This is a genomic window from Undibacterium sp. FT79W, assembly GCF_014284215.1.
Taxonomy (GTDB): Bacteria; Pseudomonadota; Gammaproteobacteria; order Burkholderiales; family Burkholderiaceae_D; genus Undibacterium; species Undibacterium aquatile.
Window position 1 is genome coordinate 115,344 of sequence record NZ_JACOGB010000004.1, and the last position, 230,686, is coordinate 346,029.

A 230,686-nucleotide genomic window follows, 5' to 3' on the forward strand; every position below is an offset into this window, starting at 1 on the left:
CCGTCAGACTGGTCTGAACGTGCGCCTCGGTTCTTTATCTGCAGATATTACCGAGCCGACGCCGATTGATCTGCCGGATGGCAGTCAGCTGATACTCGAGCCGCTGGAGCGCTCTGAAAATGGGCGCCGTCTGGTGCTGAAAAATTTTGATCCGTGCACCATCGTTCTGAATAACGATTTGTCGGCGGGAATACCGGCGATACTCGAAGAGCTCAATGAGCAAACCCTGTTGCCGCCGCTGCACGCGGGCTGGTCTATGCGCCGCAAGAGCAATCATTTTTCATCGTATGATGAAGTCGTGAAAAAATTTGCCAAACTGGTCGATATTGATCCGTGGATGCTCAATCCGTTTTTCACCAAAGTGAATGGGATTAATTTTCACGATGGCACAGGCGAAGACGCGCTGGTTGCCGCAGTCGATACGATACTTGCAAAAATTCGCAAGAAATATAAAGAGTACGGCATCAAGGAAAAACCGTTCGTGATCGTCAAGGCAGATGCCGGAACCTATGGCATGGGCATCATGACCGTGCATCATTCCGACGAAGTCCGCGAGTTGAATCGCAAACAGCGCAATAAAATGTCCGTCATTAAAGATGGCATAGCCGTCACTGATGTGATTGTGCAAGAAGGTGTGTACACCTTTGAGCAGATCAAAGATTCCGTCGCTGAACCGGTCGTCTATATGATCGATCGCTATGTTGTCGGTGGCTTTTACCGTGTGAATGAAGAGCGTGGCATCGATGAAAATCTGAACGCACCGGGGATGCAGTTTGTGCCGCTGGCTTTTGCCCAGCAACATGCGGTGCCAGACATGAAAGCAAAACCGGGGACGGCAGCACCGAATCGTTTTTACATGTATGGTGTGGTGGCGCGGCTGGCATTGCTGGCGGCATCACTGGAACTGGAAAAAACGGATCCTGATCCTGAAATCTATTAATTGGCCTGCCGGCTTGTCGCCGGTGCGCCGTCATTTTCTTTAAAAATTGCCATGAAAATCGCCTTTCTGACTGACCCGCTGTCGCAGTTCAAGACTTATAAAGATTCCACTTTTGCGATGATGCGCGAGGCAGTCAGGCGAGGTTACACGGTGTATGCGTTTGGCCCGGCAGATATGGCGCTGGAAGGTGGCAAAGTCATTGCCAGCATCAGCAAGATTACGCTGACTGGTGACAGCGAAGACTGGCATCGCGCCGAAGCGCCACAGGCATTGCCGCTAAGTGCTTTCGATGCGGTATTGCAGCGTAAAGACCCGCCGTTTGATATGGAATATATCTACGCGACCTATTTGCTGGAGCTGGCAGAACAACAGGGCGCACGCGTCTTCAACAAACCGGCAGCGATACGCAATCACAATGAAAAACTGAGCATTGCGCAGTTCAGCCAGTTCACTGCGCCGACGCTGGTGACCCGCGATGAGCAGCGTATCCGCGCGTTTCACCACGAACATCAGGACATCATTCTGAAGCCGCTCGATGGCATGGGCGGCGCCGGTATTTTCCGGATTCGTGCCGATGGCATGAACCTGGGTTCCGTGATCGAAACGCTGACGCTCAATGGCAGCCGCACCATCATGATCCAGCGCTATATTCCCGAGATCGTCAATGGTGACAAACGTATTCTGCTCATCGGTGGCAAGGTCGTGCCATATGCGCTGGCGCGGATTCCGCAAAACGGCGAAGTGCGTGGCAATCTGGCGGCGGGCGGTGTTGGCGTGGCGCAGGAATTGTCGGCGCGCGATCTTGAGATTGCGCAGACTTTGGCGCCGCAGCTTTATCAAAGAGGCTTGTTGCTGGTAGGATTAGACGTGATTGGCGATTGCCTGACCGAAGTCAATGTGACCAGCCCGACCTGTTTCCAGGAAATTACGCAGCAAAAAGGCGTGGATGTGGCCGCGATGTTTATTGATGCGCTTGAAACAGCCGTTTCAGGGCGTTAATATACTCCCCGGGGTATGTCGTAACCCCCTAATGAAATCAAGGAGAGTAAGTGCAAATTGGCACATACTCCCTCTATTTTGAGAAATTATGGTTGGAATACTGTTGATGACCCACGCGCCGCTAGGCTCGGCATTTATCCAGGCTGCAGCCCATGTTTTTCGCGGTATGCCGGAGCGCCTGGAAGCGATCGATGTGATTGCCGATCAGAACACCGATGACGTGCACCGTCTGGCGCGGGAAGCGGTACAACGACTCAATGACGGCTCCGGCGTGCTGGTGATGACCGATATCATGGGTGGAACACCATCCAATTGCTGCCGCCAGCTGGGCGAACCCGATCAGGTTGCCACCATTGCCGGTATCAGCTTGCCGATGTTGTTGCGGGCGATTACTTACCGTAATGACGCGCTCGATGTGGTCGTGGAAATGGCACTCGCGGGCGGTCAGAATGGCGCGCTGCGGATTGATAACCGTATCCGGCTGTCACCGAATTAATCAAAGAGTTGAAAGTAGAGCATGATCCAACAAGAAATTGAAATTGTGAACAAACTTGGTCTGCATGCGCGCGCATCGGCCAAATTTACGCAACTGGCCAGTAAATTCAAAAGTGAAGTCTGGGTGACACGCAATGGTCGCCGTGTGAATGGCAAGTCGATCATGGGCGTGATGATGCTGGCGGCGGGTAAGGGCAGCAAAATCATGCTGGAAACCGATGGTGCCGATGAGCAGGAATGCTTTGATGCCATCGTCAATCTCGTCAATGATAAGTTTGGTGAAGGCGAGTAATGAGTTTTTCCGCGCAGACCATGTGAAGTGTTCCAGGTGCGATGGTTCTGCAGTGTTGTATCCGTTTGCTCATTTTCCTGAAGGCAGGTGAGTAAAGACAATTAAGAACATGGGGCACGAGGCATGGCATCATTTACATTGCAAGGCATCCCTGTTTCACGCGGTATCGCGATAGGTCGCGCGCATTTATTGCGTCCGGCTGCGCTGGATGTGAAGCATTATCTGGTTGCGCAGGAATTAGTCGAAGCAGAAGTGCTGCGCCTGCAAAACGCAATTGCGCAAGTCCACGTTGAATTGCAGGCGATCTGGGCTGACCTGCCGCAGGATGCACCGACCGAGCTCGGCGCTTTTCTGGATGTACACGCTCTCATTTTGTCCGATCCCATGGTATCGGAAGCCCCGCTCGATATTATCCGTACCCGTCATTACAACGCCGAATGGGCGCTCGTGACTCAGGTCGATGAGCTGTCGGCGCAGTTCGATGAAATCGAAGACGATTATCTGCGCGAACGCAAAGCCGATATTCAGCAAGTTGCCGAGCGGGTGTTGAAAGTGCTGACCGGCTCCTCCAGTCAGGTTCCTTCTTCCGATGGGATAGATGAGCGCACCGCCAACATGGTCGTAGTCGCCAGAGATATTTCTCCGGCAGATATGATGCAGTTCCGCGACGTCGCTTTTACCGGGTTTGTCACCGATGAAGGCGGGCAAAATTCACACACCGCAATCGTGTCGCGCAGTCTTGGTATTCCTGCCGTGGTCGGGATGGGGAATGCTTCGCAACTGATAGAACAGGATGACTGGCTGATCATTGACAGTGATGCTGGTGTGGTTATCGTTGCGCCGCCGACGATGGTGCTGGAACAATATCGTGAACGTCAGGCGCTGCTGCTCAAACAAAGAAAAAAACTCTCCAAACTCAAAAAAACCCCAGCGGTGACGCAGGATGGCGTTGAAATTACCTTGCTGGCAAATATCGAATTGCCGGGCGACGCTACACCTGCGCTTGAGGCTGGCGCCAGTGGTGTTGGCCTGTTCCGTTCTGAATTCCTGTTTATGGAGCGCAGCGGCGAACAGCATCAGTTACCGAGCGAAGAAGAGCAGTTTGACGCTTATCGTAAGGCGGTACTTGGGATGAAAGGCCGTCCTGTCACCATCCGCACTTTAGACGTGGGTGCTGACAAACCACTGGAAGCGGCTGAACACAATATTCTCAACCCTGCCTTAGGTTTGCGGGCAATACGCTATTGTCTGGCCGAGCCGCAACTGTTTCTGACGCAATTGCGGGCAATCTTGCGTGCGTCTGCATTTGGGCCGGTCAAAATTCTGATTCCCATGATGGCGCATGGATTTGAAATCGAGCAGACCTTGCAACTGATCGCGCAGGCCAAGAAAGAACTGACGGCAGAAAAGAAAGAATTTGATGCGGGCATACCGATAGGCGCGATGATAGAAATTCCCGCTGCTGCGCTGGCGCTGCCGATGTTTGTGAAAAAGCTCGACTTCTTATCTATCGGCACGAATGACCTGATCCAGTACACGCTGGCAATTGATCGTGCCGATCACGAAGTTGCACACTTATACGATGATTTACATCCGGCGATTTTGCAGTTATTGCAGATCATCGTCAGTACGGCAGAAAAAGCCGGGATTCCTTTGTCGATTTGTGGCGGTATGGCAGGCGATTTGCGCCTGACCCGCTTATTGGTCGGCATGGGGTTCCGGGAGTTATCTATGCCAGCGGCGTTGTTACCTGAGATTAAACAGGCGATTCTGAATACCCGGTTTGACACCTTGCAACCATATGTGAAAAAGATTTTGCGCAGCTATGATTCTGCGGTGATACAGGAAACGCTGGGTAATATGGAAGCGCTTGGCAAAACGCTGCATTGAATCCGGCACAGGTTTGACGATGAGGCTGGAGTTCGTTATCCTTGCCAACTTAGATGCAATTAGATACAGGCGCCGATTTGAAAATCAGCTTGCGGGCGCGGTCTGGACAATTTCCGGACAATAAATACGGCTAAAGCGAGCTTGAATGCAGCTTTCCTTCCTTCACATTCAGCCCTTCTTTTAGCCTTCCTTAGTTTTTGAACGAGAATTTTCTCGATGGAAGAGTGTATGTCAGCCTTACCAGGATCCGTTGGTGCCGTGACACCACAGGCGTTTCACTTTGAGGCGCCGTTGCCTTTACAAAGTGGTGCATCAATTGCCGGATACACCTTGATGGTGGAAACCTATGGCAGCTTAAATGCAGATAAATCAAATGCCGTACTTATTTGTCATGCCTTGAATGCATCTCATCATGTCGCAGGTTACTACGCCGACCAGCCCAAGAATATAGGGTGGTGGGACAACATGGTCGGCCCCGGCAAACCGGTAGATACCAACCGTTTTTTTGTGATCGGCGTCAATAATCTTGGTTCCTGTTTTGGCTCCACCGGCCCCATGCATACGAACCCCGCCACGGGCAAACCTTATGGCGCTGATTTTCCGGTGGTCACCGTAGAGGACTGGGTCAACGCGCAGGCACGTCTGGCAGATGTTCTGGGGATACAGCAATTCGCTGCAGTCATGGGCGGCTCGCTTGGTGGTATGCAGGCACTGGCTTGGAGTATTTTGTACCCGGATCGTTTGCAGAACTGCGTGGTAATCGCATCGACGCCAAAACTGTCGGCGCAGAATATCGCGTTTAACGATGTGGCGCGACAGGCGATACTGACTGATCCGGATTTCCACGGCGGTGATTTCTATGCGCATGGCGTCGTTCCGCGCCGTGGCTTAAGAGTGGCGCGCATGATAGGTCATATCACCTATTTGTCGGATGATGATATGGCCGAAAAATTCGGACGTGATCTAAAGTCGGATGATTACCAGTTTGGCTACGGCGTCGATTTTGAAATTGAATCTTATCTCCGCTATCAGGGCGATAAATTTTCAGATTACTTTGATGCCAATACGTATTTGCTAATCACCAAAGCGCTGGATTATTTTGATCCGGCCCGCCATACCGATGGCGATCTGACCAAAGCGCTGGCGACAACCAAAGCGCAGTTTTTACTGGCCTCATTCACTACCGACTGGCGTTTTTCGCCTGAGCGCAGCCGTGAAATTGTGAAAGCCTTAATCAGTAACAAACGCACCGTCAGCTACGCTGAAATTGATGCGCCTCACGGACACGATGCATTCCTGCTGGACGACTCCCGTTATCTGAATCTGGTTGCGGCGTATTTCGATCGCATTGCGACAGAACTGAAAGGAGTGTCAGCATGAATTTTTCAGAATTAAATCAATTACGTCCCGATCTGGCTTTTATTGCCGACTGGATTCAGCCGCAGTCACAAGTATTGGACGTGGGTTGCGGTGATGGCGTCATGCTTGATTATCTGCAAACCGACAAGCAATGCAGTGGCTACGGCATAGAAATCGCGGACGACAAAACACTTGCCTGCGCGAAACGTCATATTAATGTGATACAGCAAGACATGGAAAATGGTCTGGGCATGTTTGATGACAATGCTTTTGACACCGTGTTGTGCTTATCGTCATTACAGATGATGAAGCATGTGGAACCTTTGTTGCGTGACATTGCCCGCGTCGGTCGTGAAGCCATCGTCTCTTTTCCGAATTTTGGTTATTGGCCGCATCGCACCGCATTATTGCTGGGGAAAATGCCGGTATCGAAATCCTTGCCGTATCAGTGGTATGACACGCCGAATGTCCGTTGTGCAACGATTTATGATTTCGCCGATCTTGCCAATGAAGTCGGTCTGGAAGTCATGCAATGTGTTGCTCTGCATGAAGGCCAGCCAGTGAATTTTTTACCTAACTTGCGTGGCAGTCTGGCAGTGTTCCGGTTGCGTAAGCGTCAAGCTTAGTGTTTAAGAGATCGATTCGGGCAAATAGCGATTTTTATTGCGGTATCTTTAAAACTGGCGGCATGATCACCATTTCTCTGGGTAACCTGTTCACTGGCTTATTACTGGCTTAAATATGAAACTGCATACACTCTTTGCTGCTGTTCTTTTTGCGACGATGGGCACCGCATTTGCACAGAATGCAACGTCGCAGGATGGCGTCAAAATTGGTGGCAACTCTCTTTTAAGCAAATTCGCTCCGGTCGGCGCGCTGGAAAACCAGGCTGCGACGCAGTATGCACAAACCATGCAGCAAGCTGAAAAGCAACATGCGCTGGGACCCGATAATCATCCGCAAGTATTACGGTTACGTGCGATTGCCAATAAGCTGATCCCCTATTCTTTAAAATGGAATGAGCGAGCGAAGCAGTGGAAGTGGGAAATTAACTTGCTGGGATCCAAGCAAATCAATGCCTATTGCATGCCCGGCGGTAAGATTGCCTTTTATTCCGGGATTCTGGATACCCTGAAACTGACTGATGACGAAGTCGCGATAGTCATGGGGCATGAGATCGCCCACGCCTTACGCGAACATGGTGCCGAAAGAGCAGTGAAATCGAGCGCCGCTAATTTATTCGTCAAAGGGGTCGAGATTTTTGCCGGAGCGAAAGGATATGATCCGAATATCGCTGGTTCGATTGCAGGCGGTGCCGCAAACATGACCATGTTGAAGTTTTCCCGCGATAATGAAACAGAAGCGGATATTGTCGGGCTCGATATTGCGGCACGTGCCGGTTACGACCCTCGCGCCGGGGTTGCTCTTTGGCAAAAAATGGGCATGGTTAATAAAGGTGCCCCGCCGCAATGGCTGTCCACCCACCCCGCTGGGCAGAACAGAATTGCTGAAATTCGCCGCCACTTACCGGAAGTGATGCCTTTGTATGCGAAGGCGAAAGCATTGTCTCTGAATGGCATTGCGCCATATCGGACCAACGTCAAAGGTATTGATCCTGTTACCTATCCATAGTTTCTATGCCTGTGGCAGCCGTTCACCGCCACCGGGATTTTTCTTCATCTGAAAGAAAAGTTTCTTTTCAGGCATCTCAAAAATAAAAATTGCGCAGATTTCACCCAAAGTAAGCAGATTCGCTAAAAAAAGCACATCTGTTGTGCATTTGTGACATTTTCATGCATGGAAAACCACGATGTCATCGTCCTTTCACAATTGGGTGTAACACTTTGTAATGTTGAAAAAATTATGTGATAGACTATTTTCACATATCAATATACAGCTGATTCACTCGAATTTACTTGTCCGGTCAGCACACAAAAATCAACAGTGTCATATAAAAATAGACGATAGAACCTGGTGTCTGTTTTTTTAAAACCAAAAGAGCAATCGTTTGCGTATCAGCCAATTTATGTTTTTCAGCGGTCGCAATCGATTGCGTGTTGAAATCAGGCATAAAAAATGCATTACACCGTTGCTCGTAAGCTTTTTGTATCGCGGTTGCAGGTTGAAGTTTTTATAAAGCCAGTGTGTTGGCACTAAAGTGTGGTGATGGAGATGTCATCAAGCGGTGTTAAAAGCTTGAGATGATGAACAGGGTTCAGCGCAATTTTATTTTATTTACCGTAATTTGATCCGGGAGCAGTCAATGAAACAATCTACGAAGCCTTCAGCGTTTCCATCACGTTTGTCGATGGTCGCGATTGCATGCCAGTTGGCATGCATGGGTATTTCCACTGCGCAAGCACAGGAAGTTAGCAACGAACAAACAAGCTCAACACAAGTCACTATTACCGGCAAAAAAGTCGGTATGGGTTTGATGGTTCAGGAAAATGCGCCAAAAGCACGCAGTACAATTACTGCAGAAGAGCTGGCAAAACAACGTCCTACCGGTAATGCGTATGAAGCGCTGGAACTGATGCCTGCGGTCAACAGCTACAACTATGACGCAACTGGTTTGTTCGGCGGTGGCCTGACTCTGCGTGGATTTAACAGCGATCAGATCGGTGCAACGATCAATGGCGTACCTGTTAATGATTCCGGTAGTTTTTCAGTGTATCCACAAGAGTTTGTGGATCAGGAAAATACCTGCACACAGTTCGTCACACAAGGCTCGACTGACGTTGATTCTCCACAAATCGGTGCAACTGGCGGTAACTTTGGTATTACGACATGTGACCCTTCCAAAGAGAAGCGTTTCCGCGTAATGCAAACTGTTGGCGGCCTGAATCTGTCCAAAACTTATCTGCGTTACGATACAGGTATGCTGTCGGATAACCGTTCCCGTTTGTTCATTTCCTACTCTCATGCGCAAGCTGATAAATGGAAAGGTGATGGCGGAGCTAAACGTGATCACGTCGATTTTGGCTTCCGTACAGACTTCGATAAATTCAACTCTATCAGCGGCGTTGTTCTTTACAACCGCGCGATCAACCAGAATATCAGTTCATTCAGCCTGGCTGATCTGAACAAAAATGGTTATTACTACGATTATTCTACGAAATTTATTGGTCATGTGACGCCGACCAAAGGCAAAGCAGACAACGATCCTAGCCAAGCCAATGCTGATTCTTTTTATAAGTTGACACAGAATCCGTTCGAAAACGTGATTGCCTCTGTCACTGGGAAAATGCGTATCGGCGAAAACACCGACGTCAAAGTTATTCCTTACTACTGGTATGGTTACGGTAATGGTGGCGTTCAACAAAAACTGGTTTCCGAAGTTGGTTTCCTGAACGTTGCAACTGGCAAGAATACCGGTGCAGTGGATCTGAATGGCGACGGTGATACGCTTGATAAAGTGATTGTTGCGAATGCGAGTGTGACACGCACAAACCGTCCTGGTATTACAGCTTCCGTTACCCATAACCTTGGTAATCATCAGTTGCTGGCTGGTTTCTGGTACGAACGTGCAACGCATGAGCAATTTGGACCGATGGTTTCTGTAGACGCTGCTGGTAACGCGAGCGACATCTGGTTGCAGAACGGCATGATCATGCGCCCTGATGGCACGCCTTATCAATCCCGTGACTGGAAAACAATCAGTACGGCATATCAATTCTTCGCTCAAGACACCATCAGTCTGTTAGACGACAAATTGCAAGTCAACATTGGTGTACGTGCGCCAACGATGAAGCGCGATTTCACTAACTATGCGAATGAAGGTTCAAGCTCGGGTACGACATACAATATTTCTAAATCATATTCAGAAGTATTGCCACAATTAGGTGCTCGCTACCAGATCGACAACAATAATCAAGTGTTCGCAAGTTTGGCTAAAAACATGAAAGCGCCGCCAAACTATGTTTACTCGACAACGAACAACGTTGTACTGGTCAACGGTGTTCCAACGATGCCGGTTGATGTGAAAGCAGAGACATCGGTGAACTTGGATTTGGGCTATCGTCATCAAAGCGACAAACTCACAGGTCAGTTCACGGTATATTCTGTTGATTTCCGTGACCGTCAGGCGACTGCGTACGACGTAATCAGCAACACCAGCAGTGTTACTAGCGTTGGTAAAGTGAAGACCAAAGGTTTTGAAGTTGAACTGGGTAATACTCCAGTCAATGGCTGGTCTTTCTACAGCTCAGTTGGTTACGCTAAGAGCGAAATTCAGGATAACCTGATCGCAAGCAAAACTGCCGTATTGCCAACAGCAGGTAAAGAAATGACATTGACGCCAAACTGGAAAGCAGGCTTGAGCGCACAGTATGAGACAGCAGTATGGTATGCACGTCTGAAAGCCAAATATACAAGCAGCCAATGGGCAACGATGACTAATGATGAATTGGTTCCTAGCTACACATTGCTTGGTCTGGACGCTGGTTATCAGTTCGCAAACACTGGCTGGTTGAAAAAACCAACAGTACGTCTCAGTATCAGTAACCTGACAAACGAGAAATATCGCAATCCATCCAGCTTCAACGTGACAAATGCTCAGGCATATGGCACAGCAGCTGCGAAGACTGTGTTTTACTACCTCGGTGCACCACGCTTCACATCTGTCACATTCTCCGCAGATTTCTAATCTCGTGAATGCGCAGTTGCTGTAGTCAGTTTCAAGGTAAAGCAACGACAATTCAGGCCTGCAACGATTTCTTGTTGCGGGCCTTTTTTATTTGATAGTGGCAAAGATATGAATAAATTCAAACTCATCAGCCTTGCTGTTCTTGTCGCCATCGGCGGCTGCTCGACAACGTCAGACAAGAATGCCGGACTTAGCAACATCACCATTTTCAGTATTAATGATTTTCACGGCAATCTGCAGTCTGATCAGCCTGTACCTTATCTGGCAAGCAAGGCAGATGTTGCTAATCCGGGTAAAACAGTGAATGTTCCCTCTGGCGGTTATGCTTATCTGGCGGCGAAGTTAAAAGAGCGTCGCGCAGCGGTGCCATCCAGCATACTGGTAGGGAGCGGTGATTTGATGGGCGCATCTCCTATGGGCTCGGCATTGCTGAAAGATGAGCCAGTGATCGAAGCCTTGAATCAGCTTGACCTGACGGTAACAGCAGTCGGAAATCACGAGTTCGACTCCGGCACGGCTGATCTGATGCGTAAAATTAAAGGCGAATGTGCTTCCTCTGGCTGCGCGTATGCGGATTTTCACGGTGCCAGATATGCGTATCTCGGTGCGAACGTCTATGAGCAGGGCAGCAATACACCCTGGCTGACACCTTATGTGATACGCCAGGTCGGGAATGTGAAGGTCGGCTTTATCGGCGCGGTGACGTCCGATGTTCCTAATCTGGTGGCTGGTGACGCGATTAAACGCCTGCGTTTTGACGATGAGGCGGCGTCTATTAACCGTTATGTACCTGAGCTGCAAAAGCAAGGTGTGAATGCGATTGTTGCGCTGATTCATGAAGGTGCTAGCTACAAAGGTGCTGAAAACGATCCGACTTATCGTTGCGAAGGTTTGCAAGGGCCGATTATCGATATCACTAAAAAGCTCGATAAAGCCATATCGTTGGTTGTCTCCGGTCATACTCATCAAGGCTATACGTGCAAAATTGATGGTCGCCTGGTTGTGCAAGGGCGTAGCTATGGCGCGTTTCTGACAGAGTCCACGCTGACCATAGATCGCAACACCAACACGGTGGTGAATGCTGTCGCTATCAATCACCTGATTGATCAACAGCAAATTAAAGCCGATGCAACGGCGCAGCTGCTGGTAGATAAAGTGGCGACACAAACGGCGGCGTTGCGCCAGCGTCCGGTCGTTACGATAGACAAAGCATTATTACGGTCGAGTGAGTCAGGTCGTTTCGACAGTGCATTAGGTAACATCATCGCCGATGCACAACTGCATTACGCTCAGCATTATGGTGGTGCTGACATTTCGTTGATGAATGCAGGTGGAATACGCAGTGATTTGCCATCCGGCAGTCAGAAAACACCGATTAATGTCACTTTTGGCGATTTGTACGCGGTGCAGCCATTTGGGAACAACATCGTACGAATGACATTGTCGGGCGCCCAATTATTGCAGGTACTGCAGCAGCAGTGGGCCGGTGGACGCCCTGCAGAAGAGCCGAAAAAACTGTTTGTCTCGCACGGTCTCAGCTATGTCTGGAATCCGGCAGCGGCGATAGAGCAGCGTATCACCGACGTTAAGATCAAAGATAAAGCGCTTGATCCGACGCAGCAATATCAGGTGGTCGTGAATAATTTTCTGGCGGATGGCGGTGATGGCTTCAGCGTATTGAAGCAGGGAACCGATAGGCAACTGATAGGGCGCGATCTGGATGCGTTTGAATCATATATCCGTGAACGCGGTGACCGCATTACCGATGTGCAGCTGGATCGTGTGCAGCGCCGTTAGTCGCACGACTCATCAGGAAAAATTGCGATAAATTTAAACTGTTCTCCTAATATCTGTGCGGGTTTCCAGTCATTTTGGCTTGGAAACCCGCTTTTTTATTAGGACTATCGAATTAAACGTAGCTGATAATCAGCGGCGAATGGTCAGAAAAACGCTGTTCTTTGTAAATGGACGCAGTGTGTGCTTTCGCTGCGATACCCGGCGTTGCGACATGGTAGTCAATTCGCCAACCAACGTTATTGGCCCAGGCCTGACCACGATTGCTCCACCATGTATAGGCTTCGCCCGTGGTTTCAGGATGCAGGCGGCGATACACATCAACCCAGCCTTGCTCGTCTAATAAACGCGTCAGCCACGCGCGCTCTTCAGGTAAAAAGCCGGAGTTCTTTTGATTGCTCTTCCAGTTTTTCAAATCGATTTCCTTGTGGGCGATATTCCAGTCACCGCAAATCACCAATTCCCTGCCTTCAGCCATCAGCATTGCCAGATGTGGAAAAAATTCATCCATAAAGCGGAATTTTGCTTCCTGTCTTTCCGGTGATGATGATCCGGAAGGGCAATAGACAGAAATCACCGAAACATCGTCAAAATCACAACGTACATAGCGGCCTTCAGGGTCGAATTCTGCACTGCCAAACCCGATATGTACCGCGTCTGGTTTTTTCTTGCTATACACACCAGCGCCGGAATAGCCTTTTTTTTCAGCATAGTGAAAGTGCCCGTGATAACCGTGCGGATTCAGAAAATCAGCCGTCATATCCGGCGCCTGCGCTTTCAATTCCTGCACGCAAACGATATCCGGGCTTTCTTTCCCCATCCATTCAAAGAAACCTTTTTTTGCTGCAGAGCGAACGCCGTTTAAGTTGGCGGAAACGATTTTGGTCATATTGTGACGATGTGATGATCAAATTTTAAAAAAATTAAGAAATAAGACCTAACTTAGGTACAAAAAATGATGTAATGATTCAGACAGGACGGATCATGTATAAAACAGTCGGATTATACGTGACCTGACTGTAATGTCCGTTAGCGCATTCTATAAGAGCGAACAGGTATAATTCACGTTCTTAGTTACTCGCGAAGTTCACACATGTTATCTGGTGGTGTTGATAATGCCAATAAAGCACTAATTAAATAAGCAAATGTAACTTTTCTTGCTTGTATGGAGTTTGGTAAGCACCCTATTCGATAAATTCCATCATCTGAGTAACGAACCCTATAAAATCGTGCGTTTTGAAAATATCAGTCCATCTTATTCGAAGCGCGTCTTTAGATCCTAATGACTAAATTTTCAATTTCTCCGTTTTTTGCACTGAAATCTCTCTGGTCGCATCGCCGTCTGATTGCAGATATGGCGAAGCGTGATGCTTTGGGTAAATATAAGGGCTCTTTTCTTGGCGTGTTTTGGTCCTTATTAACGCCAGTGTTTATGCTTGCAATCTATACCTTTGTGTTTAGCGAAATTTTCAAGGCGAGATGGACTGCTACCAGCACATCAAAGACAGAATTTGCCATTGTTTTATTCGCCGGCATGATCATGTTCAATTTTTTTGCTGAGGTAGTTAATCGGGCTCCTGGTTTGATTTTAAGTAATCCCAATTTTGTAAAAAAAATTGTTTTTCCTCTAGAAATTCTTTCGTGCATTAATTTGTGCTCAGCGTTATTTCATCTCGTAGTTAGTGTGATCGTTTTACTGATATTTCAATTAATTGTATTTGGTCACATTCCATGGACCGTATTACTTTTGCCCATGGTGATTTTTCCGCTGGCGCTGATTTGCCTCGGATTGAGTTGGTTTCTGTCAGCTATTGGTGTGTTCTTGCGTGATGTAGGGCAGACCATAGGCATTTTTGTTACTGGTTTAATGTTTCTTTCACCAGTTTTTTTTCCTTTATCAGCAATACCTGTGGATTGGCAAATGGTGGCTAATTTGAATCCTATGGTTTTTCCGATTGAGATGGCGCGCCAGATACTGGTCTGGGGAAGCCAACCTGATTGGCTTGATTGGATTTTGTACCTATGTGTATCAATTTGCATAGCTTGGGCGGGCTTTGCTTGTTTCCAGAAAATTCGCCGGGGATTTGCTGATGTCATCTAAGTTCGCTATCAGTGTCAGAGGGGTGAGTAAGTGTTATCAGATTTACGATCAACCGATTGACCGCTTAAAACAAGGAATAATCGCTTTTGCGGCAAGAGTTTGTCCCAGTCGGAAAATCAGAGATCGCCTGTCAGTCTGGGCTCAGAGATGTGCCAGACAGTATTGGGCGCTTGAAGATATTAGTTTTAATTTAAAAAAAGGCGAAACTTTCGGCATTGTCGGTCGCAACGGATCAGGTAAAAGTACCTTGCTCCAGATTTTGTGCGGAACATTGAGCCCAACTCAAGGAGAAGTGCAGGTCAATGGCCGGGTAGCGGCTTTATTGGAGCTTGGGTCCGGTTTTAATCCCGAGTATTCTGGCCGAGAAAATATTTATATGAATGGCCAGTTGCTGGGATTGAGCAGACAAGAGATCGATGAGCGGATTGACGATATTATCGAATTTGCGGATATTGGTGACTTTATCGATCAGCCAGTTAAAACATATTCAAGCGGCATGTACGTACGTGTTGCTTTTGCTGTTATCGCTCATGTGGATGCAGACATATTAGTGATTGATGAAGCGTTGGCGGTGGGCGATGCTTTTTTTACGCAAAAATGTATGCGTTTTTTGCGTAAATTTATGAATAGCGGCACCATATTGTTTGTAAGTCATGATACGGCAGCAGTTAAAAATTTATGTCAACGCGCTATCTGGCTTGAAAAGGGGAAAATACAGGCCAGTGGTACTGCGAAAGAGGTATCTGAACGTTATTTGCAGGCATTCTATGAAGTGGCGCAAGGAAAAAGTAGTTCAACAAAAATGCTTACATCGCCTCAAGTACTTCAGCTCGCAAAAAAGTCAAGGGGGAGGAGAGATGCGCGTTTGGCTTGGATTAATCAGAGTAATTTAAGGAATGACATTCAGGTTTTTGAGTTTGATCAAAATGCAAGCAGTTTTGGAACAAAAGAAGCCAGAATCAGCACAGTTGAATTTTTCGATGAAGACGAAAATCCGTTAAGCTGGATTGTCGGCGGTGAAATAGTTCAATTGCACATCAGTGCATTTGTGACACAGGATATTTTCTCTCCTATCATTGGCTTTTATATCAAGGACAAGTTAGGTCAGATTCTGTTTGGCGATAACACTTATCTTACTTACCATGATGCACCACTGAGTGTTGCAGCCGGTAACGAAATAGAGGCTGTGTTTAGTTTCATGATGCCTATTTTGCCAAAAGGCGATTACTCAGTTTGTGCAGCAATTGCTGTTGGCACGAATGAAAACCATACCCAATTAGAGTGGGTACATGATGCGATGATTTTACGTTCAGAATCATCGCATGCGACAACAGGTTTGGTTGGTGTACCTATGCAAGGAATTGAGATTAAAACAATCTCTTAAAATATATTATTTAAAGTTAAAAATTATGCATACAAGTTCAATGGATAAAATGAGGGCATTTAGAGATAAATACCTCGCAGCAAAAAGAGATCAAGAAATCAGCATTCTTGATATTGGTAGTCAGGAAGTTCACATCAATGGTAGCTACAAGCCCCTGTTCAGCGATGAACCGAAATGGAAATATCAAGGTTGTGACATGGTCGCGGGCAACAACGTTGATATTGTCTTGACGGATCCGTACAACTGGAGTCAGATACCATCGAATTCAGCTGATGTCGTCATTTCCGGTCAGGCGTTTGAGCACATAGAGTATTTCTGGATCACGATGATGGAAGTCGCAAGAGTGCTTAAACCAGGTGGTTATGTCTGTATTATCGCTCCATCCTCTGGCTACGAACATCGTTATCCGGTTGATTGTTGGCGTTTTTATCCGGATGGCTTTAGTGCTCTTGCCAGATACGCCAGATTGAATCCGCTTGAGTCTTATACTCAGTGGGAAGATTCTCCGCTCTATGATGACCATACAAATTGCTGGCATGACTCTGCTTTAATTGCGCAGAAACCGGCTGGTTCTACCATCCGGGATAGCTTAAGAAGATTTTTGATTCAACTTAGCCGCAAGCTATAGAAAAAAATCTGCAAATAAGCAAATATCCGATTATGCAAGATGGCCAGATAGATTTAGTGGTAATGGAAAATCATAACAAATACAGCAGAGATGTCATTCCTGAGACGGAAGAGTCTCTTTCAAAGATCGTTGCACAAATTCACGCAAACTCTGTTGTGTTGGATATTGGTTGCTCTAGTGGAATGTTAGGGCGTTATCTGGTTTTGCAAAAAGAATGCGTGGTTGACGGCGTCGATATTGATCAAGGTGCAATAGAGGTATGTCGTCCCGTTTATCGGAAAGTTGTTATCAGAAACCTCGAAACCGATAGTATTATCGGCGATTTCGTTCATGAGTCTTATGACTACATCATTGTTGCCGATGTCATCGAGCATTTGAATAATCCGGATAAGCTTTTGACACAACTGCGTTTGCTGGTCAAGCCGCATGGTGCCATTATTTTCTCTGTACCAAATATCACCCATATTGCCGCATCTTTAGAGTTACTTACAGGGCAATTTAACTACACACAAAATGGCTTGCTTGATAACACGCATCTGAGATTTTACTCATACCAAAATCTGATCAGGAAATTAGCTGATTCTGGAATTTATCTATGGGCATTGGATACGGTTCAAAGAAATTTGACTGAAACCGAATTCGCAGACGCGCAGACCAGGCTTTTCCCTAAACAGTGGCTGGATGCGATGATTGAAAGTCGCCCGGACGCGTTGGTATACCAATGGATAGTCACGACCAAAATATATCCAAGTATGCATGCCGTACCAGATATTTCCAGATTTAAAAAAAAGCTGACCAGTCCTATTTTTACGATGGCCCTGTATTGGCAGAGCTTACAAACATCGGGGTTCAACGAAACGAACAAGCTCCCCGGATTTAAATACGATAGGGTACCCAACGAATTTGTAGTGGAGTTTCATTTTCCAGCTTTAGAAGATGAGCGTGTTAGCAAAATACGCATTGATCCTGCATCGGAAATGAAGTCAATCTGGATTAAGAATGCGTACATTACTGACGCACAGGGCAGCGTGTTGTGGCAATGGTCAGGAGCAGGTACTGATGCTGATTTGATTAACGCTTTTTGGAGTGCCGGCATCCCGGCTGAGGGTCGTATATTATTTTCGGAAAATAATGATCCTCAATGGTATCCGGATGTGCCATCCGATGTGTTAGCGAGGTTAAATAAGGGTGATAAATTTGTTTTTACTCTTTGTGACGACAGTGCCTCGATAGACACGCAACTGGAAATTATTTGGGGACACCGACTTGAATTGAGCGCAGAGGAATTAAGGCAGATGTCTTTAAAAGTGTCACAAACGGAAGACGTAGTTTGTGAGCTTGAAAAAAACAATGTACAGAAAATTCAGGAAATTAATGAACTGATACAAAGTAATGTTCGGAAAGCTCAGGAAATTACTAGTTTAATCCAAAGTGACGCTCAAAAAACTCTGGAAATTAGTGAGCTTACGCTCGTACTGAATGAAAAAGAAACTTATCTGCAATCTATCATTGATAGCAAATCTTGGAAGATTACTAAACCATTGCGTTACATCCGGCGAAAAATGAGTACATCAATAATAACAAGAATGCGCCTGTTTACATTTGGTAGTTTCAGGGTTTTCTGGCAAATACTTCCTCTGCCACTGACGTTAAAAAATAAGCTGAAAGCCGCATTGATTAAGAACTTTCCATCGCCGTTTCATCAATACAGCAAATGGATTACTACCGGCCAGCACAATACTCAGCAAGGTGACTCAGCGTCAGCTTTGTCCATTTATGAACCAGTTTCGACAGAAGTGGAAACTGTGCATTATGTCGCGCGCTTGAACTCCACACCTTTAGAAAACAAGCCAGTCAGATTAATTTGCTTTTATTTGCCACAGTTTCACGCGATCCCGCAAAATGATGTATGGTGGGGTGAAGGATTTACAGAATGGTCAAATGTCAGACCTGCACAGCCGCAGTTTCATAACCACTATCAACCTCATGTTCCAGGTGAGTTGGGCTACTATGATTTACTTGATACTGAAGTACAGCGTCGTCAGATTGAATTAGCGAAGTTGTATGGAATAGAAGGCTTTTGTTTTTATTTTTATTGGTTTGGTGGCACACGTCTTTTAGAAAAACCCGTAGAAAACTACCTGAATGATCGTTCGTTGGACTTGCCATTCTGCCTCTGTTGGGCCAATGAAAACTGGAGCCGTCGTTGGGATGGCCTTGATCACGAAGTTCTTATTGCGCAACAACACAGTCCCGAAGATGATCTTGCATTTATTGAACATGTTGCCAGGTACATGCGTGATCCGCGCTATATCCGTATCAATGGCAAACCGCTGTTGCTGGTTTATCGTCCGGGATTATTGCCTTATCCAAAAGAAACAGTAGCCCGCTGGCGCGACTGGTGTCGTCAGAACGGGATTGGCGAAATTTATCTGACGTACACGCAATCCTTTGAGGCGCTTGATCCCGCAACGTATGATTTCGATGCAGCGGTGGAATTCCCACCGAATAATTCGGCGCCGCCAGATGTGACGAATACAGTGACTCCGCTCAGCACAGATTTTGCCGGCAGGGTGTATGACGCGCGTATCTTTGCTGAAAGAAGTGAAAACTATCAACAGTCTCTCTACACCTTATTCAGAGGGGTATGCCCGTCCTGGGACAACACAGCACGCAGAAAGAATAAGGGTACGATTTTCCTGCATTCAAGCCCTTTGCTTTATCAGCGTTGGTTAGCGAATGCAATCAGGGATACCGTACAACATCGTACTAATCGCGATGAGCGGCTGATATTTGTGAATGCCTGGAATGAATGGGCGGAAGGTGCGCATCTTGAACCTGACGAGCGCTATGGTTACGCCTATTTGCAGGCGACCAGAAATGCGATCACTCGCAGTGCCTCATATCCGGGAAAATCCGTACTTCTTGTTACGCATGATTGTCATCCGCACGGAGCGCAATTTTTGATTTTAGAAACTGCAAAGCAATTGAAGGAATGCGGTTTTGATGTGACGATAATGGCTTTGGATGGAGGGAATTTGTGGGACGACTTTAATCGGGTCGGTAAAACCTTCAACATAAAAAACCGCGATTCTGAAGAGGTATATGCTTTTTTAGAAAAATTGAATGCAGTCGGAACCGTAGACGCAATTACCAATACTGTCATTTGCGGAAGCATTTTGCCTTTATTGAAACGCACAGGATTTAAAGTGTTGAGCCTGATTCACGAAATGCCAGGTGTTATTCGTGACATGAAGCAAGAGGAAAATGCCAGAACGATTGCGCAACTGGCGGACAAAGTCGTATTCCCAGCTGCGTTGGTGCATGAGCTTTTTAATGAAATTGTTCCCGTCAATCCAAATAAGATTGTTATCCGGCCACAAGGCGTATTACGCAAAAACCCATTTAAAGGCTGCCAAATAGAGGCACATAAAGAAATTTGCGAATTACACCATTTACCGTTGAATTCGCAGATTGTTTTGGCAATCGGATATCTGGATATGCGCAAAGGTGCAGATTTATTTGTCGAAGTTGCTGCAGATGTCATTCGGCGTAATCCGAACGCCGTATTTATCTGGGTAGGACATGCAGAAGCTATTTTTGAGCAAAAAGTAAAACTCAGAGTACGTGAATTAAAGCTGACGGATAAAGTGATTTTTGCCGGCTTTGTACGTGATCCTATGGCGTATTACGCCGCCGCATCTGTTTATGCACTTACTTCTCGCGAAGATCCATTTCCCAATGTTGTTTTAGAGTCGGCAGAAGTCAATGTTCCCGTTGTTGCTTTTAAAGGTGCATCCGGTACGGAAAACCTGATTTTAGAATGCGGTGGACGCCTGGCGAATTACCTCGAGTCCGGCGATTTTGCAGAGCAGGTGTGTGCGTTGCTCAGTACTCCAGCTTCAGCTACGAACAAACCGGCTTTATCGCTGAGACAGTATTCGTTCGATTTGATGCATTATCTGAATGGTTGTCCCCGTGTGTCTGTTGTTGTACCTAATTACAACTACGCACACTATTTAACTCAGCGATTGGAAACTATTTGTACGCAATCATTTCCGATTTATGAGTTGATTATTCTCGATGACAATTCCAGCGACGACAGCAAAGAAGTGGTGACGTCGTATATGCAAGCATGTCCAGTGGACAGCACGTTTGTCGTGAACCCTGAAAATTCCGGATCTGTATTTTTACAGTGGAAAAAAGGAGTGGATCTTGCTAGAGGTGATTTGATCTGGATTGCTGAGGCAGATGATCTGGCAGATAAGAAATTTCTGGAGACATTAATTCCGGCATTTTTTGACCCATCAGTGGTGCTTGCTTTTGCCCAGTCAAAGCAAATTGATGAGCATGGGAACCTTGTTGCCGAAAATTATTTGGACTATACAAAAGACATTTCAGATGATTGGAGTCGTAGCTATTGCCGCGATGGTGCCGAAGAAATTGCAAAAGCAATGAGTATAAAAAACACGATTCCAAACGTGAGTGGTGTTCTTTTCAAGCATCAGACTTTGAAAAAGGTATTTGATGAGATGGGTGACAATTTAACTCAATATAAAATTGCAGGTGACTGGCTGATTTATATCCGGGTTTTATTGGAGGGAAAAATTTATTTCAATCAGCATTCCTTGAATTTGCATCGCCGTCACACAAACAGCGCGACGAATACCTTGAAAGCCAATCTGCATCTGCAAGAAGTAATCGCCTTGCAAGAGGTCGCAAAGTCAGTAGTAACGCCGGGTCAGGACATATTAAACAAAGCCAGCCTGTATGTAGAGTATTTGCACCATCATTTTGGTTTGCCTTTAAACAAAGAGAAAAACAGTTAATGAGCTTGCCAGCACAAAAATATAAAAAAGCGTTGATACTCGGTGCTGCCGGATTTATTGGCATTAATCTTGTGAAGGAACTGGTGCACGCGGGATTTGAAGTTGTTTGTTTCGATATAGTGATATCAAAACAGTGGCCTGATGGCGTCCGGGCGATTGTGGGAGACTTTTTGCAACCACCGGCTGAACTGTTGTCTGAAATGGATCAGGCATATATTTTTCACCTAGTCAGCTCCTGTCGTCCTTCACCGAGTACCACACAAGCTGCGAATGAAGTCAGCCGGGATTTGGTCTCTACCATTAACTATCTTGAGCACACAAAAGATAAAGATGTCCGCTGGATTTTTTTATCTTCTGGCGGAACCGTTTATGGACAAAAAGATGCAGGACTTATTTCTGAGTCCAGTACGACGGATCCCATCAGCTCATACGGGCTGGTGAAGCTGTCTATCGAGCGCTATTTTGATTTGTACAGAAAATCATATGACCTCGATTTTATTGTGATCAGGCTGAGTAATCCTTACGGCCCTTGGCAAGATCCTCAGCGGGGGCAGGGGATTGTCGCTGCGCTGATATATAAGGCTCTTACGCATCAGACAATTGATATTTGGGGAGATGGTTCGATCGTCAGAGATTACATCTATATAACCGATGCAATAGACGGCATTTTGCAGGCGGGCATTCTTGGCTTATCCGGTGACATTTTTAATGTGGGGACGGGAATTGGCACGTCCATCGTTGAGTTGGTAGAAAAGATCAGCCGCAGTCTTGACATACCTATCTCCGTACAACACAGTGCTCCGAGATTTGTTGACGTGCAGAGTAATGTGCTCGATTCACGCAAATTACTATCGAAAACTTCATGGTCCGCTTCGACTAACCTTGATGTCGGTATTTCGTCGACGGCGATGTGGATGAAAAATACTTTTTTGCAGAGTCATTCATCATCTGCTGACCGCTAGCCGGATTCCGCTGGGTACATCAGCGATTTCAACTTCAGTTTGTTTTCAAATTTAATTCAATGACACTAAAAGATGTACATTTGCCACCTTTGAAATATCGGTCTGACATTGACGGATTACGGGCTATTGCTGTTATTGCCGTTGTCGTTTTTCATGCATTTCCAGATGTACTTCGTGGTGGCTTCATTGGCGTTGATATTTTTTTTGTTATTTCTGGCTATTTAATATCTACGATTATTTTTGAGAACTTAGAATCAGGAACTTTTCGTTTTTCTGATTTTTACACCCGGCGCATAAGGCGCATCTTTCCTTCGCTTCTTCTTGTGTTAGCAGCGTGTTTTGTGTTCGGATGGTTTGCTTTACTACCAGACGAATATAAACAGCTGGGTAAACACATGGCCGCTGGTGCCGGTTTCATCTCAAACATCGTTTTGCTGGGAGAAGCAGGTTACTTTGATAACGCCGCAGAGACCAAGCCTTTACTGCATTTATGGAGTCTGGGCATAGAAGAGCAGTTTTATATCGTCTGGCCGCTCCTGCTGTGGTTTGCATGGAGACGTAAGTTTAATCTCCTGACGATGACCATTTTCTTTACCATCATCTCATTTGTTTTGAATTTCAAGGGCGTCAGACAAGACGCCATCGCAACTTTCTATTCGCCACAAACACGTTTTTGGGAACTGTTATGTGGCAGTCTTCTGGCATGGCTGATGTTATATCAGAGGCAGAAATTGAGTCATATCGCCAACAACATTGATGATTTTCTTGTTGCCGTTCTTTATACAGAAAAGCAGAAAATCCAGCGACAAACTCTCGCCAATTGTTCGTCGCTTCTTGGTTTGCTATTGGTCACTTATGGCTTATTGCACATAAATAAAGAACTCCGGTTTCCCGGTGAGTGGGCATTGATACCGGTCACCGGCGCGGTGTTATTGCTTGCTGCAGGTCCTGATGCAGTCGTTAATCGAAAAATTTTATCCGCGAGATTACTTGTTTGGTTCGGTTTAATCAGCTTTCCACTGTATTTGTGGCATTGGCCGCTCTTATCTTTTGCCCGAATCGTTGAGAGTGAAGTGCCGAGCATCGAGATTCGTCTTCAAGCTGCTGTTTTATCAATAGTACTTGCTTGGCTTACTTATTTGTTGATTGAACGTCCGATGCGTTTCGGAAAATATGGCAGGGCTAAGATTATTACTCTCGTTTTTCTGATGATTGTTATCGGATATGTCGGGTTCAATACATATCAACGAGATGGATTGAAATTCAGATTGTTAAGCAGTAAAGCCCAAATTGGAAATATAAACTCTGCAGATTTGTTGAACGAATCTATCAATAACTGTCTTGCGTATTTCCCTGACTGGGATAAAGTGACTGATAACCCTTGCAGGTTCCAAAGAAAAACCAAGAATTCGATCGCAATTATTGGCGATTCCCATGCCGGTCATTTGTATGCTGGATTAAGCGAGTCCGTTGATTCTGGTGATGGAGTCATCGCTTTTGCTGCAAGTTGCGCGGCGCCGTATATAAATATTGCAAGCGCTACCAGCGACATCAATGCTCGCAAAGTCAGGGAAGGAGCTTATAAGTTAATAAATGCCGCCTACGACTTTGTCATTCGTGACCCGGACATTAAAATTGTTATTCTGGCGCATAACCCTCTTTGTTCTTCCGGAGACGTGAAAGACATGGCAAATCCCGGAAACAAGGATGAGAATCGTGTGCTGAAAGACGGGATGATAAGGACTTTTCAAGCTTTAACACAGGCGAATAAAAAAGTAGTCGTATTATTTGACAATCCTTTTCTGCCATTTGAGCCGAATTTATGTGTCAACCGGCCGTTCCGACTCACCAATAATCGGAATAAATGCTTATTCCCGCGCGAGGAATTTGACTCTCTGACGCCTTTTTCAAATTATAAGTCCGTCGTGAATTCGGTTCTGAAGGAGTTTCCGCAGATTCGTACGTATGATCTTGCCGATCCGTTTTGTGATGCTCAATATTGTTATCTCGCGAAAAACAATGCGCTACTTTACAGGGACAGAGGTCATTTAAACGACAGTGGCTCACGCTACGTTGCTCCTTACATCATGAATATGATTGGAAGCCCTAAGAAGTGAGCACACTGCGTTTATTTTTTCTCAGGCACCTGCCAGACTCAGCACTTCTTCAACGGTGGTGATGCCCTGCCATACTTTAAGCATTCCATCATCGCGTAAGGAGCGTACCTGGTTCTCTCTTAAATATCTGACGATCTCCGCCTCACTCGCATGGGATAAGATCTGATGCTGCAGCGTCGCATCGACCTCGAATAATTCATAGATCGCAACACGTCCTGCAAAGCCGGTATGGTTACAGGCACGGCAACCGACCGCTTGCCGTAACTGTGGTTTCTCCACTAATTCTTCTTTCCAGTGTCTGACGCCTTCTAGTAAAACACGATGCGTTTCCTGACTAATTTCGGCCGGCTGCGCGCACTCTTCGCATAAACACCGTACCAGACGTTGCGCCATCACTCCTTTTAAGCTGGAACCAAGTAAAAACGGCTCAATGCCCATATCAACCAGTCGTGTTACGGCGCCTGCTGCGCTGTTCGTATGTAAAGTTGAGAATACTAGGTGCCCGGTCAGCGCGGACTGTACAGCGATAGAGGCGGTTTCTTGATCGCGGATTTCACCGATCAGCACCACATCGGGATCATGGCGCAGGATAGAGCGCAAGGCAGAGGCGAAGGTAAAGCCGATATCGGCATTCACCTGAATTTGCGAGATGCCTTGCAGACGATATTCGACCGGGTCTTCGACGGTGATAATTTTATTTAAACCATCGTTACCTATATCGAGAGCCGTGTAGAGCGTGGTCGTTTTACCGGAACCAGTCGGCCCTGTCACCAGCACGATCCCGTTTGGCATCTTGATCCAGCGTTTAAATAAGGCCGCGTGATCAGGCATCATCCCCAGATCTTCGAGGTGATAAGGTTTGCGATCCTGACGCAGTAAACGCATCACCACCGATTCGCCCATGGCGCTGGGTAATACCGAGACACGTACATCAAACACTTCGCTGTTGACCCGCGCCGTCATACGACCATCTTGCGGTAAGCGCCGTTCAGCAATATCGAGCTGTGACAGGATTTTGATACGGCAAACAGTCGCGTCGAATTTATCCAAAGGAAAGCGGCTCAGATCCTGCATTACGCCATCGACCCGCAGGCGAATAGCGAATTCATATTCGCCCGGTTCTACGTGAATATCCGATGCGCGCCGTGTCACAGCTTGCGATAACACGGTATTCACCAGTTCGATAATCGGGCCTTCTTCTGCCAGTTCGCGCAGATGCATGACGTCGCCGCTCATTGCCATCTTCGGCTCGCGTCGCTCCAGTGCGGCATAGAAAGCCTCAAAAGAAGAAGGGCGTATCAGTGAATATTTCAGTGAGATGGCGCTTGGAGACTTCAGCCTTAAGACTTCGCGCACATTGGCAGCGATCACTTCTTTCGCGGCACAATGAACAATATTACTGTCCTCTTGCTGCCATAAAATTAATCCTTGCGCCTGACACCAGTGGGGCAATAGACCCCATTGATTAACGGTGGTTTGAAATGCGGCTTGTGCGGCATGCAAGTCATCATCGCCGACCAATGGCATACCACTATGCAAAGCCATTTGCTGATATAAAACTTCCTCGGACAAGGCTCCCATTCTTACCAGCAATGCAGGTAGCGGGGTAAATTGTTCCTGCTGCAGTAATCTTGCGTTCTCTAGTGTTTCTGCAGGAACGACCAGGTTTTGCTCTAGAAATTGTTCAAAGGAAAGTAGCGTACTCATAACAGAATGATCGTTGATGATTAAATGGATAGGATTAAGGCAAAAGCGTTCCTGCAACAGTATCGCGCCTCGTTAACCGGTGTTGGATTTGGTGAGCAGGTATGGCGCTTGGTTGCCAAGCACGGTTGGAATAGGTTTACGATAACTTAAAGTAATAATAAAGATTATTTCGTCGCAATCTTTATGTCATTGATTGCGCTATACCATTTGCCACCAGCGCGAACCACCAGCAGTAGCTCGCTACTTTTCGTCAGTTTAACTTTGACCCGAATATCGGCCTTTGTTCTGTTAGGTATTTCCTGAGCTGCTAATACAGTCGGCTCACCTTTGGATGGCGTTGCATTGAGAAGAAGAAACAAGTCTGTCCCCGGTAATTCACTCATCAGATGCACTGACAACAGGCCTGCAGGCGCAATGGCAGGAGAATCTAAGAGCAGGTAATCAGATGTCATCAACTGCGATTTGCTGACGGAGGGTTTAAATGCCGTTAGCGCTTTATCTATGCTATCTGCTTTCAGTAGCTCAGGCATGAGACTATCCAGCGATATGGTGGGAGTGCTGCTCATTGTTTGTGAATGTGATGTTACAGAAGTCGCAGTCATGAGCAGCGCAGCGATTACTTTAGCTAAAGTGTGAACATGGCGTTTGGACATACGAAATGAGAAAAACATAAATAGATCAATTTTTGAATAGGCTTTAGCGAGCTTCAATAATGTGAAGTAGCATTAAGTTGGATTAGGCAGCGTGAACCGGCTAACAATATTGTACACCGTACTGTTACACAGATCGGATGTGAAATTAGATGGGTGAAAGCGAGAAAATGCAGAAGTAATGAGTAAATACAGGCATAAAAAAAGGGAGGCTTACGCCTCCCTTTTTAGTGACTAACTAGAGAAATTATTTTTTCAGGCCAGTTTGTGCATCTTGATCTTGGTATTGACCTTCATTGACTGGTGCACGGTCGAGTGTGCCTTCAAAATCAACACCTTGAGTAGAAGACGCTTCGATGAAGTTTTTGCTATCTGGGTTGTACAGATAGTTTTGTACGCGCAGAGAAGAAACGCCTTCTGCTGTTACACGCAGACGATCACCAGCACCATTAGCGTTTGCTGTTGGCTGAGCAGTACCCAATGTTGTGCCAGAGATTGTAGTCGGTGTGTTTGTCAACAGAGCATTGATCGCAGTTGCTGTCATGTTAGAAACAGCGCGTGGTTTCAATGTTGCGATTGGACCCCAGTTACCATAAGAACCATCAGCGTGGATCAATTGACCGTAGACTGTGGCTGTATTTGTTTCACTTGGGTTGATCAAACGCAGAACACTAGTCCAGTTACCACCAGTAGATGGTGTCGCGTAGTTACGAACATCAATCTTCACGCTGCCAGACAACGGATACAAAGCACCCGAACAAGAGTTATTTTGTTCTTGTGTGTAAGCAGTAGCAACAGCATCAGGCGCTTTGACCAAAGTTGCAACTGCATTGAATGTCGATGAAGGGATGGTGTTTGTACCAGCAGCTTGGTAGCAGACAGAAACAGCATTAGTTGCAGTTGCAGCAGGAACTGCGTATGTCAGACTTGCTGGGAGACCAGCAGTAGCTGCTGTGAATGTTATTGAACCAGCGCCACCAACGGATGTGCCGCAAACCATACCAGTGGACAAGAACAGCGTGCCGCCAGCTTGGAAGCCTTGAGATGCTGTAACGTCAACTTTAAGGAATTTCTGCTCAACTGCACCGTTAACCAGTGTTGCTGTAGCAGCAGCGCCACCAGCAGTCAAGTTAGCCAACAGGTATTGTGTTGTCGCATCAGCATCGTAGCCATTAGATGCTTGAGACAAAGACACCGTGCCCAAGTTAACCAGAGTGTTGCTCAGGAACGTATCGTAAGTGCTCGGTGTGCCCAAAACATCCGCTGCCGTACCAGCAACACCAGCAAATTTAGTGTTCAAAGATGGGTTTGATGGATCGATTTTTGCAGAGCCGTCAGCAGAAGCTGCAACTGTGACTTTGATGTTCGTTGGGAACGTGTACAAAGTACCTGTACTTGTGTTGCCAGTACGCAGGTGTTCATCAGCGATACCGTTTGTAGTACCGTCAGCGATATTTGTTGACGAAACTGAAGTAAAGTGTTTGAACGCGAATGGCAGATTTGGTACTGCATTTGTACATGGGTTAACTGCACCAACTACGCTGTACAGTTTAGTTACTGTAGATGCAGTGCCTGCTGGATCGTTGAAACGAACCGCTGGTGTTACCAAGCTACCTGTTGCTGTTGCTTTCAATACTGTAATTGTTGCATACAGTGTTTTATTGTCAGCACTGATCGCTGGAGCAGAAACTGTGTATTTAGCTGGAGCAACTGGTGCACCAGCATTGTCTACGAGGACTACAGATGCTGCATTGCCTGCAGTTTTCCATTCACCGCCGCCTGTCAGTACCAGTTGAACCTGAAATACTTGGTCATTGTTAGTTGCATCAACGTCACCAGCGAAGCGATAAGTGACTGAAGGTGCTTTGATTGCTTGTGCATCAGCAGTAATAACTTCGTGAGCGATCTGGATCGAAGAAGATTGGATTTGACCCGCGGAAGCTACGTTAGCAGCGAAAGCAGCAACCAGGCTAGCCGCCAGGATACTTAATTGTTTTTGTTTCATTTGAATAGCCTCTCTAGAAAAGACATTAGATTGTTACGTAATAAATGTACAACGTACGTTTGCTACAAGTACTTGTCATACGAGTACTCATATGACTAGCCGATGAAGATTAAAACATGTTTTTTCAATTGCAGCAAGTTTCCATGTGCAGTTATGTCGAAAATATAACTTTCTCTTCTCTCGCCAGGCATATTCCTAAGATCGACAACGATATAATACGTAGCGGCGTGATTTTGCGCTGTATTTCTTACGTTTGTACACATGTGTGTTGTGTATAAGATACAATTGAAGGTATTAAGTTTGATTGATTCTGGATTTTGACTTGCTTTCTCATTCTTTTTTAAAATGAGGCGACTTGTGAAGCAACTTTGAGTGAGTGTATGTAAGAGTTTCACTACTGTTGTATTCCGTTGTCTTATACAATCCGTGCACATTCGCTGCGCCATACTTTTTTAGTCTGGAACGGTTTTTTTTCGCTATATATATATATGCTGAGTTTTTTAATTTTCCTTTATGCCCGAATTTCGTTATCAAGCTACTGACGCGCAAGGCGCAGTGGTGAAAGGTGTACTGACTGTAGAAGATCAGGCTGAGGCGATGACGCAATTGCAACGTCGCGGTCTAATGGTGTTTGAAATGCAGGAAGTCGCTGCTTCCCGCAGCAGTCGTATCTCTCAACCCAAGCGCGCGGGGCGCGATGCGATTCTGGTGGTACTGCAGGAACTGGCTACTTTACTGGATGCTGGTGTAACGCTGGCAGATGCGGTGGAGAATGTTGCCAGAGGATATCAGGACTCACCTTTAGGTATTGCCTTTAATAAAATCTATTCACAATTACGTGGTGGTATTGCTTTCTCTAAAGCGTTAATCGATGCTGATTTGCGCTTACCTAATTATGTTGTCGAGCTGTGCCGTGCCGGTGAATCTACTGGTAAGTTGGCGGGTTCTTTGCGTTCCGCCGCGGAACAGCTTGAATTAGAACAAAACTTCCAGCGCGAGGCGCGTAACGCACTGATTTACCCTATGGTGCTGATCGTTAGTGGTTTTCTGGCAACATTGCTGGTATTTGTCTTCGTGGTGCCGAAGTTTGCCAATATTCTGAGTAACCCTAAAGCGGATATTCCTCTGTTATCTGTGTGGGTGTTAGCAACCGGTATGTGGCTAACCAAAAATAAGTTGCTGTTGGCACTAGTCGTTGCCGGAGCCGGTATCTGTAGTTATCTGTTACTTCGTCAGGAAAAAGTGCAACAAAATCTTTGGAATCGGGCGGCAGGTTTGCCAGTCATTGGTAGTTGGATTATGCATACGGAAATGGCGCGTTGGAGTTCAATGTTCAGCGTATTGCTGCAAAACCATGTATCTATATTAGAGGCATTGGCACATGCGCAGAATGCGTTGCGAGGTGACGTCTGGCGGCAAAAAGCAGCGCTGATTCTCAGTGATGTGAGAGGTGGTAAGACTTTAGCAGAGTCACTACAATTGCATCAGTTTATTGATGCAACGGGTGTTAATCTGGTACGGGTAGGTGAGCGTTCAGGTGCGTTGGGTAAAACGACCGCGTCATTGGCCAATATGCATCGACTGCACAGCCAACAGCAGATGCGGCAATTTTTAATATTACTGGAACCCGTCACTATATTATTAGTGTCGGTTGTGTTGGGCGGGATTATGATTTCGGTCATGCTGGCGATTACCAGTTTGACGAACGTCATTTAAGAATCGCGGTCTAAGTCGTTTTTGAAAGGGTGTTATGCGTAGTTATTTTGTGAAAAATTTAGTGAAAAACACGTCAAAAAATACAGTAAAAAATAGTCTGTCGGGTAGAGTTACAGGCTTTACTTTGCTGGAAATGTTGGTGGTTATGGTGATTATCGGTCTGTTAGCGGGCTTGGTTGGTCCGCGTATTTTTGGCAAAGTGGATTCGTCAAAGGTGCAAACAGCGCAGACGCAAATCAAAATGTTGGAAAGCGCATTAAATATTATGCGGCTTGATGTAGGACAAGTACCACCTCCGGAGCAGGGATTGCAATGGTTGTTGACGCCACCTCTTGACCCTAACTTGCAACCTTTATGGAAGGGGCCCTATATCGAAGGCTCCATTCCTGTGGATCCCTGGAGTAATCCTTACCAATACAAAGCACCAGGGATTGATAACAAACCGTATTCTGTGTATTCGTTTGGTGCGGACGGTAAGCCGGGTGGCGAAGGTCTGAATGCAGATATTGGTCTTGGTTCTGTAGTGAAATAATTCGTGTTATTTGTATTAGTGTCGTTGGATGTGTACATGTTGATGGGGTTCTTCGAGTGACGACTTTTTCTGTACGTTCTCAGACTGAATTGGTACGTCGGCAGGTCGTTGTTCGGCGGACGTTTTCTTGTGGCTTTACCCTTATTGAAATGATGGCGGTGTTGACGCTGGCTGCATTGATGGCCGGCGTTGCGTTGCCGGCAATGCAGAGATGGTTTGATTCTATTTCCGAGCGGGCGCAATTGACGGAGATCTCGATTCAGTTTCAGCGGCTTGCGTCACGTGCCGCGCTTTTGTCCGAAACGGTGAAATTAAGTAAATTGAATTGGACGGATAAGTTGGGCGATGGGAGTGCGACACTGAGTTTGCCAGACGACTGGTCGATTGCGAATGAGAAACCCGTTGTCTTTTTTCATAGTGGAATATGTGAGGGTGGGATTGTTGAGCTCACAGGCCCTCAGGCACGCAAAGTGAAATTAAATATCGCAGCTGTCAGCTGTGACGTGAGTGTGATCAAACCATGAGTGCATTTATGTTTAGAGCTGGTTCTTGCAAAGCAGACTGCTCACGGTTTCGTTCGGTAAGACTAAAACAAATGGGCTTCAGCTTGTTAGAAATGATTGCTGCCCTGACGATCTTGACGATAGGCTCAGTCGTATTATTTAGCTGGCTTGGACAGACAATGGGTCAGCTCAACCGTTTTCAATTACAGGAAAAAGAATCACTGGCTAAATTGCAGGCAATTGATTTTCTATCGACACAAAATCCGGCACTGGCTTCGGAAGGTAAACAGGTATTTGACTCTTTTAAGATGGAGTGGAAGAGTGAGCCCGTTGCAGAAACCAGAGACGCGGTGTCACCTACCGGTGGTTTGGGTTTGTATCAAATAAGTATGTACAAAGTTCAAGTGAAAACGTATGACAAATCAGACCGTACGTGGTTTGAGTTTCCATTGAGGTTGGTTGGATACAAGCAGGTTCGCCAGCCTGCAACAGCGACGCCGTTTTAATATGTCAGGTATAAAAGGCGTTGATACGAGCGGGAGTTATGCAGGGTTGCGCAAAGCAATTCCTGGCCTGAATCAAGATGGGCTGACGTTGATTGAATTGCTCGTTAGTCTGGTGATTTTGGGGTTTGTTGTCGTGATTATGTCCGGGGCTTTTTTCCAAGTTGCGCAAGTCGTGCGTATTGCTGAAAATGTGAATGGTCAATTTCAGTCCCAATGGATACGCATTAATTCTCTGAAAGACCTAGTGGGTAATCTTGTATTGCCTGAGAGTATAGAAAAGCCATTCCAGGGCGATGGTAATGGCTTTGAGGCTTATTCTTTATCCTTGCCGCAAAATGATTGGGGTGATTTACAACAATTCAGGGTGAAATTAAGTTCCGTTAAACAAGGTAAAACTGATTTGGTGGTCACCGTTGGTGATGCACAACCGGTCGTCATTGGCTCTTGGGATATGCCGATTCAACTGGAGTATCTTACTGTGGATGGTGCTGCTGTATCGATGTGGCCGCCTCTGGGTAGGGTAGTGGAGGATATGCCTCGGGGAGTGATCGTGCGTGCGAGTTCAGGTGAACGGTTAATACAAATGATTGCCTCTTACAATGGTGCGCATAAGGTTGAGCCAAATGGGAAAAGCGATATGGGTAAGTTGTTTGGGGTTGATGTGAAGTGATGCACCGAATTTACTCAGGGCGTACCATAATATTGAAACACTCAAACAGTGGCTTTGCTCTCGCTGCTGTGTTGTGGCTGTTGGCTGGACTTACTATATTGGCTGCGATGATTAGTCAATCTAATCAGATACTGGCGGAACGCCAAGCAAAGCTCAAACAGCGCGCAGACGCTGAACAGGCATTTTTGTCCAGCCGTAGTGAAGCTTTGTATTGGTTATCAACTAGTAAAGCCACCGAGAGCGGTTTTGGCTGGTCTGGGCAATATTTACGTGTTGACGGCAGGGGATACGCAGGTGCAAATCGCAGCACTATACAATTACAGGATGTCCGGGGGTTATTAAATTTAAACCGCCCAAAACGGAATTTATTATCACGACTTCTTGTTAGCTGCGGTGCTGACGAATCTGAAACAGATGCGTTGATGGATGCATTAGAAGATTATGCCGAGCCAGGTAAATTGAAACGATTGAATGGCGCGAAGGATTTTGAATACTCTATGGCTGGCTTACCTTCACCACGTGGGGCACCGCTATTGTCTGAGCCCGAGATCTGGCGTGTCTATGGCTGGCAAAAGTTGCGATCGACATGGAACGCTCGTCATTGTTTTGAGGATGTCACGGTTTGGGGTGATAGTAATTTTAATCCTGGCACAGCAACAGCTAAGACCTTGGCAGCTTACGGGGTGACATCTGAACAAGTAGCGACTATTGAAAAAGAGCGTGCCGTTGGCGAGTCGACCACGATCAACGCACTGCAGCAAAGCAATCAGGCAAATAATTTTTTAGGTTTGCCTGATGGCCGCTATCCTGCACGCACCTTGCGTGTAACGCATTCTATGCAAGATATGTCGTGGGTTTTTCGCTATGAATTAAAATTACGGTCTAACGCTGAAGGAAGTCCATGGGAGATATCATCTCCGCGCCGAATTCCATTGGCTTCAGTTATCATGCCGGCTGGTCGTGCCGAGTGGCCAAAAATCGACCACATTTCTGATACGGATAAGAATGCAATTACGCAACCGATACTACCTTTCTGATTTTGCCGCATCTGCCAATTCGTCCAGCAGCGACAATGGCAAAGAGAAATTCGTTCTACGTGCAGGTTGGATCAAACCATTATGGATATTACCTCGTGCATGGTGTGTCACGACGTCATTGCAAGCGAAAGGTGTGCCGCGCCATAAAACAGCTGCACTGGTACAGCTGCATTTAGGCCGACTGGCTCCATTTGCAGATTGTGGTGTTTATGCCTGTCGCTCAGGAGACTGGGTACATCTCTGGTTCTGGGAAAACAGGCGTGTACGTGAGCTGTGTGCAGAAAATGATCTGGACTTTGATTCTCTTCAGCTTGCTCCGGAAAGTGTCTGCTTTCCAAAGCGTAAAGAGGGCGCAGTTGTATACCAATGTAAGGATGGTATCGAGGCACAGTTATGGTATCAGGGGGTATTGATAGATAGTGCCTGGTGGCCAGATCGCATTAGTGCAGAGGAATGGGATGTGTGGCGGCCGACCTCTGCTGGTGGAACTCGCTCTCAGCTTGTAAGTTGGCCAGAAAAAATGCCCTCTTATATAACACCTGGTGAAGTGTCGCCTGTTGATAAAACCGCGCGATTGGCGGAACCTTGGGGGCGAAATCTGCTCGGAGTCCAGTGGTGGCACGCGATTAAAGCGTTTCGTGTTGACACGCTACTGATATTCGCTGGAGGACTTATGGCTGGATTTACTGCCTACTTATCCATGCAGTGGTGGACATTACAATCGTTGCAAAAAGAGACGGAAGAAAAAATTGCAGCCTTGTCGGTTCGTGTTGATCCTCTGAATGAGGCCCGCAGCAAGGCATTATTACAACAACAATGGATTAGTAAACTGGTAGCGTTGCGTAATCAGGATGGTATTCAGGATCTGCTCAAAAGCTTGCAACCTGTTTTGCAGCAACAAGAAGCTGTTTTACGTGAATTTGAGTATCTTGATGGCGAATTGCGATTGACGTTGGTTCCTATCAATACAGAACTGAATATTGCCTCATTGATACAGGACATAGAATCATTGCCCAAATTAAGCAATATACGATTGTTGCCAGACAGCGATGTCAGAGTCGTCAGACTATCTGCCAAGATGCAACGTGTTGGGAAATCATCCGTCGACGCGAAAATTTTAGGGCAAGTGCAAAAAACAGTTGAACCAGTAAAAAATGATCAGCCTCTTTCCATTTACAGAAGCGGCAAGCGCGAGAAGGGGGAGTGAAATGAAAACGGGTGAACGTTTTTGGCAGTTGCTTGGGATGGTGATGTTGCTACTTGTTGCTTACGGACTTGCCGAATTATATGACATGAATATGGCGCAACAAAAGCAGCTGGAAAGCCAGAGTCAACTGTTGGATCGTCAGGAAATTTTGCTTAAGAATAATCACTGGCCTGAGAATTTGATTGCCGTGCAAAAGGTACAAAAAGCCTGGGTTAGTTTTTTGCCGACTGAAAAGTCACCTACTTTTGCTAAGGCGAGATTATTGAGTGATATTCGTGATTTAGCGAAGGACGCGGGGATACCTAATTTGGTAGTAAGCGCTACCGATGCTGAAGGCGGGGACAAGGTGGGCTTGTCTGGGTATGGAGAGAAGTCCACTTATCAGTCAAACGCGGATAAAAATAAGCTTGATGTGTTACCTTCGGGTGTTCAAGTGATTAAATTGACGGTGACGGGACGCTTTGATCCAATGGCGTTTATGAAGTTACTTCATTCTATGGAAGAAGCGCAGCGATTTATCATTGTAGAGCGAGCAATAGTTCGTGGAGTACAGATGGAAATTGGTATTCGTTGTTATTGGCGTGTTGGGACTGCGTTAACTAAAGACAAAGCAGAGGGTAAATCTGTTTCATAGGTGCTTTGATTGCACATAATTATGTTGAATTTAAAGAAAATTTCTAGCAAGCAGTGGGCTGCTTCCTTTTTTGTAATAGCTTGTACAGTTATCGGGGCTCTCTTAGGTCGGTATGTGTTGTTTGACTCTTTAGTACAAACACGGTTTGAAAGTCAACAAAAACAAACACAATCAGATCCTGCTTTTTTAGTGCCAGCGGCACCACCTGAAAAAGTAGTAAAGGATGAAAAAAAGAGTGCAGAAAATGCGCAAAAAGTGGCGATGGATTTCAGTGAGCTTCGCGTTTGGGAGGTGGCGGTTCGGCAGCCCTTGCCTTCGAGGAAAGAGGCGTTGACACCACCTCGCTGGAGAATTGTTGGCGTCACCTCTGTTGGGAGTGAAAAAAGTGTACTCCTCTTGTTTGACAATCAGCCAGCAACAGAGGCTAGAAAAATTGGTGAGAAATTACCAGGTGGAGCCAAGATTGTTGAGATCGCCCAGGACCAATTAAAAATTTCTTTGAATGGTCAAATTATGAAACTGAATTTACGTAAGCAATGAAAAAATCATCTTCCCGACTTAATACAAGATTGCTGGTACAGCGTATCGCTCCAGTGTCTGCGATAACTATTTTGTTATGTTTATCCGGATGTGCTGACACAAAATTAAATGTTCCAAAGAAAATAGAGTTTGAACGTAGCCAGCAATTGAATTCAGCGTCTGTATTGGGTGACGAACAGTTACAGCGCAAATACACGGAAACCGATACGCCGAAATTGCCTTTACAGCGATTAAGTAGCGCTCAGCAAAATCAAAATAAATCACATGACCTTGCCAATGAAAAAAGTGAATTGACTGTGTCATTTGATCAAATGCCATTGCCAACGTTCATTCAAGCCGTATATGGAAGTGTTTTAAAGACAAATTACTCTATGGACGGTGCTGTTGCTGCCCGTACTGATTTGGTTACTTTTCATACGCCACGACCACAAACGGCAAGCCAGATGGCAAATCTGGCTAGGATGCTTTTGAAAAGTTATGGTATTGCAGTGCAGGATTTTGGCGGTGTGATTCGAATGGTGCCAGATACTGCGACCAATAGTTATTCGCCAGCGATCAGACGCGGGCGAGCTCAACCAGATACGCCGATGAGCTTGCGGCCTGTATTTCATTATGTAGAACTTGACGCCGTTCGTATAGGTGATTTTAGTGGCTTGTTGCGGACGATGTTTGGTTCCAAAATCCAAATTCAAGATGATCCCGGTCGTAATGCATTATTGTTGAGTGGTCAGGCTGACGACATTTCTGCTGCGATGGAGGTTATTCAGGTCTTTGATCAGCCCATTATGCGTGGTCAACGAACTAAGAAAATTACACCAGTTTTCTGGACTGCTGATGAGTTCAGTAGACGATTGGTTGATGTTTTATCTGCGGAAGGTTACGCAGCTAGCACTGCTATCACATCCGGAGCACCTATATTAGTTTTGGCAATTCCTCCAATTAATAGCATTATTATTTTTACTTCTTCTGAGACGATATTAAATCACGCGTTAACATGGGCTAGAGAATTAGATAAGCCATCCGACAGTCAGGCTGGTGGTGCGTTTTTTACGTACCCAGTCAAATATGCAGATGCTCAGGCATTAGCGAAGACCTTATCCGAGCTGATTGGTGGGGCGACTGGTGCTACGACTGCGGCTGCTTCAGGTCAGCAAGCGGCAACTGCTTCGACGTCAAGGGGCGGCTCAAAAATTGTCGTGAACAATGCGACAAACAGCTTGATTATTCAGGGAGGTGGCCCAGATCAGTATCGTCAATGGATGGCATTGCTGGCAGAACTGGATAAACCGACTAAATCGGCTTTGATTGATGTGATGGTTGCAGAGGTGACAGCAGGAACTGCAAATACTCTTGGGGTGGATTGGAATTTCCGTAATGCTAAATCTTCTGCCGGCGGTATACCAGGTACGGTTACTTCGGGGAATGCTGGTTCCGGTTCTGGTGGTCTTACTTTTAGTTTCTTGAATTCTGCAGGATTACTGCGTGCAGATATTTCTGCTCTGGCATCAAAAAATGATGCTCAGATTTTGTCCAGCCCTAAATTGATGGCACGAAATGGTGAAACTGCGACGATTCAGGTAGCTGATGAAGTTCCTATTTCTACTGGTGTTACTACTACGCCTGGCTCAATCCTTGGTGGTGGTTCGGTAGCAACTTCGATCCAATATCGCACCACCGGTATGATTTTGAAAGTAAGGCCAGTTATCAATTCTGGCAACAGAATTGACCTTGATATTTCTCAGGAGGTGAGTAACGTTAAATCTTTAACTAGCGGGCCACTTAATTCTCCAACTATTGGGACTCGTAAAGTCGATACTAAATTAACTTTACGGGATGGCAGTACGGTCATGCTTGCAGGCCTGATTTCTAATGACAATAGTTCTTCTGATGCGGGCGTTCCTTTACTCAAGGATATTCCAGGTGTTGGTAGTTTGTTTAAAAATGAAACTTTCAGCAAGAGTAAAAAAGAGCTGATTATTCTGATCACACCTTACATTATCAATGATGATTTTGAAGCGGAATCGATCAGCAATGCTTTTCAGAGCTCTCTTGGTGATTGGGCTAAGGATTTGAAGGAACGAACCGATCTCAATGCGCTCAAGCGTATGCCACCGACAGTTGACAATGCTGCAAAAGACAGTGTGCCTGTAAAAATCGATGACCGCGCCAATCGACCTGTTGCGCAGCGACCTGCGAAAGAGGTCATGTCTGAGGAGTCCGCTCCGAGAGAACATCATGAAGATCAGGCAAAAGAAAAGATAAGTACTGAAGAATCTTTGACTAATAAAGAGTCTCTTGCACCTTCAGATGTCATTATGAGTAAGCCGCTACCTGCAACATCACCGGTACAAGTTTCAACTGGAAAAGCAGATGAGGGTAAAAAAGTTAAATCAGGCAATACAGGTGCAAAAACTGCACCTGTATTGCCGGGAACTAAGCCTGTTGAAAATACAGATTTGTTAGAGGAATTGAGGCGCGCTGTAGATAAACGTTAAATAAAAAGGGTTTGCGATGAGCAAACTCTTTTTATTTTGATGCGATGGAATTCTATATTAGCGTGGACAATTGATTGTTTATGTGAACGGCAAGTCTTGTTAATTTCCGTTGATATAAATCATTTCTGAGTTTCAGCCGCGCCATATTTTGAGCGGTAGGCCGCAACCGCATCTTTGTGCTGGGTCAGTTGAGTATCCGCACCCGCTGCGGACAGATAGTCAAACAAGTCATTCAGATTACCGATGGAGACGACAGGCATGTTGTAGGTCTGGCTGACTTCCTGCACTGCGGATTGTGCAGAGAGGGCATCATCCTTGCCGGAGCGTTCCATGCGGTCAAGCGCGATCAGCACAGCACATGGCGTGGCACCAGCCGCGCGTATCATTTCTACCGATTCGCGCACAGAAGTACCGGCAGAGATCACGTCGTCGATGATGACGACTTTGCCTTTCAGTTCAGCGCCGACAATGGTGCCGCCTTCACCGTGGTCTTTGGCCTCCTTGCGATTGTAGGCAAATGGCACGTTACGACCCCGCGCTGCCAGTGCGACAGCAGTAGCACTGGCCAGCGTGATGCCTTTATAGGCAGGGCCAAACAGCATGTCGAATTCGACGCCGGAATTAATCAGGGTGTCCGCATAAAATGCAGCCAGTTTGCCGAGATTAGCGCCGTCATTAAACAAACCTGCATTAAAAAAATACGGGGAATTGCGTCCGGCTTTGGTGACAAAATCGCCGAAGCGGATGACGCCGGCATTGACTGAAAATGCAATAAATTCTTGTCTTAAATTACTCAAAATATTCTTCCTCAAAGGATATTGTGGCGTCTTTAGTATTTAGTCCTTAGCTCGCCAGTTTTTTCTTCAGCAACTCATTGACCTGCGCTGGATTGCCTTTGCCTTTGGTTGCTTTCATCGCCTGACCGACCAGCGAGTTGAAAGCCTTCTCTTTACCTGCGCGGTATTCATCGACCGATTGCTGATTCGCTGCCATCACCTCATCGATAATTTTTTCGAGTGCGCCGACATCGGAAATTTGTTTCAGGCCTTTTGCTTCAATCACCTGATCGGCCAGATTGACGTCTGCTGATGGTGCTTGCCACATTGCTGCAAACACTTCTTTGGCAATTTTGTTGGAGATCGTGCCATCGGCAATGCGTTGTAACAACACTGCCAATTGCGCTGCACTGACCGGGATGGCGCTGATATCAACGCCTTCACGGTTGAGCGTGGACGCAACATCACCCATCATCATGTTTGCTGCAGGTTTTGCCTGAGCGACGCCAGCAGCTTGTACGACAGCTTCAAAATAAGTTGCGATACCTTTTGATTGCGTCAGGATGGTGGCATCGTATTCAGGTAAGCCGAATTGCTCAATGAAGCGCTGGCGCATCGCTGATGGCAGTTCTGGCATGGTTGCACGCACTTGCTCGACCCATTCACGGCTGATTTTCAGTGGTGGCAAATCCGGGTCAGGAAAATAGCGATAATCCTGTGAGTCTTCCTTGCTGCGCATTGAACGTGTTTCTTTGCGGTCAGGATCATACAAACGGGTTTCCTGCACCACGGTGCCGCCATCTTCTATCAGTTCGATCTGGCGACGCACTTCGATATTGATCGCTTCTTCGAGAAAGCGAAACGAGTTCAGATTCTTGATTTCGCAACGTGTGCCGAATTCTTTCTGACCGACCGGACGCACAGAAACGTTGGCGTCGCAACGGAAAGAGCCTTCCTGCATATTGCCATCGCAGATATCCAGCCACATCACCAGCGAGTGCAATGCTTTTGCATAAGCGACCGCTTCGGCGGCACTGCGCATGACTGGTTCTGTGACGATTTCCAGCAAGGGCGTACCTGCGCGATTGAGGTCGATGCCTGTCATGCCCTGATAATCTTCATGCAGGGATTTACCGGCATCTTCTTCCAGATGCGCACGGGTCAGCTCAATGACTTTGACTTCGGATTTGCCATCTTTCTCCACTACGCACGACACAGTCCCACCCTGAACTACGGGGATTTCAAACTGACTGATCTGATAGCCTTTTGGCAGATCGGGATAAAAATAGTTTTTACGGGCGAAGATCGATTCCGGCGCGACGACCGCGCCGACAGCGAGACCAAACTGGATTGCTTTTTCTACCGCACCTTTGTTCATCACCGGCAAAACGCCCGGTAATGCCAGATCGACAGGGCTGGCCTGGGTATTGGGTTCTGCGCCAAATTGAATTGAAGAACCGCTGAATATCTTGGAGTTTGTTTTGAGTTGCGCGTGCGTCTCAAAACCAATAACGACTTCCCATTGCATAATTATTCCTTGTTTCGTTGTTGCATGTGGTGTCAGCAAATGCGCGACACACTTCATCCATCAATCGGATGCTGCCGTTGGGGCTGGTTGATGTACCAGCGGCAGCAATGTTTGCCTATTACTTTTATGCCGCTTATTCCGGTGCACGTTGATGCCAGTCAGTGACTTGCTGGTACTGATGCGCGACATTCAATAAACGTGCTTCATCAAAGTAATTACCTATCAGTTGCAAGCCGACCGGACGTTTTGCATTTTTGTCGCCCTGACCAAAACCGCAAGGGATGGACATGCCGGGCAAACCGGCAAGACTGGTCGATAAAGTAAAAATATCGGCCAGATAGTTAGCGACCGGATCATCGGATTTTGAACCCAGATCCCAGGCAACTGTCGGTGCTACTGGCCCCATAATCACATCGCATTTTTCAAAGGCGGCCGCAAAATCCTGTGCAATCAGGCGACGGATTTTTTGTGCCTGCAAGTAGTAGGCATCGTAGTAACCATGCGATAAAACATAGGCGCCGACCAGAATGCGGCGTTTCACTTCCTCACCAAAGCCTTCGGTACGCGATTTTTTGTACATATCGTTGAGGTCTTTGTAGTCGGCCGCGCGGTGGCCGTAACGTACACCGTCAAAACGGCTCAGGTTCGATGACGCTTCTGCTGGCGCAATGACGTAATAGACCGGAATCGATAACTCAGTTTTTGGCAGCGAGACATCAACCAGTGTCGCGCCAAGTTTTTCGTATTCGGCGAGTGCAGCACGTACCGCCTGTTCCACATCCGGGGCCAGACCTGCGCCGAAAAATTCTTTCGGTACGCCGATGCGTAAGCCTTGTAAAGATTTATTCAGGTCGCGATTAAAATTCTCTGGTTTGCGATCCAGCGAGGTGGAATCTTTTTCGTCAAAGCCGACCATGGCGTTGAGCAACAGGCCGCAGTCTTCGGCGGTCTGGGCAATCGGTCCGCCCTGATCGAGAGATGAAGCAAACGCGATCATGCCGTAACGAGAGACGCTGCTGTAAGTCGGTTTGATACCGGTGACGCCGCAAAATGCGGCTGGCTGGCGAATCGAGCCGCCGGTATCTGTACCGGTGGCCGCGGGTGTCAGGCGTGCTGCGATCGCAGCAGCAGAACCACCGGACGAGCCGCCAGGAACCGCGGTTTTATCCCATGGATTTTTGACTGCGCCAAAATACGAGTTTTCATTCGCTGAACCCATCGCGAATTCATCGCAATTCAGTTTGCCCAGCGTGACCATGCCTGCTTCTGCCAGTTTCGTGACGACCGTCGCGTCGAATGGGCTGACGTAGTTTTCCAGCATGCGTGAACCTGCAGTGGAGCGCAGATTTTTTGTAACAAAAATATCTTTATGGGCGATCGGGATGCCGGTCAGGGCGGTGGCATCGCCATTGGCAAGACGTGCATCGGCAGCGGCTGCCTGTTGTAGCGTCAGGGCCGGATCGACATGCAGAAATGCATTCAGATCACTGGCGGCGATACGTTGCAGAAAGTGCTGGGCGAGTTCAGTCGCGGAGATCTGCTTGCTATGCAGCAGTGCGGATAATTGGGCAAGAGTTTTGGTATGCATAGAATCTTTTCCGGGAAGCTTATTCAATGACCTTAGGCACCAGATACAGGCCGTCCTGAGTTGCCGGTGCTGGCTTTTGGTATTCGTCGCGATGATTGGTTTCAGTAACCACATCGTCACGCAGGCGCAGTGCGAGTTCAGGTAGCAAGGCGCCGATAGGGTGGCTCAGTGGCGCAACGCCAGTGGTATCAACGGCTTTTAATTGTTCCGCCAGTAAAAAAATACCATTCAGCTTATCAAGCGTGGAATTCGCCTCGGACTCGGAAACTTCAAGCTTTGCCAGATTCGCGATGCGGGTAACATCATTAAGTGTCAGTGACATGATTTAAGGGCGCGGCAAGGCGCAAAAGGGTGTCAAAAATAATGCAAAAATATACAAATTCCGATACTGAATTTTTAGGTGTTGGTATCGAGTAAATTTAAGAAGATTATAAGGTAGAATGGCGGGTTAATGCCCTATAAGGTGCGCTAAATCCCCGAAGTTGCTGCGGACTGACCTCGAATATGAGGATCCGGTTGATGCGGACAGGGTCAAATTTTGATGAAATTTCGTGGAACAGCGATCTGCTTGAGACGCTGTACACACAATTGTTAAATACAGGACAATACATGTTTGGTTTTCTACGTAGCTATTTTTCAAATGATCTGGCAATCGATCTTGGTACTGCAAATACCTTAATTTATGTCCGTAGTCAGGGCATCGTGCTGGATGAACCTTCTGTGGTGGCGATTCGTCAGGAAGGCGGTCCTAATGGTAAGAAAACCATCCAGGCCGTCGGTAAAGAAGCGAAGCAGATGCTGGGCAAAGTGCCCGGCAATATCGAAGCAATCCGCCCGATGAAAGATGGCGTGATCGCTGACTTTACGGTGACTGAGCAGATGCTCAAGCAGTTTATCCGCATGGTGCATGACACCAAATTCTTCAAGCCTTCCCCGCGTATTATCATCTGCGTTCCTTGCGGCTCTACGCAGGTGGAACGTCGCGCGATCCGTGAATCTGCGCTGGGTGCCGGCGCATCCCAGGTATTTTTGATTGAAGAGCCGATGGCGGCGGCGATCGGTGCCGGTTTGCCGGTTTCTGAAGCGACCGGTTCTATGGTGGTGGATATCGGCGGTGGTACGACTGAAGTTGGTATTATCTCGCTCGGCGGTATGGTGTACAAAGGTTCTGTGCGGGTCGGCGGTGATAAATTTGACGAAGCGATTGTCAATTACATCCGTCGTAACTACGGCATGCTGATCGGTGAGCAGACTGCGGAAGCGATCAAAAAAGCGATCGGCTCTGCCTTCCCTGGCTCCGAAGTCAAGGAAATGGAAGTCAAAGGTCGCAATCTGTCCGAAGGTATTCCGCGTTCGTTCACCATTTCCAGCAATGAAATTCTGGAAGCGTTGACTGATCCGTTGAACAACATTGTTTCTGCGGTTAAAAACGCGCTGGAACAAACGCCGCCGGAACTTGGTGCCGATATTGCAGAAAAAGGCATGATGCTGACCGGTGGTGGTGCTTTGCTGCGTGATCTGGATCGTTTGCTGATGGAAGAAACGGGCCTGCCGGTGATCGTTGCGGAAGACCCATTGACTTGCGTGGTGCGCGGTTCGGGCATGGCGCTGGAGCGCATGGATAAATTGGGCTCCATCTTTTCTTACGAATAAAACTCTGGACCAGGCGGGATGGTATATCACCCCGCCTATGCAGATCAGAGTATGAGCATACGATCCGGCGAGGTATGAGACCACAATGTATGTGTCTGTGAATGTAATTCATTGTCTTGTCGGTAGGACGCATCAGTTCTGCAGGTAGCAGAGTCGGCATTTATGTCGGCTTTTTGTTTTTTGAGCGCATGCACATAGCCCAGGCTTCTGCTGTGGATAGGTAACCGGTTTCTGACGATTGATATAGTATGGATTACAGTCCGCCACCCCTCTTTAAACAAGGTGCATCTGCACGTGTCAGAGCCGTTTTTTTTACCGTTTTTGCGGTTTTCCTGCTGGTCGTTGATTCCCGTCTGAATACCTTAACGTTTGCCCGCCAGGTATTAGGAACGGTGTTGTACCCGGCACAAATGATGGCAGTGATTCCTGCCGACATTGCGCGGCAGGTGTCACATTATTTTGTGACGCAGACATATCTCGAAAAAGAGAATTCCCGCCTGAAACGCCAGCAAATTATCAATGCAGATTCTTTGCAGAAAACTGCTCAGCTCCAGTCGGAAAATAATCACTTGCGTAACCTGCTTGGTGCACGTGAACGTTTGCCGGTGAAATCAGTTCTTGCTGAAATTATTTATGATGCTCGCGATGCCTCAACCAAAAAAGTCATCGTTGACCGGGGTATCAAAGATGGTGTCGCGCTGGGGCAACCGGTGATTGATGATCTCGGTGTGGTGGGGCAGGTCACAAGAGTTTTTCCATTCACGGCTGAAGTGACGTTGTTGTCCGATAAAAATCAGGCGATTCCGGTGCAGATACTCCGAAATGGTTTGCGCAGTGTGGCGTATGGACGCGGCAAGTCATCCTACCTTGATATGCGCCTGACCTCGAATGCAGATGTTAAAGTGGGTGATCAGCTTGTGACTTCAGGTATCGATGGTATTTATCCCGCCGGGCTGGCGGTAGCGAATGTCGTGCAAGTCGAAAATAAGGCGACGACCACTCTGGAAAACATTTTATGTGCTCCGGTCGCTGGCATAGACAAGAATAAGCAATTGTTGATTCTGCAGGTATCGACGACCAATCTGCCGCGCCCTGACACCGAAGATGTGCGGGCGAAAAAAGAAAAATTCAATCGCAAAGTAACACGCGACACTGCGCCGCCTGGAAGTGATGTGAAACCGGTCGATCATCAGGCAATCACGCAGACCGACATGAAAGACGCGGTAAAGGAAGTGAAACCTGAAGATAAAAAGGATGCCACAAAATGAATCAGCCCCATTACATTTTGTTGCCAGTGAATTCGCTGTTTATTGCGTTCAGTTTTATTGCTGCTTTTTTTCTGAATTTTTTACCTTGGGGTGGCATGGTTGGAGTGCCAGATTTCGTTGCCCTGGTATTGGTTTTCTGGAGTATTCATCAGCCGCTCAAGGTTGGCATCGGTGTCGCTTTTGCGATGGGGCTGGTGATGGATGTGCATGATGCGATTTATCTTGGTGAAAACGCACTGGCATATACCTTGTTGTCGTATTTTGCGATCACCATACATCGGCGTGTATTGTGGTTTCATCCTGTGACTCAGTGCCTGCATGTATTTCCGTTATTCCTGTTTGTACAAGGATTGCAGACGGGCGTCCGGCTGTTAATCGCACCGGAGGCACATTTTCCAGGCTGGTTGTATTTCTCTCAGAGTCTGGTGACGACATTGTTGTGGCCGGTAGCAACGCTGATTTTGCTGGCACCACAACGACGTGCCATCGATAAAGACCATAATCGTCCTATCTGAACCGCTGCGGACGTGCGTCAACAGTGTGCCGCATGTTGCTGAGTAAATTTAAGAAATCATGACTGAACTAAAGAACACCGAGCGCGAGCTTTATCTTTTTCGCCTGCGGCTGATTTTCCTCGGCATATTTGTGCTCGCCTGTTTTTCCGCGTTGGTCACACGTTTTGTCTGGTTACAGATAGTCAAGCATGACGATTACGTTTTACTGGCGGATGAGAACCGCATTGACGTTGTTCCGGTGGTACCTAACCGTGGTCTGATCCTGGATAGAAATGGCGTCATTCTCGCCAGAAATTATTCAGCCTATACGCTCGAGATCACTGCTTCCAAGATCAATCAGGACATGGATGTGCTGATCGATGAGCTGGCGGATTTGGTCGATATTCAGCCTAAGCATCGCAAGCGTTTCCGCAAATTGCTGGAAGATTCCAAGAGCTTTGAAAGTGTTCCTATCCGTACCCGTTTAACCGATGAAGAAGTTGCCCGGTTTACTGCACAACGCTTTCGCTTTCCCGGCGTCGATATACAAGCCCGCTTGTTCCGCCAATATCCTCAGGGCGATGTGGCCTCGCATGTAATTGGCTACATTGGTCGTATCAGCACAAAAGATGCTGAAATTATCGATGATATGGAAGACAGTGCGAACTATAACGGGACGGACTACATCGGTAAGGAAGGACTGGAAAAAAGCTACGAAAAGATTTTGCATGGAAGTACCGGGTTTGAAGAGGTGGAAGTATCCGCTGGTGGTCGTGCCGTGCGCACCTTATCGCGCACGCCGCCGACGTCCGGTAAGAACCTGATTTTGTCGGTCGATATTGAGCTGCAGAAAGTGATTGAAGAAGCATTTGGTGATCGTCGTGGTGCGCTGGTCGCGATTGAACCGGCGACTGGTGACGTATTGGCATTCGTATCCAAACCCACCTATGATCCGAATTTATTTGTCGAAGGAATCGATCAGCAAAGCTGGAATGAGCTTAATACTTCTGAAGACAAGCCGCTGTTAAACCGGCCACTGACCGGAGCGTATCCACCCGGCTCGACCTATAAGCCGTTTATGGCGCTGGCGGCATTGGAGCTGGGCAAACGGACTGCAACGCAGGCGATTGCCGATCCCGGTTTCTTTGCATTCGGTAATCACATTTTCAAAGACGATAAACCCGGTGGTCACGGCATGGTGGATATGTATCGATCGATCGTGCAATCGTGCGATACGTATTACTACATGCTGGCCAATGACATGGGTGTCGATGCGATGCATGATTTTATGAAACCGTTTGGATTTGGTCAAAAAACAGGCATTGATCTTGAACATGAGCGTACCGGTTTGCTGCCATCGACTGCCTGGAAACGCACAGCATTCAAGAAGCCTGCACAGCAACGCTGGATACCGGGTGACACGATTTCACTGGGCATAGGACAAGGGCAAAATACTTTTACGCCTTTACAGATGGCGCATGCAATTGCAACGCTGGCCAATAACGGCGTAGTGATGAAGCCGCATCTGGTGAAGATGACGGAAGATCCGCAAACCCGTGCCCGCACGCTAACGGTGCCAAAAGAAAGTTTCCGTATTCCATTGAAACAGGAAAACATCGATTTCATTAAAAATGCGATGGTCGGGGTGGTGAAAGAGGGAACTTCTGCGCGCGTATTCGCGAATGCAGAATATGTATCCGGCGGTAAAACCGGAACAGCGCAGGTCATCAGTATCAAGAAAAATGAAAAGTACGATGCTAAACGGATGGCGGTCAGACATCTGGATCACTCTTTGTACACCGCCTTCGCGCCCGCCGATCAACCTAAAATTGCATTGGCAATTATCGTAGAGAATGGTGGTTTCGGCTCGGAGGCGGCTGCACCTATCGTACGTAAGGCGCTGGACTATTATTTGCTGGGAAAACGCCCTGAAGTTAAGGAAAGTAAAGAGCTTCCTGTGCCAGTACCGAAAGCGCAAAGTGACATGGCTTTGTACCGCTCTGATGCTGAAGTAAAAAATCCACCAGAGCCAGCCCCGGGCCCGAAACCTGGTGGCGAAACAACTGGGAATAAGGACTGATCATGCATAATTTCGGTGTCTACTGGCGTTCCTTGCGTTCTCGCATCATGGTGTTTGATGCGCCATTGGCAATCATCATTTTTCTGATTTTATCTTGCGGAGTGGTGACGCTGTATTCCGCTGGTATTGATTTCCCAGGCAGGCTTGAAGATCAGTTGCGCAATATCGTCGTGTCATTTGTCATTATGTGGATAGTGGCGAATATTCCACCCCGCACGCTGATGCGTTTTGCGATTCCGATTTATAGCTTTGGCGTGGCTTTGCTGATTGCGGTCGCTGTATTTGGCCTGGTAAAAAAGGGCTCGCGCCGCTGGTTGCATATAGGTATAGACATGCAGCCTTCAGAAATGATGAAAATTGCGACACCGCTGATGCTTGCCTGGTATTTCCAGAAAAAAGAAGGCGCATTGCATTTCAAGGATTTTGTCATCGCGACAGTCATACTCGGTGTGCCGGTTGGCCTGATTGCAAGACAACCAGATCTGGGTACCGCATTATTGGTGGTGGCGGCCGGATTCACCGTGATCTTTCTGGCAGGTCTGTCATGGAAAGTTTTATTATCGATCGTCGCTTTTATCGCCGTGGTGACGCCGACAGTGATCTGGCCATACCTGTTACATGATTACCAAAAAGACCGGGTGCTGACTATGCTGGACCCGACGCGGGATCCGTTAGGTAAGGGCTTTCATATCATTCAATCGACGATTGCGGTTGGTTCCGGAGGCGTGACGGGTAAAGGTTTACTCAAGGGAACACAAGCGCATCTGGAATTTATTCCTGAACGCACGACCGATTTTATCTTTGCCGTTTTTTCAGAAGAATTCGGCTTTATCGGCAATGCTATTCTGGTTAGCTTGTATTTTTTGCTGATCGTTCGCTGTCTGATGATCGCCGCAAATGCCCCAACGATGTTCTCCCGTTTGATGGCCGGTTCCGTGTCTATGATATTCTTTACTTATTCATTCGTGAATATGGGCATGGTGAGTGGAATTTTGCCGGTAGTCGGCGTTCCTTTACCTTTTCTCAGTTACGGCGGCACCGCATTGGTGACCTTGGGAATGGCGGCAGGAATTATGATGAGTGTGCAGCGTAATCGTAAGCTGGTGCAGACATGAAAATTTTCTTTTCTCAGGCAGTCAATTTCAGACGACCAGCCTTGCTGCTGGCGTCGGCGTCATCTGTATTGTTAGTCGCTTGCGGCACTGCGCCTAAGCAGCCCATCATCATTGCAGATCATCCCCGCCCTGCGTCAACCAATAAGTCTGCCACAACGACCGCTCCCGCTCTGCCAAAAGTCAACTCAGGTAAAGGCGGATATTACAAAGACGATGGCCCTGGCGATAATCCACCGGAAGGACTGGAGTTTACGGTGGATCCGATTCCTGTCGTTGAAGATTTTGCCAGGGGAGCTAACCGGCCCTACGTAGTTTTTGGCAAGACCTATACACCGATTACCGACACGACCACGCCTTATGTGCAGCGCGGTGTAGGCAGTTGGTACGGTAAAAAATTTCACGGACAGAAAACGTCTTCCGGTGAACTGTACGATATGTACAAAATTACGGCGGCACATCCTACCTTACCTATTCCGTCTTATGCCAGAGTAACCAACCTGTCGAATGGAAAGCAGATTATTGTGCGCATCAATGATCGTGGACCGTTTCATTCAAGCCGCATTGTTGATTTATCGTATACGGCCGCATTGAAACTGGACATTCTTGGTAAAGGAAGCAGCCAGATTGAAGTCGAGCGCTTACTTCCAGCAGACATTGAGCGTATGGCGGAGAACCGTAAAAATCAGCCTCAGACGACGACAGTGGCTACTGCAAGTAACGACAATGTCGTCAGACCTGCCGCCGTAGTTCAGGCGGCTTCTGCCCCTGCAAGCAATCAGATGACGATGGAAGAACTGCTGGCTGCGCAGGATAGTCGCCCTGTAGAAAAGCTGAACCCGCCTGTGCAGGCGAGTGGCGGTTATTACCTGCAATTTGGTGCTTACGCAATCCGCTCAAATGCCGAATCGATCATGGCCCATCTGAAAAACCGAATTGAGAACCGGTTGCCGGGCTTTGATATTGTGCAGCAAGGAAGTTTGTATCGCCTTGTCAGTGGCCCTTTCAGTAGCCGTTCCGAGGCAATGTCGGCGATTGCACAAGCAGGCGATCTGGGTGTCGGACGCCCGCTGGTTGTGCAGCGTTAGTCTTCGGCTTTCATTTCCAGCGCAAGCTGATACAGGGCATTTTTTTTCAGACCAGTCAGCTGCGCCGCCAATCCTGCTGCCTGTTTGACTGAACATTCTTCCAGCAAAATACTGAGCACGCGGCGCGCTTCGCTATCGTCGTTTCCTTCCGCGACTGGCTTGGCATCGACCAAGATTACATATTCGCCTTTTTCGCGGTGGCTATCGGCACTCAGCCAGGCTGGTGCATCGCCCAGCGAACAGCGGTGGATTTCTTCAAACAGTTTGGTGAGTTCGCGCGCCAGCACGATCTGTCTCTCACCGCCAAACACAGCGAGCATCGCCTGAACAGTGTCAGTAATACGATGCGGGGCTTCGTAAAAAATCAGCGTTGCATCAGTACTTTCAAGCTTGTGCAGCATGCTGTCGCGTTGTCCTGCTTTTGCCGGTAAAAAGCCGACGAAATAAAAGCGCTCATGCAAGAGCCCGCTGGCGGATAAAGCACTGATAGCGGCAGACGCCCCGGGTAATGGCGTGACATGAATACCGGATTGCTTCAGCACTTCAACGATTTTTGCGCCGGGATCAGAAATCCCCGGCGTACCGGCGTCAGACACCAGCGCAATACGTTCGCCCGCTTGCAGGCGCGCCAGAATTTTGTCTGCGACTTCGCGCTCGTTATGCTGATGTGCTGCAATCAGTGGTTTATTGATACCATAGCGCGAAAATAATTGTGCCGTATTCCGGGTGTCTTCGCAGGCGACCGCATCGACCAGAGAAAGCAGATGCAAGGCCCGTAAAGAAATATCGGCGATATTTCCAATCGGTGTCGCGACTACATATAATGTGCCAGCCGGATATTGTTGTCGGGTGACGGCTTCAATAATGGTGTTGCTCGTGAACAGTGTGGATTCTGTGCTATTCATACCTGTTCATTCCAATTTAATCAAAACCAGATTGTACGACAATGAGACGTGCGCCGACGCTGTCAGATGAAAACGAAGACAAACGTACCAGTCGTCGCCGTGCTGGCGATGAAGGTGAATTACAGGCGCTGCACTATCTGGAGCAAGCCGGCCTGCGTTTGATACAAAAAAATTTTTTGTGTAAAGGCGGCGAGATTGATCTCATTATGTGCGATGGCGACGGCCTGGTATTTATTGAAGTAAGAACGCGTACTTCCATGCAATTTGGCGGTGCGCTTGCCAGCGTGACTCCTGCCAAGCAAAAGAAAATGTGGCATGCTGCCCAGGTTTTTCTGCTTCAACAGAGCGGGCAACCTGCATGTCGTTTCGATGTCGTTGCGATTGATGCGGGTAAAATCCATTGGTTACAAAACGTAATTCTAGGCTAGTCCCTGCCTTATAATCTGACACACTATGACAAACCAACTAAACCAACGTATCTTGGCGCACTTTCAAGAAAGTGCTGAATTAAAAATCCAGGCTGCCAACGAACTGGCCGTGCCTATTTCACAGGCAGTGGAACTCATGTTTCTGGCACTGTCTAACGGTAACAAAATCCTGGCATGCGGCAATGGTGGTTCGGCTGCAGATTGTCAGCATTTTGCGGCCGAGTTAGTTGGGCGGTTTGAACGTGAACGTTTGCCCTTGCCAGCGATGGCGCTGACGACAGATACCTCTATCATGACTGCGGTTGCGAATGATTACAGCTTTCAGGAAGTATTTTCTAAGCAGGTGCAGGCGTTTGGTCAGTCCGGTGATATTTTGCTGGCGATTTCGACTTCCGGTAATTCAGCCAGTGTGGTGAATGCAATCAATGCTGCTCTTGAGCGCGATATGCGTATCGTTGCCTTTACCGGAAAAGGCGGTGGTGAAATTAAGAAGTTGTTAAGCGAAGCGGATGTACATATCTGTGTTCCGCATGACCGTACTGCGCGGATTCAGGAAGTGCATTTGTTAACGATACATTGTATTTGCGATGGCATTGATGCCGCGCTATTTGGAGGTGATGCAGATGATTAAAAAAAACTGGAACGGATTGAGCCGTACTCTTGCCACTGTCAGTCTGTGCTGTGCAGCGGCGATGAGCCTGCAGGGATGCGTCGAACTGGTCGTTGGCAGCGCGGTGATGGGGACTTTTGCCGCAAGTGATCGTCGTACATTCGGCGCACAGACTGAAGATAAAGCGATCGTCATCAAAGGCGAAACTCGTCTTGCCAGATCTCTTGGGGATACTGCGCACGTGAATGTGAATTCTTTTAATCGCCGTGTGTTGCTGACGGGTGAAGTCGCCGATGAGCAAACCAAAGCTGCTGCAGAGCGTGAGTTGCGTGGGGTGGAAGGTGTTTTATCTGTGATGAATGAAATTCAGATATCCGGTATTTCCAATTTCTCCGCACGTTCAAACGATGCGCTGATTACGACCAAAGTAAAAGCGTCTCTGGTTGACACTAAAGATTTGTATGCGAATGCGTTTAAGGTCGTTACCGAGGGGAGCGTTGTTTATCTGCTGGGGCGTGTTACGCAGCGTGAAGGCAATCAGGCAGCTGAGGTTGCGGCCAGCGTCGGCGGTGTCCGTAAAGTCGTGAAGGTGCTGGAATACATCAGTGAAGAAGAACTCAAAGCGATGACAGTTCAGCCGAATAAGACGGAAAAGACAGAAACCAATAATTAAGTGAAACAAACCGGCGAATTTTCGCTGGTTTTTTATTTTTATCCGGAGAAATTATGATTGCTTTACTCGTTCTGTTGGTCATTATCGCGGTTATCGTATTCTGGGTTATCGGTGTGTATAACCGTCTGGTCAGCTTGCGTAATCGCTTTAAAAATGCGTTCGCGCAGATCGATGTGCAACTGAAACGCCGCTATGATCTGATCCCGAATCTGGTCGAAGTCGCTAAAGGCTATATGAAGCATGAGCGGGAGACGCTGGAAGCCGTGATTGCAGCGCGGAACCAGGCAGTGACTGCAAACAGTAAAGCGGTGGTGGATCCATCAGATGCCGCATCGGTACAGCAACTCGCTGCAGCGGAAGGGACGCTGACTGCCTCGCTCGGAAAAATGTTTGCCCTGTCTGAAGCCTATCCTGATCTCAAAGCGAATGAGAACATGATACAACTGACCGAAGAGCTGACCAGCACAGAAAATAAAATTGCGTTCGCCCGTCAGGCTTACAACGATAGCGTCATGCAATACAACACCGGCATAGAGCAGTTCCCCGGTTCAGTGATTGCGAATTCTTTCGGCTTTAAAGCCGGCGAATTATTGCAGGTAACGGAATCCGCTGAAGAGCGTAAAGCGGTCAAAGTTTCTTTTTGATTTCATATCGCCTGGCTCGCAACGGATATGGATTTTTTTGAGCAGCAGGATCAGGCACACCGCCAGACCAGAAAATTATTGTTTCTGTTTCTGTTGGCGGTGATTGCCATAGTCATTACTGTTAATGTCAGTCTGGCGCTGATCTGGTCCTGGGGTTTTGGCGGAGCGCACGGCTCGGTTGCTCCGGCATATCCTCGCGGATTTTTTCTCGTCAATACCTTTGTGACCTTGCTGTTTATTGCTGGGGGAACCTTGTTTGAAACCTGGCGCCTGCGCGACGGAGGCGATGCGGTTGCCAAAATGGCTGGCGGCAGATTGGTTATGCCATCATCGACCGATGTGCGGGAGCGTCGCTTACTGAACATCGTTGAAGAGATGGCCTTGGCGTCGGGCATCGCCTGCCCGCGAGTATACATTCTGGATAACGAAGACGCGATCAACGCTTTTGCCGCTGGCTATCACCAGAATGAAGCGGTAGTTGCTGTGACGCAGGGAACCTTATCCCGACTCAGCAGAGATGAGTTGCAAGGTGTGATAGGGCATGAATTCAGCCATATTCTGAATGGCGATATGCGCATGAATATCAAGCTGATCGGGATCTTATTCGGCATACAGATGATCGCTGGCCTGGGACAGGAATTACTCTATTGGGGCACGCGTTTCGGCAGTTCTCGCAGTCGCGACGATAAAGGCCCGCCGCTGCAAATCATCATGCTGGCGGTTGGCGCTGCACTGTTTGTGATCGGTTACGTCGGTATTTTTTTTGGTCGCCTGATTAAATCTGCGGTGTCGCGTCAGCGTGAATTTCTGGCCGATGCGAGTGCAGTGCAATTCACGCGCAATCCCGATGGGATAGGTGGCGCCTTGCGTAAAATCGGTGGGCTGACTGCAGTCAATCATTGTGGCTCGCGCATTGATAACCCGCACGCGGAACAACTGTCCCATTTATTTCTTGGCGCCGCCCGGCCACAATTGTTGTCCGGTTTGTTTGCAACGCATCCACCGCTGGAAGAGCGGTTAAAACGTGTTTATGGCAGAAACGTGGCATTTCTTGATGCCAGTGTGATGTCAGAGGATACTGCGGCGCAGAAAGAGTTACCAGAGGGTGTGTTTGGCTTTGGCGCACGCAACGTCGAGGCGATGCGGCAGGCGGCGATTCCGCCACACTCAGCGATAAATATGAATAGCGCTCAGCAACCGGGCATCGTTTCTGCGCAGACTGACGAACGGCGTAAGATGAGCTTCAGCCCTGTGCTGCTGCAGGCCGCACGTGATACGCAATCTGCTTGCGCCCTCGTGTATGCATTGCTGCTCGATAGCAATCAGCCTGAAGCCTTCGTTGTGCAACAGAACCTGATCAGTCAGGTAGCAAATTCTCAGGCAAATCTGGCGCAACAATATTTGCTTGAAATCGAAGCGATGAAGAACAGCGTTCGCTTGCCTTTGCTGGATCTGGCAATGCCGGCATTGAAATTGCTGACAACGCCGGAAAGAGCGCAGTTGTTGTCAGTGGCAGCCAAGTTGATTGCCGCTGATCAGCGCATGACGCAAGCCGAATTTGTCGTGCTGGCTGTGTTAGAGCGCCGCCTTGGGCCGCAGGCCGGGCGTTCGGTTCCCGTGCGCTACGCGAATGTCGCAGCGTTGCGTTCAGAGGTCTGTTTATTATTATCTCTGGTGGCGCACAGCCATACTCAGCAAAATATCGCGGAGGCCGCATTTATGCGCGCTGCTGCTATTTTGCCTGAGCTGGAATTCAATGCTACAGACTTGATGGCAACGGCCTCTTCAGATTTTTTTGACGTCAGGCAGGCACTGGAAAAAATACATCAGTTGGCTCCACTCGCCAAACCCTTCCTGATACGTGCGATGCTTGCTGCTGCAGCACGTGCACCTGATGTCCACATCGAAGCGCCGGTTGCTGATTTATTGCGCGGTGTTTGCGCTGCGATTGATGCGCCAGTGCCGGAAGCAGTTGTCAATGCCGGTGGCAATAGCAGTAACTGACAAATAAGAAAAGCCGGTAAGCACTGCGCGTTTCAGTGCTTACCGGCTTTCCCGTATTTATTTGCAGATATTTCCTGAGATGATGTCAGGTGCGCCCGACGATCGATGCCGTCGCCATTAATTCGTCTATCAGTGACAGCAGCATTTTCCCGGACATCCCATGTGGATCTAACACCGGCAACGGTGAGTATTTCAGCAGGATAGATGGGTTAATTTTGCTCATGTTGGCCTGTCCCATAGTCCAGCAGGCATAGCGGCGTTCTGTGATTTCTTCGTAATCAAGCAGCATCACATCTTTATGGCGCGGGTCGCGCAAGATATGACCGTACAACGTGTTGACCGCCTCGCGCCCGCCTTCCAGTACTTGCATGAACACTTGGTCAGTATGGCACAGTACACCGGTGATGCCATTCGCCGGATTATGCAGACGTGATTGCTGCATAATCAGTTGGACGGTATCGCAAGTTTTTTCATCAACGGCACGGCTGGCATATAGCAGGCGGACTAACATGATCTTTCCTGTCTGGATTAACGTTTAATGAGGGATAAAAATTCGCGGCGCAGATTCGGGTCTTTCAAAAACGATCCGTGCATGACGCTGTTAATCATTTTTGCTTCGGTGTCTTTCACACCGCGCCAGTGCATGCAGAAATGATCGGCTTCCATGACGACGGCAAGGCCATCCGGCTGCATTTTTTCTTGCAGCGCATCTGCCAGTTGTACGACAGCTTCTTCCTGTATCTGCGGGCGACTCATGATCCATTCCGCAATCCGCGCATACTTGGATAAACCGATCAGATTGGAATGCTCATTCGGCATCACACCAATCCATACTTTCCCCATGATCGGACACAGATGATGTGAGCATGCGCTGCGCACGGTGATCGGGCCGATGATCATCAGCTCATTCAGATGTGACGCATTCGGAAATTCAGTCACGGATGGCATCGGTACATAGCGGCCGCCGAAGACTTCGTTGATGAACATCTTAGCGACGCGACGACCAGTATCTTGCGTGTTGTGATCGCTTTCCGTATCGATGACCAGGCTTTGCAAGACCGCACGCATTTTTTCTTCGACTTCTGCCTGCAATTCGGCAAGTTCGCCAGCTTCGATAAAACGGGCGATGTTATCGTTGGCGTGGAAGCGTGTTTTGCTCGCCTGTATCCGTTCACGGATGCGTTGCGAGACTGGGATATTGACCGCTTTGTAAGCGATGAGGGTATCGTTAGACATTGCAGTATTCCTATCAGGAAGGCTGATTACTCGAACGCGTATGGTAACTGAATTCATTCAAGCTTGTTTTTTCCTGCTGCAATTTCCGCTTTCCATTGCGGCAGACAAATCGGGCATAAACAACTGGCATTGGCGGGGATTTTCCCATCCGGAAAACAAGAGAAATCTACTGGTGGCAGAGCGGTGCACCAACACTCCTGCCCGGTATTGTCAGCCATTGCGCAGGTGAATTCTGTATGACAACGCTGGCAAATGCTCATGCTGATTTCCTTTTATTAATTGATCCGCTGCTAAAGTCATGCGTTCGGGGTGAATTGGCCATCGGTTCGCCTGCATAATCCTGTAAAATCCGGGATAACCGAATAAACCTTTCATGATCTTCAGGATACCGTCATTATGAGCGATTTGAACGCAAACCCAGCAGCAGAAGCAGAAGATAAATTAGCCGGTGTCGAGCCAGTGATTAAAGCCGAAATTCTGGCTGAGGCCTTGCCTTATATCCGCAAGTTTCATGGAAAAACCATCGTCGTTAAATACGGCGGTAACGCGATGACAGAAGAGCGCCTGAAACATGGTTTTGCACGTGATGTGATTTTGCTGAAGCTGGTTGGCATGAATCCTGTGGTGGTGCATGGTGGTGGTCCGCAAATCGATAACGCACTGAAAAAAATGGGTAAGCAGGGCACTTTTATACAGGGCATGCGTATTACCGATGATGAAACGATGGAAGTCGTTGAGTGGGTGCTTGGTGGTGAAGTTCAGCAAGATATCGTGATGCTGATTAACCACTACGGAGGTCAGGCTGTTGGTCTGACTGGTAAAGACGGTGGCCTGATCCGTGCCCGCAAAATGATGATGCCGGATAGAGAAAATCCGGGAGAAATGCTGGATATCGGCTTTGTCGGTGAAATCGATGCAATCAATCCGGCCGTTGTGAAAGCCTTGCAGGACGATGCTTTCATTCCGATTATTTCTCCTATCGGTTTTGGTGACGACGGTCAGGCATATAACATCAATGCTGATCTGGTGGCAGGCAAGATCGCTGAAATTCTGAAAGCAGAGAAGTTGATCATGATGACCAATATTCCTGGCGTATTAGATAAGCAGGGCAATCTGGTCACCGATTTGTCGGCGCGCGAGATTGACGAAATGTTTGCCGATGGCACCATTTCCGGCGGTATGCTGCCGAAGATCTCGTCAGCACTGGATGCCGCCAAATCTGGCGTCAATACGGTGCATATCATTGATGGCCGCATTGAGCACTCGTTGTTGCTGGAAGTGCTGACTGAACAGGCTTTCGGTACCATGATCCGCAGTCATTAATCCGGATGACTATCCTTCGTCTGTCTTTGCAGTTGCAGACATGAGGCAGCGTGCGTCGCAGCGGGTCTGGCTATTTGATCTGGACAACACATTGCACAATGCCTCACATGCGATCTTCCCGCAGATTAATCTGAACATGAATGCCTACATCGCCCGTTTGCTGGGTGATGCTGGCAAACCGGCGGATGAGGCGACTGTCAACGCATTGCGGCTGGACTATTACCTGCGCTACGGCGTGACGATGATGGGGCTGGTCAGGCATCATGGGGTGCAGGCGGAAGAGTTTTTGCAGCATGCGCATACCTTCCATGATTTGCCATCCATGATCCGTTTTCAGCGTGGCCTTGCCCGTTGTTTGCGCACGCTGCCCGGTAAGAAAATCTTGCTGACGAATGCGCCCGCGCATTATTCCCGCCGGGTGTTAATGCATCTGAATCTGCACCGACAATTCATGCAGCATATTCCGGTGGAGGAAATGCGTGTCCATGGAAAATTGCAGCCTAAACCATCACGTTCTTTTTTGCGTAAATTTCTGGCAAAAAACCGCCTGCGTGCTTCGCAATGTATTCTGGTTGAAGACAGCATTGATAATCTGCGTGCCGCTAAAAAAGAAGGCTTACAGACCGTTTGGGTGCACGGATACATTCCGCCGCAGCAGCGGAAAATTACCCATCTTCGGCCACGCGCTGCTTGCATCGATGTGCAGTTACGCTCGGTGCAGCACTTACTGAAGTGCAGAAGGTTGCGATAAATTAGCATTTATAGATGATAAATAGCTATTTTTAGTTATATTTTGCAAGAATATGCGTGTTTGCTTATATCTGTTATATAAATAAAAAATGCCTAAATTTTGTGCAGGTGCACAAAGAAGCGATTACAATACAGCCTTAAAATTTTCCGTGTGGAAATTGTGGGTCGCCGGATAAACTAATTTATCCCCTTCGTTATTCCCTCCGCGTTCAACGCCATCCCGCCAGTTCCATTTCCTTAAACCGTTTGCCAGGTGTTACCCGGTAGGCGGCTGTATTTTTATTGATTGTATAAAGATGATATTTCGTATTCTGTTTCTGAGTATTTTCAGTGTTTTTTTGAGTTTGAATTCTATTTCTATCGCTGCGCCTGCCGCCGGTCCTGCGCTGCGTCTGCTGGTTCAGGAAGGTACTTCCAGCAGCGGCGAATCTGAGTACAGTTCGAAAAAATATCAGCAACTTGCCACGGTTCTTGGTACTTACCTGAAGCGTGAAATACAGGTAACAGGACTATCTCCTTTGCGTCAGTACGATGCGGACGCGATACGTCAGGGTGATATTCTGATTGCCCGCCCGAATGCGGTTGCCGGAATGGCGATCCAGACTTTAGGTTTTGTCCCAGTTGTTGCCCTTGATTCGGGCATCAAAAGTCAGATGACACTGGTTGGACCGGCCAGCCTGAAAAAGAATTTTAAGTCGCCTGATGAACTGAAAAAACTGCGCTTTGCGATGCCACCTGCGGACAGTGAAGTGACACGTCAGGCATTGCGTCTGCTTGCTGGTATGGGATTCAAACCGGAGACAAGCAATGTGTACAACGTACAATTACAGGCAACAATTCCTTTTGCCTTAGAAAATAAACTGGCAGACGTCGGTGTGGTGAAATCGGATTCTACGGTTGCGCCTAAAATGGCGGCTGCGGGTTACGTTGTTCTGGCTGAAGGTGAGAAGGCAGCGCCGTGGGTGATGTTGGCGAATAAAAAACTGGGCGCTGAACTGATTGATCAGATCCGTGTGGCGATGACGGGTATGATGTCGAATGCTGAACATAAAGCTGCATTGCAAGGTATTCGTGTGCAAAATGTTGTTGAGGCAGATCCGCAGCCATATGTGAATGCATACAATCGTTATAACGGTAAATAAGACCATCAGCTAAAATCGTCTCTGGTAACCATCAGCCAGTATTGAACGAAGAACGGATAGCTGTATAAAAAGCCAGTTGTCAAGAGTATTTGAAAAATTAAAGTTTGCAAGATTGCTTCACATGAGCAGCGGGTTTCACATAGAATCTGACACCCGCTGTTCACAGGTAGTGAGTCAGTAACAGGCAAGATCATGCATCTACACGATGCATTTTGTACTTTTGTACCTTTCATTCAGATCAGAGAAAAATGGCTAGTACCAAACCGGGCGAGCGTAAGCACCAAATTTTGCAGACGCTGGCAGCAATGCTGGAAAATCCTAAAGGCGAGAAAATCACCACCGCAGCCTTGGCGGCAAAGGTGGAGGTGTCTGAGGCCGCTTTATATCGTCATTTCGCCAGCAAAGCGCAGATGTTTGAAGGCTTGATCGAATTCATTGAAGCATCCATTTTTGGTCTGATTAATCAAATCAGCGAGCAGCAGGACGATGGCTTGTTGCAGGTGCAGGCGATTGCACAAATGCTGTTAAATTTTGCAGAACGTAACCCCGGCATGACGCGGGTGCTGACTGGCGATGCGCTGGTCAATGAAGATGAGCGCCTGCAATTACGCATGAATCAACTGGCAGAACGGATAGAAATGGCGTTCCGGCAGTCTTTCCGTCTGGCCGCCAGTCAGGGCAACGCGATTGATACAGAAGCGCAGGTCCGGGCCAGCCTGTTGTGTAGTTTTGTCCTTGGCCGCTGGTTGCGTTTTGCAAAGACCGGATTCAAAAATTTACCCACCGAGCAGGCAACGTTACAGATCGCGATGATGTTGCATTAATTCTGCCGTTCTTGGTATTCAACAGATTTCCAAAGTATGATGCTGTACGCCGACAGCGCGACAGACGCTGACAGGTCATATCACATAAAAATCGACAACGCATATTGTTACCGCAGCAGAAAGTTACCTGGTGTGGTGCACGATATGACGAATATCAGGAGACAACATGGAACAAACCCAAACCCACGCCAAGCGTCGGCAGGTGGATATTTTGCTGACCAAATATGCCGAAAGTCACTTACATCCGACGAATGAAATCATTCATTGCATCTGTGTACCTGCGATCGTCTTTTCTTTTCTCGGTCTGATCTGGGCGGGGCACCCGTTAGCGGCGTATGCCGCCGTGATGACCAGCCTGATTTACTATTTCTTTTTATCGCCGCGCTTCGCGCTGGGCATGTTGCTGATGTCGATGCTGATACTGGCGGTTTTGCAGTATCTGCCGCAGGGCAGAATCTGGCAGATTTCTCTTGCCGTTTTCATCGTCGCCTGGATAGGTCAGTTCATCGGGCATAAGATCGAGGGCAAAAAACCATCGTTTTTTGATGATATCCGTTTTTTGCTGATAGGCCCTTTGTTTGTGCTGGGCTTTCTGTACCGGCGTATCGGCATCACGTATTAAATCTTTGCTGGCGGAACACCCTCTGTTATAAGCAAACAATGCATGTTCCGCCTGTCTGATTTTCTGCTTCGACTTTGGCCTGCCGGCGATGGTTGTATGGTATTCGCAACCGTAGTTATGAACAACGCCGCCAGCTGCGACCTTGATAAGTTCAGATGCCTGCAAGGCTGCTCGTCTGCGGGTAAACTGCGACTCTGTCTCATGCTTAAGTCTGACCGTGTCTGATATTTCTCCATCCAATTTTTCTTTATCACAGCTGTTGCATTCCGCTCAGCCGTTTGCATTGCTTGATGATGCCCAGGCGGATGCGGCACAGTCGCGCTTGTATTACGGCTTTCAGAGAGTAGTCGAATGCCGGAATTTACAAGACTGGCCCGGTTTTATTCATACGCTGGAAGCGGCGTTACAGGATGGGTATTATGGCGTCGCCTTGTTGTCCTATGAGACCGGCGCGCAATTACAGAACATAGCTCCGCGTGACACTGCTGCCGTCTCAAGGGTGGCGATTTTTCAGCATTGTCAGTGGCTGAACGGTACACAGGTAGAACAGCTATTGAGCGAAATACCAGCTTCTGTGGCGGGGGTGGCAGATATCCATGCGAATGTGGATGAGCCAGCTTTCAGCGAGGTGATAGAAAAAATACAGACCTATATCGCCGCCGGTGATACGTATCAGGTCAATTACACTTATCGCCTGCACTTCGATGCCTATGGTGACCCGCTTGCTTTATACCGGCGCCTGCGCGAACGCCAGCCTGTGCCTTATGGTGCCCTGATTTACATGCCGGAGGGTGGCATCGTGATTTCCATGTCACCGGAACTCTTCATCCGGCATCAGCAAGGAAACTTATACGCCAAACCCATGAAGGGAACGGCTGCCGCCACGGGCGACACGCTGCTTGATCAGCAACTGGCAAAAGAACTGGCTGCAGATACCAAGAACCGGGCAGAAAACCTGATGATCGTCGATCTGCTGCGCAATGATCTCGGTCGTATTGCGGATATCGGATCGGTGCAAGTACCGCAATTATTTGAAGTGAATCGTTTTTCCAGTGTGCTGCAGATGACCTCGACGATACATGCGCGTCTGCGTGCTGATCTGGGGCTGGTCGACATACTCAACGCGCTGTTTCCTTGTGGTTCGATCACGGGCGCACCTAAGCACAGAACCATGCAAATCATCCGTGAAATTGAACCAGCCGCACGTGATTTATATACCGGTGCGATAGGCTGGTTTGATCCGCCGCAGCGTAGCAATATACCCGGCGATTTCTGCCTGTCGGTACCTATCCGTACTTTGCAATTGCAGGCACCAGATAAGGGGGCAGGGGAGCGCACCGTTGTGCGGCGAGGCGTCATGGGCGTGGGCGCCGGGATTGTGTACGACAGTCGCGCAGACGAAGAATTTGCCGAGTGCCAGTTGAAGGCAAAATTTCTGACAGGATTACCAGCGCAGTTTGAATTATTCGAAACCATGTATGCCACGCGTGAGCAAGGCTGTCGTTACTGGACGCGCCATTTGCAGCGTTTACGCCGGTCTGCCCAATATTTCGGCTTTGTCTGGAATGAAAAAGAGATCATCCGCGCAGTTCAAGGCTTCTGTGCCAATTTGCCGCCACACACCGCATACCGCTTACGTTTGGCAGTGAATGCGCAAGGTCAGGTGGCGATGACGTCGGGTGTGTTGACTCCGCTCAGTGCCGATCCTCGTGTCATGCTGGCGCAGCAGACTACATCCAGCGATGAATTATTTTTGCAGCATAAATCGAGTATCCGGCAACGCTACGACGAAGCCTGGAAAGCGGCTGAAGCCCACGGGGCTTTTGACATGCTGTTTTTCAATGAGCAAGGACATCTGACCGAAGGTGGCCGCAGCAATGTCCTGATTCAGAAACAGGGGGTATGGCTGACCCCGCCTTTATCTGACGGCGTGTTGCCCGGGGTGATGCGTTCGGTATTACTGGAAGAGTCTGAGTTTCAGCAGCAATACCGGGTGCGCGAACAATCCTTGACCCGTGCAGATCTCGACAATGCCGATCAGATCATGTTGTGCAATGCCTTGCGCGGCGCATTTACAGTCAGGCTCTTACAACGGTAGTTGCTGCATATTGCCTGCTGAAATCATTACGGGTTGTGCCGCAGATCGCTGACGGGTTACACTCGGAATGGCAACAGCAAGCATATGCTGACAAATTCCAACGACAGACAAAAAATAGACAAGATCATTTGCATGATCTCAACAGGAGATGACCGATGAAAAAACGCTACGCCCTCGCAGCTTTGCCTGCATTGATTGCCCTCATGTTCAGCGCGAATGTCGCTGCCCAGATTAAAGTCGGCGTGAATGTTTCCGCGACGGGTGCCGGTGCCTCGTTGGGCATACCTGAAAAAAATACTTTTGCTTTGTTGCCGAAAGAAATTGGCGGAAAAAAAGTCGAATACATCATTCTTGACGATGCTTCTGACTCGACGACGGCAGTCAAAAATGCGCGCAAACTGGTATCAGAAGATAAGGTAGATTTATTGATAGGGTCGACCATCGTGCCGACTTCGCTGGCGATGATCGATGTAGCGGCGGAGACAGAAACGCCGATGATATCAATGGCAGCGGCCGCCTCCATTATTTCTCCGTCTGATGCAAAGCGTCACTGGATATTCAAGACGCCACAAAATGATTCGCATATGTCAACCGCAGTCATCAGTCACATGGCCGATGCTGGTATTAAGACAGTAGGCTTCATCGGCTTCAATGATGCATACGGCGAAGGCTGGTACAAAGAATTTTCCAAACTGGCAGAATTACGCAAAATAAAAATCGTCGCAAACGAACGCTTTGCCCGTCCGGATACGTCGGTCACCGGACAAATCCTGAAAATTATCGCCAGTAATCCCGATGCAGTGTTCATTGCTGGCGCTGGCACACCTGCAGCCTTGCCACAAAAAACTTTAAAAGAGCGCGGTTATAAAGGGAAGATTTATCAGACGCATGGCGTTGCGAACAATGATTTCCTGCGTGTTTGCGGCAAAGACTGTGAAGGTACCTGGTTACCGGCTGGCCCTTTGCTGGTCGCTGAGCAGTTACCGGCAGATAGTCCGGTGAAAAAATCTGCTTTGCGTTACACCGGCGTCTATGAAAAAGCGTACGGAGCAGGCTCAGTCTCGACCTTTGGCGGGCATGCATGGGATGCCGGATTATTGCTGGAAAACGCAGTGCCAACGGCGTTGAAAAAAGCACAGCCGGGAACCAAAGAATTCAGGGCAGCGTTGCGCACGGCGATAGAAAACACCACAAATCTGGCCGTGTCTCATGGCATTGTAAATATGAACAGCGGCGATCATGTTGGCCTGGATCAGCGTTCCCGCGTGATGGTGCAGATCGTCGGCGGCAAATGGAAACTGGCGGGGCAAGCAAAATAAGCCTTAGCATTCGCTATAAAAGGGAGCTGCGGCTCCCTTTTGCTTGGTCTTCGGGATGCACTTTGAAGTCGGCTTTTAAATGTAAATCAGCATAGACTGTCACGCTTCATCGGCAGCGATAGTTCAGATCTGTTTGTTTCAGCGAGAAAGTTTTTTCCATGGATTTTTCGATTGCCGCCATCCTCGCGCAGGATGGCATCACCAGTGGTGCGATATATGCGCTACTGGCGCTGGCACTGGTGCTGGTGTTTTCTGTTACCCGCATCATTTTTATTCCTCAAGGTGAATTTGTCGCTTTCGGTGCGCTGAGTCTGGCCGCGATACAGTCGGGACAATTTCCACATTCGGCAAGCTTGTTGCTGTCATTGGGCGTGCTGTGTCTGCTCAAAGAAATTTATCAGTCTCTGCGCGCGCCGCAGCGCAGCGCGAATTTTTTACGTGCATTTTTGCCAGATACAGTAAAGCTGTTGCTGTTGCCGTTGCTGCTCTGGCTGTTGATGCGCTATCTGCCATTACAGGAATTGCCTATGCTGGTACAGGTCGTGCTGGCGCTGCTGCTGGTGATACCTATGGGGCCGATGATGTATCGTCTTGCCTATCAGCCGCTGGCTGAGGCCAGCACACTGGTTTTGCTGATTGTTTCCGTCGGGCTGCATCTGGCGCTGACCGGTCTGGGTCTGGTGATGTTCGGCGCGGAAGGCTCACGAACTACTGCTTTCAGTGACGCACAATTACAGCTAGGCTCGCTGATGATCTCAGGTCAGAGTCTGGTGGTGATTACCGTTTCTGTCACGCTGATGATCGCTTTATATTTATATTTTGAGCGCAGTTTGTCTGGCAAAGCATTGCGGGCGACTGCCGTCAATCGTCTTGGTGCGCAACTGGTCGGAATCGGTACAACGCAGGCAGGTCGTCTGGTCTTCACGCTGACTGCGGCGCTGGGTGCCTTGTGCGGCGTATTGATTGCACCAATGACGACAGTCTATTACGACAGTGGATTTCTGATCGGGCTGAAAGGATTTGTCGGGGCGATTGTCGGCGGCCTGTTCAGCTATCCGGTGGCTGCCGCTGGCGCCTTACTGGTCGGTTTGCTTGAATCTTATTCCTCGTTCTGGGCCAGTGCATATAAAGAGGTGATCGTGTTTACGCTGATTATTCCGGTGTTGCTGTGGCGTTCTCTCAGTAGTAAACACAATGACGAGGAGGAATCATGAGTCACCTCCTACGTTATGGAAAATACGTATTGCTGGTGCTGGTGTTCATTTTCCCGGCATTACCGGTTCCCGAATTCTGGATCACTTTATCGAATTACATAGGCTTGTATGCGATCGTCGCGCTGGGTCTGGTTTTGCTGACCGGTGTCGGTGGCCTGACCTCGTTCGGGCAGGCGGCGTTTGTCGGTATCGGCGCGTATGCCACTGCTTACCTGAGCACGACGGCGGGCTTATCACCGTGGCTGGGTTTGCTTGTCGGTTTGCTGATGACTGTCGTGGCAGCCCTGGCAATCGGGATGATTACGATGCGCTTATCCGGCCACTATCTGCCACTGGGGACGATCGCCTGGGGATTGTCCCTGTTTTTCCTGTTCGGCAATCTCGAATTTCTGGGGAAATACGATGGCATCAACGGCATTCCGTCGATTGCGATCTTCGACATCAGGCTTGATAGCGGCCGCAGCATGTATCTGCTGATCTGGGCCATATTGTTGCTGGCAACGCTGGCTGTACAACACCTGCTGCAGTCGCGTCCCGGTCGTGCGATACGTGCGCTCAAAGGGGGCGGTGTGATGGCGGAAGCGATGGGCGTGAATACCGCCCGCATGAAAGTCATCATCTTTGTACTGGCCGCAATGCTGGCGAGTATATCCGGCTGGTTGTATGCCCATTTACAGCGCTCCGTGAACCCGACACCGTTTGGCTTGAATGCCGGTATCGAATACTTGTTTATGGCCGTGGTAGGTGGTGCGGCGCATGTGTGGGGAGCTTTGCTGGGCTCGGCATTGCTGACCATCCTGAAAGATAAACTGCAAGCGATACTGCCTGCTTTGTTGGGCAGTAATGGTAATTTTGAAGTGATCGTTTTTGGCGTATTGCTGATTCTGTTGCTGCAAACGGCGCGTGATGGCGTCTGGCCTTATCTGCTTCGTGCAGCGAAAAATATATTCCGGCCGTGGTTGGCGACAGAACCGGCTATCGTGATCAACACTCACAGTGCGCCACTCGCCAGTCGTATTAAGCCAGCCAGTGGTAACGTGATTTTAGAGATAGCGCAGGCGCGCAAAGAGTTTGGTGGTCTGGTCGCCGTGAATGACATGCAGTTCAGCGTCAGCGCCGGACAGATTGTCGGTCTGATCGGGCCGAATGGCGCCGGTAAATCGACGATGTTCAATCTCGTAACAGGTGTGTTGCCGCTGACTAGCGGCGCGGTACGTTTTTATAGCAATGCTCAGTTACAGGACATTACAGGTTTTGCCTCCCGCGATATCGTCAGACTCGGCATCGCCCGCACGTTTCAGCATGTGCGTTTGCTGGCGAATATGAGTGTGCTGGAAAACGTGGCGATAGGAGCGCACCTGCGACACAAGCAAGGCGATGTCAGCGAAGTGTTTGCCAGTATTTTGCGTCGCGACCGCAACATCGAAGACAGCTTGCTGGCCGAAGCAGCACGCCAGCTTGAGCGGGTCGGATTAGCGCAATTAATGCATGAAGATGCGGGTAATCTGGCGCTGGGTCAGCAACGTATTTTAGAAATTGCACGTGCGCTGTGCTGCGACCCGGTTTTGCTGTTGCTTGACGAGCCTGCCGCTGGTTTGCGCTATAAGGAAAAGCAGGAACTCGCAGAGTTGTTGCGAAAATTGCGCGCCGAAGGGATGAGTATTTTGCTGGTGGAACACGATATGGATTTCGTGATGAATCTGACCGATCATCTGGTTGTGATGGAATTCGGCAGCAAAATAGCCGAAGGTTTGCCGCAAGAAATTCAACAACATCCGGCGGTATTAGAAGCGTATTTAGGTGGAATAGACTGATGACACAAGCAAATTCACAGGCAAATTCACAAGCGCTGCTGGTCACCGATCAATTGCAGGTGTTGTACGGCAAGGTCGAAGCCTTGCAGGCGACGAATATCCGGGTGGAGCGTGGACAGATCGTCACCGTCATCGGCCCGAATGGTGCCGGTAAATCAACGATGCTCAACGGCATCGCTGGCGCCTTGCCTGCCAGCGGTAGCCAGCGTGGGCAGGTCCTTTTTAACGGGCAGGATTTACGCGGCATCAGCATAGAAAAACGCGTCGCGATGGGGATGTCGCTGGTGCCGGAAAAGCGCGAATTGTTCGCCAGCATGAAAGTGGAAGACAATCTTTTGTTAGGCAGTTATCGGCGTTATCAGGCAGGGGAAAAAAACTATGCCGATCAGCTCAGCGTGGTGTTTGATTTATTTCCGCGTCTGAAGGAGCGACGCCATCAGGAAGCGGGCACCTTGTCCGGCGGCGAGCGACAGATGCTTGCGCTGGGGCGCGCACTGATGGCAAAACCGAAGTTGCTGATGCTCGATGAACCCAGCCTTGGTCTGGCGCCATTGATCGTCAAAGAAATTTTTCACATCATTCAGCGGCTCAGGCAAACCGGCGTCGCCATATTATTGGTTGAACAGAATGCCCGTGCCGCTTTACAGGTGGCCGACTATGCGTATGTGTTGGAAACCGGCGCGATTGCACTGCAAGGAAATGCTGCAGAACTCGCCAATGATCAGCGCGTGATCGATACCTATCTGGGGCTGACGAAAAAATCTCACTGATGTGGTATGAGCATAATGAGGGAATGCGATGCTATCTCATGTATTTATTGGCGTGAATGATTTCCAGCGCGCTTTTCACTTCTATTCGGGAGTGATGACTGAATTGGCATTACAACTTAAATTTTCAGAAGAAGATAAGGCGTGGGCAGGATGGGCTGCAGCCGATCAGCCGCGCCCTCTATTTTTGATCGGCAGACCATTTAATGGAGCGCCAGCCTCGGCAGGAAATGGGCAGATGATTGCCTTACTGGCGTCTGATCGCGCGATGGTCAGGCGAGTGTACGCAAAGGCGATACAGTTGGGGGCGACTTGCGAAGGTGCTCCGGGGCTGCGGCCGCAGTATCATGCAGATTACTACGGCGCATATTTTCGGGATCCGGATAGCAATAAATTATGCGTCTGTTGTCATACGCCGGAGTGACAACAGACTAACAACAGACATCACTGCGTATCCTGCATCCAGGCTTTCAGTCCGTTAACCCATTTTGCCGCCGGCAATTTCATGCTGAGTCTGATCTCTGTTGCGCGTTCATACAGCACATCGAAATCGACTGCCGGTGCCTGTTTGAAGGCGATCGCAACCGTGTTCGCATCGTGCACCATCGGTAGCCAGACGACCGCATCAAAGGCCGCATTCAAGGCGTCCAGATTCGCATTGCAATTAGCTTCGTAGTGTTCCGGGTTGCCGAATAAATTGACCGTCAGTATGCCGTCATCTGTCAGACAATCTGCGCAAGCCTGATAAAACTCCGGGCTGCCGAGTGCCGGTGCTTCGGCGGCGGCATCGTACAGATCAACCTGCATCACATCGGCTTTGCCATGATGCGCGGTATCAGTGACGTATGTCATGGCATCCATGGCGACGACATGCAGCCTGTCGTCGTTGGGTGGCAGGCGAAAATGCTGATAGCAGGCGGCGATTACATTCGGATTCAGCTCTATGGCGGTGACCTGAGCTTGCGGGAACTGACGGTAACAGAATTTGGTCAGCGCAGCAGCACCGAGTCCCAGCTGGACGATATGTTGCGGTGTCTTGTTGAACAGCAGCCACATCATCATTTGCTGCACGTATTCCAGCTCAATCTGATCCGGCATGGCCAGTCGCATGGAACCCTGTATGGCATCGGACGATAAATGCAGAGAGCGCACACCGATGAATTCGGAAATGCTGATTTCCGGATAACCGGCAATCTGGGTGGTGGCGTATAAATCGGTTGGTTTACTCATGCGGTTTTATCCTCAGGCCAGATATCCACGCCTTCTATCTCCATCATTTTTTTCCAGCTAGGGCGATTGGTGATCAGTTGCACCAGATGATTCAGTGCTGGCCATTCGGTTGCCGGATGCGGCATCTTACGTGACCAGCGCATCAATACTGTCAGATACAGATCGGCGACTGAGAATTGTGCACCGAGAAGATAAGGGCCATGCGCGTTCAGGCGTTGATCTAACTGATCCCATATTTTTTCTATACGCATCTGCAGGGCATGACGTACCTCATCGGGATGCGTTGCATAACCCAGTTCTGATGGATAAAACCAGAAACGATAAGTGGCCTGCAGATTGTGACTCAGATAAACCATCCACTGACGCCATTCATCATATTGTTCCGGCGTGCCAGCCAGACCCGCCGCCGGATGGCGCTCAGCGAGCAACATCATCAAAGCGGCCGTTTCTATATATGGCTTGCCATCGCACACCAGCGTCGGCACGACCCCGTTCGGATTCAGACGCAGGTAAGCGGGATCTTTTTGCTGATTTTTTTCAAAATCGACCAGTTGCAGTTCGTAGGGCGCACCTGTTTCCAGTAAGGCCAGATGCACCGCCATGCTGGCGGTCGCCGGAGCGTAATAAAGTGTGTACATGATTTTTCTGGGAAATCGGGCTGAGCCGGAAACTTTCGCCGGCAAACATGATTGAAATGAAGGAAGCGCTTAGTGTTGCTCACCGCAAACCGGGCAGCGCGGATTTTTTTTCATTCCTATCGTCGTCCATTCCATGCTCATCGCATCCAGCAGCAGTAAGCGGCCTTGCAGAGATTTACCCGTTTGCATGATCAGCTTCAAGGCTTCGGCTGCCTGCATGGTGCCGATGATGCCGACCAGTGGCGCAAAGACACCCATGCTGGAACACAGGATTTCCTCGAATTTCTGATCCGGTGGAAACAGACATGCATAGCAAGGCGATTCTGTATTACGCGCATCGAAGACGCTGATCTGGCCATCAAATGCAATGGCCGCACCGGAGACCAGCGGTCGTTGATATTTGACACAGGCAGCGTTCACTGCATGACGCGTGCTGAAATTGTCACAGCAATCAAGCACAATGTCCGCTTGCTGTATCAGCTCTTCGAGCCGCTGATCTTGAGCCCGTTCTTGCAGGGCGATGACATGAACATCAGGATTGATCTGTTGCAGCGCTGTCCGGCCGGATAAGACTTTCGCCATGCCGACCCGCTCAGTTGTATGCAGAATTTGTCTTTGCAGATTTGTCAGATCGACGTAGTCATTATCAACCAGGGTAAGGCTGCCGACACCGGCGCTGGCAAGATACAGAGCGGCAGGAGAGCCAAGGCCACCGGCACCGATGATCAGAACTTTGGCTTCAGTAATTTTTTTCTGGCCTTCTATGCCTATCTGTTCAAGCAGGATATGGCGCGAATAGCGCAGGAGTTGATTGTCGTTCATGAGATAAAAAAGGCCGCTGTGCAGCGGCCTTGAAGGTCTGATTATTTTTTCTTGTGATCAGATTTGCCGTCTTTGTCGGTTTTCTCTGATTTTTCCGCACCGTCTTTTGCTGCGTCTTTTGTTTCTTTCACTTCTTTTGGCTCAGTCACTTTGACCGGCAAGCCTTTCAGATGATTCAGCGCCTGCGCTAACTGGAAATCCTCTTTGCTGCCGTATTCCAGTGGTTTGCTTTTCTTGGCCAATGCCAGCAGGCGTTGTTCTTCCTCCAGCTCGTCCACTTTCGGGCGGACAACTTCTTTTTCTTTGTCGTTCGTCAGATGTTTTTGCAAATCTGCTTCACGTGCGCGGAAACTGTTGAAACCATCGCCTTCGGCTGTTTCTTCCACATTCAGATCAGGCACGATGCCTTTTGCCTGTATCGAGCGGCCATTCGGTGTGTAGTAGCGCGCAGTCGTCAGTTTGACTGCTGTATCAGCAGAAATCTGGCGTATGGTCTGCACAGAACCTTTACCGAAACTCTGAGTACCGATCACCGTTGCACGTTTGTAATCCTGCAAAGCACCGGCGACGATTTCAGATGCAGAAGCAGAACCTGTATTGATCAGCACAACCATAGGCACATTTTTAATGGCTTCCGGTAATTTGGCCAGCGGGTCACCCATTGCGCGGCCTGCATAATATTCGCGTTTGGCGTAGAAGGTTGCTTTCGAGTCTGCCAACTGTCCATTGGTGGAAACCACCGGCACGTCCTTAGGTAAAAACGCAGCGGACACACCGACGGCGCCTGGCAGTACGCCGCCCGGATCATTGCGTAAATCCAGCACCAGACCTTTGATTGCAGGGTCTTGCGCATACAAAATCTGGATTTTCTTGGCCATATCTTCAACGGTTGGCTCCTGGAATTGCGAGATGCGCAGCCATGCATAACCAGGTTCAACGATCTTGGCCTTCACACTTTGCTGTTTGATCAGTTCACGTGTGATGGTGACGATAATTGGTTTGTCTTCCGTTTTGCGGGCAATCGTCAGCGTGATTTTGGTATTCGGTTCACCACGCATTTTTTTGACGGCTTCATCGAGCGTCATGCCTTTGACTGGCAGTGAATCGAGACGCGTGATCAGATCGCCTGGTTTTAAGCCAGCACGGTAGGCAGGTGAATCTTCAATCGGTGAAACGATTTTGACATAGCCGTCTTCCATCCCGACTTCAATGCCGAGGCCGACGAATTTACCTTGTGTGCCTTCCTTTAATTCTTTAAAGGATTTCTTATCCAGATAGGCGGAGTGCGGGTCCAGCGATGCCACCATGCCAGAGATTGCTTCTGTCAGCAGTTTATTATCATCGACAGGTTCGACATAATCTGACTTGATCAGACCGAAGACATCAGCCAGCTGGCGCAATTCTTCCACTGGCAGGGGGCTGCCGGCATTTTTTTGCGCAAGAGCAGAAAACTGCATGGAAACCGCCACGCCAGCGACCATGCCCAGGCCGATTAAACCGAAATTCTTAAATTTACTGCCCATGATTCACCTAATGCCTATTTAACGACGATCCAGTTAAGTGGATCAAATGCCCGTCCCTGATGACGGATTTCAAAGTATAAACCTGATTCTTCATTGCCGCCGCTGTTACCGGCACTGGCAATAATGTCGCCCGCTTTGACGCTGTCGCCGACATGTTTCAATACTGCCTGATTATTGCCATAGATGCTCATGTATTGGTCGCCATGACCAACAATAATCATATTTCCGTAACCTTTATACCAATCTGCAAAAATGACTTTGCCCGCTGCGATGGCTTTAATTTCACTGCCTTCACCGGCTTTGATGAATAAACCTTTCCAGCTTGGACCATCGCCGCGCTTGCTGCCAAACTTCGCCAGAATTTCGCCTTTGACTGGTAGTCTTAATTGCCCTTTCAAGCGATCAAATTCTCCGGCCGGTGGTGCTTCTGACTTCGCCTGTTTCGGTGGCGGTTCATCGGCATCAATCGCATTCGGATTCGGCTTCTTACCGGCTTTCTTGTCCAGCGCCGCCTGCTTTGCTCTTTCCTTTTGCGCCGCAATTCTTTCCTGGCGCTGTTTCTCTTCCTGTTCTGCGCGCAGTTTATCGGCTTTCAACTGCTCTTCTATCAGTTGATTCAGACGTGAGACAAGATTACTCAGTCTTTGTTCATCTTTTTGCAGATTATCTGCCTGTTTTTTTTGTGCGTAGAGTTTGTTTGATAACTGTCCGACCAGCGTCGCATGTTTTTTCTTTTCTTTTTCTAACGCGATCTTGTGGTCTTTTTCTTCTTCGGCGATTTCATCGAGTTCGGCCTTGGCCTCTTGCGCATCCTGGGTATTTTTTTCCGCCGCTTTCAGACTGCTGCGCAGGCTTTCTATCATTTTGGCCTGCGTTTGCGAGACATAGCCCATGTATTGCAGATCGCGGTTAATCCGGTTCGGATTGTCGCCAGACAGCAGCAGCTTGATACGATCACTGTCGCCGTGCATGTATTGCCGGCGCAGGAATGTCGACAGTTGCTTCTTTTGCTTTTCTATCTGTGCACTTAAGGCTTGTTGTTGCTCGGTCAGTTGCCGGAGTTTTTCTTCAGTCTGCGCTTGCTCGGTCTGCAAATCGCGCAAAGACCGGTTTGCTTCCGAGATGGCTTTTTCAGACTCTGCGAGTGCATCGCTGGCCTGATCTTTGGCGCTCTCGGTCTTATTGATGTCTGTTTTTAATGCTTTCAGTTTTTGCTGCAACTCTGCACGTTCAGCTTCTGCTTTATTTTTTTGCAGGGCGCGCGAGTTACTGGCGGCAAAGCCTGATGCTGCTGTACCTGTGATAGACAGGCACAGCAGGCTGGAAAGCAAAAAGCGTGTGTGTTTTTGCATCTAGGATTACTTGGATTTACCCTGGCTGGCAACGGCTTTCAGTGCGGCTTCAATCGCCGACTGATCACCGAGGTAATAATGTCTGATCGGCTTCAGATCGGCATCCAGTTCATACACCAAAGGCTGACCGTTAGGAATATTCAGATTGACGATATCGTCGTCGCTGATGCCATCGAGCATTTTGATCAGGGCGCGCAGGCTGTTGCCGTGTGCTGAGATCAGGATACGTTTGCCAGAGCGGATCGCAGGTGCAATGCTGTCTTCCCATGCCGGTACGACGCGTGCGACTGTGTCTTTCAAACATTCTGTCAATGGGATTTGTTTGCGATCCAGACCGGCATAACGCGGATCATTGAATGATGTGCGGTCATCGTCTTCTGCCAGCGGATTTGGCGGTGTGTCATAGCTGCGGCGCCATACCAATACTTGGTCATCACCGTACTTGGCGGCAGTTTCTGCTTTGTTCAGACCTTGCAGCGCGCCATAGTGGCGCTCATTCAGGCGCCAGTCGTGCACGACTGGCAGCCACATCAGATCCATTTCATCGAGCGTGCCCCACAGCGTGCGGATTGCACGTTTGAGGACGGAAGTGTAGGCCAGGTCAAATGTCAGACCCGCTTCTTTGAGTAATTTGCCTGCCTGCGTCGCCTCGGCGACGCCTTTCGGGGTCAGGTCAACGTCGGTCCAGCCGGTGAAACGGTTATCAAGATTCCAGGTGGATTCACCGTGTCGCATTAATACGATTTTGTACATAGTGGTCAGTTTAAGTCGTGGTTAGTATGCATTTAAATATGTTCGCTGCATCTATTTTATAATGACGGGCTTCTGATAACCATTTTTACTACTGGAAACCTGTGAAATTCATTCTTGATAATATTTTTCTGATCGGTATTGCGTTGATTTCTGGTGGTGCTTTATTGCTGCCTTTGTTGCAACGCCGTGGTGCCAAAGTGTCGCAATTACAGGCGACACAATACATCAATCAGGGCAAAACGCTGGTGCTGGATGTGCGTAGCGCAGACGAATTTGCGACGGGCCATCTGCCGAATGCAAAAAATATCCCGCTGGCAGAGATCAATAATCGCTTGAAAGAAATCGAAAAGTCCAAAAATGCAGTGGTGATCACTGTCTGCGCGACGGGCGTGCGTTCTTCGAATGCCGTTTCTGTGTTGAATAAAGCCGGATTTGCGCAGGTATTCAGTCTCGATGGTGGCACCGAAGCCTGGAAAACCCAGGGTATGCCGATTGTTAAGTAAGCTGTAAAGTAGCTGGAGAAGTGTATGAAACCGCAAGTTCGTATGTATAGCACGGGCGTTTGTCCGTATTGCACGATGGCTGAACGCTTGTTGAAATCCAAGGGCGTCGAGGACATCGACAAAGTGCGCATTGATCTTGATCCTGCCGAACGCGATGCGATGATGCAGAAAACCGGGCGCCGCACGGTGCCGCAGATTTACATCGGCGACACCCATGTTGGTGGTTTTGACGATTTGTCGGCCCTTGATCGTGCCGGTAAGCTCGATGCTTTGCTGAATCCTTGAGTAGAAAATCCGGCTTTGACCGGATTTTCTACGGGCTTGCTGTTGAAGTGTCTGCGAAGTTGTGATTTTTGCAGTCTCCTTGCTACAATAAGGCGGCGCGATCTTGAAATGGCCAGAATCGGCCCTATCTGCCCATCTCGCTGTTCATTATTAATCTTTTAGAATTTTAGAAAGTCTCACATGTCTGACGAAAATCTGCAGCCCGTATTCCAAATCCAACGCGTATATCTGAAAGATTTGTCGCTTGAACAGCCAAATTCTCCAGCGATTTTCCTGGAACAAGAAGCCCCTGGCATCGAAGTTTCTGTTGATGTCGGCAATGAAAAACTGGCGGATGGCATTTTTGAATCCACAGTGACAGTGACTGTGACAGCTAAAATCGGCGACAAAGTAGCGTTCCTGGTTGAAGGCAAACAAGCGGGTATTTTTGAAGCGCGCAATATCCCTGAAGATCAGCTCGATCCATTGCTGGGTATCGGTTGCCCGAACATCATCTATCCATACCTGCGTTCTAACGTAGCGGATGCGATCACCCGCGCTGGTTTCCCACCGATTCATCTGTCGGAAATCAACTTTGAAGCCTTCTATGCGCAACGTTTGCAAATCGCAGCAGATCAGGCTAACGCAGCTGAAGCACCTGCGACTATCCAGTAATTTTCCTGATACCCGCCGGATCGCCATCTGATTGATGATCCGCGCGGGTGAAGAAAGAAGTTCATGCGCGGCTTGATTTCCATTTCTACCCTGAGTCTGTTGGCGACGCTGGTGACAGCGCCGGTGCAGGCGATGGAGTTCCGTTCGGTTGGTGCGACGCCTGTGATTATGTACGACGCGCCTTCGGTGAAGGGTGGCAAAGTCTATGTGGCGCCACGCGGCATGCCGGTGGAAGTGATTTTCACCTCGGGTGCGTGGAGTAAAGTCAGGGATATGGCGGGCGACCTGAGCTGGGTCGAATCCAAGGATCTGATTACCCGCCGCAATCTGATTGTGCGGGTTGCCAATGCGAAAATCCGCGCCAGTGCTGATGACAGTGCCGCACTGGTATTCAGCGCTGAGAAAAACGTCTTGCTGGAAATGGCCGAACCTGCTTCGGCTGGTTGGGTCAAAGTCCGGCATCGCGACGGGCAGCTTGGTTACGTGAAAGTGAACGAGGTCTGGGGTTTATAATTCCGCCCTGATCGCTGGTTTGACGGCAGTAATTCAAAAGAGGACAGCGTGCTGTCCTCTTTTTGTATGTGATGCGCAATGACGGATTGTATTTGCTGGCGTAAAGCTGGCGGAACCGATTACTGAAGACAGCCGGTATTTTAGGGCGAAATTCGCATACTCCCCCTGTTTTTATTAAAAACCCACCGATTGTCGGCATAGATAAAGGGTTTCAAAATATACTGGTGGGAGTATATTTGAGCCGTTTCTGATGATTTCCATCGTAGGTAAGAGCATGAATATCAGCGTATTAGGCGCAGGTGCCTGGGGCACAGCAGTGGCGATTGCCCTGACAGCAAAAAACAAAGTATTGATGTGGGGCCGGAATCAGGCCGCGATGCAGGAAATACAGGCGCAGTGTGAGAATGTCGTTTATCTGCCGGGGTTTCCGCTGCCAGACAATCTCGAAATCACTGCGGATTTTTCCGCTGCGATGGCGCATGTTGCGGGGAATGACAGCCTGCTGGTGATTGCGACTTCGGTATCCGGTCTGCGCCCGACTTTAGAGGCTTGCCTGCCGTATGCGCCGCAAAATGTGATCTGGCTGTGCAAAGGTTTCGAAGAGGCGACGCAGTTACTGCCGCATCAGATTGCCCGCGAAATACTGGGCGATGATGTGGCCATCGGTGCTTTGTCCGGCCCGTCGTTTGCGCAGGAAGTCGCGCAGGGATTACCTTGCGCGCTGACGATTGCTTCGACTTCTCCGGCACTCTGCCAACGTGTTGTGCAAGCCCTGCACGTCAATGCGATGCGGGTGTATTCCAGCGATGATCTGGTCGGTGTTGAAGTCGGCGGGGCAGTCAAAAATATTCTGGCGATTGCTACCGGTGTGGCTGACGGACTGGGTCTTGGCCTGAATGCGCGCGCAGCTTTGATGACGCGCGGTCTGGCAGAAATCAGTCGGCTTGGCGTTGCGCTCGGCGGTAAAGCGGAAACCCTGATGGGCCTGACTGGCGTTGGCGATTTAATTCTGACCTGCACAGGTGATTTGTCGCGTAACCGCAAAGTCGGCCTGGCGCTGGCACAAGGAAAGTCGCTCGCGGTGATTATCGAAGAGCTGGGTCATGTTGCCGAAGGCGTACGTTGCGCGCAGGCGGTGCGCAGTCTGGCAGCGCGACTGGGCGTCGATATGCCGATTACGAACGCGGTGGCGGGAGTCTTATTTGATGGCGTTTCTGCCAGAGAAATGAGTATGCGTTTGTTGGCGCGCGATTCTAAGCAGGAAGTCAGCTGAATCAATAACGGCGGCGTTGTGCTGGGTATTCCAGCACCCGCGTGATCACCGGTTCGGCAATTGCGTGGCGCTGCATCAGCTCTCTGGTTTTTGCGAATCCCAGTATGTCCAGATAGTGCAGCCCGATATCCACCAGTAGGCGTGAAATCACATCTTTGCGCCGCAATGGCTGACAATATTTGCGTAAAGCTTTACGGCGGCGGCTTCCTGGCATGACGGGCTCCGACTGGTGGCAAGAATCCAGTATAAAGCCAGCCATGCAGCTTTGCCACTATCGTGTTGTCAAATGTGCATAGATCATCAACTTGCCCTGTGTCATTGCCGTTCTGAGTGACGATCAGAGCGTGGGAAAATCGGTGGCGTTGATGAATTCAGCCAGCAGCGCTTCCAGCCCTTGCTGATCTTCTGCTGAAAAACGGTTCAGATGCGGGCTGTCGATATCAAACACACCGGCGACCTGTCCATTCACGATCACAGGAATCACGATTTCAGAATTCGATGCAGAATCACACGCGATATGTCCGGGAAACGCGTGTACATCGGCAACCAGCACTGTGCGTTTTTCCGCTGCCGCAGTACCGCAGACGCCACGCTTAAACGGAATGCGTGCGCAGGCGACTTTGCCCTGAAACGGCCCGACCAATAAATCGTATGGAAATTCTGTCATGGGGTTTTTAGCTGCTGCGCACAGATAAAACCCAGCCCAGTTCAGCCCCGTCAGGCTGTGATAAATAAAGGCTGAAAATTGCGACGCGTTGGTGCTCAGATTGCGTTCGCCTTCTAAGATGCTGCGGATCTGTTTCGCCAGTAAGGCGTAATCCGGTTGTTCACTCGCGGCCGAAGTTTCAAACATGGTGTTTTCTCTTGAAATAAAATGTCGCGCTGACTTAAGTTGAGTAAGGCACGCGCGATAAAAAATGCTCAGGCTTTATTCAGCCTTGGCCTTTAGCCTGGGTTTCGCTTTTGCTTTTGCGTTCGCTGTGGCCGGTGCCGGATGCGCTTTTGGCTTTGTGCCGGATGCCAGCTTTGTCGCATGATGTTGTGCTAAGTGGCGACCCACCTGCGAAGGCTCAACACGGAATTGCATACGCTGCCGTGTTGCCAGTGCTTTGTTTGCCATGTTGAACCTCGCAGAATGATCAGGGTCGCCGCTTACAGCACGTAGCGCGACAAGTCTTCATTAACCGACAATGCGCCGAGTCGCTCTTCAACATAGGCCGCGTCTATCGTCACCACTTTTCCGGCGTTTTCGTGTGCTGCGTAAGAGATTTCCTCCAGCAGTTTTTCCATCACAGTGTACAGCCGGCGCGCACCGATATTTTCGGTCGTTTCATTGACGGAATAAGCGATGCTGGCGAGTTTTTCCACGCCTTCCGGAGTGAAGTCCACCGCAACATCTTCGGTTGCCAGTAGTGCCTGATACTGACGTGTCAGGCAAGCGTCGGTGCTGGTCAATATGCGTTCAAAATCAGCAATCGATAAGGATTCAAGTTCGACGCGGATAGGGAAACGGCCTTGTAACTCCGGGATCAGATCCGACGGTTTGGCAAGATGGAAGGCACCGGAAGCAATGAACAGAATATGATCGGTTTTGATCATGCCATACTTGGTATTGACCGTCGTGCCCTCAACCAGCGGCAGCAAATCGCGTTGCACACCGGCGCGCGAAACTTCGGCACCACCAGTTTCTGAGCGCGATGCAATTTTATCGATTTCATCCAGAAAAACGATACCGTTCTGCTCTACGTTTCTGATCGCGTCTTGTTTCAATTCTTCTTCGTTGACCAGTTTGGCCGCTTCTTCTTCAATCAGTAATTTGAATGCTTCTTTGATTTTCAGTTTGCGGGTTTTTTTGCGGCCATTGCCCATTCCAGAGAACATGGTTTTAATTTGCTCAGTCATTTCTTCCATGCCCGGCGGTGCCATGATTTCCATGTGGGTTACTGCTTCAGCCACTTCGAGCTCGATTTCTTTGTCGTCCAGCGCGCCTTCACGCAGACGTTTGCGGAAAGTCTGGCGGGTCGCATTGTCAGCGGCTGGCGCAGCTTCACTGCCTTCAGGATGAATGCCGAAATCGCGTGCCGGTGGCAATAAGATATCGAGAATGCGGTCTTCTGCCGCATCTTCCGCGCGCAGCCGGACTTTGCGGGTCGCTGCCTCGCGCGTTTGCTTGATGCCGATATCGACCAGATCGCGGATGATGGTATCGACGTCTCGCCCTACATAGCCGACTTCGGTGAATTTAGTCGCTTCAATTTTAATGAAAGGGGCATCCGCCAGTTTTGCGAGACGACGGGCGATTTCTGTTTTGCCGACGCCTGTCGGGCCTATCATCAAAATGTTTTTTGGCGTGATTTCATGGCGTAACGGTTCTTCGACCTGCTGGCGACGCCAGCGATTGCGCAGGGCAATCGCGACTGCCCGTTTTGCTTTGGCCTGACCGACCACGTGTTTATCGAGTTCAGAGACGATCTCTTGCGGAGTCATATTCATGCTGTTTCCTATCTGCTTCTTAAATCCATACCGGCGCCGCAGGCGCTCATCGGGCATGGTGAATCAAAATTATTCCAGGGTTTCTATGGTGTGCGACAAATTGGTATAAATACACAATTCACCTGCAATCGTCAGCGACTTCTTGACGATCTCGACCGGTGACAAATCGGTATTCTCAAACAGGGCAATCGCGGCTGATTGTGCAAACGTGCCGCCGGAGCCGATCGCTCCTATGCCCTGGTTCGGTTCGAGCACATCACCATTGCCGGTGATGACCAGGGTCGTGTCTTTGTCTGCCACCAGTAGCATCGCTTCCAGGCGGCGTAACATACGGTCGGTACGCCAGTCTTTGGCGAGCTCCACCGATGCGCGCATCAGATGCCCCTGATGTTTTTCCAGTTTAGATTCAAAGCGTTCGATTAATGTGAATGCATCTGCAGTGCCGCCAGCGAAACCCGCCAGTACTTTATTGTGATACAGCTTGCGCACCTTGCGTGCTGTACCTTTCATAACGATATTGCCAAGGGTGACCTGACCATCGCCGCCGAGGGCGACAACATTGCCGCGCCGTACCGTCAGGATGGTGGTGCCGTGAAATTGTTCCATAAGGACCTCATAAATGGTTGAAACTATGTCGCGAAGCTTCGCAGGCTCGCGCCGGCAGAGATTGAAGCAGAACGAGACTGCGTACTGAGCGGATCTTGTTACGTGAGTGCTTGCTACCGCTATACTTATTTGAAAATCGTCTTTGTCAGACGGATGACAGATAGGCGCAAGAATAAAAAGCGACAACACACACGCGATGGCGCATCGGAACCAGAAAGAAAATGGGGTGTGTCGGCAGAATTACAAGAAGTCTAGTGCTTACGCAGTGAGATGCTGGCGATATTTTTTAAACCCATCGCGTTAAATAACATCATGACCAGATAATTCACTTCTTCAAACCGGATAGTCACACCGGGTTTGCCGACGATGGGTGCCAGGCCGTTTAATAACTCAGCGGAGGCGCTGAATTCCACGCGGTCAAGTTTCGAGCAATCGATGATCAAAGGCTGGTGCTGTGCTGCTTGTTCAGCAATTTTTTTCACCAGCGTGTCGACGCTGCCATCCACCATTGCAGGCATGAAGAAACGATCAGAAGGCGCTTCTTCCTCTTCATGATTGAGCTCTGGGAAGGCATCGGTGACATTATTCTGAGGTGCTTCGAACGATGGCGGAGACACTTCAAACGTAATGCAGTAATCCATGCTGGCTTCTTCGAATGCTTTTTCAAAGTGCAGCAATTGCAGAATTTCTAATAACAGCAGCCACGGGGCTTCTGTCTCGTCACGCCGCCCGACCTGCAAAATGGCGCGAATTTTATCTGTCAGGCTTTGTGCGCCGACCAGCATCAGATCATGCCCGGTCTTTTTCAGATTTTTGAGTGTCCGTAACAATAAGCCGCAGCCGACAGGATCAACTTCTTTAATTTTCGAGAAATCCAGACGCAGGCTAGGACTTTTTGCGCTCGCAATATTAATTTTTTCCAGTATTTTGACAATGGTAGCGTCAAGTTTTACCGGGAAAAGTATGCTTGGTCGGGACGCATCCTTAGGATGCGTGTCGGCTTCTGGCTGCGGTGTATTTTCAGGCCACAGCGGAGGCGAGGTTTCAAATTTGTTGGCGTAATCGAGCGAGAGGCTTTCAAATTTATGCTGATTATTCGTGATCCGGTATAAATCAAATAGCATCTGCCAGCCTATTTCGGTCGCCAGTCCAAGATGTTGGTGATGTACGGCGGCATCCAGCATTTGCTCTGCGACTTCATTTTGTCCGCTTGCAAACAAAATGGCTGCTTCTTCGAGAACCGGTACGGATTCACTATAGGCGAGTGCTGACCCCGGAATTTCTGTATTGTGGCCGAGCAGATAATCTGACGGCATCGGCATCGGCAGCGTTGTTTGAAAATCCGCTACAGGGCCACGATTTGTCAGAGGTTGTGTGTGTTCGGTGAGATCAAATTTACTGTTGCCGAGTTTTTTTGAAATATCGGTTTTGGTGATGACCGGCGGGCGCGTCTTGACGATGTCGCGCGACATTTCAAATTCTATGGCATCAATTTTTCGTTCAGTAGCACGAGCGACGTGGCGCTGGGCAATGACAGAATTGCTGAAAACCTCGCTGTCATGGAAACCTGTAATAACAGTGTTACCAGATTTAGAGCGAGCTTTTCTTGAAGAAGATTTCTCGGTGGAGCGATCTTCTTTTTTGCCACCTTTTTTACCGAAAAGAGAAAAAATCCCCACACTATTCCTAAAAAAATACGTCTTAAACGAGTGAAATTTGTACTTGCTAAGTATATTCTTAATTGAGCGTAAATAGTAAGCCGCGCTTTTCTGACTTAACAATGTTTTATTTTTTACAAAAATCAGTTTTTTAAAAATATCTTAGAGAAGTTAGCATATTAAGCTCATATACACAAAAATGGAGGCATTTAGCCTCCATTTCGCATTTAACTACGCCATCTGTGTAAATTTAATTTTACATTTCGTAACAAGGCAGAAATTAAAAACTGGTTCTGACTCCGGCGATAAAGCTTCTGCCCGGCTGCGGTACGCTTTCTCTCAATATCGAGGTGGACAGGCGTATATCCTGATTCAGCAAATTTCTGGCCATCAGGAACCAGGTAATTTGTTGTCCTTGATACGGATGAGAGTAACTCAGGTTGGCATCTGCTCTGGTGTACGAAGGTGTGACGTAATTTTCAAAACTGGCCAGTCTGTCCTGACGCTGTGCATGCAGGACATTCAGCGAGGTGCGCCAAGCCCCTTGTTTGAATCCCAAATCGAAACCAACACGTGTGGCCGGTTGCAAAGGTAAGTTTCCGAGATCAGTCAGTGTACCGCGCGAGATATCAGCAAAGGCGCGCGCAGAAAATCCTTCTCCCAAGTGGTTATAACTGATTTCCGCTTCGCCACCGCGAATCTTCGCAGTCGCCTGTGACCAGTTGCGCAAAGTGAATTCAGCGTCCGCCTGAGGGATACCTTCTCCATCTACTTTGGTGCCATCCGTATGACCATAGATATAGTTATCGACTTGATTAATAAAGGCATTCAACTTCCAGCGCAGCAATCCGGTGGATTTTTGCAGGGTGAATTCGAGATTATGCGAAATCTCTTTTTTCATGTTGATATTGCCGATATCGAACGTTGCTGTCGATTCGTGCGGACCTGCTGAATACAATTCCTCTGTTGCCGGAGCGCGTTGCGCGAGTGACAAACTCAGACCGGCACTGTAGCCCGGAGTAAATTGCCATAAACCACCGGCAGACGCGGAATACAGATTGAAGTTTCTGTGAGCGAGTGCACTGATTTCGTCTGGTTCACGGCTGACATTTTCAAGGCGTACACCTGCGCTACCAAGAACATCACCAAACTGACGTTGTTCCAGCGCGAATACCGCAACCGAGGTTGATTTGGTCGAAGGAACGGTATCAGCGCGGCCACTTGCCGCCGACAATGCTGAGAATTTGGTCTGTTCCGTCTGCAGCCCCCAACTGCCTTGCCAGCCCGACCAGTTCGCGTGCGACAGGACGATGCGACTTTCCAGCATTTTGTTTTTAAAGTTCGTGACCGGGGTGCCGTCTTCAGCTTTTTCTGTGTGTTGATAATCAGTGCCGCTGAGTTTAAATTTCAGACTATCAAAACCTTTTAGTGGCGAGTTGAGCTGGCCTTCCAGATCAAGCCTGTTCTGCCGCAGATCGATAAAGGATTTTTCTGCAGTTGGTATGCCGTAATGGTCGTTCAGAGTTTGTACCGCTGCGCCCAGATAACCCCACGATTGAATCAGCGAAGCACCGGCAGCGAGACTGTTTGAACGGGTGAAGCTGGAAGGTAGTTTGCCATCTGCTGATGCCGGATCTGACAGGTTTGCTTTACCCGGGATATCATAATTTCCGGTTTCGCGGCTGTTGCCGTCTACATGTAATCCTATGTTGCCGCTGGAACCATCTACGGAGAATGAGCCACTTTTTTCCTGATTCACTGTGCCGTATCTGAGCTCCGCTTCGCCAGTGATTTTTTTATTTAATACGGTGGGAATGCGATTGTCGATGACGTTGATCAGACCACCGATGGCACCGCTGCCGTAGAGCAAAGCCGCTGGGCCGCGCAAAATTTCGATTTGTTGCGCGGTCGAACTTTCACTGGCGACTGCGTGATCGTTTGACAGGCTGGAGACGTCGGCAACACCCATGCCGTTTTGCAGAATTTTTACCCGTGGGCCTTCCAGACCGCGGATGATAGGTCGCGATGCGCCTGCACCAAATCCTGAGGCGGATACACCGAGCTCGTTGCCCAGCGTTTCACCGAGTGAGGTGCCAATTTTTGCACGAAGCTCAGGGCCGGAAAGTATTTTTGCCGGCGTCAGTACTTGCATGTCTTCGCCATTTCCCAGTGGGTTGGAAGTGACCGTGACAGTATTGATCGCTTGTGCGTTGGCGTTGCAATGAGCAAGGGCGGAGAGGACGGCGGCTGCGGCAATAGTGCGGTGAAATTGCATGATTTTTCCTGAAACATGAAAATGAACAAAGCAGACCGCTCAGAAGAGCGATCTGAAAAAACGAGCTGAGTGCCGGATGAAATTGAATTCCGGCTGAGATTTTCAATGCTTCAGAAAGGCGGGGCGCGTGAAGAGAATGAGAGCTGTATGCTGGCCAGCCAGACGATATTGGCGGCAAAGGTGTTAATGAAGTCTGTTGTATCGATGGCCGAAAGTGTCGGCACTCTGGCATCAAGATAATCCGCAGCAACGGTCGCGTCAAATAACGCGCAGGAGTGCAGTGCTCTTTCGTCGGAATCCGAAGTGACTTGCCAGAACGTGTAACTGTTGCTGAGCGTGGTAACTTGCGCTTTGCCACCGGGCCAGCCCGCGTGTGCGAGTTTATGAGAAAGACTGACCCATTGCGCCAGCAATAAAGCGGGCAGCATCAGACACAACAGCCAGTGGCTGCTGCGTCTGTGTCTGAATGGATAAGATGAGCTCATTTGTATCGAAAACTTGACCGGATATTGCTATAGGTATTGCGTTGTAAATTGTGTTGCAAAAAGCCAACATTCTTTCCTTGATTGGCTGGTGCAAGACGCGGCTTGGATAGCTGAATATCTACAAAGTTCCTTATTGGTGCAACACTGTTGCAGTTCCTTGAGTAAAAAAAGCGTGTAACTGATCACACGCTTTTTACTTTAACGCTTTTTTGTGACAGTGGAATTAATCACCGTACAGTTTTTGTTTCATTTCGCGTCGTTGCTGAGCTTCGAGTGACAGCGTTGCTGTCGGACGTGCCAATAAGCGTGGAACGCCGATAGGCTCGCCTGTTTCTTCGCACCAGCCGTAGTCACCTTCATCGATGCTGGCGATGGATTGCTGAACTTTTTTCAGCAATTTGCGTTCGCGGTCACGGGTACGTAACTCAAGCGCATGTTCTTCTTCGATCGTGGCACGGTCTGCCGGATCGGGAACTAATACGGTTTCGCGAAGATGCTCGGTAGTTTCGTCGGCATTCTTCAATAAATCCTTTTCAAGCTGTTGCAAACGGGCCTTGAAAAATGCCAGTTGTGCAGCGTTCATATAGTCCTTCTCTCCCATCGCGAGGATTTGTTCCTCGGTGAGCAGGGCTTCGGGGGCGCTGACTGTAGCAGTCGATTTAGATGATTTAGTTGCCACTTCGCTTACTTTCGATACAACGGGTTAACACATAGAAAAAGTCTGAAACGATGAAGTTTTCAGATAATTTATCCTCCCCTTACTGATATGAAAAGCAGCATTTTTACTCATGCCACTTGCACAACAGACAATGCCTGATATCAGTAGCCCGACAGTTTATACTAAACAATGCTCCAGACCTTGAATAAATATGTCTTTTGGTAGATTTTTGCCAATAAACACCATTTTGCTTTCTTTCGTTTCTTTATCCCCCCATTTCGCGCCGACATCAGTTCCCATAATCTGATGCACGCCCTGGAAGATCACCTTACGGTCAGCACCTTGCATGTACAGCACGCCCTTATAACGCAGCATGCGCGGGCCGAACACCTGGACCAGTCCACCTAAAAATTCGTCAAGCTGCCCGGTGTTGAACGGGCGTGTGCTTTTAAACACAAATGCGGCGATATCGTCAGAATGATGGGCGTGATGATGATTATGCGCATGTTCGTGCCCGTGTTCATGTGTGCAATGTTCATCACAGTGTTCGTCATCGTGCGCATGTTCAGCATGATGTTCGTGGGAATGTTCTTCTTCACTTAGAAATTCGGGATCGAGATCCAGTTTTGCGTTCAGATTGAAGCCTTTCAGATCCAGCACTTCGGCGATGGCAATTTTGCCGAAATCGACAGTGCTGATCGGCGCACGTGGATTGATATGCATCAGACGTGAACGCAGACTCGCCAGTTGTTTGGCATCAACCAGATCCGTTTTGGACAGCAAAATTTTGTCGGCAAAGCCCACCTGACGCTGCGCTTCTTCATGTTCATCGAGTTGTTGCATACCGTGACGCGCATCAACCACGGTGACGACTGCATCAAGCATGTAGTAGGTGCCGACTTCTTCATCAACGAAGAAAGTTTGCGCAACCGGGCCGGGATTGGCCAGACCTGTGGTTTCGATAATCACGCGGTCGAAATCAATCTTGCCTTCGTTCTTTTGTTGTATCAGCTTACTGAGTGCGATGATCAGATCGCCGCGCACAGTGCAACAGATACAACCATTGTTCATTTCGACAATTTGTTCATTGCTGTCCTGAACCAGAATTTCATTGTCGATATTTTCCTGGCCGAATTCATTTTCGATCACGGCGATTTTATAGCCGTGGTTCTCCTGCAGGATGCGATTGAGCAGGGTCGTTTTTCCCGCGCCCAGAAAGCCGGTAAGAATAGTGGTTGGAATCAGTGCCATAGCGTCAGAAGGAAAAGTTAATTGGAACAGTCAGCACACCAGCCCTTGATGGTCAGCTCGATGTCATGACTTTGAAAACCGCGCCCCAGCGTTGCCTGCAGGGTCGCTTGCAATTGCTCGCGTAAAGACGCCGGTTGTTCTGCATCATCGAGACAAAACACGCGGGCGCAGCGGGTACATTTGAAATGACCATGCTGGTGCTGCGTCACGCCGCTTTTCGAATCGCCTGACTGTTCACTGCCGGTGCTGTAGCGGAACACCCGGTCATCGCCCGGAATTTTATGCGTCAATCCCGCTTCAGTCAGGCAATCCAGTGCACGGTACAAGGTGACTCTGTCCATCTCAGGCAGCGCATCCTGCACTTCCAGATGCGACAACGCACGTTTGGTATCCAGCAATACAGACAATACGCCCAGCCTCGCATCGGTAACGCGGACGCCACTGGCCCGCAACAAGTCCGAGGCCTGTGCCTGATCGCTGACGGTGTGGCTGTGATGCGCAGATTTCATATTGAATGCAGAAAAGAGTAAGCAAGAATAAGTAAGAGTAAGCAGGCATTATGCCTGAAAATGCAATTCAGTTGCAAAAGTGCGTCTGATCAAAACAACGCCAGGCAGACGTCGTGTGAACACAGCAGTGTTTCTATTCATCGTCTTGTCATATTTACTTTTTAAACTGCGCACGGTGAATCCGCTGATGCGTCTCGTTCTGCGTCCCGGATTCTTACTAAATTTGTGCGCCGCGCATCGCTGATGCCCGCGTTTTGACGTCAATTATTCTGGAATTCTACTCATGTCAGATCAACCTCAATCAGGCCGCCGTAAGGCATTAAAATTCCTCGCTGGTGCACCGTTGCTGCCGCTCGGCGCAATGTCCACTGCATCGCTGCTGTCTGCCTGTGGTGGCAGCTCGGCGGTTGCTGCGGCTCCGGCTGCTCCTGTGGCGAATTTTGTTTCTGCAGATTTCACTGCAATGGCTGCGCCAACGTTGACGAATGCCGCCGCGATGGCAACGACGACAGTGGCTTCCAGCCTGAACGTGACGTTTAGCGACAACTCCACACAAACCTACAAACTGGCTTATCAGCCATTTTTCCTGACCGGTGACATGGTACCGAACGGTAACGGCGGCACAGTGTTGGCCGGTGGTTACTACGACATCAATAACAAGCCGATTATTGACGCGACCGTTGCGGGCAAAGAACGTCAATATTTCTCAGATTCGCCGGATGGCACTTCCCTGTTATCGTTGCCGAATCCGACAGTGACAGGCATCAAAGGCAAAGCAGTATTTGCGGTGGTGCAGTTCGAATACACAACCTGGGCGCAAGATGGTAAAACCGATATGTACGGTAAATTGCCTTCACCTATCGCTGTCCTGACACTGGATCAGGATCAGACAACCGGTAAATTGAGCCTGGTGAAATACCATAACGTCGATACATCCAAAGCCAATGGTTTGTGGATTACCTGCGGTTCCAGCCTGTCGCCGTGGGACACACATCTGTCGAGCGAAGAGTATGAACCAGATGCGTTCACGATTTCGTCGAACGCGATGTTCGCGGCATACAGCACCAATTTGTTTGGTGACGCAACGAAAGCAAATCCGTACCACTATGGTCATTTGCCAGAAGTGACAGTCAATCCTGATGGCACTGGCTCGATCAAAAAACACTATTGCCTGGGTCGTATTTCGCATGAACTGATACAGGTTTTCCCGGATAACCGCACGGCATTGATGGGTGACGATGCAACGAATGGCGGCTTGTTTATTTTCGTGGCAGACAAAGAAAAAGACCTGTCTTCCGGTTCTTTGTATGTGGCTAAAATCGGTGCGGGTTTCTCACTCGATACTGCAGCTGCCGGTGCGTCACTGAGCTGGATTAAACTCGGCTCCGCGACCAGTGCAGAAATCGAAGCACTGGCAAACAAGCTGAAACCAACTGACATCATGGATGTGGCCAATACCGATCCAAAAGATGCGACTTACACCAAGATTTATATCAGTGGAAAAATCCAGTGGGTACGCGTCAAAGCTGGTATGGAAAAAGCAGCGGCGTTCCTCGAAACCCATCGTTATGCGGCGTTGATGGGCGGCAGTATGGCCTTGACGAAGCTTGAAGGCACGACCGTCAATGCCAAAGACAAGATTGCTTATTCTGCTTTGCAAAACATGCAAAGTTCCATGGTGCGCGGTAATGCGGCCTGGAACGAAGCATTCGGCGTGACCTTAGAAAAAGCCTTGAACGCAGGCGGTATTCTGGCGCATACGCTGGCGGGCGGTCAGAAAGATACTTCTGGTGCGGCCATCAACAGTGAATGGGTACCGACTGTCACTAAAACATTGCTGATCGGTGAAGATATTGCGGCGGATGCTTTGGGCAATACTGCGAATCCGGAAAAAATCGGCGCGCCGGATAATCTGAAATTCTCCGAAAAACTGCGCACCTTGTTTATCGGCGAAGACAGCAGCTATCACGTCAACAACTTCCTGTGGGCTTACAACGTCGACACCAAAAAGCTGACCCGCGTTGCATCCATGCCTGCCGGTGCCGAGGCAACTGGTTTGTCGGTGGTGGATAATCTGAATGGCTGGACCTACATCACCAGCAATTTCCAGCACGCTGGCGATTGGGGCAGTATCCACAATATCGTTAAGCCTACACTCGATCCGTTGGTGCGGGCGAACTACAAAGATCGTTTCGCTTCTGCGGTTGGCTATCTGACTGCCGACGTCAGCAGTGTCAAACTGGCGAAATAATTTCTGATGAATGCACTTCCGGCGCAGATCTGACCGGAAGTGCGACGCAGGTTTGAATGAAAAAGGGCAGATGATTCTGCCCTTTTTTACGTCTGAATATACTGGGGGGAGTATATCGGGATGCCCTTATTCTATAAGGACATCAGCGGTATTCATGGCTCAATAACGGGGAGTATCTGCTCTCTGTGTTTGAGCGCTCATCTAAAAACGAGCGCTCGTTGCAGCGCGGTTGATCTGCAGACAAATCAATCAAGAAAATCCGCATATTCTTTTTGCGCATAGCCTTTTAAATTTTGCCATGGCAGCTTAGTGCTGAGCGGAGCTTGCAGTTTGACGTCAACGCGGCGGAAGAAAGTACCGGCTTTATCACCGCTTTCGATGATCAGCGGAATTTGTTTTTGCTCATCCCACAATACTCTCTGGAAATTGCCATTCATTTCGCGTTCACGCCATTGTGCGCCGCTGACGGTCGATGCCTTCTTTGATAGCGGCATGGCTTTGACGAGCTTAGGATCAAGCAGATAAAACGCGTTTTCCCACGAGCCATCGAAGTTCACATTGTCGTATTCGGAAACAGGAATAGCGATAATTTCTTTATCTTTCGTGTTCACGAATTCGATCTGGGTTTTATTATTTTCCTGGAACACATGGCGCGGAAGCACCACATGATTGAAGTGTTTGTGCTTGGCTTCTTTCGCGTTGCCAGCATTATTTTTCTTGTTGGTTTTCTCGTCAGCATGATCACCGTCTGCGTGGTCATGCATACCGGCTGGCAAAACGCGGGCGATCCAGACGTGTTTGGCGCGGCGTAACAAGGTTTCTTCGTAACGTGCTTCGCGTGTCACACCTTCTGGTGTTAACACACGACTGTAATTTTGTATCCGGATATCCAGATCCGGCGCCGCTGACTCAGGCGTCGCTGGCGCTGCCATCGCAAAATGGCTGACGGTAAGGGGCAGGGTCAGGCTCAGTGCGGCGATAAGGTGCTTGAATTTCATTTTTAAATAAGACTTTCGTACTCGTGAATATTGCGATATCAGACGATATGCGCTGATAGCTGTAAAGATGAAAAAAACCAGAGGGCAACACCCTCTGGTTTTTGTATGCATTCAGCGATGGAGGAATCAGAAACCGTAAGCTGATTTCAGCAGTGTGAATACTTTAGTGTTGTCCAGTGTGCCTTTAAACGATTTTGCGCCTGCACCAGTGGCAAACAATTTCACATCACCACCACCATGCGTTTCACTAGCCAGACGAACGCCGGTTTCTTGCAAGTAGTTATCGGCCAATACGGTTGCACTGTCCAGATTCGTACGCAGGTTAGGACGGTTAGGACCGTTACCGAACACCAGTGTGGTGTAGGTATTACCATCGGCATCTTTTGTCGGCTGACCAGTTTTGTAATCGCGGTTAATGTCCAGAATCGGATTGCCGCGTTTGCCGTAGCCATTGAATGCCAGCGTGTGGTCATGATCTGCGGTGACTACGATCAATGTATTGGCCAGCGTCGGATCAGTCAGTTTTGCCTTGTCCAATGCTGCCTTCACAGCATCATCAAATGCGATGGTGTCTGTCAGTGCACGTTTCGCGTTGGTGCCGTGCAATGCATGGTCAATGCGGCCGCCTTCAACCATCAGGAAATAGCCGTTCGAATTTTGCGACAGAATATCCATGGCTTTGGTCGTCATCTCGGCCAGGCTAGGCTGGTTCGCGCCTTCGCCAACCGGTGGTGTCGCAGTGCGGTCGAGTTCATATTCCAGATGACTTTTACTGCTGTACAAACCGATGAATTTTTTATTCGTCGGCGCTGCCAGCATGTCTGCTTTAGTCGCCGCAACGGTGTAGCCTTTGGCTGCGAATTCATTCAGCAGATTGCGGCCATCGGCACGACCGAGTTTTCCAACGCTGGTGTTTGCGTCGTAAGGCAGGAAGTGGTTGCGGCCGCCACCCATCAGCACATCCACACCATCCAGCAAGGCGCTGTTGTAGCCTGCGCCACCTGGCACTGCCTGCGCCGCAATCGCGTATTGCGCATTGCGGTTGCAGATATGCGAGTAAGTTGCGGCTGGTGTTGCATGGGTCAGCTCAGTCGTGGTGATGGAACCAACTGCTTTGCCTTTGGCTTTTGCCAGTTCCAGTATGGTGGGTACCGAAGTGCCGTTACCTGTCGCGGCGCAATTGTTGATACCCAGATTGCCATTCGCATCTTTGCCAGGATTCGTCGCAACGGTGTCGGCAGACATGGAGATGACTTCGTTGTTCATCTTCACGCCTGTCATGTAGGCTGCCATCGATGGTGCGCTGTCGGTCGTCTGCGCATCGTTAGAATAAGTCTTGATACGAGCCGTGCGTTCCAGCTTGTCCATATTCAGGCTGCCATCTTCACCGTATTTAAAAATGCGGGATGCCGTGATGGTTGATGGGCCCATGCCGTCGCCCAAAAAGAAAATAATATTTTTTGCTTCGCCTGCAGCGTTTGCAGCATTGGCAAAAGTCATCGCCAGTGTGGCGGCTAAAAGTGTGCGTTTCATAATCAGTTATCCGTTCTCAACAATGTTGAATAATCACAAGCCAGAGGCCGATTTCACCAGACCGAAGACTTTGGTGTTATCGATCGTACCGAGGAAAGTATCGGCGCCTTTGCCAATCGCACCGAGGAATACGTCAGTACCGCCATGTGTTTCGCTGCCGGCTGCCACGCGTACCACCGCTTCCTGATGGTAGGTATTGGCGCTAGTTGTGGTTTCATCGAGACTGATCATGCTGCTGCGGCTGCCTTGTGTGCGATTTTCACCATTGCCGAAACCGATGATGGAGTACGGTGCACCATCCAGATCTTTTTCGACTGCGCCGGTGACATAGTTTTTCACCACGCCGAGTACACCCGGATTGCCGCTGGCTGTTTTACCGGTACGTTTGGCGTAGCCGTTCAGTACCAGCGTATGGTCATGATCAGCAGTAACGACGATGAGCGTGTTTTTCAGCTCAGGATCGCTGATCTTTGCTTTGGCAATCGCAGCTTTGATTGCATTGTCGAAAGCCACTGTGTCTTGTAATGCTTTCTTGGCGGTTGTTTCATGCAGAGCGTGGTCAATCCGTCCGCCTTCCACCATCAGGAAATAGCCTTTGGAATTTTTCGCTAACACGTCCATCGCTTTGGTGGTCATGTCCGCCAGGCTTGGTTCTTTGGCCGGATCACGATCAAGGTCGTAGCTCATATGGCTGGAAGTAAACAGGCCGAGCAGGCGATCTGTTTTGGTGCCGTCTATCGCATTGAATTCGGTCGCGTTGCTGGCGTAAGCGTAGTTTTTCGCTTTCATTTCAGCGACTAAATCGCGGCCATCAGCACGTTTGCCACCATTTTTAGATGGGGTGAAAAATTGCAGACCGCCGCCCATCAATACGTCCAGACCTGTTGTGCCCAGCGCTGTGTTGTAGCCAGCACCGCCCGGAACGGCTGCTGCAGCAATATCATTTTCCAGATCGCGATGGCAGATATGTGAGTAGGTTGCGGCAGGTGTCGCATGTGTAACGCGGGTTGTCGTGACAACGCCAGCGGACAAACCTTTGGCTTTGGCCAGTTCCAGTAATGTCGTGGCGCTGGTGCCATTTTTGGTGCCGCAATTATTTCCCAGTTTGTTGCCGTTCGCATCAGCTACCGGATCAACTGCGACGGTGTCCGGTGACATGGAAATCACTTCATTATTCATCTTGACGCCAGTCATGTACGCCGACATCGACGGTGCGCTGTCCGTGACCTGTGCATCGTTAGAGAAGGTTTTAACGAACGCGGTTTCTGGCAAGGTATCCATGGTCAGTTCGCCATCTTCACCGACAGAGTAAATACGCGCTGCTGTCATGGTCGTCATGCCCATGCCGTCACCCAGGAAAAAGATCACGTTTTTCGGCGCTTCAGCGACTGGTGCCGGATCGTTTGAGCTGGTGCCGCAACCTGTGACCGAGAGAGTAAGTGCGGCGCCGAGAACAGCGACGTAAAGAGGCTTGAATTTCATTTTCGTTCGTCCAGAGGGGGTTAAAAGTATCCCAATGTAACAAGGCATTATTACCTGTCAGTGACCCAGGCTGAGGATGATACGGACTGTTGTATTCAGCGTCGTTTTCCCGATTTTGCTGAAAAGATGAGGAAGCTGTATGCGTGCTGCTGAGCAGTGCAGGCGCCAGCAATCATTCCTTTTTGATGAAATAAGCGTTAAATATACTGGGGGGAGTATATTTTGACGCCCTTATTTTATAAGGACATCAAGGGTGAAATCATGAAAACGAGGGGGAGTATGCTATTTTTTTGCGCGCGGATGCGCCTGATCATAGACTTTTGCCAGATGCTGAAAGTCGAGCGAGGTATACACCTGCGTCGCGGCAATCGAGCTGTGTCCCAGCATTTCCTGTACCGCGCGTAAATCGCCGGACGATTGCAATACATGCGATGCAAAGGAATGACGCAGCATGTGCGGATGGACGTTGGCTGGTATGTCCAGACTTTGTGCATGGGCTTTGATGCGCAATTGCACAAGACGTGCCGAAATCCGCGTGCCGCGCTCACTCAGAAACAGCGGATGCGGATCGGCTTTGAGCAGACTGCCGCGGATGGCCAGCCAGTCGCGTACGGCTTCCAGCGCTGGCGCGCCGACTGGCACGATGCGTGGCTTGTTGCCTTTACCGGTGACGTGGACTTCGCCTTGATCCAGATCGATCCAGCCTGCCGATGCATAGCCAGGCTCTTGTACGGCAGCGACATCCAGGCCGACCAGTTCGGAAACGCGCAAACCACTCGAATACAAGAGTTCAAACATGGCGCGATTTGCGCGCGGTGTTGCCTCATCGCCACCGCGATGCGACACCAGACGCACGGCATCGTCGGCGCCAAGTGCTTTGGGCAAAGGCTTACTTTTTTTGGGGGCGCGTATGCCTTCGACCGGGTTGCTGCTCAGGTCATGCTGCTCCATCAGCCAACGGTAAAAGCCGCGCCAGCTCGACAATTTGCGAGCGATGCTGCGGGCGTTCAGACCTTGGGCATGGAGTTGTGAGGTAAAGCGGCGGATTTGTGCAGCGTTCAGTTCGGCGATTGCCTGTGAGCCAGCGAATTGCTGCAATTCCCGCAGATCGAGCTCGTAACTACTGAGCGTGTGCGGCGACAACTGGCGCTGACTGCGTAAGACTTCCAGATACTCATGCAGAAAATTGTCGCCAGCGGCAGTCGTTTCCGGTTCTTGAGCTGGCGTTGCCATGGCGACTCCGGTCTGGCGTCAGTGAATTAAATATCGATCAGGCAGGTCAATGCCGCGCTGCTGGTATCGGCGATGTTGACCAGAAAATCGGTGGCCATGTTTTTTGTGTAACGCGCCGGATCGGGCGAACCCAGTACCAGCAAACCGAAGGCTGGTGATGTTGGCGACAGACGCAGCGGCAGCATGGCGATGGATTGTACCGGTGCGCTGGCTTCTATCCAGCTGGCTGCCTCGAAATCCTGATTCGGACCGCAAAACGGCGTTGTCAGGCCTTTCGCAAACAGAATGGCATCTTCGCTGGCGGGCGCAGCAAACCAGGTGTGAGAAAACTCAGGGGCGACATTCCACAGGCGCAAGGTGGCGTGCGGCAGCTGGAAAATATCCTGTAAACCCTGGGTCAGAACAAACGGCAGATCGACATCATTGCGCGCCAGCAGCAGGGCACGCGTCCACGCCTGAAATTTTTTGCTGATGTCGTGATTTTCTTCCGCGATCCGCATTAATTCGGACAATCTGAGTTCCAGTGCGCGATACTTTTCACGCACGACTTCCATTTGTCGTTCTTGCAGAGAAATGGTACGACCCATAACCGGGCTCGTCAGTTTGACGGCACTCAGTAATTCTGCGTGCTCTTCAAAAAAATCCGGATTCTGGATCAGGTAGGTTGCGATGTCAGTTGAATTCATTACATTGATCAGAGATTAATTTCGCCTTCGAAGACCGTGACTGCCGGGCCGCTGAGCATAACAGAGCTGCCTTCGCCTTGCCACGCGATAGAGAGTTCGCCGCCATGGGTGGTGACGCGAACCGGGCTGTCGAGCAAGCCGCGCCGTATACCTGCGACAACCGCCGCGCAGGCACCGGTACCACAGGCCAGCGTCTCGCCCGCACCGCGTTCATACACGCGCAAGCGGATATGATGACGATCGTTAATTTGCATAAAACCAGCATTCACGCGCTTGGGGAAACGCGGATGATGTTCGATCACAGGGCCATCGGCCGCGACCGGAAAAGTCTCCGCATTATCAACCACCTGTACCGCGTGGGGATTGCCCATCGAGACCACAGAAACAGAGACGGTTTTGCCATTCACATCGAGTGGCCACAACACATCATCGGCCGCAGGAATCGCAGTCAGTCCAGAATTGTCGAAAGGAACTTTTGCCGGTTCCAGTATCGGTGCGCCCATATCGACGGTGATGCTGCCGTCACTTTCCATGCGCGGAGCGATGATGCCGGACATGGTTTCAACACGGATGGTCGATTTGTCGGTGAGTTTTTTCTCAATGACGAAGCGCACGAAAGCGCGTGAGCCATTACCGCATTGCTCGACTTCGCCGCCGTCGGCGTTATAAATGCGGTAGCGGAAATCAACATCCGGCGTGTCGGATTTTTCGACGACCAGAATCTGATCTGCACCGATGCCAAAGCGGCGGTCAGCGATATGCTGCCACTGTTCGCGGGTGAATTGTATCTGCTGATTAATCGCATCGATCACGACAAAATCATTGCCGGCGCCATGCATTTTGGTGAATTTGAGTTTCATGGATGCATTATATCGCGGGATAAGCGCGATGATGCGCCCGATGCTGTGATTTAGCTGCCGTCGGCTTTATATACGCCGCAACCCAAAACAATGTCACTCGTCACCGCTTCGATATACGAAGTTTTACCTTCGACTTTATTCGAGACAGGATTCAGGATGGTGTAATCGACCCAGCCACCCGATGCCGGCAGGCTGAACGCATCGGCCACCAGTTTGCGGCCATCGAGGCCCGTCAGTTGGAACAGATTCAGTTTCAGTTTTTCTGCATTACCGCCGAATGCCAGATACTGGCCATCCCGGTTGAAGGCAAACACATACATGTCTTTGTGGCTGAAATAGTGGTCTTTATCGCCGGTGATTTCTGCTAATGCAGCCCTGCCTTTACGTTGGAACAGTTCGATCGCTTTCTTGACCATCAGATAGGCTTCGTCAGCCGTACCCTGTCTGAGGTGGAAGCTGGCGACGGCTTTGGTCAGATAGGCGGCACGCTGTTCGAGATGAATCGCGGTGCTGCGCGCTTGTTCTGCCATACCGCCGTTACTTTGTGTGATTTCATCGAGATGCTTCAGCGCTTCAGAAATTTGCGCCAGACCATTGCTTTGCTCCTCTGACGCGCTGGATATTTCGTTAATATTGCCCGCCAGATCGCGTATGCCAGAGACGATGTTATTGAGTGTGGTGTTGACGTCGTTGATCTGACCGACGCCATGTTTGACCTGATGTACCGATTGATCGATCAGATCACGGATTTGTTTTGCCGCGTCAGCACTGCGCTGCGCCAGACTGCGGACTTCGGTTGCCACCACGGCAAAGCCGCGCCCTTGTTCACCGGCGCGCGCTGCTTCAACCGCTGCATTCAGCGCGAGTATATTGGTTTGAAAAGCGATGCCATCGATCATGCTGATGATTTCATGCATCTTCAGCGCACTTTGTTGTATGCCCTGCATAGACGTTACTGCGGCGTGCATCGCGTCACCGCTGGAAGCTGCAATCTGACTCAGATTCGAGGCCAGATGATCTACTTCGCGGGCGCTTTCAGCATTTTTTTTTACTGTTACCGACAGGTCTTCGACACTCGCCGTTGTTTCTTCTAGGCTGGACGCTTGCTGTTCGGTTCTGACTGCCAGATCACCGATATCGCTGGCCAGATTCTGTCCAAGCTGTGACACCTTGCTCGCATTCGTGCGTACATTTGCTACCAGACCCGACAGGCTCAGATTCATAGTTTCAAGGGTATTGCCGGTTTCCGCCAGTTCATCTGTGCCGTCGATATGTATTTGCTTGGTCAGGTCACCGGAAGACACCGACAACGCGGATTCACGCACGGCGTGCAGCGCTTGCATAAAGCCGCGATAAAATCCCACTAACAGGTAAGATACCGTCAAAAATAAAAACACCAGAACGGTAAAGATCAGATTTCTGCGGAAGCTTTGTTTTGCCACGCGTTCGCTGAGCAGGTCAGTCAGTCGCTGATGCAATTGCTGTTGCAGTCTGACGGATTTTTCGATGGCCTGCGTCCCTTGTTCGAAATAGCTGCTGGCGTCACCGCTGACGTTCTCTCCCAGCAAATTTTGCCTTGCCAGTACGGCGAATTCCTCACTCGCTTTGATGCTTGCCTGCTGCTCAGTCGGGACGGTTTCGCCAGCCCGTTTCAGTTGTTGTTCCAGATCGTTGACCGCTTTGATTGCGGTCTGTAAAGCACTCAGGCGCGAGACTATGGCCGCTTTACCGGAAAAATCGATCGTACCTGATTTGATATAACCGGCACCCAGGCCCCGCAGCAGAGCCACTTGTTCTATCCATGTGGGAATCTTGATGATGGCGGCATCCATCAGGAAATAAGTGGCAGCTTCGGGGTCAAAAAATAAGCCACTACGTTCACTCGCATACAAAGAGAAATCCTGAATTTTGGCAATCAGACTGGTGTGCTGAGCGAGGCTGGCGGCGGACGTTTCTGCGATCTGCCCGGCTGCCAACTGGCGTAATTCGGTTTCCAGCGGTTTCCAGTTATCGGCGAGCTTGAATTCGGGGTTGGTGACGATTTCCTGACTCAGTCGTGACAGGCTATCCGACAAGGCTTTTCTGGTTGTCGCCAGATCGGCATCAATATTCCCGCCAGATAATTTCAGATTGACCTGGCCGCGATGTTTTTGGGTCTGGATCATCACATCCATAACCTGACGGTTGATCTGTATGCCACCCAGCTCATTTTGCGCGACTTCAACATCCGCCTGCATTTTCGACAACATGTACATGACCAGCAGCAGCGTCGGCAGCATCAAGACGATAAACATCGACAGCAGTTTGGTGCGCAAGCTGAGCTTGCTCATCATGGCGGCACTTGGCCGCATGAGCGTGGACAGCAATTTGTCTCTTGAGGCAGGCATAGTTTTTTTCGTTGGATTAAAAGCGCTCTTGCATTTTCCCAGAAAAGAACCGGCAGAACATTGTCTTCAATGGAAAAACAACAATAACAGCCCGATTACAGCACGATACAGCTGTATAGATGATAGCTTAAAAAACAGGCTATATTGTTTCTCTCAGGAACCAGTACACTTTATCTCACTGTCAGTCGTACTGTACTGGTATTTTTGTGCGTGACTGTGCATGGGGACGTACCATGCTGCATGCTAATGTGCGACCAGAATTAAAAAGTATATGATTCACTCACAAGGTGATTCTGATTAGTGGCAAATACCAATGCCATACAAAAAAAGCACGGAGACCCCATGAATGCACCTCTCAGACCCGAGCAGCAGGCGCTGATCGATAATTCTATTTCCCTCGACGATAAATTCACGCTGGAGCGCGGACGCGCTTTCATGACCGGCACCCAGGCCTTATTGCGCCTGATGATGTTGCAACGGCAGGCGGATGAAAAAGCCGGACTCAATACGGCTGGCTTTATTACCGGCTATCGCGGTTCGCCTTTGGGCAACGTCGATCTGACCGCCAGTAAAGCGAAGAAATATCTGGAAAAAGCGCACGTCAAATTCCATCCTGGTGTGAATGAAGATCTGGCGGCAACCTCGGTATGGGGTACGCAGCAGGTGAATTTATTCCCGGGGGCGAAATACGATGGCGTGTTTGCGATGTGGTACGGCAAAGGTCCGGGTGTTGATCGCTGCGGTGACGTGTTTAAACATGCGAATCTGGCGGGAACATCGAAACATGGTGGTGTACTGGTCATTGCCGGTGATGACCATGCTGCAAAATCGTCTACCGCGGCACATCAGTCTGAACATATTCTGAAAGCATGTGGCATTCCGGTGTTATATCCATCGTCGGTACAAGAATATCTGGATTATGGCTTACATGGTATTGCCCTTTCGCGCTACACCGGCCTCTGGGTCTCGATGAAATGTGTGACCGAAGTAGTGGAATCCGGCGCTTCCGTCGATATTGATCCTGAACGGATCAAGCCAATTATTCCCGGCGATTTCCAGATGCCTGCTGATGGCATCAGCATACGCACGCCCGATCCTGTGCTCGCGCAAGAGTCGCGCATGATCAATTACAAATGGTACGGCGCATTAGCCTATGCCCGCGCCAATAAACTGAATCAGATCATCTGGGATAGTCCGCGTGCCCGAGTCGGCATTATCACCGCAGGTAAATCGTATCTCGACACCCGCCAGGCGCTGGCGGATCTGGGCATCGATGAGCAGGCGGCGGCCGACATCGGCATCCGTCTGTATAAAATCGGCATGACCTGGCCGCTGGAATCGCAAGGTGTGCGCGAATTTGCCAAAGGTCTGGATGAAATTCTGGTGGTCGAAGAGAAGCGTCAGATTCTCGAATACGCGCTCAAAGAAGAACTGTATAACTGGCAGGATGATGTGCGTCCACGCGTGGTCGGCAAGTTTGACGATACCGGTGAATGGAGCGATCTCGATCATACCGGTCATGGCGACTGGCTACTGCCTGCGACGTATGAACTCAGCCCGGCGCAGATCGCCCGCGCGATTGCATCCCGTATCACCAAGTATTTTTCCGGCCATCCGGTCGAGCAACGCGTCAAACAGCGTGTCGCTTATCTGGAAGCCAAAGAGGCAATGCTGAACGTTGCTGCAAAACCTGATCCAAACAAAGATCGCGTCCCGCATTTCTGTTCAGGTTGCCCACACAATACCTCGACCAAGTTGCCAGAAGGCAGCCGTGCATTAGCGGGTATCGGTTGTCATTACATGGTGACGTGGATGAATCGCGAATCGACGATCTTCAGTCACATGGGCGGTGAAGGTGTGACCTGGGTAGGTCAGGCACCGTTCACGAATGAAAAGCATGTATTCAGTAATCTGGGTGATGGTACCTATTTCCATTCTGGTTTGCTGGCGATACGCGCGGCGGTTGCCGGGCATGTGAATATCACCTACAAAATTTTATTTAACGACGCCGTTGCGATGACGGGTGGTCAGGAATTTGACGGCCCGCTGGACCCCGGCATGATTTCACGCCAGATTGCGGCAGAAGGTGTCACACCGATTATCGTCGTGACCGATGAACCGGAAAAATATCCGGCCAATTACAACTGGGCTCCCGGCGTGACCGTGCGCCATCGTAGCGAACTCGATGCGGTACAGCGCGAGCTGCGCGAAATCGAAGGCGTGTCTGCGATGATTTACGATCAGACCTGTGCGTCTGAGAAGCGTCGCCGCCGGAAAAAATTTGACAAGGATGGCAAGCCTGGTTTCCCTGACCCAGCCAAACGCGCTGTGATCAATGAAGCTGTCTGTGAAGGTTGCGGCGATTGTTCGGTGCAATCAAACTGCCTGTCGGTCGAACCGCTGGAAACCGAGTTTGGGCGCAAGCGTCAGATCAATCAATCGTCATGCAACAAGGATTATTCTTGTGTGAACGGCTTCTGTCCAAGTTTCGTCACCGTCGAAGGCGGCAAGCTGAAAAAGCCAGCGAAGGCCAAAGTAGAACAAGGGACTGCGCTCGATGTTGCCAGCTTGCCTGCACCGGCTTTACCTGCAACGAAAGAACCACTGAACGTACTGGTGACCGGTATCGGCGGCACTGGCGTGATCACGATTGGTCAGATCATGGCGATGGCAGCGCATCTCGAAGGCAAGGCGTGTTCCGTACTCGATATCACCGGTCTGGCGCAAAAAGGCGGCGCGGTCATGTCGCATGTGCGTCTTGCGGACAATGCTGCCGATTTGCATTCCACCCGTGTTGGTACTGGCATGGCGGATCTGGTGATCGGTTGCGACGAAGTCGTGACCGCCAGCCGTGATGCGCTGTCGCGTATGGGCGAAGGGCGTACCCGTGCGGTGGTCAACTCATCCATTTCACCAACCTCGACATTTATCAAAAATCCTGACTGGACTTTCCCGGGCGAGAGCGCGGAAGCCGAAATCCGTCATTCCTGCGGTGAAGACCGCGTCGATATGGTTGACGCCACCCGCATGGCAACGGCACTGATGGGTGACAACATTGCTTCGAATATGTTCATGCTGGGTTTTGCATGGCAAAAAGGCTGCGTGCCTCTGAGTGAAGCTGGGTTGATGCGCGCAATTGAACTCAATGGCGTCGCGATCGACTTCAATAAGCAGGCATTTAACTGGGGACGTATCGCAGCGCATGATCTGGCGGCGGTGAAAAAGCTGGTGGCTCCGGCACAGGTGATTGAGCTGAAACGCGCACCGACACTGGATGACATCATCACCAAACGGATTGCTTTCCTGACGGATTATCAGGACGCTGCTTATGTTTTGCAATACAGTGACTTCGTTAATAAAGTCAAAGCGGCGGAGGCTGCGATTGCCGATGGTAAGCCATTACGTCTGACCGAGGCAGTGGCAAAATATCTGTTCAAACTGATGGCGTACAAAGATGAGTACGAGGTCGCACGTCTGTACACCGATGGCAAGTTCCAGAAAAAAATTGCTGATATGTTTGAGGGAGATTACGCGGTTCACTTCCACCTCGCACCGCCGTTGTTTGCCAAACACGATGCGCAGGGACACCTGATCAAGCAACATTATGGGCCGTGGATGATGAAAGTATTTAGTGTGCTGGCGAAGATGAAATCTTTGCGTGGCAGTATGTTCGATGTATTTGGATATACAGCAGAACGCAGAACCGAACGTGCGCTGGTGATTGAATACAAACAGACGATACTGCAACTGTTGCCGTTGCTGAATGCAGGTAATCTCGCCAGTGCGGTTGCAGTTGCCAGTGTGCCCGAAGATATTCGCGGTTACGGTCATGTCAAAGAACGTCATTTGCTTGCCGCTAAAAATAAACAAGCGACATTGCTGGCGGAATTTAATACGGTCGCGACGCCGCAAAAAGCAGCGTAGTTCTGACTACTTAAAAGAATGGTCGACGCAAGTCGGCCATTTTTTATTTCCTGATCCGGAAAAAGTGCAGGTAGCCAGCGCTCTGCTTTACAATGCACCCGACATTCAAAGGAGTACATTTTGTCCACGATTAAACAAAAGCTTGCCACCATACCTGAGGGCTCGGCAGCCCTGTTTTTTATTCAGATATTTGCGACACTCGGTTTCGCTGTGTTGTATTCGACACTGGTGCTGTACGCAACCAAGAAATTGAATTTTTCCGTCAAAGAAGCCACGGCCATCATGGGCGTGTTTGGCGCCTTTAATTACGGGTTGCATTTATTCGGCGGCTATCTTGGCGGACGCTTTATCAGCAACCGTAATCTGTTCGTCGGCGGCATGGTATTGCAGGTGTTGGGCTGCGGCTGTATTTCTTTAGGCAGTGCCGAGCAACTGTACTGGGGGCTGGGATTATTCCTGACCGGCAGTGGTCTGAATGTGACCTGCATCAACATGATGCTGACCCAGCGCTTCAAGCCCGAAGACGACAGACGCGAGAGTGCGTTTCTGTGGAATTACGCGGGGATGAATCTCGGCTTTTTTGTCGGCTTCAGTGCTGCCGGACACTTTCAGTTACTGGAAGATTATGCCGGTCTGTTTGTCTTTGCGACGATAGGTAACTTTATAGCGATTGTGCTGGCGTTGTTGAACTGGAAGCGGTTGGTCGATCTGAATACGCCGTTGTTGCAGGCAACGCCAACGGAATTCAAAAAACGTCTGGCGGTCGGGCTGGCGATTTTGTTTGGCCTGGTACCGGTGATTTATTTCATGCTGCATAAAGCCGAGCTGACCGGTAATCTGGTGCTGATCATCAGTGTCTGTATCGCCTTGGTCATCGCCTATCTGACATTCAGACACAAGGATCAGCGCGAACAAAAAAACATGTCTGCGTACATTTTGCTGACCATAGGTTCACTGGTGTTCTGGACTTTGTATCAGATGGCACCGATGGGCTTGCAACTGTTTGCGGTGAATAATGTGGACCGCATGGTCTGGGGCATAGAAATCGCGCCGCAATGGATACAAAACATCAATAGCTTCGTCATTATGGTCGGTGGCCCGCTGATGGCGATGCTGTTCAAAAACTTACGCGATAAAGGCTGGCAGATTGATGTGCCGATGCAGTTTTCTGCCGCATTATTACTGATTGGTATTGGCTTTCTGGTGCTGCCTCTGGGCATAGGTTTTGCTGCCAGCAACGGTCTGGTGGCATTCCGCTGGATATTCATCAGCTACCTGTTGCAAAGCGTAGCTGAGCTGCTGATTTCACCGGTTGGTTATGCCATGATAGGGCGCCTTGCACCAGCGAAGTATCAGGGTGTAATGATGGGCACATGGATGCTGACGACGGGCACGGCATCAATACTCGCCAGCTATTTTTCCGGCATGATTCCTGAGGCCAGCGAAGGCATGGCAGCGTCGACGAATCCGACATATCAGCATATTTTTTCCATGCTGGGCTGGGGCGCTGTCGGCGTTGGCGTTGTCTTGATTTTGCTGATTCCTTTCTTGCGCAAACTGATTACTAAAGGCGCTGATCAGGAGGCGACAGCATGAAACCGCATCACTGGATCAGTATTGCCGCAATCAATATGATTATTGCAGTCGGTGCCGGGGCATTTGGTGCGCACGGCCTGAAATCCGTGTTGAGTGCCGACATGCTGGCGATCTGGCAGACGGCAGTGCAATATCAGATGGTGCATGCACTGGGCTTGCTGGGATTAAGCCTGTTGCAGGCGCAGTGGAATGAGCGTTTGCTACGGTATGCAGCGTGGACGATGTTGTCCGGCATCGTTATTTTCAGTGGCAGCCTGTATGCGCTGGCGTTGTCTGGTTTGCGCATACTCGGTGCGATTACGCCGGTGGGCGGCGTCGCATTTTTGCTGAGTTGGGCAATGCTGGCGCGGTGCGCTTACCGCCGTCAGCATTGATGTTCGATGCCGTCACAATCTGGCCGCCGGATAGCGTGTCAGATTGTGATCTGATGACAGTGCTTGCTAAGACTGGCGGGTGAAGCGGCAAAGCTTACTCGCCATTTTTTTCGACTGCGCGTTGGTAGGCAGGGCGTGCTTCTATCATATCGACAAAACGCGTCAGATTCGGAAACGCCTCGCGTCCGGCACTTCTGACGCCGATTTGCACGACAAAAGATAGCTGGACATCTGCTCCGGTGAGTTCATTACCGACGAAGAAATCGCGCCCTTCTAATTCCGCATTCAAATAGCCAAGATGATTGGCGATTTCGCTGTTGATGCGTGGATGCAATGGAGCACCTGCCTCGCCGAGCCGACTGACGTACAACTTCAGCAGCAAAGGCAGCATGGCCGATCCTTCGGCATAGTGCATGAATTGCAGATAGCGGTAGTAATCAGTCGAGCCTTTTTCCGGTACGAATTTGCCGTTGCCATATTCAGCGATCAGGTATTCCAGAATCGCGCCGGATTCGATCAGAATTTCTTCTTTATCGCGCAGCACCGGTGCTTTTCCCAGTGGGTGAATTTTCTTGAGTTCCGGCGGTGCGAGCCGGGTTTGCGGATCGCGGTCATAGCTGATCACCGCATATTCCTGGCCTAATTCTTCCAGCATCCAGGTGATACGACGTGAACGGGATTCTTTCAGGTGGTGAACTTCAATCATAGTAATCCTCAGGGGTAAAAAGAGAATGCTGATTATGCCGATATTTCCGCATCCTCGTTGGCATCAGCGTGAAATGGCTGTTTCTTCGTTCATTTTTTTTCTGGCATAGGGTAGCTGGCGACGCTGATGTTGCCGTCTTTATCGACTGCTTGTACGCCAAAGAAATAATTGTCCTTGGATTTCCCTTTGACGGTATAGGAGAGGACATTCCCCACCATCACGCCGCCTTGCCAGACGCTGCTGGTCGTGTCTCGCCAGACAATGCGGTAACCCGCAAGATCGGCTTCGGTATTGGCATCCCAGCGCATGCTGGTGTCATTTTCGAGTTGTGAGGTTTTCATCTGCACCTGTGCCGGTGCCGCAGGTGCGAGCGCCAGGCTGGCCAGTGCAGCCGCGTTAACGCGGGCAACATTTGCGGTGTAATCGGTATCGACAAATTCAGGTAAGTCACCCAGCTGCACGCCGTTTTCCACACGGACATTCTGATGCTGATGATGGAAATCTTCATTTGGTTCAGTAAAGCGCAGCGCTGCGTAACCCTGTTCGAGGAAAGGGATATGATCGCCACCACGCAGATAACGATCGCGTCGATGGATGATATTCACAGTGAAGCCAGGCACATAGCGTTCACCGGTTTCTTTGACGTGGCGTGCCAGTTGGCGGGAAATTGAATCGCTCTCACCACCCGTGGCAATCAGATTGCGGGTCGCGTCCGGTAATTCTTTGACGGCGGGTATCCCTTCTGCAAACAGGCGCACCGACTTGTTATCGATCTCGCCGTGTTCCGAGCGCGAGCTGCCGATAATGTCATTCGTGAACATGCCAGCGATATTCAGATTTTTTTCTCTGGCTTGTTTCGCCCAGTGTGTTGCGCCATACAGCCCTTGCTCTTCCGCAGCGACCGCCATGAAAACGATGCTCGCATCAAAGCGATGTTGTGCCATCACACAGGCCATTTCCATCACGGCGGCAGTGCCTGACGCATCATCATTCGCGCCAGGCGCAAACGACGTGGCATCCATTACATCAGTGGCGCGCGAATCATAATGCCCGCTGACGACGTAATAACGGCCGGGGTCTGTTTTCCCCTTCAGGGTCGCGACCACATTCACAATTTCGGTCGGTTTGCTGATACGGCGGCCGCCTGCTTCGACATAGCTGTCGAATTGCACATCAAGTTGACCAGCACCACAGCGCTCGAGTTCTGCTTTGATCCAGCGTCTTGCCGCGCCGATGCCGACAGTATCTGACTGCGTTTCTGACATCGTATGACGTGTATGAAAGCTGACCAGTTTGCGGACGTAACTGTCAATCCGTTGCGCCGAGATCTGTTGCACTATCTTTGTTATTTGCGGCTTTGTTTCATTGATGTTTAGTTCGGCGATCTGGGCTGACGCTGGTAGTGCGAAGGCCAGCAATGTGATACTGAGCAGCACGGAATGAGTCAACGGTGATTGAGGCATGGTGCATATTCCCAAAAAATAAGAGAAAAAATACGTGGATGGTGTTGAGCAGATATTACGCGAAACCACACTGGCAAGCAGAGACGACATATTTTTTGCGCCAGCACAAATCTGGTGCAAATGTCGTCTGCATGACTGCGCTGCAACATGCTTTAACGCTAACATAGACTTTCGCAGGAGACCGACTACTAATTAACACCAAAGAGAGTGCTACAACATGATGTCTGTACAGGAATTGTATCGTCAAAAACATCTTTCCCCGGAAGATGCCATCAACCAAGTTAAGGATGGCGATTTCATCGTCGTACCAACAGGCGTTGGTGAGCCGCCCGCTTTATTGTCCGCCTTATCGGCACAACGCCGCCGCTTTCACGATGTGAAGGTGGCGCAGATTTTACCAATCAGAAAATTCGACTATTTTGATCCTTCGACGGCAGAGCATGTCCGTCATGTTTCTTTCTTTTTTGGTGCGGCTTCCCGCGCTGGCGGGCAAGCGGGCGACATCGATTTCATCCCCAGCTATTTTTCTGAAATGCCGATGCTGATAGAGCGTGGCATGATCCCTTCCGATGTGGTGTTCACGCTGGCTTCTCCTATGGATGAGCATGGTTACTTTTCGCTGAGTCTGGCGGCCGATTACACCATGGCGGCGATTGCCAAAGCGCGTGCGGTGGTGCTGGAAGTGAATCCCAATGTACCGTTTGCGAATGGTTCCTGCCACATTCATATTTCTCAGGTGGCGGCGCTGGTTGAAAGCAATCAAGCCGTCACCGAAGTCGGTCTGCCAGTAATCGGCCCTGTGCAGGAGGCTATCGGCAAATACGTTGCCGATATGATTGATGATGGTTCGACCTTGCAGATCGGTTACGGTGGCATTCCGGATGCGGTGGTGATGCAACTTACCAACAAGCACGATCTTGGCATTCATACAGAAATGATCGGTGACGGCATACTGACACTGGTGGAAAGTGGTGCCGTCACTAACCGCAAAAAGACATTCATGCCGGGAAAAATGATTGCTACTTTTGCGCTTGGTTCAAAAAAGTTGTATCAGTTCATCCACCGCAATCCGGCACTGGAAATGCATCCGGTGGACTTTACCAATGATCCATATCTGGCCGCCAAAAATGACAAGCTGATCGCGATTAACGCGACCTTGCAAATTGACTTGCTGGGACAGTGCGGATCGGAAAGTCTGGGGCCAGTACCGTATTCGGGCACTGGCGGGCAGGTCGATTTTGTGCGGGCGGCGAACCGTTCCCGCGATGGCAAGGCGTTCATCGTCTTACCCGCAACGGCGAAAGATGACAGCATCACCCGTATCGTGCCGATGCTGACTCCGGGCACGCATGTCACGACCGGCAAAAACGATATTAACTACGTTGTCACCGAATTCGGTGTTGCGCAGTTACGCGGTAAATCGGCGAAGCAACGTGCGCAGGAAATGATCGCGATTGCTCACCCGGATTTCCGCGCAGAATTAACACAGGAAGCCAGGCGCTTACATCTGCTGTAAGTGCGATGATTGTCGCCAGCCTTTGCCTGATTAAACGCCCCTGATTCGATGCGCCTGCTGGCATGAAAATGTCTTGCAAGCCTTATTTTATGCGGGGTTTTCTTTTAAGCGATGCGCGATAAAAAATCTGTTCCGATTACCATGATTTATCGTGATTTGAGCAAAGGAACAGAAAGCATAGCTTATAATTGCTTAAATTTTAACAATAGAGACGTTCGGCTGGCTTGCCAGCCTGCGTCAGTCACAGCGATGCGCGCATCCTGTAATCGATTAATTAATCAGGTAACGAGAATGAATAAATTACTGAGTGTGCTGATTTTGTCTATGGCTTTTCCTATGATCAGTGCGGCGCAGACGCCGGTGTTCAAATGTGAGGTCGATGGCCGCGTCGTCTGGTCGGATAGCCCATGCAAAGGTAAAGGCAAAGTAGTGCAGGTGAAATCCGTTGCTTCGTCCGAAAAGAAAAAGAATGGTGAAGCTGCCGGAGCCCCGCCGGAGGCAAGAAAGTAAATTGAGCTTGCTACGCGGTGTGCTGACTGCATATTCATGGAAAAATTTGATGATGCTGATTAAATCAAATCAGCATCCCGCAAATTTGTTGTCTCGGGAATGACGCAGTCTCGTCCCAACATACGGGCGGACGATGAATGATCTCTGATCCAGAATCCGCTTTTCGCTGCTGTCACTTGCGGCTACACTGACGCTCTTTGTCCAGATCGTCTTGCCGGAGCCCATCTATGAAAACCTCATCTTTACGTCGTACTGTTATTGCTGGTTTGTTGCTGGCGACGACGCTACCTGCGAGTGCCGGTTGGCTGGATATTTTCCGCAAAGGTAAAACAGTGGCCGGTTCCGGCAATATCCAGAAACAAGTCAGAGTCGTGAGTGGATTTAACGAAATTGCGCTCGATCTTCCCGCGTATCTGGAATTGCGTCAGGGAGAAAAAGAAGGCGTCGAGATCGAGACCGATGATAATTTACAGAGCCTGATTGAAGTCGTGGTGGAAAGCGGCGCGTTACAAATACGGCCGCAGCAGAAAAATGTTTACCCTGACAGTAAAGCGCTGAAGATTACGGTGTTTCTGAAAAATCTGGCGGAGCTGAAAATCAGCGGCTGGGGTAAGGTAAATGCGGAAAAATTACACATTCCCGGTCTGCATATTGCGGTCAGTGGTTCCGGCGATGTGCGGATACAGGATTTGCGTACCGAGATACTGGAAATCGATATCAGCGGCAGCGGCAGCTTCAGTGCCGCCGGAACTTCAACGGAAATCAGCGGGAAAATCGGAGGCTCCGGCTCGTTGCTGATGGATACGCTGGAGGCCAACGATGTGCGTATCCGCATCGGTGGTTCCGGCCATGTCCGTACCTGGGTTCATAATAAGCTGGATGTGACTGTCGGCGGCTCCGGCGAAATCGAATATTACGGTGATCCCGCCGTTACCAAAACCATCGGTGGTTCTGGTCGTCTGATTCGACTGGGCAGCGCGCCGCACTAATCACCGCTGTCGGGCAATGCTATTCTTCCGGTAAGAAACTGCACAGGCAAAAGGCGATGCGTCCTATAATCTTGCTCTCTTAATGAATTGTTTTTTTCTGTCATCAATGAGTGTCCGTCACCGCGTTTCTCTGGCTGTCCTGAGTCTCTTTATCTTGTTAGCAGGTGCTTTGTTTCTGGGTTTGGCGATCGCCTGGGCACCAGACAAATCAGTCGATGACCTGAAACAAAAATGGGCACCCGCACCTTCAAAATTCATTGATGTTCATGGTTTGCAAGTGCATGTCCGCGACGAAGGCCTGGCGGATGATCCCGTTCCGGTGATGCTGATCCATGGCACCTCATCCAGCCTGCATACCTGGGAACCGTGGGTGAAAGCCCTGAAAGCAGAACGCCGCGTGATCACCATGGATTTACCCGGTTTTGGTCTGACCGGGCCGAATCAGGAAGGTGACTACAGCACGAAAGCGTACGTGCGCTTTATTCTGGATCTGATGGATAGCTTGCATCTGTCTAAAGTCGTGTTGGGTGGTAACTCGCTCGGTGGCGAAATTGCCTGGGAAGTCGCTGCCGCTGCACCGGCGCGGGTCGATAAACTGATTCTGGTGGATGCAGCAGGTTACGCGTTCACACCAAAATCGATACCGGTTGGTTTTCAGATTGCGCGCATGCCTATGATGTCGTGGGTGATGGATCACTGCCTGCCGCGCTCTATGGTTGAATCCAGCGTCAAGAATGTTTATGCGCGTCCGGAAAAAGTTACGCCAGCCTTAGTTGATCGCTATGAAGCGATGATGCTGCGCGAAGGAAACCGCCCCGCTTTACGTCAGCGCATCAGCCAGCTTGCCATCGGCGATCATGCTGAACTGATCAAAACGATCCGTGTACCGACCCTGATACTCTGGGGCGGCAAAGATCAGTTGATACCGCCGGAAAACGCAGAGTGGTTTCAGCGTGATATTGCCAACAGTAAGCTGATTATGTTTGATGAACTCGGTCATGTTCCGCAGGAAGAAAATCCCGTCGTCACCGTCGCTGCGGTTCGCATATTTTTACAGTAATCTGAGGAGCCCGTTATGTCTGCTTTTCGCCTGTGTATTTCTTACGCTCTTGTCGCGCTGAGTTTGCTTGGTACCGGTATTGCGGGCGCCGAAGATGTGATAGCCGAAGGAAAGAAAATCTTCAATCAGAAAGCCGAGCCGAAATGTGCAATGTGCCATAGCCTGAAACATGCGGATTCGTATGCAGAAGGCGGCCCCGACCTGGACGAGCTGAAGCCGGATGCGGTACGGGTGGAAAAAGCAGTGCGTAACGGCATAGGTGAAATGCCGGTGATTACCGGATTGACTGATGCAGAAATCAAACTGGTGGCGCGCTATCTGGCGGAAGTCGCTGGTAAGAAATAAGCTGGCAAAAAATAATTCAGTGCAATCTGCACAGACCTGCAGAAGCACAAACCCAATATCTGCGCTCGTTCTGATCGGCCAAAATAAAAGCGGCAGACAACAAAAAGCCCACCATACGGTGGGCAATCCATTCATTGCAGTGACTCGTCAGCAACCCATGCTATCTGCGTGGTGCCACTGACTGTAACAATGCCCGTGCTATCTGCGCGGTGCTTGTCGTGGTGAGTCACTTTTTTCTGCGTTGTCAGTCAATACTGACAACCTCAGAGGGCAAAACGAATGCGTACCTTCGCAAGATCGACCAACGCATTTTTTCATGATGCACACGCATCAGTAAAAAAGAGATGGACGATTGCATAGCAAAAAGCAGATGCTTTCCAGTGAAACTCACTGATCAACTACGCCATTTTCCGATAACCCATACTATCTGTATGGTGCCACCAGCCGGTGAGAATTGATTGCCGCCAGAGTGCACTGCGTGAGAGCAGCGTACTGGTATGCGAAGGCTTGCTGTAACGGTCAGACTTTGTTCATCAGCAACCCATGCTATCTGCATGGTGTCACTGGCCGGTATTGCAGAACAAATTTTTCATCACAGCAAAAACGGTTGGCGCTGTTCTGGCAAGCATCGCCTGCCGGAATATGCCGGGAGACTTTAAGCCAGAATCTGGATATTGCCTGCTTTGTCGCCTTTAGGGCCTGTCGTGCGTTCAAAAGAAACGCGCTGATTTTCGCTCAGACTTTTGAAGCCGCTCGATTGAATGTCCTGAAAGTGGGCGAACAAATCTGCACCACCTGCATCAGGAGCGATGAAGCCGAAGCCCTTAGCGTCGTTGAACCATTTTACGATACCTGTTTGAGTACTCATGTTTTTATTCCTTTACGTGAAACATAGGCGAAATTGCCTTGGAGGCACTTGAAACCAAGAAATAAAACCGGAGGAGAAAAAACAGAACAGCCAGAGGATACAGCTATGCGGAATTGGGACCAACAATATAAGGACTTGATGCAAGTACGGAACGGAATATACACGGGAAAACAACAAACACCAAACTTTATTTTTAATCCGATCTGGCATTGATCACAAAAAAGAGCATTCTTCCACCACAAAAAAATGCCAGCTTTTCATAGACAAAAACAGGCTCTGCATCTGGTGTTTAAGTGCTTGTTTTTATTACGAAAATTAATTGAAAATATTTTTCATTGTTGGTGATTCATATGATTTTTCCGTGGTGTTTTTTATATTCCATATATCTTTTTCATCTTTTCTAAGTGAAAAAAGGTCGTTGGGCAGCCAGCCCTCAGCACGTAGCATGAATCTCCATCGCTGCAGTCATTTTCTGACTGCGTTATCAGGCGTTCGTTATCAGGCGTCCGTTTTGCCAATTACAAAGAGGTTTATTCATGCGTGCGTATCAAACTTTTTCTATTCCCGTTCCCCGCCGTTCCATCAGTCTGCTGATCGGCGCTTTATTCAGCGGTCTGGTGGCTCCGGCTTCGGCTGTGTATGCGCAACAAGCCGAAATCGCTGCGGCCGATACCGTGATCGTCACCGGCACGCGCAGCATCAAGCGCACGGTTTCTGATTCCGAAGCACCTATCGATATTCTGACCAGTAAAGATTTGCAGGCCAGCGGCACCGGTGAATTAGGTACTGCCTTAAGCCACTTGCTGCCTTCCTTGAATTTCCCGCGTCCGGCGGTCGCTGACGGCACTTCTGCGAGTCGTCCGGCACAATTGCGCGGCTTGTCACCGGATCAGACGCTGGTGCTGGTGAATGGCAAGCGCTGGCACACGACGGCGATTGTCAACGTCAACGGCACGGCAGGGCGGGGTTCTTCGCCGGCTGATCTGAATACCATTCCTATTTCTGCGATTGAAAAAGTCGAAGTGCTGCGTGATGGCGCAGCGGCGCAATATGGTTCTGATGCGATTGCCGGTGTGATCAACATCATCCTCAAAAAAGGTGCGGCGGGCGGCGAGTTACAAGCAGGTGGCGGCCAATACAGCAAGGGTGACGGTACGCAAGGTGCGCTGAGCGCCAACTTCGGTACTCAATTGGGCGACAAAGGCTGGGTACGTTTTACCGCAGAACAAAAATATCAGGGCGAAACCAACCGCGCCGGTGCTGATTTGCGTAATCCTGCCGAGCCTTTGTATGGCAAGGTCACGCAGAAACAAGGCGACCCGAAAGTACAGCAAACTAATCTGGGGCTGAATGCGTCTTTGCCGCTGAATAATGATCTGGAACTGTATGCGTTTGCGAATGTCAGCCAGCGTGATTCCGATGCGGCCGCAACCTGGCGCACGGCTTACACCAGCGGCACGACTTTGCGTTCGCCACTGTATCCACAAGGCTTTTTACCGAATGAAGCAGCAAAAAATACCGATGTTTCCACCGTGGTCGGGATCAAAGGGCGGGCTGATGGCTGGCGCTGGGATGCGAGTGCCAATTACGGTTCGAATGAATTCAGTCTCGATGTGAATAACAGCGTCAACCTCAGTTTAGGTGCTGCCAGCCCGACCAGTTTTTACGCCGGTAAGTTGAAAAATTCGCAGACATTGGCAAACTTTGATGCGGCCAAAGAATTTGAATTTGCCGGTCTGGCGAACCCGCTGACATTGGCGGTTGGTGCCGAATACCGGCGCGATCAATATGAGATCAGCGCCGGTGAGCCGAACTCGTATTTCGGCAGCGGTGCGCAGGGTTTCTCCGGTTTCCAGCCATCGAATGCAGGCAGCTTTAACCGTCACAGCACGTCGGTGTATGCGAACGTTGAAGCCGAGCTGACAAAACAACTCAGCGCTTCAGTCGCAGTGCGGCATGAAAATTACAGCGATTTCGGCAGCGTCACTTCCGGCAAATTATCGGGCCGTTTTGCTGTGACACCGGAATTTGCGTTGCGTGGCGCGGCGTCCAATGGTTTCCGCGCACCATCGTTAGCACAGCAAAATTACACGATCTCGACCACCAATCTGATCACCATTAACGGCACCTCGCAACTGGTCGATACCGGCACCTTTGGCGTTGCCACTGCTGCGGCAAAAGCCTTAGGCGCGAAGCCGCTGGAAGCTGAAAAATCGCGCAACTATAGTCTGGGTGCGGTATTGCAGCCGAATAAAAATGTATCGCTGAGCGTCGATGCGTATCAGATCGATATTGATAACCGCATTTTGTATTCCGGTAATCTGGTGTTGCCAGCAGCCTTGCAAAGTGTGTTGGCGAAACAGGGCGTGCTGGTCGGCGCTGCACGTTATTTCACGAATGCGCTGGATTCGCAAACGCGCGGTGTGGATATTGTCGGCACGTATCAGCTGAGCCTGACGGGCAGCGATAAACTTGGGCTGACCCTTGGCTACAACCATAACAAAACTACCGTCAGCCATGTGGCGGCGAATCCGGCGGTGCTGGTACAAAATAATCTGTTGCTGATTGATCGGCAATCGCTGTTGCGCGCGACTGATTCTGCACCGAAAGATAAGCTGACACTCAGTGCTGATTATGCGGTCAATCAATGGACGGCGCGTGCGCAGGCAACCCGTTACGGCAGCTTCGTTTCACCGCAAAATAATGCGACGCTGGATCAGACTTATGGTGCGAATGTGGTGGTCGATATTTCTGCCAGCTATCGCATCGGCAAGTGGACGCTGACTGGTGGCATCGACAACCTGGGTGACAAATATCCGGATCAGGTGACATCAACCGGGAACCTGAATACCGGCGGCACTTTGCCTTACAGCACCTTCTCGCCGTATGGTTTCAATGGTCGTTATTTCTATGCGAAGGCAGCTTACGCCTGGTAATTTTCAGGTCAGCAGTCAGAAAAAAAAGCCGGAAAAATTTCCGGCTTTTTTTCTGCATTTTTATACATTTAGGGGGAGTATATGGCGATTTGGCATTATTCTCAGCGTCAATGCTGGCCTTTAAAATATACTCCCCCCAGTATTTTTTGGCCAAAAATGCCGTTTTTGCGCCTGTTTTCAGCATATTTTTAGCCTGCGTTCAGTTTGTCTGCGACAAGAATTCGCGCAGATATTCCAGCAGTATCTGCGGCTGTTCGAGTGGCGACATGTGGCCGCAATCGTCGATGATGCGGAAAGTCGGATCCGGCAGCGCGGCGACGATATCTTCGGCTTCCTGCAAACGGCGCATCTGATCTTCGCGGCTGGCGACGACCAGCACCGGGCAAAAAATCTGCGCGCAATCGGCATGCCCGTCTTGCCGGATGATGCTTAACTGCTGCATAAAAATATCTGCGCCCAGAGTCAGCGACATCGCCTGCAGATGTTGCAGCAACACCTGATTGTCGTTACGTGCCGGATGCAGCGCGCGCTTGAGTGCAGTGACGGTCTGTCCTTTATATGGAAAGACTTTCAGCATCTTGATTTGCTGCTGATTGCGGGTGATTTCTTCGGCGCTGGTGGCGCGCGCCGAGGTGTTCAGTAACACCAGCTGACTGACGCGTTGCGGCGCTTTCGCAGCAATACGGCGGGCGACATAACCGCCAAGAGAAAAGCCGATAAGCACACATTTTTCCGGCAAATCTGCGATGATACGATCCGCCATTGCGTCAATATCGGTGCCCTGATTCAGATCCGCAAACGACACCGTGCCGAGTTGCTGCAAGCCGCCCAGCACATCCTGCCACAGGCTCGCGTCGCACATGAAGCCGGGAATCAGTACGATATGGCGTGGTGTTGTGGCGGCGCTTTCTGAGCTGTGCGCGATATTCATTTCTGAGGCTGTCATGACTGCGATTTTATTTCATTCAATGCGGCTGTGGTGATGTCGTTTGCCGCGCCGAATGCATAACGCTGCACCAGTTGAAACGGCGCGCCCGGTGCGCTTTCTGTGAACAGCGCGAGGCCATTCAGCTGCAAAGGCGCATCGATCTTAAAGAAGTTTTGCGCTGCCTGACAGATCGCCGCTGCCTGATCCGCATGAGCTGACTGATGCAATGCATCGGTCAACGTCATATGAAAACGGAACTCTTCTTCTGTGTACGGATAACCCCAGCGCTGCAACAGCTGCATTTGCCGGTCGCTGAGCGGATGTCGCTGGCGGCGCGCGATGTCGGCGGCACTCAGCGGTGCGCGGAAGTGATCGAAGCTGCTGACGCAATCCATCGCCAGACGATGTATCGCGCTGACGTCGCCATGCGGACGCAGTGCCAGAAAATTCCCCATCCATTCGACTCGCGGTGCCGGAATCATCAGGCTGTGCTGTTGTTGGCAAAAATCGCGCAAGGCCGCGTCGAGTTGCGTGTGTGTGCAGCCTTCAGCGAGCCTGAACGGTGCTTTCAGCGTCGCATGAAAACCGTAACGACGGGCGTCGCTGGTCAGGGTGTGAAATTCTGTGGCAGTCACGTTGCTTAATGCCGGTTGCGGCAGAGTGGTTGCCAACGCCGGATCACGTCCCAGCCAATGGCAGCCAGCCTGCCACCATGGGCTGCTTTGCTCCGGCGCAAAATACAGCGCATAACGTGCTTGAGGTTTGGGGGTATTACTGGACTCGTTCATCAGTCGTTTTTCTCACATTTTTTCATGTTCATTTTGTTCGCTATCCCGCATGACGCAACATTGTGGCGACATCGTGAGCGCTCATGTAGCCACCGTTCCTCAATACAGGACACAAAGTAAGCGTATTTTCAGAAGAATATTTTGTGTCTGATATGACATAGTATGCGGTGAATGCGTTGTCATTCATCATTCTTATTCCATCTGAAAACCGGGAGAACTCATGATAGATCACCTCAGCACTTATGCGACAGATTATCCGGCCACAAAATTATTTTATGAAGCGGCTTTTGCGCCATTGGGATATACCCTGCAAATGGAATTTGTCGCTGAGTGGAATGCCGATTTTCCTACCCAGCGGATGTGCGCGTTTGGTGTGAATGGAAAGCCGACATTCTGGATTATCGAAACCAAAGAAAAATCGACGCCACGGCATGTCGCTTTCAGTGCTGCGTCCCGCAATGCCGTCGATCAATTCTATGCGCAGGCGATGACGCATGGCGGCAAAGACAATGGACAACCCGGTCTGCGCCCGCATTATCATGAAAATTACTACGGTGCTTTCACGATAGACCCTGACGGGAATAACGTCGAAGCCGTGTGCCATGCACCGGTGTGAATCACACGTGCAGTAAAGGAAAAGCATGATTTCAGAAAAAGCAGTGATGCGGGTGGCTCGACCCACCGATCATCTCAGCGTGATCACCAGAATGTACATCGACGGGCTGGGGTTTGTTTTGCTGAGCCAATTTGCAGATCACGATGGCATAGACGGCGCGATCATCGGACATCCGCAGCACAACTATCATCTGGAATTTACTCAACATGTTGGCTCGCATGCCGACTCGTATGCATGTAAGGCACCGAGCCAGGATCATTTGCTGGTTTTTTATCTTCCCGACGAGGCAGAATGGCGGCGTGCTTGCGAGAACATGCAACAGGCGGGATTTTTGCCGGTGCGCTCCGCTAATCCTTTTTGGGACGTGGCCGGTAAAACTTTTGAAGATGCCGATGGGTACAGGGTGGTGTTACAAAATCGCGCATGGTCTTTGTAGTGCATTGCTGAGGTCAGATCTTCATCACGCCGGAAAGTTTTGCGTAAATTCTATTCCTGTTCAACAATACCGGATCGCAGCAGTAAAAAGTCACAGGTACGACCGGTAATTTTTTTCTCAGATTCATCTCAACTTGTTCACCGCTTTTCAAGGATGTATTACTTCATGAATTTTGCTTCGCATACAGCGTTCTCTATCCGCAACGCACGCGTCGTCACAGCGGATCAGGTGCTGACTGGCGGTATCGCCGTTAGTCACGGGCGTATTGATGATGTTAATTCAGGCGCGGCAACGCTGACGGGTACTGACTGGCATGGCGATTATCTGTTACCCGGTCTGGTGGAGTTACATACCGATAATTTAGAAAAGCATCTGATGCCGCGCCCGAAAGTGAGTTGGCCGGTGCTGCCCGCGATCATCGCGCATGACGCGCAGATCGCCTGTTCCGGCATCACCACGGTGCTGGACGCGATTGCCATCGGCGATATCGACCCCGACAGCGTGCGTACACAAATGATGCAGGCCTGCGTACAAGGGCTGGCCGGTGCCAGGCAGGCGGGCGTGCTGCGCACCGATCATTTTCTGCATCTGCGGCTGGAGCTGGCAGAGGCGCGTTTGCTGGAATTATTTACGCCGTTTTTAAATGACGAGCGTTTGCGGCTGGTGTCGCTGATGGATCACACGCCGGGGCAACGACAATGGACAGACCTTGAACATTACCGCGTCTACGTCACTGGCAAGCGCGGCTGGACGCATCAAAAAGTGGATCAAATGCTGGAAGTGCTGAGTGATCGCCAGCAGCAGTATGCAGAACAAAATCGTGCGCAGATCGTCAAGCTATGCCGCACTCAGGCGCATGGTATTCCACTGGCGACGCATGACGATACTACGCACGCTCATGTGCTTGAGGGCGTGCGCGACGGCGTGACGATTTCTGAATTTCCAACCACGCTGGCGGCCGCACAGTTTGCGCATCAGCACGGCTTATCCATCGTCATGGGCGCACCGAACCGGGTGCGTGGCGGCTCACATTCCGGCAACGTCTCTGCGAGTGAATTGGCACGCCATGACTTGCTCGATATTTTGTCGTCAGATTATGTTCCGGCCAGCTTGCTGCATGCCGCTTTTTTATTGCAGGAAGATGGTTACTCTTTGCCGAAAGCCGTGTCCACCGTCAGCCTGCAACCCGCGCGGCAGATAGGTTTGCAGGATCGCGGTCAGATCGCCCACGGCCTGCGTGCCGATTTTATCCGCGTCCGCATCATTGAAGGGATTCCTGTTGTGATGGGTGTTTGGAGGCAAGGTTTGCAGATTGCTTGATGCGTAGCCAAAGTAGATAATGCCTGTGAAGAAGAGTGCTATTCGCCCGTTTTAACTCCTAGAGCCCGATATCATTCTTCGGTGATGGTCATACCAAGGTCTGCAGGCGTTAAATCGCTGATGGGCGTTGCTCTTATTTTTTTCACCAAGCTCTTGGAAAATAAGATGTATTTACCTTCTGAATTGGGTTCCCGCAGAATAAATATTCCACCACTTCCATCTTCGGCGTCATACATCTTATTCAGTAATTCGATAGTCAGTTTGCCTTGGCTACGTTCAGAGATTTGTTGATTAATTTTATCTGTGAAGAAAACCTGAATTTGTCCGACACCATTTTTGTTTTCTTCAAACACACGCCTCACTGGATGCAATAGCAACGTGGTTGGTTTTCCATTGGGATTAGCGAGCAGGCTTCTTTGGTAGCCGAGCAAAAAAATATTTGCACAAGCGGAGGCACATATACCGCGCGCAAAAGTAGATAATTTTTTTTGCTCAATACGTTTTCTGAATTCTTCTACAATCTCAACGCCATCATTCGCCGCACCGAGAGAATTTGATAAAAGGATGCCTTTGATCTCAGGGTCAGCAACCAACGCCTGATCATAATTTTCAAGATGTTTCTTTGTTATTTGTCCGGTTATTTCAAATGTTTTTGGGAGAGCGGCGTTATCAGCTAATGCGATTTGTGAGACTGAGAATATCAAAGCAATCACACTGAGTTTTTTAAAGAACATATACGCCTCAACATTTTTCAAAAAAAGAATTAACTATTAGTCAGTGTACCTCTTCCGAAAATTCGAACCATGCACAATTAACGCTCTCCAGGCAGACTCAAGTTCAAAAAAAGAACAGAACTACGCCAGGCCAGATACACCGAAATTCAGTTCGCCAGAATATTAAAAGCCGCTAGTCCTATTGCCTGGTCGTTACGAAAATCACGCGACAGTAGCGTGTGAAATTACAACACTTAAGTAATTATTTTGCACTGACAAAAATGCCTGTATCGCAAACTAATTCTGGGTAGTCTGCCAACCTTTACTCAGGCATACGTATTGATACGTATTGCATTGCGGAAATTTTATGCGATTGATTTATGTTGGAAATCAAGAAGCCACTTTGTTTTTTAATTTATATTTCCAATTGACAACTATATGGTGCGCGGTTACGTTCTCAGCACGAGAAAATCTGCCCTGCTATTTGCGGCGTCAACATGCCGGGGTGTTTAATAAAATTGGAGATAAAAATGCGCATTCGTTCGCTACTGAGTAGTCTTGTATTGTGCCTGTGCGGCGCAGCATACGCGGAGGAGCCGCCGATCCGGATCGGGGTCATTGGCCCGTTCACCGGCAAATCATCAACCGATATGGGTGAAAGCATGCGCGGTGGCGCGCGTGTATTTCAGGCTGATCTGAATCAGATTGGCGGCGTACTCGGGCGCAAAATTGAACTCGTTGAACGCGATGATCAGGCCAAGCCAGAGCTGGGTGTGGCGATGGCAAAAGAACTGATAGAAAAAGAAAAAGTCGTAGCGGTGGTTGGTTTTGCGAATACGGGTGTTGCGCTGCAGGCGGCGAAAGTATTTCAGGACGCGAAAATTCCGCTGATCGTCAGTGTTGCCACAGGAGCTGGCTTAAGCAAATTCATGCCGCCAGCGGTTCCGCACAGCTATGTGTTCCGTTTATCGGCCAGCGACAGTATTCAGCCCGTTGCGATGCTGCATGATGTGGTCGACAAACGTAAGCTGACGCAGATTGCGATTCTGCATGACGACACGCCTTACGGTCAGTTCGGTAAAGATAATCTGGTTGCTGAGCTGCAAAAACGTAAGCTGGCACCAGTCAGCGTGCAGAGTGTGAAAATCGGTGAGCAGGATATGACCAGCCAGATGACGCAGGCGAAGCAGGCTGGCGCGCAGGTCATTATCTTGTATTGCCTGTCTTCGGAAGCAGCAGCAGCCGCGAACAGCATGAGCAAGGCAAAAGTGAATCTGCCATTGGTCGGCAGCTGGATTCTGTCGCAAAAGAGTTTTGCTGATACTGCCGGTGGCAATGCAGAAGGTGCGCGTATGCCAGTGACATTTATCGAGAGTGATTCCACCCGCAGCAGCAGTTTTTCTTTGTCTTATCTGCGTTTAAATAATGCCAAAATTATTCCTTCCGCAGTAGCTGCAGCGCAGACTTATGATGCCCTGCGTTTGTTGAGTCTGGCGATCATGCAGGCAAACTCGACCGAATCTGAAAAGATCAAAGATGCGTTGGAAGATATGAAATACGAAGCCACGTCGACGGTCGTGACACGCTATAAAAAGCCTTACACGAAAGCAGATCATGAAGCGATTACGCAATCGATGGTCGTCATGGGCGAGATTCGTAAGGGCAAAGTTTCCTACGCGTATAAAGAGGACGCCAGCAGCGGCCTGATTGTGCGTACTAAATAATTCAGAAAGTCGCCTGACTTTTCTGCAAAGGCAGCAGGCAGCTTATTTTTCGGTCGTTTTAACGACCGTCACAGTACAGGCTGCCTCTGCCACTACCTGCGCGGAAACGCTGCCCAGATAGCGTCTTAACGCTGACGTGCCGCGCGAGCCAATGATGATGTGATCGACATCGTTGTTGTGCGCATATTCGATAATCGCACCTGCCGGATCCGGCGCTTCAATCACGTGAAACGTGATTTTGTCCGCGCTGATATTCAACGGTCTGGCCCAGTGTTTGAGATCGACCAGTTGTTTGACGTGGATGTTTTCGCCCTGTTTGATCAGGCTGTCGTCCATTCCTATGCGACTGGTTTTGCGTATGGTCAGGCAGGCCAGCCTTGCACCGGGTTCGGTCTGCAGCATCCGTCGTGTGATATTTCTCAGGTTTTCTGCCAGTGCTTCAGAGCCGCGCGTCAGATCAAGCGCGGCGACAATGATCGGTGCCTTCGCTAATTGTTCCGAAATACTGTGTTGCAAGACTGGCTCTATGCCCGAGGCTTTCAGACGGCGTTTGATCACAGAAAGATAGCCATCCTGTTGCGCTTTTTCTGCACGCCCGGTCAGCGTCAGTTGTTCCGGGTACTGCAGCAAAAACGCTAACTGTGACGCCGTGTCAAAGCGCGCCGCCGGTTCTACTTCCAGGCAACGCAGAATAATTTCTTGCAGCCAGGCTGGGATATCCGGCCGGTGGCTGCGCGGCGGAATCGGGTCGCGGTATAAGCGTTTCTTTAAACCTGAAACGGAGGTCGGATGACCGAAAGGCCGTTCGCCAGTCGCCAGATGGTAGAGTAAAACCCCGAGTGAAAATAAGTCACTGCGCGGTTCATTGCGCACACCCAGCACTTGTTCCGGCGAGATATACGGCCCAGTTCCCATAGGCAGGCGAAATTCTTCATCCAGCAGATCAGGCAGGCGATCATGGCGTGATAGACCAAAATCGATCAGCACCGCTACTCCATCGCGGAACATGATGTTGCTTGGTTTGATATCCAGATGAATCACATTCTGCCGGTGTAAATCCTGTAAAGCATTCGCGACTTTAATGCCGATAGTGACAACTTCGCTGATCGGTAACGGCGCTTGTGCGAAACGACTGCGTAAGGATTCACCTGCTATCTGTTCCATCACGATATACGGCTGCGCATCAAAATCACCAGAGCCGAAAAAACGCGGCACGTGTACGCCTTTGAGCTTAGGCATGATCATCTGTTCGACTTCAAACGCGACGATAGCGGTCGGGTCGTCAGAAGAGTACAGCAGCGGTACTTTCATGATCAATGGCGGCACACCGTCTTCCAGCCCCGGTTTGCCGACATGACGCTGGCGTAAATCGGTGACGCGCCAGAGTGCAGCCATCCCGCCGGTATGTAATTTTTCTTCTAAGCGGTAGCCATCAAATTCCATCCCGGCCTGCAGGCTGTGCGGGCTCATCTTAATTTCCCGTCAGAAGGCGGGATGCCAGCGCTGCTGGCAGACCCGCGCGCAGAATTTTTGCAGAAGCGGTTTCGTGATCGTAAGGAACACGGTAATAGGTCAGCTCCAGCGTCTCGGTATCGAAGGTCGCGTAGCATGCCGCAGGGTTGCCATCGCGCGGCTGACCGACGGAACCTGGAATGACCAGCCAGCGTCGTTGCTTGCTCAGAGGGATGCCATTTTCCGGCGTTGGCAGAAACTCCCCGGTTTTTCCGGTCATCGTCATGTGATACAGCGTTGGCACATGCATGTGCCCGCAAAAGGTGATTGCTGCTTTGGATGCATGCATGCTGCGCATGGCTTCCATGACGCCGTCGATGTATTCCCATTTTTCCGGCGCCCAGGCATTGGCGTGGACTAATAGCAGATCCTGTAATTCAATCCGGTAGGGCAGCTTCGCAATAAAATCGATTTGTGCCGGATTCAACTGAGCACGCGTCCATTCAATCGCCTGACGCGCGGTCGGATTCATGCCTTGTTTATCTTCCTGCAGAATCGCGACGTCGTGGTTACCCATCAGAACGTAAGCGCCTTTACCGACATACTCCATCACGGTTTGTACAACCCAGGCAGGATCAGCACCGTAGCCTATCAGGTCACCAAGGAAAGCGTAGCGCGTTACGTTTTGTTGTTCTGCATGTGCCAGACATGCGGCAAATGCTTCGCGGTTCGCATGCAGGTCGGTCATCAGCGCGAGCAGCATAGGTCTCTTCCATTTATATAATTAGTTTTATCTGTCTTGCGGCTATCATTTTAAGTTAGCTGGCTAACGGCCAGCTTACAAGCTTATTTTTAAGCTTATTTGGGTAATGATGCCTGATATTGATGATAGCCGCGTGCGCGCAATTCGCAGGCAGGGCAGGTACCGCAACCATGACCCCAGTCGTGCAATTGACCGCGTTCGCCGAGATAGCAGGTGTGGGTATCGGCGCGGATCAGATCAATCAGGCTTGTACCGCCGAGCTGTCCGGCAAGTTCCCAGGTTTGCGCTTTATCTATCCACATCAGTGGTGTTTCCAGTTTGAGGCGGGTTGCCATGCCCAGATTCAGCGCAACCTGAAGAGCTTTCATGGTGTCGTCGCGGCAATCTGGATAGCCGGAAAAATCGGTTTCACACATGCCCCCCACCAATACATTCAAGTCGCGGCGATAGGCGAGCGTGGCCGCTACCATCATGAACATCAGATTGCGCCCCGGTACGAAGGTATTCGGCAAGCCGTTAGCCTGCATTTCGATGGCAATATTTTCCGTCATTGCCGTATGGGATAATTGCGAAATCAGTGACAGATCTATCATGTGATCTTCGCCAAGCCGTGTTTGCCATTCTGGCGAGAAACTGCGGATTTTCTCCAATAAGGTCGGACGTACCGTTAACTCGATCGCATGGCGCTGGCCATAATCGAAACCGATGGTTTCCACGTGGGCATAACGCGACAATGCCCATGCGAGACAAGTGGTAGAGTCCTGCCCGCCGCTGAACAACACCAGCGCACGGTCGTTATTACTAAATTTATTCATTTTGCAAACTAAAAATAAGGATGGATGAAGTAGGGAGAAACCCTTTGTACTTCATTCTGTCATGATGGTAAGGTTCGTGTGAGATGAATGTTATCGCAAGCCCATGAGTTTTCCTAAAAAATTTCTATCCTCCTCGTTTTTGTCCGTCATCGATCAGGGCATGCTGAGTGCCCTGAACTTCTGCATCGGCGCTTTGCTGATCCGCTTGGTAGATAAAGACGATTATGGTCTGTATGGTCAGTTATATGCTGGCGGGCTGCTGGCGGGCCTGATCGTTGATTCATGGATAGCCGGGCCGCTGACAACGGTCGCCAGTGCGGTGCATGAAAATACTCGCAAGCTATTGTTGCGCCGTTACTGGCAGCGGCAGATCTTCTGGACGGTGGCGATGGGCGTAGCGGCGTTTCTGATCGTCGAATTTGTCCCAGCCGCCACGCATCATAGTAATAAAAACTGGTTAATGGCGGCCGCGTTCGGCCTCTATGTGATCGGCAATGGCCTGCGCGAATACGGTCGCACTGTCGGCTTTATACAATCCGATATTCATAGCGTATTGCGGCAGGATCTGGTGTACGTCGCGGCGGTGTTAGCAGGGATGCTCAGTTTGTATTTATTTGAAGTGATCGATGTTGCCCATGTTTTCATCGTGCTGGCATCTGCTTCATTTCTGTGTGCGTTATTTGGTCGTCATCGCATCATGGATCGCACGGCAACGCAGGTCCGTCAGGTTGATGCGGAAGACGCTGATATTCTGCATGAACATCAGGAAACCATACGCGGCCATGGTCGCTGGGCGGTGCTGGGGGTTATCGTTGGCTGGCTGTCAAATTACAGTTACGTCTATCTTTCCGGTGCATGGCTGGGGCTGGCGGCGATTGCCGACCTGAATGCGTCGCGTTTGCTGCTGATGCCAATTCCGCTGGCAGTGGCAGCCTGGTCCCGGGTCGCACGACCAGAAGCGAGTCGTCTGATGGCAGAACATAACTGGAGCGGTCTGCGCAAGCTGACCATCGTTTCTATCTTAGGCATTGAACTCGTTGTGTTTGCGTATGTGGGCGCGATGTTACTGACTTTGCCGTGGTTGGAAGCATATGTGATCGGCAGCAAATACAGCGGCCTCGGACCTTTGATTATGCTTTGGGGCGGCTATTTCGCAATCAATTCTGTACGCACGATAGGAACGTCATGGCTGATGAGCGGCGGCGCTTTCCGCTCTATGTTTTTTCTTGGAACGGTCACCTTGATACTGGTGGTGCTGATTACCTATCAGGCGATTCCATATTGGGGCGCTGCCGGTGCGATCTTTGCGCTGATCGCTGTCGAAGTGTTTGAAACGGTGGTGGTCTGGAAATATATTTTGCCCGCTTTACAGAAACGCCCTAAGCCACAATTGCCCGCATAAAAAGATACGTGATTGCGGTTTTGTCCTTGTTTAAGGCATTTTTTGACTGGCTGGAGACCCAATAAATACGCGGGGTTCCAGCGGTCATTCATTTGTCGGTATTGGTGCAGCGATGCGCGCCATATTCCATCATTCCGGCCATATTCATCGCTTTATTTCTTCACACTTTCTATGATCTGATCAACATAGTCGCCATCTGCATCGCTGAATTTCAGACGTACCGGATACCAGTCAAGGGCTGGGGCAAGCCAGATATCAAGTGTCTGATCTTTAGAATCCGGCGGCGGTGCTTTACTGATATGGATCGTCGCGAACTCACCCAGAGGCGTGCTGGTTTTTTCACTTGCCAGCACTTTGAAACTCCAGGGCTCGGCATCGCGCCGTCCGGCGACAAACATTTTCCACTCGCTGCCCGGTTTGAACTTATCACCAGCGGCACGCGCATACGCAATCAGTTGCCAGGTGGCGCTGGTTCTGTCTTGTTCGCCGCCTTTCAGAACGTAGGTTTCATCCGAGGCGGTAAAGCGCAGGGTTTTGCTATCGTGCTCGAAGCTGGTGATGGTCTCTGGTTTGCGAAAACGTTTTTCGACAAATTTTTCCGGTGCCAGACCGTAATCACTGATATGACCCTGACTGCTGGCATCGAGGATTTTGCCGACCAGCATCGCGCGCGTTTCTGTCACGACGCTATATTTTTTGTCGCTGACTTCCCATTTGACGGTTGCCGCACCACCTAGCGGAATGCCGCTTTGCTTTGCCTTGATCGTGTAAGAAAGCTCGGCCGCCGGTGGCAGATTAAAGGCCATCTTATTGAAATGTTCCGTTGTGCCTGCGTTTGCCAGCGGAGGGCTAAGAGCCGCGCTGGTAAGTACAGCGGCGATCAGACGAAGAGAAAAAGGGTGGGACATATCATTTTCCAGAAGTGGATTGAAGCTGAATTTTACTGACCGTCTGCGTCGTGACGGCGCCGTTCGTTTCGGTATTGCGGATTTGTACCGGATACCACTGATAAGCAGGTGCGAACCAGAGTTCCAGCGTAGAGTTATACAGTCCTGTGCGGGGCGGACGCTTGACATGCCAGGTCATGATTTTGCCGAGAGCCGTATCAATTTCTTCCTGGCCGATGACGACAAAGATGAACTGGTTCGCATCGCGATCCTCGGCAACCTGCACCGAAATTTGTCTGCCCGGCTGAAACTGTTCCGGCGAGGCGATCCCTAATCCCGCCAGTTGCATAAAGATTGTCGCCCGGTCTTGCGCACCTTTGCTCAGCTCGGTGTTTTTATTCGATGATGAAAAGCTCAGCTGGTTGGCATCGTAATCAAAATGCGTGGCCGTTTCGCTGCGCCCCCGCCGCGTTTCGCTCATACGCTTAGGTTGTATTCCATTCGCGGACAGATTGCCTTCGCTTTGCAGTTTGTATAAATTCAAGCTGGTGAACAGCAAATCCAGCGATGCCTGCACCTGCATCTGATATTGCCCGTCCTGCGCTTGCCAACTGATCTCGCCGAGGCCGTATACCGGATTCATGTTCGGCGAAATACGCACGACTTTCATATGCATTTTGCCGGATGGCGGCGCGGTGATTTTCAGTCCGGCTAATTCGGTCACTGGATTATCCGCGTTATTGGTGCTGGCTGCCGATGCTGTGGCTGTTGCTGGCACTGGTTCCGGCGCAGATATCTCTTGTGCCGGAGATGCAAGTTCCTGATTTGGCGCGGGTTCGGTGACCGCTGCTGTCGGTGGAGTTTCCGCATCGCTTGCTGCCGTGGGCGGCGTGTCGTTCAGTGTTTGATCCGACTTGACTGCTGTGGTCGTCGGTGTTGCTGTCTTTCTGCGTGCCTGTGGTTTTGGCTTTACTTTTTGGGGAGCTTGAACAGCGTGCACGATGGTGGCCGGGACTTCTTTTAACTGAACTTCTATGCTGGTGGTTGCCGGTGTCGCCGCTGGCTTTTCGGTAACAAGGCTTCCCGACAATAAATGCCATAAAAATAGGTGAAAAGCGATCGCCATGCCTGTGAAGATCAGGGCGCGAGAGCGGAAGCGGGCAGGTAAAGTGGAAAGGGTAATGCGATTCATGGCGACAGTGTAAACGCTTGCAGGTTTAGCTGCGATGACATTGCAGGAATTTTATACGGCGTAGAATGCAGGTCTTTGCCTCAGTATCACTTTTGATTATTTATTTCTGGTTATGACATTTTTTCTGCGCATCACAATTGCAGCATTCCTGAGCCTGTCGTTTTCAACATCCTTTGCCGTAACGTCTAAAGAACCTTTGCCACCGATACGCATTGCGATGATCGATGGGATGAGCGCAGCGTTCACGAATGCCGGCGAAGCGGTGCAGCGTAATTTGCAAATTGCGATCGACAACATCAACGCGCGCGGTGGTGTCCGTTTGCCTGATGGCCAGCATGCGCTGAGCCTGAGCGTGTTTGATAACAAACAGGGTGTGGAAGAATCCCTGACCTTGTTACGGCAGGTGACTGACCAGAAAATTCCTTTTGTGGTGCAGGGCAACAGTTCTGCTGTCGCTGCAGCGCTGATCGATGCGATCAACAAACATAACCAGCGCATGCCTGATCACCGCGTATTGTTTCTGAATTATTCCGCCGTTGACCCCGTGTTGACGAATGAAAAGTGCAGTTTCTGGCACTTTCGTTTTGATGCGCATGCGGATATGCGTATGAACGTGCTGACCGAGGTCATTAAAGACGATAGCCGCGCCAAAAAAGTGTATCTGATCGGGCAGGATTATAGTTTTGGGCGCCAGGTTGGTAAATCGGCACGCGCGATGCTGGCGCGCAAACGGCCGGATATCAGCATCGTCGGTGAAGATCTGCATCCGATAGGCAAGGTCAAGGATTTCGCGCCGTATGCCGCAAAAATCAAAGCCAGCGGCGCGGATACAGTCATCACAGGTAACTGGGGCAATGATCTGACTTTGCTGGTGAAAGCGGTCAAAGAAGCCGGGATGAACATCAAGTTTTACACTTTCTATGCAAACGGCCTTGGCGCGCCGGCTGCGATAGGCGATGCGGGCATAGGGCGGGTGCGGGCGGTCGCTGAATGGCATCCGAACGTCGGTGGCAAAGCGAGCGACGATTTCTATCAGGTATTTCGTAAGCGCTATCCTTTGGCAAAGGATGATTATGTCCATCTGCGTATGCAACTGATGCTGGAAATGCTGGCCAGCGCGATAGAAAGGGCTAAATCTACCGAAGCAGCAGCGGTAGCACGGGCGCTGGAAAATGCGAGTTTCAGCAATGGTTTTCACCAGGCACTGATGCGCGCGGAAGATCATCAGTTATTGCAGCCTTTGTACGTATCCGTCATGCAGAAAAAAGGCGATGCCGGAACCCGTTTTGACAATGAAGGCAGCGGTTACGGTTTTAAAACCGAGCGATTCTTTGAATCCGGATTGACTGCATTACCCAGCTCATGCAAGATGGATAGACGTTAGCAGAACGCTATTCAGTCTTCACATGCAGTGTCATCATGGCGTGCAGACGGCGCCTACATAAGGAGTACACCGATGAGCAATCCTTTTTCTGGTTCTGATATTCCCGGCATGAATTCTATGGGTGACCCGCTCGGATTTATCAAAAAACTCTGGGGCAGTATGAATGTTCCGGGCATGGTCGCACCGCCGATGTCGGTTGATGAACTGGATAAAAAAATTCAGGATCTGAAAACCGTAGAATCGTGGCTGAATGTGAATATGAACATGTTGCGTGGCACGATACAGGCGCTCGAAGTCCAGCGTGCCACGATTGCGACATTGCAATCACTGGGTGAAAATTTTGCCCAGCACATGCAGCAGGCAAGTGCGCAAGCCAATGCACAAGCCAGTGCGGCGCAGACGGATATTCCGAAACCCGGTTCGTCTAACGCGTCTGATCATACCAGTTGGCCTATGCCACCGACAGCGGCGCCAGCACCAGCGCCAGAGCAGGAGTCTGCACCTGAGCCAGCACCTGAGCCTGAGCCGGAAAGTATCCCGCCGCAAGCAGCGGAGACTGCAGAGAAAACGCCAGGCTCCGCCTCTGGCAATGATGCCGGTACGCCGTTTGCGAACCCGGCAGCCTGGTGGAATCTGCTGCAGAATCAATTCAAGCAAGCGGTCAGCCAGGCAATGGAAGGCGATGGTCTGGCAAAAGAAACACTGAGTAAAGCGGATGCGACAAAGCAAAAAACGAATGCCCGCCCAGGAAAATCTGCGACAGCTTCAGCAAAAACAGCGGCAAAGCCAACAGCGAAGGCGAGTGCCTCTGCTGCTACCAAATCAAAAAATAAAACCGGAGTGAGCAGCAAGACGGCAAGCAAAAGTACGCCAAAAACGGCCACAAAAACAGCAGCTAAAGCAACTACAAAAACGCCGCAAAAATAATAAGTCATCTGTGTTTTTTGCCCTGAAAATTCAACGTAAAGTGACATCATGCGACATATAGAACGACACAAAACGCACCGCATAGGCTGGTTGCGTGCCGCTGTGCTCGGGGCTAACGACGGTATTGTTTCAACGGCCAGTCTGGTACTCGGTGTGGCGGCAGCCGGAGCGGCCTCCAAAGATATTCTGATTGCGGGAGTTGCTGCGCTGGTAGCTGGCGCAATGTCGATGGCAGCGGGGGAATACGTATCGGTCAGTTCGCAGGCGGATACTGAAACGGCGGATCTTGAACGCGAGCGCAGGGAGCTGGCGGCAGATCCTGCGCATGAGCACGATGAGTTACGGGATATTTACATTGCCCGTGGCCTCGATGCAGAACTGGCGGCTGCGGTGGCGACACAACTGATGACACACGATGCACTCGGTGCGCATGGACGCGATGAGTTGGGGATTTCCGATGCATTGGCGGCAAGGCCTGTGCAGGCGGCTCTGTCATCGGCAGCCACTTTTTCAGTGGGAGCAGTATTACCTTTGCTGGTGGTTTTCTTGTTTCCCGTCCATTGGCTGATGTGGTCGGTCGCGATCAGTGCGCTACTGTTTCTTGCTGTACTGGGGTCGGTTGCGGCGTATGCCGGTGGTGCCTCGGTGACGGTGGCGGCTGCCCGTGTGACCTTCTGGGGAGCGCTGGCGATGGCGCTGACGGCCGGCGTCGGTGCCTTGTTTGGCGTTGCGGCCTGAAACGGCTGATGTTTCATGACCAGCAGATCTGCCTCAAAGGGAACATCGGCAGTCGATAGTCTAACGGGCAATATCCGCAACGGGAGATGGAATACCTTTCCGTCTCCCGTTTCTCATGCCGCGTATTTAGCTGCGGGCGCTGCGCAGAGCGCTCTGCACGTCTGTATCACTCCAGTTGACAGTGCGTGATTCACTGGTCGCACTGCAACTGATTTTTACCTGATTGTTGGCCAGCATCTGCACACCGACATTCACACAGCTGGTCGTAGTGCCACCGACGGCAACATTATAGGAGCCGCTTGCAGGACGGTTCGTCATGCCGCTGGTATCGCTGCTGAAGATCAGATTCTGTGTCGTGACCACGCGACTGGCCGCAGCATTGCTTTTGCTGTAGAAAAAGCCAGCATTGCTGTTGAGACTACTGCCATTATTAACTGCGGTACTGCCAACCGATGTGACAGCGTAGCTACTGGCCGCGCCCATGACGAATGTGGCACTGCCGTTGCCGATCTGGCTGGTATCTCCGCTTCCAGTCTCGTTGTCGGTACCGTTGAAGCTGGTGTTACTCATTACATACTGCGTCACAGCAGGGTTATCACCCGCATTGACGTTCAGGTTGCCGGCACTCTGGAAATTCAGACTTTTCACTGAGCCCGTGAATACTGGTGTGCCACTGAAATTACCGAGATAGGCATTATCTGCCGGGAAGCGCCGCACACAGTTGCTGAGACTGGTTGTGCTGCCGTTAAAGCTGACGCTGCCGCCTTTCGGGCAGTTACCGTTGTTGCCGGCCATAATCAGCAGATCGTGCAGATTCAGCACAGCCTGCATACTGATCCAGCTTTCTGCAAAAACTTTCATTGCTTCCGTCATTCCGGATGATGTACTACCCGTCCCGCTAGTACCTCCGGTGCCACCGGTACCACTGTTATTGCCGGAATTGCTGCCGGAGCCTGAACTGCCGCCACCACATGCACTGAGTGCGCTGATCAGACTCATTACCAGAAGAGCTTTTTTCATGCCGTATCCTTATAAATGAAAAGAAAAACAGGTCGCTGCACCATCGTATTGACAGGCAGGACGACGCTTCCTTTGTATGAACGGAATTCTTTTGAAAAAAGCGCCACGCCGAGGCATTTTTTTTAGAAAGCAGAATAGAGAAGAACGACAGACGTGTTACGCTTGCCCCGCTTAATGCCTGGCTGGCGCTTGCCAGCGACAGGCGGGATATTGTCTGCAAATGGCGTCTGCGCGCTGCCGTAACTGAGCAGATTGCACGGAGTCTTCAGGCTGAATGGCGTCAGCGAGCCGCAGCATGGTCAATGCATACCAGATACCATTGCGGGTATCGTCAGCCTGTTCGCGTATGGCGAGTGCTGCTTTCATTGCTTCTTGTGCGGCTGCAGTCTGGCCTCGCGCCAGATAGACATTGCCGATAGCCTCGCGCATGCTGGCTTCAAATCCTGCCCAGTAGTCGCGCTGGCCCGGCTGCAGGAAAAATTCCAGCTCAGCCTGCATCTGGGGTAAGGGCAGCAATGCCTGGTCACTGCCGGCCAGCAGTGACAGACCAAGCCAGGCCTGAGTGCGGGCGAAATGATTTTTTTTTGCCGCACTGGTCAGCACTGCGCGGTATTCGCGGATAGCTTCGTCACGATGATGTGATGCTCTGGCAATTTCGGCATTCAGCAAATGTATGCCGCTGGCTCTGCTGGGTTGTTGCGGCCAGTGTTGTTTCCATAGCGCGAAATTGTCACGGGCAAAGCGGCGTGCGGTCTCTGTATCTCCGAAATACAGCGCAACACTACCGCAGTGGTTGAACATAATGTTGCGCAGGATGGGATAGCGAATCGGTGTTTTCCAGGGGAACTGGTCGCAAACGCTGCGCATTTCCTGCAGATTACCGCTGCGGTACAAAATTTTCAGATAGCTCGCGCTGGCATTTTCCAGATAATCCAGTTTCTGATTGCGCCAGTCAGGCAGCAGCATGATTTCATAGGCCGCCCGCGCATAGACAATGCCCTCCGGGCGGCGCAAAGCATCGACCAGCATATCGGCCAGATAAGCTTTGCTTTCCGACACAAAATAATGATTTTTGCCCCAGATATCTTCCATGCTTTGTAATGCCTGCAGGCGCGCTGCGGCAGATTCTCCGGTTCTGCCCAGAGTATCCAGTGTGATGGCGACACTCTGCAGAGATTCTGCGGTTTGCCACGCATGTGCGCCATACAGTTGTTGCCGTAGTTGCAGGGATTCGTTAAAGGCCGCCAACGCGTTCTCAGGGCGGTCAGAATTCAGATACGCGAGTCCCAGATTTTCCAGAGCAGACGAGAGTTCTGCGCGGTCTTTTGCGGCCCGCGATAAACGTACTGCCGTTTCCAGATACTGAATATCTCTCGGAAATCCGGCGGGGTGCAGGTTGACGCCGCAATGTCCGGCCTTGCGGTAAGCGACCGCCAGTTTTTCATCGGGGGCATGGTGACGGCGGTAAATTTCCAGCGCTTGGTCTGCATACTGGCAGGCTTCCTGACTGCGGTTATTTCCACTCAGCCATTCAACCGCATCGAGTAACACTCCCGCGTATTCATTGCTGTCCTGTCCGTATCTCTGCCTTGCCTGTTCCAGACTGACTTGATAAATACGGACGGCTTCATCCTGCAGTCCCAGTTGTATCGTCAGCTGCCCCAGGTCGTGTAACAGTTTTGCCCGCTCCTCGGGGTGCGCCTGCAGTTCGTTAATAAGCCGGTCAGTACCGAGGCGGACCAGATCCTTCAGCGTCATCTGGCGTCTTGCCAGATCCAGATCCGGCTTCTGATCGGGATTGAACAGACTGACGACGAACTGATACATTGCTTTCGCTTTAATTGCCTCGGTCTGAGCAATGCGCGCCTGATGCAGGGAAACTGCGGTTGCTGCAAACAGAAAGCAAATCAAAAACAGGCCGCTGGCTGCAATCCAGCGGTGTTTGAGTAAAACACGGCTGCTGCGATACCACAGGCTGTCGGGCCTGGCACTGACAGTGTCTCCCCGCAGATAGCGTTTCAGATCGGCCGATAATGCATCGACCGTGGTGTAGCGCTCCAGCGGTGATTTTCGTAGTGCTTTGAGGATGATCGCATCCAGATCACCGCGCAGCAGACGGCGCTGTTTGTTTTCCTGCAATCGCTCTGAAGGCGGTGCCACCGGATCATGCAGAATTGCCTGCTCCAGCGCGGCACGTGAACGGTTTGCCGGTTGATATGGTGTGACGAACGTGAGTAACTCGTAGAAAACGATCCCGAGTGAATAAATGTCACTGGCAATACCCGGTGCTTCACCGCGTATCTGTTCCGGTGAGGCGTAGCGCCAGGTGACCGGGCCTGTACTTTCTCCGGTTGGTGCCGCCTGAGTCATAGCGACATTGTTGCCACCCTGCAGAATTTGTGCGATACCAAAGTCGAGCAGGCGCACATAACCCTCTTCGGTGACCAGAATATTGCTGGGCTTCAGATCGCGGTGTACTACCAGATGCGAGTGGGCATATTGCACCGCTGAACACACCTGCACCATCAGTTGGATACGTGCGTGCAAATCCAGCTTTTGTTCGCGGCACCAGTCAACGATGTGTCTGCCCCTGACGTATTCGAGCGCCAGCCATGCCTGTTGTTCGCTGCTGATCCCGGCATCATATAAGCGGGCAATATAGGGATGTGTCAGTTGCGAGAGGATGTCGCGTTCACGGATAAAGCGCGAGACTATCGTTCCGTTCAGCGTATCCGGATAGGGCAGTTTTAAGGCAATTTCACGTTTAAATTCGCTGTTTTTCTGAACCGCGAGCCAGACGCTGGCCATACCGCCCTGGCCGATTTTCTTGCGCAGTTCCCACGGGCCTATCGTCATTCCTTCTTCATATATCACTGGCAAAGGATTGCGTGTACCCTCATCCAGCGTGATTTTCGGCGTGGTCAGCAGAAAAGCGTGTTCTTCCGCCTTGTCATGTGCTGCGAGTAGCTGACAAAGACGACGATGCTGCTGCGGATTCTCAGTCGCGAGTCTTGACAGTCGTTGTTGTCTTTGCGCCGGGTTCAGATCCATGACTTCATCAAACAGCACCGATATCAGATGCCAGTCTTCACCGGGAAGTACCACCGAATGTCTCCAGAAAAAAGGGATGCTGATCAGAACGGAAAAATCACAGGAAAAGCGTCACCGGATTGGTAAAACGCTTCAGCACAGTGCTTCAAACAGTAAGGCTCTTGCCTTCAGCCAGTCACGTTGTACTGTACGTCTGGCGATGCCGAGAAAGTCGGCCGTCTGTTCTTCACTGAGTCCGGCGAAGTAACGCAGTTCCACGACTTGTGCCAGACGCGGGTCGATCTGCTCCAGTTCGTTCAGCGCATCATGTACACGTAAAAGCTCAGATTCATCGGGGGCACTGAGATCGGGCTGGGAACTGAGTTCGACATGTTCTGCACTGCCGCCATGACGCTCCGCCTGACGGCGGCGCGCATAATCAATCACGATAGAACGCATCGCACGTGAGGCATAACCGAGAAAATAATGTTTTTCTGCGAGCTGAAGCTGGGTGTTGGCATTCAGACGCAGCCACATTTCATTAATCAGGGCGGTGGTATCAAGCAAAGTCAGGTGACCGCTCTGGCGCAAACGCGCGCGCGCCATGATGTGTAATTCAGGATAAATTTTCTGCATGAGTTGTTCCGCTGCAAGCGGGTCTCCTGCCCGTGCGCGCGTACACAAAGAAGCAAAATCATCCATAAGCGAGTCATTTATCCGGTTCGGGAAATCGGCTATTTTAAAGGACGCTGTCTCTTTGTCGCAGGAAAAAGTATCCCGGATGTCAGGCGCTTAGCTTACTGTTGTTGTCGCAATGTGGTCAGTGCCTGTTTTGTCCATGCGACCCGGCTTTCTTCAAAACTGATACCGGCCTGCAAAATCAGATAATGAATTTGTGCTTCACGCAACAAAGGCCTGTGACTGAAATCGCGTTGTTCTATTGCCTTGTAATTTTCTAATTCCTGTTCATGCAACTTCAGACGACGCTCCATTTCTTCTATCAGGCCGGGCGCACCGACGGCGGCGTCGGCCCGTAGTCGTACCAGCATATCGTCGCGCAGGCGCATAGGCGCTGTGCTTTCGGCGGCCCAGCGCTGCAATTCAGTGCGTCCTGCCGGCAATACCTCGAATCGCTTTTTACCCGCGCGGCCGCCTTCGACCTCACTCGAGCTGACCCAGCCGTTTTCCTCCATACGTGCGAGTTCACGATAAATCTGCTGATGCGTCGCATGCCAGAAATAACCGATGGATTTATCAAAGCGGCGTGCCAGTTCATAACCGGAACAGGGTTTTTCGATCAGGGAGGTCAATAAGGCGTGAGGCAGGGACATAACAGCACTAGAGGAATTATTCGAGCTTGGTTGGCGACATTTTATATGCAACCAGTTGCATATATAAAGTTGTTTCGCTATTCTCTCGCTATCCCTTGTATCGTCTGCTCCACGTGACTGATACTGTTTTTCTCCATTAAGGAAACGCCATGTCTTTCTATCCTCACCTGAGCAAACCGCTTGATCTGGGCTTTACCACTTTGCCAAATCGCCTGTTAATGGGTTCCATGCACGTTGGCCTGGAAGAGGTGGACAACGGTTTTGAACGCATGGCGGCGTTCTATGCAGAACGTGCGCGTGGTGGCGTTGCGCTGATCGTGACCGGCGGTATTGCGCCGAATGAGCGCGCGCGCCCTATGCATGGCGGCGCGATGCTGACCACCGAAGCAGAAGCGGCACATCACCGCATCGTGACCGATGCCGTGCATCGTGAAGGCGGCAAAATCGCGATGCAGATTCTGCATTTCGGACGTTATTCGTATCAGCCGACGCTGGTTGCACCAAGCGCGATCAAAGCGCCGATCAACCCGTTCACGCCACATGCGCTGACGACTGAAGAAGTTGCACAGACAATCGATGACTTCGTCCGTTGTGCCGGTCTGGCGCAATCTGCAGGCTATGACGGTGTCGAGGTGATGGGCTCAGAAGGCTATCTGATCAACGAGTTCATCGCTGCCCGCACGAACCAGCGTGATGATGAATGGGGCGGGGCGTATGAAAACCGTATCCGTTTTCCGGTCGAAATCGTGCGCCGTATCCGCGAAAAAGTCGGCAGCAATTTCATCATCATCTATCGCCTGTCCATGCTCGATCTGGTCGAAGGCGGCTCCACACTGGACGAAGTCATTCAACTTGCCAAAGCTATCGAAGAGGCAGGCGCGACCATCATCAATACCGGCATAGGCTGGCATGAAGCACGTATCCCGACGATTGCGACCAAGGTGCCGCGTGCGGCTTATGCTTGGGTGACGCAGAAACTTAAAGGCCATGTGACTATTCCGCTGGTCGCAACGAACCGTATCAATACACCGGATGTGGCTGAGCAATTGCTGGCGGATGATTTCTGCGACATGGTCTCGATGGCGCGTCCTTTATTGGCTGACCCACTGTTCATGCGCAAGGCAGAACAAGGCAAGGCAGATGAGATTAACACCTGCATCGGTTGTAATCAGGCGTGTCTGGATCACACTTTCGGCGGCAAGATTACGTCCTGTCTGGTGAATCCACGTGCGTGTCATGAAACCGAGCTGCTCAATGCAAAGCTGGACAAGGCCAAGCGTATCGCTGTTGTCGGTGCCGGGCCAGCCGGTCTGAGTTTTGCGACGACCGCCGCCAGCCGCGGGCATGACGTCACCTTATTTGATGCGGGGGCCGAGATCGGTGGGCAATTCAATATTGCGAAACAAGTGCCGGGCAAAGAAGAGTTTTATGAAACCCTGCGTTACTTTGCGAAGCAGATCACGCTGACCGGCGTCAAACTCCGTTTGAATACGCTGGTCACTGCCGATGAATTGAGTTCCTTTGATGAGATCGTGCTGGCAACGGGCATCACACCGCGGACGCCGGAAATTGAAGGCGTGACTCATCCAAAAGTATTGAGTTACCTCGATGTGTTGCGGGACAAGAAAGCCGTTGGTAAGAGCGTGGCAATTATCGGCGCCGGTGGCATAGGTTTTGACGTGGCGGAATATCTGAGCCATAGCGGCACCAGCCCTAGTCTGGATCCGAAAAAATTCTTTGCCGAATGGGGTGTGGATACCAGCTATCAGACTGTCGGCGGTTTGGCAGAAGCAGATATTGAAAAGCCGGCACGACAAATTTTCTTGTTACAGCGTAAGGTCTCTAAAGTGGGCGACGGACTGGGTAAAACCACAGGCTGGATACATCGTACCGGGCTCAAGAACCGCGGCGTGCATATGTTTGCCGGTGTCACTTACAACAAGATTGATGATGCGGGCTTGCATGTGACCATCGATGGTCAGCAAAAAACACTGCCAGTCGATAACGTCATTCTGTGTGCAGGTCAGGAACCGCGCCGTGATTTGCAGGCGGCTTTGGAAGCAGCAGGAAAAACCGTGCATCTGATCGGCGGCGCTGATGTTGCAGCCGAACTGGACGCCAAACGGGCGATTAATCAGGGTACACGCCTGGCAGCAACGATCTGATAAAAAAGGGAGGAGACATTGATGAATCAACTGCACCCACAAGCAGCGGCATCTTTACAACGTTGGCATCAGATGATTGCTGCACGTGATCTTAACGGGCTGGCTGAGATCGTTCATCCCGAAGCTGTATTCCGTTCCCCGATGGCACACCAGCCGTATGCCAGCGCGCAGGCGGTCGTGCTGATCCTGGGTACGGTGATACAGGTATTTCAGGACTTTACTTATCATCGTGAATTCGTGTCTGACGACGGGCTCAATGTGGTGCTTGAATTCAGTGCCCGGGTTGGCGACAAGCAGCTCAAGGGCATTGACATGATTGCTTTCGACGATACCGGCAAGATACGAGATTTTGAAGTGATGGTCAGACCGATGAGTGGCTTACAGGCGCTGGGTCAGGAAATGGGCGCAAGACTGGCACAATATTTACCTGCTTATAAAGCTGCTAAAACTGCTAAAACTGCTAAAGCGGCAGAGTGATTCTGACAAATACCGGATACTGCGGCAGGTATTGCCGCACGTTCGGTATGCGCTTACTTGTTCGCTGCCCGCTTTAAAAAACGCATCAGACCGCCGAGCAACGGGAGTTTTTCGTACAGTTCCTCGGCGGCATCCCAGTAATCCCTGTGCATGGTGACGCGTCCATCGGTGGCAAAGCAGATGTGGGTCGCACCGCGTATGCATTGTTCTTCCCTGCTGAAACGCTTCATCGTGAACAGGAAATCCCAGCATAAAAATGCATTGTCGCCTTGCAGTACGGTGGAGGTCACCAGAAAACGCGGTTGATCCACCTGCTCAAACATATGCAGAAAAATCCGCCTGATATTGTTGGTGCCGCGCACTTCATTAAACGGGTCTTTGAAATACGCATCTTCGGTATAAATCCGGCCAATATCATCGACCCCGTTGAGGCTGATGGTTTCAAAAAAACTCACCAGTTTATCCAGACTGGCCTGATGTTCCTGAGGGTTCATTTATAGTCCTGTCACTTTATGTACAAGATAAAAATAACCGCGATAAGGCAGTAAACGCGCCAGTCGCAGCCAGTTGGTAAAACGTTTAGGGAAATGAATATGAAATTCGCCTTGCTCCAGACCCCGCACCAATGCTTGCGCTGCAGCCGGTGCTGTCATTAAGGCCGGCATATCAAAATCGTTATTTGCCGTCATCGGCGTGGCGACAAAGCCGGGATTAATCATATACACCCCAATGTTTTTCGGATGCAGATCCACATACAGTGATTCGCACAGATTAATGATCGCCGCCTTACTTGGCCCGTATGCCAGCGCTTTTGGCAAACCGGAATAGCCAGCAACCGAACCGACGATGCCGATACCGCCTGCACCCTGTTTTAACAAGGTGGGCAGTATTACCTCCAGGCACTGGTACACCCCACGCACATTGACGTCGAGCACGTGGTTGGCGTCGGCGAGATTAAAACTGTCTGCCCGCATTTCATTGTAGGCGCCGGCGACCACTAAAACCAGATCAAGCTGTTGCCACTCTGCGAGCAATTGCGTATGCGCTGTTTGTAAACTGACGAGATCTGTCATGTCCAGTGGCAAGGTCAGTGCTTTCGGGTAGGCTAGTGCGATGTGTCGCAGTTGCTCCCGGTTACGGGCAGAGAGAGCGACTTTCGCGCCTTTGGTCAGCAGCAGCCGTGCTACTTCGGCGCCGATCCCGGTTGATGCGCCGATGATCCAGACACGTTTTCCTTGCCAGTCGCGTATGCGTGGATTCATTTTGTCTGTCCATCGCGTTTTGTGAACGACAAAGTCACACTGCCGAGATCAACGCCAAATTTGCGCATGATCGCGCGGTTCAGCATGACTTTGTCATCCATCAGCACCATCACATCGTCAAAATCAACGTGATACACAGTGCCGTCAACGGGAAGTGCCAACACATAATTCCAATGCAGAGTGTTACCTGAAACGATGCCCTGCGCTTCTCCGATCACGTCCGGGGCAGTACCCGTATAGCGGTCGGGCGCAGTCTGTTTCAAGGTCCAGATGCGTTTTTGTTTAGTGCCGTCAGAGTAAGTAAAGTCTTCATCCAGCGTGCCGGTATCGCCATTCCATTGGCAACGCATGACGACGGTGAAGCGTTTGACTATCTTGCCGGAACGGTCCTGAAACATACCCCAGGCGTCGAGCGTGCCATTAAAGTATTGCTGTAATACGAGCTTCGGCTTTTCCTTCGCATAAAGAGCCGGGTCATAAGTGCTGGCGCAGGATGCCAGCAACAGACTGGCAGCCAGCACGACAATATTTTTAAATACGTGATGTAGTTTCATAGTGTCTTTCAGCGGTGACGGGAACGAATTATTGAGACGTATTCTGATGACCCAACAACTTGTTGCGTAAATTCGGCGCAGAGGTTTTTTTGTCTAACCAGATCGCAAAAAAAGAGTGTGCAAATTCAGGGTCGCGAATTTCACCGAGGAGCTTGCCGTTCAGATAAAAACGCGCCGCCTCATTAGGAATATGAATGCCGGTAATCCGGCTGCCTTCTTTGACATCCGGAAAGATGCCTTTCATCTGCAGCAGCCATTGCTGCCGTTTTTCCGTTGTGCCGAGCTTCAGTTTGCCGATTTCATCGATGCTGGCTTCGGCGATTTTGCTGCCATAGAGATTTCTGGCGTAGGTCAGATCCAGCGCGAAACGCTGGCGGATGTCGGGTGGGCTTCCTGCCGACATCCAAAGCGCAGCGTCATAAATTGCCAGCCCGAACCAGCGGTAGGTCCCTGTTCCCTGCAACACCGCCTGCGGTATCTCGTCGCGTATCGGCGGCGGCGCCTCAGTTGCCGCAGCCTGAACACTACAGGCCAGAATGCAGATGCTCAGCAAGAGAGTCGACAGATAACGGTGTGCGGCAACGGTTATCATTTTTTGACCAAGGTAAATTGCGCCACGTCGATATTGCCAGCGCGGAATCCTGCTTCGCAATACGCGAGATAAAATTCCCAGGTACGTAAAAATTCGTCGTCGAATCCCTGTGCCCTTACTTCCGCCAGTTTTTCCATGAATGCTTTGCGCCACTCAAGCAATGTGCGTGCGTAATCCAGACCGAAGGTAAAAGTATCAATGACCTGTAAGCCGTATTGCTCTGCCAGTTGGTGAAACTTTTCTATCGACGGCAACATGCCGCCGGGGAAAATATATTGCTGAATAAAATCGGTGCCTTTGCGATAACGCTCAAATAATTCATCCGCAATCGTGATGCTTTGTATGCAGGCTCGCCCACCTTGTTTCAGATTACGTTGCAGACAGGCGAAATAGCCGGGCCAGTATTCTTCTCCGACTGCTTCAAACATTTCTATCGAAGCGATGGCATCGTAGTCACCATGGGCATCGCGGTAATCCTGTATCTGCAGATCGCTGCGTGCATGCAGACCGGCACGTTTCAGGCGTTCGCGGGCAAAATGCAATTGTTCGGTCGATAGCGTCAGTCCCGTCACATGGGCTTGTGCATCGCGTGTTGCCATTTCCGCGAAGCCACCCCAGCCACAGCCGATTTCCAGCACTTTCGCTTGCGTGGGCAGATTCAGTTGTTGCAGGATGCGACGGTATTTCATCTGTTGCGCATCATGCAGACTTTCCACCTGATCCGAGGAAAAGATGGCGCTGGAATAGGTCATGGAAGGGTCCAGCCACAGACGATAAAAGTCGTTACCGATATCGTAGTGGGCATGAATATTTTTTTTGCTGCCCGCTTTCGAGTTCCGGTTCAACAGATGTTTGATGCGGTATAAAAGATTGCCCCACCAGGTACCGTAGATGACGGATTCGAGTTGCGCGCGGTTACGCGTTATCAGTTCTATCAGTCCCGCCAGATGCGTGCTTGTCCAGTGACCGGCAATATAGCTTTCGGCAAAACCGATGTCGCCGGATTTCAGTACTGCGCGGCAGAGCTGCCAGTTATTCATTTCCAGCATCACGTGGCGGTTGCCGTCATCAGCACGGCCAAAGCGCGCGATCTGCCCATCCGGAAACTGTATGCTCAGACTACCGTGCTCCAGCCGGTTCAGTAAGCCAATAACAAAGCGGGCTTCGGCAGGAAACTGCGTGGTGTCCAGTTGTTTTGTCTGGCTGTTGTCAGGCGACAAAGTAGGATGCAAAGTGCTCATCGGCTAACCTCTTGCGATGGTGGAGTTGGTTTGGAAAAAAATGGAACGCGTTTTAACCACAGGCGCAATGCTTGCAGATGGATGCGGGCAACGACACCGAAAGTCATCAGCGGGTAGCGCAACATCACTTTGACGATCTGTTGATCCGCCATTGCCTGCTCCTCACCAGAGACGCTGGTGATCAGCACCGGCCCCTGACGATCATCGTAATCAATTCTGGCGACGTGGCGTATGTTGTGCTGCGTATCGTGCTGCTGTGTCTGTAAAAAACGGAAGCGGTAATTGCCTTCTACTGCACAGAAAGGCGAAACGTGAAAGATTTTTTTTGCATGTAGTTCCTGCCCGTTGAGCAGCGTGTCGCCTTGCTCCAGTAAATAGACATGCTTTTCACCAAAGGTATTGCGAACCTCACAGACAATCGCTCTGAGGCTGCCATCGCGGCGGTGGCAAAACCAGAAAGACACAGGATTAAACACATAGCCAATCACACGTGGAAAACATTGCAGCCAGATTTCACCGTCGGCGTCATTGATTCCGTGGTCGTGCAATAACGCATCCAGCCACTTGCTGAGCGGCTGTTGAGCATCGCCATGATCTTTGTCGAAAAATGACAGCAGATTAAAACGATTGTGTGAAAAAAAGCGGGCATGCACCGGCAAGGTTTGTGACGTCAGCGCACGTACAGGTACACGGATAAAAAAGACGCCGTAACGAAACGCATTTTTTGCCGGGCGCAGGCGTTTATGCATGACCTCACCGATACACAGACGTATCGTCGGTGATGCGGTCTGCTGTTTCAGTGTAGCGTTATCTGCTTGTGTCATCGTTTATTGGGCTGAGATAAAGCGATCGGTGTCAGGCTGCAAGTGGCCTCACCAGCGTCTGGCTGGCGATAATATTTTTTGCGACGCGCAAGCCGGATTTCAGGCCATCCTCGTGGAAGCCGTAACCCGTCCAGGCCCCGGCAAACCAGATCTGTCGTTGGCCCTGTATCTGATTCAGCATGGTTTGTGCCTTGACTGCCGCAGAATCAAACACAGGATGGGCATAATCAAAGCTGGCAATGATTTTTTCCGGTGCCGGTTCTTGAATTGGATTCAGGCTGACGATAACCGGGGTTGTGAATGGCAGCGGCTGCAATTGATTGATCAGATAATGCACGCAGACTTGCGGCTCTTTTCCATTCGCACTCTGGTAATTCCAGGCGGACCAGGCTTTGCGGTTCTCCGGCAAAAAGCTGGCGTCGGTATGCAGTACCGCGCGGTTAGGCTGGTATTTCACTGCCGATAATATCTGTTGTTCCGAGGTGGTGCTGTCTGTCAGCATTTTCAACGACTGATCGCTGTGTGTCGCCATGACGACGTGGTCAAACTCTTCAATGCCTCTTGCCGATATGACGCTGACCCGTCCTGATGCACTGTTCTTTACCGCACTGACTGGCGCATGCAGATAGGTGTGGGCAATATGTGGCAGAAGCTGTTCAACATAATGTCGGGCACCGCCTTTGACGGTACGCCATTGCGGCCTGTCGTTGACCTGTAATAAACCGTGGTTGTGGCAAAAATTGACGAACGACGATAAAGGAAATTCCATCATGGTCGCAGTCGGGCAAGACCAGATGCAGGCTGCCATCGGCAACAGATACCAGTGGATAAATTCTTCGCTATAACGATGCTGCTGCAAAAATTGACCCAGCGGAATGTGGAAATCATGCGTTGCTTCCGCTTTTGCCATCGCGGTCGTCTGTTTATTGAAACGCAGGATGTCGCGCAACATGCGCAGAAAGCGTGGATTCAACAGGTTACGTCGTTGTGTGAACACGGTATCCAGATTGGCACCTGCCCATTCCAGATATCTTCCGGCTATCGGCATTTTGACCGAGAACGACATATCAGTCGCGACAGTTTCTATTTGCAGTTCTTTAAATAACCGGACCAGATTCGGATAGGTTTTGTGGTTAAACACCAGGAAGCCGGTATCGACGCCATAGGTTTTTCCTTCCAGCGTCACATCAACGGTATGCGTGTGTCCGCCAAAATAACTGTCTGCCTCAAACAGACTGACTTCGTGGTGTGCGCGGGATAATTCATAAGCGCAGGAGAGGCCGGAGATGCCGGAACCGATGACCGCAATTTTCATCATTTTTTAACGATAAATTTTTTTGTAATGAATGCCGCCCAACAAGCTTGCATTCCCGACTTACGCTTATTTCAGCCATGCTCTGTTACCGACCCGACCGGGAGGAAATACAGATTTCTACCCGTTGCCGATACGCCTGAGTTAAAATATGACCTGATGTTTCATTTCGTGACTGATCAGTCACGAAATATACTACAAAGTTTAAAGTTGTACAGAAAAAAATGATAAAGCTAAAAATTCCCTTTAAAAAACAGCAGTTTGACGCACGTGAAGAAGCGATCATTGATGCGGTCAATCATCTTTTATCTGATAAAGGGTATGACCTGATGACGATGGATGATGTCGCTGATGCGGTCGGCATCGCGAAAGGTAGTCTGTACAAACACTTTTCTTCGAAAGAAAAGCTGGCAGCGGCCGCGCTGACCCGTCTGCTGAAAGCAACACTGGAAGAATTAGACACTCTGCCGGAAGACATGCCTGCGATAGAAAAAATCAGGCATATTCTTGCCTGGTCACTGCGTTTGCGTTTGCAAGGGGGCGTGCCGCATCTGCCATCGACAAGCCGGGCTTTGCAACGTAGCCTGATGCTGAATCTCGATTATGTGACAGTGGCGTTGCGGGTGAATAAGCGCTTTTATGCACTGGTGGCAACGGCACGTAAGCAAGGCGCCTTGACGGCGTTGGTGCCGGATGATGTGCTGGTGTACACCTTGTATTCACGTGCCTGCGATCCGACGATGGAGTTTCTGGTGCGCGACCAGCGGTTGACGCATGAGCAGATCGTTGACGCTATGGTGCACGCCACCATAGGGGGATTTTTGTCAGAGCAGGCGAGAGCACCGGTGGCGTAACATACGCTCTCTTCTGGTTGTTCCTGTAATCCGTGTACTACATCAAAAAAAGGCTGGAAGCCCTTATAAACAGGGGCTTCCAGCCTTTTTTTTCAACGGCGTTTGTATGTAGGCCGTCAGCTTATTCCGCCAGCGCTTTTTCTATATCGGCGACCAGCTTTTTATCGTCCGGCTTAGTCATGCTGCTGTAAGCGGCAACAACGTTGCCTTTACGATCGATCAGGTATTTGTAGAAATTCCACTTCGGCGTTGTGCCTGTCGCTTTGACCAATTGAGCGTGCAGCGGATTGATGTCTTTGCCGGTCACGGATGACTTGGCAAACATAGGAAACTTCACACCATAGGTGTTGTAGCAAAAATCGGCGATTTCCTTACTGTTGCCCGGCTCTTGTTTGCCGAAATCATTTGACGGAAAACCGAGTACGACCAGACCTTTGCTGCTGTATTTGGCATAGGCTTTTTCCAGCCCCTCGTATTGATTGGTAAAGCCGCAATAGCTGGCAGTATTGACGACCAATGCGACTTTCCCTTTGTACTGACAAAGATCTTGCGGCGCATCGTCTTGCAGGCGATTGAATTTGTGATTCAGGATGGCCGGGCAGGCATCCGCTTCCTCAGCGAAGGCCGGGCTGCTGATTGCAGCCAGACTGCCAATAACGGCGGAACAGACAACAGAATACACAACAAAATGTCGCAGCATGGAGGTCTCCTTCATGAAAGAAGCACATAGTAGCCTAGCCAGTAAAAAACTGCTGATCAGGCTCTTTATATGAAAAATGAATATAGATCGTAAAAATACTTCGTTTTCAAATATAAAGTCGCGAATTATTCTGACATCCTCGTTAAACACTGATTCCAAGGATTCCAGATGAAAGCAAAAAAACTCCTGCTCCTCGCCAGCTTCGCGTTTGCCGGTGCGATTCACGGTGCTGCCCAAGCTGCAGACATCACGCTGCTGAATGTTTCCTACGATCCGACACGCGAACTGTATCAGGACGTGAATCAGGCGTTTGCAAAACAATGGCAGGCAAAAACCGGCGACAAAGTCACGATCAAACAGTCGCATGGTGGCTCCGGCAAACAGGCACGTTCGGTGATCGATGGTCTGGATGCCGATGTGGTCACACTTGCGCTGGCGTATGACATCGACGCGATTGCGAATGTGGGTTTGCTGTCAAAAAACTGGCAAAAGCGTCTGACACACAATGCTTCGCCTTACACATCCACCATCGTTTTCCTCGTGCGTAAAGGGAATCCTAAAGGCATTAAAGACTGGGCCGATCTGATTAAGCCCGGCGTATCTGTGATCACTGCGAATCCGAAAACTTCCGGCGGTGCGCGCTGGTCGTATCTGGCGGCGTATGGTTATGCGCTGAAATTGCCAGGCGGTAGCGACGCGTCGGCAAAAGAATATGTGCAAAAGTTGTTTAAAAATGTGCCTGTGCTGGATTCCGGTGCGCGCGGTTCAACGGTGACATTTACCGAACGCGGTATTGGCGACGTGCTGTTGTCATGGGAAAACGAAGCCTATCTGGGACTCAAAGAATTCGGCGCGGATAAATTTGAAATCATCACACCGTCCATCAGTATTCTGGCTGAGCCACCGTTGTCCGTCGTCGATAAAGTGGTCGATAAACGCGGCACGCGCAAAGTGGCTGAGGCTTATCTGAATTACCTCTACACCGACGAGGCACAAGACATTATCGGTAAAAATTTCTATCGTCCGGTCAGTGAAAAAGCGGCGAAAAAATATGCCGGGCAATTCTCGAAAATCAAGTTATTCAATATTGATGACACCTTCAGTGGCTGGACTGTTGCTCAGAAAACCCATTTTGCCGATGGCGGTGTATTTGATCAGATTTATCAGCCAAATAAAAAATAATTGACGCTATCGAGCGCATTGAAGGAATCACTATGACTATTCTCCTGCTTTCCGGTAGCCCGTCTTCGCCGTCGCGCTCCACTCGTCTGCTGCAGTATGCCGGTGAGAAACTCAATGCGCTCGGACAACGTACCGTCAGCCTGCATGTCCGCGATCTGCCGGCGGAAGCGCTGATGAATGCGGATTTTTCCGATACTGAACTGAACGTCGCCAGATTATTGGTCGAACGTGCCGATGCGCTGGTGATTGCCACGCCGATTTACAAAGCAGCTTACAGCGGCTTGTTAAAAGCATTTTTAGACATACTGCCGCAAGACGGCCTGAGCGGAAAAATTGTATTGCCATTGGCGACAGCCGGTAGCCAATCGCACATGCTGGCACTCGATTACGCCTTGCGCCCGGTACTGACATCGCTGTCGGCACGTCATGTACTACCGGGCGTCTATGCAACCGATGCACAGGTTCAGTGGCACGAACAGCAAGGCTTACAGTTGGATGCCGCGATAGCGCAGCGAGTTGCTGACGGTGTGCAATTGTTGGCCGAGAGCCTCTCGTCTTTACGGCATATACAGGCGTCGAAACCGCCAGTCGCAGAACTGATGTGCTGTCGTGCCTGAATTGTGCCTGACTTGCACCTGAACTCATGCAGGTTCAGGAAATGACAGGTTCATCAATCGTGGTTTTCTGAACCGCTGCAACACCGGATATTTACCAGCAATCCCGTAAGCGTTACCGCAATGCCAGATTTCCGGCAGGGGTAAGTCTTGCCTTATCAGTCAAGGAAATGAAATGAGTGAAAATCAGAATACTATCCCGCAACACCGTCATACACGTTACGTTGAACAGGTGAAAAAGACCACTGCACTGCGCCGCAGCGTGCTGACAGGCATGCTGGCATTGACGGCGATTGCTTTTGCCGGAGGCCTGAATGTCGCTCATGCGCAAACGAAAGTCGCAGCGAAAAGTGTCTTGCGCATCGGCTACCAGAAGTACGGCACGCTGACTGTGCTGAAAGGCAGTGCCAGCCTCGAAAAACGCCTTGCGCCGCTGGGTGTGGAAGTGAAATGGACAGAGTTTCCGGCGGGCCCGCAATTGCTGGAAGGTCTGAATGTCGGTAGTGTCGATTTCGGTACCACTGGCGAAGCGCCGCCGATTTTCGCGCAGGCGGCCGGTGCCGATTTACTGTATGTCGGCAATGAACCTGCGGCTCCTGCGGGCGAAGCGATCGTCGTACCGAAAGGCTCTGCACTCAAATCGGTGGCGGATCTGAAGGGCAAAAAAATCGTGCTCAACAAAGGCTCGAATGTGCATTACCTGCTGGTGAAACTGCTGGAAAAAGCCGGGCTTGCGTACAAAGATGTGGAAGTCGTATTTCTCGCACCCGCCGATGCGCGTGCCGCGTTTGAGCGCGGCAGCGTTGATGCCTGGGCGATCTGGGATCCGTTTCTGGCGGCCGCTGAAAAGCAGCTCGGCGCCCGCGTGCTGGCTGACGGCAAAGGCGCTGTCAGCAACCACCAGTTCTATCTCGCTTCACGCTCTTACGCACAGAAGCATCCCGAGATCATCAGTGTGATTCTGGATGAGATCGCCAAGACCGGCGACTGGAGCGCAAAGAACATCAAGGCCACCGCAGCAATTCTGTCGGTGCAGGTCGGTCTGGAACCGACAATCGTTGAACTGTCCGTCGGCCGTTTTTCTTATGGTGTGAAGCCCTTGTCTGAGGCCGTGATTCAGGAACAGCAAAGCATTGCAGATACCTTTGCCGATCTGAAGCTGATTCCGAAACGCATCAACGTACGCGAAGCAGTCTGGCTGCCATCCGGCGCTAAAACATCTGTCCTGAAATAAAGAAAGAAATGCGATGAGCTTGAATATTTTCTGGTTTATTCCTACCCACGGCGATACGCGCTATCTCGGCACCAGCCACGGCGCGCGCGAAATCAGTTACGACTACCTGCGACAAATCGCGGTGGCGGCGGATACTCAGGGCTACGATGGTGTGTTGCTGCCGACCGGTCGCTCTTGCGAAGATGCCTGGGTCGTTGCTTCGAGTTTGATCAGTGCGACGAAAAAACTGAAATTCCTGGTGGCGGTTCGTCCCGGACTCAGCAGTCCGGGTCTGGCAGTGCGCATGGCGTCCACCTTTGATCGTTTGTCGAACGGGCGCTTGCTGGTCAATATCGTTACCGGTGGCGATCAGGGCGAACTCGAAGCCGATGGCGTCTTTGCCGACCACGAAAAACGTTATGAAATCACCGACGAATTTTTACGCATCTGGCGCGCATCGCTGGCGGGTGAAGGTGGTGATGCCGGTTATGATTTCAGCGGAAAACACCTGACCGTGAAAGGTGCGAAGACCCTCTATCCACCGGTGCAAAAGCCGCATCCGCCTTTGTATTTCGGCGGCTCATCGGCACCAGCGCACGAGCTCGCAGCAGAACAGGTCGACGTCTATCTGACCTGGGGCGAACCACCTGCGGCCGTGGCTGAAAAAATCGCCGACATGCGCGCACGCGCCGCTAAGCATGGCCGCACTTTGCGCTTTGGTATCCGTCTGCATGTGATTGTGCGTGAAACCAATGAAGAAGCCTGGGCGGCAGCAAATGATCTGATCCGTTATGTTGATGATGAGGTGATTGCGCGCGCGCAGAAAGCGTTTGCGAAGATGGATTCAGTCGGTCAGCAAAGGATGTCGGCGCTGCACGGCGGCAAGCGCGACAAACTCGAAGTCTCGCCGAATCTGTGGGCGGGTGTCGGGCTGGTACGCGGTGGTGCCGGAACGGCGCTGGTCGGTGATCCGGAAACCGTGGCGGCACGCATCAAAGAATATGCAGCACTCGGCATTGAGACCTTTATTTTTTCCGGTTATCCGCATCTGGAAGAATCGTATCGTTTTGCCGAACTGGTGTTTCCGCTGATAGGAAAATCGGTGCCGCGTGTGACGAGTTCGCTCACAGGCCCTTTCGGCGAAGTGATTGCGAATTCCATCGCACCGCAGGTTTCGCAAAGCTAGGAGCACAGCATGGCGTCGCCGCTTATTACTGAGATCAATGAATTCAATGAATTCGCCGGGCTTGCAGACGACTTGTCGCAGACCTTCCGACGTCGCGAATCGGCGCGCCCAGCCACGCCGTGGCGTCTTCATGCCTTGCGCATTTTGCGTGCCTTGGCACCGTGGGCGGTGCCGCTGTTATTGCTGGTGATCTGGCAGGTGTCGGCGCAACAGGGCTGGTTATCGAGCCGCATTCTGCCGGAGCCGCTGGCAGTCGCGAAAGCCTTCTGGAATCTGAGCGTTTCAGGTGAAATTTTTATCCACGCCAGAACCAGCCTGTGGCGTGCGGTGTCGGGTTTTGTGATTGGCGGCGGTCTGGGCTTGTTGCTCGGTTTGCTGACTGGTACTTTCCGCACTGCTGAAACCCTGCTCGATACCAGCTTGCAGATGATACGCAATATCCCGGCGCTGGCGCTGATACCGCTGGTGATTTTATGGTTTGGGATCGATGAAACGGCGAAGCTGTTTCTGGTGTCGGTCGGCGTATTTTTTCCGGTGTATCTGAATACCTTTCACGGCATACGTTCCGTCGATCAGGGCTTGATAGAAATGGCGCGTAGCTACGGCTTGTCGGGCTGGGCTTTATACCGTGATGTGATTTTGCCCGGCGCTTTGCCTTCTATTCTGGTCGGCGTGCGTTTTGCGCTGGGGCTGGTGTGGGTCTTACTGATTGTTGCTGAAACCATTTCAGCGCAGGCGGGTATCGGCTACATGACCATGAATGCGCGTGAATTTTTGCAGACCGATGTCGTGTTGGTGGGGATTTTGCTGTACGCCCTGCTCGGAAAAATCGCCGACGTATTGTCACGCGCACTTGAACATTACTGGCTGCGCTGGCATCCGGGTTATCAGAGAAAGCTTACATGATGTCGAAGCTCATATATTCCCCCTCGCCAGCGGTGGCGCGTATTGCCGCGCTCAGGCAAGAGCTGGACGATGGCATCAGCCAAGTCACTGAATATGCGGCGCAGCCGACATCTGCTGCGGACGTGATCAGACAATACAGTGGGCAGGACAGCAGACAAGACAGTAGAAAAGAACTGAGCCCAGCGCAGAAATCGTCGCAGATTTCACCTCTGCCACATTTGCCACGTCAGACGCCGCAATCAGGCACGGCCATCCGTATTCAGAATTTGCAAAAATCGTACAAGGCCCGCAGCGTGCTGAAGTCGTTGCAACTAGATATCGAAGCCGGTGAGTTTGTTGCGGTGATCGGTCGCAGCGGCTGCGGTAAAAGCACCTTGCTGCGCCTGATCGCTGGTCTGGAAAAAGCCGACAGCGGCAACCTGGAGTTTGCCCAGCAGGATGCTCAGCACGATGGGCAGAACAACGGGCAAAACAACCGCCGCCCTGAAACCCGCGTGATGTTTCAGGATTCGCGGCTGCTGCCGTGGAAAACCGTGCTCGATAACGTCGCCCTTGGTTTACACGGTCGTCGCAGCGATGCAGTTGCGGCGCTGAACAAGGTCGCGCTGGCTGAGCGCGCTGGCGAGTGGCCATCGGTATTGTCCGGTGGTCAGCGTCAGCGCGTTGCGCTGGCCAGAGCGCTGGTGCATGAGCCGACCCTGTTGCTGCTGGATGAGCCGCTGGGTGCGCTCGATGCTTTGACGCGCATTGAGATGCAAAGCCTGATTGAGCAACTTTGGCAACAGCGCGGCTTCACCGCTTTGCTGGTCACGCATGATGTGCAGGAAGCGATTGCACTGGCTGATCGTGTGATTCTGATTGAAGACGGTCAGATCACGCTGGATCAGAAAATCGATTTGCCGCGGCCGCGCGCGCGTGGCAACCCAGTCTTTGCCGCGCTGGAAGAACAGATACTGGCGCGGGTGTTGCAGCGCCCGGCGCAGCAGCCGGATGCGGAACTCGGCGACGTGTCGCTGCTCCGCACGGTCAATCAGGTGACCTGGGCGATTTAGGCCTCAGCTCTGCTGGCAGCTTCAAATCAGCATCAAATCAGTATAAAAATACTCCGGGGGAGTATGTTTTAAACCCCAATGAATTCAAGGACATTAGGGGTGTTTTATTAAAAAAGCGGGGGAGTATCTGTTTTCCGGGATATTTTCCGCATCACAAAGGAAGAAAAATGACAATTCAGGCGATTAATGTACGTAACCAGTTCCGCGGCAAAATCAAAGCGATTATCGAAGGCGATGTTGTCTCCGAAGTCGATGTCGAAACCCCGGCCGGCATCGTGACATCGGTGATCACGACACGTTCTATCCGCGATCTGAATCTGGTGGTCGGCAGCGACGTGGTGGCGCTGGTGAAGGCAACCGAAGTCTCGATCGCGAAACTGTAACTGCGCGTACTACGTGTCGTCACAGCGACCACGCACTGACGACCATGCACTGACGGCGTTGCAGAGCAAAACACCGCGTGGCCGCTGAAGGGAGGAAATATGCATCATCTGACATTACAAAATTATCTGAGCCGCCTGCGTCATTCCATGGCCAGCAGCCATCTGTGGCTGGACGAGCAGGGACGCGCCCGCGGACGCTATTTCAATGCGAGCCTGACCAGCGCGTTTCAGGCGATACGCTCGGGTGTGGATCATCAGATCGTTGCTTATGAAGCCTATGCCCGCAGTTATGATCCGGGCGATCAGGGTCTCAATATCTGGAAGCTGCTGGAATACGTCGCGAATGATGATGAATCAGTCGAGCTGGATCGTCTCTGCCGCTTGCTGCATACGCTGAATTTTTATCGTCAGCAGCCAGAGCCGGGGCTGGATTTGTATCTGAGCGTGCACAGCCGCTTGCTGGCTGCCGTGGAAGGCAATCACGGCAACGCATTTCGCCGCATACTCAATACACTGGAAATACCGCATGAACAGATTATTCTGCAACTGCCACTGATCACGCCGAGCCAGCGCTGGGTGCTGACGCATGTCGCCGAAAATTATCGCCGCAATGGCTTTCGCATCGGCGTGAATGCCAGCAGCTTGGAACAAGCGGGTGATTTACTTGACCGCATACGGCCTGACGCGATCAAAATCGACATCAGCGCCGCCAATCATGCGCCAGCGCAGATCAGTTTGCTGCAACGTGCAGATCAGGCGCAGTGCAATATCATTTTCCGGCGCATAGAAAATGAAGCGCGCTTGCTATCGCTGCAACTGGCGAACGACACGGCCAGCCCGTATCTGGTACAGGGCTTTTTGTTTGACTTACCGAAAGCAACGCTGGTCGGACCAGCAGTGGCGCTGCCAGCGGCCGCATCCCATGCAAGCGCGACCGTTGCAGCTGCCGGGGCGGAACTGCCGGGCTGAGCCGCAGTGTTTCGGTTGCCTCGGTTGTTGCCGTCGTCGCAGTCGCCCTGGTGACTGACTTCGGCCTTGCTATATGTGTTTATCATCTAAAGACATAACAAAAAATTCGTTTTTCTTATATCAAAATCCTGCCAATATTTGCCATCTTTAGTTGAATCAGTAATAAAGGCTGACTATGGCATCTGCTGCAATTGCAACAGGCGGTCAACCGACCAGTAAACGCGTGCTTCCCGGCTTTCATCTTTCGCTGGGATTTACCTTGTTTTACCTGGCGTTGATTGTCTTAATCCCACTTTCTGCGGTCTTTCTGAAAACCTTCACCATGACCTGGCAGGCGTTCTGGGAAACCGTGACATCTGAACGTGTTATGGCATCGTATCGCCTGACTTTCGGTGCGTCTTTTCTGGCCGCGCTGATCAACGTGCTGTTTGGCGGCATCGTTGCCTGGGTATTGGTGCGCTATAAATTTCCCGGCAAGCGCCTGATTGATGCCCTTGTCGATCTGCCATTTGCCTTGCCGACAGCAGTCGCCGGTATCACGCTGGCGACCTTGTATGCGCCGAATGGCTGGATAGGCAAATTGCTGACACCGCTCGGCATCAAAGTCGCGTTCACGCCTTTAGGTATTTTGATCGCCCTGACATTCATAGGCTTACCTTTTGTGGTGCGCACGGTGCAACCGGTACTCGAAGAAGCCGAAAAAGAACTTGAAGAAGCCGCGCTGAGTCTGGGCGCCAGCCATTGGCAAGTGTTCGCACGGGTGATTTTCCCGACGATATTGCCTGCGATGCTGACGGGCTTTGCGCTCGCGTTTGCACGGGCGACCGGCGAATACGGCTCGGTGATTTTTATCGCTGGCAACATGCCGATGATTTCAGAAATCACACCGCTGTTCATGATTACCAAATTAGAACAATACGATTACGCCGGTGCCACCGCCATCGCGGTTGTGATGTTATTGCTGTCGTTTGTTCTGCTGCTGTCAATTAATGCTTTGCAGGCATGGACGCGCAGCCGGCAAGGAGGAAAAGAATAATGAGCACTACCACTATTTCATCAGCCTTACCGCTAGCAAACCAACGTCGTGCTGAACCCGCGATCACTCCGGCAGCGACGCTGGAACCTTTGTGGATACGCGTCACGCTGACACTGATCGCATTCGCGTTTCTGACTCTGTTTTTATTTGTGCCGCTGGCGGCGGTGTTTGCCGAAGCCTTGAAAAAAGGCTGGCAGGTGTATCTGGAAGCGATCGTCGAACCGGATGCTTTGTCTGCGATTAAATTGACGCTGATTGCGGCGGGCATTGCGGTGCCGCTGAACCTGATTTTCGGTGTTGCTGCCGCCTGGACGATTGCGAAATTTGAATTTCGTGGCAAGAGCGTTTTACTGACGCTGATCGATTTACCGTTTTCAGTGTCGCCGGTGATTTCAGGCTTGGTGTATGTGTTGCTGTTCGGTGCGCAGGGCTGGTTTGGCGAATGGTTGCGCGATCACGATATCAAGATTCTGTTCGCAGTTCCCGGCATCGTACTGGCGACGATTTTTGTGACTTTTCCGTTTGTCGCGCGTGAGCTGATTCCATTGATGCAGGCGCAGGGCAGTGAGGAAGAAGAAGCCGCGCTGGTGCTGGGCGCATCAGGCTGGCAAACCTTCTGGCATGTGACTTTGCCGAACATCAAATGGGGTTTGCTGTATGGCGTGATCCTGTGTAATGCGCGGGCGATGGGCGAATTCGGCGCGGTATCGGTGGTGTCCGGCCACATTCGCGGCGAGACCAATACCATGCCTTTGCAAGTCGAAATTTTATATAACGAATACAACTTCGTGGCGGCGTTTGCGGTGGCCTCGTTGCTGACCTTGCTGGCCTTGCTGACGCTGGCATTAAAAACGATCGTTGAATGGCGCACCAATGAGAGTCGCGCCCCCATTTCTGAAGAATAAGCTGGAGCGAAAATCATGAGTATCGCCGTTCATCAATTAAATAAACGTTTTGGTCAATTTACTGCGCTGAATAACGTGTCGCTGGATTTTCCCGATGGCGAACTGACGGCCTTGTTAGGACCATCCGGCTGCGGCAAAACCACTTTGTTGCGCATCATCGCCGGTCTGGAATTTGCCGACAGCGGCCAAGTCTTGCTCGATGGTCAGGACGCGTCGCAACAGCATGTGCGTGATCGTCAGGTTGGCTTTGTATTTCAGCACTATGCCTTGTTCAAGCACATGACGATTTTTGAAAACATCGCATTTGGTTTGCGGGTAAAGCCAAAAAATGTGCGTCCGTCGGAAGCGCAGATCAAAGAAAAAGTCACGAAGCTGCTGGAGCTGGTGCAGCTGGACTGGCTGGCCGACCGTTATCCGCCGCAATTGTCCGGCGGTCAGCGGCAGCGTATCGCGCTGGCGCGTGCACTTGCTGTGGAGCCGCGCGTGCTGTTGCTGGATGAGCCTTTCGGTGCGCTCGATGCGAAGGTGCGTAAAGAGCTGCGCCGCTGGTTGCGTCGTCTGCATGATGAATTACATGTGACCAGTATTTTTGTCACGCATGATCAGGAAGAAGCACTCGAAGTTGCTGACAAGATCGTGTTGATGAATCAGGGTCAGGTCGAACAGGTTGGTGCGCCTGCCGAGGTATATCAGCATCCGGCCACACCGTTTGTGTATGGATTTCTGGGTAACGTCAATCTGTTCCGTGGCCGTGTTCATGAAGGCATACTCGATGCCGGTGGTGTGCCGTTTGAGGCGCCGGGTCATGCCGATACCAAAGATGCCTTCGGCACGGCCTATGTGCGTCCGCATGAATTTGAGATCGACCGCTACGCGCCGGGTGCCGAGGGGTTGGTTGTGCAATTGCGGCGCGTGCACAGCATAGGTCCGCTGGCGCAACTGGAAATGGAGCGTGATGATAACGGCGATCTGGTCGAAGCGATGATATCGAGCGAGCGTTATCTGCAATTACAACTGAAAGTCGGTGAGTCTCTGGTGGTCAAACCCAAGCGCTTGCACGTCTTTGTCGATAACAACTGAGCGGAGATATACCATGAACTTTCAACAATTACGCTCGATCAGAGAAGCATCCCGACGTGGTTTTAATCTGACCGAAGTCGCCAATGTTTTATTCACTTCGCAGCCAGGTGTCAGCCGCCAGATCCGCGAGCTGGAAGAAGAGCTGGGCGTGGATATTTTTGAACGCAATGGCAAACGTCTGACCGGCCTGACTGAGCCCGGAAAAGGCATCCTGCCCATCATAGAACGTTTGCTGCTGGAAGCTGAAAATCTGCATCAGGCCGGCAGTGAATATTCGGATCAGACCAAAGGCACGCTGGCGATTGCGACCACGCATACGCAGGCGCGCTATGTGCTGCCGAAAGTGGTGCAACAATTCCGTCAGGCATTTCCGGAGGTACGCATCGCCTTGCAACAAAGCTCACCCGAACACATCGCCGAATGGGTGATGTCAGGCAAAGCTGATATCGGCATTGCGACTGAGGGTTTATCGCAATTCAAGGATCTGGTGTCGTTCCCATGCTACGAATGGAATCACGTGATCGTCGTCCCGGAAGGCCATCCTTTGTTGCGTAAAGAAACGCTGACGCTGGAAGATCTGGCAAATTATCCGTTGATCACGTATGACGTTGGCTTTACCGGTCGCGGCCATATCGACGCCGCCTTTGTCGATGCTGGTTTGCGCACCGACATCGTGCTGACCGCAATGGATTCTGACGTGATTCAGCAATATGTCGCGCTTGGTTTGGGTGTAGGTATTGTGGCGTCGATGGCGATAGAAACGAATCGTACCAATGGCTTACGCACCATCGCTGCCGATCATTTGTTCACGCCGAATGTGACCCGGCTGGCGGTGCGGCGCGGTGCGTATTTACGCACTTACACTTATGATTTTATCCGCCAGTTTGCGCCAGCGCTGAGTAAGGAAGACATCCGCAAGGCGATTGCGGACGCTGACAATAACTGATTTTCCGCAAACGTCGTTTGCGCAGCCCGCTTAAGTGCCGACATCAGAACCGGCATTCGCGTCTATCTGCGTGATGCTTGAAATACGCCGTGTACAATGGCCGCTTTTCTTGGCGGCTATTTTTTCGTCGCTATTTTTTGAATGAATCCGTATGCCTGCATTTGAACAAAAAATCTGTACCCGTGCCACATTGGCAGAGCGGGTTGCTGCATTACCCAAACCCGTGGTGATGACGAATGGCGTCTTTGATATTTTGCATCGTGGTCATGTGACCTATCTTGCACAGGCCAGAGAACACGGCGCGTCGCTGGTGGTGGCGCTGAATACCGATGCTTCGGTCAGGCGTTTGGGCAAGGGTGATGACCGCCCGGTGAACACCTGTGCTGATCGCATGGCCGTGGTTGCGGCATTAGAGGCAGTCAGCCTGGTGGTGGATTTCGATGAAGATACCGCGTTGGAAGCGGTACTCAGCGCGCATCCGGATATCTATGTCAAAGGCGGTGATTACGACATGAGCGCGATTCCTGAAGGGCAGGCGGTGCTGGCGTATGGTGGTCAGGTGGCAGCGATTGAGTTTGAACATGATCGTTCCACCAGCAAGTTGCTGGCGAAAGTGCGGGCGCAAAACTGACACCGGCGTCCGGCTTTTCTGCAATGCCGGACACAGTTTTTCTAAGCTCAGGCACCGCCGGCAAAGCCGTTCTGGCGCCAGGCTTCGTAAATGACGACCGCCACGGTATTCGACAGATTCAGGCTGCGATTGTCTGGCCGCATCGGCAAGCGTATGCGCTGACTGAGCGGAAAAGATTCACGCAATTCGGTCGCAAGTCCGCGGGTTTCTGCGCCGAAGACGAAATAATCGCCGGGGTGAAATGCGACGCTGGAAAATGCCGTCGAGCCATGCGTGGTCATCGCAAACATTCTTTGTGCGTCCGGTTGTTCACTCGCCAGAAACGCTTCCCAGTTTTTATGCACTTTCATCGTCGCATAATCGTGATAATCAAGACCAGCGCGTTTCATCTTGCTGTCGTCAAGTGGAAAACCCAGTGGTTCGATCAGATGTAACTGGGCTCCGGTGTTTGCGCATAAGCGGATGATGTTGCCGGTATTCGGCGGAATTTCAGGTTCTACGAGGACGACGTGAAACAAGGCGTTTCCTTAATAAGTATGATGTGGAGTGCGGGCAAAAACATAGTTGCTGACTTTGCGTGCGCCAAAACGTTTCAGCATTGTAGCGATTTCGTGCAGGGTCATGCCAGTGGTGATGACATCATCGACGATACCGATATGCCTGCCTTTGATTGTCTGCAGCAGCTGATCATCGGGCACGAAGGCATTTTTTACATTGCGCATCCGCGCATCGGGCGCCAGACTGCTTTGTTTGGCGGTTTCTCTGGTTTTGTGTAATGCCTGTGGATACAAGGGGATGCCCAGATGTTGCGACAACGGTCTGCCTATTTCCAGCGCCTGATTAAATCCACGCTCTGTCAGCCGGTTTTGGCTTAATGGCACGACGCAGAGAAAGTCGGGCAAATCCTGGTGGCTCTGACGCAGTATGGCATCGCGCAACATTGCGGCAAACACCGGGGCGAGCGCCAGATGATGGCCGAATTTTAACGACAGCACCAGACGGTCTTGCGGTGCTTCGTAATCGCAGGCAACGATGGTGCTGTCGAACGCCGGTGGATTTTGCAGACAGTCGCCACAACGCGGCGTATTGGCGCCCGGCGGCATACTCAAACCGCACTGTTCACAACGACAGATGTCGCGCGGAAAATAGGTGGACAGACACTGTTCGCAAATAACATCCGGATTCTGGGCATGACATAAGGCACAACTGCACGGCAGCAGTTGTGTCAATGAAGCTTGCCAGCTTTTATGCAATATTTGCCGTAAGTGCATCATCTGTTTGTGCCGCGATGCAGCGGCCGTAATCACAAGCGTGTAAACTCCCGCATTATCTCACTCAAACAGACGCCAAGATCGTTTTCCTTATGCTCAGTGCACCTATCGACACAAGGCTGGTTCGTCAGCTTTTTTCCCATCCGACAAAAGTCGCCGGTTCTGATTTTTTACGTCGGGAGATTGCCGGGCGTATGCGGGAAAAGCTGGAACTCGTGCGGATCACCCCCGAGCAGATACTCGATGCCGGTTGTGGAACCGGTGCCGATGTCGCTGAGTTTCAACGCATGTATGCCGGAGCGCAAGTGCTGGCGCTGGATGCCGCACCCGCGATGCTGGCAGAAATTCAGGAGCAACAACGGGCAGCGATGAGTGCGGTTGGTCGTTTGTTTGCAAAATGGACACCGGTCGCCTTACGTGGTGAGCAGAGCGCCAATCTGATTTGTGGTGACTTTGCCAAATTGCCTTTGCCATCGCAGTCACTTGATCTGATCTGGTCGAATCTGGCGTTGCACTGGCATCCGCAACCGGATCTGGTGTTCGCAGAATGGCGTAGAGCCTTGCGCACCGATGGCTTGCTGATGTTTTCATGCTTCGGGCCGGATACTTTGAAAGAATTACGCCAGGCTTATGCTGATGTCGATGAATTTCCACATACTTTGCCGTTTGTGGATATGCATGATTTCGGCGACATGCTGGTGAATGCCGGTTTTTCCACACCTGTGATGGATATGGAAAAAATCACGCTGACGTATCAGGACACAGAAAAATTGCTGGCCGACGTGCGTGCGCTTGGCGGCAATCCACTGCTGAGCCGTCGCCCGGGTCTGAGCGGAAAACACGCGCATCAGGCAATGCTGAAGGCGTTGGAGCAGCAACGCGCTGCCGATGGCCGTATTGCCTTGAGTTTTGAGGTGGTTTACGGGCATGCTTTCAAGCCAGTCAATAAGAAAACGGCTGCAGGCGAATCCATCGTCCGCTTCGATTTACCAAAAAAACGACCTTGATTTTGTTTGATCTGGATTAAAGAAGCATCTTAAAGTGATAAGCAAGCGCTATTATTCGTTGTTTCATTTGCGCCAGATCATTGATTTCTTGTTTGTATTCTGCTTGATATCCTTTTAAGTTACACCTTATACTCACGACGTTGTAGAAGTTGCCAGCACGCACTTTGTAACAATATTCCGCGTCCTGGTACGACAAATTCATAAGAATTCTAAACGGGGTTTTGGGGATATCATGAAACATGGAAAGCGATTAAAGTCGTTCATGCTGGGTGCCTCGCTCCTGGCGGCAGGACTGCCCGCGTGGGCAGTGGTCGACAGCCAGGGTGGACCGGCAGTGCGCCAGTTAAATTTACAAACACCTGTCACACAAATAGCGGAACAAATTTACTCGATACATAACCTGATGCTGGTTATCTGTCTGGTCATTTTTGTGGCCGTCTTCGGAGTCATGTTTTACTCCATCCTGAAACACAGGAAATCTCTCGGCCATAAGGCAGCCTCTTTTCACGAAAGTACGACAGTCGAAATTGCATGGACTGTGGTGCCTTTTCTGATCGTGATCGGCATGGCGCTGCCAGCGACCAAAACAGTCGTGGCGATGAAAGATACCTCGAACGCTGATATCACGATTAAAGCCACTGGTATGCAGTGGAAATGGGGTTATGACTACCTCAAAGGTGAAGGCGAAGGCATTTCTTTCTTATCGACCTTATCCACACCCCGCACCCAGGTTGGCTCTCCCGGCGTTGCGCCGACCGAAGCCCGTGGCGATAATTATCTGCTTGAAGTCGATAATCAGGTCGTCGTCCCCGTGAATAAAAAAGTACGCATTATCACCACTGCCAACGACGTTATTCACTCCTGGACGATTCCGGCTTTCGGTGTGAAGCAGGATGCGATTCCCGGATTTGTCCGCGATACCTGGTTCAAAGCAGAAAAAATTGGCGTCTATCGCGGTCAGTGTGTGGAGCTGTGCGGTAAAGAACATGCGTTTATGCCTATCGTCGTGAATGTGGTTTCTGACGACGACTATAAAAAATGGGTCGATACCAAGAAAAAAGAAATGGCCGCCAAAGCGGATGACCCGAATAAAGTCTGGACGGTTGACGAGTTAAAACAGCGTGGTGAGAAAGTCTATGCAGCTAACTGTGTTGCCTGCCATCAGGCGAGCGGCAAAGGTGTTCCGGGTGCCTTCCCTGCATTAGAGGGGTCGCTGATTGTCAACGGTGCCAAAGCGGGTCAGGTTGGTATTTTGTTGAACGGCAAAAATGCGATGCCATCGTGGAAATCCACTTTGTCCGACACGGAAATCGCCGCCGTCATCACCTATACCCGTAACAGCTGGTCTAATAAAGCCGCTGAAAATATCGTCCAACCAGCTGAAGTTCTGGCTGCGCGTAAGTAAACGTACTAAACGTACCGGAAACAGGAGACAAGATGAGCACCACAACTGTTGATCACGCTCACGATCATTCGCACGACCACGCGCACGACCATCCTCATGGTTTCCGCCGCTGGTTGTTTGCCACTAATCATAAAGATATCGGTAGTTTGTATTTATGGTTTGCATTCACGATGCTGTTATCAGGCGGCGTTCTCGCCCTGATTATCCGCGCTGAGTTATTTCAGCCCGGGCTGCAACTGGTGCAACCGGAATTCTTTAACCAATTGACGACCATGCATGGTCTGATCATGGTGTTCGGTGCAATCATGCCGGCCTTCGTAGGTTTCGCCAACTGGATGATTCCGCTGCAAATCGGCGCATCCGATATGGCATTTGCGCGGATGAATAACTTCTCATTCTGGCTGATGCCACCCGCTGCGATTTTGCTGGTGTCGTCATTCTGGGTGCCGGGTGGTGCAACCGCAGCAGGCTGGACGCTGTATGCACCGTTGTCCACGCAAATGGGACCTGGTATGGACATGGCGATTTTTGCAGTCCACATCATGGGCGCATCGTCCATCATGGGCTCGATCAACATCATCACTACGATTCTGAACATGCGCGCTCCAGGCATGACGCTGATGAAAATGCCGATGTTCTGCTGGACCTGGTTAATTACGGCTTACCTGCTGATCGCGGTGATGCCGGTATTGGCTGGTGCGATCACCATGACCCTGACTGACCGTCATTTCGGAACGTCCTTCTTCAATGCGGCTGGTGGCGGTGACCCTGTGATGTATCAACACATTTTCTGGTTCTTCGGACATCCAGAGGTGTACATCATGATTTTGCCGGCTTTCGGTATCATTTCCCAGATCGTGCCTGCGTTTGCGCGCAAGCCTTTGTTCGGCTATGCATCGATGGTGTATGCAACAGCATCGATTGCGATTCTGTCGTTTATCGTCTGGGCGCATCACATGTTTACAACCGGTATGCCAGTGACGGCGCAGTTGTTCTTCATGTATGCCACCATGCTGATCTCGGTTCCTACCGGCGTGAAAGTATTTAACTGGGTGGCCACGATGTGGAAGGGCTCGATGACATTTGAAACACCGATGTTGTTTGCGGTTGGTTTCATTTTCGTCTTTACCATCGGTGGTTTCACTGGACTGATACTGGCGGTGACGCCGATTGATATTCAGTTGCAGGATACTTACTACGTGGTCGCGCATTTCCATTATGTGCTGGTTGCCGGTTCGCTGTTTGCCTTGTTCGCGGGTTACTACTACTGGAGTCCGAAATGGACAGGTTTCATGTATAACGAAACCCGCGGTCAGATTCATTTCTGGCTGTCGCTGATCACCTTTAACATCACTTTCTTCCCTATGCATTTCCTGGGGCTGGCCGGGATGCCGCGCCGTTATGCTGATTATCCGGCGCAATTTACTGACTGGAATACGGTCGCTTCGGTCGGTGCGTTTGGTTTCGGTCTGATGCAGGTGTATTTCATACTGGCGGTCGTGATTCCTTCGATCAGAGGTGGAAAAGCTGCACCAGCAAAACCATGGGAAGGTGCAGAAGGGCTGGAGTGGACAGTACCAAGTCCGGCACCGTTCCACACCTTCGAAGAGCCTCCTGTCGTTAAATAATGAATAAAGGCAGAGGTGCCGGATAATTTTCCGGTACCTCTGAATAAAAATGAAAAACGACAACAAACCTAACAATTTACGCACTGCATTAATCCTGCTTTCTGTCGCGTTGATATTTTTTATCGGCGTGTTTGTCAAACAGGGCTTATTGCGGTGAAGCGGAATATCTGATGTCCGGATCTGACGAAAACACGAAGACTGAAGCCCATCAGCTGAATGCCAGAATGTTTGGCAAGCTGCTGTTGATCGCGGTCATGATGTTTGGTTTTGGCTATGCATTGGTACCGATTTACAAACAGATTTGTGAGTTGACCGGTGTGAATATCCTGACGCCAAAAGATATTTCGTTAAAGGAAGTAAGCAATTCTCAAATCGACAAAACGCGTGAAATTACTGTGGAGTTTGATGCGAACACGCAAGGGCCATGGCGTTTCCGCCCTACGGTTTCCAGCATCAAGGTGCATCCGGGTGAAATGGCGCAAGTTGTTTATGAGGTAGTGAATAAACAGTCTTACAAGATGGATGCGCAGGCGATACCGAGCTATGCACCGCAGCAGGCAAGTAATTACTTCAAAAAGATGGAGTGTTTTTGTTTTCAACAGCAGACGCTGAATGCGAACGAGGCTCGGCAAATGCCAGTGGTGTTTTACATTGACCCTGCGTTGCCGAAAGACGTGAAAACCATCACCTTGTCATATACGTTTTTTGAAGTCGGTGGTAAGAGCAAGGTAGCAAGTTCTGGCACACAAGGAAAAACATGAGTGATCTGAAGCAGGCGACGCAACGCAAGGTATCGTTTCTGGCGACGATGAAAGCGGTGTTCTGGTCATTCCTGGGAATCCGCAAAAAAAATGATTACGAACAGGACGCCGCGCATCTGAATCCGGTGCACGTGATCATCGCGGGCATCATCGGCGCCCTGATCTTCATTTTTGTACTGGTGCTGGTCGTCAAGTCTGTCGTCGCAAAATAATAATTCGAGTAGTACATTCAAATGTATCGGGAGATGGAAATGAGTACTTCAAACGCGAAAGCCCCTTATTACTTCGTGCCTGGGCCGTCAAAGTGGCCGGTGCTGGCGGGAGCCTCTTTGTTGCTGACCATGATAGGCGCATCTGCCTGGGTGAATGCAGTGAGCTGGGGTTCTTATGTTAACTTTGCGGGTATTTTTCTGACACTGGTGGTGTTGTATAACTGGTTTGGCGATGCGATTGCCGAATCGGAAAGCGGCAAATACAGCGCCCGGATTGATGTCTCTTACCGCTGGAGCATGAGCTGGTTCATTTTTTCCGAAGTCATGTTCTTTGCTGCTTTTTTCGGGGCATTGTTCTATGCCCGCAGTATTTCCATGCCTTGGCTGGCCGATCTGGATCACAAAGTATTATGGCCGGATTTTTCAGCGCAGTGGGGTAATGCTGGCCCTGCCGGCACGGTTGAAGCGTTTAAAACGATGGGACCATTTCCTATCCCGACGATTAATACCGCATTGCTGCTGACATCCGGTGTGACACTGACGATCTCGCATCATGCCTTGCGTGCAGGTCACCGTGGCACCACGGCTTTCTGGCTGGCAGCCACCGTTTTGCTGGGCGCAGTGTTCATGGGCTTTCAGGTCTATGAATACATGCATGCTTACAGCGAACTGAACCTGAAACTGACCTCCGGCATTTATGGTTCGACTTTCTTTATGCTGACCGGCTTCCACGGTTTCCATGTGACGATGGGAGCGATCATGTTGTCGGTGGTGCTGTACCGTGTTCTGAAGGGGCATTTCACACCAGAACAGCATTTCGCTTTTGAAGGCGCAGCGTGGTACTGGCACTTTGTTGACGTGGTCTGGCTGGGCTTGTATGTCGTTGTCTACTGGCTTTGATCCGCATAACAGACTGAGCTGATTCGTTTTCAAATAAAAAAGCCGCACATGTGTTGCGGCTTTTTATTATCGCTAAAGATGTTGGTGACTTATCTGATGCCGGTAGGCTGAATCAGCCCGAAATGATTGGCCAGTAATATCAGGATAAACAAGCTGATGGAAAAGCCGACACGGAAAGCGAGTGCTTTGACAGTGCGGTTACTGCGCCCTTTGTCCTTCATCAGATAAACTAATGCCGATCCCATGCTGAAGATGATGAGGAAAAAAGCAATGGCGACGAGAATTTTCATACTGACTCTTTGACTAAGCGTTATGCTGGGTTGGCCGATCTCTTATTGTAATGCTTTTCATGCCTATTTCTTTCCGTTTCAGACTATTACCTTTCCTCGCGACCATTGCTGTCGTTGTCGTGGGGCTGAATCTGGGCATGTGGCAAAGCCGGCGTGCTGCGGAAAAAGAAGCGATTGCCGCAAAGATGGCGGAACGTATGCACAGCCCTGCCACGCAATGGCGCAGCGACACACCGGAGGAACAATTACAGCCTTTCAGTAAGGTGACGTTGCGCGGGCAGTTTCTCGATACCTGGCCTATGTATCTGGATAATCGCCCCATGCAAGGCCGGGCGGGACTGTATGTATTGATGCCATTTAAGCTTGAGAGTAGTCGCCGCCATATTCTGGTTGCACGTGGTTGGCAAGCCCGAAACCCGCAGGACAGAACAGTGTTGCCGCGCTTGTTCACACCTTCAGGTACGATAGAAATTCAAGGCATTGTCAAAGAGCATCTTGATCGCGTCATGCAATTGGGACAGCCTGAGCCGTATAAGCCCGGTGCGATTTTGCAAAATCTGGAGATCACCAGCCTCGCGGCGGAAACCGGGTTAGCATTTTACCCTTTGATCGTCGAGCAGACGTCGTCAACTGAAGACCATCTGCAACGCGATTGGCCAGCGCCTTCGCTGGGGATCGATAAGCACAAAGGATATGCATTTCAGTGGTATGCCTTGTCATTGATGGCAGGGATTTTTTTTGTAGTGACAGGAATACGTCGTGGAAAAAACGCAGAATCAAAAAATTAAAGGACGCTGGAAATTATTCATCGTGCTGGCTGTCTGTGCCGCACCGATGATAGCGTCTTATCTCGCTTATTACGTGATCAAGCCGGAAGGCCGAACCAATTACGGCACGATACTCGATCCGCGCCTGTATCCTATGCCCGAGCTGCATGCGCGCTTGCTGGGCGCGGGCGATGCCAACGATACAAACAATGCGGACAAACAGAATGGCTTGATGGCGTATCGTGGTAAATGGATCATGCTGACAATCAGCAGCGGTTCTTGCGATTCCGCATGTCAGAAAAAGCTGTATGACTTGCGCCAACTGAGGCTTGCGCAGGGCAAGGAAATGGACAGAATCGAACGGGTCTGGGCAGTCATTGACGAACAGCCTGTCGATACCTTGTTACTGCGTGAATACGATGGTATGCATGTGCTGAAAGCTGATGCGGACGTGCTCAGAAAATGGTTGCCGACAGAAGATGGAAGCCAGATCAGCGAGCACATTTATATGATTGACCCATTGGGGAATCTGATGATGCGTTTCCCGAAAAATGCCGATCCGAATAAGATCAAAAAAGATATCAGCAAGCTGTTGCGTGCGTCCGCGATAGGGTGATGCATGTTTTTACAACTCGCTCTGATAGCTTTGTGTGTCGCCGTTTTGCCCTTGTCTGTTGTACTTTGGTCGCGGGACACCGACAAACACCGCAAGCTGATTGCGGTTACCGTGGCACTCACGTTTGAACTGATCATGTTCGGTGCCTTTACCCGGCTGACGGATTCCGGCCTCGGCTGCCCTGACTGGCCCGGTTGCTACGGTCAGGCGAATCCTTTGCAATCACACGCCGATATCCGTGCCGCAGAGGCAGCAATGCCGCATGGTCCTGTGACCTTGCAAAAAGCCTGGATAGAAATGATCCATCGTTATCTGGCGATGAGTGTCGGCGTACTGATCATCGCTCAGGTCGTTCTTGCGTGGCGACGCCGCCATGCCACAGGCATCTCGCCATGGTTGGCCAGCTTTTTGTTGGCATTTGTTTGTCTGCAGGGCGCTTTCGGCGCGTGGACGGTCACACTCAAATTGCAACCCGTGATCGTGACTACGCATCTGCTACTGGGGATGGGCTTGCTGGCGCTACTATCGGCGTCGCTCGAGCAGCATAGTCAAGCGCATGTCATTCAGACGGCTCAGGTATCCGGCTTGCGTTGGCCTGCGATGCTTGCCTTAGTTTTGCTCTTCATACAAATTGCATTGGGTGGCTGGGTTAGTACCAACTACGCAGCATTGGCTTGCCACGATTATCCCTTGTGTAATGGCACAGTGATACCGACGATGGATTTTGAACACGGATTCAGTTTGTGGCGGCAACTGGGGCAGACTGCGAGCGGCGATTATTTACCATTTACGGCCTTGGTCGCTATTCATTGGGTACACCGCAATTTCGCCCTACTGGTCGCGGTTGTGGTTGCCGTGGTTGCGTGGCGCGCCATGCACTTACCCGGATTCGAACGTCTGGGTCGTCAACTCATGCTGGCGATTGCAGCGCAATTCCTGATCGGGGTTTCGACTGTCTTTTTTTCCTGGCCCTTGTTGCTGGCGGTATTACATAACGGTGGGGCGGCCACCTTAGTGCTGCTGCTGACCATGTTAAACTACCGGGTCAGGCAGACGAAACTGATTGCCACACACTGACAGATATGACGACAATAAGCCTGACCTCCAACCGTTTTGCTCAATACTGGGCGCTGACCAAACCGCGCGTAACGCAACTGGCGGTGTTTTGTGCCGTCATCGGCATGTTTCTGGCCACGCCCGATTTACCCGACTGGCGTGTCGTGGTCGCCGCAACCATAGGCATCTGGCTCTTGGCGGGCGCCGCTTTTGCGGTGAATTGCCTGGTCGAGCGCGAGATCGATTCGCGTATGGCACGTACTGCAAGGCGCGCCACAGCCGCCGGTGAAATCAGTGCCTCCCATACCTTATTGTTTTCAGGCGTGATCGGTGGCGCTGGTATGTGGGTGCTGTATACGCTGGTGAATCCGCTGACGATGTGGCTCACGTTTACGACTTTTGTCGGTTATGCCGTGGTGTACACCATTATTCTGAAGCCAGCGACGCCGCAGAATATTGTGATTGGCGGTTTGTCTGGCGCGATGCCACCGGCACTTGGCTGGGCCGCGGTAGCAAACGATGTTCCTATGCAAGCGTGGTTGCTGGTCATGATCATTTTTGTCTGGACGCCGCCGCATTTCTGGGCGCTGGCGATGTACCGGCGCGATGATTATGCGCGCTCAGGCCTGCCTATGCTGCCGATTACGCATGGCCCCGAATTTACCCGTTTTCATATCTGGCTATATACCATCGCCTTGTTTGCGACGACGATGTTGCCGTATGCCGTGCAGATGAGCGGCCTGATTTATCTTGTCAGTGCCGTTATTCTCGGGGCAATTTTCCTCTGGTACGCATGGCGGATTTATCGCAATTACAACGATATTCTCGCCCGTAAAACATTCGCTTATTCGATCATTTATCTGTCGCTGCTGTTTGCCGCGCTGCTGGTTGATCACTACATACGACTATGAACTTACTCAAAAAATTATTCGCTTGCGCTCTGATCGCTGGGCTGGCGGCTTGCGGTAAACCCGGAGAAAAATTCAATAATACCGACCTCACCGGGCTCGATTATGCGCAGGATTTTGCTCTCACCGATCACAATGGCAAAGCCCGTACACTCAAAGATTTTCGCGGCAAGCTGGTGGTCATGTTCTTCGGTTACACCCAATGTCCTGATGTCTGCCCGACCACGATGGTGGAAATGGCGAACGTGATGCAGAAAATGGGGGCGGAGGCAGATAAGGTGCAGGTCTTGTTCGTCACGATAGACCCAGAACGCGATACGCAGGCATTGATGGCGGCGTATGTGCCGAACTTTGATCCGCGTTTCCTCGGTTTGTACGGCGATGCCGCCGCGACGGCAAAAGTCGCAAAAGACTTCAAAGTGTATTACCAGAAAGTGGACGGAAAAACGCCGACCAGTTACACCATGGATCACACTGCGGGCAGCTATGTCTTTGACACTGAAGGCCGCATCCGTTTATTCCTGCGCCATGGACAAGGTGCAGAACCTATCGTTCACGATTTAAAGCTGTTACTGAAGTAATTTTGCTGAACAGGCTGGCGCGGGCATATAAAACGGCCTGCTGAGCCTTAAATATACTGGGGGGAGTATATTTAAACGCCCATTGTTTTCAAGGAGATCAGGTGCAAAATCACAGATACTCCCCCTATTTATCGGTTTTCAGGGAATAAACAATAAAAAAAAGGCACTCTGCGGAGTGCCTTTTTTCATGTGCGTTGTGATCAGGAAAAGCTGACCAACGCACCTTTCATTTTTTTCAGCGCCGCACTTTCAATCTGACGGATGCGTTCGGCGGAAACACCGTATTCATCTGCCAGTTCGTGCAGCGTCGCACCAGAGCCATCGTCATTTTTCAACCAGCGCGATTCGATAATGTGACGTGAACGCGCATCCAGTTTTGACAACGCTGATTCCAGCCCTTCGCTTTGCAAACGATCGTATTGGCGTGATTCCAGTACCTGCGTAGGCTCTTCTGATTCTGTTTTCAGATAAGCGATAGGTGCGAATTTATCGTCATCATCATCGGTCGGTGCATCCAGCGCGATATCGCGACCAGACAGACGCATTTCCATTTCGATGACTTCTTCGCGTTTCACATCGAGGGTCTTCGCCAGCGCATCAATTTGCTTAGGCGACATGGTTTCCAGACCTTCTTTGTGGCTGCGCAGATTGAAAAACAGTTTGCGTTGCGCTTTGGTCGTCGCGACTTTGACTAAACGCCAGTTTTTCAGAATGTACTCGTGCATTTCGGCTTTAATCCAGTGCATCGCGTATGACACCAGACGTACGCCCTGATCAGGGTCAAAGCGTTTAACCGCCTTCATCAGGCCGATATTGCCTTCCTGGATCAGATCGGCGTGTGGCAAGCCATAGCCGAGGTAGCCACGGGCAATGGATACAACCAGACGCAGATGCGACATCACCATCTGTTGCGCAGCGGACAGGTCATTATTGTCACGCAGGCGGGTCGCCAGATCGATTTCTTCTTCATGCGTCAGCATAGGCAGGCGATTGACCGCAGAAATATAAGCGTCAATATTGCCCAACGTACCTGTAAAGCCGAGCGCCAGCGCTGTGCTGTCTGATGCTGGAATAAGTTGTCTTGAAGTCATTGTGTTGTTCCTCTCAATTACTGCAGTCCGAGCAAAAAAATAACTCTGAACAAACGTACTATTTCCTAATATTAGCACTCTCTTGAGAAGAGTGCTAATTCTCGTGAAAATGATGATTTCATCAAGATGAGGTCAGAGGTAAAAGCGGGTATTCCAGACCCTCGTCGAGTATTGTTGCCAGTGGTCGCCACTGGTAACCCAGCAGAAATTTCTGGAATCAGCTTTCTTACTCTGCTTTAACCAGGCGGTTAGAGCAGCGATTTTTGGGAAAGTTGCAAATCATTATGTATCAGTTTGTTCGCGCCAGTTGACGGCGGACGGACAGATAAGCCCCAGCCAACCCCAGTAACATGCTGACACCCAGCAACATCAGGCTGGGTAATATGCCCAGCGGTACCAGCCGGAATTCGGAGGCATACAGTTTGGCAAATTCTGCAATGGCCTGATTCAATGGCTGCAGAGAGGCTGCAATGGCGGCCAGCGCCAGACTTCCCGCCAGCAGACCCAGCAGCGCGCCAGTGTAATAGTAGGGGCGATGAATGAAGCTGTTGGTCGCACCTAACAAACGGGTAACGGAAATCTCCGCCTGATGCGAAATGACTTGCAGACGGGTCGCATTAAACACGACCACAATTACGACTACGCCCAGTGTCGTTGCCAGAAACAGCAAACCTATCTGCAATATCTGCACAAGTGCCGCCAGCCGTTTAACCCAGGCTGAGTCAACCTGCACCACCTCAACATCGGGCAAGGCCTGCAGTTGTTCGACCAGTTTATCGAGTTTTGCCGCATCATTATTCGACAGCGAAAGCACGTAAGCATCCGGCAGGGGATTGCCGCCCAGTGTTGATAGCACTTCTGCGAGGCTGGATGCATCCTGCATCGCCGCCAGTGCTTTTTCTTTTGGTGTAAAGCTCAGTTTGCCGCTGATATTGCTGTCTTTCAGCAGACGCTTGATTGGTACTGACAATGCAGTTGCATTTTCACGCGCGGTGTCGGTCGTCAGAAAAATACTGATTTCCGGTTCTATCGATAACTGTGAAGAGATAGGGCGGATATTTTCAATCAGCGTGAGTCCGGCAATCGGCAGCGCTAGCGCGATGGCGACCACCAGCACATTGAAGATGAAATTTCCGGTACCGGCGCGCAAGTGGGTGAATGCGCTTTTCAGTGCAAACAGATGTTCACGAAACCAGATGGTCATAGGGATTTCCTTGAAGGCGTAATAGCAGGCGGAAGTCAGGCGGCAGCGCCTGTTGTCCATGAATCCGAGATTTGTCCATTGCTCAGATAGATCACGCGGTCGGCCTGATCCAGGAATTGCTCATCGTGACTGGATATGATGCAAGTGACGCCGGCGCTCTGGAATGCTTTCAATGCGCTCAGCACTTTATTCGCATTGTCTCTGTCCAGAAAAGCGGTAGGTTCGTCAGCCAGAATAATTTTGGGGCGATTCACGATGGCGCGCGCAATCGCAACACGCTGCTGTTCACCACCGGAAAGCTCCAGCGGCAAGGCATTGGCTTTATCCAGCAATCCGACTTTTTCCAGTGCGACGCAGGCACGCGATTCTGCTTCACCCGAAGTAGCGCCGGTCACAATCAGCGGCAGCATGACGTTGTCGAGAACGCTGCGGTCGGTCAGTAATTTCTGATCCTGCAAAATTAGTCCGAGCTTACGGCGTAAATACGGCAGGCTACCGGTTTTGAGTTTGCTGACATCCTGACCATTGACGATGACATGGCCGCTGGTCGGTTTTTCTATGCCTGCGATCATTTTTAATAAAGTCGATTTTCCGGCACCAGAGGGGCCCGCCAGAAAAATGAGTTCTCCATCCTGTATGGTCAGAGAGATATCGCGCAAAGCGTAGGCATCACGCGAATATTGTTTAGTGACGTTATCGAATTCGATCATGATCGTTGCACTGACTGTCTGTGATTTTAATTAAACAAGGCGTCGACGAATTCCTGCGCGTTGAATGGTTGCAGATCCTCGATCTGCTCGCCGATGCCAATGAAATAGACTGGTATCGGGCGGGTCTTCGCAATTGCAGCCAGAACGCCGCCTTTTGCTGTGCCATCTAATTTGGTGATGATCAAACCGGTCAGTTGCAATGCATCGTCAAACGCCCTGACTTGTGCCAGCGCGTTTTGTCCGGTGTTGCCATCAATGATCAGCAACACTTCCTGCGGTGCGCCTTCCATTCCTTTGGCAATCACACGTTTGATCTTTTTCAGTTCTTCCATCAGATGCAATTGAGTCGGCAAACGCCCTGCGGTATCGACCATCACCACATCTGTGCCACGTGCACGCGCGGACGCAACGGCGTCAAACGCAACCGCTGCCGGATCGCCGGATTCCTGTGAAATCACCGTCACATCATTGCGCTCGCCCCAGACCGATAATTGCTCGCGCGCTGCAGCACGGAAAGTATCGCCAGCCGCCAGCAACACGGACTGATGGTGCACCTGCATGTGCTTCGCGAGTTTGCCTATGGTGGTGGTTTTTCCTGCGCCGTTAACGCCGGCAATCATCATGACCAGCGGTTGATGACGACCCAGTTCCAGCGGCTTTTGCAAAGGTGTGAGCAATTCCAGCAACAACGCTTTGAGCGCTGTTTTGACTTGTTCTGCTTCGGTTAATTTTTCTTCTTTGACTTTCTTTTTCATCGTATCGAGCAAAAACAGCGTCGCTTCGACGCCCGCGTCGGATGTCAATAAGGCTGCTTCGAGTTCGTCGTATAGCTCATCATCAATACGCGCGCCGATAAACAGCGTGGTCAGATTCGACGAGGTTTTGGCCAGACCAGCTTTCAGACGGCTCAGCCATGAACGCTTTTGTTCAGGTTGTGGCGCAGGCGCTGATACCGTTTCTACGGCTGCTGTTACTGGCGCCGCCGCAGCGAGCGGTTGTATTGCTGGTTCGGCAATTGTCTGCGGCAGTTCGGCAGGCGTAGTCGGTATTGCCGCAGAAGCAGGCGTAGCAACGACTTCTGGCGTTACTACCGGTTCTTCTTTGGGTTTTCTTTTGAAAAAACTAAACATCGGATGATTTTGTCGGAGAGGGGAAGCTGCAAACTGCTGACCCAAGTATTAGAATGCAGCCATTCTAACAGACCGCGCCGGGTAATTTGACTTACCAGTGTCATTCAACTAATGAAAACCAAGACTAAAAAACCCGTATCTCCTCAAAGAGTCGCCCATCAGGTGCGAATCATCGGCGGCCAGTGGAAGCGCAGCTTGTTAAGCGTGATTGAGGCCGATGGCCTGAGACCAACGCCAGACCGTGTCCGTGAAACGACATTTAACTGGTTGAACCATCTTTTTAACGCGAATTGGGCGCAAGTCAGTTGCCTGGACTTATTTGCCGGCAGCGGCGCGCTGGGATTTGAAGCCGCCAGCCGTGGCGCGCATCTGGTCACGATGGTGGAGTCACATACGCCGGCGTTCAAGCAGCTCGAACAGGTTAAAGCTAAACTCGAAGCGCATCAGTGCCAGTTGCTCAGGGGCGATGCTGGTAAAGTGATCACGAGCGCTGCGGCCGAAGGGAAAAAATTTGACCTGATCTTGCTGGACCCGCCTTTCGGACAAGGCTGGCTGGCAAAAATTTTGCCTGTTTGCCGCGAAGCGCTGAGTAATGATGGGTATGTTTACGTCGAGGCAGAATTCCCGCTCGACGAGCAAAGTAGTGACCCGGATATGCAGGAATTGCTGAGCGGATGGCAGGTGATACGGGCGGATAAAGCCGGAAGTGTGTATTTCCATATTCTGCAACGCAACATTTTGCAGCATAATGCGCACGAAAATCAGGCATAATGCCAGATCAATTTAGTGCATATCATTATGCAAACAGCGCAAATAGCGAAAATAAGGAGTCAAGATGGTCACAGCCGTTTATCCGGGAACATTTGATCCGCTGACCCGCGGTCACGAAGATCTGGTGCGTCGCGCCTCAGGTCTTTTTGATACTTTGGTGGTTGGTGTTGCCGACAGTAAAAATAAACGGCCATTTTTCTCTCTGGAAGAGCGCCTGAGCATTGCGAATGAAGTGCTGGGACATTATCCAAATGTGCGGGTGGAGAGTTTTTCTGGCTTGCTCAAGGATTTCGTCAGGAAAAATGATGCCCGCGTGATCGTGCGTGGTCTGCGGGCCGTGTCGGATTTTGAATATGAGTTTCAGATGGCAGGGATGAACCGTTATCTGTTGCCGGATGTGGAAACGCTGTTTCTGACGCCGTCTGACCAGTATCAGTTTATCTCAGGTACGATCGTGCGTGAAATCGCGATGTTTGGCGGTGATGTATCCAAGTTCGTTTTTCCTTCGGTTGATCGTTGGCTCAAGCAGAAGGTTGACGCGCTGAACGAAAGTAAATAAAGCGTTACTGCCATGCCGCAGATGCGCAGATGAAATGAAAGTGAAGTAAGTATGGCCCTGATGATTACCGACGATTGCATTAACTGCGACGTGTGTGAACCCGAATGCCCGAACGACGCGATTTTTATGGGGCCGGAGATTTATGAAATCGACCCGCATAAATGTACGGAATGTGTTGGTCACTACAAAGAACCGCAATGCAAGCAGGTTTGTCCGGTGAACTGCATTCCATTCAATCCTGAATGGCGTGAGACGCCAGCGCAGTTGCAGGCGAAATACGAACATTTACAAGCGGCACAAGTTAAATAATTTCGTTGCCGCTGCCGGTTATTCGCAACGCACCTGATTTCTGCCGGAACGTTTAGCATCATATAAGGCGCGGTCGGCGCGAGAGATCATTTCTCTTGCCACCGCAGTCGCCTCGCCCAGATTGTGTTTCTCCGACACAGTCGTCAATCCGATAGAAATCGTGGTGGAACAATGTCCCTTATCTGACAGTGTAAATGGTTTGCCTGCGATACTGCGACGTATGCGTTCTGCTACCAGCATGGCGTCCTGCAGATTGGCGTTGATTAGCAACACCACAAATTCTTCTCCGCCAAAACGGCCCAGCGTATCGCTTAAACGTAATTCTGCCTTGATCCGTCTGGCCACCTCACACAAGACATCATCGCCGCCCTGATGACCGTGCTGATCATTAATTTTCTTGAAGAAATCGATGTCCAGATACATACAGGCGATGCCGTAAGACTGCCTGCGGGCGCGGGCAATTTCCTCTAAGGTGCGTTGCTCCACATAGCGGCGATTACTGACATTGGTCAGTGGATCTGTCAGACCGATATAAACGAGTCGTTCATTATTCAGAACATTTTCTAAACAGATCGCTATGATGGAGCCTAGGCGCTCAATGAAATCGGTTGCCATCGTTGTCAGGAAACGCTCTGCACTGAAGCTGCCCAGATTCAGGTAGCCGATCAGGCGGTTTTGCCGCACCAGCGGAATGACTGCAACACTGGCGGGTTTTTTGGCGCAGCTGCGATATAAGTTACCGTACAGATGACCCTGATATTTGCCTAACAAAGGTTTGTAAGACAGCAGTGCTTTGGTCTGTAATTCGTGTTCGTGGCGGACAAAGAGCAGGCCGGGAAACTCTTGCAGGTCAATGCGCAGATCGTTCAGCATTTGTTGTAAATCCTGACGCGGATCGACCAGCGCGAGAGTCACGATATCAAGATCGGAAGTGTTTGCCAGTTCGCTGAAAATATAGCTGATCAGTTCTTTGAAATGACTCGCACCGATGATTTTCAATTCAAAACTCTGATGACGCGCGAGTATGCTTTGATTCCTGTGAGCCAGTTCCAGGATATCGTCGAGCTGTGAGCGGAGGGCGTGATTCTCCACCCGGAGATTTTCCAGACTTTGTGCCTGACGTCTGGCATTCACATTGGCTCTGTCCATACTTCCTTATTTTTTTCGAGAGAATGCGGTATTCAAAACGCAATCGGCATCTCAACTTCATCGCCGATGCGTAGCACTAAACCCGCACCTTGTTCGAGGATGACGTTCATGCCAAATGTAATTTCGCCATCAACAATCGGGTTGGCGCGATAGCTTTGTAAAATATCGACGGGACTTGCGCCGACTTCACCCGTCAATTGATCGACCGCCGGAATCGGGCAGCGCGGGCAGGGTTTAACAGGACGCAGCTGTATGCCATTCTTCAACAGATAACTGGCAGCGTAGTCTTCCTCGAATGCCTCAACGCCATCAATGACGATGTTAGGGCGGAAGCGGTTCATGGGGACGGCCTGACGTCCTTGTGCAATGGCTCTGCGATTCAGATCTTCGAGTGAGGCCTGCGCAATCAATAGTAAAGGGTAACCATCCGCAAAGCGGGTCGGCGCCAGTGTGTCGCCGGTCCATTTGGCATTGGCATAACGCTGTGCCTGTGGCGTGAAACGCACCAGCCGGCATCGCGTACCTAAGGCTTGGCTAAACCAGATCGCCGCTTCTTCACCGGCATCATCTGCGATGACTTCCGTTTCCCATATCTGGACAGTGATTTTTTGCGCATCGGCATTTGCTTTGAGCGAAATACTCAGCGTTGCCATCGCATCGGTATCGACGCGTAAGGTGTCACCAGCAATTGTTATCCGCAGACAGGCCATGCGGGGATATTCACGTTGCGTCAGAAAAAGACCGCTCTCGTCGACCAGCATCCATTCACGGTCACTGACACCGCCGTAGCTCAATCCACTCGCGGTTATCACTGCTTCTGTCAGCGCAATGCCAGCACAGGATTTGATTGGATACATCGTGAGTTCGGAAATGGAGGGCATGCGGTAAATCTGAGAGTAAATGCGGTCAGGTCAAGTATTTTAATGCCTTATGGCAAAACGGGTGAGTTTAAATTGTCAATCACATCACTTTTAAGGTGCGTCAGCGGTGCCACGGAATTGGAGACGATAGGCGGAAGGCGAAATTTTCAGCACTTGTGCAAAATACCGTCGCATCAGTAAGGCGGAGCCGAAACCGGCAGCGGATGCAATCTCTTCGATAGTCTGTCGGCTCGATTCCAATTGCCGTTGCGCATAGTTCAGTCTTTGATGCAGCAGCCACTTACCAACTGTGGTTCCAGTCAGTTGCTGAAAATGACGGGTAAATGTTCTGCGACTCATCAGCGCTTTATTGGCCAGCATATCCAGCGTTTGCGTCTGATCTAAATGACTGTGCATCCAATGTAAGACTTTCCCTAAGCGATCGTCGCTGGCAAGTACCGGTATGGGTTGTTCTATGTATTGCGCTTGCCCGCCCTGACGATGGGGGGCTACCACCAGCCTGCGTGCAACCTGATTCGCTAACCCGGCACCAAAGTAGGTGCGCAGCAGATGAAGGCAGCAATCAATACCCGCTGCGGTTCCTGCCGAGGTCGTGATTTTGTCCTGATCAACGTACAGGACATCCGGCTTGACATGGACTTGCGGATAGCGACTCGCAAACTCCTGCGCCAGTGCCCAATGGGTCGTTGCCTCGCGTTGATTCAGCAAACCCGCATCGGCTAAGACGAAAGCGCCGAGGCAAAGGCCAACGATATGTGTCCCGTTTTTGTTAGCCAAGCGCAGCAATTTGATTAACTCGTCCGGCGTCGTTCGTAAATCTTCGTGCCACGATGGAATGATAATGATGTCGGCTCGCCTGAGTGTTGACAGGCCATATTTGGTTTCCAGCGTATAGCCTGCGCTGGTTCTGATTTTGTGATTTCCCACTGTGCCCGCCTGCGAGCAGACACGTAAGCGTATTTCAGGGGTGTCAGCGTATTTATGTAAGTCACCGAACACCAGACTGGGTACCGATAAATGAAACGGGCTGATGCCATCAAACGCCAGCACACCAATCGTGAGCGGCGATGCAGCGGATTTTATTAATGTGGCAGAGGGATTCGGCATGGCCTGATTGTATCTAAATATGTCAATCGGGTCACTCTGAAAAATAGCGAATTTCACGCAAAATATTCATTCACACAGCACCGCTTTTGTTGCTGATACTGAGTTGCCTCGCTTATCTGAAAAAGGAAAATATATGTCTGCTCCCGCATTAAACCCATCCGCACCGCGCCGTGCCCTGATTGTGATTGACGTGCAGAATGAATACTTCAGTGGTCAGATGCGCATCAGTTATCCCGATCCGCAATCGTCTTTGCAGCAGATAGGCAGGGCGATGGATGCTGCGCATCAGGCCGGTATTCCGATTTTCCTTATTCAGCATTCTGCGCCGGAAACTTCCCCGGTGTTTGCCCGCGGCTCCGAAACCTGGGCATTGCATGACGAGCTTATGCAACGACCGTTTGATGTGTTAATAGAAAAAGCCAAGGCCAGCGCATTTAGCGGAACAACACTGGATGCGCAATTGCAGGCATTACAGATCGACACGCTGAGCATCGTTGGCTATATGACGCATAACTGCAATGCCAGCACCGTATTTGAGGCTGCGCATCGTGGCTATCAGGTCGAAGTCCTGAGCGATGCCAGCGGCTCGCTGCCGTACCGGAATGCGGCCGGTGCTGCCAGCGCAGAAGAAATCCATCGTGTATTCCAGGTGGTATTTCATTCAAATTTTGCCAGCTCCTGTACGACAGACCAGTGGTTAGCTGCACTTGAGCAACAAGTCCCGCTCAGTCGCAGCAATGTCTATACATCGCACCAGGACGCAATCAGCAAACCGTCAGCAAGCCGTGACCAGCCCTAAGCGCTGACGCCAATAAAAAAGCGGAGCCCGGTTATGGGCTCCGCTTGCTAGCGTGCAATCAGGCCTGAACAGATCTGACTTCTATCGTTCGACTCAAACGTTAAACAGGAAGTTCAGTACGTCGCCATCTTTCACAACGTATTCCTTGCCTTCGGCGCGCATTTTGCCGGCTTCTTTGGCGCCCGCTTCGCCTTTGTGGGCGATGTAGTCATCGAATGCGATGGTTTGGGCGCGGATGAAGCCGCGTTCAAAGTCGGTGTGAATCACACCTGCTGCTTGCGGTGCGGTGTCGCCGATGTGGATAGTCCATGCGCGGACTTCTTTAACACCCGCGGTGAAATAAGTTTGCAAGCCGAGCAATTTGTAGGCTGCGCGGATCAGGCGATCGAGACCAGGTTCTTCCATGCCCATATCGGCCAGGAAATCGGCCTTGTCGGCGTCATCCAGATCGGCGATTTCAGATTCGATCGCAGCGCAGATGGCCACGATAGGCGCATTCTGGGATGCGGCAAATGCGGTCAGTTGATCCAGCAATGGATTATTCGTGAAGCCGTCGTCGGAAACGTTGGCGACATACATCGCAGGCTTGGCGGTGATCAGGCACAGCGGTTTGATCAGTGCCATTTCGTCGGCATCCAGACCCAGTGCGCGTACTGGTTTGGCTTCGTTCAGCGCTGGCATGATGCGTTCCAGCAAAGCGACCAGCTTGGCAGCATCTTTGTCGCCGGAACGGGCTTTTTTGTTTTCGCGGTGAATCGCTTTTTCCACGCTGCCCATATCGGCCAGCGCGAGTTCGGTTTGTATCACTTCGATGTCATCCAGCGGGCTGACTTTACCGGCAACGTGAATCACATTGTCATCTTCAAAGCAGCGTACGACGTTGACGATCGCATCTGTTTCACGGATGTGCGCGAGGAACTGGTTGCCCAGACCTTCGCCTTTGGATGCGCCAGCGACCAGACCGGCGATATCGACAAATTCCACAATCGCATTTTGTATGCGTTCAGGTTTGACGATTTCTGACAATTGTTTCAGGCGTGGATCGGGCACTTCCACTACGCCGACGTTAGGCTCAATGGTGCAGAAAGGATAGTTTTCTGCCGGGATGCCCGCTTTAGTCAGTGCATTGAATAAGGTGGATTTGCCGACGTTAGGCAGGCCGACGATGCCGCATTGGAGACTCATAGTGTTTTGCCGATCAGATTGAATTAACCCGCTATTTTACCGGATTTGACTGCCATTCTGACCCGGATACTGCTGATACGCTGTAAATAAGCGAGTAACAGGCCGCCGGCAACGGTTAATCCGAGGATCAGACCGATCCAGAATCCTTGCGATGCCATTGGTGACGATGGCCGCCACGGCATCCATTCCGGCGCTAATCCCAGCAGGCAGCCTATCGGCAGGGCAAAGCCATAAAACGCCATCAGATGAATCAGCATCGGGGTGCGGGTGATTTTGTAGCCACGGATCGCGCAGGAAGCAGTAACCTGCGCCGCATCGGATAACTGGAAAATAGCGGCGAACAACAGCAGATCCGCTGCCAGTTTTTGCACTGCCGGGTCTGAGGTATAAGCCGCCGCAATACTGTCGCGGAACACGGTAATGCCGGTTGCAGAGACAAATGAAAAGGCAAGCGAGAGGCCAACCCCGACCCAGGATACAAAGCGCGCGCGCAGCTCATCGCCTTCGCCGAGTGCCTGACCGACGCGTGTTGTCATGGCGATGCCCAAGCTCATCGGCACCATGAACACCAGCGAGGAAAAATTCAGCGCAATCTGATTCGCCGCGACTTCAATCACACCGAAACGGGCGATCAGCAAACCGACCGAGGCAAACGCAGATACTTCGGCAAAATACGTGACACCAATAGGCAGACCCAGCTTGAGCGTGGAGCGAATTTCAGCCCAGTGCGGCGGCTCGACATGCGAAAACGGATTGGTCGCACGATACGCCGGAGCGCGTCGCATCCACCAGATCATCGCTCCAAACATCAGCCAGATACCGACGCCGGTCGCGACCGCGCAGCCGCTGGCGCCGAGTTGCGGCAGGCCGAAATGGCCGTAGATCAGCAGCCAGTTCATGACGACATTAAACAGCAGTCCGCCCAGTGCCATCACCATCACAGGCTTGGTCTGATTCAGGCTGGTGGTGTAGCCATACAAGGCGCGGTACATCGCAAAAGCAGGCATGCCTATGCTGATGATATGCACAAAGCGGCTCGCTTTTTCCTGCACTTCCGGCTGCAGTTGCAGATATGAAAATACAAGCGTGGAGGCATTCAGTAACAGGCAGGCGATCAGGCCGACACCAAGACCCAACCACAGCGATTGCCTGACGATATGCGGGACGCGCTCGTATTGTTCAGCGCCAACTTCATGCGAAACGACAGCATTGACCGCCATCATAATGCCCATCACGGTGACCAGCACGATGGTCCAGAGTGAAGTGCCGAGCGAGACCGCAGCTAGCTCTTCGGCATTGAAATGCCCGGTCATCGCAACGTCGGCGACACCCATGCCTACTGTGGCAAGCTGGCCGATTAAAACAGGCCAGGCAATTTGCCAGAGAGCGGCGGCTTCGGTACGGATGCGGGTTTTCATGCTGAACTTCTGTCTTTCTTGAAAGGATCAGCATCTTAACCGATCACTGTGACAGACTCAAAAAAACTGCACCAAAATTGGGATGATTGGGATAATTTTTATTCCATCACCAAGTAAATATGCGCCGTACAGAGCATTTATCTCTTGTAAGGCGCATATTGATTGGGACTATATATTTTAAATTCAGTTCAGCGATGTCAGTTCAGTGATTCAGGAGACGAACTTGTGACATGTCCGGTTGCGCGATGAAAGCAGCGAGATCATCGCGCATACGGGCGCTGTCTGCGATGGCGATTTTCCATTGCTGAACCCGCAGCGCATGATTCAGCCCGTAATGAAAGAAATCCTGACGATCCGGCAGTTTGCCACGTGGCAGTTGCCGTACAAATTCCGCCGAAGGCGAAATCATGACGACATTATCGACCCAGCTGCGATGGCGGCCTTGGCCTGCACGTCGCCACGGCATCGCTTTATCGAGCCAGCCGGGGATGATGCGATCAGTAAAATGTGGATACAACACCAGCCCGGCATCGCCCTTGTCTGCACTGCTTTGTATGCGCTCGTAAGGCAGCGCCAGATGGTAATCAATCATGCCGCCATCCCAGTAGGTGCCTGCGGGTGCGCCGGGAATATGCCTGACCGGTTCCATCACCAGCGGCAGGGTGCCGGATGCCAGCAATGCGGGCGCGAGATTGTCGGTGCTTAAGTCGCACAAATGAGTATGGAAATGATCGAATGGCTTCTCCAGCCAAGCGCTAGCTGCGGCGCGATTGCTGATGACGACGCGTTCTATGTGCCGCGCCAGAAAGTCGCGTGACAAAATGTTGGCGCATGCCGCACTGGCAAAACCGGCTTTCGCCTGCATTGCTGTGGTGGGTGACTGCAGCAGTCCACGCCCGCGATTCGCCAGTATCTGCAAATGCTGTAAAGGGTGATTGACGATTTCATGCTCGTAGCCACTGATGAACCGCTGCAGTAATTGTGTGATCTCTTGCGTCACCAGCGCGGCGGGCGGTTTTTCCGGATACTGCTGTTCGCAATACAGATCGGCCAGCCTTTGAAATGCCGTAACTGGCTTGGTACAACTTGCCGCTGCCATGCGCCACGCACCGATGGATGCGCCGATCAGCGTGCGTTGGCGCGGTGCCGCAGGCAGCCATTCACCGAACAACCATTGATCCAGACCTTGCAGTATCAGGCCTTTGGGGCCACCGGCAGCGGCGGGAATCAGCGCGATATCCGCGGCTTGCAGACCATGTTGCTGAAGGTGCGCAAAGGCCGTTTTTCCGGCAAAAATCTGTATGGAAGAAGGCATCTCTAAGTTGTCCCGCTTACTTTGCGCTGGTATGCAGACGGGTCATCGCTTCGGCGGTCTGACCTTCCACCATCAGGGGCAGCACATCCAGACTTTTTGCTATCGCTTCGTCGATCAGCGGCTGCTCTTCTTTACGTGGGCGATGCAGTACAAAATCGGCGACGCCCTGATTCAGATTCAGCGTGCGCGGATGGCCGATGCCGATACGGAGTCGCCAGTAATCCTGCGTGCCCAGCGCTGCCGTAATATCTTTGAGCCCATTATGGCCGCCCGAAGATCCGCCTTTTTTCAGTTTGGCGACACCGGGCAGCATATCGAGTTCATCGTGCACGACCAGCACCTGATCCGGCGTGATTTTATAAAAGCGGCAGATCGCACCGACAGATTGCCCGGATCGGTTCATGAAAGTTTGCGGTTCCAGCAGCCAGACTTCCTCTCCCGCAATACGTGTTTTGCCGACCAGCGCATTAAAATTTTTATCGCGCTGCAAGCTGACCCGTAGCTGATCGATCAGCCAGAAGCCAGCATTGTGGCGGGTTTGTTCATACTCAGGCCCCGGATTACCGAGGCCGACAATCAGACGAATAGACATGGTGAGACTACTTCTTGCGTTTCTTTAAAAGAGGTAACAGGTATTTGCCGGTCACGCTGTCGGGATTGGCGGCAACTTGTTCCGGCGTGCCGGTGGCGATGATGCGGCCGCCGCCAGCACCGCCTTCGGGGCCAAGATCAATCAGCCAGTCAGCGGTTTTAATCACGTCCAGATTATGTTCGATGATGACCAGAGTATTGCCCTGATCGCGCAGTCTGTGTATCACTTTCAGCAACAGGGCGATATCGTGGAAATGCAGACCTGTCGTTGGCTCATCGAGAATATACAGCGTGCGGCCGGTATCACGTTTCGATAATTCCAGCGACAGTTTGACGCGTTGCGCTTCACCACCGGACAAGGTGGTGGCGCTTTGTCCGAGGCGGACATAACCCAGTCCCACATCCAGCAAGGTCTGTAATTTACGCGCAATCACGGGAACAGGTTTGAAGAATTCATGCGCATCTTCGACGGTCATTTCCAGCACCTGATGGATGTTTTTTCCTTTGTACTGTACTTCCAGCGTTTCGCGGTTATAGCGCTTGCCGTGACAGACATCACATGGTACATACACATCCGGCAGGAAATGCATTTCGACTTTGATCACGCCGTCGCCCTGACAGGCTTCGCAGCGACCGCCTTTGACGTTGAATGAAAAACGGCCTGCGCTGTAACCGCGTTCTTTGGCGGTTGGCACGGTCGAAAACAAATCGCGTATCGGTGTGAACAAACCGGTGTAAGTCGCCGGATTAGAGCGAGGTGTGCGTCCGATCGGTGCTTGATCAACCGAGATCACTTTATCGAAATGCTCCAACCCGCTGACATGATCAAATGGTGCCGGTTCGGTTTGCGAGCCATACAGATGGCGCGCCGCGACGTGATACAGCGTGTCGTTCACCAGTGTGGATTTGCCTGAGCCAGAGACACCAGTGACGCAGGTCAGCAAACCAACCGGCAAATGCATGGTCTCATTTTTGAGATTATTGCCACGCGCACCGGCGATGACTAATTGCTTGTCCGGATGGCTTTCATGACGCTTGGCCGGTACTGAAATTTCCAGTTCGCCACTCAGGTATTTTGCGGTCAGTGAGCGTGTGTTTGTCATGATGTCATCCAGCGAACCCTGCGCGATCACTTCGCCACCATGCACGCCAGCACCGATACCCATATCGACCACAAAATCGGCGCAGCGTATTGCGTCTTCATCGTGTTCGACGACCAGCACGCTGTTACCAATGTCGCGCAGATGTTTGAGCGTGTCGATCAGTCTGTCGTTATCGCGCTGATGCAAGCCGATGGAAGGTTCATCCAGTACGTACATCACGCCAGTCAGCCCGGAGCCAATCTGCGATGCCAGACGGATGCGCTGGGCTTCACCGCCGGAGAGTGTATCGGCGCTGCGTTCGAGTGACAGATAATCGAGGCCGACGTTATTCAGGAAAGTCAGGCGTGCCGTGATTTCTTTGATGATACGGTCGGCAATATCGCGTTTCGCACCGTGTAAGGTCAGATGTTCAAAGAAATGCAAAGTCTCGCGCAAAGGCATGGCGCTGATATCGTAAATCGCTTTTTCCTGTTTGCCTGCGCCAACTTTGACATTGCGTGCCTCTACCCGCAGACGCGCACCGTCACACGATGGGCATTGTTTTTCATTGATGAATTTCGCCAACTCTTCTTTCACCGCCATCGAGTCGGTTTCACGATAGCGGCGTTGCAGGTTGGTCACCACACCTTCAAACGTGTGCTCTTTGATGACGGTACGGCCTTTTTCGTTGATGTAGGTAAACGGTATGGTTTGTTTGCCGGAGCCGTACAAAATGATTTGCTGCGCTGATTCCGGTAATTGCTCAAACGGCGTATCAATATCAAATTCATAGAATGCCGCCAGGTTCGACAGCATCTGGAAATAAAACTGATTACGGCGATCCCAACCTTTAACGGCGCCGCTCGCTAATGATAGATTCGGGAAAGCGACGATGCGTTTAGGATCGAAAAATTCGATATGACCCAGCCCATCACATTCCGGACAAGCGCCCATAGGATTGTTAAACGAAAATAGACGCGGTTCCAGCTCTTGCAAGGAATAGCCGCAGATAGGGCAGGCAAATTTATTCGAAAATAACTGTTCCTGCTGACTATCCATATCCACGATCAGTGCGCGGCCATTCGCAATCCGCAGGCAGGTTTCAAAAGACTCCGCCAGACGTTGCTTGATTTCTTCTTTGACTTTCACGCGATCAACGACAACATCGATCGTATGCTTTTCAGTTTTCTTCAGCTTAGGCAAATCATCGACTTCATAAATCTTCGCTTCATGCGTGCCGCTTTGCACACGGAAACGAACGAAACCTTGCGCCTGCATTTGCTCGAACAGATCGACATGCTCGCCCTTACGGTTGGATACCACAGGTGCCAATATCATCAGTTTGGTATCTTCCGGCATTGCCAGCACGGTATCGACCATTTGCGATACCGATTGCGCGGCCAGTGGATTTTCCGGATGATCCGGGCAATATGGCGTGCCGACGCGGGCGTACAACAGGCGCAGATAGTCGTGAATTTCGGTGACGGTACCGACGGTCGAGCGCGGATTATGCGAAGTCGCTTTCTGCTCAATAGAAATCGCAGGTGACAGGCCTTCGATCAGATCGACATCCGGTTTTTCCATCAGCTGCAAAAACTGCCGTGCGTAGGCCGACAGCGATTCCACATAACGACGCTGGCCTTCAGCGTACAACGTGTCAAACGCCAGCGACGATTTACCTGAACCCGATAAGCCAGTAATCACGACCAGCTTATTGCGCGGCAAATCGATGTTGATGTTTTTCAGGTTATGCGTACGCGCGCCGCGTACGCGGATCAGCTCGCGCTTCTGCATACGGGCAATATCGTCCGCATCGAACTCGATTTCGGCTGGTTTTGGTGCTTTAGCGGCTTTTGGTCGTGTCGTCATGATATTTGATCTGAATTTGGGCTGAGGCAAGCAACCTGCTACTATAACGGGTTTTTGAACATTACCGCAGGCTCGTCTTTGCTTTGCGCAAATTACCTCACGTGGGCGAGTTTTTAATATGACTATGGCAACAAAATCCGATAGCACTGGTGCAATACAAAGTGAATCATCCGGGATGAGCCGCGATGAAATCCGTTCCGCCACATCATTAGCGTCGATCTTTGCCTTGCGCATGCTCGGATTATTTTTGATTTTGCCAGTCTTTGCGATACACGCAAAAACGCTGCCGGACGGCGATAACGCCTTGCTGGTCGGGCTGGCGATGGGGATTTATGGTCTGAGCCAGGCATTTGGTCAGATTCCATTTGGCATTGCATCGGATAAATTTGGCCGCAAACGTATCATCGTCATCGGTCTGATTTTATTTGCCGTTGGTGCGTTTGTCGCTGCATCCGCCACCACCGTCATGGGCGTTCTGATCGGCCGGGCGATTCAAGGCGCAGGTGCAATTTCCGCCGCCATTACTGCCTTAATCGCTGACTCGACGCGCGACGAGCACAGAACCAAAGCGATGGCGATGGTAGGTGGCTCTATCGGTTTGACGTTTGCCTTGTCGCTGGTGATCTCCCCCTTGTTGTATCAGAGCATAGGTATGGGCGGCATTTTTGCGCTGACTGGGGTACTCTCGCTGATCGCGATAGTTGTCGTTTTATATGTCACACCGGATGCCCCTGCCTTGCAGCACGAGCCTGTGCCCTTATCCGTTGTCCTGAAAAACCGCGAACTGATGCGCTTAAATTATGGCGTGTTTGTACTGCATCTGTCACAGATGGCGATGTTTGTCGTCGTGCCTTCGGTGTTGGTTCAGTTTCTCGATTTGCCGGTTGCATCGCACTGGAAAATCTATTTACCGATTATGTTTGCGTCGTTTATTGCGATGCTGCCAGCGATTTTTATCGGTGAAAAATATGGCAAGATGAAACAGGTGTTTGTCGGTGCGATTGCCTTACTGTTGTTGGTGCAGCTGGGTTTCTGGCAGTTCCTGCAACAGCCTTTTGCTTTGGTCAGTTTATTGTTTGCCTTTTTTGTGGCTTTCAATATTTTAGAAGCGAGTCAGCCATCGTTAGTCTCGCGTATTGCGCCGCCTGCAGCGAAAGGTGCGGCACTGGGCGTGTATAACACCTTGCAAGCGATAGGCTTGTTTTGTGGCGGCGCTGTGGGTGGGTGGGTCAAACAAAATCTTAGCGGATCAAGCGTCTTTATTGTATGCGCAATAATGACGGTGCTGTGGCTTATAATCGCGATCAACATGCCCGACATTGCTAAACGCACGAAAGCAGCGCCCGCAGTGCAGGCTTAATTAATACACATTTGAATTACAGGAAAACAGGAGAATTACATGGCATCCGTGAATAAAGTCATCATCGTCGGCAATCTTGGCCGCGACCCTGAAACACGCTACATGCCAAGTGGTGACGCGATGACCAGCATTACCGTCGCGACAACCGATAGCTGGAAAGATAAAGCGACTGGCGAAAAGAAAGAGCAGACCGAATGGCATCGCATTACCTTCTTTGGCAAGCTCGCTGAAATCGCTGGCCAGTATCTGAAAAAAGGCTCACAAGTCTACGTCGAAGGCAGCTTACGCACTCGCAAATACACAGACAAAGACGGCGTCGAAAAATACGCAACCGACATCAAGGCGGACAGCATGCAGATGCTGGGCGGTCGTCAGGGCATGGGCGGCGGCGCAGCCATGGATGACAGCGGTTACGGCGGCGGAGCACCTGCTCCCGCTCCACGCCAGGCCGCAGCGCCTGCGCCACGTCAGGCCCCAGCTTCTCGCCCGGCACCGAACTTCTCAGATATGGATGACGATATTCCGTTTTAAAATATACCTGTTACATAAAATGTAAAGTTTTTAATTTAAGGCCTTGATTTATCAAGGCTTTTTTATTTGCAGAGAAAAATAAATACAAATTTTTTTTATAAGATGTTTGCGATTTGATTAGCAAAAAGAAATATGTTGAATAATGATAAGTCTTTGATATATATGGAATTGTTTTCCTCAAAAATAAAGAAAATTTATATCTTTAAAAGAAATGTAAATCAATGTAATTGTTAAAAAATAATTTCTTATATTGCACTATGATTTTCACGCATTAATCCGTCTCATTTTTTGGATAAATCGTCGGAGATTGATGACTGTATCCCAAAAATCATATCGGTCACCGGCATCGTATTCAAGGGCAATGCCGCTTAAATTGATCGTAAAAAAATTGATCTCTATTCCGGTGGTAGCGGCATGTACATAGTGTGTGACATGTTTCTCTGTCATTTGATCGCTCATATCGATTTCTGCGACACGATGGAAAATGAGTATCCGGGTTTATTTACTCCTCGCTGGCGAACGTCGTTGTTGTCAGCAATAGGTTGATCTCAATTTCAAATTTATTAGGTGAGGATTCCACATGTGGTCAGGAAGTAAAACGCCGTATCTCAAGCAAAGTATCGCTCTGACACTTTTGATATGCACAACTGCTTGTGGGAATAGTTCCAGCAGTTCAGCCAATCCGGATAGCAATAACAGTAGCTCAACGGGATCGGGTTATGAGGTGGTAACGGTGACAAAACCTGAGAACCTTGCGCAGTATCGCGACTGGTATAAAAATGGTTATGACGCTTGCGTCGGTTTCGCGCAAATAAAAAATCTGCCAGTCAAGCCGTTTATTGATATTCCTGCTGATTTTATTATCGATAAAGATACATACGTCAGCGATGGAAAAAATTACTCTCATACAACGGTCAGTAACGTCATCAAGGTCGATATGACTCCGGAAAGCGGCTGTGCCTCGTCGATCGCAAAAACAGAAACATTACGTGTTGTGAACAACGGAAACAGCTATCACATTGATGTTCAGGAAAATGGCGAGCGTGTCTCGCAGCCTGTGCAAGCAGAAACTAAAGGTGGCGAGGAAAATAGCGCAATCTATACCGATGCCAAGGTGGTTAATGGCATCCAATTGAAATGCTTGCCAGAAAATGCGACGACGCAAATTGCAGGTCAGGTTTGCATGATTGAAACTCGGGGTTCGACCAAATTTATCGGCTACGACGGTAAATACGTGGCAGGTTATGTCAGGGCATTGACTGCAAAAGATCAGTTCGGTGTCGTCATTACTGAACCGGTTTCGGTGAAAGTCAGCGCGTCCATAGATCCTAAGGTTTTCAATATCAAATAATGACACAGTTGGCGCACAGTCGATTTCTACGCGGGCAAGCCATGATGGAGTTCCTGGTATTTGTCGGCGTCGCAATCAGCCTTTTTTTAGGCATCTTATATCTTGGTAAATTCCATGATATTCAGGCGCATACGATCCAGGCCGCTCGTTATGCTGCATGGGAAAGGACTGTGCGCGATACGCCAACTTATCATGATTCCTGATTCAACAGCGGCTTCTGACGTAAAGAAATTTCAGCAATACGGACGCTAGAAAATCGGTGTGATCCGATAAAAATTTTGGCACAAATACATTGTAAAAATTTAACAAATATTTACTTAAGTTAAATCTTGTGTGCTGATGTTTTTTTATGAAAATATCAGCATATGATTCCGCCTGTTCTGGCATGAATAAATAAACATCCTGTGTTTCTTTGAATCAGGTTTCTTGGACAGAACATGCCTGCTGACAATGAACTCGTGTTCATGATTTTTTTATGTGGCAGGTTGCTCTCGGGGAAATAAATGGGAGCGTAGCGCCGGAGTTTGCGCTAATGCATAAAAAAATGAATCTGGAATATGGTACTGAAATGAAAGACATATCCAGCTTGCACAGATAGGCACAACTTGATATCGGTCAATATCGATCGCAGCGCGTCAGTCCTAGAATCGGATATGACATGCGCAAACAGTGTGTTTGTCTGACCGATCAAATTCAACAAGAAAAAGAGTCTACATTATGAAATGGTTTAACAACTTAAAAATTGCCTCCAAGTTATTGCTGTCATTTTCGATCGCAATCGTGCTGAGCATTTTTCTCGGTGTTTTTTCCATCGTCCAGTTAAGTAAGGTCAATGAAGCTGCAACTGCGGTTGCGACAAATTGGCTGCCAAGCATACAAGTCTTGGGCCGGGTAAAAATGGCGATGGCACGCATCCGCAGTTTTGAACAACAGCATATTCTGGCAACGACGCCGGAGGATATGCAGACCGCAGAAAAAAATGCTGCAAAGCAGGTCGACGATTTGATCTCTTTACAAAAAAAATATGAGTCGCTGATTAGTGAAGAAGAAGAGAAAAAGATTTATCCGGAAGTAGCAAAAAGCATTACTGTATTTCTGGCGGAGCACGCCAAGATCATTGAATATTCTTCTAAGCGGACAAAAGAAGAAGCCATTACGTTGATGCGCGGCGAATCGACAAAAGTTTATCGTGCGATGCTGGCCGAAGCGGATAAGCTGGCAGATATCAATGATGCCGGCGCTGAGAAGTCGAGTGAATTTGCTGGAAAAACTTATAGCGATTCCAGAACCTGGATCGTCGTACTGATAGTCGTGATTGCGGTTCTGTCATTTACGTTCGCTTACTGGATTGCGCGCTTAATCTCAGTGAAGCTGAATGAGGCTGTGACGATTGCAAATACGATCGCAGGCGGCAATCTGAATCAGCAAATTCAAGTCACTTCACAAGACGAAACAGGTCTCTTGCTGCAGGCATTAAAAGAAATGAACAGCAGTTTGCAGAATATTGTCGGCCAGGTGCGCGATGGAACAGATACGATTGCGACAGCGTCGGCGCAGATCGCCAGTGGCAATCTGGATTTGTCCTCGCGTACAGAACAACAGGCAAGCTCGCTTGAAGAAACTGCATCTTCTATGGAGGAACTGACTTCCACCGTAAAACAAAACGTGGACAATGCCCGTCAGGCCAATGTGCTTGCGGTGGCAGCTTCTGAAGTTGCGGTCAAAGGTGGTGCTGTTGTTTCGCAGGTGGTCGATACGATGGGGGCGATCGATACGTCGTCTAAGAAAATTGTCGATATCATCAGCGTGATTGACGGCATTGCTTTTCAGACAAATATTCTGGCACTGAATGCAGCAGTGGAGGCCGCGCGTGCAGGTGAGCAGGGGCGTGGTTTTGCCGTCGTTGCCAGTGAGGTGCGTAGTCTCGCGCATCGCTCCGCCAGTGCTGCGAAGGAAATCAAGCAGTTGATTGATGATTCCGTTAGTAAAGTTGATACCGGTAGCCGTCTGGTGGACCAGGCTGGTGTGATGATGGAAGAAATCGTTAACAGCGTGAAACGTGTCACTGACATCATGGGAGAAATTACCTCCGCCAGTATTGAACAGGAAGCCGGAATCGAACAAATTAATCAGGCGATTACGGAAATGGATACTGTTACCCAGCAGAATGCCGCACTGGTGGAAGAGGCTGCTGCTGCCGCTGCTTCTTTACAGGATCAGGCTGCAGATCTGGCGCAAGTGGTCAGTGTGTTTCAGTTGTCCGGTGGCAGTGCTATTAATCCGAAGAGCACAGTAAAAGAAGTGAGAGACACGAAGACCCAGAGCCGCATCAGCCAGGCAAAACACGAGCCTGTATTGAAAAAAAGTAAAAAGGCGACACCACAACTGACCAGCGTAAGCGCGGCTAAACCTGCCAGAAATGATGAGTGGGAAGAGTTCTGAGTTTTGAGTTCAGAATAACGATATTAGGATAAAAAACGCACTCGATTTTTATGTCGAGTGCGTTTTTCATTTTGGCAGAGCTCTGAGAGAGCAGACCAGTCTGGCCATTTTTCCGGTACCGGAAAAATCATGTTTGGTGCTTATTTTTTGTCAGCTTTGGCAGTTTCTTTTTTTGCTGCGTTGGCTTTTGCTAATTCATTTTTTTGCGCTTCGTACCAGATCATTCCTTCCATACCAACTTCTTCACCCTGAGCGCGCGCCTGTACCAGTTCAGCGACAACTTCGGCACGGGTTTTAGGGGCTGGTGTCGTTGTTTCTGCTGCAAAGACTGCATTTGTGCTGAGGCTGATCAGGCCAGCAATGAATAAATATGTCGTTTTCATTTAAGTTTCCAATTCAGTTATTAAGAGTCAAAACGCCCTATCCCTGATGCTTATGCTGCCGATAGCATTGCGGCCTACATATAACCGGGTAAAAGTGGTCTTTGAGTGTGCCGAACGACGATCTATAAGGTGGGGATCTGGCTTTGTTGAATAAGCGTATTGTGTAAAAGGCTTATTGACGGACGAAGTGTAGGCTTTTCTTTTTAATCAAAAAAGACGAGTATCGGGAATATACTATTGCTTATAGCGGAACAATAAGGGGCTTGAAAAATGGACAGGCTACAATCAATGCGCATATTTTCCAAGGTCGTTGAGTTGGGCGGATTTGCCAGAGCCGCAGTTGCTCTGGAGATGTCAAATGCCGTTGTGACCCGCTACGTCGCAGACCTTGAATCACATCTCGGTACGCGCTTATTAAACCGGACTACGCGCAAATTATCGCTGACTGAAACCGGGCATGTTTATCTCGAACGCGTCCGCCAGATTTTGGCTGATATCGAAGACGCTGATGCGATTGCTGCAACATCAGCAAAAAAGCCGAGTGGCACCTTGCGGATTTATTCGGTGCCGGGCTTTGGCGTGTCACAACTGGCCCCTTTGCTGCCACTTTTTGCAAAAAAATTCCCCGATATTATTCTGGACATCAAAATTTCTTCGCATTCTATCGATATGGTGGAAGAGGGGATTGATGTTGGTTTTTTTCTTGATTTACAAAAAATCGATAGCAGCATGATCGCCCGTCAACTGGCAGCTCCAGAAGTCATGTTGTGCGCGACACCTGAATATCTGCGAGCCAACGGTACACCGCAAACTTTAGACGATATCTCTCAACATCGGTGCCTGAATTATGGCTTTGATTTTATGCGTCACAATTGGATGATTCACGAGCGGGATGCGGAAGAGTTTTCTTATCCCGGGAAATCAAAACAAGCGTTAAAGCAGATACCCGTCAATAGCCGGGTTGTTTCGAATAACACAGATATTCTTCGGGAATGCGCTCTTGCTGATATGGGCCTGGTCTTGTTGCCATCCTATTCATTGGAAAATGATATCCGCAGCGGTCGCCTGATCCGGCTGCTTCCTGATCACTTGTTTGGTAGTGTCACTATTTTCATGGCTTACCCCAGTCGTCGTTTGCTTTCTGCAAAAGTCCGAAGTTTTATTAATTTCATTGTTGAAAAATTTCCGCACGCTGGCATGACGCAGCAGACACTTTGATCTGCCATAAAAAAATTGCATGTACCCTGAGCTTGAACAGTCTGTGAAGTGATGATTTCACTTATTATTAGATTGGCATCCTGAAGGTAGGCGTTTTTAACACTGGTGTTGTATTACTTGGCTCACTTGTTCAGTCAGGGGTGGTGATTTTAGTCGCCGGATGTTCAGGGTATCGCTGTCAGCGAAGTTGAACCGGTATTGATCTGAGAATCAATAGTGCGGCAGAGGAAATTTCCAATAGACGTCAGAAACAAAGGTGATGAAGTATGTTGCATGGATATCGGTATCAAACTTCCCGAAGTGATCGCTCTGACGATGTATCTGCCGGACTTCCAGCGCAGCTGATATCAATGACGTCAGCGACGCTGCTGCTTGCGTTGCTGGCAGGCTGTACGTTATCTGCACCGGCACCTCAATCGTCTGCATCGCCTGTTGCTGAGGTTTATACCGAGGCACCGGCGCACGATGCAGGTATTCCTGCCACTCAGATCAGTTGGCAAACGTATTTCACTGATCCGGCTCTGCGTCATCTCATTGAGCTGGCCTTAGCCAATAATCGTGACGTGCGCAGTGCCTTGTTGCGTGTGCAGGAAATGCGCGCGGCTTACGGCATACAACGTGCAGATCGTTTGCCTACGATCGCTGGCAGTCTGGATGCGACGCGTACTGCTGTGCCCGGTGATCTGAATGTATCGGGTCGGCCGGTGGTCGGTAATCAGTTTCAGCTTGGTGTTGGCTTCAGTAGCTGGGAGATTGATTTTTGGGGGCGTGTCAGCAGTCTGAATGCGGCTGCATTAGAAACGTATCTTGCCAGCGATGCGACCCGCCGTGCGACGGCGCTGAGTCTGATCACACAAGTAGCGAACAATTATCTTGCTTTGCGCGAAACGGATGAGCGTCTGATGCTGGCACAACGCACTGTCGCGAGTCGCGCCGAATCCTTGCGTATATTTCGTCGTCGTGTCGATCTGGGGGCAACTTCCAGACTTGAACTGACGCAGGTCGAGTTGTTGTCGCAACAGGCAATGGCATTGCAGGCGCAACTCGAACATACGCGTGCGACCCAGATCAATGCATTGACCTTGTTGGTGGGGCTACCGCTGCAACTTCCGCCTGCGTCCGGGCAATTCAATGCTCTGCCGCCATTACCTGAATTGAAGGCTGGGTTGCCCTCAGATCTGTTATTGCAGCGACCGGACATACTCGCTACCGAGCATGCGCTGCGAGCAGCACAAGCGAATATGGCTGTCGCCCGAGCCGCATTTTTCCCCCGAATTGCCTTAACCGCATTTGCTGGCACGGCAAGTGCTGAGTTAAACGGATTATTCAGCAGTGGCAGTCAGGCATGGACTTTTTCACCGAGCATTACCTTACCGATTTTTGACAGTGGCAGACGCGAGGCAGTTACTGAAGTCGCCCGGTTGCGGCGCGAGCAGGCTGTTGCCCATTACGAGCAAACAGTGCAGGCTGCTTTCAGGGATGTTGCTGATGCTTTAGCTGCGCGCCACTGGTTGGCAGCACAGGAAGGAATCGCGCGCGAGACCCTGAAAGTACAGGCTGAGCGTGCACGGTTGGCGAAGCTACGCTATGACCATGGTTCGGCACGCTATCTGGAAGTGTTGGATGCAGAACGTGATTTGCTGTCGAGCGAGCAGCAACTGGTACAAATACATCGCGCCAACCTTTCAGCACAGGTCGCACTTTTCGCAGCACTTGGCGGCGGCAGTCAGTTTGCTGATGAATTATCTGTGTCTATTGTCGATCCCGTATCGGTGCCCAAAAACAATCAGGAATAAACGCATGAATCCGACTATCAAAAAAATCGTCTTGCTTGTTACAGTAGTTGCCATCGTAATCACTGCCTATGTTGTTTATCAGCGCCGGAACGGGGCGGATCCTAGTGACAGCGTGGTGAGCGGTAATGGTCGTATTGAAGCGACTGAAATCGATGTCGCGACCAAGCTCGGTGGGCGGGTGCAGGAGATTCTTGTTGCCGAGGGTGAGTTTGTCAAAGCAGGGCAATTGCTGGCGCGTATGCAAATCGATAGTTTGCAGGCGCAAAGAGATGAAGCCGTAGCACGTCAGCAGCAAGCTGAATATGCGGTGAAAGGTGCCGAAGCACAGGTTGCCTTACGCGAGAGTGATTTGCAGGCGACACAGGCGTTGGTGGTGCAGCGCGAAAGTGAACTCGATGCGGCACAACGGCGACTGGCCCGCTCGGAAACCCTGTTCAAAGAAGGTGCCTCATCCGGACAGGAACTCGACGACGATCGTGCACGTGTCAGCAGTGCAGCCGCCGCTCTTGCCGCCACCAAGGCACAGGTCAGGGCGGCAAATGCAGCGGTGACAGCGGCCGTGACACAAGTCACAGGAGCGCAGTCGAGCGTCCGGGCTGCCGCCGCGACCACTGCCCGCGTCGATGTTGAACTGGCTGACAGCGAATTGAAAGCGCCGCGTGCCGGGCGGGTTCAGTATCGCGTTGCGCAGCCGGGTGAAATTCTGGGCGGTGGTGGCAAGGTGCTGAATCTGGTTGATCTCTCAGATGTCTATATGACGTTTTTTGTGCCGGAAAGCGTTGCGGGGAAAGTTGCGCTGGGCAGCGAAGTACGTATTGTTCTGGATGCGGCACCGCAGTTTGTGATTCCGGCCAAAGTGTCGTTTGTCGCCAGCACGGCGCAGTTCACTCCGAAGACCGTTGAAACTGCCAGCGAACGTCAGAAATTGATGTTTCGTGTGAAAGCGAGAATTGATCGTGATTTATTGCTCAAGTACCTGCAACAGGTAAAAACGGGTTTACCTGGCGTGGCATGGATTAAGCCAGATACGCAGGCTGCATGGCCAGCATCGCTTAATTTGAAAGCGCTGCCGTGAGCCTGTCTGCTTCAACATCAACTGTCGTGCGTGGTCAAAACCTGCGGCTGAATTACGCCAAGGTTTGTGCGCTGGATGATATTACGCTGGATATCCCAGCGAATTGTATGGTGGGGATTATTGGCCCCGATGGTGTTGGTAAATCCAGCTTGTTATCGCTGATTTCCGGCGCGCGCGCCTTGCAGTATGGGCATCTTGACGTGCTCGGCGGCGATATGGCCAGCCGTCACCATCGTGAGCAGGTCTGCCCCCGCATTGCATATATGCCGCAGGGGCTCGGTAAGAATCTTTCCCCGACTTTGTCGGTTGAAGAAAACCTGCAATTCTTTGCGAGTCTGTTTGGACATGATGCGACTGAGAGCCGTCGTCGCATTGATGAATTGACGCGCAGTACCGGCTTGTCTCCTTTTCTGGATAGGCCAGCGAGCAAATTATCCGGCGGTATGAAGCAGAAACTCGGTTTGTGTTGTGCGCTGATTCACGATCCGGATTTACTTATTCTGGATGAGCCGACTACTGGTGTCGATCCGCTGGCTCGTGCGCAGTTCTGGGATCTGATTGCGCGTATTCGCGTCAGTCGTCCGGGTATGAGTGTCATCGTTGCGACGGCGTATATGGATGAAGCGCAAGGGTTTGACTGGTTGGTGGCGATGGATGATGGTCAGGTGCTGGCGACCGGAACACCTGCCGAACTAATGCAGAAAACGGCGACCCTCTCGCTGGAGGCAGCCTTCATTGGTTTGCTGCCGGAGATCAAGCGGCGTGGACACCAGCGAGTCGAAATCCCGCCGCTGACGATGGCTGACAGTGCTGCTGTCGCAATTGAGGCAAAAAATCTGACGATGCGTTTCGGCGATTTTGTGGCGGTTGACCATGTCAGTTTTCGTATCCGGCGCGGCGAAATATTTGGCTTTCTCGGTTCGAATGGTTGCGGTAAATCGACCACGATGAAAATGTTGACAGGTTTGCTGCCTGCGACTGGAGGTGATGCCTGGTTGTTTGGTCAGAAAGTGAATCCACACGATATCGCGATTCGTCGTCGTGTCGGTTATATGTCGCAGTCATTTTCCTTGTATGCCGAGCTGAATGTGCAACAGAATCTGATATTGCATGCCCGTTTATTTCATGTGCCTGAATCGGAAGTAGCAGAGCGTGTGGCGGATATGGTGGCACGTTTTGATTTGCAGGATGTTGTTGACATGCTGCCGGATAAACTGCCACTTGGCATACGACAACGTCTGTCACTGGCCGTTGCGATGGTGCATCAACCTGAATTGCTGATTCTGGATGAACCGACGTCTGGCGTTGATCCTGTCGCACGTGATAATTTCTGGCGATTGATGATAGAGCTGGCGCGGCGCGACCACGTCACTATTTTTATTTCGACTCATTTCATGAATGAGGCTGAACGCTGCGACCGTATTTCCCTAATGCATGCGGGACGCGTACTTGCCAGCGATGCACCGGCAGCATTGGTTGCACAACGGGGTGCCGCAACGCTGGAACAAGCATTTATCGATTATCTGCTTGAAGCCGATGGAGGCGATGTTCCGCAACCAGTTTCTGATGCTAACGTGGTGGGTAGTGTCAACAACGCCGTACTGCCAGCGTCTTCCGCCAGATCAGCACCTAGCTTCAGACAACGTTGCCGGTGCAGTCTTGGACGTATCTACACCTATACCTGGCGTGAAGCACTGGAATTAAAGCGCGATCCGGTTCGCAGCACGCTGGCGCTGCTGGGATCTTTGCTGCTGATGTTTGTGATGGGGTATGGCATCAGCATGGACGTTGAAAACTTACGCTTTGCCGTACTCGACCGGGATCAAACTGTATTAAGCCAGAATTACATACTCAATCTTGCGGGGTCGCGTTATTTTGTTGAGCATCCGCCGATTGCTGACTACGCAGAGCTTGACCGGCGCATGCGTAGCGGTGAGTTGTCACTGGCGATAGAAATTCCACCTGGCTTTGCCCGCGATGTAGAGCGGGGAAAATCGGTGCAGATCGGTGCCTGGGTGGATGGCGCCATGCCACAACGCGCAGAAACGGTGAATGGCTATGTGCAAGGCATGCACCAGCAATGGTTCTTACAGCAGGTGCATGAACGTACCGGATCAACTTTGTCAGGTGTCACCAGTGTGGAGACCCGTTATCGGTATAACCCTGATGTGAAGAGTTTGCCATCAATGGTGCCGGCGGTGATTCCGCTGTTGTTGTTGATGTTGCCTGCAATGCTGACGGCACTGGCGGTTGTGCGCGAAAAGGAGTTGGGTTCGATTATTAATTTTTATGTGACTCCGACAACGCGTAGCGAATTTTTGCTTGGCAAGCAAGTGCCGTATGTCGCGTTGGCAATGCTGAATTTTCTTTTAATGAGCCTTGCTGCCGTCACGATATTCGAAGTACCCGTAAAGGGAAATTTCTTTGTTTTATTGCTTGCCGCGTGGTTGTTCAGCATTTGTTCAACGGGAATGGGGTTATTAGCTTCAGCATTGACTCGCAGCCAGATTGCAGCCATGTTTTTTACCATGATAGGAACGATGATTCCGGCCGTTCAGTTTGCCGGCCTGATCAATCCTGTTTCTTCGCTCGAAGGTATCGGGCGTCTGGTCGGACAGATTTATCCGGCAACGTATATGTTTAATATCAGCCGCGGCGTCTTCAGCAAGGCACTGGGTTTTGATGATTTGCACGCGGCATTCTGGCCCTTGTTACTGGCAATTCCCGTTATTCTCGGCGCGGCGATTACCTTGCTGAAAAAACAGGAGCGCTGATATGCAACGCCATTTGGCAAATATTTATCGTCTGGGCGTCAAAGAGTTATGGAGTCTCTGGCGTGATCCCATGATGCTGGCGCTGATTATTTATACGTTCACTGCGGCGATTTATGTGGCCGGGACGGCGATGCCGGAAACCTTAAACCGCGCACCGATTGCGATTGTGGATGAAGATGATTCTGCTTTATCAGTGCGGATCATCTCTGCATTTTATCCACCGCAATTTACCAAACCAGTACGTATCAACCAGGCTCAAGTTGACCCTGGGCTTGATGCCGGACTCTACACATTTGTTCTGATCATTCCACCTGATTTTCAGCGCGATGTTATTGCCGGGAAGGCACCTCAGCTTCAGTTGAATGTCGATGCGACGCGCATGAGCCAGGCATTTTCCGGCAACGGTGCGATACAGCAAATAATCATGGGGGAAGTCAATGAATTTGTGCAACGTTATCGTGACACGCCCATACAGCCCGTAGAACTTGCACTACGTTCGCGCTTCAATCCGGCACTCAATCCATCCTGGTTTGGCTCATTGATGGAGCTGGTGAATAACATTACGATGCTCTCAATTATTCTGACGGGGGCGGCGCTTATTCGTGAACGCGAGCATGGTACGGTAGAACATTTATTGGTGATGCCTGTGACGCCGACTGAAATCATGTTGGCAAAAGTCTGGTCGATGGCATTGGTTGTGCTCGTTGCCGTGTTGGTCTCGCTGACCGTCATTATTCAAGGCGCCTTGCGCGTTCCGATTGACGGTTCCATCCCCTTATTCCTCATTGGTGTGACTTTGCATCTGTTTGCAACGACATCTATGGGAATTTTTATGGCAACTCTGGCACGGAGCATGCCGCAGTTTGGGTTGTTGATGATGCTGACGATGATGCCGCTGGAAATGTTGTCCGGTGGTATGACACCACGCGAAAGTATGCCCGTTTTTGTTCAATGGCTGATGTCTCTGGCGCCAACGACGCATTTTACCGAGTTGAGTCAGGCCATTTTGTATCGCGGTGCCGGGTTTGAAGTTGTGTGGCGGGCTTTTTTTGCATTGTTAGTAATTGGTTCGGTGTTGTTCATGCTCTCGTTGGCACGTTTCCGCAAAACCTTAGGGCAGATGGCTTAAATCGAAAACTAAAAAATTATTAAAACGATAAATAATAGGCTGTATTAACAAGCGTAAGCGTTGACCAAATTTAAAATTTTAAAATTAAAAAAAACGATGAAATTCAGTTTTTTTTAAGAAAATAATAAATTTTTTATAATTTCAATGAAAAAAAAGTATAGTTTTTTTTAGTTTCGTAACATTACGTGTCAACCGAAGTGGCTTCCGGCTCGTTTTTCGACTCATAGAATCTTTGCCCGTACTTTTAACGCAGCGGAGATTCCCCAACAGGAGTCTGAAAAATGATTTACGAAATTTTGGTTCGCCCTTCCGAGAATAAAAAGATGACGTCTGACAATCTGATCTGGATTGAGACCGATATGCCTTCCCGTTCCTTTGAAAAATGGATGCGTGATCGTGCATTGTTAGATGGAAGTGGACATGCGCCTATCGTTCGCTGGAGTATCGTACAGACTCAGCGTCCAGCGCATTTCAAATTGGCGACCCAGGCTAAAGCGTTGAAAAGCCGTATTTCAGAATTAATGAGCGGCATCGCGGAAGTAACAGCGGTTCCAGATGCGACGAAAGCACTGAGTGCGTTCCGCCTGAAAGCAAAAACACCAGAATTGGCTGGCGCGTTCCACTAAGTAGGTAGATTATAAAAAAAGCACGACAGACAGCAATGTCGATCGTGCTTTTTGTGTTTTGACAGTATTAACGCGGAACGTTCAGCGTTAATACATGCCGGTCAGAATTCTTCCCAGTCCTGATTTGAGTTTGATGCCGTCGTAATTTGTTTGCGAGGAGCAGGTGCAGCTTTGACCGGACGCACCGCCGCAGTGGCTGGTTTCAGCGCACGTGCCGGTGTTTTGACAGGTGTGCTGGCCGTTTGCAGCTGCGCCGCAATTTTGAACTGCGCCACGACTTGCGTCAGATTATCAGATTGTTCACGCATACTTTCCGCCGCAGCGGCCGCTTCCTCAACCAGCGCAGCATTCTGTTGCGTCATCTCATCCATCTGATTGATCGCCATATTCACTTGCTCAATACCCGCGCTCTGTTCCTGACTGGCAGAACTGATTTCCGACATGATGTCAGCGACACGCTGCACGCTGGTCACGATTTCCTGCATCGTGCTACCGGCGTTATCCACCAGACGACTACCGTGCTCCACTTTACTGACAGAGTCATCAATCAACTGCTTAATCTCTTTCGCTGCCGAAGCACTACGTTGTGCCAGATTACGCACTTCCGATGCAACCACTGCAAAACCACGACCCTGTTCACCCGCACGAGCGGCCTCGACTGCTGCATTCAATGCCAGAATATTCGTCTGAAAGGCAATCCCATCAATCACTGCAATAATATCGACAATCTTATTCGAGCTGGCCTTGATTGAACCCATCGTTTCGACGACCTGATCAACGACTTCTCCCCCTTTAATCGCCACACCCGTTGCCGTCACCACCAACTGATTTGCCTGACGCGCATTGTCCGCATTTTGTTTCACTGTTGAAGTCAGCTCTTCCATCGAAGATGCCGTCTCTTCGAGCGAACTGGCCTGAGATTCTGTTCTGGAGGATAAGTCAGCATTACCGGAAGCGATTTCAGCAGCGGCAACATTAATCGCGTCGGTGCCATTACGCACATCGGCAATCACATGACTGAGACCGCTGCTGACACCGTTAATGGCAGTGATCAAGGTACCGATTTCATCGTTACGGTGAACATCAACGACCTCCGTCAAATCGCCCATCGCCATTTTCTGAGCGACATTCGTTGCCTGAATCAAGGGTTCTGTAATCGAACGGGTGAGCAGCCAGCCGGTAACGATAGCCAGAGTGGTGGTGAGAAGAATCAAAACGATGAGTAAAGTGCGGCTGCGTTCGTAATTCGCCTGGATCTCTGCGGCCATTGCGTCGATCTGTGAGCGTTGCAGTGCCTGCATTTCTTCTACTTTTTTCACGTAGCTTAGCGCAGTCGGCATGAATGTCTTTTCAAGCAACTGGTTCGCTTCGTCGGTATTTCCCTCTTTTTTCAGTGCCACGACTTTATTACGTGTGGACAAATAGGCTTCACGAAGTTTTTCAACTTCTTTCAAGAGTTTAATTTCTTGTTCACTCTGAAGTTGTTTTACGATTAATTTGAATAAGTCTGCTGAGACTTTAGTTGACTCAGCCCCTTCTGCCTCAAAAAAAGCGGCTAAAGAAGGATCGCTACTTTTCGCGATTGCGGCTGTCCTGCGGATTGCTGTGTGTATATAGCGATACCAATCGCTGATCAGGCGTTCGGTTGCAAGAGGTTCTTCTAATAAGGTTTTGGTCGATGTGGCAACTGTGTTGAGTTGTGTTAAGCCAACCAACGTAGCGAAAATAGAAAAGACGAGGATAAGGGCGAAGCCCAGGCCTAGTCGTTTTCCGACGGAGAGCTGTTTGAGCAGTGAGTTCATATATATTCCATTTCTCTAATGCATGATGTGCACTGATTGAGGATTGTTGTAATGTGATGATTGCGAGGGTATTCGGATATGAAAGAAAAAACATTGCCGCAATTGCTGCGGTTTCATATGTCCCGCATTATATTCGTTAACCAGCGAAGGACATAGAACGTTTTTTTGTTCCAAAGCAACATCGTGATCTATATAGTTTTGTGTGGGTTTTTACTTCACCGGGGCTTTGCTGGATTGTTGAAAAAAATTGTGAGTCTTTTTAATTTAGCCGTTCTCTTCAGCTTAGCAAGCTCTGATGCAATGATGGCCTGACGTATATTCAGCCATTGATCGACGTTGTTAACGAATGCGCTTTCATATTTGTCCTCGGTGCCGCATAAAAAAAGCACGACAGACAGCAATGTCGATCGTGCTTTTTGTGTTTTGACAGTATTAACGCGGAACGTTCAGCGTTAATACATGCCGGTCAGAATTCTTCCCAGTCCTGATTTGAGTTTGATGCTGTCGTGATTTGTTTGCGAGGTGCAGCTTTGACCGGACGCACCGCCGCAGTGGCTGGTTTCAGCGCACGTGCCGGTGTTTTGACCGGTGTGCTGGCCGTTTGCAGCTGCGCCGCAATTTTGAACTGCGCTACAACTTGCGTCAGATTATCAGATTGTTCACGCATACTTTCCGCCGCAGCGGCCGCTTCCTCAACCAGCGCAGCATTCTGTTGCGTCATCTCATCCATCTGATTGATCGCCATATTCACTTGCTCAATACCCGCGCTCTGTTCCTGACTGGCAGAACTGATTTCCGACATGATGTCAGCGACACGCTGCACGCTGGTCACGATTTCCTGCATCGTGCTACCGGCGTTATCCACCAGACGACTACCGTGCTCCACTTTACTGACAGAGTCATCAATCAACTGCTTAATCTCTTTCGCTGCCGAAGCACTACGTTGTGCCAGATTACGCACTTCCGATGCAACCACTGCAAAACCACGACCCTGTTCACCCGCACGAGCGGCCTCGACTGCTGCATTCAATGCCAGAATATTCGTCTGAAAGGCAATCCCATCAATCACTGCAATAATATCGACAATCTTATTCGAGCTGGCCTTGATTGAACCCATCGTTTCGACGACCTGATCAACGACTTCTCCCCCTTTAATCGCCACACCCGTTGCCGTCACCACCAACTGATTTGCCTGACGCGCATTGTCCGCATTTTGTTTCACTGTTGAAGTCAGCTCTTCCATCGAAGATGCCGTCTCTTCGAGCGAACTGGCCTGAGATTCTGTTCTGGAGGATAAGTCAGCATTACCGGAAGCGATTTCAGCAGCGGCAACATTAATCGCGTCGGTGCCATTACGCACATCGGCAATCACATGACTGAGACCGCTGCTGACACCGTTAATGGCAGTGATCAAGGTACCGATTTCATCGTTACGGTGAACATCAACGACCTCCGTCAAATCGCCCATCGCCATTTTCTGAGCGACATTCGTTGCCTGAATCAAGGGTTCTGTAATCGAACGGGTGAGCAGCCAGCCGGTAACGATAGCCAGAGTGGTGGTGAGAAGAATCAAAACGATGAGTAAAGTGCGGCTGCGTTCGTAATTCGCCTGGATCTCTGCGGCCATTGCGTCGATCTGTGAGCGTTGCAGTGCCTGCATTTCTTCTACTTTTTTAATGAAGGTGGCCGACGCAGGTATAAACACTTTTTCCAGAACTTTGCTTGCTTCTTCTGCATTGCCTGCTTTTTTTAATGCACTTATCTGATCCCTTGACGATAAATAGCCAGCGCGCAATTGCTCAACTTCTTTCAGCATTTTTTTCTCTTGCTCGCTTTGGAATTTTTCTGTAATTCCCTTAAGTAGTGCCGACGAGTTCTTAGTGGACTCTGCTTGTTCTTCTGCAAAAAAAGCAGCTAAAGAAGGATCGCTGCTTTTCGCGATCGCTGTTGCACGACGTATGCCGGAGTGGATATTACGGTACCAGTCGCTGATCATACGTTCGGCAGCAAGGGGCTCTTCCAGTAAGGTCTTCGTTGAGGTCGCGACATTGTGCAATTGTGTTAAGCCGACCAACGTAGCGAAAATGGAAAAGACGAGGATAAGGGCGAAGCCTACGCCTAGTCGTTTTCCGACGGAGAGCTGTTTGAGTAGTGAGTTCATATGTATTCCATTTTTCTAATGCAAGAGACACATTGATTGAGGATTCTTTTATTTGAGTATGATGAAAATCGGATATGAAAAAAAGCAGTGATATGAACACTGCAGCGTCATACGAGATGAAATTATATGGGTGAACTACTTACGTAAATGTACTGATTTTTTGTTTCGGCGCAATTTCAGCTTAGATAATTGAAATTGTGTCTCTATTTGTCCGCGTTGTCTTATCTGGCTTCGTCAATTCAAATCAGTCATAAGATTTATGCGGCCTTGTTTTACAATGAGTTTTTTGAGCACAGATAACCGTTATGGCAAGGCTACCCCGTTTAGTAATTCCTCAGACTTTGCATCACGTATTACAGCGAAGCCATGAAGGGATACTGTTATTCAGGGATAACGAGGATTACACGACTTTTCTGAGTTGGCTTGCGCAGGCGGCAAAGCAGTTTCAAGTTGCGATCCACGCTTATATTTTGATGCCGGATCATTTTCATCTTTTACTGACACCCTCAGATGAACAGGGTTTGAGTAAATTTATGCAATGGGTGGGGCGTTACTACGTACCTTATTTCAACCGGAAATATCAGCGATCCGGGAGTCTGTGGCAGGGACGATATAAAGCGACCGTGTTGGAGGCAGAACGGCATTTCCTGCAGTGCAGTTTGTATGTGGAGGGCAGCCCCCTGCGTAGTGGATTGGTTACCGATGCGAGTGAGTATCCGTGGTCAAGTTACCAGCATCATATCGGACAGAGGACAGATCCTCTGGTCTCAGATCACCCCATATTTTGGGCTTTGGGAAATACACCCTTTCAACGGGAAGCAAATTACAAGGAAATGATGAGCCAATCCTTATCTGTCGCGGATATGGCACAGTTAGACAATGCTGTGCAAAAAGGATGGCTGCTGGGATCAGCGTCGTTTCAGAAAGAAATCAGCAAGTTGACTGAGCGGCGCGTCGCTCCGGCGAAGCGTGGACGACCAAGAAAAATGCCAAAGGCCCCGATAGACTGATGTTGTGTGAAATCGACGTGGATTAAGACAAAAGTTCGAAATAAATTACTCTGACCCTATTAAAAAACATAGCAATTTAATTCTTATTTTATTCGTCTCTGACCCTAATTATTTAGATTGAACTTTCTTTTGCGCTGCACTATTCTCATCACCAGACTTTCAATTTTTCCATCTGGAGATCGCTATGCATGCCCAAGGTTTATACGACCCATCCAATGAACATGATGCCTGTGGCGTCGGTTTTATTGCACACATTAAAGGCAAGAAAAATCACGCTATCGTCGAACAGGGTTTGCTGATCCTGAAAAATCTCGATCACCGCGGTGCTGTCGGTGCCGATCCTTTGATGGGCGATGGTGCCGGTATCCTGATTCAGATTCCTGACCAATACTATCGTGAAGAGATGGCAAAGCAGAACATCCAGTTGCCGCCGCCAGGTGAGTATGGTGTTGGTATGATCTTTTTGCCAAAAGAGCATGCGTCCCGTCTGGCCTGTGAGCAGGAAATCGAGCGCGCAGTCAGAGCAGAAGGTCAGGTTGTTCTGGGCTGGCGCGATGTTCCGGTAGATCGCGAGATGCCGATGTCGCCAACGGTGCGTGACAAAGAGCCTGTGATTCGCCAGATATTCATCGGACGTGGCGCGGACATCATGGTGACGGATGCGCTCGAGCGTAAGCTGTACGTGATCCGTAAATCTGCCGTACATGCGATTGAAGCATTACATTTGCTGCATGGTAAAGAATATTTTGTACCGTCGATGTCGGCACGTACGATAGTGTACAAAGGTCTGTTGTTGGCAGATCAGGTTGGCGTTTATTACAAAGATTTGCAAGATGAGCGCTGTGTTTCTGCGCTGGCTCTGGTGCATCAACGGTTTTCTACCAACACTTTCCCGGAATGGCCACTGGCTCACCCATACCGCATGATTGCGCACAATGGCGAAATCAATACCGTCAAAGGTAACTTCAACTGGATGCGTGCGCGTGAAGGTGTAATGAAATCTGCTGTACTGGGCGATGATTTGCAAAAGCTCTACCCTTTGATTTTTGAAGGTCAATCGGATACTGCAAGCTTCGATAACGCGCTTGAATTACTGGTTATGGCTGGTTATCCGATTGCTCAGGCAATGATGATGATGATTCCTGAAGCGTGGGAAAATCATACTCTGATGGACGACAATCGCCGCGCATTCTACGAATACCACGCTGCAATGATGGAACCATGGGATGGCCCTGCCGCGATGGCGTTCACAGATGGTCGTCAGATCGGCGGTACGCTGGATCGTAATGGTCTGCGTCCTGCGCGTTATATCGTGACTGATGATGATCTGGTGGTGATGGCATCGGAATCCGGCGTACTGCCTATTCCTGAATCGAAAATTATTCAGAAGTGGCGTTTGCAGCCAGGAAAAATGTTCCTGATCGATCTGGAAGCGGGTCGCATTATCGACGACAAAGAAATCAAAGATACCTACGCCAACGCGAAACCCTATAAGCAGTGGATACAATCTGTACGCATTAAACTCAGCAGCCTGAATGCTGAGCTGGACGTCGCGCCGGAAGCTGCTACTTTGCTGGATCGCCAGCAAGCCTTTGGTTATACACAGGAAGATATCAAGTTCCTCATGGCACCGATGGCGACCAATGGTGAAGAGGCCATCGGTTCTATGGGGAATGATTCCTCACTGGCGGTGATGTCGAACAAGCTCAAGCCGCTCTATAACTATTTCAAACAGCTGTTTGCTCAGGTGACGAATCCGCCAATTGATCCTATCCGCGAAGCGATGGTGATGTCGCTGGTATCGTTTATCGGGCCTAAACCTAACTTACTCGATACGAATAACATCAATCCACCGATGCGTTTAGAGGTTTCTCAGCCGGTATTGGATTTCGCAGATATCGCCAAATTGCGCAACATCAGCGCAAATACCGGTGGTAAGTTCAAATCGTATGAACTGGATATCTGCTACCCGATCGCCTGGGGGAAAGATGGCATTGAGGCACGTCTTGCTTCTATCTGCGCAGAAGTGGTCGATGCGGTGAAATCCGGTCATAACATCATGATCATCACCGACCGCAAAATGAACGCTGATTTCGTGGCGATTCCAGCATTGCTGGCAACTTCTACCGTTCATCAGCACTTGGTCAGCAAGGGCTTGCGTACGACGACCGGTCTGGTCGTCGAAACCGGCTCAGCACGCGAAACACACCACTTTGCTTTACTTGCAGGATATGGCGCAGAAGCGGTACATCCGTATCTGGCGATGCAGACGCTGGCCGATATGGCGAAAGATTTGTCCGGCGATTTGTCGGCAGAAAAAGCCATTTACAACTACACCAAAGCGATTGGTAAGGGCTTGATGAAAGTGATGTCCAAAATGGGCATCTCTACCTATATGTCTTACTGCGGTGCACAGATTTTTGAAGCGATCGGCCTGAATAAATCTCTGGTTGACAAATACTTCAAAGGCACAGCGTCGAATGTCGAAGGTATAGGTGTTTTCGAAGTAGCAGAAGAAGCACTGCGCCTGCATAAACTGGCGTTTGGCAAAGATCCGGTATTAGCCACTGCACTCGATGCCGGTGGTGAATATGCGTACCGTGTCCGTGGTGAAGACCATATGTGGACGCCGGATGCGATTGCAAAACTGCAGCACTCGACCCGCGCGAATAACTACAATTCTTACAAAGAGTACGCGCAGATCATCAATGATCAGTCGAAACGCCACATGACTTTACGTGGCCTGTTCGAATTCAAAATAGATCCATCTAAAGCGATTCCTGTAGAGCAGGTCGAGCCAGCAAAAGAAATCGTTAAACGTTTTGCGACTGGAGCGATGTCTCTCGGTTCCATCAGCACCGAGGCGCATGCAACGCTGGCGGTGGCGATGAACCGCATCGGCGGTAAATCAAATACCGGCGAGGGCGGTGAGGATCCTGCGCGTTATCAGCAAGAGCTCAAAGGAATACCTATCAAGCAGGGTGCAACACTCGCTTCGGTGATTGGTAAAGAACAGATAGAAGTGGATATCCCTTTGCAGGATGGCGACTCCCTGCGCTCCCGTATTAAACAGGTCGCATCCGGTCGTTTTGGTGTGACTGCGGAATACCTGACATCGGCTGATCAGATACAGATCAAGATGGCGCAAGGTGCGAAGCCGGGTGAAGGCGGGCAGTTACCTGGTCATAAAGTATCTGAGTACATTGCGAAGTTGCGCTTCTCAGTACCAGGCGTGGGCTTGATTTCTCCGCCTCCGCACCATGATATTTACTCGATTGAAGATCTGGCGCAGTTGATTCATGACCTCAAAAACGTGAATCCGCATGCATCGATTTCCGTCAAGCTGGTCTCAGAAGTGGGTGTCGGTACGATTGCCGCAGGTGTGTCGAAAGCCAAGGCAGATCATCTGGTGATCGCAGGTCACGATGGTGGTACCGGCGCTTCACCGTTGTCATCGATTAAACATGCTGGCACACCGTGGGAACTCGGCTTGTCCGAAACCCAGCAAACGTTGGTACTCAATGGCTTGCGTGGACGTGTTCGCGTACAGGCAGACGGTCAGATGAAAACCGGGCGTGACGTTGCTATCGCTGCGATGCTGGGTGCAGACGAAATCGGATTCGCAACTGCACCGCTGGTTGTGGAAGGTTGCATTATGATGCGTAAGTGTCACCTGAATACCTGCCCGGTCGGCGTCGCAACACAAGATCCGGTATTGCGGGCGAAATTCTCAGGTAAGCCTGAATATGTCGTGAACTATTTCTTCTTTGTTGCGGAAGAATTACGTCAGATTATGGCGCAACTGGGCGTGCGTACTTACGATGAGCTGATCGGGCGGGTTGACCTGTTGGATAAATCCAAAGCCGTATCGCACTGGAAAGCCAAAGGTCTGGACTTCAGCCGTATCTTCCATCAGCCAGAACTGGCAGACGGCGCAGCAGTCCGTCATGTTGATGTGCAGGATCATGGCCTCGAAAAAGCGCTTGATAACAAACTGATTGCGCAGGCAAAACATGCGCTGGAAACTGGTGAGAAAGTTTCCTTCATTTCTCCGGTGAAAAATCTGAATCGTACTGTAGGCGCGATGCTGTCCGGTGAAGTGGCGAAGAAATATGGTCACACTGGCTTGCCTGACGACACCATCCATATTCAGTTGCAAGGAACGGCAGGACAATCTGCCGGCGCATTCCTCGCGCATGGTGTGACGCTCGATCTGGTCGGTGAAGGCAATGACTATGTCGGTAAAGGTTTATCCGGTGGTCGCATCATCATTCGTCCGAATACCGAGTTCCGTGGCTGGGCCGTCGATAACATTATTTGCGGCAATACCGTTTTATATGGTGCCATCTCTGGTGAGGCGTTTATTAATGGCGTCGCTGGTGAACGTTTCGCTGTACGTAATTCAGGCGCGGTTACTGTGGTGGAAGGAACTGGCGATCATGGTTGCGAATACATGACTGGCGGTACGGTTGTCGTGTTGGGCAACACTGGACGTAACTTTGCTGCAGGTATGTCTGGTGGTATTGCGTATGTCTATGACCCGGAAGGGACGTTTGAAAGCAAATGCAATATGTCTATGGTGACCCTGGAACCTGTGCTGGCAGGCGATATTCAGGCGACTTCAATCGATAAATCGATCTGGCACAGTATGTTGCGTGGCGGTGAAGGTGATACCGATGAGGCGATTTTGCGTCAGCTGATTGAGCGTCATTTCAAACACACCGGCAGTACCCGTGCCCGTAACTTGCTGGATAACTGGGCAAGCAGCCGCGCTAAGTTCGTCAAAGTATTCCCGACCGAGTACAAACGCGCGCTGGCTGAAATGTACGCTGCCAGAAACGCTGCCAATGAAAAAGACAAAGTCGTCGCGTAGTTGAGATGAGGTACCCCTTGCCGGGGTGCCTGCTCCTGTGCGATTCACGATAGATAGGGCAACAGCCCGCAACGATATTGAGGTTAAAAAATGGGTAAAGTCACCGGCTTCATGGAATATCAGCGCTTGCAGGAAGCAAGCGAAGCGCCACAATCACGTAAAAAACACTACAAAGAGTTTTTAGTCCATCTGGGCGACGCCCAGGCAAAGACGCAAGCGGCACGCTGTATGGATTGCGGCATTCCGTTTTGTAATAACGGTTGCCCTGTGAATAACATCATCCCTGACTGGAATGATCTGGTGTATCACGGGAATTATCAGCAAGCTCTGGAAGTCCTGCATTCAACCAATAATTTCCCGGAATTTACCGGACGCATCTGCCCGGCACCTTGCGAATCCGCGTGTACTTTGGGTATCAATAATGATGCCGTTGGTATCAAATCGATTGAGCATTTCATCATCGATAAAGGCTGGGAAAATAACTGGGTAGTGCCGCAGATTTCCAGTGTTAAAACTGGTAAGAAAATTGCGGTTGTCGGCTCTGGTCCTGCCGGGCTGGCGGCCGCACAACAACTCGCACGTGTCGGACACGATGTCACCGTGTTTGAAAAAAATGACCGTGTTGGCGGTTTATTGCGCTACGGTATTCCTGACTTCAAAATGGAAAAATCCCATATTGATCGTCGTGTCGAGCAAATGAAAGCGGAAGGCGTTACTTTCCGTACCGGCGTCTTCGTCGGTAAAGATTTTCCTGTCACAGTGACCAACTGGTCGAAAGAAACGATGTCACCGGAACAACTGCAAAAAGATTTCGATGCGGTGATTATTGCCGGTGGTGCAGAAACTCCGCGTGATCTGCCAGTACCAGGGCGTGAACTCAAAGGTGTGCATTTTGCAATGGACTTTTTGCCAGTGCAAAACAAGGTCAATGCCGGTGATAAAGTGAAAGATCAGATTCTGGCGACCGGTAAGCATGTGGTTGTCATCGGTGGTGGTGACACTGGTTCAGATTGCGTCGGGACCTCGAATCGTCATGGCGCCAAATCTGTGACGCAATTTGAATTAATGCCACAACCGCCGGAGCAGGAAAATAAACCTCTGGTGTGGCCATACTGGCCAACGAAGTTGCGTACATCCTCTTCTCACGAAGAGGGTTGCGAACGTGACTGGGCCGTGGCGACCAAGCGTCTTGAAGGCAAAGGTGGCAAAGTTGAAAAACTGATCGCGTGTCGCGTTGAATGGAAAGACGGCAAAATGCAGGAAGTGGCCGATTCCGAGTTTGAAATGAAAGCCGATCTGGTGTTGCTGGCAATGGGCTTTGTCTCACCAGTGCAGCAGGTGCTGGATGCATTCGGTGTTGATAAAGACGCACGCGGCAATGCCAAGGCGACCACTGAGGGCGATGCTTGCTACAAAACCAATGTACCGAAAGTGTATGCTGCAGGTGATATGCGTCGCGGACAGTCATTAGTGGTCTGGGCTATTCGCGAAGGGCGTCAATGTGCGCGCGAAGTCGATGCGTTTCTGATGGGCGAGTCCGTCCTTCCACGCTGATAAAAGCGACTGATTTCTCTTGAAAAAGGAGAAATCAGTCAGTTTTTTTGATGAATCCAGTCAAATTTTTAAAATTAATGACTTCAAATTCATTAATTTTTGTCTTAATTTATTCTCGATTTTGAATTAAATATCTATTTAAATGCTATTTCAGAATTTAATTCAAAAATTGGTTGCTATTTTAAATAATAATTAATTTGTTATTTTTTTGCTTATACTTGCCGATACAACTTCATTTCCAGTTCTGCATTACAATCTAGCCTTTGCAAAACTTAATCCCTCGTTGTGTCAAATCTCGTTGAAATTCGCGATGTTCATTTCGGATATGGAGAACGGACAATTTTATCCGGACTTCATATGGACTTCCCGCGCGGTAAAGTGATTGCCGTCATGGGGGGCTCCGGCTCCGGTAAAACCACTATCCTGCGTTTGATAGGCGGACAAATTCGTCCGCAGCGTGGCAGTGTCAGCGTCAATGGTCAGCACGTGCAGGATCTTGCCAGTGACGATTTATATGCGATGCGGCGCAAAATGGGTATGTTGTTTCAGCACGGCGCATTATTCACCGACCTGAGCGTTTTTGATAATGTCGCTTTCCCTATGCGCGAGCATACGGATTTGAGCGAAGCGATGATACGCGACCTGGTGATGCTCAAACTCGAAGCAGTAGGATTAAGAAATGCTGCATATCTGATGCCGGCAGAAATTTCCGGCGGTATGGCGCGCCGGGTTGCGCTTGCGCGGGCGGTTGCTCTGGACCCGCAGCTAATGATGTACGACGAGCCATTTGCTGGGCTTGATCCGATTTCTATGGGCGTGGCCGCAAATCTGATCCGGAACTTGAATGATGCCTTGGGGTCTACATCAATACTGGTCTCACACGATGTTCATGAGTCGTTTGCGATTGCAGACTACATTTACTTCCTGTCACAGGGAAAAATCGTGGCTGATGGCACGCCTGAGCAGATGATGGCATCGGAAGATCCGTATGTCAGACAGTTCGTACATGCCCAGGCGGATGGTCCCGTACCTTTCCATTATCCCGGCAAAACTTTGCTGGATGATCTGGGTCTGAAAGGGGCATTATGATCATTGAATCTGTCGGTAAGTGGACGCGCGGAATGTCCAGTGATCTGGGTTATGCCACGCGTAGCTTTTTCTCAATTTTGTTCAGCGGCTTTGGTTTGTGGCGGCGGCCGCGCCTGATTACCGATCAGATACATTTTATCGGTAATTATTCGCTGGTCATTATTGCAGTATCCGGTTTGTTTGTTGGATTTGTACTGGGTTATCAGGGCTATTACACCTTGAACCGCTTTGGCTCAGGTGAGTCACTTGGCTTGCTGGTGACAATTTCTCTGGTGCGTGAACTTGGTCCTGTCGTCGCTGCCTTGTTATTTGCTGGTCGGGCCGGTACTTCTCTGACAGCAGAAATTGGTTTGATGAAGGCGGGTGAGCAACTGGCTGCGATGGAAATGATGGCAGTTAATCCGATACAACGGGTATTAGCTCCACGTTTTATTGCTGGTTTGATTTCCTTGCCGATCCTGACTGCCATTTTCAATGCCATGGGTGTGATTGGCGGATATATCGTTGGCGTCCAGTTGATCGGCGTGGATAACGGCGCGTTCTGGTCGCAGATGCAGGCCGGTGTGGAAATCGGTCAGGATATTGGTAACGGTGTATTGAAAAGTATCGTCTTTGGTTTTGCTGTGACGTTTGTGGCTTTATTTCAGGGCTATGAAGCGCAGCCAACACCGGAAGGGGTGGCCAGAGCAACAACGCGTACCGTTGTGATTTCCTCTTTGCTGGTGTTGTGGCTGGATTTCCTGATGACAGCCTGGATGTTCCAATAAACGTGGCCTTGCACATACTCCTGGGGAGTATGTGGATCTGTGCGGCGGAAGTCTTTTTAAATAAACGGCAAATTAAGAATAAATGCAGATACTCCCTGATATACGGGAGTTTGAAATAGGTAAGGATTGATGATGCAAAAAAAATCTCTGGACTTCTGGGTTGGACTTTTTGTTTTACTTGGTGCTGCCGCTTTACTATTTCTGGCATTGAAAGCTGGCAATATGAGTTCGCTTTCACTAGAGAAAACGTATGAAGTGGTAACGCGTTTTGACAATATCGGCGGACTGAAACCACGTGCCGCAGTAAAAAGTGCGGGTGTCGTCGTCGGACGGGTTTCGGAAGTCAGATTTGACGATAAAACCTTTCAGGCAACGGTGATACTGCAATTAGAAACACGCTATAAGTTTCCGAAAGATACATCTGCCAAGATTCTGACGGCAGGATTATTGGGTGAGCAATATATTGGCCTGGAAGCCGGTGGTGACACCGCGAATCTGGTTGCCGGTGACAGGATAAAAATGACGCAGTCGGCGGTCGTTCTGGAAAATCTGATCAGTCAGTTTCTTTTCAGTAAGGCCGCAGACAGCAATGCGGAAGAGAAAAAATGAAAAATACATTCAAGCAGTTAAACGTGCGTTTTTGCGCCGTACTGGTACTGAGCATGACTGTGTTGCTGACAGGTTGCAGCACCGTCTCAGTCGATAAAATCAAAGACAAAGCTGACCGCACGCTGGACGTGATCAGTACCAAAACCAATATCGGTAAAAACCCACGCGATCCTCTTGAGGGGTTTAATCGCGCAATGTTCAATTTCAATGATTCACTGGATCAGGCGGTATTGAAACCGGTTGCGCAAACGTATCGCGATGTGACGCCATCGTTTGTTCAGACCGGTGTCGGTAACTTTTTCAGCAATATCGGCGATGTCTGGAATGCGGTCAACAATCTGTTGCAAGGCAAAGTTGCTGAAGGTAGCTCCGACGTAATGCGTTTTGCGTTTAACTCAACATTTGGTCTGGCGGGTTTACTTGATATCGCTTCGCCCGCAGGTCTGCCTAAGCATCGCGAAGATTTTGGTCAGACGTTGGGTCGCTGGGGTGTCCGTTCCGGGCCTTATCTGGTCTTACCACTATTGGGTTCGTCTACCGTGCGTGATGCGTTGGCAACACCGGTCGATATGAAAGGTAATTTGTGGTCGTATAAAGAGCCTGTTTATATTCGCAATATCGGTACTGGCGTACGTCTGGTCGATGCCCGCGCATCTGTGCTGGACGCCGGTTCGCTGATAGAAGAAGCCGCCCTGGATAAATATGTGTTTATCCGTGATGCCTATCTGCAGCGTCGCGCCAGTCAGATCGCTCCGGAAGAGGATTAATTCCCGTAGGGATTTGTAAAACAATATAACAACAGTCAACCCATCAACACCCCGATGAGTTAACTGGCGACACAGACGTCGCAATCAGATGGATATGAAGGATAAAGAAATGAAAACAATCATGACCCGATTTTTATTAACGATGTTTGCCACTCTGGCATTTGCCAACAGCGGTTTTGCCGCCGCTGCTGCTCAGGAAGCGCCTGATCAGTTGGTCAAACGCATCAGTCTTGAAATTATTGATCTGGCGAAAGCGGACAAAGAAATTCAGGCCGGCAATCAAAAGCGTGTTTATGACCTGGTCGACAGCAAAATTTTGCCTTACATCGATTTTCAGCGCATGACTTCGCTGGCAGCAGGTAAAAGCTGGAGAGATGCGACACCGGAACAGCAAAAGCAACTGATTAACGAATTCCGTACTTTGTTGGTATTTACTTACTCTGGTGCTATCGCTCAGATTAAAGACCAACGCGTTGAATTTAAACCGCTTCGTGGAGTAACACCGGAAGATACGGAAGTCGAAGTCCGTTCGCAGATTATTCAGACCCGTGGCGAGCCTATCCAGTTAAATTACCGTCTTGAAAAATTGCCAGCAGGCTGGAAAATCTATGACATCAACGTACTGGGTGCATGGCTGGTCGAAACATATAAAGGCAGTTTTTCTGCTGAAATCAGCAAGTCTGGCATTGATGGTCTGATCAAAACCCTGACTGAAAAAAATAAAAAGCTCGCATCTGCACCAATCAAAGCGGCATCCAAATAAGTCTGACAAAGGATTTATTGTGTACAAACTAGCAGGCGAACTTTCTCAGAAGAATGCCCGTACCGCGCTGGCAGAAGGGAATGCTGCCATATCGCAGGGACAGTCGGACTTCGACTTGTCTGGCCTGGAGCGGATAGATTCTGCTGCCGTTGCCGTTATGATTGAATGGCAGCGACAGGCTCTGGCAAAAAAGCAAACTCTGCAATTTCATGCGTTGCCAGCCAGCCTGATCAGTCTGATCAGGCTTTACGGTCTGAGTGAGCAGTTTATTACCCCATCCTCCGAGCGACATTGACGCTCACCCCGGGAATGCGTCGGTTTCCTGCACGCAGTTTCAGCCTCCACGCTGAAAATCCCCTATAATCAAGGGTTCGCCCAGCGGGTGAACCCTTAGATTTTCTCCGTATCCGATTTCTCTTACGCACGTAAGTGCAAGCATGCCAGATGGCCGCCATACAAATTAGTAATATTCAAAAACGCTACCAGTCTTTGCAAGCTCTGGGCGGCGTATCGCTTTCTATCGAAGAAGGCGAATTTTTCGGCCTGCTCGGGCCAAATGGTGCGGGTAAAACGACATTGATTTCTATCATCGCTGGCCTGAACCGTGCCGACGCCGGTAATGTCACGGTGCAAGGTCATGACGTTGTCAGCGACTACAGGAATGCGCGCAGGAATCTGGGCGTCGTACCGCAAGAATTAGTTTTTGATCCATTTTTTACTGTACGCGAAACCTTGCGTATGCAGTCCGGTTATTTCGGCCTCAGAAACAACGATAAATGGATAGATGAGGTCATGGAAAACCTTGATCTGACCAATAAGGCCGATACCAATATGCGCGCTTTGTCGGGTGGCATGAAGCGCCGCGTGCTGGTTGCGCAGGCGCTTGTGCACAAGCCGCCCGTAATCGTGCTTGACGAGCCAACGGCAGGCGTTGACGTTGAATTGCGTCAGACTTTGTGGCAATTCATTGCGCGTTTGAACCGAGAAGGTCACACCATCGTGCTGACCACACATTATCTCGAAGAAGCGCAGGCTCTTTGTAATCGTATTGCAATGCTGAAATTGGGGAAGGTTGTTGCCCTCGATAGCACTGCCGCGCTGATTAAGCGTATTTCGGGGTCCCAACTGCGGGTAACTCTGGCCGCATCCGGTAATACGACTTTACCTGTAACGTTACGCGACAAGATTATCAGCCATGAAACCCTGGCCGATCCACGTCAGTTTGCTTTACGTGTCACCGACTATGGTCAGGTTGAAGGAATCTTAGGTGAGCTACGCATGGGTGGATGTGTGATTGAGGATATGCAATTGTTGCAAGCCGATCTGGAAGACGTCTTCCTGCAAATTATGGAGGGCAAGCAATGAGTAATATGACCGGTTTTAACACCCTGTTTTACAAAGAAGTACTGCGCTTCTGGAAAGTCGCAACGCAAACGATCACAGCACCTATCATGACCGCGTTGTTGTATTTGCTGATTTTCGGCCATGTGCTGGATGCTCATGTGCAGGTGTATCCGGGTGTGCGTTACACCGCATTTCTGGTACCAGGATTGGTGATGATGAGTGTGTTGCAAAATGCTTTTGCGAATTCATCTTCTTCGCTGATACAGTCGAAAATCACCGGCAATCTGGTGTTTGTATTGTTGCCGCCTTTATCGCACTGGGAGCTTTTCGGTGGCTATGTACTGGCGGCGATATTACGTGGTGTCACAGTCGGTGCGGGTGTGTTTATTGTGACGGTATGGTTCACTGACCTGCATTTTGAAGCGCCAGGGTGGATTGCTCTGTTTGCGTTGCTGGGCGCGGCGATGCTGGGAACGATGGGACTGATCGCCGGCATCTGGGCAGAGAAATTCGATCAGCTCGCTGCATTCCAGAATTTTTTAATCATGCCGGCGACGTTTTTATCCGGCGTGTTTTATTCGATACATTCTTTGCCGCCGTTCTGGCAAACCGTGTCGCACTTTAATCCATTCTTTTACATGATCGATGGATTCCGGTTTGGCTTCTTCGGTAAATCAGACGTGGCACCGTTGTATAGTTTAGCGATTGTTTCTGTTTTCTTTGTTTTACTGTCAGCGATTGCGGTGCAGATGCTGAAGCGTGGTTATAAGTTGCGTGATTGATTGATGCCAGGTATCAGTCCTTCAGCGTGTTACTAATTGAGTTTGAAAGAGATATACGCCGTGTTTCCTACCCCTGAACAAATTAAAAACTACATTGCTGCTGGTCTTGAATGCAGCCATCTGGAAGTTGAAGGTGATGGTCAGCACTTTAATGCCGTCATCGTTTCCACCGCATTCGCTGGCAAACGTCCGATACAACGTCACCAGATCGTCTATGCGGTTCTGGGTGATCGTATGCGTGAAGAAATTCATGCTTTGTCGATGAAAACACTGACACCTGAAGAGTACCAGGCATAATGGATAAATTACTGATTACCGGCGGTCACCGCCTGAACGGAGACATCGTTATCTCCGGAGCAAAAAATGCCGCGTTACCGATTTTGTGCGCAGGTTTGCTGAGTGCCGATGATGTCGTGCTGAGCAATGTTCCATCGCTGCAGGATGTCAACACCATGCTGAAATTGCTGCGTCAGATGGGTTTGCGCGTCACGCAGGAAAATGGCGTCACTACGCTCAATGGGCAGGGTATTGATAAACTCGAAGCACCTTACGACATGGTGAAAACCATGCGTGCTTCGATACTGGTACTCGGCCCTTTACTGGCGCGTTTCGGTGAAGCGAAAGTCTCATTGCCGGGCGGCTGTGCGATTGGCTCGCGTCCGGTGGATCAGCATATCAAAGGCTTGCGTGCGATGGGTGCCGAGATCACGATCGAGGCGGGTTATATCCATGCCAAAGCCAAGCGACTCAAAGGTGCGCGTATCGTGACCGATATGATTACGGTCACTGGCACCGAAAATCTGTTGATGGCAGCGACGCTGGCGGAAGGCGAGACTGTGCTGGAAAACGCCGCGCGTGAACCGGAAGTGACCGATCTGGCGAATCTGCTGGTGGCAATGGGAGCGAAGATCGAAGGCATAGGCACTGATAGACTGGTGATACAGGGCTGTGAAAGCTTGCATGGCGCTGCCCATACCGTGATCGCAGATCGCATTGAGACCGCGACTTTCCTGTGTGCAGTGGCGGCAACCGGTGGCGATATCACCTTGAAAAATACCCGCAGCGATATTCTTGATGTGGCACTCGATAAGTTGCGTGAAGCTGGCGTCGTTTTGACGACCGGCCCGGACTGGATACGTGCGCAAATGAGTAGCCGTCCGAAGGCAGTCAGTTTCCGCACCACTGAATACCCGGGTTTCCCTACCGATATGCAGGCGCAATTCATGGCGCTCGATTGTGTTGCGTCCGGCAGTAGCCGCGTCACAGAAACGATTTTTGAAAATCGTTTCATGCATGTGCAGGAGATGAATCGTCTTGGCGCAAAAATTGAAATCGATGGACATACAGCGATCATCAATGGCGTCGATAAACTGGTCGGCGCGCCAGTTATGGCAACCGATTTACGCGCTTCAGCATCGCTGGTGATTGCCGGCATGGCGGCGGAAGGCGAAACACTGATAGACCGGATTTATCACCTCGATCGTGGTTACGACCGCATGGAAGTGAAATTGTCAGCGGTCGGCGCACAAATACAAAGGCTCAAGTAATGACTGCACAACTCACTCTGGCTTTATCCAAAGGGCGGATTTTTGAAGAAACTCTGCCGCTGCTGGAAGCGGCCGGCATTCGCGTGACCGAAGATCCGGAAAAATCCCGTAAGCTGATTCTGGCAACGAATGATCCGGGTGTGCGCGTGATCATTGTCCGCGCTTCCGATGTGCCGACGTATGTGCAGTATGGCGCCGCTGATTTCGGCGTTGCCGGTAAAGACGTGTTGCACGAACATGGTGGCGAAGGTTTGTATCAGCCTATCGATCTGAACATTGCAAAATGCCGCATGTCTGTGGCTGTCTCGGCCGGATTTGATTATCAGAGCGCTGTACATCAGGGCGCGCGTTTGCGCGTGGCAACCAAGTACACCGAAACTGCGCGCGAGCATTTTGCCAGCAAAGGTGTGCACGTCGATCTGATCAAGCTGTATGGTTCTATGGAACTCGCGCCGCTGGTTGGTCTGTCGGATGCGATTGTCGATCTGGTCAGCACCGGCAGCACTCTGCGCGCGAATAATCTGGTTGAAGTCGAACACATCATGGATATTTCCTCGCGTCTGGTGGTGAATCAGGCAGCATTGAAATTGAAGCGTGAACGTTTGCAACCGATACTTGAAGCTTTCGAGCGCGCCACCAGTTTAAAAGCATAATTAAAGAGAATGAGCATGGCATCCCCCGCATCCCTGATTACCCGGCTGGACTCAACTGAGGCAGATTTTTCCGCAAAGCTCTCTGCCTTGCTGGCTTTTGAAGCGAGTGAAGATGAAGCGATTGATCGTGCTGCCGCACAAATTTTAGCCAGCGTAAAAGCGCATGGTGACAGTGCTGTGCTGGACGCGACCAATCGTTTTGACCGCCTCAGTGCGGACAGTGTTGCGGCGCTGGAGTTGTCGCAGCAAGAGATGCAGGATGCGCTGAATTCACTCAGTGCCGAACGTCGCCATGCGCTGGAAACGGCAGCACAGCGAGTGCGTGCGTATCACGAGATACAAAAGAAAGAATGCGGCTCCGAAGGTTTCAGCTATACCGAAGCCGATGGTACGGTGCTTGGTCAGAAGGTCACGCCACTCGATCGCGTCGGCATCTATGTGCCGGGCGGTAAGGCTGCTTATCCTTCCTCGGTATTGATGAATGCGATTCCCGCCAAGGTTGCCGGTGTGCAGGAAATCATCATGGTGGTACCGACGCCCGATGGCGTGAAGAATCCGCTGGTGCTGGCGGCAGCGGCGATTGCCGGTGTCGACAGAGTATTCACCATCGGCGGCGCGCAGGCAGTCGGTGCGCTGGCGTATGGCACCGCGACGATTCCGCAAGTCGATAAGATAGTCGGGCCAGGTAACGCCTATGTCGCGGCGGCAAAGCGCCGTGTGTTTGGCACAGTTGGTATCGACATGATTGCTGGCCCATCAGAAATTCTGGTCTTGTGCGATGGCACAACGAATCCGGATTGGGTTGCGATGGATTTATTTTCGCAGGCAGAACATGATGAGCTCGCGCAGTCGATTTTATTGTGCCCCGATGCAGCGTATATCGAAGCGGTGCTGGCCAGCATCGCCCGTTTGCTGCCAGAGATGCCGCGCCACGAAGTGATCCGCACTTCGCTGGCGAATCGCGGTGCGCTGATTAAAGTGCGTGACATGGACGAAGCCTGTGCGATTGCGAACAGCATCGCCGCCGAACACTTGGAAATTTCGGCTGAACAGCCGCAGCAATGGGCGGATAAAATCCGCCATGCCGGTGCGATGTTCCTCGGTCGTTATTCGTCGGAAGCCTTAGGCGATTATTGCGCGGGCCCGAATCATGTGTTGCCGACTTCCCGTACTGCGCGCTTTTCATCGCCGCTGGGTGTGTATGATTTCCAGAAACGCTCATCCATGATCCATGTCAGTGAACAAGGTGCGCAGACGCTGGGCAAAGTGGCCGCCGAGCTCGCTTATGGCGAAGGCTTGCAAGCCCATGCGCGTAGTGCCGAATTCCGCCTGAAGTGACTTTCAACATGAATTCCTAGCATGGCAGCCAATTGGCGGAATCAGATATTTTGCGAGGACGCGTTGCAAGGGCTGGCGCGTTTGCCTGATGCCAGCGTTGATTTGTTGCTGGCCGATCCGCCGTATGGTCTGGGCAAGGATTACGGCAACGACTCCGACAAAATGGAAGCCGCCGCCTACCTTGACTGGATGACGGCGTGGGTCGATCTGGCCTTACCCAAGCTCAAGGTGAATGGCAGTCTGTATATTTTTCTGACCTGGCGTTATTCGCCGGAAGTGTTCGTGATGCTCAAACAGCGCATGAGCATGATGAATGAAATCATCTGGGACCGGCGTGTGCCTTCGATGGGCGGAACGGTACGTAAATATTCCTCGGTGCATGACACCATCGGCTTCTTTGTCAAAGCGCGGGATTATTATTTTGATCTGGATGCGATCCGCATTCCGTATGATGCGGCCACCAAAAAAGCGCGCAGCCGTAAGATTTTTGAAGGTGCCAAATGGCTGGAGCTGGGCTTTAATCCCAAAGATGTGTGGAGTGTTTCGCGTCTGCATCGTGAACACGCCGAGCGTGAAGAGCACCCGACACAAAAGCCCTTAGAAATTATCGAACGCATGATCAAGGCATCCTGCCCACCCGGCGGCGTCGTCCTTGATCCATTTATGGGCAGCGGTACCACCGCTGTCGCCGCACAACGTTGCGGGCGCGATTTCGTTGGTTTTGAACTGAATCCTGATTATTGCGAGATGATACAAAAACGCCTCGCTCAGGCGCATCCCGTATAACTCTCCGGCGTGCACTTTTGGGGGAGTATATGAACAACGTCTCGTACAACCTAATTAAATAGCGGATGTTTTGGTGTTAATCGAACATACTGCCTGGAGTATATAGTGAGTATCACGGATATTATCCGCCCGGAAATCAGCAGTTTAGCGGCTTACCACGTGCCCGATGCGGCAGGTTTGCTGAAACTCGATGCGATGGAAAATCCTTATCTGTTGCCAGCGGAAATGCAGCAGGCGCTGGCGCAGCATCTGGCGCAGGTGGCGCTGAATCGCTATCCGGTGCCATCGTATTTCAGCCTGAAGCAGTTGATCGCCGACAAGCTGGGCGTGCCCGCAGATCGCGAGATCGTGCTCGGCAATGGTTCCGACGAGCTGATCGCCATGATCTCGGTGGCATGCGCCAAGCCGGGCGCGAAAGTGCTGGCGCCGGTGCCCGGATTTGTGATGTATGCGATGTCAGCGAAATTTGCCGGTCTGGAATTCATCGGTGTGCCGCTGCAGGCTGATCTGACGCTCGATACGGCCGCGATGCTGGCCGCCATCCGCACGCACCGCCCGGCGATCACGTATCTTGCGTATCCGAATAATCCTACCGGCACTTTGTATGACGCTGACGATATCGTTGCCATTGCACACGCCGTTGGCGACAGCGGCGTGGTGGTGGTGGATGAAGCGTATCAGCCTTTTGCGCCGTCGAGTTTCATGCCGCGTCTGGCGGAATTTGACAATCTGGTGGTCGTGCGCACGGTGTCAAAATTAGGTCTGGCAGGCATACGTCTTGGTTATATGGCTGGCAATAACGCGCTGATGCATGAGTTTGAAAAAGTGCGCCCACCTTACAACATCAATGTGCTGACGCAGGCGGCCGCAGAATTTGTGTTGCAGCGGGTCGAAGTGCTGGATGCGCAGGCGGCCGAATTACGCGCACAGCGTAGCCAATTGGCAACGGCATTAAGTGCCTTGCCCGGCGTGCAGGTTTTTCCCTCGGCTGCGAATTTCCTGCTGATCCGTGTGGCGAATGCTGAACAAGTCTTTGCTAAATTGTTGGATCACAAAATTTTAGTCAAAAATGTAGGTAAAATGCACTCTCTGCTTGAGAACTGTCTGCGCATCACCGTCAGCACTCAGGAAGAAAATGCTCTTTTTATGGCTGCGCTTGCAGCATCTCTGACATCAAAATGAATAAGCCAACGCAAAATGAATATCAGCCGCGCATTGCGGCGGTATCCCGCAATACCAATGAAACGCAAATCCGCGTCGCGATCAATCTCGATGGCACCGGTCAGCAAAAGCTCAATACCGGTGTGCCGTTTCTGGATCACATGCTCGATCAGATCGCCCGTCACGGATTGATAGACCTTGAGGTTGAAGCGGTCGGCGATCTGCACATCGATGCGCACCATACCGTCGAAGATGTCGGTATTACGCTGGGTCAGGCATTCGCGCAGGCGGTCGGCGACAAAAAAGGCATTCGTCGCTATGGTCACGCTTATGTGCCACTGGATGAAGCATTGTCACGCGTGGTGGTGGATTTTTCCGGTCGTCCCGGGCTGGAATATCACATTCCTTTCACCCGTGCGATGATAGGTCAGTTTGACGTTGATCTGACACGTGAGTTTTTTCAGGGTTTTGTGAATCACGCACTTGTTACGCTGCATATCGATAATTTGCGTGGCGATAATTCGCATCATCAATGCGAAACCGTGTTCAAGGCGTTTGGCCGTGCATTACGGATGGCCATCGAGCTGGATCCGCGTGCCGCTGGTATGATTCCGTCGACCAAAGGTTGTCTTTAATATTGTCAGTCGTATCCCGATCCCGGCGACAGTCGGGCGATCATTATGAATAAAATTGTTGTTGTTGATTACGGTATGGGAAATTTGCGCTCAGTAGCGCAAGCCCTGCGTGCCGTTGCACCTGAAGCGAACGTATTGATTTCGGGTGAGGTGGCCGATATTCAGAGTGCTGACCGCATCGTGTTACCAGGACAGGGCGCGATGCCCGACTGCATGAGCAGTCTGCGTGATTCTGGTGTGCAGGAAGCTGTACTCAATGCCAGCCGTAACAAACCCTTGTTCGGCGTGTGTGTTGGCGAGCAAATGTTGTTTGATCTGAGTGAAGAAGGCAATACGCCTGGTCTGGGACTATTGCCGGGCAAGGTTGTACGCTTTGATCTGGATGGTCAGCTGCAAGCCGATGGTTCGCGTTTTAAAGTGCCGCAGATGGGCTGGAATCGTGTGCAGCAATCTCGGTCTCACGCTTTGTGGCAAGATATACCCGATCAGGAATATTTTTATTTTGTGCATAGCTATTATGCACAGCCTGACAATGCGGAGCATATTGTGGGTATGACAGATTATGGTCAGCTCTTCGCCTGTGCCGTTGCCCGCGATAATATTTTTGCGACGCAATTTCACCCTGAAAAGAGTGCGCATGCCGGTTTGCAGTTGTATAAGAACTTTGTTCACTGGAATCCTTGAGTATCTGATCGGGCGAAATGTTGTTGCTTTATGCTTTGCCGGATAGTCTGATTTTCTGTTGTACTTTCGTTTCTTTTTTTGTCTCTTTTTGTCTGATACCGACACCTTAATTTCTTTAACATCATGTTGCTCATCCCTGCTATCGACCTGAAAGATGGTCACTGTGTACGCCTGAAACAAGGTGATATGGAACAAGCCACCGTGTTCTCCGAAGACCCGGCTGAAACTGCCCGTCACTGGCTGAAACAAGGAGCGCGCCGGCTGCATCTGGTCGATCTGAATGGTGCTTTTGCCGGTAAGCCAAAAAACGAAGGCGCGGTGAAATCCATTCTGAAAGCGGTGCGGGAATATGCCGAAGAAACCGGCACTGAGGAAATCCCGGTTCAGCTCGGCGGCGGTATCCGTGATCTCGATACGATAGAACGCTATCTTGATGGCGGCCTGTCTTACATCATCATCGGCACGGCAGCGGTGCGTAACCCCGGCTTCCTGGCGGATGCCTGCAGCGCATTCCCCGGTCAGATTATCGTCGGCATTGACGCTAAAGACGGTAAGGTGGCGACCGATGGCTGGAGTAAATTATCCGGTCACGAAGTGATTGATCTGGCGAAAAAATTTGAAGATTACGGCGTGGAATCCATTATTTACACCGACATCGGTCGTGATGGCATGATGGGCGGCGTCAATATTGAAGCGACAGTCAGACTGGCGCAGGCCGTCAGCATTCCAGTCATTGCTTCCGGTGGTGTACATAATCTTGCCGACGTGGAAGCCTTGTGTGCGGTACAGGAGGAAGGTATTGAGGGCGTTATCTGTGGCCGCTCAATTTACGAAGGTACGCTGGATCTCGCCTCGGCACAGGATCGCGCTGACGAACTCAGTGGTGAGCCGCTTTTGGATGAAGAAGACGCTGAATGACATTAGCTAAACGCATTATTCCTTGTCTGGATGTGACCGCAGGTCGCGTCGTCAAAGGAATTAATTTTCAAGAGCTGCGCGATGCCGGTGACCCGGTGGAGATCGCCCGTCGTTACGATGCGCAGGGTGCCGATGAAATTACTTTCCTCGATATCACCGCATCATCTGATGGGCGTGATCTGATACTGCCGATTATCGAAGCCGTGGCATCTCAGGTATTCATTCCTTTGACGGTTGGCGGCGGCGTGCGCACGGTTGCCGATGTGCGACGCCTACTGAATGCGGGTGCAGACAAGGTTGGCATCAATACGTCTGCGGTGACCAATCCGCAACTGGTGGCAGATGCGGCGCATAAATACGGCTCACAATGTATCGTGGTCGCGATTGATGCAAAGAATGTCGCACCGGGAAAATGGGAAGTCTTCACCCACGGCGGCCGCAATGCAACTGGCCTGGATGCGGTGGAGTGGGCGCAAAATATGGCGCGTCTTGGTGCCGGTGAGATTCTTCTGACCAGCATGGATAAAGATGGTACCCGTTCCGGTTTTGATCTCGGCCTGACCCGCGCAGTGTCGGATGCCGTATCCATTCCGGTGATCGCTTCCGGTGGTGTCGGTGGTTTGCAGGATCTTGCTGACGGTATCAAAGTCGGTGGTGCAGATGCGGTACTGGCCGCCAGCATTTTCCATTACGGCCATCACACGGTCGGAGAAGCGAAGCAATTCATGGCAGCGCAAAATATTCCTATGAGGTTGGTATGAGTGCCGCGACGTGGTTAAACAAAGTGAAGTGGGATGATCAGGGGCTGGTACCCGTAATCGCACAAGAGGCGAGTAGTAACGACGTGTTGATGTTCGCCTGGATGAACCGCGATGCGTTAAGCAAAACAGTTGAGATCGGCGAAGCCGTTTACTGGAGCCGTTCACGTAAAAAGTTATGGCATAAGGGCGAGGAGTCCGGTCATGTGCAGAAAGTAAAAGAAATCCGTCTCGATTGTGATCAGGACGTGGTGCTGATTAAAGTTGAGCAGGCAGATAGCATTGCCTGCCACACCGGACGTCATTCTTGTTTTTTTCAGAAATTTGAAGGCAGTCTGAATGAAGGTGATTGGCAGGCAGTGGATCCGGTATTGAAAGACCCTGAGAGTATTTATAAATGAGTACACAAGTACAAGTGCTGGAACGTTTGGCAGAGATTATTGAAAGTCGCAAACTGGCCAATGGCGGCGACCCTGATAAATCGTATGTCGCGCGTTTGTTTTCCAAAGGCGACGATGCGATTTTGAAAAAAATCGGCGAAGAAGCAACCGAAACTGTGATGGCCGCAAAAGATGCGCGTGTCTCAGGTGATGCCAGCAAAGTGTTATACGAATGTGCTGACTTATGGTTTCATTCGCTTGTCATGTTGGCCCAGTATGATTTGCGCCCTCAGCAAGTATTAGATGAGCTGGCAAGGCGCGAGGGCATCTCCGGTATCGAAGAAAAGGCAGCACGTCAGGAGTAAGACGTGCGGCTTTGGTTCTGAGAATTATTTCCCTTGTTTAATTTGATCGGATAAACGTGGATAATTGTATCTTCTGTAAAATTGTTGCCAAGCAAATTCCATCAACGATAGTGTATGAAGATGAGAGCTTACTGGCGTTTAAGGATATTCATCCCGCTGCACCGGTGCACTTATTGATTATTCCAAAAAAGCACATAGATACCTTGTCTTCCGCACAGTCAGAGCATACGGAATTGCTGGGAAAAATGCTGGCGCTGGTGCCTAAGCTTGCGACTGAGCATGGTTGTGCACCAACGGTGATGGCAGATGGAAGTTTATCGGGCGGTTATAAAACCCTGATTAACACAGGGCCGGATGGCGGGCAGGAAGTGTATCATCTGCACACGCATCTGATCGGTGGTCCGCAGCCTTGGCGCGGACAACGCTAATTTTTTTAGAGAGCATTGCTCTCCTGGGAGTCAAACATGGGTTCATTCAGTATCTGGCACTGGCTAATCGTTTTAGTCGTGGTTATATTAGTTTTCGGCACCAAAAAACTTGGTAACGTTGGTGCTGATCTTGGTAAGGCTGTCAAAGGATTCAAAGACGGCGTTAAAGGTGAAGAAGAAAAATCATCCACTGCGACTCAGCAAGTGGCAGATAAAAGCACGATTGATGTTGACGCCAAAGAAAAATCGAAACAGTGAAGCAAGTGTTGCTGACTTCTGTGGGATGCGGCCATGATTGATCTTGGTATCAGCAAACTGGCATTGATCGGTGTCGTTGCCTTGATCGTCATCGGTCCGGAAAAATTACCGAAAGTTGCCCGCATGGCGGGCACTTTGCTTGGGCGTGCCCAGCGTTACATCAGCGATGTGAAGGCCGAAGTCAGTAAAGAAATTGAACTCGAAGAATTGCGCAAAATGCAGAAAGACGTACAGGAAGCAGCTCAGAATGTAGAGCAATCTGTCAGCGCTTCACTGCAGGAAGCAGAGAATGAGCTGCGTTCGATTGAACGCGATGCTCAAGATGATTTGCAGACGCCATTCACCGTTACGCATGCTCAAGTGAGCGAGAAAGCGAAAGATTTCCGTCGCAAGCGTCTGGCGAAAACATCGGCAGTTCCTGGCTGGTACAAAAGCCGTCATGGCCAGCGCAGTCATATCGTGTCCGGCTCTGCGCGGATGGCAAGACACAGGGCAAAAGCCCGTCCACCCGTCAGTTTTTTTTGATTCCTCTTTTATGTCCCTGCGCTCTTTATTTTGGGTGGTATTCGCATGAGCGATAAGATTGAACACGGCGCTGAGGAAACCTTCATTTCTCATCTTGTTGAGTTACGTGACCGTCTGGTGAAGGCGG

Annotated in this window: 218 protein-coding genes (2 of these 218 only partly in view); 140 read left to right on the forward strand and 78 right to left on the reverse strand. The window is 50.3% G+C overall.

Annotated features, from left to right (window positions below; genetic code table 11):
- The 10 genes from gshA to H8K38_RS08180 form a co-directional block, all read left to right on the forward strand.
- Positions 1-940: the 3' portion of a glutamate--cysteine ligase gene (gene gshA, locus H8K38_RS08135; protein ID WP_186884320.1), read on the forward strand. The gene continues 359 nt to the left of window position 1, outside the view; the window shows 940 of its 1,299 coding nt (coding positions 360-1,299); its start codon lies off the left edge, out of view; the stop codon is at positions 938-940.
- Positions 941-991: 51 nt separating this feature from the next.
- Complete coding sequence (gene gshB / locus H8K38_RS08140) at positions 992-1,939, forward strand: glutathione synthase (RefSeq protein WP_186884321.1); 948 nt, start codon at positions 992-994, stop codon at positions 1,937-1,939.
- 88 nt (positions 1,940-2,027) lie between these two features.
- Positions 2,028-2,435 (forward strand): PTS sugar transporter subunit IIA, encoded by a 408-nt coding sequence (locus H8K38_RS08145; protein ID WP_186884322.1) that lies wholly within the window; start codon positions 2,028-2,030, stop codon positions 2,433-2,435.
- A gap of 21 nt (positions 2,436-2,456) precedes the next feature.
- A complete protein-coding gene (locus tag H8K38_RS08150) occupies positions 2,457-2,726 on the forward strand; it encodes an HPr family phosphocarrier protein (RefSeq protein WP_186884323.1) in 270 nt (89 codons plus the stop codon).
- A gap of 123 nt (positions 2,727-2,849) precedes the next feature.
- Positions 2,850-4,616 (forward strand): phosphoenolpyruvate--protein phosphotransferase, encoded by a 1,767-nt coding sequence (gene ptsP / locus H8K38_RS08155; protein WP_186884324.1) that lies wholly within the window; start codon positions 2,850-2,852, stop codon positions 4,614-4,616.
- A 228-nt stretch (positions 4,617-4,844) separates the two neighbouring features.
- The gene (locus H8K38_RS08160) at positions 4,845-5,996 is read left to right on the forward strand and encodes a homoserine O-acetyltransferase (RefSeq protein ID WP_255422879.1); all 1,152 of its coding nucleotides are present in this window, start codon (positions 4,845-4,847) and stop codon (positions 5,994-5,996) included.
- A complete protein-coding gene (gene metW, locus H8K38_RS08165; RefSeq protein WP_186884326.1) occupies positions 5,993-6,601 on the forward strand; it encodes a methionine biosynthesis protein MetW in 609 nt (202 codons plus the stop codon). The genes H8K38_RS08160 and metW overlap by 4 nt, the downstream gene beginning before the upstream one ends.
- 115 nt (positions 6,602-6,716) lie before the next feature.
- On the forward strand, positions 6,717-7,607 hold the full coding sequence (locus tag H8K38_RS08170; RefSeq protein ID WP_186884327.1) for a M48 family metallopeptidase: 891 nt from the start codon (positions 6,717-6,719) through the stop codon (positions 7,605-7,607).
- Positions 7,608-8,238: 631 nt separating this feature from the next.
- Entirely contained in the window at positions 8,239-10,620 is a 2,382-nt protein-coding gene (locus tag H8K38_RS08175) for a TonB-dependent receptor (protein WP_186884328.1), read from the forward strand.
- A gap of 108 nt (positions 10,621-10,728) precedes the next feature.
- Positions 10,729-12,417, forward strand: coding sequence for a bifunctional UDP-sugar hydrolase/5'-nucleotidase (locus H8K38_RS08180; RefSeq protein WP_186884329.1), 1,689 nt, complete (start codon positions 10,729-10,731; stop codon positions 12,415-12,417).
- Between the two features lie 112 nt (positions 12,418-12,529).
- Here H8K38_RS08180 and H8K38_RS08185 read toward each other — a convergent pair whose 3' ends face one another.
- Entirely contained in the window at positions 12,530-13,303 is a 774-nt protein-coding gene (locus H8K38_RS08185; protein WP_186884330.1) for an exodeoxyribonuclease III, read from the reverse strand.
- Positions 13,304-13,696: 393 nt separating this feature from the next.
- Between H8K38_RS08185 and H8K38_RS08190 the strand changes: the two genes are divergently transcribed.
- The 6 genes from H8K38_RS08190 to H8K38_RS08215 are packed head-to-tail and all read left to right on the forward strand — an operon-like array spanning position 13,697 to position 24,435.
- A complete protein-coding gene (locus tag H8K38_RS08190; RefSeq protein ID WP_186884331.1) occupies positions 13,697-14,515 on the forward strand; it encodes an ABC transporter permease in 819 nt (272 codons plus the stop codon).
- Entirely contained in the window at positions 14,505-15,899 is a 1,395-nt protein-coding gene (locus H8K38_RS08195) for an ABC transporter ATP-binding protein (protein ID WP_186884332.1), read from the forward strand. Before H8K38_RS08190 ends, H8K38_RS08195 begins: the two co-directional genes overlap by 11 nt.
- A gap of 25 nt (positions 15,900-15,924) precedes the next feature.
- On the forward strand, positions 15,925-16,527 hold the full coding sequence (locus tag H8K38_RS08200) for a methyltransferase domain-containing protein (protein WP_222610804.1): 603 nt from the start codon (positions 15,925-15,927) through the stop codon (positions 16,525-16,527).
- 32 nt (positions 16,528-16,559) lie between these two features.
- A complete protein-coding gene (locus H8K38_RS08205) occupies positions 16,560-21,356 on the forward strand; it encodes a glycoside hydrolase family 99-like domain-containing protein (RefSeq protein WP_186884333.1) in 4,797 nt (1,598 codons plus the stop codon).
- On the forward strand, positions 21,356-22,318 hold the full coding sequence (locus tag H8K38_RS08210; protein ID WP_186884334.1) for an NAD-dependent epimerase/dehydratase family protein: 963 nt from the start codon (positions 21,356-21,358) through the stop codon (positions 22,316-22,318). Before H8K38_RS08205 ends, H8K38_RS08210 begins: the two co-directional genes overlap by 1 nt.
- Before the next feature lie 59 nt (positions 22,319-22,377).
- The gene (locus H8K38_RS08215) at positions 22,378-24,435 is read left to right on the forward strand and encodes an acyltransferase family protein (protein ID WP_186884335.1); all 2,058 of its coding nucleotides are present in this window, start codon (positions 22,378-22,380) and stop codon (positions 24,433-24,435) included.
- A gap of 21 nt (positions 24,436-24,456) precedes the next feature.
- Here H8K38_RS08215 and H8K38_RS08220 read toward each other — a convergent pair whose 3' ends face one another.
- From H8K38_RS08220 to H8K38_RS08230, 3 genes are all read right to left on the reverse strand, one after another.
- Complete coding sequence (locus H8K38_RS08220; RefSeq protein ID WP_186884336.1) at positions 24,457-26,142, reverse strand: GspE/PulE family protein; 1,686 nt, start codon at positions 26,140-26,142, stop codon at positions 24,457-24,459.
- Between the two features lie 164 nt (positions 26,143-26,306).
- Positions 26,307-26,795: a hypothetical protein gene (locus tag H8K38_RS08225; protein ID WP_222610805.1), complete on the reverse strand. Its 489-nt coding sequence runs from the start codon at positions 26,793-26,795 to the stop codon at positions 26,307-26,309.
- Positions 26,796-27,039: 244 nt separating this feature from the next.
- Entirely contained in the window at positions 27,040-28,797 is a 1,758-nt protein-coding gene (locus H8K38_RS08230; RefSeq protein WP_186884338.1) for a hypothetical protein, read from the reverse strand.
- A gap of 513 nt (positions 28,798-29,310) precedes the next feature.
- Here H8K38_RS08230 and H8K38_RS08235 point away from each other — a divergent pair.
- From H8K38_RS08235 to H8K38_RS08280, 10 genes are read left to right on the forward strand one after another with little or no spacing between them, the layout of a single operon-like run.
- Complete coding sequence (locus H8K38_RS08235) at positions 29,311-30,513, forward strand: type II secretion system F family protein (RefSeq protein WP_186884339.1); 1,203 nt, start codon at positions 29,311-29,313, stop codon at positions 30,511-30,513.
- Between the two features lie 34 nt (positions 30,514-30,547).
- The gene (gene gspG, locus H8K38_RS08240) at positions 30,548-31,045 is read left to right on the forward strand and encodes a type II secretion system major pseudopilin GspG (RefSeq protein WP_186884340.1); all 498 of its coding nucleotides are present in this window, start codon (positions 30,548-30,550) and stop codon (positions 31,043-31,045) included.
- Positions 31,046-31,101: 56 nt separating this feature from the next.
- Positions 31,102-31,569 carry a prepilin-type N-terminal cleavage/methylation domain-containing protein gene (locus tag H8K38_RS08245; RefSeq protein ID WP_186884341.1) on the forward strand — a complete coding sequence of 156 codons (468 nt, stop codon included), beginning with the start codon at positions 31,102-31,104 and terminating at the stop codon, positions 31,567-31,569.
- Positions 31,566-32,054 carry a type II secretion system protein J gene (locus tag H8K38_RS08250; protein WP_186884342.1) on the forward strand — a complete coding sequence of 163 codons (489 nt, stop codon included), beginning with the start codon at positions 31,566-31,568 and terminating at the stop codon, positions 32,052-32,054. Before H8K38_RS08245 ends, H8K38_RS08250 begins: the two co-directional genes overlap by 4 nt.
- 1 nt (position 32,055) lies before the next feature.
- Positions 32,056-32,724: a type II secretion system protein gene (locus H8K38_RS08255; protein ID WP_186884343.1), complete on the forward strand. Its 669-nt coding sequence runs from the start codon at positions 32,056-32,058 to the stop codon at positions 32,722-32,724.
- 32 nt (positions 32,725-32,756) lie between these two features.
- Positions 32,757-33,761 carry a type II secretion system protein GspK gene (locus H8K38_RS08260; RefSeq protein ID WP_186884344.1) on the forward strand — a complete coding sequence of 335 codons (1,005 nt, stop codon included), beginning with the start codon at positions 32,757-32,759 and terminating at the stop codon, positions 33,759-33,761.
- On the forward strand, positions 33,730-34,968 hold the full coding sequence (locus tag H8K38_RS08265; RefSeq protein WP_186884345.1) for a hypothetical protein: 1,239 nt from the start codon (positions 33,730-33,732) through the stop codon (positions 34,966-34,968). The genes H8K38_RS08260 and H8K38_RS08265 overlap by 32 nt, the downstream gene beginning before the upstream one ends.
- 1 nt (position 34,969) lies before the next feature.
- The gene (locus H8K38_RS08270; protein WP_186884346.1) at positions 34,970-35,602 is read left to right on the forward strand and encodes a GspMb/PilO family protein; all 633 of its coding nucleotides are present in this window, start codon (positions 34,970-34,972) and stop codon (positions 35,600-35,602) included.
- Between the two features lie 21 nt (positions 35,603-35,623).
- Positions 35,624-36,142 carry a hypothetical protein gene (locus H8K38_RS08275; RefSeq protein ID WP_186884347.1) on the forward strand — a complete coding sequence of 173 codons (519 nt, stop codon included), beginning with the start codon at positions 35,624-35,626 and terminating at the stop codon, positions 36,140-36,142.
- Positions 36,139-38,637, forward strand: coding sequence for a secretin N-terminal domain-containing protein (locus tag H8K38_RS08280; protein ID WP_186884348.1), 2,499 nt, complete (start codon positions 36,139-36,141; stop codon positions 38,635-38,637). Before H8K38_RS08275 ends, H8K38_RS08280 begins: the two co-directional genes overlap by 4 nt.
- Positions 38,638-38,756: 119 nt before the next feature.
- Here H8K38_RS08280 and pyrE read toward each other — a convergent pair whose 3' ends face one another.
- The 4 genes from pyrE to gatC form a co-directional block, all read right to left on the reverse strand.
- Positions 38,757-39,434 (reverse strand): orotate phosphoribosyltransferase, encoded by a 678-nt coding sequence (pyrE, locus tag H8K38_RS08285; protein ID WP_186884349.1) that lies wholly within the window; start codon positions 39,432-39,434, stop codon positions 38,757-38,759.
- Positions 39,435-39,480: 46 nt separating this feature from the next.
- Entirely contained in the window at positions 39,481-40,941 is a 1,461-nt protein-coding gene (gatB, locus tag H8K38_RS08290) for an Asp-tRNA(Asn)/Glu-tRNA(Gln) amidotransferase subunit GatB (protein WP_186884350.1), read from the reverse strand.
- A gap of 133 nt (positions 40,942-41,074) precedes the next feature.
- Complete coding sequence (gatA, locus tag H8K38_RS08295; RefSeq protein WP_186884351.1) at positions 41,075-42,529, reverse strand: Asp-tRNA(Asn)/Glu-tRNA(Gln) amidotransferase subunit GatA; 1,455 nt, start codon at positions 42,527-42,529, stop codon at positions 41,075-41,077.
- Between the two features lie 19 nt (positions 42,530-42,548).
- Entirely contained in the window at positions 42,549-42,851 is a 303-nt protein-coding gene (gene gatC, locus H8K38_RS08300) for an Asp-tRNA(Asn)/Glu-tRNA(Gln) amidotransferase subunit GatC (RefSeq protein ID WP_186884352.1), read from the reverse strand.
- Between the two features lie 287 nt (positions 42,852-43,138).
- On the opposite strand from gatC, the gene H8K38_RS08305 reads away from it, so the two are divergent.
- The 6 genes from H8K38_RS08305 (at position 43,139) to H8K38_RS08330 (ending at position 50,224) form a co-directional block, all read left to right on the forward strand.
- Positions 43,139-44,182: a rod shape-determining protein gene (locus H8K38_RS08305; protein ID WP_186884353.1), complete on the forward strand. Its 1,044-nt coding sequence runs from the start codon at positions 43,139-43,141 to the stop codon at positions 44,180-44,182.
- Between the two features lie 248 nt (positions 44,183-44,430).
- Complete coding sequence (gene mreC / locus H8K38_RS08310) at positions 44,431-45,450, forward strand: rod shape-determining protein MreC (RefSeq protein WP_186884354.1); 1,020 nt, start codon at positions 44,431-44,433, stop codon at positions 45,448-45,450.
- Positions 45,447-45,965 carry a rod shape-determining protein MreD gene (gene mreD / locus H8K38_RS08315; protein ID WP_186884355.1) on the forward strand — a complete coding sequence of 173 codons (519 nt, stop codon included), beginning with the start codon at positions 45,447-45,449 and terminating at the stop codon, positions 45,963-45,965. The genes mreC and mreD overlap by 4 nt, the downstream gene beginning before the upstream one ends.
- Positions 45,966-46,023: 58 nt before the next feature.
- Positions 46,024-48,024, forward strand: a complete 2,001-nt coding sequence (gene mrdA / locus H8K38_RS08320; protein WP_186884356.1) for a penicillin-binding protein 2 — start codon at positions 46,024-46,026, stop codon at positions 48,022-48,024.
- Between the two features lie 2 nt (positions 48,025-48,026).
- The gene (rodA, locus tag H8K38_RS08325; RefSeq protein ID WP_186884357.1) at positions 48,027-49,139 is read left to right on the forward strand and encodes a rod shape-determining protein RodA; all 1,113 of its coding nucleotides are present in this window, start codon (positions 48,027-48,029) and stop codon (positions 49,137-49,139) included.
- Entirely contained in the window at positions 49,136-50,224 is a 1,089-nt protein-coding gene (locus H8K38_RS08330; RefSeq protein WP_186884358.1) for a septal ring lytic transglycosylase RlpA family protein, read from the forward strand. Before rodA ends, H8K38_RS08330 begins: the two co-directional genes overlap by 4 nt.
- On the opposite strand, the gene rsmI is transcribed toward H8K38_RS08330, so the two are convergent.
- Positions 50,221-51,129: a 16S rRNA (cytidine(1402)-2'-O)-methyltransferase gene (rsmI, locus tag H8K38_RS08335; RefSeq protein WP_186884359.1), complete on the reverse strand. Its 909-nt coding sequence runs from the start codon at positions 51,127-51,129 to the stop codon at positions 50,221-50,223. The two genes, H8K38_RS08330 and rsmI, sit on opposite strands and share 4 nt — an antisense overlap.
- Positions 51,130-51,170: 41 nt before the next feature.
- On the opposite strand from rsmI, the gene H8K38_RS08340 reads away from it, so the two are divergent.
- The 5 genes from H8K38_RS08340 to H8K38_RS08360 are packed head-to-tail and all read left to right on the forward strand — an operon-like array spanning position 51,171 to position 55,488.
- A complete protein-coding gene (locus H8K38_RS08340) occupies positions 51,171-51,557 on the forward strand; it encodes a YraN family protein (protein WP_186884360.1) in 387 nt (128 codons plus the stop codon).
- A gap of 25 nt (positions 51,558-51,582) precedes the next feature.
- Positions 51,583-52,188 carry a phosphoheptose isomerase gene (locus H8K38_RS08345; protein WP_186884361.1) on the forward strand — a complete coding sequence of 202 codons (606 nt, stop codon included), beginning with the start codon at positions 51,583-51,585 and terminating at the stop codon, positions 52,186-52,188.
- On the forward strand, positions 52,175-52,840 hold the full coding sequence (locus H8K38_RS08350; RefSeq protein WP_186884362.1) for a BON domain-containing protein: 666 nt from the start codon (positions 52,175-52,177) through the stop codon (positions 52,838-52,840). The genes H8K38_RS08345 and H8K38_RS08350 overlap by 14 nt, the downstream gene beginning before the upstream one ends.
- 53 nt (positions 52,841-52,893) lie before the next feature.
- Positions 52,894-53,484: a LemA family protein gene (locus tag H8K38_RS08355; RefSeq protein ID WP_186884363.1), complete on the forward strand. Its 591-nt coding sequence runs from the start codon at positions 52,894-52,896 to the stop codon at positions 53,482-53,484.
- 27 nt (positions 53,485-53,511) lie between these two features.
- Positions 53,512-55,488 (forward strand): M48 family metallopeptidase, encoded by a 1,977-nt coding sequence (locus H8K38_RS08360; protein WP_186884364.1) that lies wholly within the window; start codon positions 53,512-53,514, stop codon positions 55,486-55,488.
- 85 nt (positions 55,489-55,573) lie between these two features.
- Here the strand turns inward: H8K38_RS08360 and H8K38_RS08365 are convergent, their stop codons facing one another.
- Genes H8K38_RS08365 through H8K38_RS08375 form a run of 3 tightly spaced genes read right to left on the reverse strand, consistent with a single transcriptional unit; the run spans position 55,574 to position 56,984 of the window.
- Positions 55,574-55,999 carry a BLUF domain-containing protein gene (locus H8K38_RS08365; protein WP_186884365.1) on the reverse strand — a complete coding sequence of 142 codons (426 nt, stop codon included), beginning with the start codon at positions 55,997-55,999 and terminating at the stop codon, positions 55,574-55,576.
- Between the two features lie 17 nt (positions 56,000-56,016).
- The gene (gene folE / locus H8K38_RS08370; RefSeq protein ID WP_186884366.1) at positions 56,017-56,724 is read right to left on the reverse strand and encodes a GTP cyclohydrolase I; all 708 of its coding nucleotides are present in this window, start codon (positions 56,722-56,724) and stop codon (positions 56,017-56,019) included.
- Between the two features lie 53 nt (positions 56,725-56,777).
- A complete protein-coding gene (locus tag H8K38_RS08375; protein ID WP_186884367.1) occupies positions 56,778-56,984 on the reverse strand; it encodes a cysteine-rich CWC family protein in 207 nt (68 codons plus the stop codon).
- A gap of 136 nt (positions 56,985-57,120) precedes the next feature.
- On the opposite strand from H8K38_RS08375, the gene argB reads away from it, so the two are divergent.
- From argB to H8K38_RS08430, 11 genes are all read left to right on the forward strand, one after another.
- The gene (gene argB, locus H8K38_RS08380) at positions 57,121-58,047 is read left to right on the forward strand and encodes an acetylglutamate kinase (protein ID WP_223827036.1); all 927 of its coding nucleotides are present in this window, start codon (positions 57,121-57,123) and stop codon (positions 58,045-58,047) included.
- Positions 58,048-58,087: 40 nt separating this feature from the next.
- Entirely contained in the window at positions 58,088-58,798 is a 711-nt protein-coding gene (locus H8K38_RS08385; RefSeq protein ID WP_186884368.1) for a pyrimidine 5'-nucleotidase, read from the forward strand.
- A 337-nt stretch (positions 58,799-59,135) separates the two neighbouring features.
- Positions 59,136-59,939: a PhnD/SsuA/transferrin family substrate-binding protein gene (locus tag H8K38_RS08390; protein ID WP_186884369.1), complete on the forward strand. Its 804-nt coding sequence runs from the start codon at positions 59,136-59,138 to the stop codon at positions 59,937-59,939.
- 248 nt (positions 59,940-60,187) lie between these two features.
- Positions 60,188-60,763 (forward strand): nucleoid occlusion factor SlmA, encoded by a 576-nt coding sequence (slmA, locus tag H8K38_RS08395; protein ID WP_186884370.1) that lies wholly within the window; start codon positions 60,188-60,190, stop codon positions 60,761-60,763.
- Between the two features lie 166 nt (positions 60,764-60,929).
- The gene (locus tag H8K38_RS08400; RefSeq protein ID WP_186884371.1) at positions 60,930-61,385 is read left to right on the forward strand and encodes a DUF962 domain-containing protein; all 456 of its coding nucleotides are present in this window, start codon (positions 60,930-60,932) and stop codon (positions 61,383-61,385) included.
- Between the two features lie 217 nt (positions 61,386-61,602).
- Positions 61,603-63,483 (forward strand): aminodeoxychorismate synthase component I, encoded by a 1,881-nt coding sequence (pabB, locus tag H8K38_RS08405; RefSeq protein WP_370587075.1) that lies wholly within the window; start codon positions 61,603-61,605, stop codon positions 63,481-63,483.
- Positions 63,484-63,638: 155 nt separating this feature from the next.
- On the forward strand, positions 63,639-64,802 hold the full coding sequence (locus H8K38_RS08410) for an ABC transporter substrate-binding protein (RefSeq protein WP_186884372.1): 1,164 nt from the start codon (positions 63,639-63,641) through the stop codon (positions 64,800-64,802).
- A gap of 158 nt (positions 64,803-64,960) precedes the next feature.
- Complete coding sequence (locus tag H8K38_RS08415; RefSeq protein WP_186884373.1) at positions 64,961-66,016, forward strand: branched-chain amino acid ABC transporter permease; 1,056 nt, start codon at positions 64,961-64,963, stop codon at positions 66,014-66,016.
- Complete coding sequence (locus tag H8K38_RS08420; RefSeq protein ID WP_186884374.1) at positions 66,013-67,830, forward strand: ATP-binding cassette domain-containing protein; 1,818 nt, start codon at positions 66,013-66,015, stop codon at positions 67,828-67,830. The genes H8K38_RS08415 and H8K38_RS08420 overlap by 4 nt, the downstream gene beginning before the upstream one ends.
- A complete protein-coding gene (locus H8K38_RS08425) occupies positions 67,830-68,600 on the forward strand; it encodes an ABC transporter ATP-binding protein (protein WP_186884375.1) in 771 nt (256 codons plus the stop codon). Before H8K38_RS08420 ends, H8K38_RS08425 begins: the two co-directional genes overlap by 1 nt.
- Positions 68,601-68,628: 28 nt before the next feature.
- Positions 68,629-69,021 (forward strand): VOC family protein, encoded by a 393-nt coding sequence (locus H8K38_RS08430; RefSeq protein WP_186884376.1) that lies wholly within the window; start codon positions 68,629-68,631, stop codon positions 69,019-69,021.
- Between the two features lie 20 nt (positions 69,022-69,041).
- On the opposite strand, the gene H8K38_RS08435 is transcribed toward H8K38_RS08430, so the two are convergent.
- From H8K38_RS08435 to gpmA, 6 genes are all read right to left on the reverse strand, one after another.
- A complete protein-coding gene (locus tag H8K38_RS08435; RefSeq protein ID WP_186884377.1) occupies positions 69,042-69,827 on the reverse strand; it encodes a spermidine synthase in 786 nt (261 codons plus the stop codon).
- Complete coding sequence (locus tag H8K38_RS08440) at positions 69,824-70,465, reverse strand: glutathione S-transferase family protein (RefSeq protein WP_186884378.1); 642 nt, start codon at positions 70,463-70,465, stop codon at positions 69,824-69,826. The genes H8K38_RS08435 and H8K38_RS08440 overlap by 4 nt, the downstream gene beginning before the upstream one ends.
- A 69-nt stretch (positions 70,466-70,534) precedes the next feature.
- Positions 70,535-71,287: a molybdopterin-synthase adenylyltransferase MoeB gene (locus H8K38_RS08445; RefSeq protein WP_186884379.1), complete on the reverse strand. Its 753-nt coding sequence runs from the start codon at positions 71,285-71,287 to the stop codon at positions 70,535-70,537.
- Positions 71,288-71,328: 41 nt separating this feature from the next.
- A complete protein-coding gene (locus H8K38_RS08450) occupies positions 71,329-72,810 on the reverse strand; it encodes a S41 family peptidase (RefSeq protein ID WP_186884380.1) in 1,482 nt (493 codons plus the stop codon).
- A gap of 14 nt (positions 72,811-72,824) precedes the next feature.
- Positions 72,825-74,162: a murein hydrolase activator EnvC gene (locus tag H8K38_RS08455; RefSeq protein ID WP_186884381.1), complete on the reverse strand. Its 1,338-nt coding sequence runs from the start codon at positions 74,160-74,162 to the stop codon at positions 72,825-72,827.
- Between the two features lie 6 nt (positions 74,163-74,168).
- Positions 74,169-74,915 carry a 2,3-diphosphoglycerate-dependent phosphoglycerate mutase gene (gene gpmA, locus H8K38_RS08460; RefSeq protein WP_186884382.1) on the reverse strand — a complete coding sequence of 249 codons (747 nt, stop codon included), beginning with the start codon at positions 74,913-74,915 and terminating at the stop codon, positions 74,169-74,171.
- Positions 74,916-75,016: 101 nt separating this feature from the next.
- Here gpmA and H8K38_RS08465 point away from each other — a divergent pair, with 101 nt between their 5' ends.
- The 5 genes from H8K38_RS08465 to H8K38_RS08485 all read left to right on the forward strand — a co-directional run bounded on the left by H8K38_RS08465 (position 75,017) and on the right by H8K38_RS08485 (position 78,143).
- On the forward strand, positions 75,017-75,418 hold the full coding sequence (locus H8K38_RS08465; protein ID WP_186884383.1) for a rhodanese-like domain-containing protein: 402 nt from the start codon (positions 75,017-75,019) through the stop codon (positions 75,416-75,418).
- Positions 75,419-75,442: 24 nt separating this feature from the next.
- A complete protein-coding gene (grxC, locus tag H8K38_RS08470) occupies positions 75,443-75,703 on the forward strand; it encodes a glutaredoxin 3 (RefSeq protein ID WP_186884384.1) in 261 nt (86 codons plus the stop codon).
- A 180-nt stretch (positions 75,704-75,883) separates the two neighbouring features.
- Entirely contained in the window at positions 75,884-76,357 is a 474-nt protein-coding gene (secB, locus tag H8K38_RS08475; RefSeq protein ID WP_186884385.1) for a protein-export chaperone SecB, read from the forward strand.
- Positions 76,358-76,420: 63 nt separating this feature from the next.
- On the forward strand, positions 76,421-76,870 hold the full coding sequence (locus tag H8K38_RS08480; protein WP_186884386.1) for an SH3 domain-containing protein: 450 nt from the start codon (positions 76,421-76,423) through the stop codon (positions 76,868-76,870).
- 274 nt (positions 76,871-77,144) lie between these two features.
- A complete protein-coding gene (locus tag H8K38_RS08485) occupies positions 77,145-78,143 on the forward strand; it encodes an NAD(P)H-dependent glycerol-3-phosphate dehydrogenase (protein WP_186884600.1) in 999 nt (332 codons plus the stop codon).
- A gap of 1 nt (position 78,144) precedes the next feature.
- Here H8K38_RS08485 and H8K38_RS08490 read toward each other — a convergent pair whose 3' ends face one another.
- The 11 genes from H8K38_RS08490 to H8K38_RS08540 all read right to left on the reverse strand — a co-directional run bounded on the left by H8K38_RS08490 (position 78,145) and on the right by H8K38_RS08540 (position 88,078).
- Positions 78,145-78,357 carry a hypothetical protein gene (locus tag H8K38_RS08490; protein WP_186884387.1) on the reverse strand — a complete coding sequence of 71 codons (213 nt, stop codon included), beginning with the start codon at positions 78,355-78,357 and terminating at the stop codon, positions 78,145-78,147.
- Between the two features lie 123 nt (positions 78,358-78,480).
- Positions 78,481-78,996, reverse strand: coding sequence for a GAF domain-containing protein (locus H8K38_RS08495; RefSeq protein ID WP_186884388.1), 516 nt, complete (start codon positions 78,994-78,996; stop codon positions 78,481-78,483).
- 75 nt (positions 78,997-79,071) lie between these two features.
- Entirely contained in the window at positions 79,072-79,263 is a 192-nt protein-coding gene (locus H8K38_RS08500) for a hypothetical protein (RefSeq protein WP_186884389.1), read from the reverse strand.
- A gap of 32 nt (positions 79,264-79,295) precedes the next feature.
- A complete protein-coding gene (gene hslU, locus H8K38_RS08505) occupies positions 79,296-80,636 on the reverse strand; it encodes an ATP-dependent protease ATPase subunit HslU (protein WP_186884390.1) in 1,341 nt (446 codons plus the stop codon).
- A 69-nt stretch (positions 80,637-80,705) separates the two neighbouring features.
- Complete coding sequence (gene hslV / locus H8K38_RS08510) at positions 80,706-81,242, reverse strand: ATP-dependent protease subunit HslV (protein WP_186884391.1); 537 nt, start codon at positions 81,240-81,242, stop codon at positions 80,706-80,708.
- Between the two features lie 251 nt (positions 81,243-81,493).
- Positions 81,494-82,921 (reverse strand): hypothetical protein, encoded by a 1,428-nt coding sequence (locus tag H8K38_RS08515; protein WP_186884392.1) that lies wholly within the window; start codon positions 82,919-82,921, stop codon positions 81,494-81,496.
- Between the two features lie 259 nt (positions 82,922-83,180).
- Positions 83,181-85,175 carry a TonB-dependent receptor gene (locus tag H8K38_RS08520; protein ID WP_186884393.1) on the reverse strand — a complete coding sequence of 665 codons (1,995 nt, stop codon included), beginning with the start codon at positions 85,173-85,175 and terminating at the stop codon, positions 83,181-83,183.
- Positions 85,176-85,285: 110 nt separating this feature from the next.
- The gene (locus H8K38_RS08525) at positions 85,286-85,660 is read right to left on the reverse strand and encodes a hypothetical protein (protein ID WP_186884394.1); all 375 of its coding nucleotides are present in this window, start codon (positions 85,658-85,660) and stop codon (positions 85,286-85,288) included.
- A 223-nt stretch (positions 85,661-85,883) separates the two neighbouring features.
- Complete coding sequence (dksA, locus tag H8K38_RS08530) at positions 85,884-86,288, reverse strand: RNA polymerase-binding protein DksA (RefSeq protein ID WP_186884601.1); 405 nt, start codon at positions 86,286-86,288, stop codon at positions 85,884-85,886.
- 207 nt (positions 86,289-86,495) lie between these two features.
- Entirely contained in the window at positions 86,496-87,569 is a 1,074-nt protein-coding gene (locus tag H8K38_RS08535) for a GTP-binding protein (protein ID WP_186884395.1), read from the reverse strand.
- Positions 87,570-87,586: 17 nt separating this feature from the next.
- Positions 87,587-88,078 (reverse strand): Fur family transcriptional regulator, encoded by a 492-nt coding sequence (locus H8K38_RS08540; RefSeq protein ID WP_186884396.1) that lies wholly within the window; start codon positions 88,076-88,078, stop codon positions 87,587-87,589.
- Between the two features lie 283 nt (positions 88,079-88,361).
- Between H8K38_RS08540 and H8K38_RS08545 the strand changes: the two genes are divergently transcribed.
- Complete coding sequence (locus H8K38_RS08545; RefSeq protein ID WP_186884397.1) at positions 88,362-90,329, forward strand: PhoX family phosphatase; 1,968 nt, start codon at positions 88,362-88,364, stop codon at positions 90,327-90,329.
- A 245-nt stretch (positions 90,330-90,574) separates the two neighbouring features.
- On the opposite strand, the gene H8K38_RS08550 is transcribed toward H8K38_RS08545, so the two are convergent.
- From H8K38_RS08550 to H8K38_RS08580, 7 genes are all read right to left on the reverse strand, one after another.
- Complete coding sequence (locus H8K38_RS08550) at positions 90,575-91,327, reverse strand: hypothetical protein (protein WP_186884398.1); 753 nt, start codon at positions 91,325-91,327, stop codon at positions 90,575-90,577.
- A gap of 126 nt (positions 91,328-91,453) precedes the next feature.
- Positions 91,454-92,860 carry an alkaline phosphatase gene (locus H8K38_RS08555; RefSeq protein ID WP_186884399.1) on the reverse strand — a complete coding sequence of 469 codons (1,407 nt, stop codon included), beginning with the start codon at positions 92,858-92,860 and terminating at the stop codon, positions 91,454-91,456.
- 33 nt (positions 92,861-92,893) lie between these two features.
- Positions 92,894-94,342, reverse strand: coding sequence for an alkaline phosphatase (locus H8K38_RS08560; protein WP_186884400.1), 1,449 nt, complete (start codon positions 94,340-94,342; stop codon positions 92,894-92,896).
- 282 nt (positions 94,343-94,624) lie between these two features.
- A complete protein-coding gene (gene xerC, locus H8K38_RS08565) occupies positions 94,625-95,575 on the reverse strand; it encodes a tyrosine recombinase XerC (protein WP_186884401.1) in 951 nt (316 codons plus the stop codon).
- 26 nt (positions 95,576-95,601) lie between these two features.
- Positions 95,602-96,261, reverse strand: a complete 660-nt coding sequence (locus H8K38_RS08570) for a DUF484 family protein (RefSeq protein ID WP_370527173.1) — start codon at positions 96,259-96,261, stop codon at positions 95,602-95,604.
- An 8-nt stretch (positions 96,262-96,269) separates the two neighbouring features.
- A complete protein-coding gene (gene dapF, locus H8K38_RS08575) occupies positions 96,270-97,121 on the reverse strand; it encodes a diaminopimelate epimerase (RefSeq protein WP_186884402.1) in 852 nt (283 codons plus the stop codon).
- A gap of 50 nt (positions 97,122-97,171) precedes the next feature.
- The gene (locus tag H8K38_RS08580; protein WP_186884403.1) at positions 97,172-99,508 is read right to left on the reverse strand and encodes a methyl-accepting chemotaxis protein; all 2,337 of its coding nucleotides are present in this window, start codon (positions 99,506-99,508) and stop codon (positions 97,172-97,174) included.
- A gap of 342 nt (positions 99,509-99,850) precedes the next feature.
- Between H8K38_RS08580 and H8K38_RS08585 the strand changes: the two genes are divergently transcribed.
- From H8K38_RS08585 to H8K38_RS08595, 3 genes are all read left to right on the forward strand, one after another.
- Complete coding sequence (locus tag H8K38_RS08585) at positions 99,851-103,432, forward strand: indolepyruvate ferredoxin oxidoreductase family protein (protein WP_186884404.1); 3,582 nt, start codon at positions 99,851-99,853, stop codon at positions 103,430-103,432.
- Positions 103,433-103,552: 120 nt separating this feature from the next.
- Complete coding sequence (locus tag H8K38_RS08590) at positions 103,553-105,028, forward strand: peptide MFS transporter (protein ID WP_186884405.1); 1,476 nt, start codon at positions 103,553-103,555, stop codon at positions 105,026-105,028.
- Positions 105,025-105,402 (forward strand): DUF423 domain-containing protein, encoded by a 378-nt coding sequence (locus H8K38_RS08595; protein WP_186884406.1) that lies wholly within the window; start codon positions 105,025-105,027, stop codon positions 105,400-105,402. The genes H8K38_RS08590 and H8K38_RS08595 overlap by 4 nt, the downstream gene beginning before the upstream one ends.
- A gap of 94 nt (positions 105,403-105,496) precedes the next feature.
- Here H8K38_RS08595 and H8K38_RS08600 read toward each other — a convergent pair whose 3' ends face one another.
- Together H8K38_RS08600 and H8K38_RS08605 are read right to left on the reverse strand one after the other, a co-directional pair.
- Positions 105,497-106,108, reverse strand: a complete 612-nt coding sequence (locus tag H8K38_RS08600; RefSeq protein WP_186884407.1) for a glutathione S-transferase family protein — start codon at positions 106,106-106,108, stop codon at positions 105,497-105,499.
- Positions 106,109-106,197: 89 nt separating this feature from the next.
- Positions 106,198-107,571, reverse strand: coding sequence for a M20/M25/M40 family metallo-hydrolase (locus H8K38_RS08605; protein WP_186884408.1), 1,374 nt, complete (start codon positions 107,569-107,571; stop codon positions 106,198-106,200).
- Between the two features lie 220 nt (positions 107,572-107,791).
- Between H8K38_RS08605 and H8K38_RS08610 the strand changes: the two genes are divergently transcribed.
- The 5 genes from H8K38_RS08610 to H8K38_RS08630 all read left to right on the forward strand — a co-directional run bounded on the left by H8K38_RS08610 (position 107,792) and on the right by H8K38_RS08630 (position 111,991).
- A complete protein-coding gene (locus H8K38_RS08610; protein WP_186884603.1) occupies positions 107,792-109,087 on the forward strand; it encodes an acetyl-CoA hydrolase/transferase family protein in 1,296 nt (431 codons plus the stop codon).
- 291 nt (positions 109,088-109,378) lie between these two features.
- Positions 109,379-109,597: a DUF4124 domain-containing protein gene (locus H8K38_RS08615; protein ID WP_186884409.1), complete on the forward strand. Its 219-nt coding sequence runs from the start codon at positions 109,379-109,381 to the stop codon at positions 109,595-109,597.
- Between the two features lie 227 nt (positions 109,598-109,824).
- The gene (locus tag H8K38_RS08620; RefSeq protein WP_186884410.1) at positions 109,825-110,586 is read left to right on the forward strand and encodes a head GIN domain-containing protein; all 762 of its coding nucleotides are present in this window, start codon (positions 109,825-109,827) and stop codon (positions 110,584-110,586) included.
- A 106-nt stretch (positions 110,587-110,692) separates the two neighbouring features.
- Complete coding sequence (locus H8K38_RS08625; RefSeq protein WP_186884411.1) at positions 110,693-111,646, forward strand: alpha/beta fold hydrolase; 954 nt, start codon at positions 110,693-110,695, stop codon at positions 111,644-111,646.
- A 15-nt stretch (positions 111,647-111,661) separates the two neighbouring features.
- Complete coding sequence (locus tag H8K38_RS08630; RefSeq protein WP_186884412.1) at positions 111,662-111,991, forward strand: cytochrome c; 330 nt, start codon at positions 111,662-111,664, stop codon at positions 111,989-111,991.
- A gap of 655 nt (positions 111,992-112,646) precedes the next feature.
- Here H8K38_RS08630 and H8K38_RS08635 read toward each other — a convergent pair.
- A complete protein-coding gene (locus tag H8K38_RS08635; protein WP_186884413.1) occupies positions 112,647-112,859 on the reverse strand; it encodes a cold-shock protein in 213 nt (70 codons plus the stop codon).
- A gap of 536 nt (positions 112,860-113,395) precedes the next feature.
- Between H8K38_RS08635 and H8K38_RS08640 the strand changes: the two genes are divergently transcribed.
- A complete protein-coding gene (locus H8K38_RS08640; RefSeq protein WP_186884414.1) occupies positions 113,396-115,795 on the forward strand; it encodes a TonB-dependent siderophore receptor in 2,400 nt (799 codons plus the stop codon).
- A gap of 199 nt (positions 115,796-115,994) precedes the next feature.
- Here H8K38_RS08640 and H8K38_RS08645 read toward each other — a convergent pair whose 3' ends face one another.
- Positions 115,995-116,741, reverse strand: a complete 747-nt coding sequence (locus H8K38_RS08645) for an alpha/beta fold hydrolase (protein ID WP_186884415.1) — start codon at positions 116,739-116,741, stop codon at positions 115,995-115,997.
- Entirely contained in the window at positions 116,738-117,511 is a 774-nt protein-coding gene (locus H8K38_RS08650; protein ID WP_186884416.1) for a DUF1045 domain-containing protein, read from the reverse strand. Before H8K38_RS08650 ends, H8K38_RS08645 begins: the two co-directional genes overlap by 4 nt.
- 220 nt (positions 117,512-117,731) lie before the next feature.
- Between H8K38_RS08650 and H8K38_RS08655 the strand changes: the two genes are divergently transcribed.
- The 3 genes from H8K38_RS08655 to H8K38_RS08665 all read left to right on the forward strand — a co-directional run bounded on the left by H8K38_RS08655 (position 117,732) and on the right by H8K38_RS08665 (position 119,883).
- Positions 117,732-118,127 carry a VOC family protein gene (locus H8K38_RS08655; protein WP_186884417.1) on the forward strand — a complete coding sequence of 132 codons (396 nt, stop codon included), beginning with the start codon at positions 117,732-117,734 and terminating at the stop codon, positions 118,125-118,127.
- A gap of 25 nt (positions 118,128-118,152) precedes the next feature.
- On the forward strand, positions 118,153-118,563 hold the full coding sequence (locus H8K38_RS08660) for a VOC family protein (protein ID WP_186884418.1): 411 nt from the start codon (positions 118,153-118,155) through the stop codon (positions 118,561-118,563).
- Between the two features lie 165 nt (positions 118,564-118,728).
- The gene (locus H8K38_RS08665) at positions 118,729-119,883 is read left to right on the forward strand and encodes an alpha-D-ribose 1-methylphosphonate 5-triphosphate diphosphatase (protein ID WP_186884419.1); all 1,155 of its coding nucleotides are present in this window, start codon (positions 118,729-118,731) and stop codon (positions 119,881-119,883) included.
- A gap of 71 nt (positions 119,884-119,954) precedes the next feature.
- Here the strand turns inward: H8K38_RS08665 and H8K38_RS08670 are convergent, their stop codons facing one another.
- Positions 119,955-120,617, reverse strand: coding sequence for a hypothetical protein (locus tag H8K38_RS08670; RefSeq protein WP_186884420.1), 663 nt, complete (start codon positions 120,615-120,617; stop codon positions 119,955-119,957).
- Positions 120,618-121,126: 509 nt separating this feature from the next.
- On the opposite strand from H8K38_RS08670, the gene H8K38_RS08675 reads away from it, so the two are divergent.
- Positions 121,127-122,320 carry an ABC transporter substrate-binding protein gene (locus H8K38_RS08675; RefSeq protein ID WP_186884421.1) on the forward strand — a complete coding sequence of 398 codons (1,194 nt, stop codon included), beginning with the start codon at positions 121,127-121,129 and terminating at the stop codon, positions 122,318-122,320.
- Between the two features lie 42 nt (positions 122,321-122,362).
- Here the strand turns inward: H8K38_RS08675 and H8K38_RS08680 are convergent, their stop codons facing one another.
- The 3 genes from H8K38_RS08680 to queC all read right to left on the reverse strand — a co-directional run bounded on the left by H8K38_RS08680 (position 122,363) and on the right by queC (position 125,350).
- The gene (locus tag H8K38_RS08680) at positions 122,363-123,790 is read right to left on the reverse strand and encodes a bifunctional serine/threonine-protein kinase/universal stress protein (RefSeq protein ID WP_186884422.1); all 1,428 of its coding nucleotides are present in this window, start codon (positions 123,788-123,790) and stop codon (positions 122,363-122,365) included.
- Between the two features lies 1 nt (position 123,791).
- On the reverse strand, positions 123,792-124,535 hold the full coding sequence (locus tag H8K38_RS08685) for a metallophosphoesterase (protein ID WP_186884423.1): 744 nt from the start codon (positions 124,533-124,535) through the stop codon (positions 123,792-123,794).
- Positions 124,536-124,630: 95 nt separating this feature from the next.
- Positions 124,631-125,350 (reverse strand): 7-cyano-7-deazaguanine synthase QueC, encoded by a 720-nt coding sequence (queC, locus tag H8K38_RS08690; RefSeq protein ID WP_186884424.1) that lies wholly within the window; start codon positions 125,348-125,350, stop codon positions 124,631-124,633.
- Between the two features lie 103 nt (positions 125,351-125,453).
- Between queC and H8K38_RS08695 the strand changes: the two genes are divergently transcribed.
- On the forward strand, positions 125,454-126,752 hold the full coding sequence (locus tag H8K38_RS08695) for a lipopolysaccharide biosynthesis protein (protein ID WP_186884425.1): 1,299 nt from the start codon (positions 125,454-125,456) through the stop codon (positions 126,750-126,752).
- A 152-nt stretch (positions 126,753-126,904) separates the two neighbouring features.
- On the opposite strand, the gene H8K38_RS08700 is transcribed toward H8K38_RS08695, so the two are convergent.
- The gene (locus tag H8K38_RS08700) at positions 126,905-127,660 is read right to left on the reverse strand and encodes a DUF3108 domain-containing protein (RefSeq protein WP_186884426.1); all 756 of its coding nucleotides are present in this window, start codon (positions 127,658-127,660) and stop codon (positions 126,905-126,907) included.
- A 1-nt stretch (position 127,661) separates the two neighbouring features.
- Positions 127,662-128,831, reverse strand: coding sequence for a DUF3108 domain-containing protein (locus H8K38_RS08705; protein ID WP_186884427.1), 1,170 nt, complete (start codon positions 128,829-128,831; stop codon positions 127,662-127,664).
- A 112-nt stretch (positions 128,832-128,943) separates the two neighbouring features.
- Between H8K38_RS08705 and H8K38_RS08710 the strand changes: the two genes are divergently transcribed.
- The 3 genes from H8K38_RS08710 (at position 128,944) to H8K38_RS08720 (ending at position 131,880) form a co-directional block, all read left to right on the forward strand.
- Complete coding sequence (locus H8K38_RS08710) at positions 128,944-130,215, forward strand: branched-chain amino acid ABC transporter substrate-binding protein (RefSeq protein WP_186884428.1); 1,272 nt, start codon at positions 128,944-128,946, stop codon at positions 130,213-130,215.
- Between the two features lie 72 nt (positions 130,216-130,287).
- Positions 130,288-131,142 (forward strand): PhaM family polyhydroxyalkanoate granule multifunctional regulatory protein, encoded by an 855-nt coding sequence (locus tag H8K38_RS08715; RefSeq protein ID WP_186884429.1) that lies wholly within the window; start codon positions 130,288-130,290, stop codon positions 131,140-131,142.
- A gap of 48 nt (positions 131,143-131,190) precedes the next feature.
- A complete protein-coding gene (locus H8K38_RS08720; RefSeq protein WP_186884430.1) occupies positions 131,191-131,880 on the forward strand; it encodes a VIT family protein in 690 nt (229 codons plus the stop codon).
- Positions 131,881-132,006: 126 nt separating this feature from the next.
- On the opposite strand, the gene H8K38_RS08725 is transcribed toward H8K38_RS08720, so the two are convergent.
- The 4 genes from H8K38_RS08725 to H8K38_RS08740 all read right to left on the reverse strand — a co-directional run bounded on the left by H8K38_RS08725 (position 132,007) and on the right by H8K38_RS08740 (position 137,261).
- A complete protein-coding gene (locus H8K38_RS08725) occupies positions 132,007-132,900 on the reverse strand; it encodes a hypothetical protein (RefSeq protein ID WP_186884431.1) in 894 nt (297 codons plus the stop codon).
- 171 nt (positions 132,901-133,071) lie between these two features.
- A complete protein-coding gene (locus H8K38_RS08730) occupies positions 133,072-136,005 on the reverse strand; it encodes a serine/threonine-protein kinase (RefSeq protein ID WP_186884432.1) in 2,934 nt (977 codons plus the stop codon).
- Positions 136,006-136,083: 78 nt separating this feature from the next.
- Positions 136,084-136,632, reverse strand: coding sequence for an ECF-type sigma factor (locus H8K38_RS08735; RefSeq protein ID WP_186884433.1), 549 nt, complete (start codon positions 136,630-136,632; stop codon positions 136,084-136,086).
- Between the two features lie 95 nt (positions 136,633-136,727).
- Positions 136,728-137,261 carry a PadR family transcriptional regulator gene (locus H8K38_RS08740; RefSeq protein WP_186884434.1) on the reverse strand — a complete coding sequence of 178 codons (534 nt, stop codon included), beginning with the start codon at positions 137,259-137,261 and terminating at the stop codon, positions 136,728-136,730.
- Positions 137,262-137,410: 149 nt separating this feature from the next.
- Here H8K38_RS08740 and H8K38_RS08745 point away from each other — a divergent pair, with 149 nt between their 5' ends.
- Entirely contained in the window at positions 137,411-139,426 is a 2,016-nt protein-coding gene (locus tag H8K38_RS08745; protein ID WP_186884435.1) for an NADPH-dependent 2,4-dienoyl-CoA reductase, read from the forward strand.
- Between the two features lie 21 nt (positions 139,427-139,447).
- Positions 139,448-139,903: a nuclear transport factor 2 family protein gene (locus H8K38_RS08750; protein WP_186884436.1), complete on the forward strand. Its 456-nt coding sequence runs from the start codon at positions 139,448-139,450 to the stop codon at positions 139,901-139,903.
- Positions 139,904-139,956: 53 nt separating this feature from the next.
- Here H8K38_RS08750 and H8K38_RS08755 read toward each other — a convergent pair whose 3' ends face one another.
- The 7 genes from H8K38_RS08755 to H8K38_RS08785 are packed head-to-tail and all read right to left on the reverse strand — an operon-like array spanning position 139,957 to position 145,691.
- Positions 139,957-140,397, reverse strand: a complete 441-nt coding sequence (locus tag H8K38_RS08755; protein ID WP_186884437.1) for a nuclear transport factor 2 family protein — start codon at positions 140,395-140,397, stop codon at positions 139,957-139,959.
- Entirely contained in the window at positions 140,398-141,165 is a 768-nt protein-coding gene (locus tag H8K38_RS08760; protein ID WP_186884438.1) for an SDR family NAD(P)-dependent oxidoreductase, read from the reverse strand. It lies immediately after the preceding gene.
- Positions 141,162-141,719, reverse strand: a complete 558-nt coding sequence (locus H8K38_RS08765) for a DUF3833 domain-containing protein (protein ID WP_186884439.1) — start codon at positions 141,717-141,719, stop codon at positions 141,162-141,164. Before H8K38_RS08765 ends, H8K38_RS08760 begins: the two co-directional genes overlap by 4 nt.
- Positions 141,720-141,747: 28 nt before the next feature.
- On the reverse strand, positions 141,748-142,311 hold the full coding sequence (locus H8K38_RS08770; protein WP_186884440.1) for a chalcone isomerase family protein: 564 nt from the start codon (positions 142,309-142,311) through the stop codon (positions 141,748-141,750).
- Positions 142,308-143,552 carry a cyclopropane-fatty-acyl-phospholipid synthase family protein gene (locus tag H8K38_RS08775; RefSeq protein WP_186884441.1) on the reverse strand — a complete coding sequence of 415 codons (1,245 nt, stop codon included), beginning with the start codon at positions 143,550-143,552 and terminating at the stop codon, positions 142,308-142,310. Before H8K38_RS08775 ends, H8K38_RS08770 begins: the two co-directional genes overlap by 4 nt.
- Positions 143,549-144,376, reverse strand: a complete 828-nt coding sequence (locus H8K38_RS08780; protein WP_186884442.1) for a DUF1365 domain-containing protein — start codon at positions 144,374-144,376, stop codon at positions 143,549-143,551. The genes H8K38_RS08775 and H8K38_RS08780 overlap by 4 nt, the downstream gene beginning before the upstream one ends.
- Positions 144,377-144,407: 31 nt before the next feature.
- A complete protein-coding gene (locus tag H8K38_RS08785) occupies positions 144,408-145,691 on the reverse strand; it encodes an NAD(P)/FAD-dependent oxidoreductase (protein ID WP_186884604.1) in 1,284 nt (427 codons plus the stop codon).
- Positions 145,692-145,912: 221 nt separating this feature from the next.
- Here H8K38_RS08785 and H8K38_RS08790 point away from each other — a divergent pair, with 221 nt between their 5' ends.
- Entirely contained in the window at positions 145,913-146,542 is a 630-nt protein-coding gene (locus H8K38_RS08790) for a TetR/AcrR family transcriptional regulator (RefSeq protein WP_186884443.1), read from the forward strand.
- A 121-nt stretch (positions 146,543-146,663) separates the two neighbouring features.
- Here the strand turns inward: H8K38_RS08790 and H8K38_RS08795 are convergent, their stop codons facing one another.
- A complete protein-coding gene (locus tag H8K38_RS08795; protein ID WP_186884444.1) occupies positions 146,664-147,242 on the reverse strand; it encodes a glutathione peroxidase in 579 nt (192 codons plus the stop codon).
- A gap of 168 nt (positions 147,243-147,410) precedes the next feature.
- Between H8K38_RS08795 and H8K38_RS08800 the strand changes: the two genes are divergently transcribed.
- The 13 genes from H8K38_RS08800 to rfaE2 all read left to right on the forward strand — a co-directional run bounded on the left by H8K38_RS08800 (position 147,411) and on the right by rfaE2 (position 159,345).
- Positions 147,411-148,424, forward strand: coding sequence for a sulfate ABC transporter substrate-binding protein (locus tag H8K38_RS08800; RefSeq protein WP_186884445.1), 1,014 nt, complete (start codon positions 147,411-147,413; stop codon positions 148,422-148,424).
- Between the two features lie 32 nt (positions 148,425-148,456).
- Positions 148,457-149,041, forward strand: coding sequence for an NADPH-dependent FMN reductase (gene ssuE / locus H8K38_RS08805; RefSeq protein ID WP_186884446.1), 585 nt, complete (start codon positions 148,457-148,459; stop codon positions 149,039-149,041).
- 271 nt (positions 149,042-149,312) lie between these two features.
- A complete protein-coding gene (locus H8K38_RS08810; protein ID WP_255422891.1) occupies positions 149,313-150,272 on the forward strand; it encodes a sulfonate ABC transporter substrate-binding protein in 960 nt (319 codons plus the stop codon).
- 19 nt (positions 150,273-150,291) lie between these two features.
- Entirely contained in the window at positions 150,292-151,437 is a 1,146-nt protein-coding gene (gene ssuD / locus H8K38_RS08815; protein ID WP_186884605.1) for an FMNH2-dependent alkanesulfonate monooxygenase, read from the forward strand.
- A gap of 9 nt (positions 151,438-151,446) precedes the next feature.
- On the forward strand, positions 151,447-152,343 hold the full coding sequence (ssuC, locus tag H8K38_RS08820) for an aliphatic sulfonate ABC transporter permease SsuC (protein WP_186884448.1): 897 nt from the start codon (positions 151,447-151,449) through the stop codon (positions 152,341-152,343).
- A 74-nt stretch (positions 152,344-152,417) separates the two neighbouring features.
- Positions 152,418-153,395, forward strand: coding sequence for an ATP-binding cassette domain-containing protein (locus H8K38_RS08825; RefSeq protein ID WP_370587081.1), 978 nt, complete (start codon positions 152,418-152,420; stop codon positions 153,393-153,395).
- 167 nt (positions 153,396-153,562) lie between these two features.
- Complete coding sequence (locus H8K38_RS08830) at positions 153,563-153,778, forward strand: molybdopterin-binding protein (protein ID WP_186884449.1); 216 nt, start codon at positions 153,563-153,565, stop codon at positions 153,776-153,778.
- Positions 153,779-153,877: 99 nt separating this feature from the next.
- Positions 153,878-154,747 (forward strand): EAL domain-containing protein, encoded by an 870-nt coding sequence (locus tag H8K38_RS08835; RefSeq protein ID WP_186884450.1) that lies wholly within the window; start codon positions 153,878-153,880, stop codon positions 154,745-154,747.
- A gap of 175 nt (positions 154,748-154,922) precedes the next feature.
- The gene (cysT, locus tag H8K38_RS08840; protein WP_186884451.1) at positions 154,923-155,783 is read left to right on the forward strand and encodes a sulfate ABC transporter permease subunit CysT; all 861 of its coding nucleotides are present in this window, start codon (positions 154,923-154,925) and stop codon (positions 155,781-155,783) included.
- A complete protein-coding gene (gene cysW, locus H8K38_RS08845; RefSeq protein WP_186884452.1) occupies positions 155,783-156,688 on the forward strand; it encodes a sulfate ABC transporter permease subunit CysW in 906 nt (301 codons plus the stop codon). Before cysT ends, cysW begins: the two co-directional genes overlap by 1 nt.
- Before the next feature lie 15 nt (positions 156,689-156,703).
- Positions 156,704-157,768 (forward strand): sulfate/molybdate ABC transporter ATP-binding protein, encoded by a 1,065-nt coding sequence (locus H8K38_RS08850; protein ID WP_186884453.1) that lies wholly within the window; start codon positions 156,704-156,706, stop codon positions 157,766-157,768.
- Positions 157,769-157,781: 13 nt separating this feature from the next.
- On the forward strand, positions 157,782-158,714 hold the full coding sequence (locus H8K38_RS08855; protein WP_186884454.1) for a CysB family HTH-type transcriptional regulator: 933 nt from the start codon (positions 157,782-157,784) through the stop codon (positions 158,712-158,714).
- 151 nt (positions 158,715-158,865) lie between these two features.
- Entirely contained in the window at positions 158,866-159,345 is a 480-nt protein-coding gene (rfaE2, locus tag H8K38_RS08860; protein WP_186884455.1) for a D-glycero-beta-D-manno-heptose 1-phosphate adenylyltransferase, read from the forward strand.
- A gap of 47 nt (positions 159,346-159,392) precedes the next feature.
- Here rfaE2 and trmL read toward each other — a convergent pair whose 3' ends face one another.
- Both trmL and H8K38_RS08870 read right to left on the reverse strand, forming a co-directional pair.
- Entirely contained in the window at positions 159,393-159,863 is a 471-nt protein-coding gene (trmL, locus tag H8K38_RS08865; protein ID WP_186884456.1) for a tRNA (uridine(34)/cytosine(34)/5-carboxymethylaminomethyluridine(34)-2'-O)-methyltransferase TrmL, read from the reverse strand.
- Between the two features lie 9 nt (positions 159,864-159,872).
- On the reverse strand, positions 159,873-160,448 hold the full coding sequence (locus H8K38_RS08870) for a ComF family protein (protein WP_255422892.1): 576 nt from the start codon (positions 160,446-160,448) through the stop codon (positions 159,873-159,875).
- A gap of 260 nt (positions 160,449-160,708) precedes the next feature.
- On the opposite strand from H8K38_RS08870, the gene H8K38_RS08875 reads away from it, so the two are divergent.
- The 7 genes from H8K38_RS08875 (at position 160,709) to H8K38_RS08900 (ending at position 166,529) form a co-directional block, all read left to right on the forward strand.
- Positions 160,709-161,623 carry a methyltransferase domain-containing protein gene (locus H8K38_RS08875; RefSeq protein WP_186884457.1) on the forward strand — a complete coding sequence of 305 codons (915 nt, stop codon included), beginning with the start codon at positions 160,709-160,711 and terminating at the stop codon, positions 161,621-161,623.
- Between the two features lie 232 nt (positions 161,624-161,855).
- Complete coding sequence (coxB, locus tag H8K38_RS08880) at positions 161,856-163,028, forward strand: cytochrome c oxidase subunit II (RefSeq protein WP_186884458.1); 1,173 nt, start codon at positions 161,856-161,858, stop codon at positions 163,026-163,028.
- Positions 163,029-163,060: 32 nt separating this feature from the next.
- Entirely contained in the window at positions 163,061-164,656 is a 1,596-nt protein-coding gene (gene ctaD, locus H8K38_RS08885) for a cytochrome c oxidase subunit I (protein ID WP_186884459.1), read from the forward strand.
- Between the two features lie 49 nt (positions 164,657-164,705).
- Positions 164,706-164,813 (forward strand): cytochrome oxidase small assembly protein, encoded by a 108-nt coding sequence (locus H8K38_RS18250; RefSeq protein ID WP_222610806.1) that lies wholly within the window; start codon positions 164,706-164,708, stop codon positions 164,811-164,813.
- A 13-nt stretch (positions 164,814-164,826) separates the two neighbouring features.
- Complete coding sequence (locus H8K38_RS08890) at positions 164,827-165,417, forward strand: cytochrome c oxidase assembly protein (RefSeq protein WP_186884460.1); 591 nt, start codon at positions 164,827-164,829, stop codon at positions 165,415-165,417.
- On the forward strand, positions 165,414-165,629 hold the full coding sequence (locus H8K38_RS08895) for a DUF2970 domain-containing protein (protein ID WP_186884461.1): 216 nt from the start codon (positions 165,414-165,416) through the stop codon (positions 165,627-165,629). The genes H8K38_RS08890 and H8K38_RS08895 overlap by 4 nt, the downstream gene beginning before the upstream one ends.
- Before the next feature lie 39 nt (positions 165,630-165,668).
- Positions 165,669-166,529 (forward strand): cytochrome c oxidase subunit 3, encoded by an 861-nt coding sequence (locus tag H8K38_RS08900; protein ID WP_186884462.1) that lies wholly within the window; start codon positions 165,669-165,671, stop codon positions 166,527-166,529.
- Between the two features lie 89 nt (positions 166,530-166,618).
- On the opposite strand, the gene H8K38_RS08905 is transcribed toward H8K38_RS08900, so the two are convergent.
- Positions 166,619-166,819: a twin transmembrane helix small protein gene (locus H8K38_RS08905; protein ID WP_186884463.1), complete on the reverse strand. Its 201-nt coding sequence runs from the start codon at positions 166,817-166,819 to the stop codon at positions 166,619-166,621.
- A gap of 59 nt (positions 166,820-166,878) precedes the next feature.
- On the opposite strand from H8K38_RS08905, the gene H8K38_RS08910 reads away from it, so the two are divergent.
- From H8K38_RS08910 to H8K38_RS08930, 5 genes are read left to right on the forward strand one after another with little or no spacing between them, the layout of a single operon-like run.
- The gene (locus H8K38_RS08910; RefSeq protein ID WP_186884464.1) at positions 166,879-167,607 is read left to right on the forward strand and encodes an SURF1 family protein; all 729 of its coding nucleotides are present in this window, start codon (positions 166,879-166,881) and stop codon (positions 167,605-167,607) included.
- 46 nt (positions 167,608-167,653) lie between these two features.
- Positions 167,654-168,202 (forward strand): cytochrome C oxidase subunit I, encoded by a 549-nt coding sequence (locus tag H8K38_RS08915; RefSeq protein ID WP_255422893.1) that lies wholly within the window; start codon positions 167,654-167,656, stop codon positions 168,200-168,202.
- Between the two features lie 3 nt (positions 168,203-168,205).
- Positions 168,206-169,279, forward strand: a complete 1,074-nt coding sequence (locus H8K38_RS08920) for a heme A synthase (protein WP_186884466.1) — start codon at positions 168,206-168,208, stop codon at positions 169,277-169,279.
- A gap of 5 nt (positions 169,280-169,284) precedes the next feature.
- A complete protein-coding gene (gene cyoE, locus H8K38_RS08925) occupies positions 169,285-170,169 on the forward strand; it encodes a heme o synthase (protein WP_186884467.1) in 885 nt (294 codons plus the stop codon).
- Entirely contained in the window at positions 170,166-170,747 is a 582-nt protein-coding gene (locus H8K38_RS08930) for an SCO family protein (RefSeq protein ID WP_186884468.1), read from the forward strand. Before cyoE ends, H8K38_RS08930 begins: the two co-directional genes overlap by 4 nt.
- A gap of 200 nt (positions 170,748-170,947) precedes the next feature.
- On the opposite strand, the gene rpoH is transcribed toward H8K38_RS08930, so the two are convergent.
- From rpoH to ftsY, 4 genes are all read right to left on the reverse strand, one after another.
- Positions 170,948-171,838 (reverse strand): RNA polymerase sigma factor RpoH, encoded by an 891-nt coding sequence (gene rpoH, locus H8K38_RS08935; protein ID WP_186884469.1) that lies wholly within the window; start codon positions 171,836-171,838, stop codon positions 170,948-170,950.
- Between the two features lie 289 nt (positions 171,839-172,127).
- On the reverse strand, positions 172,128-173,042 hold the full coding sequence (locus tag H8K38_RS08940; protein WP_186884470.1) for an ABC transporter permease: 915 nt from the start codon (positions 173,040-173,042) through the stop codon (positions 172,128-172,130).
- Between the two features lie 35 nt (positions 173,043-173,077).
- Positions 173,078-173,752 (reverse strand): cell division ATP-binding protein FtsE, encoded by a 675-nt coding sequence (locus tag H8K38_RS08945; protein ID WP_186884471.1) that lies wholly within the window; start codon positions 173,750-173,752, stop codon positions 173,078-173,080.
- Between the two features lie 26 nt (positions 173,753-173,778).
- A complete protein-coding gene (gene ftsY, locus H8K38_RS08950) occupies positions 173,779-174,882 on the reverse strand; it encodes a signal recognition particle-docking protein FtsY (RefSeq protein WP_186884472.1) in 1,104 nt (367 codons plus the stop codon).
- Between the two features lie 111 nt (positions 174,883-174,993).
- Between ftsY and rsmD the strand changes: the two genes are divergently transcribed.
- The 3 genes from rsmD (at position 174,994) to H8K38_RS08965 (ending at position 176,521) form a co-directional block, all read left to right on the forward strand.
- Positions 174,994-175,653, forward strand: coding sequence for a 16S rRNA (guanine(966)-N(2))-methyltransferase RsmD (rsmD, locus tag H8K38_RS08955; protein ID WP_186884473.1), 660 nt, complete (start codon positions 174,994-174,996; stop codon positions 175,651-175,653).
- Between the two features lie 64 nt (positions 175,654-175,717).
- Positions 175,718-176,212 (forward strand): pantetheine-phosphate adenylyltransferase, encoded by a 495-nt coding sequence (gene coaD / locus H8K38_RS08960; protein ID WP_186884474.1) that lies wholly within the window; start codon positions 175,718-175,720, stop codon positions 176,210-176,212.
- Between the two features lie 51 nt (positions 176,213-176,263).
- Positions 176,264-176,521: a YfhL family 4Fe-4S dicluster ferredoxin gene (locus H8K38_RS08965; protein WP_186884475.1), complete on the forward strand. Its 258-nt coding sequence runs from the start codon at positions 176,264-176,266 to the stop codon at positions 176,519-176,521.
- A gap of 18 nt (positions 176,522-176,539) precedes the next feature.
- Here the strand turns inward: H8K38_RS08965 and H8K38_RS08970 are convergent, their stop codons facing one another.
- The 3 genes from H8K38_RS08970 to H8K38_RS08980 all read right to left on the reverse strand — a co-directional run bounded on the left by H8K38_RS08970 (position 176,540) and on the right by H8K38_RS08980 (position 179,658).
- Entirely contained in the window at positions 176,540-177,670 is a 1,131-nt protein-coding gene (locus H8K38_RS08970; RefSeq protein WP_186884476.1) for a diguanylate cyclase, read from the reverse strand.
- Positions 177,671-177,702: 32 nt separating this feature from the next.
- Positions 177,703-178,551: an MOSC domain-containing protein gene (locus tag H8K38_RS08975; protein ID WP_186884477.1), complete on the reverse strand. Its 849-nt coding sequence runs from the start codon at positions 178,549-178,551 to the stop codon at positions 177,703-177,705.
- A gap of 90 nt (positions 178,552-178,641) precedes the next feature.
- Positions 178,642-179,658, reverse strand: coding sequence for a GlxA family transcriptional regulator (locus tag H8K38_RS08980; RefSeq protein WP_186884478.1), 1,017 nt, complete (start codon positions 179,656-179,658; stop codon positions 178,642-178,644).
- 133 nt (positions 179,659-179,791) lie between these two features.
- Here H8K38_RS08980 and H8K38_RS08985 point away from each other — a divergent pair, with 133 nt between their 5' ends.
- A complete protein-coding gene (locus H8K38_RS08985) occupies positions 179,792-180,457 on the forward strand; it encodes a cysteine hydrolase family protein (RefSeq protein WP_186884479.1) in 666 nt (221 codons plus the stop codon).
- A gap of 93 nt (positions 180,458-180,550) precedes the next feature.
- Here H8K38_RS08985 and ychF read toward each other — a convergent pair whose 3' ends face one another.
- From ychF to uvrA, 5 genes are all read right to left on the reverse strand, one after another.
- The gene (ychF, locus tag H8K38_RS08990; RefSeq protein WP_186884480.1) at positions 180,551-181,642 is read right to left on the reverse strand and encodes a redox-regulated ATPase YchF; all 1,092 of its coding nucleotides are present in this window, start codon (positions 181,640-181,642) and stop codon (positions 180,551-180,553) included.
- Positions 181,643-181,665: 23 nt separating this feature from the next.
- Complete coding sequence (locus H8K38_RS08995; RefSeq protein ID WP_186884481.1) at positions 181,666-183,060, reverse strand: MATE family efflux transporter; 1,395 nt, start codon at positions 183,058-183,060, stop codon at positions 181,666-181,668.
- A gap of 202 nt (positions 183,061-183,262) precedes the next feature.
- Complete coding sequence (locus tag H8K38_RS09000) at positions 183,263-184,375, reverse strand: patatin-like phospholipase family protein (protein ID WP_186884482.1); 1,113 nt, start codon at positions 184,373-184,375, stop codon at positions 183,263-183,265.
- A 16-nt stretch (positions 184,376-184,391) separates the two neighbouring features.
- Positions 184,392-184,967, reverse strand: a complete 576-nt coding sequence (gene pth, locus H8K38_RS09005; protein WP_186884483.1) for an aminoacyl-tRNA hydrolase — start codon at positions 184,965-184,967, stop codon at positions 184,392-184,394.
- 7 nt (positions 184,968-184,974) lie between these two features.
- Positions 184,975-187,842, reverse strand: a complete 2,868-nt coding sequence (gene uvrA, locus H8K38_RS09010; RefSeq protein ID WP_186884608.1) for an excinuclease ABC subunit UvrA — start codon at positions 187,840-187,842, stop codon at positions 184,975-184,977.
- A 250-nt stretch (positions 187,843-188,092) separates the two neighbouring features.
- Between uvrA and H8K38_RS09015 the strand changes: the two genes are divergently transcribed.
- Together H8K38_RS09015 and ssb are read left to right on the forward strand one after the other, a co-directional pair.
- A complete protein-coding gene (locus H8K38_RS09015; RefSeq protein WP_186884609.1) occupies positions 188,093-189,277 on the forward strand; it encodes an MFS transporter in 1,185 nt (394 codons plus the stop codon).
- A 39-nt stretch (positions 189,278-189,316) separates the two neighbouring features.
- Positions 189,317-189,808, forward strand: a complete 492-nt coding sequence (gene ssb, locus H8K38_RS09020; RefSeq protein WP_186884484.1) for a single-stranded DNA-binding protein — start codon at positions 189,317-189,319, stop codon at positions 189,806-189,808.
- Positions 189,809-190,072: 264 nt separating this feature from the next.
- Here the strand turns inward: ssb and H8K38_RS09025 are convergent, their stop codons facing one another.
- Positions 190,073-190,267 (reverse strand): hypothetical protein, encoded by a 195-nt coding sequence (locus H8K38_RS09025; protein WP_186884485.1) that lies wholly within the window; start codon positions 190,265-190,267, stop codon positions 190,073-190,075.
- Between the two features lie 274 nt (positions 190,268-190,541).
- Between H8K38_RS09025 and H8K38_RS09030 the strand changes: the two genes are divergently transcribed.
- Positions 190,542-191,159, forward strand: a complete 618-nt coding sequence (locus H8K38_RS09030; protein WP_186884486.1) for a hypothetical protein — start codon at positions 190,542-190,544, stop codon at positions 191,157-191,159.
- 717 nt (positions 191,160-191,876) lie between these two features.
- Positions 191,877-193,601: a methyl-accepting chemotaxis protein gene (locus H8K38_RS09035; protein WP_186884487.1), complete on the forward strand. Its 1,725-nt coding sequence runs from the start codon at positions 191,877-191,879 to the stop codon at positions 193,599-193,601.
- Positions 193,602-193,741: 140 nt separating this feature from the next.
- Here H8K38_RS09035 and H8K38_RS09040 read toward each other — a convergent pair whose 3' ends face one another.
- Complete coding sequence (locus tag H8K38_RS09040; RefSeq protein WP_186884488.1) at positions 193,742-193,984, reverse strand: DUF4148 domain-containing protein; 243 nt, start codon at positions 193,982-193,984, stop codon at positions 193,742-193,744.
- Positions 193,985-194,272: 288 nt separating this feature from the next.
- Between H8K38_RS09040 and H8K38_RS09045 the strand changes: the two genes are divergently transcribed.
- The 6 genes from H8K38_RS09045 to H8K38_RS09070 all read left to right on the forward strand — a co-directional run bounded on the left by H8K38_RS09045 (position 194,273) and on the right by H8K38_RS09070 (position 202,602).
- Complete coding sequence (locus H8K38_RS09045; protein WP_370587076.1) at positions 194,273-195,202, forward strand: LysR family transcriptional regulator; 930 nt, start codon at positions 194,273-194,275, stop codon at positions 195,200-195,202.
- Positions 195,203-195,552: 350 nt separating this feature from the next.
- Positions 195,553-196,998, forward strand: coding sequence for an efflux transporter outer membrane subunit (locus H8K38_RS09050; RefSeq protein WP_186884490.1), 1,446 nt, complete (start codon positions 195,553-195,555; stop codon positions 196,996-196,998).
- Between the two features lie 4 nt (positions 196,999-197,002).
- Positions 197,003-198,073: an HlyD family secretion protein gene (locus tag H8K38_RS09055; protein WP_186884491.1), complete on the forward strand. Its 1,071-nt coding sequence runs from the start codon at positions 197,003-197,005 to the stop codon at positions 198,071-198,073.
- Positions 198,070-200,847 carry a ribosome-associated ATPase/putative transporter RbbA gene (rbbA, locus tag H8K38_RS09060; RefSeq protein WP_370587077.1) on the forward strand — a complete coding sequence of 926 codons (2,778 nt, stop codon included), beginning with the start codon at positions 198,070-198,072 and terminating at the stop codon, positions 200,845-200,847. The genes H8K38_RS09055 and rbbA overlap by 4 nt, the downstream gene beginning before the upstream one ends.
- 1 nt (position 200,848) lies before the next feature.
- Positions 200,849-201,976, forward strand: coding sequence for an ABC transporter permease (locus H8K38_RS09065; RefSeq protein WP_186884492.1), 1,128 nt, complete (start codon positions 200,849-200,851; stop codon positions 201,974-201,976).
- Positions 201,977-202,257: 281 nt separating this feature from the next.
- Positions 202,258-202,602, forward strand: a complete 345-nt coding sequence (locus H8K38_RS09070; protein ID WP_186884493.1) for a hypothetical protein — start codon at positions 202,258-202,260, stop codon at positions 202,600-202,602.
- A 101-nt stretch (positions 202,603-202,703) separates the two neighbouring features.
- Here the strand turns inward: H8K38_RS09070 and H8K38_RS09075 are convergent, their stop codons facing one another.
- Together H8K38_RS09075 and H8K38_RS09080 are read right to left on the reverse strand one after the other, a co-directional pair.
- Positions 202,704-204,404 (reverse strand): methyl-accepting chemotaxis protein, encoded by a 1,701-nt coding sequence (locus H8K38_RS09075; protein ID WP_186884494.1) that lies wholly within the window; start codon positions 204,402-204,404, stop codon positions 202,704-202,706.
- Positions 204,405-204,870: 466 nt separating this feature from the next.
- A complete protein-coding gene (locus H8K38_RS09080; protein WP_186884495.1) occupies positions 204,871-206,565 on the reverse strand; it encodes a methyl-accepting chemotaxis protein in 1,695 nt (564 codons plus the stop codon).
- A gap of 305 nt (positions 206,566-206,870) precedes the next feature.
- Here H8K38_RS09080 and H8K38_RS09085 point away from each other — a divergent pair, with 305 nt between their 5' ends.
- From H8K38_RS09085 to tatC, 27 genes are all read left to right on the forward strand, one after another.
- Positions 206,871-207,575 carry a transposase gene (locus H8K38_RS09085; protein ID WP_186884496.1) on the forward strand — a complete coding sequence of 235 codons (705 nt, stop codon included), beginning with the start codon at positions 206,871-206,873 and terminating at the stop codon, positions 207,573-207,575.
- Positions 207,576-207,759: 184 nt separating this feature from the next.
- Complete coding sequence (locus H8K38_RS09090) at positions 207,760-212,448, forward strand: glutamate synthase-related protein (RefSeq protein ID WP_186884497.1); 4,689 nt, start codon at positions 207,760-207,762, stop codon at positions 212,446-212,448.
- A 90-nt stretch (positions 212,449-212,538) separates the two neighbouring features.
- Entirely contained in the window at positions 212,539-214,002 is a 1,464-nt protein-coding gene (locus H8K38_RS09095; RefSeq protein ID WP_186884498.1) for a glutamate synthase subunit beta, read from the forward strand.
- Between the two features lie 285 nt (positions 214,003-214,287).
- Positions 214,288-215,091: an ABC transporter ATP-binding protein gene (locus H8K38_RS09100; protein ID WP_186884499.1), complete on the forward strand. Its 804-nt coding sequence runs from the start codon at positions 214,288-214,290 to the stop codon at positions 215,089-215,091.
- On the forward strand, positions 215,088-215,858 hold the full coding sequence (gene mlaE, locus H8K38_RS09105; RefSeq protein WP_222610808.1) for a lipid asymmetry maintenance ABC transporter permease subunit MlaE: 771 nt from the start codon (positions 215,088-215,090) through the stop codon (positions 215,856-215,858). Before H8K38_RS09100 ends, mlaE begins: the two co-directional genes overlap by 4 nt.
- A 132-nt stretch (positions 215,859-215,990) precedes the next feature.
- Complete coding sequence (mlaD, locus tag H8K38_RS09110) at positions 215,991-216,467, forward strand: outer membrane lipid asymmetry maintenance protein MlaD (protein ID WP_186884500.1); 477 nt, start codon at positions 215,991-215,993, stop codon at positions 216,465-216,467.
- A complete protein-coding gene (locus H8K38_RS09115; RefSeq protein WP_370587078.1) occupies positions 216,464-217,234 on the forward strand; it encodes a VacJ family lipoprotein in 771 nt (256 codons plus the stop codon). The genes mlaD and H8K38_RS09115 overlap by 4 nt, the downstream gene beginning before the upstream one ends.
- 109 nt (positions 217,235-217,343) lie before the next feature.
- Entirely contained in the window at positions 217,344-217,997 is a 654-nt protein-coding gene (locus H8K38_RS09120; RefSeq protein WP_186884501.1) for a phospholipid-binding protein MlaC, read from the forward strand.
- Between the two features lie 16 nt (positions 217,998-218,013).
- The gene (locus H8K38_RS09125) at positions 218,014-218,292 is read left to right on the forward strand and encodes a lipid asymmetry maintenance protein MlaB (RefSeq protein ID WP_370527183.1); all 279 of its coding nucleotides are present in this window, start codon (positions 218,014-218,016) and stop codon (positions 218,290-218,292) included.
- 149 nt (positions 218,293-218,441) lie between these two features.
- On the forward strand, positions 218,442-219,362 hold the full coding sequence (locus tag H8K38_RS09130) for an ABC transporter ATP-binding protein (protein WP_186884503.1): 921 nt from the start codon (positions 218,442-218,444) through the stop codon (positions 219,360-219,362).
- Positions 219,363-219,367: 5 nt separating this feature from the next.
- Entirely contained in the window at positions 219,368-220,123 is a 756-nt protein-coding gene (locus H8K38_RS09135; protein WP_186884613.1) for an ABC transporter permease, read from the forward strand.
- A 60-nt stretch (positions 220,124-220,183) separates the two neighbouring features.
- Positions 220,184-220,420, forward strand: a complete 237-nt coding sequence (locus H8K38_RS09140; protein WP_186884504.1) for a BolA family protein — start codon at positions 220,184-220,186, stop codon at positions 220,418-220,420.
- Complete coding sequence (gene murA / locus H8K38_RS09145) at positions 220,420-221,670, forward strand: UDP-N-acetylglucosamine 1-carboxyvinyltransferase (RefSeq protein WP_186884505.1); 1,251 nt, start codon at positions 220,420-220,422, stop codon at positions 221,668-221,670. The genes H8K38_RS09140 and murA overlap by 1 nt, the downstream gene beginning before the upstream one ends.
- Positions 221,670-222,323: an ATP phosphoribosyltransferase gene (hisG, locus tag H8K38_RS09150; RefSeq protein WP_186884506.1), complete on the forward strand. Its 654-nt coding sequence runs from the start codon at positions 221,670-221,672 to the stop codon at positions 222,321-222,323. The genes murA and hisG overlap by 1 nt, the downstream gene beginning before the upstream one ends.
- 15 nt (positions 222,324-222,338) lie before the next feature.
- A complete protein-coding gene (gene hisD, locus H8K38_RS09155; RefSeq protein ID WP_370587079.1) occupies positions 222,339-223,661 on the forward strand; it encodes a histidinol dehydrogenase in 1,323 nt (440 codons plus the stop codon).
- A gap of 21 nt (positions 223,662-223,682) precedes the next feature.
- The gene (locus H8K38_RS09160; protein ID WP_186884508.1) at positions 223,683-224,447 is read left to right on the forward strand and encodes a site-specific DNA-methyltransferase; all 765 of its coding nucleotides are present in this window, start codon (positions 223,683-223,685) and stop codon (positions 224,445-224,447) included.
- A gap of 102 nt (positions 224,448-224,549) precedes the next feature.
- The gene (hisC, locus tag H8K38_RS09165; RefSeq protein ID WP_186884614.1) at positions 224,550-225,629 is read left to right on the forward strand and encodes a histidinol-phosphate transaminase; all 1,080 of its coding nucleotides are present in this window, start codon (positions 224,550-224,552) and stop codon (positions 225,627-225,629) included.
- A complete protein-coding gene (gene hisB, locus H8K38_RS09170) occupies positions 225,626-226,243 on the forward strand; it encodes an imidazoleglycerol-phosphate dehydratase HisB (RefSeq protein WP_186884509.1) in 618 nt (205 codons plus the stop codon). The genes hisC and hisB overlap by 4 nt, the downstream gene beginning before the upstream one ends.
- Before the next feature lie 45 nt (positions 226,244-226,288).
- Positions 226,289-226,927, forward strand: a complete 639-nt coding sequence (gene hisH / locus H8K38_RS09175; protein WP_186884510.1) for an imidazole glycerol phosphate synthase subunit HisH — start codon at positions 226,289-226,291, stop codon at positions 226,925-226,927.
- Between the two features lie 123 nt (positions 226,928-227,050).
- Positions 227,051-227,845 (forward strand): 1-(5-phosphoribosyl)-5-[(5-phosphoribosylamino)methylideneamino]imidazole-4-carboxamide isomerase, encoded by a 795-nt coding sequence (gene hisA / locus H8K38_RS09180; protein ID WP_186884511.1) that lies wholly within the window; start codon positions 227,051-227,053, stop codon positions 227,843-227,845.
- Complete coding sequence (gene hisF, locus H8K38_RS09185; protein WP_186884512.1) at positions 227,842-228,606, forward strand: imidazole glycerol phosphate synthase subunit HisF; 765 nt, start codon at positions 227,842-227,844, stop codon at positions 228,604-228,606. Before hisA ends, hisF begins: the two co-directional genes overlap by 4 nt.
- Positions 228,603-229,004 carry a phosphoribosyl-AMP cyclohydrolase gene (hisI, locus tag H8K38_RS09190; protein WP_186884513.1) on the forward strand — a complete coding sequence of 134 codons (402 nt, stop codon included), beginning with the start codon at positions 228,603-228,605 and terminating at the stop codon, positions 229,002-229,004. Before hisF ends, hisI begins: the two co-directional genes overlap by 4 nt.
- Positions 229,001-229,348, forward strand: a complete 348-nt coding sequence (locus H8K38_RS09195) for a phosphoribosyl-ATP diphosphatase (RefSeq protein ID WP_186884514.1) — start codon at positions 229,001-229,003, stop codon at positions 229,346-229,348. Before hisI ends, H8K38_RS09195 begins: the two co-directional genes overlap by 4 nt.
- A gap of 56 nt (positions 229,349-229,404) precedes the next feature.
- On the forward strand, positions 229,405-229,776 hold the full coding sequence (locus tag H8K38_RS09200) for a histidine triad nucleotide-binding protein (protein ID WP_186884515.1): 372 nt from the start codon (positions 229,405-229,407) through the stop codon (positions 229,774-229,776).
- 36 nt (positions 229,777-229,812) lie between these two features.
- The gene (gene tatA, locus H8K38_RS09205) at positions 229,813-230,034 is read left to right on the forward strand and encodes a Sec-independent protein translocase subunit TatA (protein ID WP_186884516.1); all 222 of its coding nucleotides are present in this window, start codon (positions 229,813-229,815) and stop codon (positions 230,032-230,034) included.
- A 33-nt stretch (positions 230,035-230,067) separates the two neighbouring features.
- Positions 230,068-230,559, forward strand: a complete 492-nt coding sequence (tatB, locus tag H8K38_RS09210) for a Sec-independent protein translocase protein TatB (RefSeq protein WP_186884517.1) — start codon at positions 230,068-230,070, stop codon at positions 230,557-230,559.
- Positions 230,560-230,604: 45 nt separating this feature from the next.
- Positions 230,605-230,686 carry the start of a twin-arginine translocase subunit TatC gene (tatC, locus tag H8K38_RS09215; protein WP_186884518.1) on the forward strand. 680 nt of this gene lie beyond the right edge of the window, so 82 of the gene's 762 nt are visible here — the first part of the coding sequence; its start codon is at positions 230,605-230,607; its stop codon lies beyond the right edge, outside the window.

Excerpts from the sequence above, each read along its gene's own strand:
- gshB (WP_186884321.1), top strand. The coding sequence starts at position 992 with ATGAAAATCGCCTTTCTGACTGACCCGCTGTCGCAGTTCAAGACTTAT.
- H8K38_RS08145 (WP_186884322.1), top strand. The coding sequence starts at position 2,028 with ATGGTTGGAATACTGTTGATGACCCACGCGCCGCTAGGCTCGGCATTT.
- H8K38_RS08150 (WP_186884323.1), top strand. The coding sequence starts at position 2,457 with ATGATCCAACAAGAAATTGAAATTGTGAACAAACTTGGTCTGCATGCG.
- ptsP (WP_186884324.1), top strand. The coding sequence starts at position 2,850 with ATGGCATCATTTACATTGCAAGGCATCCCTGTTTCACGCGGTATCGCG.
- H8K38_RS08160 (WP_255422879.1), top strand. The coding sequence starts at position 4,845 with ATGTCAGCCTTACCAGGATCCGTTGGTGCCGTGACACCACAGGCGTTT.
- metW (WP_186884326.1), top strand. The coding sequence starts at position 5,993 with ATGAATTTTTCAGAATTAAATCAATTACGTCCCGATCTGGCTTTTATT.
- H8K38_RS08170 (WP_186884327.1), top strand. The coding sequence starts at position 6,717 with ATGAAACTGCATACACTCTTTGCTGCTGTTCTTTTTGCGACGATGGGC.
- H8K38_RS08175 (WP_186884328.1), top strand. The coding sequence starts at position 8,239 with ATGAAACAATCTACGAAGCCTTCAGCGTTTCCATCACGTTTGTCGATG.
- H8K38_RS08180 (WP_186884329.1), top strand. The coding sequence starts at position 10,729 with ATGAATAAATTCAAACTCATCAGCCTTGCTGTTCTTGTCGCCATCGGC.
- H8K38_RS08185 (WP_186884330.1), bottom strand. The coding sequence starts at position 13,303 with ATGACCAAAATCGTTTCCGCCAACTTAAACGGCGTTCGCTCTGCAGCA.
- H8K38_RS08190 (WP_186884331.1), top strand. The coding sequence starts at position 13,697 with ATGACTAAATTTTCAATTTCTCCGTTTTTTGCACTGAAATCTCTCTGG.
- H8K38_RS08195 (WP_186884332.1), top strand. The coding sequence starts at position 14,505 with ATGTCATCTAAGTTCGCTATCAGTGTCAGAGGGGTGAGTAAGTGTTAT.
- H8K38_RS08200 (WP_222610804.1), top strand. The coding sequence starts at position 15,925 with ATGCATACAAGTTCAATGGATAAAATGAGGGCATTTAGAGATAAATAC.
- H8K38_RS08205 (WP_186884333.1), top strand. The coding sequence starts at position 16,560 with ATGCAAGATGGCCAGATAGATTTAGTGGTAATGGAAAATCATAACAAA.
- H8K38_RS08210 (WP_186884334.1), top strand. The coding sequence starts at position 21,356 with ATGAGCTTGCCAGCACAAAAATATAAAAAAGCGTTGATACTCGGTGCT.
- H8K38_RS08215 (WP_186884335.1), top strand. The coding sequence starts at position 22,378 with ATGACACTAAAAGATGTACATTTGCCACCTTTGAAATATCGGTCTGAC.
- H8K38_RS08220 (WP_186884336.1), bottom strand. The coding sequence starts at position 26,142 with ATGAGTACGCTACTTTCCTTTGAACAATTTCTAGAGCAAAACCTGGTC.
- H8K38_RS08225 (WP_222610805.1), bottom strand. The coding sequence starts at position 26,795 with ATGTCCAAACGCCATGTTCACACTTTAGCTAAAGTAATCGCTGCGCTG.
- H8K38_RS08230 (WP_186884338.1), bottom strand. The coding sequence starts at position 28,797 with ATGAAACAAAAACAATTAAGTATCCTGGCGGCTAGCCTGGTTGCTGCT.
- H8K38_RS08235 (WP_186884339.1), top strand. The coding sequence starts at position 29,311 with ATGCCCGAATTTCGTTATCAAGCTACTGACGCGCAAGGCGCAGTGGTG.
- gspG (WP_186884340.1), top strand. The coding sequence starts at position 30,548 with ATGCGTAGTTATTTTGTGAAAAATTTAGTGAAAAACACGTCAAAAAAT.
- H8K38_RS08250 (WP_186884342.1), top strand. The coding sequence starts at position 31,566 with ATGAGTGCATTTATGTTTAGAGCTGGTTCTTGCAAAGCAGACTGCTCA.
- H8K38_RS08255 (WP_186884343.1), top strand. The coding sequence starts at position 32,056 with ATGTCAGGTATAAAAGGCGTTGATACGAGCGGGAGTTATGCAGGGTTG.
- H8K38_RS08265 (WP_186884345.1), top strand. The coding sequence starts at position 33,730 with ATGCAATTACGCAACCGATACTACCTTTCTGATTTTGCCGCATCTGCC.
- H8K38_RS08270 (WP_186884346.1), top strand. The coding sequence starts at position 34,970 with ATGAAAACGGGTGAACGTTTTTGGCAGTTGCTTGGGATGGTGATGTTG.
- H8K38_RS08275 (WP_186884347.1), top strand. The coding sequence starts at position 35,624 with ATGTTGAATTTAAAGAAAATTTCTAGCAAGCAGTGGGCTGCTTCCTTT.
- H8K38_RS08280 (WP_186884348.1), top strand. The coding sequence starts at position 36,139 with ATGAAAAAATCATCTTCCCGACTTAATACAAGATTGCTGGTACAGCGT.
- gatB (WP_186884350.1), bottom strand. The coding sequence starts at position 40,941 with ATGCAATGGGAAGTCGTTATTGGTTTTGAGACGCACGCGCAACTCAAA.
- gatA (WP_186884351.1), bottom strand. The coding sequence starts at position 42,529 with ATGCATACCAAAACTCTTGCCCAATTATCCGCACTGCTGCATAGCAAG.
- gatC (WP_186884352.1), bottom strand. The coding sequence starts at position 42,851 with ATGTCACTGACACTTAATGATGTTACCCGCATCGCGAATCTGGCAAAG.
- H8K38_RS08305 (WP_186884353.1), top strand. The coding sequence starts at position 43,139 with ATGTTTGGTTTTCTACGTAGCTATTTTTCAAATGATCTGGCAATCGAT.
- mreC (WP_186884354.1), top strand. The coding sequence starts at position 44,431 with ATGGATTACAGTCCGCCACCCCTCTTTAAACAAGGTGCATCTGCACGT.
- mreD (WP_186884355.1), top strand. The coding sequence starts at position 45,447 with ATGAATCAGCCCCATTACATTTTGTTGCCAGTGAATTCGCTGTTTATT.
- mrdA (WP_186884356.1), top strand. The coding sequence starts at position 46,024 with ATGACTGAACTAAAGAACACCGAGCGCGAGCTTTATCTTTTTCGCCTG.
- rodA (WP_186884357.1), top strand. The coding sequence starts at position 48,027 with ATGCATAATTTCGGTGTCTACTGGCGTTCCTTGCGTTCTCGCATCATG.
- H8K38_RS08330 (WP_186884358.1), top strand. The coding sequence starts at position 49,136 with ATGAAAATTTTCTTTTCTCAGGCAGTCAATTTCAGACGACCAGCCTTG.
- rsmI (WP_186884359.1), bottom strand. The coding sequence starts at position 51,129 with ATGAATAGCACAGAATCCACACTGTTCACGAGCAACACCATTATTGAA.
- H8K38_RS08340 (WP_186884360.1), top strand. The coding sequence starts at position 51,171 with ATGAGACGTGCGCCGACGCTGTCAGATGAAAACGAAGACAAACGTACC.
- H8K38_RS08345 (WP_186884361.1), top strand. The coding sequence starts at position 51,583 with ATGACAAACCAACTAAACCAACGTATCTTGGCGCACTTTCAAGAAAGT.
- H8K38_RS08350 (WP_186884362.1), top strand. The coding sequence starts at position 52,175 with ATGCAGATGATTAAAAAAAACTGGAACGGATTGAGCCGTACTCTTGCC.
- H8K38_RS08355 (WP_186884363.1), top strand. The coding sequence starts at position 52,894 with ATGATTGCTTTACTCGTTCTGTTGGTCATTATCGCGGTTATCGTATTC.
- H8K38_RS08360 (WP_186884364.1), top strand. The coding sequence starts at position 53,512 with ATGGATTTTTTTGAGCAGCAGGATCAGGCACACCGCCAGACCAGAAAA.
- H8K38_RS08365 (WP_186884365.1), bottom strand. The coding sequence starts at position 55,999 with ATGTTAGTCCGCCTGCTATATGCCAGCCGTGCCGTTGATGAAAAAACT.
- folE (WP_186884366.1), bottom strand. The coding sequence starts at position 56,724 with ATGTCTAACGATACCCTCATCGCTTACAAAGCGGTCAATATCCCAGTC.
- H8K38_RS08375 (WP_186884367.1), bottom strand. The coding sequence starts at position 56,984 with ATGAGCATTTGCCAGCGTTGTCATACAGAATTCACCTGCGCAATGGCT.
- argB (WP_223827036.1), top strand. The coding sequence starts at position 57,121 with ATGAGCGATTTGAACGCAAACCCAGCAGCAGAAGCAGAAGATAAATTA.
- H8K38_RS08385 (WP_186884368.1), top strand. The coding sequence starts at position 58,088 with ATGAGGCAGCGTGCGTCGCAGCGGGTCTGGCTATTTGATCTGGACAAC.
- slmA (WP_186884370.1), top strand. The coding sequence starts at position 60,188 with ATGGCTAGTACCAAACCGGGCGAGCGTAAGCACCAAATTTTGCAGACG.
- H8K38_RS08400 (WP_186884371.1), top strand. The coding sequence starts at position 60,930 with ATGGAACAAACCCAAACCCACGCCAAGCGTCGGCAGGTGGATATTTTG.
- H8K38_RS08410 (WP_186884372.1), top strand. The coding sequence starts at position 63,639 with ATGAAAAAACGCTACGCCCTCGCAGCTTTGCCTGCATTGATTGCCCTC.
- H8K38_RS08415 (WP_186884373.1), top strand. The coding sequence starts at position 64,961 with ATGGATTTTTCGATTGCCGCCATCCTCGCGCAGGATGGCATCACCAGT.
- H8K38_RS08420 (WP_186884374.1), top strand. The coding sequence starts at position 66,013 with ATGAGTCACCTCCTACGTTATGGAAAATACGTATTGCTGGTGCTGGTG.
- H8K38_RS08425 (WP_186884375.1), top strand. The coding sequence starts at position 67,830 with ATGACACAAGCAAATTCACAGGCAAATTCACAAGCGCTGCTGGTCACC.
- H8K38_RS08430 (WP_186884376.1), top strand. The coding sequence starts at position 68,629 with ATGCTATCTCATGTATTTATTGGCGTGAATGATTTCCAGCGCGCTTTT.
- H8K38_RS08435 (WP_186884377.1), bottom strand. The coding sequence starts at position 69,827 with ATGAGTAAACCAACCGATTTATACGCCACCACCCAGATTGCCGGTTAT.
- H8K38_RS08440 (WP_186884378.1), bottom strand. The coding sequence starts at position 70,465 with ATGTACACACTTTATTACGCTCCGGCGACCGCCAGCATGGCGGTGCAT.
- H8K38_RS08445 (WP_186884379.1), bottom strand. The coding sequence starts at position 71,287 with ATGAACGACAATCAACTCCTGCGCTATTCGCGCCATATCCTGCTTGAA.
- H8K38_RS08450 (WP_186884380.1), bottom strand. The coding sequence starts at position 72,810 with ATGGGCAGTAAATTTAAGAATTTCGGTTTAATCGGCCTGGGCATGGTC.
- H8K38_RS08455 (WP_186884381.1), bottom strand. The coding sequence starts at position 74,162 with ATGCAAAAACACACACGCTTTTTGCTTTCCAGCCTGCTGTGCCTGTCT.
- gpmA (WP_186884382.1), bottom strand. The coding sequence starts at position 74,915 with ATGTACAAAATCGTATTAATGCGACACGGTGAATCCACCTGGAATCTT.
- grxC (WP_186884384.1), top strand. The coding sequence starts at position 75,443 with ATGAAACCGCAAGTTCGTATGTATAGCACGGGCGTTTGTCCGTATTGC.
- secB (WP_186884385.1), top strand. The coding sequence starts at position 75,884 with ATGTCTGACGAAAATCTGCAGCCCGTATTCCAAATCCAACGCGTATAT.
- H8K38_RS08480 (WP_186884386.1), top strand. The coding sequence starts at position 76,421 with ATGCGCGGCTTGATTTCCATTTCTACCCTGAGTCTGTTGGCGACGCTG.
- H8K38_RS08485 (WP_186884600.1), top strand. The coding sequence starts at position 77,145 with ATGAATATCAGCGTATTAGGCGCAGGTGCCTGGGGCACAGCAGTGGCG.
- H8K38_RS08490 (WP_186884387.1), bottom strand. The coding sequence starts at position 78,357 with ATGCCAGGAAGCCGCCGCCGTAAAGCTTTACGCAAATATTGTCAGCCA.
- H8K38_RS08495 (WP_186884388.1), bottom strand. The coding sequence starts at position 78,996 with ATGTTTGAAACTTCGGCCGCGAGTGAACAACCGGATTACGCCTTACTG.
- H8K38_RS08500 (WP_186884389.1), bottom strand. The coding sequence starts at position 79,263 with ATGGCAAACAAAGCACTGGCAACACGGCAGCGTATGCAATTCCGTGTT.
- hslU (WP_186884390.1), bottom strand. The coding sequence starts at position 80,636 with ATGAATATGACTCCGCAAGAGATCGTCTCTGAACTCGATAAACACGTG.
- hslV (WP_186884391.1), bottom strand. The coding sequence starts at position 81,242 with ATGGAACAATTTCACGGCACCACCATCCTGACGGTACGGCGCGGCAAT.
- H8K38_RS08520 (WP_186884393.1), bottom strand. The coding sequence starts at position 85,175 with ATGCAATTTCACCGCACTATTGCCGCAGCCGCCGTCCTCTCCGCCCTT.
- H8K38_RS08525 (WP_186884394.1), bottom strand. The coding sequence starts at position 85,660 with ATGAGCTCATCTTATCCATTCAGACACAGACGCAGCAGCCACTGGCTG.
- H8K38_RS08535 (WP_186884395.1), bottom strand. The coding sequence starts at position 87,569 with ATGGCACTGATTCCAACCACTATTCTTACCGGCTTTCTGGGCGCGGGA.
- H8K38_RS08540 (WP_186884396.1), bottom strand. The coding sequence starts at position 88,078 with ATGAAATCTGCGCATCACAGCCACACCGTCAGCGATCAGGCACAGGCC.
- H8K38_RS08545 (WP_186884397.1), top strand. The coding sequence starts at position 88,362 with ATGTCAGATCAACCTCAATCAGGCCGCCGTAAGGCATTAAAATTCCTC.
- H8K38_RS08550 (WP_186884398.1), bottom strand. The coding sequence starts at position 91,327 with ATGAAATTCAAGCACCTTATCGCCGCACTGAGCCTGACCCTGCCCCTT.
- H8K38_RS08555 (WP_186884399.1), bottom strand. The coding sequence starts at position 92,860 with ATGAAACGCACACTTTTAGCCGCCACACTGGCGATGACTTTTGCCAAT.
- H8K38_RS08560 (WP_186884400.1), bottom strand. The coding sequence starts at position 94,342 with ATGAAATTCAAGCCTCTTTACGTCGCTGTTCTCGGCGCCGCACTTACT.
- xerC (WP_186884401.1), bottom strand. The coding sequence starts at position 95,575 with ATGGCAACGCCAGCTCAAGAACCGGAAACGACTGCCGCTGGCGACAAT.
- H8K38_RS08570 (WP_370527173.1), bottom strand. The coding sequence starts at position 96,261 with ATGAATTCAACTGACATCGCAACCTACCTGATCCAGAATCCGGATTTT.
- dapF (WP_186884402.1), bottom strand. The coding sequence starts at position 97,121 with ATGAAACTCAAATTCACCAAAATGCATGGCGCCGGCAATGATTTTGTC.
- H8K38_RS08580 (WP_186884403.1), bottom strand. The coding sequence starts at position 99,508 with ATGCCTGCCTCAAGAGACAAATTGCTGTCCACGCTCATGCGGCCAAGT.
- H8K38_RS08585 (WP_186884404.1), top strand. The coding sequence starts at position 99,851 with ATGAATGCACCTCTCAGACCCGAGCAGCAGGCGCTGATCGATAATTCT.
- H8K38_RS08595 (WP_186884406.1), top strand. The coding sequence starts at position 105,025 with ATGAAACCGCATCACTGGATCAGTATTGCCGCAATCAATATGATTATT.
- H8K38_RS08600 (WP_186884407.1), bottom strand. The coding sequence starts at position 106,108 with ATGATTGAAGTTCACCACCTGAAAGAATCCCGTTCACGTCGTATCACC.
- H8K38_RS08605 (WP_186884408.1), bottom strand. The coding sequence starts at position 107,571 with ATGCCTCAATCACCGTTGACTCATTCCGTGCTGCTCAGTATCACATTG.
- H8K38_RS08610 (WP_186884603.1), top strand. The coding sequence starts at position 107,792 with ATGTCTGTACAGGAATTGTATCGTCAAAAACATCTTTCCCCGGAAGAT.
- H8K38_RS08615 (WP_186884409.1), top strand. The coding sequence starts at position 109,379 with ATGAATAAATTACTGAGTGTGCTGATTTTGTCTATGGCTTTTCCTATG.
- H8K38_RS08620 (WP_186884410.1), top strand. The coding sequence starts at position 109,825 with ATGAAAACCTCATCTTTACGTCGTACTGTTATTGCTGGTTTGTTGCTG.
- H8K38_RS08625 (WP_186884411.1), top strand. The coding sequence starts at position 110,693 with ATGAGTGTCCGTCACCGCGTTTCTCTGGCTGTCCTGAGTCTCTTTATC.
- H8K38_RS08630 (WP_186884412.1), top strand. The coding sequence starts at position 111,662 with ATGTCTGCTTTTCGCCTGTGTATTTCTTACGCTCTTGTCGCGCTGAGT.
- H8K38_RS08635 (WP_186884413.1), bottom strand. The coding sequence starts at position 112,859 with ATGAGTACTCAAACAGGTATCGTAAAATGGTTCAACGACGCTAAGGGC.
- H8K38_RS08640 (WP_186884414.1), top strand. The coding sequence starts at position 113,396 with ATGCGTGCGTATCAAACTTTTTCTATTCCCGTTCCCCGCCGTTCCATC.
- H8K38_RS08645 (WP_186884415.1), bottom strand. The coding sequence starts at position 116,741 with ATGACAGCCTCAGAAATGAATATCGCGCACAGCTCAGAAAGCGCCGCC.
- H8K38_RS08650 (WP_186884416.1), bottom strand. The coding sequence starts at position 117,511 with ATGAACGAGTCCAGTAATACCCCCAAACCTCAAGCACGTTATGCGCTG.
- H8K38_RS08655 (WP_186884417.1), top strand. The coding sequence starts at position 117,732 with ATGATAGATCACCTCAGCACTTATGCGACAGATTATCCGGCCACAAAA.
- H8K38_RS08660 (WP_186884418.1), top strand. The coding sequence starts at position 118,153 with ATGATTTCAGAAAAAGCAGTGATGCGGGTGGCTCGACCCACCGATCAT.
- H8K38_RS08665 (WP_186884419.1), top strand. The coding sequence starts at position 118,729 with ATGAATTTTGCTTCGCATACAGCGTTCTCTATCCGCAACGCACGCGTC.
- H8K38_RS08670 (WP_186884420.1), bottom strand. The coding sequence starts at position 120,617 with ATGTTCTTTAAAAAACTCAGTGTGATTGCTTTGATATTCTCAGTCTCA.
- H8K38_RS08675 (WP_186884421.1), top strand. The coding sequence starts at position 121,127 with ATGCGCATTCGTTCGCTACTGAGTAGTCTTGTATTGTGCCTGTGCGGC.
- H8K38_RS08680 (WP_186884422.1), bottom strand. The coding sequence starts at position 123,790 with ATGAGCCCGCACAGCCTGCAGGCCGGGATGGAATTTGATGGCTACCGC.
- H8K38_RS08685 (WP_186884423.1), bottom strand. The coding sequence starts at position 124,535 with ATGCTGCTCGCGCTGATGACCGACCTGCATGCGAACCGCGAAGCATTT.
- queC (WP_186884424.1), bottom strand. The coding sequence starts at position 125,350 with ATGAATAAATTTAGTAATAACGACCGTGCGCTGGTGTTGTTCAGCGGC.
- H8K38_RS08695 (WP_186884425.1), top strand. The coding sequence starts at position 125,454 with ATGAGTTTTCCTAAAAAATTTCTATCCTCCTCGTTTTTGTCCGTCATC.
- H8K38_RS08700 (WP_186884426.1), bottom strand. The coding sequence starts at position 127,660 with ATGTCCCACCCTTTTTCTCTTCGTCTGATCGCCGCTGTACTTACCAGC.
- H8K38_RS08705 (WP_186884427.1), bottom strand. The coding sequence starts at position 128,831 with ATGAATCGCATTACCCTTTCCACTTTACCTGCCCGCTTCCGCTCTCGC.
- H8K38_RS08710 (WP_186884428.1), top strand. The coding sequence starts at position 128,944 with ATGACATTTTTTCTGCGCATCACAATTGCAGCATTCCTGAGCCTGTCG.
- H8K38_RS08715 (WP_186884429.1), top strand. The coding sequence starts at position 130,288 with ATGAGCAATCCTTTTTCTGGTTCTGATATTCCCGGCATGAATTCTATG.
- H8K38_RS08720 (WP_186884430.1), top strand. The coding sequence starts at position 131,191 with ATGCGACATATAGAACGACACAAAACGCACCGCATAGGCTGGTTGCGT.
- H8K38_RS08725 (WP_186884431.1), bottom strand. The coding sequence starts at position 132,900 with ATGAAAAAAGCTCTTCTGGTAATGAGTCTGATCAGCGCACTCAGTGCA.
- H8K38_RS08735 (WP_186884433.1), bottom strand. The coding sequence starts at position 136,632 with ATGGATGATTTTGCTTCTTTGTGTACGCGCGCACGGGCAGGAGACCCG.
- H8K38_RS08740 (WP_186884434.1), bottom strand. The coding sequence starts at position 137,261 with ATGTCCCTGCCTCACGCCTTATTGACCTCCCTGATCGAAAAACCCTGT.
- H8K38_RS08745 (WP_186884435.1), top strand. The coding sequence starts at position 137,411 with ATGTCTTTCTATCCTCACCTGAGCAAACCGCTTGATCTGGGCTTTACC.
- H8K38_RS08750 (WP_186884436.1), top strand. The coding sequence starts at position 139,448 with ATGAATCAACTGCACCCACAAGCAGCGGCATCTTTACAACGTTGGCAT.
- H8K38_RS08755 (WP_186884437.1), bottom strand. The coding sequence starts at position 140,397 with ATGAACCCTCAGGAACATCAGGCCAGTCTGGATAAACTGGTGAGTTTT.
- H8K38_RS08760 (WP_186884438.1), bottom strand. The coding sequence starts at position 141,165 with ATGAATCCACGCATACGCGACTGGCAAGGAAAACGTGTCTGGATCATC.
- H8K38_RS08765 (WP_186884439.1), bottom strand. The coding sequence starts at position 141,719 with ATGAAACTACATCACGTATTTAAAAATATTGTCGTGCTGGCTGCCAGT.
- H8K38_RS08770 (WP_186884440.1), bottom strand. The coding sequence starts at position 142,311 with ATGATAACCGTTGCCGCACACCGTTATCTGTCGACTCTCTTGCTGAGC.
- H8K38_RS08775 (WP_186884441.1), bottom strand. The coding sequence starts at position 143,552 with ATGAGCACTTTGCATCCTACTTTGTCGCCTGACAACAGCCAGACAAAA.
- H8K38_RS08780 (WP_186884442.1), bottom strand. The coding sequence starts at position 144,376 with ATGACACAAGCAGATAACGCTACACTGAAACAGCAGACCGCATCACCG.
- H8K38_RS08785 (WP_186884604.1), bottom strand. The coding sequence starts at position 145,691 with ATGAAAATTGCGGTCATCGGTTCCGGCATCTCCGGCCTCTCCTGCGCT.
- H8K38_RS08790 (WP_186884443.1), top strand. The coding sequence starts at position 145,913 with ATGATAAAGCTAAAAATTCCCTTTAAAAAACAGCAGTTTGACGCACGT.
- H8K38_RS08795 (WP_186884444.1), bottom strand. The coding sequence starts at position 147,242 with ATGCTGCGACATTTTGTTGTGTATTCTGTTGTCTGTTCCGCCGTTATT.
- H8K38_RS08800 (WP_186884445.1), top strand. The coding sequence starts at position 147,411 with ATGAAAGCAAAAAAACTCCTGCTCCTCGCCAGCTTCGCGTTTGCCGGT.
- ssuE (WP_186884446.1), top strand. The coding sequence starts at position 148,457 with ATGACTATTCTCCTGCTTTCCGGTAGCCCGTCTTCGCCGTCGCGCTCC.
- H8K38_RS08810 (WP_255422891.1), top strand. The coding sequence starts at position 149,313 with ATGCTGGCATTGACGGCGATTGCTTTTGCCGGAGGCCTGAATGTCGCT.
- ssuC (WP_186884448.1), top strand. The coding sequence starts at position 151,447 with ATGGCGTCGCCGCTTATTACTGAGATCAATGAATTCAATGAATTCGCC.
- H8K38_RS08830 (WP_186884449.1), top strand. The coding sequence starts at position 153,563 with ATGACAATTCAGGCGATTAATGTACGTAACCAGTTCCGCGGCAAAATC.
- H8K38_RS08835 (WP_186884450.1), top strand. The coding sequence starts at position 153,878 with ATGCATCATCTGACATTACAAAATTATCTGAGCCGCCTGCGTCATTCC.
- cysT (WP_186884451.1), top strand. The coding sequence starts at position 154,923 with ATGGCATCTGCTGCAATTGCAACAGGCGGTCAACCGACCAGTAAACGC.
- cysW (WP_186884452.1), top strand. The coding sequence starts at position 155,783 with ATGAGCACTACCACTATTTCATCAGCCTTACCGCTAGCAAACCAACGT.
- H8K38_RS08850 (WP_186884453.1), top strand. The coding sequence starts at position 156,704 with ATGAGTATCGCCGTTCATCAATTAAATAAACGTTTTGGTCAATTTACT.
- H8K38_RS08855 (WP_186884454.1), top strand. The coding sequence starts at position 157,782 with ATGAACTTTCAACAATTACGCTCGATCAGAGAAGCATCCCGACGTGGT.
- rfaE2 (WP_186884455.1), top strand. The coding sequence starts at position 158,866 with ATGCCTGCATTTGAACAAAAAATCTGTACCCGTGCCACATTGGCAGAG.
- H8K38_RS08870 (WP_255422892.1), bottom strand. The coding sequence starts at position 160,448 with ATGCCGCCGGGCGCCAATACGCCGCGTTGTGGCGACTGTCTGCAAAAT.
- H8K38_RS08875 (WP_186884457.1), top strand. The coding sequence starts at position 160,709 with ATGCTCAGTGCACCTATCGACACAAGGCTGGTTCGTCAGCTTTTTTCC.
- coxB (WP_186884458.1), top strand. The coding sequence starts at position 161,856 with ATGAAACATGGAAAGCGATTAAAGTCGTTCATGCTGGGTGCCTCGCTC.
- ctaD (WP_186884459.1), top strand. The coding sequence starts at position 163,061 with ATGAGCACCACAACTGTTGATCACGCTCACGATCATTCGCACGACCAC.
- H8K38_RS18250 (WP_222610806.1), top strand. The coding sequence starts at position 164,706 with ATGAAAAACGACAACAAACCTAACAATTTACGCACTGCATTAATCCTG.
- H8K38_RS08890 (WP_186884460.1), top strand. The coding sequence starts at position 164,827 with ATGTCCGGATCTGACGAAAACACGAAGACTGAAGCCCATCAGCTGAAT.
- H8K38_RS08895 (WP_186884461.1), top strand. The coding sequence starts at position 165,414 with ATGAGTGATCTGAAGCAGGCGACGCAACGCAAGGTATCGTTTCTGGCG.
- H8K38_RS08900 (WP_186884462.1), top strand. The coding sequence starts at position 165,669 with ATGAGTACTTCAAACGCGAAAGCCCCTTATTACTTCGTGCCTGGGCCG.
- H8K38_RS08905 (WP_186884463.1), bottom strand. The coding sequence starts at position 166,819 with ATGAAAATTCTCGTCGCCATTGCTTTTTTCCTCATCATCTTCAGCATG.
- H8K38_RS08910 (WP_186884464.1), top strand. The coding sequence starts at position 166,879 with ATGCCTATTTCTTTCCGTTTCAGACTATTACCTTTCCTCGCGACCATT.
- H8K38_RS08915 (WP_255422893.1), top strand. The coding sequence starts at position 167,654 with ATGATAGCGTCTTATCTCGCTTATTACGTGATCAAGCCGGAAGGCCGA.
- H8K38_RS08920 (WP_186884466.1), top strand. The coding sequence starts at position 168,206 with ATGTTTTTACAACTCGCTCTGATAGCTTTGTGTGTCGCCGTTTTGCCC.
- cyoE (WP_186884467.1), top strand. The coding sequence starts at position 169,285 with ATGACGACAATAAGCCTGACCTCCAACCGTTTTGCTCAATACTGGGCG.
- H8K38_RS08930 (WP_186884468.1), top strand. The coding sequence starts at position 170,166 with ATGAACTTACTCAAAAAATTATTCGCTTGCGCTCTGATCGCTGGGCTG.
- rpoH (WP_186884469.1), bottom strand. The coding sequence starts at position 171,838 with ATGACTTCAAGACAACTTATTCCAGCATCAGACAGCACAGCGCTGGCG.
- H8K38_RS08940 (WP_186884470.1), bottom strand. The coding sequence starts at position 173,042 with ATGACCATCTGGTTTCGTGAACATCTGTTTGCACTGAAAAGCGCATTC.
- H8K38_RS08945 (WP_186884471.1), bottom strand. The coding sequence starts at position 173,752 with ATGATCGAATTCGATAACGTCACTAAACAATATTCGCGTGATGCCTAC.
- ftsY (WP_186884472.1), bottom strand. The coding sequence starts at position 174,882 with ATGTTTAGTTTTTTCAAAAGAAAACCCAAAGAAGAACCGGTAGTAACG.
- rsmD (WP_186884473.1), top strand. The coding sequence starts at position 174,994 with ATGAAAACCAAGACTAAAAAACCCGTATCTCCTCAAAGAGTCGCCCAT.
- coaD (WP_186884474.1), top strand. The coding sequence starts at position 175,718 with ATGGTCACAGCCGTTTATCCGGGAACATTTGATCCGCTGACCCGCGGT.
- H8K38_RS08965 (WP_186884475.1), top strand. The coding sequence starts at position 176,264 with ATGGCCCTGATGATTACCGACGATTGCATTAACTGCGACGTGTGTGAA.
- H8K38_RS08970 (WP_186884476.1), bottom strand. The coding sequence starts at position 177,670 with ATGGACAGAGCCAATGTGAATGCCAGACGTCAGGCACAAAGTCTGGAA.
- H8K38_RS08975 (WP_186884477.1), bottom strand. The coding sequence starts at position 178,551 with ATGCCCTCCATTTCCGAACTCACGATGTATCCAATCAAATCCTGTGCT.
- H8K38_RS08980 (WP_186884478.1), bottom strand. The coding sequence starts at position 179,658 with ATGCCGAATCCCTCTGCCACATTAATAAAATCCGCTGCATCGCCGCTC.
- H8K38_RS08985 (WP_186884479.1), top strand. The coding sequence starts at position 179,792 with ATGTCTGCTCCCGCATTAAACCCATCCGCACCGCGCCGTGCCCTGATT.
- ychF (WP_186884480.1), bottom strand. The coding sequence starts at position 181,642 with ATGAGTCTCCAATGCGGCATCGTCGGCCTGCCTAACGTCGGCAAATCC.
- H8K38_RS08995 (WP_186884481.1), bottom strand. The coding sequence starts at position 183,060 with ATGAAAACCCGCATCCGTACCGAAGCCGCCGCTCTCTGGCAAATTGCC.
- H8K38_RS09000 (WP_186884482.1), bottom strand. The coding sequence starts at position 184,375 with ATGCCTTCTTCCATACAGATTTTTGCCGGAAAAACGGCCTTTGCGCAC.
- pth (WP_186884483.1), bottom strand. The coding sequence starts at position 184,967 with ATGTCTATTCGTCTGATTGTCGGCCTCGGTAATCCGGGGCCTGAGTAT.
- uvrA (WP_186884608.1), bottom strand. The coding sequence starts at position 187,842 with ATGCAGAAGCGCGAGCTGATCCGCGTACGCGGCGCGCGTACGCATAAC.
- H8K38_RS09015 (WP_186884609.1), top strand. The coding sequence starts at position 188,093 with ATGAGCCGCGATGAAATCCGTTCCGCCACATCATTAGCGTCGATCTTT.
- ssb (WP_186884484.1), top strand. The coding sequence starts at position 189,317 with ATGGCATCCGTGAATAAAGTCATCATCGTCGGCAATCTTGGCCGCGAC.
- H8K38_RS09025 (WP_186884485.1), bottom strand. The coding sequence starts at position 190,267 with ATGAGCGATCAAATGACAGAGAAACATGTCACACACTATGTACATGCC.
- H8K38_RS09035 (WP_186884487.1), top strand. The coding sequence starts at position 191,877 with ATGAAATGGTTTAACAACTTAAAAATTGCCTCCAAGTTATTGCTGTCA.
- H8K38_RS09040 (WP_186884488.1), bottom strand. The coding sequence starts at position 193,984 with ATGAAAACGACATATTTATTCATTGCTGGCCTGATCAGCCTCAGCACA.
- H8K38_RS09045 (WP_370587076.1), top strand. The coding sequence starts at position 194,273 with ATGCGCATATTTTCCAAGGTCGTTGAGTTGGGCGGATTTGCCAGAGCC.
- H8K38_RS09050 (WP_186884490.1), top strand. The coding sequence starts at position 195,553 with ATGACGTCAGCGACGCTGCTGCTTGCGTTGCTGGCAGGCTGTACGTTA.
- H8K38_RS09055 (WP_186884491.1), top strand. The coding sequence starts at position 197,003 with ATGAATCCGACTATCAAAAAAATCGTCTTGCTTGTTACAGTAGTTGCC.
- H8K38_RS09065 (WP_186884492.1), top strand. The coding sequence starts at position 200,849 with ATGCAACGCCATTTGGCAAATATTTATCGTCTGGGCGTCAAAGAGTTA.
- H8K38_RS09070 (WP_186884493.1), top strand. The coding sequence starts at position 202,258 with ATGATTTACGAAATTTTGGTTCGCCCTTCCGAGAATAAAAAGATGACG.
- H8K38_RS09075 (WP_186884494.1), bottom strand. The coding sequence starts at position 204,404 with ATGAACTCACTGCTCAAACAGCTCTCCGTCGGAAAACGACTAGGCCTG.
- H8K38_RS09080 (WP_186884495.1), bottom strand. The coding sequence starts at position 206,565 with ATGAACTCACTACTCAAACAGCTCTCCGTCGGAAAACGACTAGGCGTA.
- H8K38_RS09085 (WP_186884496.1), top strand. The coding sequence starts at position 206,871 with ATGGCAAGGCTACCCCGTTTAGTAATTCCTCAGACTTTGCATCACGTA.
- H8K38_RS09090 (WP_186884497.1), top strand. The coding sequence starts at position 207,760 with ATGCATGCCCAAGGTTTATACGACCCATCCAATGAACATGATGCCTGT.
- H8K38_RS09095 (WP_186884498.1), top strand. The coding sequence starts at position 212,539 with ATGGGTAAAGTCACCGGCTTCATGGAATATCAGCGCTTGCAGGAAGCA.
- mlaE (WP_222610808.1), top strand. The coding sequence starts at position 215,088 with ATGATCATTGAATCTGTCGGTAAGTGGACGCGCGGAATGTCCAGTGAT.
- mlaD (WP_186884500.1), top strand. The coding sequence starts at position 215,991 with ATGCAAAAAAAATCTCTGGACTTCTGGGTTGGACTTTTTGTTTTACTT.
- H8K38_RS09115 (WP_370587078.1), top strand. The coding sequence starts at position 216,464 with ATGAAAAATACATTCAAGCAGTTAAACGTGCGTTTTTGCGCCGTACTG.
- H8K38_RS09120 (WP_186884501.1), top strand. The coding sequence starts at position 217,344 with ATGAAAACAATCATGACCCGATTTTTATTAACGATGTTTGCCACTCTG.
- H8K38_RS09130 (WP_186884503.1), top strand. The coding sequence starts at position 218,442 with ATGGCCGCCATACAAATTAGTAATATTCAAAAACGCTACCAGTCTTTG.
- H8K38_RS09135 (WP_186884613.1), top strand. The coding sequence starts at position 219,368 with ATGACCGGTTTTAACACCCTGTTTTACAAAGAAGTACTGCGCTTCTGG.
- murA (WP_186884505.1), top strand. The coding sequence starts at position 220,420 with ATGGATAAATTACTGATTACCGGCGGTCACCGCCTGAACGGAGACATC.
- hisG (WP_186884506.1), top strand. The coding sequence starts at position 221,670 with ATGACTGCACAACTCACTCTGGCTTTATCCAAAGGGCGGATTTTTGAA.
- hisD (WP_370587079.1), top strand. The coding sequence starts at position 222,339 with ATGGCATCCCCCGCATCCCTGATTACCCGGCTGGACTCAACTGAGGCA.
- H8K38_RS09160 (WP_186884508.1), top strand. The coding sequence starts at position 223,683 with ATGGCAGCCAATTGGCGGAATCAGATATTTTGCGAGGACGCGTTGCAA.
- hisB (WP_186884509.1), top strand. The coding sequence starts at position 225,626 with ATGAATAAGCCAACGCAAAATGAATATCAGCCGCGCATTGCGGCGGTA.
- hisH (WP_186884510.1), top strand. The coding sequence starts at position 226,289 with ATGAATAAAATTGTTGTTGTTGATTACGGTATGGGAAATTTGCGCTCA.
- hisA (WP_186884511.1), top strand. The coding sequence starts at position 227,051 with ATGTTGCTCATCCCTGCTATCGACCTGAAAGATGGTCACTGTGTACGC.
- hisF (WP_186884512.1), top strand. The coding sequence starts at position 227,842 with ATGACATTAGCTAAACGCATTATTCCTTGTCTGGATGTGACCGCAGGT.
- hisI (WP_186884513.1), top strand. The coding sequence starts at position 228,603 with ATGAGTGCCGCGACGTGGTTAAACAAAGTGAAGTGGGATGATCAGGGG.
- H8K38_RS09195 (WP_186884514.1), top strand. The coding sequence starts at position 229,001 with ATGAGTACACAAGTACAAGTGCTGGAACGTTTGGCAGAGATTATTGAA.
- tatA (WP_186884516.1), top strand. The coding sequence starts at position 229,813 with ATGGGTTCATTCAGTATCTGGCACTGGCTAATCGTTTTAGTCGTGGTT.
- tatB (WP_186884517.1), top strand. The coding sequence starts at position 230,068 with ATGATTGATCTTGGTATCAGCAAACTGGCATTGATCGGTGTCGTTGCC.